Origin of the sequence: Pseudomonas benzenivorans (genome assembly GCF_024397895.1) — a bacterium.
In the GTDB taxonomy this organism is placed as follows: Bacteria; Pseudomonadota; Gammaproteobacteria; order Pseudomonadales; family Pseudomonadaceae; genus Aquipseudomonas; species Aquipseudomonas benzenivorans_A.
In genome coordinates, this window is record NZ_CP073346.1 from 4064439 (window position 1) to 4292624 (window position 228186).

A 228186-nucleotide genomic window follows, 5' to 3' on the forward strand; every position below is an offset into this window, starting at 1 on the left:
AACGGCAAGGGCGCGACCAAGGAGAGCGCGCTGGCCTCGGCCCTGGGCGAGTTCATCGAGCGGCTGAACTGCAACTTCTTCTACAACGACCAGTTCTGGGGCGAGGAGATCGCGGGCGCCGCGTTCGTCCACTACCCCGACGAGCGCTGGTTCAAGCCCGGGCCGCGCGACGCGCTACCGGAGGAGATCCTCGACCCGTACTGCCTGGCCATCTACAACCCCGATGGCGAGCTGCGCGGCTCGAACCTGTACGACACCAACTCGGGCAACAAGGCGCGCGGCATCTGCTCGCTGCCCTTCGTGCGCCAGTCCGACGGCGAGGTGGTGTACTTCCCCTCCAACCTGATCGAGAACCTTTTCTTAAGCAACGGCATGAGCGCCGGCAACACCTTGGCCGAGGCCCAGGTGCAGTGCCTGTCGGAAATCTTCGAGCGGGCGGTCAAACGCGAGATCCTGGAGAACGAGCTGGCGTTGCCGGACGTGCCGCAAGAGGTGTTGGCCAAGTACCCGGCAATCGTCGCCGGCATCCAGGGGCTGGAGCAGCAGGGCTTCCCGGTGCTGGTCAAGGACGCCTCCCTCGGCGGCGAATTCCCGGTGATGTGCGTGACCCTGATGAACCCGCGCACCGGTGGCGTGTTCGCCTCGTTCGGCGCCCACCCGAGCTTCGAGGTGGCGCTGGAGCGCAGCCTCACCGAACTGCTCCAGGGCCGCAGCTTCGAGGGCCTCAACGACCTGCCGCCGCCGACCTTCGAGAGCCAGGCGCTGACCGAGCCGAACAACTTCGTCGAGCACTTCATCGACTCCAGCGGCCTGGTGTCCTGGCGCTTCTTCAGCGCCAAGGCCGACTACCCGTTCGTCGAGTGGGACTTCTCGGGTAAAGGCGAAGACTCCAACGCCCAGGAGGCCGCGACCCTGTTCGGCATCCTCGAGGACATGGGCAAGGAAGTGTACATGGCGGTGTACGACGACCTCGGCGCCAACGCCTGCCGCATCCTGGTGCCGGGCTACTCGGAAATCTACCCGGTGGAAGACCTGATCTGGGACAACACCAACAAGGCGCTGCTGTTCCGTTCGGACATCCTCAACCTGCACAGCCTGAGCGAGATGCGCCTCAAGTCCCTGCTCAAGAGCCTGGAGCAGTACGACGGCGACGACTACACCGACATCAGCACCCTGATCGGCATCGAGTTCGACGACAACACCGTGTGGGGCCAGCTGACCATCCTGGAGCTGAAGCTGCTGATCTACCTCGCGCTGCACAAGTTCGAGCAGGCCAAGGAACTGGTGGAAGCCTTCCTGCAGTACAACGACAACAGCGTCGAGCGCGGGCTGTTCTACCAGGCGCTGAACGTGGTGCTGGAGGTACAGCTGGACGACGACCTGGACATGGCCGACTTTGAAGCCAACTTCCGCCGCATGTTCGGCAACGAGCGCATGGACGCGGCGCTGGGCTCGGTGGATGGCAACGTGCGCTTCCATGGGCTGACGCCCACCAGCATGAAGCTGGAGGGGCTCGACAAGCACCTGCGCCTGGTGGAGAGCTACAGGAAGCTGCATGCGGCGCGGGCCCGGGCGGCGGGGCTTTAACCCGGCGCCTGATCGTTCCCACGCTCCGCGTGGGAATGCCAACTCGACGCTCCGCGTCCACTCACGCCCAGCGATCAATCTCGATCAACCCCGGCTGCCCCTGGTAGTTCCGCGCGCTGGAGTAGCGCCAGTGCTCGGGCAAGTCCACGTAGCCACGCCTTACCGGGTTCTGGTGGATGTAGTCGAGCTTCTGCCGCATCACTTCAGGGCTGCAGACCAGCTCGGCGTGGCTGCCTTCCTGCCAGAACTGGTATTGCCGATCCTGCTTGTGCGCGCGCTTGGCAAAGCCCAGGCGCTGCAAGGCCGACTCGGCACCGCGCTGCTCCAGGTGATCGAGCATCTTGCGGGCCGTGTAGGACTTGAAGCTGCTGACGCACCGGGCCAGGTCGGGTGCCTGGGCCAGGTAGTGCAGGTGGTTTTCCAGCACCACGTAGCCGTACAGCCTGAGGCCCTGGTTGGCCTGCTGGTAGCGCCAGCAGGCGAGCAGGATATCGACCAGGGCAGGGCGGGCGAACAGCGGCAACCACTCCACCACCGTGCAGGTGAGGAAGTGCGGCTGAGCGGGATCGGTGATGACGTAGCGACTGCGGCCCATGGGATTCATCCGTGAATCGGTTGGTGGGTTATGCGTGGCAGCGATGCACCTTCCCTGACTGCAGCTGACCGGCCGATGGCACCCACGCACTGCGTGGGAGCCTAGCCCGTGACGCTCCGCGTCGCTACGGGGTTGAGTGTGCGCAGGGCTGTGGGTGGACGCCGAGCGTCGAGGGCGGCATTCCCACGCGGAGCGTGGGAACGATCAAAATCACTCCGACCCCTTTAGTTCTCCTTCCTGATGGCTCCCACGCTCCGCGTGGGAGCCTGGCCGGTGACGCTCCGCGTCGCTGCGGGGGCTGTGTGCGCAGGGCTGTGAGTGGACGCCGATCGTCGAGGGCGGCATTCCCACGCGGAGCGTGGGAACGATCAAAAATAAATCACTCCGACCCCTTTAGGGATGGTCTGAAATAGCCATGCATTTCTGGCTGACTTCAGCCTTTGCCGATTTTGAAAGCGGGCAAACGATCAAAATCGACCAGATGGCCCACTCATTTCTCCGTTCTTGGCCGTCGCGAGCATCTCGCGGCAGCCATTCTCCTCATCACAGGCGCACCTCTCCTGTGGTCGCCAGCAAATGTCGACGCGCCATCCACAGGTTCGACAGCGCGAACAGCGTTATCAGCTGCGCGGTGTTCTTGGCCAGGCCGCGGAATCGCACCTTCACGTAACCGAACTGGCGCTTGATCACCCGAAATGGGTGCTCGACCTTGGCCCGCACCTGGGCCTTGGCCTTTTCGATCTTGCGTTTGGCTGTATAGAGCGGGCTGCTCTTGCCCAGCTTCTTATAGGTGCCTCGTCGTGCCGCGACCTGCCAGATCACCTCACGGCCGGCATGCTCGGAGCGCTTCTCGACCCCGGTATAGCCGGCATCGGCGCAGATGACGTTCTCCTCGCCATGCAGCAACTTGTCGACTTGGGTCACGTCCGCCACGTTGGCTGCGGTACCGACCACGCTGTGCACCAGGCCCGATTCGTCATCGACGCCGATGTGGGCCTTCATGCCGAAGTAGTACTGGTTGCCCTTCTTGGTCTGATGCATCTCAGGGTCGCGTTTGCCGTCTTTGTTCTTGGTCGAGCTGGGCGCATCGATCAGCGTGGCATCAACGATGGTGCCCTGGCGCAGCGACAGGCCGCGGTCACCGAGATATCCGTTAATTACCGCCAGTATTCCGGCCGCCAGTTCGTGTTTTTCCAGCAGGCGCCGGAAGTTGAGGATGGTGGTTTCGTCCGGGATACGTTCCAGGCTCAGGCCAGCAAACTGGCGCAGGATAGTGGTCTCGTACAAAGCCTCTTCCATTGCCGGATCGCTATAGCCGAACCAGTTCTGCATCAGATGAATACGCAGCATCGCCAGCAGCGGATAAGCGGGCCGGCCGCCTTCACCCTTTGGGTAGTGCGGCTCGATCAGGGCAATCAACCCCTTCCACGGCACCACCTGATCCATCTCAATCAGGAACAGTTCCTTGCGGGTTTTCTTGCGCTTGCCGGCGTACTCGGCGTCGGCGAAGGTCATCTGCTTCATCGGAAAACTCGGCGGGTGGAATCCGGGTATTTTGCCAAAATCAGGAAGTCTTCTTCAGAGTTTCCTTAGTTCTGCTTTAGTTCTCCTTTAGTTCTGCAGGGGGGGCACTCGTTGCAACTCATCGGCTTTCCACATTGCACTCTGCTGCTTAGTGGCTGTCAGCTTCGACGCCGTATCCTCGCTCATAACTCGCTCTCCATTACTGGCTTGCACTGAATCGCCAGTGAGTTCTGGCTCACCACATCAGCCAGGGGCCCGGGGCTGAAGTGTGTATATTTCTGCGTCATGGCCAGGGTGACGTGGTCATGACGCGTAGCAGGGGGCATGCCAAAAAAAGCCCCGCACTAGGCGGGGCTTGCAGTTTTCTCGCTACCCCAAACATCCATTTCAGGTAAAGCGTTTCTAATCTGTCTTAACGGTCTAGACCCAGGAATCAATCCCAGCTCAACGCCCCACCTGTCTGATACTCGATCACCCGCGTCTCGAAGAAGTTCTTCTCCTTCTTCAGGTCCATGATCTCGCTCATCCATGGGAAGGGGTTAGTGGTACCTGGGTACTCTTCCTTCAAGCCAATCTGGGTCAGGCGACGGTTGGCGATGAACTTGAGGTAGTCCTCCATCATCGCCGCGTTCATGCCCAGTACGCCCCGGGGCATGGTGTCGCGGGCGTATTCGATCTCCAGCTGGGTGCCCTGGAGGATCATCTGGGTGGCCTCGTCCTTCATCGCCGCATCCCACAGGTGCGGGTTCTCGATCTTGATCTGGTTGATCACGTCGATGCCGAAGTTCAGGTGCATGGATTCGTCGCGCAGGATGTACTGGAACTGCTCGGCGACGCCGGTCATCTTGTTGCGCCGGCCCATGGAGAGGATCTGGGTGAAGCCGCAGTAGAAGAAGATGCCTTCGAGCACGCAGTAGTAGGCGATCAGGTTGCGCAGCAATTCCTTGTCGGTCTCCACGGTGCCGGTGTTGAAGGTCGGGTCGGAGATGGCGCGGGTGTACTTGAGGCCCCAGCTGGCCTTCTTCGCCACGCTCGGGATCTCGTGGTACATGTTGAAGATCTCGCCTTCATCCATCCCCAGGGACTCGATGCAGTACTGGTAGGCGTGGGTGTGGATCGCCTCTTCGAAGGCCTGGCGCAGGATGTACTGGCGGCACTCGGGGTTGGTGATCAGGCGGTACACGGCCAGGGCCAGGTTGTTGGCCACCAGCGAATCGGCGGTGGAGAAGAAGCCGAGGTTGCGCATGACGATGCGGCGCTCGTCGTCGGTCAGGCCGTCGGTGCTCTTCCACAACGCGATGTCCGCGTTCATGTTCACTTCCTGGGGCATCCAGTGGTTGGCGCAACCATCCAGGTACTTCTGCCAGGCCCAGTCGTACTTGAAGGGTACGAGCTGGTTGAGGTCGGCGCGGCAGTTGATCATGCGCTTCTCGTCGACCGCGACGCGGGCGGCGGAGCCTTCCAGCTCGTCCAGGCCTTCCTGGATGTCCAGCTGGTCGAGGGCGGCCTTGGCGCGGGCCACTGCGGCGCTGTCGTCGGCGGCCACGGCGCGGGCTTCGTGGGCGGCGGCGTCGCCGGCCTGGTCGAGCTTGTCCACACCCAGGTCGGTGGATTGGGCGTTGGTGTTGCTGGCGACGGCGGCTTCGCTGCCGTCTTCCTTGTCGAATTCATCCCAGCTCAGCATGGCTTGGCTCCTGCTTGAGGGCCGGTGAAATGACCGGCCTGTATGGATATACAGTTAAATACTAGTCTGTGGCGTGGCGCAATGGCGACCGTCGGTCGCAGGGGAGAGGCTGGTGCCTTTCTCCGGGGCTCGCCTGAGCGGCGAGTCCTCAACTATTCGAGCGCGTAGCTGAGCGAGTAGTCGCTAGGCGCCGTGTGGGCCGGCCCCGGGAGTGTACGGCTGTACATGACCGGGGTCGGTTCACGCGGCAACGACGCGAATGCCGCTCAGATTCGCGCGTTTATTGGCACGCTTCGCAGTCCGGCTCGTCGATGGCACAGGCCTTGGGCACGGGGGCCGGCGCCGGTGCGGCCTGCTCGGCCGGGGCCTTGGCCGGTGCCGCGCCGAGGCCGTCGCCACCACCGCTGGACACGGCGTTGAGCTTGCCGGTGTTGATGGTCGACTTCTCGGTGCTGGTGGCGGCCAGGGCACGGAGGTAGTAGGTGGTCTTCAGGCCGCGGTACCAGGCCATGCGGTAGGTCACGTCGAGCTTCTTGCCCGAGGCGCCGGCGATGTACAGGTTCAGCGACTGGGCCTGGTCGATCCACTTCTGGCGACGGCTGGCGGCGTCGACGATCCACTTGGTCTCCACCTCGAAGGCGGTGGCGTACAGGTCCTTGAGCTCCTGGGGGATGCGCTCGATCTGCTGCACCGAACCGTCGTAGTACTTCAGGTCGTTGATCATCACCGAGTCCCACAGGCCGCGGGCCTTGAGGTCGCGTACCAGGTAGGGGTTGATCACGGTGAACTCGCCGGAGAGGTTCGACTTCACGTAGAGGTTCTGGTAGGTCGGCTCGATCGACTGCGACACGCCGGTGATGTTGGCGATGGTCGCGGTCGGCGCGATGGCCATGATGTTGGAGTTGCGGATGCCCTTCTGCACGCGTTCGCGCAGCGGGGCCCAGTCCAGCGACTCGGTCAGGTCGACATCGATGTACTTCTGGCCGCGAGCCTCGATGAGGATCTGCTGGGAGTCCAGCGGCAGGATGCCCTTGGACCACAGCGAGCCCTGGAAGGTCTCGTAGGCGCCGCGCTCGTCGGCCAGGTCGCAGGACGCCTGGATGGCGTAGTAGCTGACCGCTTCCATCGACTTGTCGGCGAAGTCCACTGCGGCATCGGAGCCGTAGGGGATGTGCTGCAGGTACAGGGCGTCCTGGAAGCCCATGATGCCCAGGCCCACCGGACGGTGCTTGAAGTTGGAGTTCTTCGCCTGCGGCACCGAGTAGTAGTTGATGTCGATGACGTTATCGAGCATGCGCACCGCGGTCTTCACCGTGCGCGCCAGCTTGGCGGTGTCCAGCTTGCCGTCGACGATGTGGTTCGGCAGGTTGACCGAACCCAGGTTGCACACGGCGATCTCGTCCTTGTTGGTGTTCAAGGTGATCTCGGTGCACAGGTTGGAGCTGTGCACCACGCCGACGTGCTGCTGCGGGCTGCGCAGGTTGCACGGGTCCTTGAAGGTCAGCCACGGGTGGCCGGTCTCGAACAGCATCGAGAGCATCTTGCGCCACAGGTCCTTGGCCTGGATGGTCTTGAACAGCTTGATCTTGCCGCCGTACTGGGTCAGGGCTTCGTAGTACTCGTAGCGCTCCTCGAAGGCCTTGCCGGTGAGGTCGTGCAGGTCCGGCACTTCGCTCGGGCTGAACAGGGTCCAGGGGCCGTCGTCGAACACGCGCTTCATGAACAGGTCCGGGATCCAGTTGGCGGTGTTCATGTCGTGGGTGCGGCGACGGTCGTCACCGGTGTTCTTGCGCAGCTCGATGAACTCCTCGATGTCCATGTGCCAGGTTTCCAGGTAGGCACAGACCGCGCCCTTGCGCTTGCCGCCCTGGTTGACCGCCACGGCGGTGTCGTTGACCACCTTGAGGAAGGGCACGACGCCCTGGGATTTGCCGTTGGTGCCCTTGATGTAGGAGCCCAGCGCGCGCACCGGGGTCCAGTCGTTGCCCAGGCCGCCGGCGAATTTGCTCAGCATGGCGTTGTCGTGGATGGCGCTGTAGATGCCCGAGAGGTCGTCCGGCACGGTGGTCAGGTAGCAGCTGGACAGCTGCGGACGCAGGGTGCCGGCGTTGAACAGGGTCGGGGTGGACGACATGTAGTCGAACGACGACAGCAGGTTGTAGAACTCGATGGCGCGAGTTTCCTTGTCCTGCTCCTCGATGGCCAGGCCCATGGCCACGCGCATGAAGAACACCTGGGGCAGTTCGAAACGCACGCCGTCCTTGTGGATGAAGTAACGGTCGTACAGGGTCTGCAGGCCCAGGTAGGTGAACTGCTGGTCGCGCTCGTGGTTGATCGCCTGGCCCAGGCGCTCGAGGTCGTAGCTCTGCAGTTTCGGGTCGAGCAGTTCGAACTCGATGCCCTTGGCCACGTAGGCCGGCAGCGCCTTGGCGTACAGCTCGGCCATCTCGTGGTGGGTGGCGCTGGCGGCGACGCCGAGGAAGCCCAGGCCTTCGGCGCGGATGTTGTCCATCAGCAGGCGGGCGGTGACGTAGGAGTAGTTCGGCTCGCGCTCGACCAGGGTGCGGGCGGTCATCACCAGGGCGGTGTTGACGTCCTTCTCGGCCACGCCGTCGTAGAGGTTCTTCAGGGTCTCGCGCTCGATCAGCGCGCCGTCGACCTCGGCCAGGCCTTCGCAGGCTTCGCGGATGATGGTCTGCAGGCGGCCCATGTCCAACGGCGCGACGCTGCCGTCGGCGGCGGTGATGCGGATGCTCGGGTGCGGCACGGCGACTTCGCTGGCGGCGCCACGCTTGCGCTCCTGGGCGCGGGATTCGCGGTAGATCACGTAGTCGCGGGCGACCTTCTGCTCGCCGGCGCGCATCAGGGCCAGTTCGACCTGGTCCTGGATTTCCTCGATGTGGATGGTGCCGCCGGAGGGCATGCGGCGCTTGAAGGTGGCGCTGACCTGCTCGGTCAGGCGCGCGACGGTGTCATGGATGCGCGACGAGGCGGCGGCGGTGCCACCCTCCACGGCGAGAAAGGCCTTGGTGATGGCGACGGTGATCTTGTCGTCGGTGTAAGGCACCACGGTGCCGTTACGCTTGATCACACGCAGCTGGCCCGGCGCGGTGGCGCTCAGGTCCTGGCTGGCATCGGCGGCCTGCGGCGCCTGGGCCTGCGGGTTCTCGCGAGTGGTGTCGGTATGCATGAAGGTCTCCGTGCTCTGAAATTCAGTTAGTTGGACGCTATGCCGTGGCGTACCCGCCGTTCCATTTCAACAACACCATGCGCGGGGCAAAGAACGCCGGGCGCACGGGACTTGCAAACTGGGCTGGGAGGGCACGACTAAAGCGCCTTCCTGGCTCAAAAGTCTAGTGTCGACTGCGGTCGGCACTACTATATCTAGTGGTTCGTGTGCAAGGACTCTGCACCCTGTTTCGCGCCCGCCTGGCGATCTGTGCTACGCGGGAGGGCGGTCGGCCCTGTTGCTGCGACGGCAGCAGCAGAAGCATTCACCTGCACTGTTGTTGTTCTCGGTCTGGACCTTTTGGGTGCAAATGTGCTTGTGTCGTTTCTTGTGCAAAAACCCAACATGTAGGTGTTTGCCGCGATGGAGATACAAGATAGTGCGGTGCTCGGGTGAAGACAAGCCAAGCCTCGCGCTTTCCCTGTGGATAAATCTGTGGGTTATCTTGGGGTAACTTTCGCCAGCCCGCATGAAAGCTGGGGTTGTCCCCTGGGGACCGTTCGTCGAGCAGAGCGTGGATTTTTTTCACGCGACAACGGGTGTTTTGCCTCGATCACACAAACACAAGATGTAGGTTTTTTCCTTGATTGTTGGCCTGCTCTGTGCAGGCCGCGTTGCGCGCCTTTATTTCGATGTGATCGGGTTAATCGACAGGAGCGGGGTAAGCGATTTCCACGCTACGCAGGGCGCGCTATCGTCACCGGGCAGGATTCGACCATGGCTGCGGACCTCGGCGTTGCTACAATGCCGGCCTGTTTCACCCCGGTTGATCTGTCCTTGGGAGGCAGCAGTGGAGCAAGAGTCGTGGCAAATCCTGATCGTCGAGGACGATCAGCGTCTGGCCGAGCTGACCCGTGAGTACCTGGAGGGCAACGGTCTGACGGTGGCCATCGAGGCCGATGGCGCGCGGGCGGCCGCGCGCATTCTCAAGGAGCAGCCGGATCTGGTGATCCTCGACCTGATGTTGCCCGGCGAAGACGGCCTGGCGATCTGCCGCAAGGTGCGCACCGGTTACCCGGGGCCGATCCTGATGCTCACCGCGCGCACCGACGACATGGACCAGGTGCTCGGCCTGGAAATGGGCGCCGACGACTACGTGTGCAAGCCGGTGCGGCCGCGGGTGCTGCTGGCCCGCGTGCGCGCCCTGCTGCGGCGCCATGAAGGCAGCGCGTCGAGCGCGGCGCATGAGCCGCGGCGCCTGGAGTTCGGTCCGCTGGTGGTCGACAGCGCGATGCGCGAGGCCTGGCTGGGCGAGCAGAGCATCGAGCTGACCAGCGCCGAGTTCGACCTGCTCTGGCTGCTCACCGCCAACGCCGGGCGGATCCTCTCGCGCGAGGAGATCTTCACCGCCCTGCGCGGCATCGAGTACGACGGCCAGGACCGCTCCATCGACGTGCGCATCTCGCGCATCCGCCCGAAGATCGGCGACGACCCGATGCATCCGCGTCTGATCAAGACCGTGCGCAGCAAGGGCTACCTGTTCGTTGCCGAGGCCGCCGAAGCGCTGCAATGAATTCCATATTCCTGCGCATCTACGCCGGCATGCTGGCGGTGCTGGTGCTGGTCGCGCTGCTCGGTGTCGGCACCCTGCAGCTGGTCAATCAGGTGCGCGCCGATCAGTACCGTGAGCGCCTGGCCAGTGGCACCTTCCGCCTGATGGCCGACAACCTGGCGCCCATGGCCGACGTCGAGCGGCGCCGCGCCACAGCCGTGTGGGCGCGCCTGCTGGGCATTCCCCTGGACATCCAGGCGCTGGATGAGGTCGACCTCGACAGCGGCGCGCGCAAGCGCCTGCTGAAGGGGCAGGTGCTGGTGCACCAGACCGGTCCCCATGCGGCGCAGATCTACAGCCTGGTCGGCGAGCAGGAGCAGCTGCTGCTCAGCGGCGAGGTGCAACAGATCAGCGAGCAGCTGGCGCGCGCCACCGTGTTCCTGCTGATCGACGAGCTGGTGCGCTTTCCCGAGGTCGAGCAGCCGCAGCGCCTGGCCGAGCTGAAGGCGGCCAAGCAGTTCGGCTTCGACCTGCGCCTGGTGCACCTGGAGCAGGCCAATCTGGATGCCGACCAGCGCCGCCGGGTCGACGAAGGCGACACGGTGATGGCCCTGGGCAAGGGCGGCGACAGCATCCATGTGTTCTCCGGCATCGTCGACACCGACTGGGTGCTGGAGATCGGCCCGCTGTACCAGATGGACCCGTACCCACCGCAGTTGCTGGTGCTGATCGGCGCCATCGGCCTGAGCCTGATCGGCCTGATGGTCTACCTGCTGGTGCGGCCGCTGGAGCAGCGCCTGCGCTCGCTGGAGGGCGCCGCCACTCAGCTGGCCAGCGGTCGCCTGGACGCGCGGGTGAGGGCTCACGGCAGCGATGCGGTGGCGCGTCTGGCGAATGCCTTCAATGCCATGGCCGAGCACTTGCAGCGCTCGCTGAGTACCCAGCGTGAGCTGGTGCGCGCGGTGTCCCACGAGCTGCGCACGCCGGTGGCGCGGCTGCGCTTCGGCCTGGAGATGATCGGCGATGCCGACAGCGAGGCGGCGCGGCGCAAGTACATGGAGGGCATGGACAGCGATATCCAGGACCTCGACAAGCTGGTCGACGAGATGCTCACCTATGCGCGCCTGGAGCAGGGCGCGCCGGCGCTGAAGTTCCAGGCGGTCGACCTGGGCGCGCTGATCGATCAGGTGATCGACGAGCTGGCGCCCCTGCGCGCCAATGTGCGGGTCGAACGCGGGACGCTGGTGGAGGCGCCCGACGGCGGCGGTGCCTGGGTCGAGGGCGAGCCGCGCTACCTGCACCGCGCCCTGCAGAACCTGGTGAGCAATGCCATGCGCCATGCCGAGTCGCGGGTGCGCCTGAGCGTCCAGATCGGCCACCGGCGCTGTCGCCTGGATGTCGAGGACGACGGTCCCGGGGTTCCGGAGGAAGCCTGGGAGCGCCTGTTCACCCCCTTCCTGCGCCTGGACGACAGTCGCACCCGGGCCTCCGGTGGGCACGGCCTGGGCCTGTCGATCGTGCGGCGGATCATCTACTGGCACGCCGGTCGCGCGCAGATCAGCAACAGTGAGGCTTTGGGCGGGGCGCGCTTCAGCCTGATCTGGCCGCGCCGGCAGGACGCCGAGTAGCGGGGCCGGGAAGCTTTTGAGCGTTCCCCGCCGGTTCAGGCGGGAGCCGCAGGCGCGCTAGAACGGCGCGGGGCAGTCGAAGCGCAGGCGTTCGCCGCTTTGCGGGTGGGTCAGGCTGAGCATGCTGGCGTGCAGGCACAGGCGCTCATGGGCCGCCAGGGCCTGTTCGTGGGCGTACAGGCGGTCGCCGAGCAGCGGGTGGCCGATCGACAGCATGTGCACCCGCAGCTGGTGCGAGCGGCCGGTGATTGGCGTCAGCTCGACCCGGCAATGGTCGCCACAGCGCTCCAGCACGCGCCAGAAGGTCAGGGCGTGCTTGCCCAGTTCATGGTCGACCACGTGGCGTGGCTTGGTTGGCGGGTCGTAGCGCAGCGGCAGGTCGATGCTGCCGCTGTCCAGCTCGGGCTGGCCCCAGCACAGCGCGGTATAGGCCTTCTCGGTCTCGCGGTCGTGGAACTGACGGGACAGCTCGCGGTGGCTGTCGGCGTCGCGGGCCAGGACGATGATGCCCGAGGTTTCCCAGTCCAGGCGGTGGACGATGCGTGCCTCCGGGTAGCCGTTTTCCTGCAGGCGAGTGACCAGGCAATCGCGGTTGTCTTCGGCGCGGCCGGGTACCGAGAGCAGCAGGGTGGGCTTGTTGATCACCAGCAGGGCGGCGTCCTGATGGAGGATTTCAATCTGGCTGAGGGGCATCTGGCGGGTCCGAAAACAGCATCGGCGACCGAGGTCGCCGATGCGGGGCAAGCGAAAACCTGGGCGCCGGATCAGCGATCCGGCAGGGTGATGTTGAGTTCCAGGATCGAGCAGCTGCCCTGGTTCTCCAAAGCGACCTGGACCTGGTCCGAGTCGATGTTGACGTACTTGCGAATCACCTCGACCAGCTCCTGCTGCAGGGCCGGCAGGTAGTCCGGCTGGCTGCGCTGGCCACGCTCGTGGGCCACGATGATCTGCAGACGCTCTTTCGCGATGGAGGCGGGGGTTTCCTTTTTGCGTTCGCGGAAGAAGTCGAAAATATTCATCAGCGGGCTCCGAACAGGCGTTGCATGAGTCCTTTCTTCTGCACGTCGAGGAAGCGGTGGGCCACTTCCTTGCCGAGCAGGCGGTCGACGGCGTCGCTGTACGCCTGGCCGGCGTCGCTCTGGTCGTCGAGAATCACCGGGATGCCCTGGTTGGAGGCCTTGAGCACCGCTTGCGACTCGGGGATCACGCCGAGCAGGCGAATGGCGAGGATCTCCTCGACGTCTTCCACGCCGAGCATTTCGCCCTTGGTCACGCGCTCCGGGTTGTAGCGGGTCAGCAGCAGGTGTTCCCTGATCGGCTCTTCGCCCTTTTCGGCGCGCCGCGATTTGCTCGCCAGCAGGCCGAGCATGCGGTCGGAGTCGCGTACCGAGGAAACTTCCGGGTTGGTCACGACGATCGCCTCGTCGGCGAAGTACATGGCCAGGTGAGCGCCCTTCTCGATGCCGGCCGGCGAATCGCAGACCACGTATTCGAAGTTCTGCGACAGCTCGTTGATGACCTTCTCCACCCCTTCCAGGGTCAGGGCATCCTTGTCGCGGGTCTGGCTGGCGGCCAGCACGTAGAGATTCTCGAGGCGCTTGTCCTTGATCAGGGCCTGGGACAGGGTGGCTTCGCCGTTGACCACGTTGACGAAGTCGTACACCACGCGGCGCTCGCAGCCCATGATCAGGTCGAGGTTGCGCAGGCCGACGTCGAAATCGACGATGACAGTCTTGTGCCCGCGCAGGGCGAGGCCGGTACCGATGGCGGCGCTGGTGGTGGTTTTACCCACGCCACCCTTGCCGGAAGTGACTACGAGGATCTTGGCCAAGGTGATTCACCCCAAAATGTGAAGAAAAAAGCGGGAATCTGGCGGCCGCGCGAGGCGTCCGGATGCCCTTTGGTGTCCCTCAAAATTGGCCGCAGTATCCGTTAAAGGCGGGTGATGTTCAACACGTCACCCGACAGGCTGACATGCACCGCATCGCCCCATAACGGGTCGCGGCGCAGGTCCTCGGCGACCTTGTAATGCCCGGCGATCGACAGCATTTCGGCGCCCATTTGTTGGCAGAAGATTCGTGCCTGACTGTTGCCCTTGATGCCGGCCAGGGCGCGCCCGCGCATGGGGGCGTAGACGTGGATGTTGCCGTCGGCGAGCAGCTCGGCGCCGGCGCTGACCGGGGCCAGGACGATCAGGTCGCCGCCCTGGGCATAGACCTGCTGGCCGCCGCGCACCGGGCTGGTGATGATCTTGCTGGGCTTGAGCTCGGGCTCGGCCGGCTTTTCCGGCGCTTTGGGGGCCGGCTCGAGCAGGCGCTCGCGCGCACCGGACGGCGGCAGCACCGGCAGGTCCAGGGCGTCGGCGGCGGCAATGTCGTCTTCGCGGCTGGCGCGTACCGCCAGGGTGCGCAGGCCGTGGCGGCGGCACAGGGCCATCAGCGCGGCCAGGTCGAGGTTGCCTTCGCCCTCCGGCAGTTTGTCCAGGGCCAGGACCAGGGGGGTGTTGCTGAAGAACTGCGGCGCCTGCGCGACTTTCTCCGTCAGCTGCTGATCGAGGCGCTCCAGGTCGTTGTGTGCCAGCTCCAGCACGGTGATGGCCAGCATGCTGCCCTTGAGCTGAAACACGGGGTCTTGGTCGAGTAGATCGGCTTGGCTCATGGTCTGCCTGATGCGCCTTATAGAAGAGGGGAGCGTGTCGCTTGCGTTGCCGGGGACTTATAGCGAGAACCTCGACGGGTCGCAAGCGGCCGAGCCATCGGCCAAGTGCTGATAGAATGCCCGGCTTTACGTGTCGTGCGGGTTCGTTCATGGATCGTCCAGTGTTTCGGGGTTACTTCCTTCATCCGCGTTTCTGGCTGCTGTGGCTGGGGCTTGGCCTGTTGTGGCTGGTCTCGCTGCTGCCTTATCGGGTGCTGATGCGCCTGGGGCGCTGGCTGGGTGCGGTGATGTACCGGCTGGCGCGCTCGCGCCGGCAGATCGCCGCGCGCAATCTGGAGTTGTGCTTTGCGCAGCTGTCGGCCGCCGAGCGCGAGCGCCTGCTGCGGGAGAACTTCGCCTCGACCGGCATGACCTTCTTCGAGATGGCGATCAGCTGGTGGTGGCCGCCGGCGCGCTTGGCGCGGCTGGGTACTTTCGAGGGGCTGGAGCACCTGCAGCAGGCCGAGGCGGACGGCCAGGGGGTGATCCTGATGGCCCTGCATTTCACCACCCTGGAGATGGGTGGCGGCCTGATCGGCATGCGCCAGAACATGTACGGCATGTACCGGCCGCACAAGAACCCACTGTTCGACTACGTTCAGCGCCGCGGTCGCGAGCAGCGTCTGCAGGGGGTGATCGAGCGCGACGACGTGCGTGGCATGCTCAAGCTGCTCCGGGCTGGCGGCGTGGTCTGGTACGCGCCGGACCAGGACTATGGCGCGCAGCGCAGCGTCTTCGTGCCGTTGTTCGGCGTGCCGGCGGCCACGGTCACCGCCACCAGCAAGTTCGCCCGCCTGGGGCGGGCGCGGGTGATTCCCTTCACCCAGGTGCGTCTGGCCGATGGCTCGGGCTACCGGGTGGTGGTGCATCCGCCGCTGCAGGATTTCCCCAGCGACAGCGAGGAGGCCGACTGCCTGCGCATCAATCAGTGGATCGAGCAGGCGATCGGCGCCTGTCCCGAGCAGTACCTGTGGGCGCATCGGCGCTTCAAGACGCGGCCGAGCGGTGAGCCGAAGCTCTACAAGAAGCGCCGCGTCTAACGAGCGGTCCGCGCGCCAGGGTTGCGAAGGCGGCCTCGGCGCTCGTCGAGTGGCTCTCTATACTGGCTAAAAATCCCGGGAACCGGCCTCATGACGCAGTGTGCTCCATCCGGTCAGCCCGTGACCGGGCTGATCCTCTCCGGCGGTGGGGCGCGGGCCGCCTACCAGGTGGGTGTGTTGGCGGCGATCGCTGACCTGTTGCCCAATCCCGAACACAATCCTTTTCCGGTCATAGTCGGCACCTCCGCCGGGGCGATCAACGCGGTCAGCCTGGCCTGTGGCGCCTTGCATTTCGGCGAGGCGATCCGCCGCCTGACCGAGGTCTGGCAGGGCTTTCACACCCACCAGGTGTACCGCAGCGACTGGCCGGGGGTGTTGCGCCAGGCCAGCCGCTTTATCGGCCACAGCCTGCTGGGCCTGGGGGGGCGGGTGCCGGTGGCGCTGCTCGACAGCTCGCCGCTGGGCGAGTTGCTCAAGCGCGAGCTGGATTTCTCCGGGATAGCGGCGGCGGTCCGTCAGCGCCGCCTGCGCGCCGTGGCGGTGACCGCCTTTGGTTATGAAACCGGCCAGGCGGTGACCTTCTACCAGGGGCGCGCCACCATCGATCCCTGGTTCCGTCATCGCCGGGTCGGCGTGCCGACCCGGCTGGCCCTGCAACACCTGCTGGCCAGCGCCTCGATCCCGCTGGTGTTTCCGCCGGTGCGGATCAACCGCGAGTACTTCGGCGATGGCGCCGTGCGCCAGTCGGCGCCGATCAGCCCGGCGCTTCACCTGGGCGCCAGTCGCGTGCTGGTGATCGGGGTCAGCGGCAATCCCCTGGGCGATGACGCCAACAGTGCGGTGGAGCGGCCCCACGACGTCAAGCCGCCCACCCTGGCGCAGATCAGTGGCCACCTGCTCAACAGCACCTTCATCGACAGCCTGGAGGGCGACATCGAGTTGCTCGAGCGAATCAACCAGCTGAGCCGTCTGGTGCCGCCCGATAACCGGCCGCCCGGCTTGGGGTTGAAACCGGTCGAGGTGCTGGTGATCTCGCCGAGCCAGCAGGTGGACGAGATCGCCGCGCGCCACCGTCACGAGCTGCCCGCCACGCTGCGCCTGTTCCTGCGCGGGCCGGGGGCGACGAGGGCGAGTGGCGCCGGGGTGCTCAGCTACCTGCTGTTCGAATCCGGTTACTGCAACGAGCTGATCGAGCTGGGTTACCAGGATGCGATGGCGCAGAAGGTCGAACTCAACGAGTTTCTCAACCTGAGCCGCCCGCCGGTGCTGCAGTCGCTGCCGACCCCCGCCTAGTGCTTGATCCATGAGGGGCTCGGCCGGCGAAAACCTGTCGGTCAGCTTGTGGAGAAAATGCTTTGGCCGTGCGCCAATGTGGCGAACTGCGTTTAAACTGCGCCTTCCCGACGCTTTCTGTCGCATTTTCGTAAGCGTCGGTTTTTTCCGGAGTGGCGCTATAAGAAGTTGTCGCATGGCGACAATGCCGGCTCCGGTTCAATCCCTACAATCCTCCCCATCGCCTGCCGTCCAATGCAGGTGTTCCTTGTCAGGAGAATGCAAATGTCTGTTCAGCACGACCCGGTGCAGCGCGCCGATTTCGACCAGGTAATGGTGCCCAACTATGCTCCCGCCGCCTTCGTGCCGGTGCGCGGCGAAGGCTCGCGAGTCTGGGACCAGAGTGGTCGCGAGCTGATCGACTTCGCCGGCGGTATCGCCGTCAACGCCCTGGGCCATTGCCATCCGGCCCTGGTGGAGGCGCTGACCGAGCAGGCCAACACCCTGTGGCACATCTCCAATGTGTTCACCAACGAGCCGGCCCTGCGCCTGGCGAAGAAGCTGATCGACGCCACCTTCGCCGAGCGGGTGTTCTTCTGCAACTCCGGCGCCGAGGCCAACGAGGCCGCGTTCAAGCTGGCGCGCCGCGTTGCCTTCGACAAGTTCGGCGAGGACAAGTACGAGATCATCGCCGCCACCAACAGCTTTCACGGTCGCACCCTGTTCACCGTCAGCGTCGGCGGCCAGCCCAAGTACTCCGACGGCTTCGGGCCGAAGATCCAGGGCATCACGCACGTGCCGTACAACGACCTGGACGCGCTGAAGGCGGCGGTTTCCGGCAAGACCTGCGCCGTGGTGCTCGAGCCGATCCAGGGCGAGGGCGGAGTGCTGCCGGCCGATCAGGCCTATCTGGAAGGCGCGCGCAAACTGTGTGACGAGCACAACGCGCTGCTGGTGTTCGACGAAGTGCAGAGCGGCATGGGCCGCAGCGGCTCGCTGTTCACCTATCAGCACTACGGCGTGACCCCGGACATCCTCTCCAGCGCCAAGAGCCTGGGCGGCGGTTTCCCCATCGGCGCCATGCTTACCACCAGCGCGCTGGCCAAGCACCTGGCAGTCGGCACCCACGGCACCACATATGGCGGCAACCCGCTGGCCTGTGCGGTGGCCGAGGCGGTGCTCGATGTGGTCAACACCCCGCAGGTGCTCGACGGCGTCAAGGCCAAGCACGCGCGTTTCAAGGCCAAGCTGCAGCAGGTCGGCGAGCAGTACGGCGTGTTCAGCCAGGTGCGCGGCCTCGGCCTGCTGATCGGCTGCGTGCTCAGCGATGCCTGGAAGGGCAAGGCCAAGGTGATATTGGATGCCGCCGCAGTGGAAGGCCTGATGGTTCTGCAGGCCGGTCCGGACGTGGTGCGTTTCGCCCCGAGCCTGGTGGTCGAGGATGCCGATATCGACGAAGGCCTGGCGCGTTTCGAGCGCGCGGTGGCCAGGCTGACGCAAGAAGGCTGAGTCGGCTTGCCGGCGCGACCTGCAGGCCGGTCGCGCCGGCAGATGCGTCCCGCGCCACGGATGGCGCGGGGTAGAGCCAGGGATGATCGTTTTTCTGCGTGCCGCGGCCAGTGCCGCGGTTTCTCTGGATGGCTCGGCGCGAGCCGTTCGGAGCTTTTCTTAGAAGGAGTGACACCATGCTGGTGATGCGACCCGCGCAAATGGCCGACCTCACAGAAGTGCAGCGTCTCGCCGCGGACAGCCCGGTCGGTGTGACTTCCCTGCCGGACGATGCCGCGCGCCTGCGCGACAAGATCGCCGCCTCCGAGGCGTCGTTTGCCGCCGAGGTGAGCTTCAACGGCGAGGAAAGCTACTTCTTCGTGCTCGAGGACAGCGACAGCGGCCGGCTGGTCGGCTGTTCCGCGATAGTCGCCTCGGCGGGCTACTCCGAGCCGTTCTACAGCTTTCGCAACGAAACCTTCGTGCACAACTCCCGCGAGCTGAAGATTCACAACAAGATCCACGTGCTGTCGCTGTGCCATGACCTCACCGGCAACAGCCTGCTGACCAGTTTCTACGTCAAGCGGCCGCTGGTCGGTGGCGTCTGGTCGGAGTTGAATTCCCGTGGCCGTCTGCTGTTCGTCGCCAGCCACCCCGAGCGTTTCGCCGATGCGATGGTGGTGGAGATCGTCGGCTACAGCGACGACTCGGGCGATTCGCCGTTCTGGGATGCCGTGGGGCGCAACTTCTTCGACATGAACTACACCGAGGCCGAGCGCCTCTGTGGCCTGAAGAGTCGCACCTTCCTCGCCGAGCTGATGCCCAGCTACCCCATCTATGTGCCGCTGCTGCCCGACGCGGCCCAGGAGGCCATGGGTCAGGTGCATCCGCGCGCCCAGGTGACCTTCGACATCCTCATGCGCGAGGGCTTCGAGACCGACCACTACATCGACATCTTCGACGGCGGTCCGACCCTGCATGCGCGTACCTCGGGGATTCGTTCCATCGCCCAGAGCCGCATGGTGCCGGTGAAGGTCGGCGAGCCGGGCAAGGACGGTCGCACCTACCTGGTGAGCAATGGCCAGTTACAGGATTTCCGCGCCGTCGTCGCGGAGCTCGATTGGGTTCCGGGCAAGCCGGTCACCCTCAGTGTTGAAGCCGCCGAAGCCCTGGGCGTCGGCGAAGGCGCCAGCGTGCGCCTGGTCGCGGTTTAAGGAGTCAGCATGATCGTTCGTCCCGTACGCAGCGCCGATCTACCGGCCTTGATCGACCTGGCGCGCAGCACCGGCGCCGGCCTGACCACGCTGCCGGCCAACGAGGAGCGCCTGGCGCACCGCGTCGGCTGGGCGGAGAAAGCCTTCCGTGGCGACGCCGAGCGGGGCGACGCCGACTACCTGTTCGTGCTCGAAGACGATGCCGGTCAGGTGGTCGGTATCTCCGCGGTGGCCGGCGCCGTCGGCCTGCGTGAGCCCTGGTACAACTACCGGGTCGGCCTGACCGTCAGCGCCTCCCAGGAGCTGAACATTCACCGGCAGATTCCCACCCTGTTCCTGGCCAACGACCTGACCGGCAACTCCGAGCTGTGCTCGCTGTTCCTCCACGCCAAGCACCGCACCGGGCTGAACGGCCGCCTGCTGTCCAAGGCGCGTTTCCTGTTCATCGCCGAGTTCCGCGAGCTGTTCGGCGACAAGGTGATCGCCGAGATGCGCGGCATGTCCGATGCCAATGGCCGCTCGCCCTTCTGGGAGTGCCTCGGCCGGCACTTCTTCAAGATGGAGTTCTCCCAGGCGGACTACCTCACCGGTGTCGGCAACAAGGCCTTCATCGCCGAGCTGATGCCGAAGTTCCCGCTCTACACCTGCTTCCTCTCGGAGGAGGCGCGGGCGGTGATCGGTCGCGTCCATCCCGACACCGAGCCGGCGCTGGCCATGCTCAAGGGCGAGGGCTTCCACTACCAGGGCTATGTCGACATCTTCGACGCCGGCCCGGCCATCGAGGCGGAGACCGCGAAGATCCGTGCGGTGCGCGACAGCCAGACCCTGGTCCTGGCCGTCGGTACGCCGGGGGATGACGCCACGCCTTTTGTGATTCACAACCGCAAGCGCGCCGACTGCCGCATTACCGCCGCGCCGGCCCGCCTGGCCGCCGGTACCCTGGTGGTCGATCCGCTGACCGCCAAGCGCCTGCAGTTGGCCGCCGGCGATCTGGTGCGCGCTGTGGCCCTGTCGGCCCGCGGTTGAGGGTTGTGCGCCGCCCGGTATCGCCTGGCGCCGCGCTCGAATAGCCCGCCCGGCGCGCAGCCGGGTGGCGAACTTGCTGGGAGTGATAGAACAAGATGAGCACCCATTACATTGCCGGTCGCTGGCAGGAAGGTCAGGGCGAGCCCCTGGAATCGCTGAATCCGGTCAGCCAGCAGGTGCTGTGGCAGGGCCGCGGCGCCGACGCGCAGCAGGTCGATGCCGCCGTGCAGGCGGCCCGTGCCGCCTTCCCGGGCTGGGCCGCGTATTCGCTGGATGGTCGCATCGGCGTGCTGGAGCGCTTCGCGGTGGCCCTCAAGGGGCGTGCCGACGAGCTGGCCCAGGCGATCGGCGAGGAAACCGGCAAGCCGTTGTGGGAATCGGCCACCGAGGTGATCAGCATGGTCAACAAGGTCGCCATCTCGGTGCAGAGCTACCGTGAACGCACCGGCGAGAAGAGCGGCCCCCTGGGCGACGCCACCGCCGTGCTGCGCCACAAGCCGCACGGCGTGGTCGCGGTGTTCGGCCCCTACAACTTTCCCGGTCACCTGCCCAATGGCCATATCGTGCCGGCGTTGCTGGCCGGCAACGCGGTGGTGTTCAAGCCCAGCGAGTTGACGCCCAGGGTCGCCGAGCTGACCGTCAAGTGCTGGATCGAGGCCGGCTTGCCGGATGGCGTGCTAAACCTGGTGCAGGGCGCGCGGGAAACCGGCGTGGCCCTGGCCGGCCACCCGGGCATCGACGGCCTGTTTTTCACCGGCTCGAGCCGCACCGGCAACCTGCTGCACAGCCAGTTCGCCGGGCGTCCGGAGAAGATCCTGGCCCTGGAAATGGGCGGTAACAACCCGCTGATCGTCGACCAGGTCGCCGATGTCGAGGCCGCCGTGTACACCATCATCCAGTCGGCCTTCATCTCCGCCGGTCAGCGTTGCACCTGCGCGCGCCGCCTGCTGGTGCCGCAAGGCGCCTGGGGCGATGCCCTGCTGGCGCGCCTGGTGCAGGTCGCCGGCCAGCTCAAGGTTGGCCGCTACGATGAGCAGCCGGCGCCCTTCATGGGCTCGGTGATCTCCCTGGCGGCGGCCGAGCAGCTGCTTAAGGCCCAAGATGAGCTGCTGGCCAAGGGCGCCACCGCGCTGCTGCAGATGACCCAGCCGGAGCCGGGCGCGGCCTTGCTGACCGCGGGCATCCTCGACGTGACCGCGGTCGTCGAGCGCGCCGACGAGGAGTTCTTCGGGCCGTTGCTGCAGGTCATCCGTTACGCCGACTTCGATGCCGCCATCGCCGAGGCCAACGCCACCCAGTTCGGCCTGGCCGCCGGTCTGCTGTCAGATTCCAAGGCCTGCTACGAACGCTTCTGGCTGCAGAGCCGCGCCGGCATCGTCAACTGGAACAAGCAGCTGACTGGTGCGGCCAGCAGCGCCCCCTTCGGCGGCGTCGGTGCCTCTGGCAACCACCGCGCCAGTGCCTACTACGCGGCGGATTACTGCGCCTATCCGGTGGCCTCCCTGGAGACCGACAGCCTGAGCCTGCCCGCCACCCTGACACCCGGAGTAAGCCTGTGAACAACGCCTTTGAAGTGAATTTCGACGGGTTGGTGGGACCGACCCATAACTACGGTGGTCTGTCCTACGGCAACGTCGCCTCGCAGAGCAACAGCCAGGCCGTGTCCAGCCCGAAGGAGGCCGCCAAGCAGGGCCTGGCGAAGATGAAGGCGCTGATGGAGATGGGCTTCAAGCAGGGCGTGCTGGCCCCGCAGGAACGGCCCAATGTCGCCGTGCTGCGCAGCCTGGGCTTTACCGGCAACGACGCTCAGGTGATCCAGCAGGCTGCCAAGGAAGCCATGCCGCTGCTGGTCGCCAGCTGTTCGGCCTCCAGCATGTGGACGGCCAACGCCTGCACCGTCAGCCCCAGTGCCGACACCGCCGACGGCCGCGTGCACTTCACCGCCGCCAACCTCAACTGCAAGTTCCACCGCTCGATCGAGCACCCGACCACCAGTCGCGTGCTCGGCGCCATGTTCGCCAACGAGCAGCACTTCGCCCACCATGCCGCGCTGCCGGCGGTGAGCCAGTTCGGTGACGAGGGGGCGGCCAACCACACGCGCTTCTGCAAGGGCTATGGCGATGCCGGCGTGGAGTTCTTCGTGTTCGGCCGCAGCGCCTTCGACAGCCGTTTCCCGGCGCCGCAACGCTACCCGGCGCGGCAGACCCTGGAAGCCTCGCAGGCGGTAGCCCGACTGCACGGCCTGAGCGAGGAGGGCGTGGTCTATGCCCAGCAGTCGCCGGCGGTGATCGATCAGGGCGTGTTCCACAACGACGTGATTGCGGTCGGTAACGGCGAGGTGCTGTTCTATCATCAGGATGCCTTCCTCGACACCGACAAGGTGCTCGCCGAGCTGGGCGAGAAGCTGGCGCACCGAGGCGGCCAGCTCCAGGCGGTGTGCGTGCCGCGCGAGGCCGTCGGCGTCGAGGACGCGGTCAGGTCCTACCTGTTCAACAGTCAGCTGCTCACGCGCGGCGACGGCGGGATGCTGCTGATCGTGCCGGAGGAGTGCCGCAACAACACCAAGGTCTGGAACTACCTGCAGCAGCTGACCGCGGGCCAGGGACCGATTCGCGAGGTCAAGGTGTTCGACCTCAAACAGAGCATGCAGAACGGCGGTGGCCCGGCGTGCCTGCGCCTGCGCGTGGCGCTCAAGGAGCACGAGCTGGAGGCGGTCAACCCCGGGGTGATCATGACCCCGAGCCTGTTCGAAACGCTGAACCTGTGGGTCGACAAGCACTACCGCGATGCGCTGCGCGAAAGCGACCTGGCCGATCCGCAATTGCTGTTGGAATGCCGTACGGCATTGGATGAACTGACGCAGATCCTTAAACTGGGCTCGGTATATCCCTTCCAATTGGCTTAACTGAGTACTGATGACCATGACCGATGCCCTGCAACTGATTCTCGAAGACACCGACGGCACCCAGCTGGAGACTTCCTGCACCCGCTTTGCTGTCCTCTGGCAGGGCAAGGAGCTGTGGATTCAGCAGGTGGGCAACGGCCAGCTGATGATTGGCGTGGACGTCGCCGAAGGCGACAGCGAATTCGCCAACCTGGTGCTGCGCCCGCTGGCCACCAACCTGGTCAGCCTGGCGCTGGAGATGGAGCCGGCCGAGCTCGGCGAGGACGAACACGTCCACGGCCCCGACTGCAATCACGATTGAGGTAACCCCTATGCTTGCCCTCGGTAGACTGCTCGAACTGACTCTGGCCGGCCATGAGCCGGCAGCGAAGCTCCAGCTGACCCCCGAGGGCGCGCGTTTGCGCTGGTTGGCCGAGGGTGCGCTGGAAGTGACGCCGCCGGCGGCCCTCGACAATGGCCTGGACCTGCTGCTGTCGGCCGGTATCCACGGCAACGAGACCGCGCCGATCGAGCTGCTCGACCGCCTGCTGCACGGCATCGCCCGTGGCGAGCTGAAGCCGCGGGCGCGCATGCTGTTTTTGCTCGGCAACCCGCCGGCGATCCGCCAGGGCGAGCGCTACGTCGAGCAGGACATCAACCGGCTGTTCAACGGCCGCCATGAAATGAGCACCGGTTACGAGGCGCTGCGCGCCTGTGAGCTGGAGCACCTGGCCGCCGCCTTCTTCAGTCAGCCGGGGCGTACGCGCCTGCATTACGACCTGCACACCGCCATTCGCGGCTCGAAGATCGAGCAGTTCGCCCTCTATCCGTTCCAGGAAGGGCGCGCGCGCAGCAAGCGTGAGCTGGCCCGGCTGAATGCGGCGGGGGTGGAGGCGGTGCTGCTGCACAACAAGAGCTCGATCACCTTCAGCGCCTACACCTACACCCAGCTCGGCGCCGAGGCCTTCACCCTGGAACTGGGCAAGGCCCGGGCCTTTGGCCAGAACCAGGAGGTCAACCTCGATCGGCTGGAGGCGCGCCTGCACGCCATCATCGAGGGGCGCGAGCCCGAGGGCGAGGCCCAGGAAGGCGAGTTGGGCGAGTTGAAACTGTTCGCCGTGGCACGGGAGATCATCAAGCACAGCGACGGTTTTCGCCTGCACCTGCCGCTGGACATCGAGAACTTCAGCGAGCTGCCGGTCGGCTACCTGCTCGCCGAGGACCTCAGCGACACACGCTGGGTGGTGGAGGAGCAGGGCGCGCGGATCATCTTCCCCAACCCCAGGGTGAAGAACGGCCTGCGCGCCGGCATTCTCGTCGTGCCGGCCGAAGACGCTCAGCTCGCCTGACTCGTGTCGCGGGGCTCCGGGGCCCATCGCTGAGCGCCACGTTCATCTGGCCATCTGTGTGGTCCGCACGGCGCTGATCTGTACCTTGTCTGCCGCCATGGGGGGCCTTAGCATCGTGGCTTTCGCCACTTTCAGGGAAGTCTTCCATGTCCGTCATCGACCTGCGCAGCGACACCGTCACCCAGCCCACCCCCGGCATGCGCGAGGCCATGCTGACCGCCGAGCTGGGCGATGACGTCTACGGCGAGGACCCGACGGTCAACCGTCTGGAAGGCCGCCTGGCCGCGCAATTGGGCTTCGCCGCCGGGCTGTTCGTGCCCACCGGCACCATGAGCAACCTGCTCGGCCTGATGGCCCATTGCCAGCGGGGCGACGAGTACCTGGTCGGCCAACAGGCCCATACCTACAAGTACGAAGGCGGCGGCGCCGCGGTGCTCGGTTCGATCCAGCCGCAGCCGCTGGAGGTGGAGGCCGATGGCTCCCTGGACCTGGCCCGGGTCGAGGCGGCGATCAAGCCGGACGACTTCCACTTCGCCCGCACCCGCCTGCTGGCCCTGGAGAACACCATGCAGGGCAAGGTGCTGCCGATGGCCTACCTGGCTGCCGCCCGCGAGCTGACCCGCCGCCATGGCCTGGCCCTGCACCTGGACGGTGCGCGCCTGTTCAACGCCGCCGTCAAGCTGGGGGTGGAAGCCATCGAGATCACCCGTCACTTCGACTCGGTGTCGGTGTGCCTGTCCAAGGGGTTGGGCGCGCCGGTGGGCTCGGTGTTGTGCGGCAGTGCCGAACTGATCGGCAAGGCACGGCGGCTGCGCAAGATGGTCGGCGGCGGCATGCGTCAGGCCGGAGTGCTGGCGGCCGCCGGCCTCTACGCCCTGGATCATCAGGTGGCGCGCCTGGCCGACGACCATGCCAATGCCGAGCGTCTGGCCGCCGGCCTGCGTGAGCTGGGCTATGCGGTCGAGCCGGTGCAGACCAACATGGTCTACGTTCAGGTCGACGAGCAGGCCGCGGCGCTCAAGGCCTTCTGTGCCGAACGGGGCATTCGCCTGAGCGCCGCGCCGCGCCTGCGCCTGGTCACCCACCTGGATTTCGCCGCCGCCGATATCGCTTCGGTGCTCGAGGCGTTCGCCGCCTTCCGTCAAGCCTGAAAGGCCCGTGGCGCCGAATAGGCGCCCTCTATCGATAAAGGCACTAGCCTCACCTCGCAGGCCCGATATAATGCGGCCCTTTGCCGGCTTTGCCGTGGCCGCCTGTTTCCGTGGATGACCCTATGAAAAGCGCAGAAATCCGTGAAGCCTTCCTGAGCTTCTTCGAAGAGAAAGGGCACACCCGTGTCGCCTCCAGTTCCCTGATTCCGGGCAACGACCCGACCCTGCTGTTCACCAACGCGGGGATGAACCAGTTCAAGGACTGCTTCCTCGGTTTGGAGAAGCGTGCCTACACCCGCGCCACCACCAGCCAGAAGTGTGTGCGCGCCGGCGGCAAGCACAACGACCTGGAGAACGTGGGCTACACCGCGCGTCACCACACCTTCTTCGAGATGCTCGGCAACTTCAGCTTCGGCGACTACTTCAAGCGCGACGCCATCCACTACGCCTGGGAGTTCCTGACCTCCGAGAAATGGCTGGGCCTGCCCAAGGACAAGCTGTGGGTCACCGTCTACGCCAGCGATGACGAGGCCTACGACATCTGGACCCAGCAGGTCGGCGTGCCGGCCGAACGCATGGTGCGCATCGGCGACAACAAGGGCGCGCCGTACGCCTCCGACAACTTCTGGGCCATGGGTGACACCGGCCCGTGCGGCCCCTGCACCGAGATCTTCTTCGATCACGGCGCGGACATCTGGGGCGGCCCACCCGGCAGCCCGGAAGAGGACGGCGACCGTTACATCGAAATCTGGAACAACGTGTTCATGCAGTTCAATCGCACCGCCGACGGCGTGATGCACCCGCTGCCGGCGCCGAGCGTGGACACCGGCATGGGCCTGGAGCGCATCAGCGCGGTGCTGCAGCACGTCCATTCGAACTACGAGATCGACCTGTTCCAGCAGCTGCTGGACGCCGCCGCCCAGGCCATCGGTTGCACCAACGAGGGGCAGGCCTCGCTCAAGGTCGTGGCCGATCACATCCGCTCCTGCGGGTTCCTGATCGCCGATGGTGTCACCCCGTCCAACGAGGGCCGCGGCTACGTGCTGCGTCGCATCATCCGTCGCGCCTGCCGCCACGGTAACAAGCTGGGCGCCAAGGGCAGCTTCTTCTATCGCATCGTCGCCGCCCTGGTGGCCGAGATGGGCGAGGCCTTCCCGGAGCTGAAGCAGCAGCAGGCGCACATCGAGCGCGTGCTCAAGGGCGAGGAAGAGCAGTTCGCCAAGACCCTGGAACAGGGCCTGAAGATCCTCGAGCAGGATCTGGTCGGCCTCAAGGGCAAGATGATCCCCGGCGAGACCCTGTTCAAGCTCTACGACACCTACGGTTTCCCGGTCGACCTGACCGGCGACATCGCCCGCGAGCGCGGCCTGACTATCGACGAGGCCGGCTTCGAGCGCGAGATGGAAGGCCAGCGCGTGCGCGCCCGCTCCGCCAGCGCCTTCGGCATGGACTACAACAGCCTGGTCAAGGTGGAGACCGACACCCAGTTCACCGGCTATGTCTGCACCGCCGACGAGGGTGAGGTGATCGCCCTGTTCAAGGCTGGCGAGGCCGTCGAGCAACTCGCCGAGGGCGAGGAGGGCGTGGTGGTCCTCAGCCAGACCCCGTTCTACGCCGAGTCCGGCGGTCAGGTGGGCGACTGCGGCTTCCTCGCCGCGGCGGATGGGCGCTTCGACGTGCGCGACACCACCAAGGCCGGCGGCGCTTTCCTGCATCACGGCATCATCGGCAGTGGCGCCCTCAAGGTCGGCGCCAAGGTCACCGCTCAGGTCGACGCCACGGTGCGTCAGGCCACGGCGCTCAATCACTCGGCCACCCACCTGCTGCACTCGGCCTTGCGCCTGGTGCTCGGTGAGCACGTGCAGCAGAAGGGCTCGCTGGTCGACAGCCAGCGCCTGCGTTTCGACTTCAGCCACTTCGAGGCCGTGACCCCTGCTCAGCTCAGGGCGCTGGAAGACATGGTCAACAGCGAGGTTCGCAAGAACAGCGAAGTGGAGACCGAGGAAACCGATATCGACACCGCCAAGGCCAAGGGCGCCGCGGCGCTGTTCGGCGAGAAGTACGGCGAAACCGTGCGCATGCTGACCATGGGTGGCGGCTTCTCGGTTGAACTGTGCGGCGGTACCCATGTCTCCCGTACGGGCGATATCGGCCTGTTCAAGATCATCAGCGAAGGCGGCGTGGCTGCCGGCGTGCGCCGCATCGAAGCGGTCACCGGCGCGGCGGCGCTGGCCTACCTGAACGGCGCCGAAGAGCAGCTCAAGGAAGCGGCGATGCTGGTCAAGGGCAGCCGCGACAACCTGCTCGACAAGCTCGCCGGGGTGCTGGAGCGCAACCGCCAGCTGGAGAAGGAGCTGGAGCAGCTCAAGGCCAAGGCCGCCAGCGCCGCGGGCAATGACCTGGCGGGTTCGGCGATCGAGGTCAAGGGCGCCAAGGTGCTCGCCGCCCGTCTCGACGGTCTCGACGGCAAGGCGCTGCTGGCGATGGTCGACCAGCTGAAGAACAAGCTCGGCAGCGCGGTGATCCTGCTCGGTGGCGTGCAGGACGACAAGGTCGTACTGGTCGCCGGGGTGACCCAGGACCTGACCGCCAAGCTCAAGGCCGGCGATCTGATGAAACAGGCGGCCGCGGCCGTCGGCGGCAAGGGCGGCGGTCGGCCGGATATGGCTCAGGGCGGCGGCAGCGATGCGGCGGCCCTGGATGCTGCGCTGGGGTTGGCCGTGGCCTTCACCGAGCAGGGTCTCTAAACGCCGGGCAGTCCGGCGTCGAGGTCGAGGCCCGTCCCGCCCGGCGGGTCTTGGCAGTGTGCAGAGTTGAATGTCTAATGGGCGCCCTTCACGGGCTGAGGCGGCTTTGAAATGGCTTTGATCGTACAGAAATTCGGGGGCACCTCCGTCGGCACCGTTGAGCGTATTCAGCAGGTCGCCGAGAAGGTCAAGAAATTCCGCGAGAACGGCGACGACATCGTCGTCGTGGTGTCGGCCATGAGTGGCGAGACCAACCGTCTGATCGACCTGGCCAAGCAGGTCAGCGACGATCAGCCGGTGCCGCGTGAGCTGGATGTGATGGTCTCCACCGGCGAGCAGGTGACCATCGCCCTGCTGGCCATGGCGCTGATCAAGCGCGGTGTGCCGGCGGTGTCCTATACCGGCAATCAGGTGCGCATCCTCACCGACAGCGCGCACAACAAGGCGCGGATTCTGCAGATCGACGACCAGAAGCTGCGCAACGACCTCAAGGCCGGGCGCGTGGTCGTGGTCGCCGGCTTCCAGGGCGTGGACGAGCACGGCAACATCACCACCCTCGGTCGCGGTGGCTCCGACACCACAGGGGTGGCCCTGGCCGCGGCGCTGAAAGCCGACGAGTGCCAGATCTATACCGACGTCGATGGTGTCTACACCACCGATCCGCGCGTGGTACCCCAGGCCCAGCGCCTGGAAAAGATCACCTTCGAAGAGATGCTGGAAATGGCCAGCCTCGGTTCCAAGGTGCTGCAGATTCGTTCGGTGGAATTCGCCGGCAAGTACAACGTCCCGCTGCGCGTGTTGCACAGCTTCCAAGAGGGGCCGGGCACCCTCATTACCCTTGATGAAGAGGAAACCATGGAACAGCCGATCATCTCCGGCATCGCTTTCAACCGCGACGAAGCCAAGCTGACCATCCGTGGCGTGCCGGACATCCCGGGCGTGGCCTTCAAGATCCTCGGTCCGATCAGTGCCGCCAACATCGAGGTGGACATGATCGTGCAGAACGTGTCCCACGATAACACCACCGACTTCACCTTCACCGTGCACCGCAACGACTACCAGGCTGCTCAGCAGGTGTTGGAAAACACCTCGCGTGAACTGGGTGCCCGCGAAGTGGTTGGCGACACCAAGATCGCCAAGGTGTCCATCGTCGGGGTCGGCATGCGTTCCCACGCCGGGGTCGCCAGCCGCATGTTCGAGGCCCTGGCCAAGGAGAACATCAATATCCAGATGATCTCGACCTCGGAAATCAAGGTGTCGGTGGTGATCGAGGAGAAATACCTGGAACTCGCGGTGCGCGCTCTGCATACCGCGTTCGAGCTGGACGCTCCGGCCCGCCAGGGCGACTGAGGCATTATCCGAAAGGCGCGGCAGGTTCCGCGCCTTTCGCCTTTTTGGTTGGGAGGGGCAGGACTTTCTTTCTGCCCACTCTGGTCAATACTTGGGTGAAGGTTCCGCTTAAGCTGCTCGGGGCTGCCACCATTTTCTTTTTTGCAGACTGTTGTCCTGAAATGTAAGCCGTGAGGAGAAAGGAATGCTGATTCTGACTCGCCGGGTCGGAGAGACCCTGATGGTCGGTGATGAAGTGACTGTCACCGTGTTGGGCGTGAAAGGTAATCAGGTGCGCATTGGCGTTAACGCGCCGAAGGAGGTAGCCGTGCACCGCGAGGAAATTTACCAACGCATCCAGAAAGAGAAAGGCGACGAGCCAAGCCACTAATTTTTCTCGAAATTTGGCTTTGCAAACGGGGAAAACATGGTTATCATGCGCCCCGTGTTGCGGAGAGGTGGCCGAGTGGCCGAAGGCGCTCCCCTGCTAAGGGAGTACACCTCAAAAGGGTGTCGGGGGTTCGAATCCCCCCTTCTCCGCCATATTTGCAGCATAGGGTGGAATGTCAGCGTTAGATCGATAAGTTATTGAAAGTTATCGAAAAATCGCTTGATAGATGAGTTTAACACCCTATAATGCGCACGCTCAGCGCACTCATAGCTCAGCTGGATAGAGTACCCGGCTACGAACCGGGCGGTCGGAGGTTCGAATCCTCCTGAGTGCGCCATATTGCAGGTGGCTTACAGCGATGTAAGCCATTTTGTTTTAACCAGCGGTGATCTGGTCTAAAAGCGCCATACGCACTCATAGCTCAGCTGGATAGAGTACCCGGCTACGAACCGGGCGGTCGGAGGTTCGAATCCTCCTGAGTGCGCCATACCGAAAAGGGCCTGCAGCGATGCAGGCCCTTTTTCTTTGTCTGGGTTTCTGCTCGCTAGCGCTTGCCTTTGACGCAGCCGGCTTCGTCGAAGCTGATCTGCCGGCTGTTTCCCTGCTGGTCCCGATAGTGGTAGCGGGTCTGGCCGTTCTGGCTGCTGACCTTGTCCGGTGTCCCGAGTGCGCTTTCCACATCGGCACGGGTCATGCCGCCGAGTATCTCTTCCTTGATTATCGCGGTGCGTCGCGCGCTGCCGGTAACGCGATCACCGCAGCCGTCCCGCTTTTCGGCGACCACCACCGGTTCGGGGCGGTTGGTTCGTGCCTTGTTGCGAGGTGTTTTGCCGGCTTTCGCCAGCGGTACGGGCTTGCCGCTGCCCGGGGTGGGGTTGTTGGCGGCCTGCAGCTTCAGGGTCTGCTGTTCGCTGCAGCCCTGCAGGGTAAAGGTGATGTGGCCGCTGGGGTCCTCGCAGCGGAATACGGTCGCTGCCAGCAGTGGGGCGGGGCACAACAGGGTGGCGCAGAGCGCTGCGCAGTGCAGTCCGTGCATCGAGGCGTCCTCCTTGACGATCCTCGAAACAGCCTAGCCGATGACTATGCACCTGCCAGTGGTGCCTTCTGGGGCGGCCTAGGCGTCGCAGTTTCGAACCCGTTAAGAGCGCTCAGGTTTGTGATGCAAGCGCTTGTTCCTGGCCGGCTTTTGCCGGGTGCAATGCGCTCGGGCGGTGGTATCATTTGCCGCGTCAGCCCCGCCGGGGCCTGTGGAACACCACCATGGACTTACCCAGTAGTTACTCTGAATCTCGATTGTGCAATCGCGTATTGATTGATTGACCCTCTTTGGCGTGCGCCGCCGCTGGGGGTGGAGCGCGCCATGACTGAAGTAGACGCCAAGAAGCCGCAAGAAAGCCTGCAGGATCGCCTTGCCCAGGTGGTCGAGCTGCTCCATCGCCACAAGGTGGTGGAAGACCTGACCCACCGTCAGGAGGGGCAGCACCACGAGCGGGTGGAAAACTTGGTGCACCGGCAGAACCTTGCCGAGTTGCAGCGCAAGCTCGACGACCTGCACCCCGCCGACGTCGCCCATATCCTCGAAGCCCTGCCCCTCGATGAGCGCCTGACCGTCTGGCAGTTGGTCAAGGCCGAGCGCGACGGCGACATTCTTCTGGAAGTGTCCGATGCGGTCCGCGAGTCGCTGCTCGCCGACATGGAGGATCACGAAATCCTGGCGGCGGCCAAGGAAATGGACGCCGACGAGCTGGCGGACCTGGCCTCCGAGTTGCCGCGCGACGTGGTCCACGAGCTGATGGAGAGCCTCGATGCCCAGCAGCGCGAGCGCGTGCGCTCGGCCCTGTCCTACGAGGAGGAGCAGGTTGGCGCGCTGATGGACTTCGAGATGGTCACCATCCGCGAAGATGTCAGCCTGGAGGTGGTCCTGCGCTACCTGCGCCGGCTCAAGGAGCTGCCGGGGCATACCGACAAGCTGTTCGTGGTCGACTATGGCGGCGTGCTCAAAGGGGTGCTGCCGGTCAAGCGGCTGCTGGTCAATGACCCGGAGCGGCTGGTCAGCGAGGTCATGGCGACCGATCCAGTGAGCTTCCATCCGGACGAGGACGCCTACGATGCCGCCCAGGCATTCGAGCGTTACGACCTGATCTCCACGCCGGTGGTGGACAAGAACGGCAAGCTGATCGGTCGGCTGACCATAGACGAAATGGTCGACCTGATCCGCGAGGAGAGCGAGAGCGAAGTGCTGAATATGGCCGGTCTGCGCGAGGAGGAGGACATCTTCGCCTCGGTGTGGAAGTCGCTGCGCAACCGCTGGGCGTGGCTGGCGATCAATCTGATCACCGCTTTCCTCGCCTCGCGGGTGATCGGTCTGTTCGAAGGCTCGATCGAGAAACTGGTGGCCTTGGCGGCGTTGATGCCAATTGTCGCCGGCATCGGTGGGAACTCGGGCAATCAGACCATCACCATGATCGTGCGGGCGATGGCCCTGGATCAGGTCAGTACCGGCAATACCTCGCGCCTGATCCGCAAGGAGCTCGGCGTGTCGCTGATCAACGGGCTGGTCTGGGGTGGGGTGATAGGTGCGGTGGCCTACGGGTTGTACGGCAGCTGGTCGCTGGGCGTGGTGATGACCGCTGCCATGACCCTCAACCTGTTGCTGGCGGCCTTGATGGGCGTGCTGATCCCGATGACCCTGGTGCGCATGGGGCGCGACCCGGCGATGGGCGCCAGCGTGATGATCACGGCGGTGACCGACAGCGGTGGTTTCTTCATCTTCCTCGGCATGGCCTCGGTGTTCCTGCTGTAAAGCCGGTCGGGCGCCGGTTTTGGCGGCAACTTGATCGAGGGGTGACGCATTTGCGTCCGAAAATGTCTCTTTAGCGGCCTTGGGTTTGCTTCAAACGCTTGTTTCAAGCTAAGGTTCGCCAGCTTTGCCCGGCGTCTTTCCGGGCCTCTCCGCTAATAATGAAAATGCGGCCCCTGAGCCGCTGTAATAGGAGTCATCATGACCCCCAGTCAACTCCTGCTCGAGGGCGTCGAGCTCATGCTGTTCGGCATGGGTTCCGTGTTCATCTTCCTGGCTCTGTTGATCTTATCGATTCGCCTGATGGCGCGGCTGCTCGGGCGCTTCGCTGCGTCGGCCCCGCAACGCGCCGTCGTCACGCCGGCCGCTGCCAAGGCGCCGAGCCATGACCCCGAGCCCGACGTACTCGCCGCCATCCAGGCCGCCATTCATCAACACCGCGCGCGCCGCGGCTGATCCAGGTTTGACAGGGAGCTTTGCTATGACCGCTGAGAAAAAGGCCCTCGGCATCACCGATGTGGTGCTGCGTGACGCCCACCAATCCATTCTGGCGACCCGCGTACGCCTGGAGGACATGCTGCCGATCGCCCCCAAGCTCGACCAGGTCGGCTTCTGGTCGGTGGAGTCCTGGGGCGGCGCGACCTTCGATGCCTGCATCCGTTACCTCGGTGAAGACCCCTGGGAGCGCATCCGCGCCCTGAAGCAGGCCATGCCCAATACCCGCCAGCAGATGCTGCTGCGCGGGCAGAACCTGCTCGGCTACCGTCACTACGCCGATGACGTGGTGGAGAAGTTCGTCGAGCGGGCGGCGGTCAACGGCGTCGACGTGTTCCGCGTGTTCGATGCGATGAACGACCCGCGCAACCTGCAGACCGCCCTGCAGGCGGTCAAGCGCCAAGGCAAACATGCCCAGGGCACCATCTCCTACACCACCAGCCCGGTGCACAGCCTGCAGATGTGGGTCGACCTGGCCAAGCAGATCGAGGACATGGGCGCCGACTCCATCGCCATCAAGGACATGGCCGGCATCCTCACCCCCTATATCGCCTATGAGCTGGTGTCGCAGCTCAAGGCCAGCCTGTCGATCCCGATCCATATGCAGTGCCACGCCACTGCGGGGCTGTCGTCCGTGGCCATCCTCAAGGCGGTGGAAGCCGGCATCGATAACGTCGACACCGCCATCTCCTCGCTGTCGATGACCTACGGCCATTCGCCGACCGAGTCGGTGGTGGCGATGTTTCAGGGCACCGAACGCGATACCGGGCTGAACCTGGAGCTGCTGGAGGAGATTGCCGCCTACTTCCGCGAGGTGCGCAAGAAGTACGCCAAGTTCGAGGGCAACCTCAAGGGCGTCGACTCGCGCATCCTGGTGGCCCAGGTGCCGGGCGGCATGCTCACCAACATGGAGAGCCAGCTCAAGGAGCAGGGCGCCGAGGACAAGTTCGACGAGGTGCTGGCGGAAATCCCGCGGGTGCGCGAAGACCTTGGCTTCATCCCGCTGGTGACCCCGACCTCGCAGATCGTCGGTACCCAGGCGGTGATCAACGTCCTGACTGGCGAGCGCTACAAGTCGATCACCAAGGAAACCGCCGGCGTGCTCAAGGGCGAGTACGGCGCGGCGCCGTCGCCGTTCAATGCCGAGTTGCAGGCCCGGGTGCTGGACGGTGGCGAAGCCATCACCTGCCGCCCGGCCGACCTGCTCGAGGCGGAGATGGACAAGCTGACGGCCGAGCTCAAGGGCATCGCCCAGGAGAAGGGCATAAAGCTGGCCAAGGACGCGATCGACGACGTGCTGACCTACGCCCTGTTCCCGCAGATCGGCCTGAAGTTCCTGGAGAACCGCGGCAACCCGGCGGCCTTCGAGCCGGCGCCGACTGGCCAGGAGCTGCCGGCGCGCGAAGCCGGCAAGCCCGAGGTCTACACCGTCGAAGTGAACGGCAAATCCTACGTCGTGCAGGTGGGCGAGGGCGGCGATATCGAGGGCATCAAGTCGCTCGGCGGCGCCTCGACACCTGCCGCGGCCGCCGCTCCGGCTGCTGTCGGCGGCGGCGAGTCGCAGGCTGCGCCGCTGGCCGGCAACATCTTCAAGGTGCTGGTGCAGCCGGGCGCCGTGGTCGAGGAAGGGCAGCTGGTGATCATCCTCGAAGCGATGAAGATGGAAACCGAGATCCGCGCACTCAAGGCCGGCACCGTTGCTGCCGTCAACGTCAAGGTCGGTGATGCGGTGGCAGTGGGCGACAGCCTGCTGGCCATCGCCTGAGGGGCGCGTCATGGAGAAGCTTGTCAAGCTGTGGCAAAGCACCGGCCTCTATCATCTGGAGCCCGGCCAGGCGCTGATGATCCTGGTCTGCATGGGGCTGATCTACCTGGCGATCCGCAAGGGTTTCGAGCCGCTGCTGCTGATCCCCATCGGTTTCGGCGGCCTGCTGGCCAACATTCCGGTGGCGAATATGGCCGAGGGTGCCGGTTTCCTGCACATGATCTATGAGGTCGGCCTGCCCACCAGCCTGTTTCCGCTGCTGATCTTCATGGGCGTCGGTGCCATGACCGACTTCGGTCCGATGCTGGCCAACCCCAAGACCCTGCTGCTCGGCGCGGCGGCGCAGTTCGGTATCTTCGCCACCCTGATCGGCGCCCTGGCGCTGACCGCCCTGGGCATCCCCGGCATGGAGTTCAGCCTCAAGGAGGCGGCGTCGATCGCCATCATCGGCGGCGCCGATGGCCCCACGTCGATCTTCGTCACCTCCAAGCTGGCCCCTGATCTGCTTGGCCCCATCGCCGTGGCGGCCTATTCCTACATGGCCCTGGTGCCGCTGATTCAGCCGCCGATCATGCGCGCGCTGACGACCAAGGAAGAGCGCGCCATCGTCATGCAGCAGCTGCGGCATGTCAGTCAGGTCGAGAAGATCGTCTTCCCGGTGGTGCTGTGCCTGCTGGTCGGCATGCTGCTGCCGGACGCCGCACCGCTGGTGGGCATGTTCGCCTTCGGCAACCTGCTGCGCGAGGCCGGCGTGGTCGAGCGCCTGGCGGACACCTCGCGCAATGCGCTGATCAACATCGTCACCATCGGCCTGGGGCTGACCGTGGGCTCCAAGCTCTCGGCCGAGGCCTTCCTGCAGCTCAAGACCCTGGGCATCCTGGTGTTGGGCATGGTGGCCTTCTGTGGCGGCACCGCGGCCGGGGTGTTGATGGCCAAGGGCATGAACCTGCTCAGCAAGAACAAGATCAACCCGCTGATCGGCTCGGCCGGGGTGTCGGCGGTGCCGATGGCGGCGCGGGTGTCGAACAGGGTCGGCCTGGAGGCCAATCCGCAGAACTTCCTGCTGATGCATGCCATGGGGCCGAACGTGGCCGGGGTGATCGGCTCGGCGGTGGCGGCGGGGGTGTTGCTCAACTTCGTCGGCTGATCGGGCCGCGCAGGCCGTAAACAGAAAAGCCGCCCACTGGGCGGCTTTTTCATGGTGGGCGCCGGCCGACTTTGGCGGCCGACCGATTGTGCGGTGCTATTGCTCGTCTGCTGCCATTTCCGCGTCGTGGGCGATCAAGGCGACCAAGGCATTCTGCTGGCGGCGGGACAGCTGGCGAAAGCGCATCAGCAACTCGCGTTCATGCAGGCTCAGCTCGGGGCTGTCCATGCGCAGATTGACCTCGTCACCCAGACTGCCTTCCTGGAGCATGCTCTGCTCGAGGCGGGCGATGATCTCGGAGTTCATGCTGCGATGATGGTTGCGCGCGACATCGGCGATGCGCTCGCGCATGCCGTCGGGCAAGCGAACAACGAACTTGTCAGCGGTGCGGCTGGAGTAGGTAGCCTGTTTCATAAGGGCGCACACATTTAACCGGTTAGTTCAGGAAGCGATACTGGCAATGAGCTACAGGATTGTCACCGTTTTGACCATCTTTCACACTAGCCGTTCAAATAGAATAGCCATTTGCCTCGCACTGACCCATTGGTCGCCAAAAACAATTTATTGGCGCCAATTACGTGTCGTATTTTGCCCGCTGTAAAGGCTTTCTGCCAGTACCCGTTGTCAGAAATGAGTGTCATTTGTCAGTTTGTACCTGTTTCGTGGCTTCGCCTACCCATATGTCCCGGGTTCTGGTCATTTCCGGCGCTTTCCCGCTGGCGCATGACTTATCTGGCCAAGTTTGTTTGTTGGCGCAGGGGCGAGTGGTCAATCGGCACCCCTGCAGGCCTTGGGCGAGTACTATCCTGTCGCCGGTCGAGTGAGTCGGCTGTTCGAGCAATTAGCCAGGTGGGTGGTTAGATGGGCGGCAGGTTGATCTATCTGATGGGGCCCTCCGGGGCCGGCAAGGACAGTCTGCTCGACGCCGCCCGTGAGCGCCTCGCGGCGCGCGGGTGCCTGGTGGCTCGGCGGGTCATCACGCGTTCGGCGCAGGCGCTTGGCGAGGATGCCGTGGCGCTGTCGCCCGAGGCCTTCGCCGAGCGCGAGCGGGCCGGCGACTTTGCCATGAGCTGGTACGCCAATGGCCTGGCCTACGGCATTCCCAGGCAGATCGACGACTGGCTGGGGGCGGGCCGGGACGTGCTTGTCAATGGGTCGCGGGGCTACCTGGAAGCGGCGCGCCGGCGCTACCCGGAGCTGCTGGCGGTGCTCCTGACGGTCGAGCCCGAGGTATTGCACCAGCGCCTGCTGAGGCGCGGCCGTGAGACCCCGGAACAGATCGCTGCGCGTCTGCGCCGTAGCGCACAGTTTGCCGGTGCCGCCTTCGTGGCTGAGCGACTTCATCTGCTGGATAACAGTGGTGACCTGGGCCAGGCCGTGGAGTGCCTGTTCGGGCTGCTCGGGTACCCGGAGGCGACGCCGGAAGGTGCCAGCCCGGCACCGGTCGAGCCGGCAGCCTGACTCTTCGCGAATCGGCAAGCGAGACAGGCTGCCGCTCCGGCCGCTCAATCCAGCGGCAGTTCGGTGGTGCGCTTGACCTCGCTCATGGCGATATTGGAGTGCGCCTCCTGCACGTGCGGTCGCTGCAGCAGGTGGTCGCGCAGGAAGCGCTCGTAGCTGGCGATGTCCTTGGCCACCACCTTGAGCAGGTAGTCCGAGCCGCCGGCCATGGTGTAGCACTCCAGCACTTCCGGGTAGCCGATCACCGCCTGCTCGAACTCCTCCAGGTTGCTGCGGCCGTGGGCGGACAGCTTGATGTCGACGAATACCGTGATGCTGAAACCGAGCAGCTTGTGATTGAGCAGGGCGACCTTGCGTTCGATCAGTCCCTCTTCCTGCATGCGGTGAATACGCCGCCAGCAAGGTGATTGTGACAATTTGACCCGCTCGGCGATCTCCGCCGCGGACAGGTCGGCGTCGTGCTGTAGCAGGCGGAGGATCTTGCGATCGAGCGGGTTGAGCGTCTCTTGCATGGACTTGTCCGATTTGTTGTTTTTGTTGGATTGATCATGCGCAGTATCTGCAATTTACCCCTCAAATAGAAAGAAAAAATCGGCACCGCTCAGTCATATTCTTAGGTAATCAGCCCAGTGCAGCGATCCTGCGCTGGAGCCAATCGGGGCGTGCCTACCGTCACAGCCCCCTGGTCGCCAAAACAATAAAAGGAGCGTCCGCATGTCACTGGCCGAGATCCGCCTGGATGACAAATACCGTCTTGCCACCGGTCATCTGTACCTCACCGGCACCCAGGCGCTAACCCGACTGCCGATGCTGCAGAAGCAGCGCGACAGCGCCCAGGGCCTGAATACCGCCTGTTTCATTTCCGGCTACCGCGGCTCGCCCCTGGGCAACCTAGACAAGAGTCTGTGGGAGGCCAAGTCCTTCCTTCAGGACAACCACATCCATTTCCGGCCCGGGGTCAACGAAGAGTTGGCCGCCACCTCGGTGTGGGGCAGCCAGCAGACCAACCTGTTCCCCGGCGCGCGCTATGACGGCGTGTTTGCCATGTGGTACGGCAAGGGCCCGGGTGTCGACCGCTGCGGCGACGTGTTCAAGCACGGCAACTCGGCCGGGGTATCCGAGCATGGCGGCGTGCTGCTGCTGGCCGGCGACGACCATGGCTGCAAGTCCTCGAGCATCGCCAACCAGAGCGAGCATGCCTTTATCGCCGCGTCGATTCCGGTGCTCAATCCGGCCAACGTCCAGGAAATCCTCGATTACGGCATCATCGGTTGGGAACTGTCGCGCTACAGCGGTTGCTGGGTGGCGCTGAAGACCATCGCCGAGAACGTCGACTCCTCGGCGGTGGTGGAGGTCGATCCGCTGCGGGTCAAGGTGCAGATTCCCGAGGACTTCGAGCTGCCCGAGGACGGCGTTTACATCCGCTGGCCGGATCCACCCCTGGTTCAGGAAAAACGCCTGAACACCTACAAGATCTATGCGGCCCGCGCCTTCGCCCGCGCCAACAACCTCAACCAGGTGCTGCTCGACTCGCCCAATCCGCGCCTGGGCATCATCACCACCGGCAAGTCCTACCTGGACGTGCGCCAGGCCTTGGAAGACCTCGGCCTGGATGAGCAATTGTGCGCCCAGGTCGGCCTGCGTGTACTGAAGGTGGGTATGAGCTGGCCGCTGGAGCCGGTCTCCGTGCACGAGTTCGCCGAGGGGCTGGACGAGATCCTGGTGGTCGAGGAGAAGCGCAGCATCATCGAGGACCAGCTGACCGGCCAGCTCTACAACTGGCCGGTGGGCAAGCGCCCGCGGGTGGTCGGCGAGTTCGACGAGGACGGCAATTCCCTGCTGCCCAACCTCAGTGAGCTGACCCCGGCGATGATCGCCCGCGCCATCGCCAAGCGCCTGGAGCCGATCTACAGCAGCGACAGCATCGAGGAGCGCCTGGCCTTCCTCGCGGCCAAGGAAGCCTCCCTGGCCGCGCCCAAGCACAGCACCCTGCGCACGCCGCACTTCTGTTCCGGCTGCCCGCACAACACCTCGACCAAACTGCCCGAGGGTAGTCGCGCCCAGGGCGGCATCGGTTGCCACTACATGACCCAGTGGATGGACCGCAACACCGACACCTTCACCCAGATGGGCGGCGAGGGCGCCACCTGGATCGGCCAGGCGCCGTTCACCGACACCCCGCACATCTTCCAGAACCTCGGCGACGGCACCTACTTCCATTCCGGCCAGCTGGCCCTGCGCGCGGCCGTGGCCGCCGGGGTCAACATCACCTACAAGATCCTCTACAACGACGCCGTGGCCATGACCGGAGGCCAGCCGATCGACGGCGAGCTGCGCGTCGACCAGCTCAGCCAGCAGGTGTTCGCCGAGGGCGTCAAGCGTATCGCCCTGGTCAGCGACGAGCCGGACAAGTACCCGAGCCGCACCACTTTCGCCCCCATTGTCAGCTTCCATCACCGCCACGAACTGGACGCGGTGCAGCGTGAGCTGCGCGAGTTCAAGGGTGTCTCGGTGATCATCTATGACCAGACCTGCGCCACCGAGAAGCGTCGCCGGCGCAAGCGCGGCAAGCTGGTCGACCCGCAGAAGCGTGCCTTCATCAACCCCGCCGTTTGCGAGGGTTGCGGCGACTGCAGCGTCAAGTCCAACTGCCTGTCGGTGCTGCCGCTGGAAACCGAGCTGGGGCGCAAGCGCGAGATCGACCAGAACGCCTGCAACAAGGATTTCTCCTGCGTCGAAGGCTTCTGTCCGAGCTTCGTCACGGTGCACGGCGGCAGTCTGCGCAAGCCGGAAGCGGTGGGCAAGAACGCGCTGTTCGTGGCCCTGCCGGAGCCCCGGCAGCCGAGCCTGGCGCGGCCCTGGAACATCCTCCTGCCGGGCGTCGGCGGCAGCGGCGTGACCACGGTCGGCGCCCTGCTGGGCATGGCCGCGCACATCGAGGGCAAGGGCTGCAGCGTGCTCGACCAGGCCGGCCTGGCGCAGAAGTTCGGCCCGGTGATCACCCACATCCGCATCGCGGCCAAGCAGGACGACATCTTTGCGGTGCGCATCGCCGCCGGCGAAACCGACCTGCTGCTCGGCTGCGACCTGGTGGTCGCCGCCAGCGAAGAGGCCCTGGCCAAGCTCAATGACAAGATCGCCCACGCCGTGATCAACAGCCATGAGGCGGCCACCGCCGAGTTCACCCGCAACCCGGACGCCCAGGTGCCCGGCGCGGCCATGCGCGAGGCGCTGCACGAGGCGGTGGGCCAGGACAAGACCCACTTCGTCGACGCCACCCGCCTGGCCACCCGCCTGCTGGGTGACAGCATCGCCACCAACCTGTTCATGCTCGGGTACGCCTATCAAAAGGGCTTGGTGCCCGTATCGGCCGAGGCCATAGAGAAGGCCATCGCGCTCAATGGCGTGGCCGTGGCGCTCAACCAGCAGGCCTTCCTCTGGGGGCGCCGCGCCGCCCATGACGTGGCGGCGGTGGAGAAGCTGGCCAAACCCGCGGTGCAGCAGGCGCCGCGCTGCGAAACCCTCGAGGAGATCGTGCAGTTCCGCGTCGATTTCCTCACCGCCTACCAGAACGCTGCCTACGCCGAGCGTTATCGCCAACTGGTGGAGCGCGTCAGCCGGGCCGACCGGAGCGACGATCAGGCCCTGAGCAAGGCCGTGGCTCGCTACTACTTCAAGCTCCTGGCCTACAAGGACGAGTACGAAGTGGCGCGGCTTTACAGCGACGGCAGCTTCATCCAGCAGCTGGAGGCGCAGTTCCAGGGTGACTACCGTCTGGAGTTCCACCTGGCGCCGTCCTGGTTGAGCAAGCCCGATCCGCTCAGTGGCGAGCCGCGCAAGCGCCAGTTCGGCCCCTGGATGCTCAAGGCCTTCGGCCTGCTGGCCAAGTTCAAGGGCCTGCGTGGCACGGCCCTCGACCCGTTCGGCTACAGCGCCGAGCGGCGCCTGGAGCTGCAGCTGATCGCCGACTACGAGCAGAGCGTCGAGTTCCTGCTCAAGCAGCTCAACGCCGGCAACTACCGCAGCGCCGTGGCGCTGGCCGAGCTGCCGGAGCAGATCCGCGGCTACGGCCACGTCAAGGAACAGGCGCTGGCCAGGGTGCGCGAGCAGGCCCGGCAACTGCGCGAGCGCCTGAGTGCCGGCGAGATCCAGGCCGTGCAGCTGTTCGAACCGGCGGCCTGACGGCTGTGCGGGCGCGGGGGGATGCCTCCCCGTGCCCGTTCTGCTGACGCTGATCCCCCCTTTTTCCAAACAACAAGAACCCTTGAGGAACCCTCATGTCCGTGTTTTCCCACGTCGACTTCGATCACCACGAGCAGGTGGTCTATGGCCACGACAAGGCCAGCGGCCTGAAAGCCATCATCGCCATCCATGACACCACCCTCGGCCCGGCGCTCGGCGGCTGCCGCATGTGGCGCTACGCCAGCGACGACGAGGCGCTGCGTGATGTGCTGCGTCTGTCCCGCGGCATGACCTACAAATCCGCGCTGGCGCAGCTGCCGCTGGGCGGCGGCAAGGCGGTGATCATCGGCGACCCGCACAGCGGCAAGAGCGCGGCGCTGTTCCAGGCCATGGGCGATTTCGTCGACAGCCTGGGCGGCCGCTATATCACCGCGGCCGACTCCGGCACCGGCGTGGCGGAAATGCAGATGATGGCCGAGCGCACCCGCCACGTGGCCGGCGCCGGCCAGCGCGAAGCCTTCGATGGCGGCCTGCGCAATGGCGACCCTTCGCCCTCGACGGCTTATGGGGTGTTCATCGGCCTGCAGGTGGCGGTCAAGCACCGCCTCGGCCGCGACGACCTCAAGGGCCTCAAGGTGGCGATCCAGGGCGTCGGCCAGGTCGGCTTCGACCTGGCCCGACAGCTCAAGGCCGCCGGCGCCGAGCTCTGGGTGACCGACATCGTCGAGGCCAACGTGCGCCGTGCGGTGGAGCAACTGGGCGCCACCGCGGTGGGGCAGAACGATATCTACGGACTCGACGTGGACGTGTTCGCCCCGTGCGCCATGGGCGCGATCATCAATCCGCAGACCCTGGAGGCCCTGCGTGCCCCGGTGGTCGCCGGCGCGGCAAACAACCAGCTGGCCGACGCGCAGCTGGCCGAGGAGCTGCAGCGCAAGGGCTGCCTGTATGCCCCGGACTATGCGATCAACGCCGGCGGCATCATCGACGTGTGCTACGAGCGCACTGGCGGTACGGCTGCGCAGCTCAAGGCTCACGTCGAAGGCATAGGCGCGACCCTGGAGGAGATCTTCCTTCGCTCCCAGGCCGAGGGCGCCACCACCACCGCGATTGCCGACCGCATGGCGCGCGAGCGCCTGCGCGCGGGCCGCTAAACACCCACGGGCGCCGCGCTGGGCGCCCCGCATCCTGACAAAACAACAAGAGGGCACGTCCCAATGAGTCAAGACAGCATCGTTGCCGGCAGCTACGCCGGCGCCTCCAGCAGCACCAGCCGCGGCCTGTGGTCCTCGCGCTGGGCCTTCTTCCTGGCCGCCACCGGCTCGGCGGTCGGCCTGGGCAATATCTGGAAGTTTCCCTATATCACCGGCGAGAACGGCGGTGGCGCCTTCGTGCTGGTCTACCTGGCCTGCATTCTGGTCATCGGCATCCCCTTGCTGATGGCCGAGGTGATGATCGGACGTCGTGGCCGTGCCAACCCCGAGGGCGCCTTCGCCGCCCTGGCCCGGCAGGCCGGCGCCAGTCGCCACTGGCGGATACTCGGCAGCGTGGCAGTGCTCACCGGCTTCCTGATTCTCAGCTTCTATGCGGTGGTGGCTGGCTGGGCCGTGGCCTATGCGCCGGCGGCCGCCATGGGCGAGTTCGCCGGGCTGAACGGCGACAGCAGCGGCGCGCTGTTCGGCGCCATGCTGGCCGACCCGTGGAAGCTGGCCGGCTACGGCACCCTGGTGCTGCTGGTGACCCTGGGTATCGTCGCCCTGGGCGTGCGCGAAGGCCTCGAGCGCTCGCTGCGCTTCATGATGCCGGGCCTGTTCGTGCTGCTGCTGGTGCTGGTCGGCTACGCCGCGACCACCGGCCATTTCGGCGAGGCGGTGCACTTCCTGTTCGACGCCGACTTCAGCAAGCTCAGTGCGCAGAGCGTGCTGGTGGCCCTGGGACACGCCTTCTTCACCCTCAGCCTGGCCAGTGGCGCCATGATGGTTTACGGCTCCTACCTGCCGGCCGGCACCTCGATTGCCAAAACCTCGCTGATGGTGGCCCTGGCCGACACGGCCGTGGCGCTGCTGGCCGGCCTGGCGATCTTCCCGCTGGTGTTCGCCAACGGCCTGGAGCCGGGCGCCGGGCCGGGGCTGATCTTCGTCACCCTGCCGATCGCCTTCGGCCAGATGCCCTTCGGTCAGCTGATTGGCGGGTTGTTCTTCATCATGCTGGCGATTGCCGCGTTGACCTCGGCAATCTCCCTGAGCGAGCCGACCATCGCCTGGCTCTGCGAGAAATTCGGCATCGGCCGGCTCAAGGCCGTGCTGCTCAGCGGCGTCGCGCTCTGGGTGCTGAGCCTGGGCACGGTGCTGTCGTTCAACGCCTGGAGCGAGTTAACCCTGTTCGGCAAGAGCTTCTTCGATTGCCTGGACTACCTGACCACCAACCTGCTGATGCCGCTTGGCGGTCTGGCCACGGTGCTGTTCACCGGTTGGGTACTCAGCCGCGCCTCTGTCCAGGAGGCCCTGGGCATCGCCAATCCGCAGCTGTTCACGCTGTGGTGGCAGGTGCTGCGCTGGGTCACCCCGCTGGGCATCCTGGTGGTGTTCCTGCACACCATCGGCCTGTTCGGCTAGGGGTCTCGTCGGTCGACCAGGGGCGCGCTTCGGCGCGCCCTTGTTTTTTCAGTCGAGGGGGCGTCGCCGGCGCAGCTCGCACGTATGTCGACAGCGGGGAAGGGTGAGTCGGGCAGGTGCAGGGCGGCTGGATCGGGCATGGCGAGTTTCTCGCAGGTAAAGGTACGGTGTGTGGCGCCGGTGATGGCCGTGGCATGACAAATCGGCGCGCGGCCGCTAAGATGCCCGCCGGCTGGTGCGAAGTGTCGGCCGGCGTCACGCTGTCCCCTTAGTTCAATGGATAGAATAAGCCCCTCCTAAGGGCTAGATACTGGTTCGACTCCAGTAGGGGACGCCAAATAAAAAAGGCTTACGCAGTGCGTAAGCCTTTTTGCTTTTCGGGCCTGGAGTCCCGGGGGACCTGGCCTGCAGCTGGGTCAGAGCTCGAGGTGTTTCTTCACCGCTTCGAGGCCGTCCTTGCCGTCGATGGTGGTCACGCCCGCCAGCCAGGTGTCCAGCCACTGCGGGTTCTGCTTGATCCAGTCGGTGGCCACCACGCTGGCTTTTTCGTGGGCCATGATGCGCTCCATCAGCGCCGCTTCCATATCGGTGGTGAACTTCATGTTGGCGACCAGCTTCGCCGCGTTCGGGCAGCGCTCGGCATAGTCCGTGGCGGTGATGGTGTAGATCTCGGCCGAACCGTAGTTGGGGCCGAAGTAATCGTCGCCACCGCTGATGTAGGTCATGTCGAACTGCAGGTTCATCGGGTGCGGGGCCCAGCCGAGGAAGACGATCGGCGACTTCGAGTTGATGGCGCGGGCGACCGCGACACGCATGGCCGCTTCGCTGGATTCGACCAGCTTGAAGTCGCCCAGGCCGAACTTGTTCTCGGTGATGATCTGGTTGAGCATCTTGTTCCCGCCGGAGCCAGCCTCGATGCCATAGATCTTGCCGTCCAGTTCCTGCTTGAACTTGGCGATGTCGGAGAAGTCCTTCAGGCCCTGTTCATACAGGTAGGTGGGCACGGCCAGGGTGTACTTGGCACCCTCCATGTTCGGTTTTTCCGCCACGTTGATGCTGTTCTTGTCGCGGAACGGCTTGACGGTATCGTCGGAGGCCGGCGACCAGTAATCGAGGAACACGTCCATCTGCTTCTTCTGGATCGACGCCAGGGTGATCGGCAGGGAGACGATGGTCGACTTCGGCTTGTAGCCCAGGCCCTCGGCCAACACCATCAGCAGGCTGTTGTTGGCGGCGTTATCCACCCAGCCGATATCGGCGATGCGCATGTTCTGGCAGGAGCTGGCGTCTGCCGCGAGAACGTCTGTGGCGCCGACGGCCAGCAGGGTGCTGATAAGTGCGGGAATTATTTTTGTAGTCATAGTATTCCTCTGGTACTTAGCGTTGGTCTGCGAGGGCTTGGGCCTTCTCGCTGGAGTTGATTACGCAGTCAAGGACTGACTGCGGTCGTTCATTGAGCATCCTCTGAGCCGATTATCTGGCGCCAACGGCGCCTTTCCCTGCGCCGGATAGTAGGAACAGATCGCGGCGGGCAGCCAGCAATAAAAATACGCCCTAAGGGGTTGTTTTATTTATGGCTGTATAAGGCCAGCGGCCGACACGGAGAGGCGGCTAGCGACGTAAAAAGGCTTGCGCCGGTGGGGCGTAAGCCTTTTCTGTTGGCCTGACGGCAGGCAGCCCGGCGCTACCAGTCCAGGGCGTAGGCGAGGCTGAAGGTGCGGCCTTCGGCATTGGGGAAGGGCAGGCGGGCGTTGGCCTGGGTGAAGAGGTTCTGGTAGGTGCGGTTGGCCAGGTTGTAGATGCCGCCCTCCAGGCGCCCGGTCGGCAGCTCCACCGCGCCGAGCAGGTCGACCAGGGTGTAGCCGTCGATCTGCCGGCCGTTGTCGTCCTTGGCGGCGGCATCGTAGTCGGCCAGCTGCAGGGCCTGCAGGCGCAGGTTGTAGCGATCGCCGGTGTAGCCGAGGAACAGGGTGGTCTTGGCCGGCGAGACGCGGGTGGCCGGCAGGTCGATCCACTTGCCGTTCTCCCGGGTCTCTCCCTTGGTCCAGGCGTAGCTGCCGCCGACCGTCCAGCGCTCGTCGAGGTCGTAGCTCAGGCTGCTCTCCAGGCCGCGTACCCGCTCCTTCTGGTCGATCAGGCGCAGCACGCGGGTGCTGGCATCGTAGAACTGGGTCACGTCCGAGCGGTTTTCGTACAGGGTGACGTCGGCCTGCCAGCGGCTCCAGTTGCCGCGCCAGCCCAGCTCGTAGCTGTCGACCTCAATGGCCTGGGCGTTGAGGGTCTGGATGTCGAAGCGGCTGTCGACGTCGCGCAGGAAGCGCTGGATATCCGGCAAGGAGAAGCCCTGACTGAAGTTGACGAACAGGTCCTGGCTGTCGCTGAGGTGGTAGACGGCGCCGAGGTTGTAGAGGTTGGCGTCGTATTTCAGGGTGCCGCCGGGCAGGGTGGCGCGGTTGCCGGTCTGCCAGATCTCGCCATAGGCGATGCTGTCCGCCACCTCGCTTTCGATCCATTCGCGGCGCACGCCGCCGCGCAGGGTCCAGTCGTCGATGTCCCAGGACATCTGGGCAAACAGCGCGCGAGTAGCGGTTTCGACGTCCGGGCCGAGCTCGAAGGTTTCGCCGCTCTTGCGGTAGACCAGGCCGTTGACGTTATAGCGGTCGCCGCGCTGGCGGGTGCGCTCGTTCTCGTAGTCGGCGCCCCAGACCAGGCTGCCGCGGGCCGCGCCGATTTCCGGCAGGGCGCTTTCCACCGCGGCACGCAGGCCGTAGACGTCCTGCCGGCTGTTGTTGTCGGAAACGCCGGCGAAGCCGCGCGCACGGTCGGGGAAGAACAGCGCATCGGCGCGGCGCCAGTAGCTCTCCAGCAGCAGGTTCTGGCCGAACAGGTCGCGGTCGTTGTAGTTGAGGTTGATCGCCTGGTTGTGGGTATAGGGCTGATCCTCCAGGTCCAGGCCCTTCACGGCCACCGACTCGCCATTGATGGTGCGTGGGGCGAAGCCCGTGTCCTGCTGGTCCTTGTAGTCCTGCAGGGCCAGGCTCAGGCGCTTGTTTTCATCCAGCGCATAGCCGAAGCGCCCGTGCAGGTCGTAGGTCTCGGTGTCCATGGCGCTGCCCTGGGAGGTGTCCTGGGGAATGCGCCGGCCGTCGCCGTCGAACTGGTCGTTGCGCTGGGTCCAGTCCGCCGACAGGTACCAGTCCAGCGCGCCCTGGCGCGCACCGGCACTCTGGAACAGCTGGTAGGCGAAACCCTTGGGGTTGAGGTTGTTGCCGCTGCTCATGCCCACCCGGCTGCTCAGGGCCAGCTCATCACCCTGGTTGCGCTTGGTGATGATGTTGATGATCCCGCCGGAGGCGCCGGCGCCGTAGATGCTGCTGGCGCCGGAGACCACCTCGATGCGTTCGATGCTGGCCGGGCTGATGCTGTTGAGCTGGCGGAAGTTGTCGCGACTGGCGTTCTGCGACACGCCGTCGATCAGCACCAGCATGTTGCGTCCGCGCAGGGTCTGGCTGAAGTTGCTCATGCCGCCGGTGGCGGGGGCGAGGCCGGGCACCAGGGTGCCGAGGATATCGGCGACCTTGCGGCCGGCACCGCTCTGCTGGCGGATCTGCTGCTCGTCGATGACCTGCACCGAACCGGGAATGGAGGCGAGGCTGGCCTGGCTGCGGGTGGCGGTGACCACGGTGTTGGCCAGTTGCACGGCCTCGGCCTCGGCCTCGGCGGCCAGGGCCAGCGAGCTGGCGCCACCCAGGGAACCGAGCAGGGGGATCAGGAGCGATAGCGGAGTCTTGTTCATCAGATCATCTTCTTGGTGTTGGCAGAAAGCGCCGGGGTTTCCGGCAGTTGCGAGGTGCTGCGAATCAGGCGGATGCCCAGGGCCGCCAGGGCGTAGGTGATGGCCACCAGCCAGAAGCCGGAGGCCAATCCGGCCAGGCCCATGCCGGCGGCCCCGAGCAGGGCGCCGAGCAAGGCACCGGCCTTGGCGGCGCTGTTGCCCAAACCGAGGGCGAAGCCCTGGCGCCCGTCCGGCAGGGTGGTGGCGATCAGGGCGTAGGCCACCGGCAGCAGGGCGCCTTGCCAGACGCCCCAGAGCAGGCGGCTGGCGATAAAACCGAGCCAGCCACTGGCCAGCGCGGTAAGGGCCAGGGTCAGGGCGCACAACCAGGCCACCCGCTCGATCACGCGCAGCGTCTGCGCCGGCTGCCAGCGGTCGAACAGGCGGCCCCACAGCGGCGCGGAGAGGGCCAGGGTGGCGGCGCTGGCGGCGTAGCTGGCGCCGATCAGCCAGCCGGGGGCCTGGAGGATCTCGGCCACATAGAGGGCGAAGAACGGCTGCGGCATCATCTTCGCCGCCTGCACCAGCACGATGATGGTCAGTACGCCGCCGAGCCAGCCGCCAGGCAGCCGGGTCTCGGTCTGTGGCCGACGGTTGCGTGCGACTGGCGCGTCCGCCGGCAGCGCCGTCGCGGCCACCGCGCACAGCAGGCAGATCAGCGCGGCCACGGCGCACAGCAGGACGAAGCCGGAGGCGTCCAGCAACCAGCCGCCGAGCACCGGTCCGGCCAGCGAGCCGACCGCGGTGGCCGCCTGCAGCCGGGCCAGCACCTGGCCGCGGTTGCCGCTGGCGCAGCGGGCGATGGCATAGGCCTGGGCGGCGGCGATGAAGCCGGCCAGCGCGCCCTGCAGCACGCGGATCAGCACCAGCAGCCAGGGGTTCAGGGTCATGGCGGCGAGGCCCTGGCACAGCGCCAGGGCCAGCAACGCCCGCAGCACCATGGGCTTGTGCCCGGTGCGGTCGCCGAGGCGCCCCCACAGCGGCGTCAGCAGCATGGCCGCGAGCATGGGCCCGGCGTACACCAGGGCCGAGAGCGCGGCCAGGTAGTGCGCCTGAGCGGGCGCGAGCAATGCCTGGATGCGCAGCGGCCAGAACGGCCCGCTCATCTCCATGGCGCCCATGGACACGCACTGGATCGCGATCAGCAGGCTCAGGGCGCGACCCTCAGCCCGCATGGTCGACCCGGCTCAGTGGGTTGCGCAGGCGTCCGACCATGTCGGCATGGCTGTCTTCCAGGCGCATGCGCATGAACGACTTGGCCGGCCAGTCCTGCGCCAGCAGGGCCCGGTGCTCGGTCTCCCAGCGTTCGCCGGGCACCCGGCTGCGCAGCGCCTGGAAGCTGCGCTCGAGCTGTTCGGCCAGTGCATTCCACAACAACTCTTCGGCCACCTGCCAGTGGCGGGCACAGAGCAGCGCCAGTTCCCCCAGGTGACACATGAATACCGTGTGCAGCAGCTTGTCGCGCACGAAGCCGGCATCGTCGAACAGGGTCATCTGCGGGTCGTGCAGCTCGAGGTCGAGACCCTGGCGCTGCAGGCTCGGGCGATAGATGCGGATATCGCCGAAGTCGCGCAGCAGCAGGCGCTGTGGTCGACCGTCGCGGCCCATGAGCATGAAGCTGTTCTGCTGGTGGGCTTCGAAGGCGACGCCATACAGCAGGTACATGCCCAGCAGGCCCGGCACGGCTACCTCCAGGTAGTGGCGGAAGAAGGCCAGCATCGCCTGGCTGTCGCTGCTGCCCTCGGCCAGGGCGACCCACTGGCGCAGCAGCGGCCGGCCCTCGCCGTCCGTGGCGAACAGGCTGCCCACCGGTATGGCCATCTCGCCTGGGGCGAGCAGGCTCAGGGGGTTGTCGCGGTACAGCACCGAGAGCTGGCGGGCGCGCTCGTCGTCCGCCGGCTGCGGGTTGAAATGCAGGCCGACGCGCTCGGGCACCACACTCAGCAGCCGGGCCAGTTCGGGTTCTCTTTCCAGAATCTGCAACAGCAACTGGCTGACCCGCGGCCCCATGCGTGCCGAACGCGGTGAGACGGTGCGCTGCACGCTGGTCAGGCGCAGGGACACCGGCAGCTTGACCATGGGCGCCTCGCGGCTGGCTTCGGGCAGCACGGTGCGGAAGGACATGGTCGGGTGGCCCTGGAAGGCCTGGATGTCGGTCAGCACCAGTTGGCCCTCGGCAATCTCCCGGGCGAACAGCTTTGGCAGCACCTCCTGGGCCTGCCAGGGATGGACCGGTAGGGGCAGGAAGTGCTCCGGCTCCAGTCCCCGTTGGCGCAGGCAGGTGGTGAGGCGAGCGGCCGCCTGGGGAAACTGCGAGTGCCACCAGGCCAGGTAGTCCGGCGTCTCACCCAGGGTTTCGGCGTGAGCGTGCTGGCGGTGCAACGCGGCCAGGCGGACGCCGATGCAGGCCTCGAATTCCGGCGACAGGGCAACGACCTGGGCCGCGCTCAGGCCCAGCTTGGTCTTGTAGTTGGGGTGCCAGGGGTGGCCCAGGGTGCCCCACTGCTCCAGTAGCAGGGTCGGGTTGTCCGCGCCGCTGCCACCGCGCAATGCGCTCAGCAGGCGATCCGGCGCGCCATTGCCGAGCTCATGCTGCAACTGCCGGTTCCAGCACTGGTGGTAGGCCAGGCACAGGGTGTCGTTGCGAAAGCTGTCGTCGAGCTCCTGGGCCAGGCGCGCCAGGGTCTCGGCCGAGGCGGAGCAGGTGAGCAGGCCGCTGAGCAGCTGCAGGAGCTCGGAGGGGTATTGCAGCGCGTAGGGCTGCGCAGCGGCACGGCACAGGGTCACGCTGCCACGCAGGTCCCAGCTGGCCATGCGCCCGGCCTCGAGGTGGTCGAAGCGCAGCAACGCACCGGGCTCGGGCAATGCCAGCCAGCAACGCCGGTGTTCGTCATGGATGCAGGCATCGGCGTCGATCAAACCTTCGCGAAGCAGCGACTGGATCAGGCGCTGGAAGCTGCGCTGGCGCGCCACAGGCAATGCCTGGGCCAAGTGATCGAGGGTGACTTGGCGCGAGCGAAACGCCTCGGTGGACAGGGCTTCGCTCCAACGGCCGAGGAGCTGGTGCATGTTCTCGGGCAGGGCAACCGTCATGTGATGTTCCTTTGGCGGGGTTTAAACAAGGCAATCCGTTGCATACACAGGTGTTGCGCGCCAGATAAGAATACTTATCAACTTCCTTTAATGCAAATAATTCGCATTTAGTTTGCCGTGGGCGTGCCTGGCTGTTGCGACGCCGCTGGGCATGCGGGAGCAGGTGGCCGGACGGCAGGGGACGGGGTATGCATCGGCCATAAAAAAAGCCTACGCAGTGCGTAGGCTTTTTCTGAGGCTCGAGTGGGTGGTGCGGGTCAGCGTGCCGGCTGGGTGACCGGTTCGTTCGCGCCTTCCTGGGCCAGGCAGGCCGCCGCGGTGAACAGTACGTCGGTGGAGGAGTTCAGCGCGGTTTCCGCCGAGTCCTGGACGATGCCAATGATGAAGCCGACCGCGACCACCTGCATGGCCACCTCGTTGGGGATGCCGAACAGGCTGCAGGCCAGCGGAATGAGCAGCAGCGAGCCGCCGGCGACGCCGGACGCGCCGCAGGCACTGATCGAGGCCAGCAGGCTCAGCAGCAGGGCCGTGGGCAGGTCAACGGCGATGCCCAGGGTGTGTACCGCGGCCAGGGTCAGTACGCTGATGGTGATCGCCGCGCCGGCCATGTTGATGGTGGCGCCCAGCGGAATGGACACCGAATAGGTCTCCTGGTGCAGCTTCAGACGCTGACAGAGCTGCAGGTTGACCGGAATGTTGGCCGCCGAGCTGCGGGTGAAGAAGGCGGTCAGGCCGCTTTCGCGCAGGCAGGTGAGCACCAGCGGATAGGGGTTGCGGCGAATCTTGCAGAACACGATGAGCGGGTTGACCGCCAGGGCGACGAACAGCATGCAGCCGACCAGCACCAGCAGCAGGTGCAGGTAGTCGAGCAGGGCGCCCATGCCCGATTCGGCCAGGGTGGCGGCGACCAGGCCAAAGATGCCCAACGGCGCCAGGCGGATCACCAGCTTGACGATCGCGGTCACCCCGCTCGAGAGGTCCGCGAGCAGCTGCTTGCTGCTTGGGGCGGCGTGGCGCAGGGCCAGGCCCAGGCCAATGGCCCAGGCCAGGATGCCGATGAAGTTGCCCCGCAGCAGGGCATTGATCGGGTTGTCGACCACATTGAGCAGCAGGGTCTTGAGGACTTCGTCTATGCCGCCTGGGGGCGACAACTGCGCACCATTGCTTACCAGGGTCAGGCTCGAGGGAAAGGCGAAGCTGGCGAGCACGGCGATCAGTGCGGCGCTGAAGGTGCCGAACAGGTAAAGCACGAGGATCGGGCGGACATGGGTCTGCTGGTCGCGCTGGTGGTTGGCGATCGAGGCAGCCACCAGGACGAACACCAGCACCGGCGCCACGGCCTTCAGGGCCGAGACGAAGACCGAGCCGAGGAAACTGACCGACAGCGCGGCCTGGGGGGACAGCAGGGCGAGCAGCACGCCGGCAATCAGGCCGATGAGAATCTGGGCCACCAGGCCGGTGTTGGACAGCAGGCGAATAAGGGGGTGTCGCGAGTCGGTCATGGGGTACATCTCTGGGGGCGGGTCGCCGGCCGGTCCGGGCAGTCAGTGCAGTCGGCCCCATCGGGTCTGGTTCTGGCTGACCTACGGTGCAGAAGAACGGGGCGGCGGCGAGCGAATTTTCAGGAGTGCGGCGAGGCCGGGGCGCTCGACCGGAAAAACAAGCGCGCGACTCTAGCACAGCCCGCGTTGCGCGGGGCGCAGCTGGTCGCGGCGAGGGCGATGTCGGGTGCCCCCGCTGGGGACGTGTCAAGTTGCCGCCAGTCAGGCTAGGCTAGCGGCTGGTTCGAGCCAGAGAGAGCTGAGATGAACGACGAGTCCCAAACCGAGTCCGACGAGGCGCCGCTGAGCGCCGTCGAAGTCCGCATTCTCGGTTGCCTGATCGAAAAGCAGGCAACCACCCCGGAGGCCTACCCGCTGACCCTGAACGCCCTGGTGCTGGCCTGCAATCAGAAGACCAGTCGCGAACCGCTGATGAACCTCAATCCCGGACAGGTCGGTCAGGGCCTGCGCAGTCTGGAGGGCCGTGGCCTGGCGCGCCTGGTGATGGGCAGCCGCGCCGATCGCTGGGAGCAGCGCGTCGACAAGACGCTGGAACTGGTCGCCCCCCAGGTGGTGCTGATGGGGCTGCTGCTGTTGCGCGGTCCGCAGACCCTCGGCGAGCTGCTCACCCGCAGCAGCCGCATGCATGAGTTCGAGGACCTCGAGCAGGTGCGTCACCACCTGGATCGCCTGATCACCCGCGGGCTGGTGGTCCAGTTGGGGCGCCAGGCCGGTCAGCGCGAAGACCGCTACATGCACCTGATGGGTGAGCCGGAGGATCTGCAGGCGCTGCTGGAGGCGCGGGCCTCGGAAGTCGAGCGGCCAGCGTCCGGCTCGCAGTACGAGGCCCGGCTGGAGGCGCTGGAGTCACGAATCGCCGAGCTGGAGGCGCGTCTGGCGCGGCTGGAGTGAGGGCCTGCCGCGGCGGCATCTGCTGATGCTGGAAACGGAAAAGGCGCCGAAATGGCGCCTTTTCTACTTTTGACCGAGGTTCGAGTCGTTAGCCGATCCGGCCAGCCTCGCGGCGCTCGGCCCCGCCTTCGGCGACGCGCATGCGCTCCTGCAGGCGCTCGGCGCCGCCTTCGGCAACACGCAGCCGCTCCTGCAGGCGCTCGGCCCCGCCTTCGGCGACACGCTGCCGCTCTTGCAGGCGCTCGGCCCCACCTTCGGCGACACGCAGCCGCTCTTGCAGGCGCTCGGCCCCACCTTCGGCGACACGCAGCCGCTCTTGCAGGCGCTCGGCCCCGCCTTCGGCAACACGCAGCCGCTCCTGCAAGCGCTCGGAACCACCTTCGGCGACACGCATGCGCTCCTGCAGGCGCTCGGCCCCGCCTTCGGCGATACGGTTCAAGCCGCTGCGTTCACTGCCATCGGCCGCCAGGGTGGCCTTGGCCTCGGTTTGCGGCGCTTGCGGCAGGGCAAAGGCGCTAGCGGACAGGGTGGCGAGAATCAGGCTGGCGAGAATTTGCTTTTTCATCTGTGGGCTCCTCGTGGGGGGCGATAACTGAGTACGGGGCCCATGTTACTCAGGATATTTCGATCAAAAAGGGCAGTCGCGGCATGGTAATAATCGATGTCATTGATAGTGGTGCTGGGCCTATCTAGAACAAGCCTTTTGCGGAGTCCCGGTGCTAGCTCCGCTGGCGGATATGCAGGCGTGGGTGGCAGATCGGTTGATCTAATAAGTCGATAAATTAGCGGGTTTGGCGGCGCGCAGGTGCGATCCGGTCGTTAGATCGATTGCTTTAAATCTTGAACGGGTGGTGTGTATTTTGTACAAGTAGCACTCCCGTTAGGCCTATCGCGCACAGTTAAGGAAGAGCAGATGAACACCCCTGGCCGCATGTCCCTGGACGAGCTACTTCGTGGCGTCGCGGAAGTCGAATGCGTGACCCCCGATCTAAATGGCGTGCCCCGCGGCAAGGTGATGACCGCCGAAGGCTTTCTCGAGGGGCGGCGGCTGCAGCTGGCCCGTGGCGTGCTGCTGCAGTGCATCATGGGCGGCTACCCGCCCGCCCGGTATTACGGCAGCGACGACGGCGACCTGGCCCTGAACGCCGAGTCGACGCAGGTGCATCGCCTGCCCTGGAGCGACACCCCGCGTGCCCTGGCCATCTGCGATGCGGATGAGCTCGATGGTCGACCCTCGGCGCTGTCCACGCGTGGGCTGCTCAAGCAGGTGGTCGCCCGCTACGCGGCGCGGGGACTGCAGCCGGTGGTGGCCACCGAGTTGGAGTTCTTCGTCTTCGCGCCCAACCCCGATCCGCTGCAACCCTTCCAGCCGCCCGTGGGGCTGGACGGGCGCCGCGAAAGCGGCGGCTCGGCCTTCAGCGTCGCCTCCAACAGCGGGCTGCGGGATTTCTTCGGGGAGGTCTACCGCTGCATGGCGGCGCTGGGATTGCCGCGCGACACCTTCATGCACGAGATGGGGCTCAGCCAGTTCGAGATCAATCTGCTGCATGGCGACCCGCTGGTGCTGGCCGACCAGACCTTCCTGTTCAAGCACCTGCTCAAGGAGGTGGCGCTCAAGCATGGACTGATCGTGGTCTGCATGGCCAAGCCGCTGGCGCACACGCCTGGTAGCTCCATGCATATCCACCAGAGCGTGGTGGAGCAGGGCAGTGGACGGAACATCTTCAGCGATGGGGACGGTCAGGCCACGCCGGCCTTCTATCACTTCATCGGCGGTCAACAGGCGGCGCTGGCGGACTTCACCCTGCTGTTCGCGCCCCATGTGAACTCCTATCAGCGGCTCTGCCACCCCTATGCCTCGCCGAACAATGCCTGCTGGTCGAGTGACAACCGGGCTGCGGGCCTGCGCATTCCGGCCAGTTCGCCAGCGGCGCGGCGAGTGGAGAACCGCCTGCCCGGGGCGGACGCCAACCCCTATCTGGCTCTGGCCGCCAGTCTGGCCGCCGGGCTCTATGGTATCGAGCAGCAACTGGAGGCGAGCGCGCCTCTGCAGGGCGAGTTCGAGGTGCCCGATGAGTTGACCCTGCCTTGTACCCTGCATGCCGCGCTTGAGCGGCTGAGACGCAGTCAGCTGGCCGTGGAACTGTTTGGCCAGGAGTTCATCGAAGGCTACGTCGCCAGCAAGACCATGGAGATGAACAGCTTTTTCGACGAGATCACCCCTTGGGAGCGGCGGGTGCTGGCTGCACCGGCTTAAGGTCGCGTGGCGCGCGCCAGCGCGGTTGCCGCGGTGCTGTCCGCCTGCGGCGTGCGCGAGGGGGCTTCTGCTGGTCAGATTGGCTACGCTGTAAGGCGAAAGGCCGTTGCTTGTATCTCGGCCGCGTTTTCTTGCGTCTTGTAGCGTCAGTGTTTCTTATTGAGCCCACTACCCATTCCGGCCGGACTGCTGCACCAGGCATCCGGGCCATCAATCAAGGAAGTCCCCGAAGCCCCATGCGCCTGATCTGGAAGTCGTTTCGCTCGCTGTATTTCGCCACCCTGTTGATGCTCTTGGGGTCGGGTCTGCTCAGTACCTACCTGGGTTTGCGCCTGGCGGAGACCGCCGACGGCCTGTGGGTCGGTGCCCTGATGGCGGCCAACTACCTGGGGCTGGTTCTGGGCGGCAAGAAGGGTCACCGGTTGATCGCCCGGGTCGGCCATATCCGCGCCTACGTGGCCTGTGCCGGGGTGATTACCGCCGCTGTGCTCGGCCATGGCCTGACCGATTGGTTGCCGATCTGGCTGCTGCTGCGCTTCGTGGTGGGCCTGGGCATGATGTGCCAGTACATGGTGATCGAAAGCTGGCTGAACGAGCAGGCCGAAACCAGCCAGCGTGGTCTGGTCTTCGCCGGCTACATGGCGGCTTCCTATTTCGGCCTGATCCTGGGTCAGCTGGTCCTGGTGGTGCATCCGGCCCTGGGGCTTGAGCTGCTGATGCTGGTGGCCCTGTGCTTTGCCCTGTGCCTGGTGCCGGTTGCCCTGACTCGCAAGCTGCACCCCGCGCCCCTGCATCCGGCGCCGCTGGAAATGCGTTTCTTCATCAAGCGGGTGCCGCTGTCGCTGACCACCATCGCCGTCGCCGGCCTGGTGATCGGCGCGTTCTACGGTCTGGCGCCCCTGTATGCGAAGCGTCTGGGCATGCCCACCGAGCAGGTCGGTATGTTCATGGGTTTCTGCATTCTCGCCGGCCTGGTGGTGCAGTGGCCGCTCGGCTGGCTGTCGGACCGTCGTGACCGGGTGGTGCTGATCCGTGGCTGCGCCGCGTTGATGGCGCTGGCGGCCCTGCCCCTGGCGCTGCTGGCCGAGGTGCCGCTGCTGATGCTCTTCGGTGTCGGCTTTGCCGTGAGCCTATTGCAGTTCAGCCTGTACCCGCTGGCGGTGGCGCTGGCCAACGATCATGTCGAGGGCGAGCGGCGCGTGTCGCTGACGGCGATGCTGCTGGTCACCTATGGCGTCGGCGCCAGTATCGGCCCGCTGCTCGCCGGTGTGCTCATGCGCTTCTGGGGCGCCAACATGCTCTATGCCTTCGTCTGCGCCTGCGCGCTGATTCTGGTGGTGCGGGTGAGTCCGAAGAAGGTCACCCATCTGCACCAGGTCGACGATGCGCCGCTGCATCACATCCCGATGCCCGACAGCACGGCCAGCTCGCCGCTGATGGCGGCGCTGGACCCGCGCGTCGACGAGCAGGTGGTACATGATCAGATGCACGATGCGGTTGTCGAACCGGATGCCGGTGCCGCTGGTGAGGCGTCGGCGGAGCAGGCCCCTCGTCCCTGATGCCGCTGCTCAGCGTGATTGTGCCGGCGCGAGACGAGGCGCTGGCGCTGCCGCAGCTGCTGGCCGATCTGGCGCCTTTGCGGACGGCCGGCGCAGAACTGATCCTGGTCGATGGCGGTAGTCAGGATGCGACCTGCGACCTGGCGAGGGAGCGCGTCGACCGGTTGCTGAGGTCGGCGCCCGGACGGGCGCTGCAGATGAATGCCGGCGCCGCTGTCGCCCGAGGCGACTACCTGTGGTTCGTGCACGCCGATACCCGAATTGATACCGCCGCCATTCGCGACTTGCTCGATGTGCTGAGCCAGCGTCCGCTATGGGGGCGCTTCGATGTGCGCTTGTCGGGCGACGGGCTGGCGCTGCGCCTGATCGGTACCATGATCAGTCTGCGCTCGCGGTTGACCGGCGTGGCCAGCGGTGATCAGGGCATCTTCGTCGCGCGCGAGGCGTTCGAGCGCCTGGGCGGCTACGCGGACATTCCGCTCATGGAAGACCTCGACCTCAGTCGCCGGTTGAAGCGCCTGGCGCGTCCGCGTTGCCTGCACACTGCGCTGTTGACGTCCAGTCGGCGCTGGGAGCGTCATGGCATTTGGCGTACTGTATTGCTCATGTGGCGGCTTCGACTGGCCTACTATTGTGGCGTCAGTCCTCACCAGTTGGCGCGCGCCTATCACCGAGGGTCACGGCCATGAGTCTGTCGATTTCCTTGCATATGCTGGCCCGCCTGCCAGTCCCGGGGCGGGTGAAGACCCGTTTGATTCCTGCGTTGGGCGAGGAGGGGGCCTGCGACTTGCAGCGAACCCTGCTCGAGCGGGCGCTGCAGTTGCCGTCAGACGGATTCAGTGAACGCTTCCTGTGGCTGGACGACAGTCCCGACACGGAACTGCAGACGCTGGCCGACCAGTTGGGCTGGACGCTGGTCGAGCAGCCGGCGGGCGATCTGGGGGAGCGCATGCGCTGGATCGCCGCGCTGGGACTGGCGGAAAGCGATGCGGTGGTGTTGATCGGCAATGACTGCCCGGCACTGGATGGCGAGTACCTCAGTGGCGCCTGTATCGCCCTGCATGCGCAGTCGGTGGTATTGGGGCCGGCCGAGGATGGCGGCTATGTCCTGCTTGGGCTGCGCCGCGTCGATCCGCGGCTGTTCGAGGCCATGCCCTGGGGCACGGATCGGGTGTTGAGCCTGACCCGCGAGCGCCTGCAGCAGCTGGACTGGAGTCATCAGCTGCTGCCCGTGTTGTGGGACGTCGACCGCCCCGAGGACCTGCCGCGCCTGGCAGCGCTGGGTATTAGAGTCTAGAGGCTCGGGCCGTTAGAACAGGCCGTCGCCTTCGATGCGCCGGGCTTCACGCTGCAGCTGGTAGACGAAGCGCTCGACCTGGCGTTGCACCAGGCCGCTCATGCGATGAAAGCGCACGCCGGCGAAGGTCATGTCGAGCTTTTCTTCGTACTGCGTGTGGCGCAGCTCCACTGCCGTGGTCATGGTGCCGAATGGTAGCTGGGCGGAAAAGCGATCGTAGACCTGGCCGCTCTGCAGGCGCTGGGTGACGTCACCGGGCATGCGCAGTTTGCAGCCGGTCGCGGAGATGTCCAGCATTTGTCCATTGATAGGTTTGCTCAGCTTGGCACCGGCCAACTGGATGCTGACCTGCTCGGATTGCTTCAGCTGCGCCCGGTAGGCATTGCGCCGCTGGTGGTAATGCACTTCGCTCGGCATCGGGCTCAGGTAGCAGCGCGCCTCCTGGTGCTCTACGATCTGCACGCTCTGCTGGCACTCCCAGGCCACACGAACACCCTCGTGGTAGGCCTCGATACGAAAGGCCTCGCCGTTGAGGAGGTAGCGCTCACCGTCGCTGGGAATCATTTCGTCGAGATACAGGCGGGATCTTTCTCGGTCGGCTTCGATCAGGTAGCTCTGAAAGCGCTGATTGCGCTCGTGAAAGGTAATGATCAGGGGGTCGTGAGCCTGCTGCAGTTGGCGGAGGACGGCAACGATTTCAATCGGTGTTTTGAGCACTTTGGGCGGTTGCGGGCCATCGTCCTCGATAAAGGGATTGGACACGGTCCAGAAATCTCCGAGCAAATGCTGGGGCGCTAACATACTGGCATCTTGAGCGTATGTCCCCGCACCTTGTTATAGGTATTCAGGCCTGGCTAAGTGGGCGCTGCTGGCCGATTCTAGCGGCGCCGCCGCGGCTGTCATAGGTGTTCGGCGTTTCGCCGCCACGCAGAATTCCGAGCATGCTGCTGTTCGAGGCCTGGCTGGCCCGGATCAAGCGGCCATTGCGCAGATTGCCGGCTTGGCAGCGCTCGAGCAGGGCGTTGAGTTCGTCGCCGCTGGCGAGCAGCTCCGAGCCGTGTGCGGATCGTTCTGCCAGCAACTGCAGGCCAGCGCGATCAGCACTCAGTTGCAGGTCGCGCAGTGCTTGGCTGCGAGCCTTGCCATGCTGGTCTAGTTGCGCAAGCAGGGGTTGCTTGTCCGCGAGGATGCTCTGCAGGCGGACCAGGTCACGCTCACCGAGGGCTTGGAATTCGTCGTCAATCAGCCTAAGCAACTGCTCGGCAACGCCGATATCGTCGATAAACAGATTTAACAGGGTCGTATCGTGCATGGCGGGCTCTTGGGGGAGTGAGGCGTCCAGTGCCCCCAGCGCAGCCCTTGGACTAGCGCTGGGATTCGAAGTTGAGCAGTTTTCCGGCAACGCGCTGGCTGTCGACCTGGTAGCTGCCATCGGCAATCGCTTGCTTGATCTGGGCAACGCGCTCTTTATCGACGGCAGGCAGGTCGCGCAGCGTGTCGCCGATCTTCTGCAGCTGCTGCGCTTCGCGGCTGAGTTGCACGGATTCTCCGCCCTGCTTGGGTTCTGCCTGCTCGGCCGAGGCGGGCTGCTTCGCGCCAGTGGCGTCGCTGCGGCCCGCTGACTGGGCGTTGCCGGTACGTCCTGCGTTGGCAGGCGTGCTGGCGCTATTCGGCCGGTTGAAATCGATGACCATGGGGCAAAACCTCGAGCAGTGTTTGGACGCTTATCTGGCTTGTCGGCCGAGCTGCGGAAAGCTTTAGGGCAACTGAGCAATAAATTGTGCGTCAAGCAACAGTCTAAAACACAGCGCGGTAATCGTCAGCCAAAGGTTAAACAAGAATCATGCCTACATGGCCACTTCAACCTGGCCGGGGCCGGTCACGCGGGCTCGGATCACTCGCTTGGAGCGCTGGTTGCGCACTCGGATCTGCCTGCCGATAGCGCCGTCCGACAGGGCCTCGCCGGGCATGCGCACGTTGACGGTGCCGCTACGCGCGCTGATAACCACCTGATCGCCGCGTCGAATGACCTCCGCTGCCTCGACGTGCACGGGCTGCACCACCTGGTCGGGCAGCAGTGGTCGCGTCAGTTTTTTGCCGAGCGCCTGCCTCAGCGCCGTCAGATAGCCCTGGCTGAGTGAGCCGAGGTCGCGTTCGGCCAGGGCGACGTCCGTTTCCGTCAGCACACTGTCACGTTTAAGGGGGCGGCTGGCGATCACCACCTCGCGGTAGAGGCGGACCTGGCCCGGAACGAACACCGTCCAGGGTGCGCTGCCTGGACAGCGCACGCGCACGGTCACGCGGCCAATGGGTTCGGCCGGGCTTTCCAGAGAACTTGTCAATTCCTTGTCGCAGGCGGGCAGGCGCAGGCGCGAGTCCAACCGATTGATCTCAATCTCGTGTCGACCCTTTATGTCGCTACGCTGCAGATAGTCGCTCACGGTCTGCTCAAGAAAAGCCTGAGTGGTGCCGATAAGCTGCTCAGGCAAGGTTGCCGCGGTTGCTGCCAGGGGGCTGTAGCCGAGCACGAGCATTGCAGGTAAAACTGCCAGCAGGTGGCGGCGTTTAACCCAAGCGTGCCGAAAAATCGTCGTTTTTGCGTTCATGCTGAGTAAAAAGCAAGGCCCGTGCCGCCTGCTACGCTGAGCACAATGTTCGCTACTCAAACCAAAGGAGTTTGGGCATGGCCGGTGTATTGGATTCGGTAAACCAGCGAACTCAACTGGTAGGACAGAATCGTTTGGAGTTGCTGCTGTTTCGTCTCAACGGCAGCCAGCTTTACGGGATCAACGTATTCAAGGTGAAGGAGGTGCTGCAGTGCCCCAAGCTCACCATCATGCCGAAGTCCAGCCCGGTGGTGCGTGGGGTCGCCAGTATTCGAGGCGGCACCATCCCCATTCTCGACCTTTCCATGGCGACCGGTAAGGCCCCGCTGAGAAGCCTGGAGAACAGCTTCGTCATCATCACTGAATACAACACCAAGGTTCAGGGCTTTCTGGTTCACTCGGTGGAACGCATCGTCAACATGAACTGGGAAGGGATCCATCCGCCACCCAAGGGTGCGGGTCGCGATCACTACCTCACGGCGGTGACCCATCTGGATCAGCAGCTGGTGGAAATCATCGACGTGGAAAAGATTCTCGCCGAAGTGGCGCCCACGTCCGAGGTCATCTCGGACGGGGTGTTGAACCAGCAGGTGCAGGCCAAGGCGATGACCAAGCGGGTGCTGACCTGCGACGACTCCTCGGTGGCACGCAAGCAGGTCACCCGTTGCCTGCAGACCGTCGGGGTCGAGGTGGTGGCGTTGAACGATGGTCGCCAGGCGCTGGACTATCTGAAGGCGATGGTCGAGGAGGGTAAGAACCCGGCTGATGAATTTCTCATGCTGATCTCCGACATCGAGATGCCGGAAATGGACGGCTATACGCTGACCGCGGAGATTCGTGCGGATCCGCGCATGCAGAAACTGCACATCATCCTGCATACTTCGCTCTCTGGGGTGTTCAACCAAGCCATGGTGAAGAAGGTGGGGGCCGATGATTTTCTGGCCAAGTTCCGCCCTGATGACCTGGCGTCGCGGGTGGTTGAGCGCATCAATGTGGTGGACGGGGGCTGAGGGCGCGTCTTTTGGCACAACACTATGATCGGCGAGGCCTCGCGAGTGTCTTCAGGTAATTTGGATTTCGAGCAGTTCCGGGTGTTCCTGGAAAAAGCCTGCGGCATTCTGCTGGGCAGCAACAAGCAGTACCTGGTGTCCAGCCGGTTGAACAAACTGATGGACCAGCATGCCATCAAGAGCCTGGGTGAGTTGGTGCAGCGCATGCAAAGCCAGCCGCGCAGTGGTTTGCGCGAGCAGGTGGTGGATGCCATGACCACCAACGAAACCCTGTGGTTCCGCGATACCTACCCGTTCGAAGTGCTGAAGAACCGGGTGCTGCCCGAGCTGATCAAAGCCAGTCCCGGTCAGCGTCTGCGGATCTGGTCGGCCGCCTGCTCTTCCGGTCAGGAGCCCTACTCCCTGTCGATGAGCATCGATGAGTTCGAAAAGACCAATCTCGGTCAGCTCAAGGCCGGTGTGCAGATTGTTGCCACCGACCTGTCGCCGTCGATGTTGGCCAACTGCAAGTCCGGCGAATACGACAGCCTGGCGATGGGGCGTGGCCTCTCTCAGGAGCGTCTGCAGCGCTACTTCGACCCGAAAGGGCCGGGGCGTTGGGTGGTCAAGCCGGCGATCAAGGGTCGTGTCGAGTTTCGCCCGCTGAACCTGCTGGACAGTTACGCCAGCCTCGGCAAGTTCGACGTGGTGTTCTGCCGCAACGTGCTGATCTACTTCTCGGCCGAGGTGAAGAAGGACATCCTGACGCGCATCCATGCCATGTTGAAGCCCGGCGGCTATCTGTTTCTCGGCGCATCCGAGGCGCTCAATGGCTTGCCTGAGCGTTATCAGATGGTCCAGTGCAGTCCGGGCATCATCTACAAGGTGAAGTGAGTCGCCAGCTTCGCGAGCGTCGACTCAAGCAGAACGGGAGGCCAATGGCCTCCCGTTTTTCGTTCTGGCCGGCGGCAACCGGTCTATTGGATTGCCGCTTTGCTTGCCAGTGGGCGGAAATGCCTTGCCGCTCAGGCCGGCAAGCGTATCTTTTTTAATCGTAAGTTATTGAAAAATAAAGATTAAATTAATTGGCACACACCTTGCTGTATGTCTTGCACGGAAAACAGGCAGGCCTAACGGCAAGGGTTCCCGATCATGAGCATCAGTTTCGACCGCGCACTTGGCATCCATGAACAGGCACTGGGCTTTCGCGGCCAGCGCGCCGAGGTGCTGGCCAACAACATGGCCAACGCCGATACGCCCAACTACAAGGCGCGCGACCTGGACTTCGCCTCGGTGCTGGCCGAACAGAGTGCCAAGACCCAGCGTGATGCGGTCGGCCTGAAGCGTACCGACAGCCGGCATATCGCCGCCGAAGGTATGGCCATCGGCGGGGCCGAACTGGCCTACCGCACGCCCTTCCAGGCCTCGATCGACCAGAACACCGTCGACCTGCAGGTCGAGCAGTCCAACTACGCGGAAAACGCGGTGAACTTCCAGGCCAGCTTCACCTTCCTCAACAGCAAGTTCAAAGGGCTGGTCAGCGCCCTGCGCGGCGATTAAAGGAGAACGATGCCATGTCACTCGCCAGTGTCTTCAATATCGCCGGTACCGGCATGAGTGCCCAGAGCACTCGCTTGAACACCATCTCCAGCAACATCGCCAACGCCGAAACGGTGTCGTCGAGCGTCGATCAGACCTATCGGGCGCGCCACCCAGTGTTCGCCACCATGTTCCAGCAATCGCTGGACGGCGACCGCGGTTCGCTGTTCGCCGAGCAGGATCAGGCCGGTGCGGGGGTCCAGGTGCTGGGCATCGTCGAGGACCAGGGTGAACTGACGCCGCGCTACGAGCCGACCCATCCGGCTGCCGATGAAAACGGCTACGTGTACTACCCCAATGTCAACGTGGTCGAGGAAATGGCCGACATGATTTCTGCCAGTCGCGCCTTCCAGACCAACGTGGAAATGATGAACACCGCCAAGCAAATGATGCAGCGCGTGCTGACCCTGGGTCAGTAGGCCACCAGCGAGGATTAAAGGATGAGCAGCGTCAGTGGTGTCAGTTCCGCACTCGACCAGTACCAGATCAACCAGGAGGTCGGCCAGAAGAAGGAGCTCGGCAAGAACGAATTCCTCAACCTGCTGGTGGCCCAGCTGAACAACCAGAACCCGCTGGAGCCCCAGGGCAACGGCGAGTTCATTGCCCAGTTGGCCCAGTTCAGCACGGTGGAAGGGGTGGAGAAGCTCAACAGCAGCATGAGTTCGCTGCTGTCCGGCTACCAGTCGTCCCAAGCGCTGCAGGCGTCTTCGCTGGTAGGGCGCAAGGTCATAGTGCCGACCGACAAGGCGGTGGTCGATACCAGCGAGAGCTTCAAGGCCAGTCTGGTGCTGCCGACCACCAGCAGCAACGTCTACGTCAACGTCTACGACAAGGCGGGCACGGCGGTGAGCCGAATCAACCTGGGCGAGCAGGCTGCCGGCAACGTCAGCTTTATCTGGGACGGCAAGGATTCGAGCGGCAACCCATTGCCGCCCGGCAGCTACAAATTCGAGGCGCAGGCGACTTATGACGGTGAGACCAAGGGGCTGTACACCCTGCTGCCGGCCAACGTCGACAGCGTCACCCTGGGCGGCAGCGAGTTGACGCTCAACCTGGCCGGGCTCGGCAGCGTGCCGCTGTCCCAGGTGCAGGTCATCGGTCAGTAACCCACAGGCTTAAATCGCCGGCCGGACCGGCAAAGGAGACTTCCATGGCGTTCAATATCGGGCTAAGCGGCTTGCGTGCCGCAACCAGCGATCTCAATGTCACCGGTAACAACATTGCCAATGCCGGTACGGCTGGTTTCAAGCAGTCGCGTGCTGAGTTCGCCGATGTTTATGCTGCGTCGGTGCAGGGGAGCGGCTCTAATCCGACTGGCAGTGGGGTGTTGCTTGGGGGAGTTTCACAGCTATTCAAACAGGGGAACGTCAACTACACGCAGAACCCGTTGGATCTAGCCATCAACGGAAACGGATTCTTCCGGACCAGCAACAACGGCGAAATCAGTTACACGCGAGCCGGCTATTTTGGTACGGATCGAGAGGGCTACATCGAGAACAACTTCCACCATCGTCTGCAGGGCTATCCGGTGGATGCCAACGGCAACCTGCAGAGCGGTGTCGTCAGTGATCTTCGCGTCGACTCGGCCAGTCAGTCGCCGCGAGCGACGGCAGCGATGAGACAGCAACTGAACCTGAACTCCAGCAACAAGGTGCCGTCGTCCTGGCAGGGCGCCTACGACGCCTCGATCGCCGGCGCTGCGGATCCGACAAACCCGACGCCGGGGGAACTCGCGGGGGCCAGGGCGGCGGCGAATGCCACCTTCGATCCGGCCGATCCGACCACATACAATTCTTCGACTTCGACCAACGTCTATGACACCCAGGGCAACGCCCATGTGCTGACGCAATACTTCGTCAAGACTGGCGCCAACCAGTGGCAGATGAACGTATTGATCGGTGGGCGCAACCCGGCCGACCCCACCTCCACCGAGCCCTATTCGATGTCCGTCGGGTTTACCACCAGCGGTCAACTGGATATCGCCAGCCTTGCATCTGGCGATTACGACGCCAATGGCACAGCGGACTTTGCGGTAGATCCGGCCACCGGACGATTTACCCTCAATGGTTGGGTGCCTGCCGCCGCCGATAATTCGAACCCGCCGGTATGGTCGCCCAATGGTGCGGTTGCAAACACTGGCGGAGTCGAGATCGATCTTCGTGGCACTACTCAGGCTAATAACGCCTTCGCGGTCACCAGTGTCAGCCAGGATGGCTACACCACGGGTCAGTTGGCGGGGCTGGAAATCGATGATGCAGGGGTTATTTTCGCTCGCTACACCAATGGCCAATCACGGATACAGGGCCAGGTGGTGCTTGCCAGTTTCGCCAACATGCAAGGCCTGACGCCGGTCGGCAAGACGGCCTGGGCGCAGTCCTTCCAGTCGGGTGAACCGGTAATCGGTACGCCGCGCAGCGGTACCCTCGGTGCCCTGCAGTCCGGTGCGCTGGAGGATTCCAACGTCGAGCTGTCCGATCAGCTGGTCAACCTGATCGTCGCTCAGCGCAACTACCAGGCCAATGCCAAGACCATCGAAACCGAAAGCGCGGTGACCCAGACCATCATCAATCTCCGTTGATGAGCGGCCGTCACGCCGCCAGCCGGGCAACTAGCACTTGCCGCTGGCGGCAATAACTCGCCGAACCCAGTTTGCAAGGCTCCTTCAGGAGCCTTTTTCGTTTATAAAAAACCATAAAATTCAGTGTCTTAGTGTTTTTATTCGAGTGTGGCACGTTGCTTGCTGAAGTCTCTGTATAGAGCAGCGGGCGGCAAGCCCACCTCGGAGGAAACATGGACAAGATGCTGTATGTCGCCATGACCGGCGCCCAGAACAACACCCTGGCCCTGCGTGCCCACGCCAACAATCTGGCGAACATCTCCACCACCGGCTTTCGCCGTGACTTCGAGCAGGCGCGTTCGATGCCGGTGTTCGGCGACACTTTTCCGGCGCGGGTCTACGCCATGAGCGAGCGTCCCGGTACCGACTTCACCCCTGGCGCTCTGCAGGAGACGGGGCGCGACCTGGACGTGGCGGTTGGCGGGGAGGGCTGGCTGGCCGTGCAGGCGGCCGACGGCAGTGAGGCGTATGTGCGCACCGCCAGCCTGAACATCGATGCCCTGGGCATGTTGCGCACCGGCAGCGGGTTGCCGGTGCTGGGCAATGCCGGGCCGATCGCCGTGCCGCCGGAGCAGAAAATCGAAATCGGTCAGGACGGCACCATCAGCATCCGCGCCCTCGGCGAGGCGCCAAACGTGCTGGCGGAGGTCGACCGTCTGAAACTGGTCAACCCCGACCTCAAGCAGATGAGCAAGGGCGAAGACGGCCTGATGCGCTTCGACGGCCCACAGCCCCTGGCCGATGCCGCGGTACGGGTGACTTCGGGCTTTCTCGAGTCGAGTAACGTCAATGCCGTCGAGGAGATGACCGCGATGCTCTCCCTGTCCCGCCAGTTCGAACTGCAAGTGAAGATGATGCGCACCGCCGAGGACAATGCCTCGGCCATGGCGCGGGTTTTGCAGATTAGCTAATTACCAGCACGCGGCGCCGTGAAAACGGCACCCGAGGAGAATCGATATGCTTCCGGCACTGTGGGTCAGCAAAACCGGTCTGTCCGCCCAGGACATGAACCTGACCACCATTTCCAACAACCTGGCCAACGTTTCGACTACCGGCTTCAAGCGCGATCGGGCCGAGTTCGAAGACCTCCTCTATCAGGTGCGGCGTCAGCCGGGTGGCCAGTCCAGCCAGGACAGCCAGCTGCCCTCCGGTCTGCAGCTGGGTACCGGTGTGCGGGTGGTCGGCACGCAGAAGATCTTCACCGCGGGCAGCCTGCAGACCACCGAGCAGCCACTGGACATGGCCATCAATGGCCGTGGTTTCTTCCAGGTGCTGATGCCCGACGGCACCGTGGGCTATACCCGCGACGGCAGCTTCCACCTGAACTCCGATGGTCAGTTGGTCACCTCCAATGGCTTTGCCCTGGAGCCGGCCATCGTGCTGCCCAACGAGGTCAAGACCTTCACCGTGGGCGAGGACGGCACCGTGTCGGTGACTACCGCCGGCAACCCGCAGCCGCAGATCGTCGGCAACCTGCAGACCGCCGACTTCATCAACCCGGCGGGCCTGGAGGCAATCGGCAGCAACCTGTTCCTGGAGACCGCCTCCAGTGGCGCCCCGCAGGTCGGCACGCCGGGTCTCAACGGCCTGGGCACGACCCTGCAGAACACCCTGGAAAACTCCAACGTCAGCGTGGTCGAGGAGCTGGTGAACATGATCACCACCCAGCGCGCCTACGAGATGAACTCCAAGGTCATCTCCACCGCCGACCAGATGCTGTCCTTCGTCTCTCAGAATCTTTAAGGCTTGGGCAGGGCTTCGGTCCGGCCCCGGCTCACTATGCAACGCCGTGAGGTAGTGGTTATGAACCGGCTGAATATTGTGCTCTCGATGCTCGTGGTGGCGGCCCTGAGCGGCTGCGTGTCGCCACCGCCAAAGCCGGACGATCCCTACTACGCGCCGGTGCTGCCGCGCACGCCGCTGCCGGCGGCGCAGAACAACGGTTCGATCTACCAGGCCGGTTTCGAGAACAACCTGTACGGCGACCGCAAGGCCTTCCGTGTCGGCGACATCATCACCATCAGCCTCAACGAACGCACCCAGGCCAGCAAGAATGCCGGCTCGCAGATCGGCAAGGACAGCAGCGCCAGTATCGGCCTGACCTCGCTGTTCGGCGGCGGCGTATCGATGCGCAACCCGGGCTCGGGCAACATCCTCAACCCGCTCGGCGCCGAGGACCTGGGCCTGAGTGCCGAGTACGGCGCCAACCGTGACACCAAGGGCGACAGCAAGGCGGCCCAGGGCAACAGCCTGTCCGGCTCGATCACCGTGACCATCGCCGAGGTGCTGCCCAACGGCATTCTGGCGGTGCGCGGCGAGAAGTGGATGACCCTCAATACCGGCGACGAGCTGGTCCGCATCGCCGGTCTGGTGCGTTCCGACGACATCAGCACGGACAACACGGTCTCCTCCACGCGCATTGCCGATGCGCGCATCACCTACTCGGGCACCGGCGCGTTCGCCGATGCCAGTCAGCCGGGCTGGCTGGACCGCTTCTTCCTCAGCCCGCTGTTCCCGTTCTAAGCAGGTAGCCGATCATGAGACGACTGATTTCAATCCTCTGCCTGCTGCTGCTCGCCGGCATCGCCCAGGCCGAGCGGCTCAAGGACCTGGCGAGCATCCAGGGCGTTCGCAGCAACCAGCTGATTGGCTACGGCCTGGTGGTCGGTCTCAATGGCAGTGGCGACCAGACCACCCAGACGCCCTTTACCGTGCAGACCTTCAACAACATGCTGGCGCAGTTCGGCATCAAGGTGCCGGCCGGCGGCAACGTGCAGCTGAAGAACGTCGCCGCGGTGTCGGTGCACGCCGACCTGCCGGCATTCGCCAAGCCGGGGCAGACCATCGACATCACCATCTCCTCGATCGGCAACGCCAAGAGCCTGCGCGGCGGCAGCCTGCTGATGACCCCGCTCAAGGGCATCGACGGCAACGTCTACGCCATCGCCCAGGGCAACCTGGTGGTCGGCGGTTTCGATGCCGAGGGCGGCGACGGCTCGAAGATCACCGTCAACGTCCCGTCGGCCGGGCGCATTCCCGGTGGCGCCATGGTCGAGCGGCCGGTGCCGAGCGGCTTCGACCAGGGCAACAGCCTGACCCTCAACCTCAATCGTCCGGACTTCACCACGGCCAAGAACATCGTCGACCAGATCAACGACCTGCTCGGCCCGGGCGTGGCCCAGGCCCTCGACGGCGGCTCGGTGCGGGTCAGCGCGCCGCTCGATCCCAACCAGCGGGTCGACTACCTGTCGATCCTCGAGAACCTGGAAGTCAACCCCGGTCAGGCGGTAGCCAAGGTGATCATCAACTCGCGCACCGGCACCATCGTCATCGGCCAGAACGTGCGCGTGCAGCCGGCGGCGGTGACCCACGGCAGCCTCACCGTGACCATCACCGAAGACCCGATCGTCAGCCAGCCCGAGGCGCTGTCCGGCGGCCAGACCGTGGTGGTGCCCCGTTCGCGGGTCAACGCCGATCAGGAGGCCAAACCGATGTTCAAGTTCGGCCCCGGCACCACCCTGGACGAGATCGTCCGCGCGGTGAACCAGGTCGGCGCCGCCCCTTCCGACCTCATGGCCATCCTCGAGGCGCTCAAGCAAGCCGGCGCCCTGCAGGCCGACCTGATCGTGATCTAAGGAGGCGACCATGGATTCTCGATTCTCAGCCGGCCTGCTCGGCAACAGCAAGAGCCCGCTGGACAGCGGCGCCTTCACCGACCTCAATCGCCTCAGTCAGTTCAAGGTCGGCGGCGACAGCGAACAGAACATACGCAAGGTGGCCCAGGAGTTCGAGTCGCTGTTCCTCAATGAAATGCTCAAGGCCATGCGCTCGGCCAACGAGGTGTTCAGCGAAGGCAATTACCTCAACAGCAACGAGGGCAAGACCTACCAGGACATGCACGACCAGCAGCTGTCGGTGACCCTGTCGAACAACCAGAACGGCATCGGCCTGGCCGATGTGCTGGTGCGACAGATGTCGAAGATGAAAGGGGCGAGTGATCGGCCCAATCCGTTCGCCCAGGTCGATGCGCCGGCGCCAAGCGCACCGAGCAAGCCGCTGGCCAAGGTCGACAGCGCGCGCGATGACATGGCCCTGATCAACCAGCGCCGCCTGGCCCTGCCGGGCAAGCTGAACGACCGCCTGCTCGCCGGCATCGTACCGGCGGCCGGCGCCGCCGAGGGCCAGGCCCTGGCGAAAGAGGACTGGATTCCCGCCCAGGCCTTCGCCGCCCCCAAGGACAAGGCCCTGAGCCTGGGCGACAGCGATGCCATCAGCGGCCGCCGCCTGGCATCGGGCAAGTCGGTGTTCAGCTCGCCCCAGGAGTTCGTCGCGGCCATGCTGCCGATGGCCGAGAAGGCCGCCGAGAAGATCGGCGTCGAGGCCCGCTACCTGGTGGCCCAGGCGGCCCTGGAGACCGGCTGGGGCAAGTCGATCATCCGTCAGCAGGATGGCAGCAGCAGCCACAACCTGTTCGGCATCAAGAGCCACAACAGCTGGGACGGCGAGTCGGCGCGAGTGCTGACCACCGAGTACCAGGGTGGCAAGGCGGTGAAGGAAGCGGCCTCGTTCCGCGCCTACGACTCCTTCGCCCAGAGCTTCGAGGATTACGTGAGCTTCCTGCAGAGCAATGGCCGTTACGAAAAGGCCCTGAATGCCACCGACAACCCCGAGCGCTTCGTCCGCGAACTGCAGCAGGCCGGTTACGCCACCGACCCGCAGTACGCGCGCAAGGTCGCGCAGATCGCCCGGCAGATGCAGACCTACCAGGCCGTGGCGGCGGCCGACAGCAGCACCACCAGGACCTGAGGCTGAAACATGGCGGACCTACTGAACATCGGCCTGTCCGGCCTGTCGGCGAACAAGACCGCGCTGGCGGTCACCGGCCACAACATCACCAACGTCAACACCCCGGGCTTCTCCCGTCAGGACAGCGTGCAGGCCACCCGGGTGCCGAGCTTCAGCGGCGCCGGCTATATCGGCTCGGGCACCACCTTGGTGGATATTCGCCGCAGCTACAGTGAATTCCTCGGCACCCAGGTGCGCAGCAGTACGGCGCTCAACAGTGATGTGCAGGCCTACAGGAGCCAGATCGAGCAACTCGATTCGCTGCTGGCTGGTTCTACCACCGGCATTACGCCTTCGCTGCAGAAATTCTTCACTTCACTCCAGACCGCCGCCGAGGACCCCTCGAACATCCCCGCACGGCAGCTGGTGCTGTCCGAGGCCGAAGGCCTGGCGCGTCGCTTCAACACCGTTTACAACCGCATCGACGAGCAGAACGGCTTCATCAACAAGCAGATGACTGCGGTGACCGATCAGGTCAACCGACTGGCCGGTTCGATCGCCAGCTACAACGATGCCATCGCCATCGCAGGTTCCAACGGCCAGCAACCGAACGACCTGCTGGACGCTCGCGAAGAGGCGATTCGCCAACTCTCCACCTTCATCGGCGTCACCGTGGTGCCGCAGGACGACAGCTCGCTGAACCTGTTCATCGGCTCGGGTCAGCCACTGGTGGTCGGCAGCGCCAGCAGCCGTTTGGAGGTGGCCCCCGGGCAGAGTGATCCGAATCGCCTGGAGGTGAACCTGGTCGCTGGCGGCTCGCGTCAGGGCGTCACCAGCATGCTGAGCGGCGGTGAACTGGGCGGCCTGATTCGCTACCGCAGCGAAGCACTGGATACCACCTTCAATGCCCTGGGGCGGCTGGCGTTGGCCGTCAGCGATCAGGTCAATACGCAGCTGGGCCAAGGCCTGGACCTGAAGGGGCAGGTGGGCGCCGCGTTGTTCGGCGACTTCAACGATGCGAACGCGGCGATCCTGCGGGTGAAGGCGTTCACCACTAATACTGGCAATGCGCAGCCGGCGCTGAATATCAGCGACAGCAGCGTGCTGACTACCAGTGACTATCGGCTCGAGTTCGATGGCACCAACTATACGGCCCGGCGTCTGAGTGATGGCGCGGCGTTGACCCTTACACCGAGCGCGCCCGGCAGCTATCCGGCGACCTTGACCTTTGCCGATGCCGCCGGCAGAGACCAGGGGTTCGAAGTGGTGATGGACGCCGCGCCCGCCACTGGCGACAAATTCTTGCTCCAGCCGACCCGGCTTGGCGCCAGCAGCATAAGCGCGGTATTGGCCCAGGCCGATCAGCTGGCTTTCGCCGCACCGGCTCGTGCCGGGGCCTCCCTGCAGAATCGCGGCAACGGCGCGATTACCCAGCCCGAGCTCACGGCGGCGGGGGCCAGCCCGATCGACGCCGCGGCGATTGCCGCGGCTCTGCCGCAGGGGTTGACCTACGATGGCGCGGGCACATTCGAGGATCCGCCAGGCACGGCCATTGCCGGATTGACCCGGGTACCGGCCGGTGCCTTCGTACCGGGGCAGGTGAACGCCTATACGCTGGATCTTGGCGGCGGCAACGTCGTCAGCTTCAGTATCAGCGGGCGGCCGGAAAGCGGCGACTCTTTCACCCTGGAGTTCAATACCAATGGTGTGTCGGATAACCGTAACGCCCTCAAGTTGATCAACCTGCAAAACAAACAGACCGTGGGCGTCGATCCGAGCGTGACCGGCATCGCCACCGGCGTCAGTTTTACCGATGGCTATGGCGATCTGGTCGAGCGCGTCGGCACCCTGACCGCACAGGCCCGTCAGGATGGCGAAGCGACTGGGGCCATCCTCAAGCAGGCCACGGACAACCGCGACGCCCTGTCCGGAGTGAACCTCGACGAAGAGGCAGCCAATCTGATCAAGTTCGAGCAGTACTACAACGCCTCGGCCCAGGTCATTCAAGTTGCCCGCTCGTTGTTCGATACCCTGATCAATACCTTTAGATAAGTCGCGCCGACTGCGGGCGTAATACGGATCAAGTCCCTTGCCCATCGGGCCAGGGCGGGGCGGGGGGCATGACAGCACCCGCGCCCGGAATGCCAGACGAGGCTCAAGCCATGCGTATCTCGACCATCCAGGCCTTCAACAATGGCGTACAGGGACTGCAGCGCAACTATGCCAACGTCACCCGTACCCAGGAACAGATCAGCACTGGAAATCGCATCCTCACCCCGGCGGACGACCCGGTCGCCTCGGTGCGCCTGCTGCAACTGGAACAGCAGCAGAACGTGCTCAGCCAGTACGGCTCCAACCTGACCGCGGCGAAGAACTCCCTGACCCAGGAGGAGGTGACGCTCAATTCGGTCAACACCATCCTGCAGCGGGTACGCGAGCTGACGGTGCAGGCTGGTAACGGCGCGCTCAGCCAGACCGACCGGCGCTCCATTGCGGCCGAACTGGGGACCCGTGAAGAAGAATTGCTTGGCCTGATGAACACCCGTAACGCCCGCGGCGAATACCTGTTTGCCGGGCTCCAGGGCAAGACTCAGCCGTTCGTGCGCCAGGCCGACGGCACCTACAGCTACCAGGGCGACGAAGGGCAGCGCAAGCTGCAGGTGGCCAGCTCCCTCGAGCTGCCGATCAGCGACAACGGCAAGAAGACCTTCGAGAACGTCATCAATGCCGGGCGCCTGAGTCTCAATGATTCGAGCGTGCCGCCCGCTCCGCTGCCCACTGGGCCGGTCAGCGGCCTGCTGGTCGACGACGAGGTGTCTTTCGCCTCCTTTCCCGCCAACGGCTTCCAGCTGGACTTCGACGCCGTCGACCCCATGAACTACACCCTGCGCCCGGTCACCACCCCCGGAATACCCGGGGCGCCGCCAGCGCCCGATACCCCGGCGGTATTGGGCACCGCCATCAGCGGCCGGCTCAAGCAGGGCGAGGACACCCTGGTGCATTACCAGGGCGTGGCCTTCTACGTCAACGGAACGCCGGCGGCCGGGGCAAGCTTCACCATCACTGGCCCGGATGCCAGCCCGGCGACCCCGCCGCCCAACAAGGTCGGCATCCTCTCGACCATCGCCAGCCTGCGCAATGCCCTCGAGAACGCCACCGACTCGCCTGCCGGCAGCCGCGAAACACGCGATGCGGTGGCCCTGGCGCTGACCAACCTGGATCACGGCATGGCCACCGTAGACGGGGTGCGCGGCGAAATAGGCGCCCGACTGAACGTCGTCGAATCCACGCAGATCGACAACGAAGACGTCAGCCTGGTCAACAAGGCCGTGCAGACCGACCTGCGCGAACTGGATTACCCCGAGGCGTTGTCGCGCCTGACCTTCCAGTCCATCGTGCTCGAGGCGGCGCAGCAGAGTTACGTGAAGATCAGCGGGCTCAACCTGTTCGACAAGCTGCGCTAGCGGCTTGGCTGCCGCGCGCCGTCGACGCCTCGGGGGCGCGACGGCGGTGGCAGCGACCAGTTGCAGCGTTTTTTTGGCGTCGAAAACCTGTCGAAAGTCCGGAAAAACGCCGGTTTTTTAGCTAAGTAGATGTTCCTAAAGCAGAAAATAATTTTCCGGGGGAGTGGCTAAAAAACCTAAAGCTCCCGGAAATGGCGCCGATAAAAGATTCGAATGCGAACTTTAAGGGTGCCTGGGCGCTGCCCACCCAAGGTCGCACGCTCAGGCAAACACGCTAGTCCTCGGAGGACACCATCATGGCTCTTACCGTCAATACCAACATTGCGTCACTCAATACTCAGCGCAACCTGAACTCGTCTTCCAACGCGCTGAACACTTCCCTGCAGCGTCTGTCCACCGGCTCGCGGATCAACAGCGCCAAGGACGACGCCGCCGGCCTGCAGATCTCCAACCGCATGAGCAGCCAGATCAGCGGCCTGGGTGTAGCGGTGCGCAACGCCAACGACGGTATCTCCATGGCGCAGACCGCCGAAGGTGCCCTGCAGCAGACCACCGGCATCCTTCAGCGCATGCGTGACCTGTCCCTGCAGGCGGCCAACGGCTCCAACGGCGACTCCGAGCGCAAGGCCCTGAACGGCGAAGTGGTGCAGCTGAAGAACGAACTGGACCGCATCGCCACCAGCACCCGTTTCGGCAGCAAGCAGCTGTTCGACGGTTCGCTGAAGGAGAACATCCAGGTCGGCGCCAACGCCAACGAAACCATCAACGTGGCCATCTCCAGCTTCCGTACCGTCGACCTGGGCACCACCGCCTCCCGCGAAGCCTCGGCCGCCAAGCTCAGCGCTGGTGCTGCCGTTAGCTCCCGTACCATCGGCGCCGGCGCCGCAGGCACGGCGCAGGTGAACGGTACCGCGTCGACCGTGGTGGCCTCGGCCGCACCGACCAAGACCGACTTCGACAACAGTGTCGCGGGCAGCGCTTCGACCCTAACCGGTGGCGCGGCACCCGCTTCATTGGTCATTGGTACTGGTAGCAACGATGTACTGACGATCACTGGGGCGGGCATCACCGACACAGGCTCTACATCCATAACTCTGACTGCGGCTACCTATGGCTCTACGCAGCTGCTCGCTGATGAGATAAATACTCAGATTGCCGCTAGCACCGACTTAAACGGAAAAGTTACAGCCACTGTTTCTGGTGGTGGTGAGTTGGTACTGACTGAGGTCTCCGGCAGTGGGTACAGCGGCGTGGATCTCGCGGTTGCTGGAAACGGTGCAGCTAACGCATTCGGAACCCCGGTCGCTGCTACCGGTACTGCCACAGTAGCCAACACCGCCGCCGAGACCCTCACCATCGACTTTGGTGGCACTAGCCAGAACATTACCTTCAACACCGACCTGACCAATGCCGCCGGGATCCGCGATGCGATCAATACCGCGATCACTGGCGGTGCGTTGAACGGTCTGGTCACCGCTTCCCTGGACGGCAGCGGCAACCTGCAGCTGACCGAAGTGGACGTGGGCTCCGACAACCTCTACACCGCTAACGCCCTGGCGGTCAGCGGAACGGCCGCCTCCAGCGTGTTCGGTACTCCCACCGCCACCACCGGTACCACCGGTACCGCCGCCGTGCCGGCGGGCAACCCGAACACCGAGTTCGCCATCGCCATCGACGGCGGCGCCGCCCAGACCATCAGCATCGACGCCGGCACCTACGACAGCCTCGAGGCCCTGGCCGACAACATCAACCAGAAGTTCGCCGCCAATGCCACCCTCAAGGGTGAAGTGCGCGCCACGGTCGACAACGGCCAGGTGCAGTTCGTGCGCTCCGACAAGGGCGCCACCGGCAGCGTCACCGTCAGCGCCGTGGCGGCCAACAATGGCCTGACCAACCTGGGCTTCACCGATGGCGACACCGCTGCCGGTACCGATGCCGGCGCGGTCAACAGCTCCGTCGAGCAGATCGACATCAGCACCGTGGACGGCGCCCAGGCGGCCATCGCCACCCTCGACGCCGCGCTGGCCGAAGTGGATACCACCCGCGCCAACATGGGTGCGGTGCAGAACCGCTTCGAGTCGACCATCAGCAACCTGCAGAACGTCTCGGAAAACACCGCGGCGTCCCGCGGCCGAATCCTGGATACCGACTTCGCGGCCGAAACCGCGAACCTGAGCAAGAACCAGATTCTGCAGCAGGCCGGTACCGCGATCCTGGCCCAGGCCAACCAGTTGCCGCAGGCGGTTCTCAGCCTCCTGCGTTAAGCTGAACGGTGGGTTAGCTTGATCTTCGGGGGGTAGTGCCTGGCGCTACTCCCCGCTTTGCCATTTGAGGTGAGCTCATGGACATCAACACAGTAGAGGGTCTGTCGCAGCACGGCGCAGTGGTTCGCTCTCAGCGCAAGGATGCCGTCCAGTCAATTGCGCGCGCGGACACCCCGGTAACGGCGCAGGCGGCAGGAGCGCCGCCGGAGCTCGGGACACAACCGATGGAAGCGGCGGTTTCCAGCATCAAGGAGTATGCGCAGAGCATCCAGCGTAACCTGAACTTCGACCTGGACGACTCGACCGGTCAGGTCGTGGTCAAGGTCACCGATGGGGTGTCCGGCGAGGTGATCCGGCAGATTCCTTCCGAAGAGGCGTTGCGCCTGGCCGAGAGCCTGGAGGATATGCGCAGCTTGCTGTTCAGGGCGGAAGCCTGATCGGCACGCTTTTTGATTGGTTGCTCAGTATCTGAGGAAAGCGTCAAACCCATGACGAGGTGGTTAGCATGGTAGGGATAACCGGTATTGGTTCCGGCTTGGATATCAATGGCATAGTCGGAGCCTTGGTTGGCGCGGAAAAAGCGCCCAAGGAAGCGCAGCTGGCGCGCCTGGAAAAAGCCTCGACCACCAAATTCTCTGCCTTGGGGCAACTGAAGGGCGCACTCGGCACCTTCAAGACGGCGATGAAGAGCCTCAACAACGCTGAGTTGTTCGAAAAGCGCACGGCCACTTCCTCCAATACCTCAGCCCTGACCGCCACGGCCAGTACCTCTGCCCTGGGGGGCACCTACAAGGTCGACGTCGACCGCCTTGCCAGTAGCAGCAAGGTGGCCACCGCGGCCCTGGCCAGTGATTTCTCGACCTCCGCCAGCGGTACCCTGAAGATCAAGCTGGGCGCGGCCGATGCCGGAACCGAGGTGGCGATCGCCGCGGACAGCTCACTGGTGGAGATTCGCGACAAGCTCAACACCGCGTTGAAGGACAAGGGCATTACCGCCAACGTGGTCAACAACCCCGCCGACGGCACCTCGCGCCTGGTGCTCAATGCCAAGGACACGGGGGCGGGCAAGGATATCTTCATCGAAACCGGCGATGCGGCCTTGAGTGCGCTGACCGTCGACGGCGCTGTCCAGGTCTCGGGTAATGCGGCGGGGTATCTGGAGCAGGCCGCGGACGCCGAGTTCAGCATCGATGGCCTTGCGCTCAAGAGTTCGAGCAATACCGTAGAGAATGCCATCCCCGACGTCACCATGACCCTGGTCGGCAAGACCGAGGAGAACAAGCCGCTGACGGTCACTGTCGGCCAGGACAAGGTCGGCGTCACCAGCAACATCAAGAAGTTCGTCGAGGCCTATAACAAGCTGATCACCACCAGCAATGACCTGACCAGTGTGGTCGAGGTGGGCGAAGGCAAACCGCCGGTGGTCGGTGGCCTGGTGGGGGATGCATCGGTTCGCGCGCTGGTCGGGGGGATGCGCAACGAGCTGGTCAACCCGGCTGAGCAGGGGGGCGTGCGGGTGTTGGCCGACCTGGGGATCACCACCCAGCAGGATGGCACCCTGAAGATCGATGACGCCAAGTTGAGTGCCGTGCTGAAGGACAACTTCGATGCCGTTGCCACGTTCTTCACCGGCGACACCGGCTTGATGAGCCGCCTGGACAAGCGCATCGACGGTTACGTCCAGACCGGCGGGGTGCTGGAACAGCGTATGGACGGCCTGCAGTCCACCCTGAACGATATCGACAAGCAGCGCGAAGCCTTGACCCGACGTGTCGAGCAGCTGCAGACCCGGCTGTTTTCCCAGTTCAATGCCATGGATGCGCTCGTAGGTCAGTTGAACCAGACCAGTGAGCGACTCGCCCAAGCCCTCGGCAGCCTGCCGGGCTCAGTCAGAAAGGACAGTTAACTCGTGGATAATCCGATCAATACCTATAAAGCCGTCGACACTGGTCGGGAAGTCAGTCCCTATCAAGCCGTCCAGTTGTTGCTCGATGGTGCGCTGGAACGCATTGCCGTGGCCCTGTTGGCACAGCAGCAAGCCAGTCCGGCCGTCAGGGGGGAGGCGGTCGGTAGCACGATTTCCATCATTGGCATTCTTCAGGCCAGCCTCGACAAGCAGTTGGGGGGCGAACTCGCGGAAAACCTCGACGCCCTCTACGACTACATCACCCGTCGCCTTGCCGGCGTGGCCTTGGACAAGACGCCGCGCAGTCTCGAGGAAGTGCAGGGGCTGTTGACGCAGATTCGTGACGGTTGGGTTGCCATCGGCCCGGACCTGGAGCCTGCGGCTTCCTGACGCTGCGTTCTGCCCGTCCCATCCCGGCGGGCCTCCCCATTTCTGCTCTAACTTCAGCCAATTCAAACAACTAGATACTTTTCACGCCGGCTCTAAAGCTGTTTCCGTCATGGTCGATATATAAAGTATTCCCGCACTACACTGGAGTACATTGAGCATGAACGCGATGACAGCAATGCGGCAGTATCAGACCGTCAACACCCAGGCCCAGGCAGTGGATGCCAGCCCGCATCGGTTAATCCAGATGCTGATGGATGGCGGTCTGACTCGTATTGCCCAGGCTCGCGGTGCAATGGAGCGGGGGCAGGTTGCGCTCAAGGGGGAGCTTATCGGCAAGGCCATCGGTATCATCGGCGGACTGCGCGAGGGCCTGGACCTGCAAAAGGGTGGCGAGCTGGCCGCCAATCTGGATAGTCTGTACCAGTACATGGCTACCCGATTGCTGCAGGCAAATGTGAAAAACGAAATCGCCCCGCTCGAGGAAGTCGCAGGGTTGTTGCGCGAAGTGAAGACCGGTTGGGACGCAATCAGCCAATGATGCGGCCCGACACCTAGAGGAGCAGGATCATGAGTTCAACTGTCCAGCGCCTGGAAGATACCGGTAGCGCTCTGCGCAGTGCCTTGGCTTCCCGGGATTGGGCGGCGATAGGTGAGCTGGACCTGCAGTGCCGCCAAGCCGTGGACGATGCCATGGTCGAGGCCGAGCAGGATGAAGGCGTGCTCCGCGCGCGCATGCAGGAGTTGCTCGACCTCTATCGTGAGCTGGTCAATGTCTGCCAGGCCGAGCAGAAGCGCCTGGCCGGAGAGTTGATTCAACTGAATCAGTCCCAGCAGGGGGCCAAGGTGTATCAGCTCTTTGGTTGAGCCGACTCGCTGCAGTTGCCAAGTATTCTATGCGTGTTAGCCGCTCTTTATCCCGCCTGATCACTGCCCTTCGTGGAAGAAACCGACTAAATCCCTTTCTGTTGAAACAGTCGTTTATGCCATCCGACGGGCGAAGCAAAAAAATCACGCCATAAAATTGACTGCCTTGCTGAAATTGACTTTACTAGCGGCCAATTGCCGGCGCCTCCTGCGTGGTGGTGTGGGCCCCTTCACTCCCTGGAAAAGACCAAAACAATATGTGGCGTGAAACCAAAATTCTCTTGATCGACGACAACGCTGAGCGGTGTCGTGATCTGGCTGTCATCCTGGCCTTCCTGGGCGAAGAGCACATCGCCTGCTCCAGCAAGGACTGGCGCAATGCGGTATCGCCGCTGGAGTCCAGCCGTGGTGTTTTGAGCGTCCTGATCGGCGACGTGCAGGCCAAGGGTGGCATCCTGGATTTGCTCAAGGATCTGGCGGCCTGGGATGAATTCCTGCCTGTGTTGCTGCTCGACGAGCAGGTCAGTACGGAGTGGCCGGCGGACCTGCGTCGGCGCGTCCTGGCGACCCTGGAGATGCCACCGAGCTACAACAAGCTGCTCGACTCCCTGCATCGGGCCCAGGTCTACCGCGAGATGTATGACCAGGCCCGTGAGCGTGGGCGTCAGCGCGAGACCAACCTGTTCCGCAGCCTGGTCGGCACCAGCCGCACCATCCAGCACGTGCGCCAGATGATGCAGCAGGTGGCCGACACCGAGGCCAGCGTGTTGATCCTTGGCGAGTCCGGTACCGGCAAGGAAGTGGTGGCGCGTAACCTGCACTACCACTCCAAGCGTCGCGACGCGCCGTTCGTGCCGGTCAACTGTGGCGCCATTCCGGCCGAGTTGCTGGAAAGCGAGCTGTTCGGTCATGAGAAGGGCGCGTTTACCGGTGCCATCACCAGTCGCGCCGGGCGCTTCGAGCTGGCCAATGGCGGCACCCTGTTCCTCGACGAAATCGGCGACATGCCGCTGCCGATGCAGGTCAAGCTGCTGCGCGTGCTGCAGGAGCGCACCTTCGAGCGCGTCGGCAGCAACAAGACCCAGAGCGCCGACGTGCGGATCATCGCCGCGACCCACAAGAACCTGGAGACCATGATCGAGACGGGCAGCTTCCGCGAGGACCTGTACTACCGTCTGAACGTGTTCCCCATCGAGATGCCGCCGCTGCGCGAGCGTATCGAAGACATCCCGTTGCTGCTCAACGAGCTGATCTCGCGCATGGAGCATGAGAAGCGCGGTTCCATCCGCTTCAACTCGGCGGCGATCATGTCGCTGTGCCGGCACGACTGGGCGGGTAACGTGCGCGAGCTGGCGAACCTGGTCGAGCGCATGGCGATCATGCACCCCTACGGCGTGATCGGTGTCGGTGAGCTGCCGAAGAAATTCCGTCATGTCGACGATGAGGACGAGCAACTGGCCGCCAGCCTGCGCGATGAGCTGGAGGAGCGGGCCGCCATCGTTTCCGGCCTGCCGGGGGTGGACAAGCCGGCGATGCTGCCGCCGGAGGGGCTGGACCTCAAGGACTACCTGGGCAACCTCGAGCAGGGCCTGATCCAGCAGGCGCTGGACGACGCCGCCGGCGTGGTGGCGCGCGCCGCCGAGCGTCTGCGCATCCGCCGCACCACCCTGGTGGAGAAGATGCGCAAGTACGGCATGAACCGCCGCGACGAGGAAGGCCAGCTCGAGGACTGACGGCCGGAGCGTCAGTCAGCAGACTGGCGCGCTGGACATCAATAAAGCCGAAGCTTTGACACGAGCTTCGGCTTTGTTTTTTAGGTGGTTGAAAAATAAAGATTATTTTTTAGGCACGGGGATTGCTATCTCTTAGGCAACTGACTGTCTTATGACGGCTCGCGGCACGAGAGAGAACCATGAATTCCAATGCCCAGCTTTCCCCTGACGCCCTCCCGGCGCCTGCTGCCCCCGCCGAGGAGGCTGGCCGCGCCAGTCTGGAACAGGCTTTCACCCTGTTCAACCAGATGTCCAACCAGCTCAGCGAGTCCTACAGCATGCTGGAGGCCCGGGTCGCCGAGCTCAAGGGTCAGCTGGCCCTGGTCAGCGCCCAGCGCATGCAGGAGCTGGCCGAGAAGGAGCGCCTGGCCCATCGCCTGCAGAGCCTGTTGGACCTGCTGCCAGGCGGGGTGATAGTGATCGATGGCCAGGGCGTGGTGCGCGAAGCCAATCCGGTGGCGCGCAACCTGTTGGGCCAGCCGCTGGCCGGCATGCTGTGGCGCGAGGTGATCGCGCGCAATTTCGCGCCACGGGAAGACGACGGTCACGAGATCTCCCTGAAGGATGGCCGGCGCCTGTCGATTGCCACCCGCTCCTTGCACGGCGAGCCCGGTCAGCTGGTGCTGCTCACCGACCTGACGGAAACCCGTCGCCTGCAGGATCAGCTATCCCGCCACGAGCGCCTGTCGGCCCTGGGGCGGATGGTCGCGTCCCTGGCCCATCAGATCCGCACGCCGCTGTCCGCTGCCTTGCTTTATGCCAGCCACCTGACCGAGCAGGTGCTGCCGGCCGAGCAGCAGCAGCGCTTCGCCGGGCGGCTGAAGGAGCGCTTGCACGAGCTGGAGCACCAGGTGCGCGACATGCTGATCTTCGCCCGTGGCGAGCTGCCGCTGCCGGATCGCCTGGCTCCCAAGGCGTTGTTCGACGCCTTGCGGGCGGCGGGGGAGTCCCATGTCCAGGGCATGACGGTGCGCTGGCAGTGCGATGCCCGCGAAGGCGAGCTGCTGTGCAATCGCGACACCCTGGTCGGCACGGCCCTCAACCTGCTGGACAACGCCATCCAGGCGGCCGGCCGCGAGGCGCGACTGAAAGTCCATCTGTATCGCCGCGGCAACGCGCTGCACCTGTGCATCAGCGACAACGGCCCGGGTATAGATGGCGCCACTTTGGCGCGCCTGGGCGAACCCTTCTTCACCACCAAGGCCACCGGCACCGGGCTTGGCCTGGCGGTGGTCAAGGCGGTCGCGCGCGCCCATCAGGGCGAGCTGCGCCTGCAGTCGCGGCCCGGCCGCGGTACCTGCGCCCTATTGATTCTGCCGCTGATCCGCGCGGCACAACCCTTGATTCAGGAGTGATTCCCATGGCTGCCAAAGTTCTGCTGGTCGAAGACGACCGCGCCCTGCGCGAAGCCCTGGCCGATACCCTGGCGCTGGCCGGCCACGACTACCGGGCGGTGGATTGTGCCGAGGCGGCTCTGGACGCCCTGGCCGAGGAGTCGTTTGGCCTGGTGGTCAGCGACGTAAACATGCCGGGCATGGACGGTCACCAGCTGCTTGCGCAGATTCGTCAGCGCCAGCCCCAGCTGCCGGTGCTGCTCATGACGGCCTATGGCGCGGTCGAGCGCGCGGTGGAGGCGATGCGCCAGGGCGCGGCGGATTATCTGGTCAAGCCGTTCGAGCCGAAAGCCTTGCTGGCGCTGGTCGAGCGCCATGCCCTGGGCCGCCTGAGCGCGCTCGAGCAGGATGGGCCGGTGGCGTTGGAACCGGCCAGTCTGCAGTTGCTGGAGCTGGCCTCGCGGGTGGCGCAGAGCGATTCCACGGTGCTGATCACCGGCGAGTCCGGTACCGGCAAGGAGGTGCTGGCGCGCTATATCCACCAGCAGTCGCCGCGGGCGGCGCAGCCGTTCATCGCCATCAACTGTGCGGCGATTCCCGACAACATGCTCGAAGCCACCCTGTTCGGTCACGAGAAGGGGGCCTTCACCGGCGCCGTCGCCAGTGCGCCGGGCAAGTTCGAGCTGGCCGACAAGGGCACCATTCTGCTCGATGAGATCTCCGAGATGCCGATGGCGCTGCAGGCCAAGCTGCTGCGGGTGCTGCAGGAGCGCGAGGTGGAGCGCGTCGGGGCGCGCAAGCCGATCAGCCTGGATATTCGCGTGCTGGCCACCAGCAACCGCGATCTGGCCGGCGAAGTGGCCGCCGGGCGTTTCCGCGAGGACCTCTACTATCGCCTGTCGGTCTTTCCCCTGGCCTGGCGGCCGCTGCGCGAGCGCCCGGCCGATATCGTGCCCCTGGCCGAGCGGCTGCTGGCCAAGCACGTCAAAAAAATGAATCACTCGCCGATTCGCCTGTCGCCCCAGGCCCAGGCCTGCCTGGTGAGCCATGCCTGGCCGGGCAATGTGCGCGAACTGGACAATGCCATCCAGCGCGCGCTGATTCTCCAGCAGGGCGGTTTGATTCAGCCCCAGGACCTCTGCCTGACTGCGCCCATCGGCTTCGCCCCGGCTGCCCAGCCCCAGCTGGTCGCGGTGCCTGCCGGTGCGCCGAGCGGCGCTGCGCTGGCGGAGGTGCCGGCGGCCGAGGCAGGCGACCTGGGCGAGGATCTGCGTCGCCGCGAGTTCCAGGTGATCATCGATACCCTGCGCTCCGAGCGCGGGCGGCGCAAGGAGGCCGCCGAGCGCCTGGGCATCAGTCCGCGTACGCTGCGTTACAAGCTGGCGCAGATGCGCGACGCCGGCCTGGACGTGGAGGCCTACCTCTACGCCAGCTGAGGCGGGCGGTCACCGCCAGTCATCCTCGGGTCCTGACTCGCGCCGCTATGCAGAGCGGCGCGCCTCTGCCTGTTCGGCTCGGTTTTCGCTGCGCCTCGCTGCCCGGGGGATGTGAGGCGCTGCCGGATTGTGCCGCTATGCGGGCAATTCGCTTCCCGCTCCCGGGTGTCTTGGCACCCTTGTTGCAAACACCCTTTCTAAAGCGCCGCGCAGCGTCAAAATTCCGCGGCCAGTGGAGGAAAGAGTATGAGCCAGGGTGTCGAATTCAATCGCCTGATGTTGGAAATGCGCTCCATGCAAGCCGAGGCCATGGCGCGGCAGAAGCCGGTTGCCAGCGCTCCGGAGCCGGGCGCACCGAGCTTCTCGGACATGCTCGGCCAGGCGGTGAACAAGGTCAACGAAACCCAGCAGGCCTCCAATAAACTGGCCACGGCCTTCGAGATGGGACAGGGCGGGGTCGAGCTGACCGACGTGATGATCGCCTCGCAGAAGGCCAGTGTGTCCTTCCAGGCCATGACCCAGGTGCGCAACAAGCTGGTTCAGGCGTACCAAGACATCATGCAGATGCCGGTTTAAGGATAGGTTCTGAATCATGGCCGACGCCCTTGCCGCAAAAGTCCCCGCCACCGCTGGCGACGAGTCGAAGAAGCCGCTCTTCGGCCTGAGTTTTCTGGAAAACCTGTCGGACATGTCGATGTTGCGGCAGATCGGCCTGCTGGTCGGTCTTGCCGCCAGCGTGGCGGTCGGTTTCGCCGTGGTGCTCTGGTCGCAGCAGCCGGATTACCGCCCGCTGTACGGCAGCCTCAACGGCATGGATGCCTCCCAGGTGATCGAGACGCTGACGGCGGCGGACATCGCCTATACCGTGGAGCCCAACTCCGGTGCCCTGCTGGTCAAGGCCGAAGACATGTCGCGGGCCCGCTTGCGCCTGGCGGCGGCTGGCGTGTCGCCCAGCGACAAGAGCGTCGGCTTCGAGATACTCGATCAGGAGCAGGGCCTCGGCACCAGCCAGTTCATGGAGGCCACCCGCTACCGTCGCGGCCTGGAAGGAGAGCTGGCCCGCACCGTCTCCAGCCTCAATAACGTCAAGGGCGCCCGTGTCCACCTGGCGATCCCGAAGAGTTCGGTGTTCGTGCGCGACGAGCGCAAGCCCAGTGCCTCGGTGCTGGTCGAGCTGTATCCGGGCCGCGCCCTGGAGCCGAGCCAGGTGATGGCCATCGTCAACCTGGTGGCCACCAGCGTGCCGGAACTGGACAAGGCCCAGGTCACGGTGGTCGACCAGAAGGGCAACCTGCTCTCCGATCAGCGCGAGCTGTCGGAGCTGAGCATGGCCGGCAAGCAGTTCGATTACAGCCGGCGCCTGGAAAGCCTGTTCACCCAGCGCGTGCACAATATCCTGCAGCCGGTGCTGGGCAGCGGTCGCTACAAGGCCGAGGTCTCGGCCGATGTCGACTTCAGCGCGGTGGAATCCACCTCGGAGATGTTCAACCCCGACCAGCCGGCGCTGCGCAGCGAACAGCAGGTCAGCGAGCAGCGCACCAGCGGTCTCGGCCCCCAGGGGGTGCCCGGGGCGTTGAGCAACCAGCCACCGGGCGCGGCCAGCGCGCCGGAGAAGGCCGGCGCCGCCGCTGCCGGAGCCATCTCCCCCGGTCAGCCGCTGCTGGACGCCAACGGTCAACAGGTCATCGATTCGGCCACCGGCCAGCCGATGCTGGCGCCGTACCCGGCGGACAAGCGCGAGCAGGCCACGCGCAACTTCGAGCTGGATCGCTCGATCAGCTACACCAAGCAGCAGCAGGGGCGCTTGCGTCGGCTGTCGGTGGCGGTGGTGGTGGACGACCAGCTCAAGGTCGACCCGGCCACCGGCGAAGCGACCCGCGTGCCGTGGAGCAGCGACGAACTGGCCCGCTTCACCCGTCTGGTACAGGATTCGGTCGGCTTCGACGCCAGCCGTGGCGACAGCGTCAGCGTGATCAATACGCCGTTCACCGTCGAAGTGGGTGAAGAGATCGTCGAGGTGGCGTTCTACACGCAGCCCTGGTTCTGGGACATCGTCAAGCAGGTGCTCGGCGTGCTGTTCATCCTGGTGCTGGTGTTCGGGGTGCTGCGCCCGGTGCTCAACAACATCACCAGTGCCGGCAAATCGAGTCGTTATTCCGGCTCCGGGCGCAATGGCAACCGCGATGTCGAGCTGGGCGAGATGGGCGGTCTGGACGGCGAACTCTCCGCCGATCGGGTCAGCCTCGGCGGCCCACAGAGCATCCTCCTGCCCAGCCCGACCGAGGGGTATGATGCGCAGCTGAACGCGATCAAGAGCCTGGTCGCCGAAGACCCGGGCCGCGTCGCCCAGGTCGTGAAAGAGTGGATCAACGCCGATGAGTGACAATCGTACTGCTGCGAAACTGAACAAGGTCGACAAGGCCGCCATCCTCCTGCTCTCCCTCGGCGAGACCGACGCCGCCCAGGTGTTGCGTCATCTTGGGCCCAAGGAGGTGCAGAAGGTCGGTGTGGCCATGGCCGGCATGCGCAACGTGCACCGCGAGCAGGTCCTGCAGGTGATGGGCGAATTCGTCGACATCGTCGGCGATCAGACCAGTCTGGGCGTGGGCGCCGACGGCTATATCCGCAAGATGCTGACCCAGGCCCTTGGTGAGGACAAGGCCGGTAATCTGATCGACCGCATCCTTCTGGGCGGCAGCACCAGCGGCCTGGACAGCCTGAAGTGGATGGAGCCGCGGGCGGTGGCCGACGTGATTCGCTACGAGCACCCGCAGATCCAGGCCATCGTCGTGGCCTACCTCGACCCCGATCAGGCCGGCGAGGTGCTCAGCCACTTCGATCACAAGGTGCGCCTGGACATCGTCCTGCGCGTGTCCTCCCTGAACACCGTGCAGCCGGCGGCGCTCAAGGAACTCAACCTGATTCTCGAGAAGCAGTTCTCCGGCAGCGCCAACACCACCCGCGCCAGCCTCGGCGGGGTCAAGCGCGCCGCCGACATCATGAACTTCCTCGACAGTTCGACCGAAGGCCAGTTGATGGACTCGATCCGCGAGGTCGACGAGGACCTGTCGACGCAGATCGAAGATCTGATGTTCGTCTTCGACAACCTGGCCGATGTCGACGACCGCGGGATTCAGGCGCTGCTGCGCGAGGTCTCGTCGGACGTGCTGGTGCTGGCGCTCAAGGGTGCCGACGAAGCGATCAAGGAGAAGGTCTTCAAGAACATGTCCAAGCGCGCCGCCGAGCTGTTGCGCGACGACCTGGAGGCCAAGGGGCCGGTACGGGTCAGCGACGTGGAGTCGGCACAGAAGGAAATCCTCACCATCGCCCGGCGCATGGCCGAAGCCGGGGAAATCGTCCTTGGCGGCAAGGGCGGCGAGGAGATGGTCTAAGTCATGGCGGACAAGCAAGGGGCCAGCGAGCTGATTCGCGCCAAGGATCTCGGGGCATTCGATCGCTGGGCGCTGCCCAGTTTCGATAACGGCGGCGACTCGGCCCAATCGGGGGGCGAGGCTACGCCTGAGGAGGGGCAGGGCGACGCGCCCCAGCCCTCGCAGAACGAAATCGAGGAAGTGCCTCTGGAGGACGTCAAGCCCTTGACGCTCGACGAGCTGGAGGCCATCCGCCAGGAGGCCTACAACGAGGGCTTCGCCACCGGCGAGAAGGACGGTTTTCATGCCGGGCAACTGAAGGCCAAGCAGGAGGCCGACGCGGCCCTGTCCGCCAAACTGGCCGGTCTGGAGCGACTGATGGCTCAGCTTTTCGAGCCGATTGCCGAGCAGGATCAACAGGTCGAGGTAGCCATGGTCAATCTGGTCAGCCACATCGCCCGGGAGGTGATCCAGCGCGAGCTGGCCAGCGACTCCAGTCAGATTCGCCAGGTCCTGCGCGAGGCGCTCAAACTGCTGCCGATGGGCGCGGGCAATGTGCGCATCCACCTCAATCCCCAGGATTTCGAGGTGATCAAGGCCCTGCGCGAGCGCCACGAAGAGAGCTGGCGCATTCTCGAGGATGACGCCATGCTGCCTGGCGGCTGCCGCGTCGAGAGCGAGCACAGCCGTATCGATGCGAGCATGGAGACGCGCCTGGAGCAGGCGCTCAAGCAGTTGTTCGAGCAGCAGCGCGAACAGGTTACCAACCCCGTGGCGGCTGATCTGGATATCGATCTGGACGCTGCGCAGGAGTTGCCCGATGCGCCTTGAGCGCACCAGCTTCGGCAAGCGCCTGGCCGGCTATCGTGAGGCCGTGCAACTGCCGGTGCAGCCGGTGGTGGAGGGGCGCCTGCTGCGCATGGTCGGCCTGACCCTGGAGGCCGAGGGCCTGCGTGCGGCCCTGGGCAGCCGCTGCCTGGTGATCAACGACGACAGCTACCACGCGGTGCAGGTCGAGGCCGAGGTGATGGGGTTCTCCAACGGCAAGATCTACCTGATGCCGGTCGGCAGCCTGTCAGGTATCGCCCCCGGTGCGCGGGTGGTGCCGCTGCCGGATACCGGGCGTCTGCCGATGGGCCGCTCGATGCTCGGTCGGGTGCTCGACGGCGCCGGCCGTGCCCTGGATGGCAAGGGCGGCATGAAGGCCGAGGACTGGGTGCCGATGGACGGCCCGACCATCAACCCGCTCAAACGCCATCCGATCGAACAGCCGCTGGATGTCGGCATCCGCAGCATCAATGGCCTGCTCACGGTAGGCCGCGGCCAGCGCCTGGGGCTGTTCGCCGGTACCGGCGTCGGCAAGAGCGTGCTGCTCGGCATGATGACCCGCTTCACCGAGGCGGAGATCATCGTGGTCGGGCTGATCGGCGAGCGCGGCCGGGAGGTCAAGGAGTTCATCGACGAGATCCTCGGCGAAGAGGGGATCAAGCGCTCGGTGGTGGTGGCCTCGCCGGCCGACGATGCGCCGCTGATGCGCCTGCGCGCGGCCATGTACTGCACGCGGATCGCCGAGTACTTTCGCGACAAGGGCAAGAACGTCCTGCTGCTGATGGATTCCCTGACCCGCTTCGCCCAGGCCCAGCGGGAAATCGCCCTGGCCATCGGCGAGCCGCCGGCGACCAAGGGCTACCCGCCGTCGGTGTTCGCCAAGCTGCCCAAGCTGGTCGAGCGCGCCGGCAACGCCGAGGCCGGCGGCGGTTCGATCACCGCCTTCTACACCGTATTGAGCGAAGGCGACGACCAGCAGGACCCGATCGCCGACGCGGCGCGCGGCGTGCTCGATGGCCATATCGTGCTGTCGCGGCGCCTGGCCGAGGAGGGGCACTACCCGGCCATCGATATCGAGGCCTCGATCAGCCGGGTGATGCCGCAGGTGGTGGCGCCCGAGCACCTGCGCCAGGCGCAGCGCTTCAAGCAGCTCTGGTCACGCTACCAGCAGAGTCGCGACCTGATCAGCGTCGGTGCCTATGTGCCGGGCGGCGATGCCGACACCGACCTGGCCATCGCCCGCCAGCCGGTGATGGTCAAGTACCTGCGCCAGAGTCTGGGCGAAAGCGAAAATCTCGAGCGCAGCAGCGCGCAGCTGGCGGCCACCTTCAACCCCGCCGCAGCCGGGGGCTAAGTGTCGACCAGTCGTGCCGCGCGCCTGGCGCCGGTAATCCAGATGGCCGAACGGGCCGAGCGCGAGGCGGCGGTGCTGCTGGGGCGGGCCCAGGGCCAGTTGCGCCAGGCGGAGGTCAAGCTCGGCGAGCTCGAGCAGTACCTGGCCGATTACCAGCAGCAGTGGATCAGCGAAGGCCAGCGCGGCGTATCCGGGCAGTGGCTGATGAACTATCAGCGCTTTCTCGCCCAGTTGGAGACCGCCATCGGCCAGCAGCGGCAGAGCGTGAACTGGCACCGCGCCAACCTGGACAAGCTACGCGACACCTGGCAGCAGCGTTACGCCCGTCTCGAGGGGCTGCGCAAGCTGGTCCAGCGCTATCGCGATGAGGCCCGGCAGATCGAGGACAAGCGCGAGCAGAAGCTGCTCGATGAGCTGGCGCAACGTCTGTCCGCTCGTGACTCGGGCTGAATGAGGGTTGCCGCTGACGGTTCTGGGTGCTACATCTAAACCCTGCGGAATGTGCATAGGGATCGGCGCTGCGTTGTTTTCGACCAGATGCGCTATCGACCGTGTAGCTGGATAAAGGAGTAAGTCATGGCCATCACCTCGCTGCCCTCGCCTGATGGGCAAGAGCTGACCATAGTGATTCAAGGACGTTTCGATTTCGGTGCGCATCAAGAGTTTCGTGACGCATACGAGCGGGCCAGTCTCAGTCCCGAGCGCTATGTCGTCGACCTCAAGGGCACCACCTATCTGGACAGTTCGGCGCTGGGCATGCTGCTGTTGCTGCGCGACCATGCCGGCGGGGAGCACGCCCAGATCCGGCTGCTCAATTGCAATCCGGATGTGCGCAAGATCCTCGCCATCTCCAATTTCGAGCAGTTGTTCCAGATCGCCTGAAGCGAATGCCAGTGACCATGGCTGAGCCCCTGTCGATCCTGATCGCCGAGGACAATGCGGCCGATCGCCTGCTGTTGTCGACCATCGTCAGCCGTCAGGGCCACCGCGCCCTGACGGCAAGCAATGGCCGCGAGGCGGTCGAGCTGTTCGAACGCGAGCATCCACAGCTGGTATTGATGGATGCACTGATGCCGGTAATGGACGGCTTCGAGGCGGCCCGGCAGATCAAGCGGATGGCTGGCGAGGCGCTGGTGCCGATCATCTTCCTGACCTCCCTGACCGAGGGTGAAGCCTTGGTGCGCTGCCTGGAGGCAGGTGGCGACGATTTTCTCGCAAAACCCTACAACCGGGTCATCCTCGAGGCCAAGATCAAGGCCATGGATCGCCTGCGTCGCCTGCAGGACACCGTGCTGCAGCAGCGCGACCTGATCGCCAAGCACAACGACTACCTGCTGAACGAGCAACGTGTGGCCAAGGCGGTCTTCGACAAGGTGGCGCACTCCGGCTGCCTGAATGCGCCGAATATCCGCTACCTGCAATCCCCTTACGCCTTGTTCAATGGCGACCTGCTGCTGGCGGCCTACAAGCCCAATGGCGGCATGCATGTGTTGCTCGGGGACTTCACCGGCCATGGTTTGCCGGCGGCGATCGGCGCCATGCCGCTGGCCGAGGTGTTCTACGGCATGACCGCCAAGGGCTATTCCCTGGCCGAGATCCTGCGCGAGATGAACGCCAAGCTCAAACGCATCCTGCCGGTGGGCATGTTCTGCTGCACCACCATGCTGAGCTTGAGCGCGCAGCGCCGCGAGGTCGAAGTGTGGAACGGCGGTTTGCCCGATGGCTACTTGCTGCGCGGGGCCAGTGGCGAGCGCGTTGCCTTGCCATCCCGTCATTTGCCGCTGGGAATCCTCGATACGCGGGCGTTCGACGACGAGTATCAGGTCTATCCCCTGGAGCCGGGCGACCGGATCGTCCTGCTTTCCGATGGCGTACTGGAAGCGCGCAACGGCGATGGCCAACTGTTCGGCGAAGCGCGCTTGCTCGAAGTGTTTGCCGAGAACCGCGCGCCGGACCGCGTTTTCGAGGATATCCAGCAGGCGCTGGTGACTTTTCGCGGGGAGCAGGAGGATGACATCAGCCTGGTCGAGGTCAGCGCGGTTGAGGCCAGCGCGCTGAGCCGGCCACCCCTGGCGTTTTCCGGCAGCGGCCAGAACAACCCGCTGGACTGGTCGGCGAGCTTCGAGTTCCGCGGGGAAACCTTGCGGCGTTTCAATCCATTGCCGTTCATCCTGCAGCTACTGCTCGAGGTGCAGGGCCTGCGGCCCCAGGGAGGGGCCCTCTACAGCGTGCTCGCCGAGCTCTATTCGAACGCCCTGGAGCATGGCGTGCTGGGCCTGGACTCGGCGCTCAAGCGCGATGCGGAGGGCTTCGCCGAGTACTACCGACAGCGCAGTGCGCGCCTGGACGGCCTCGACGACGGCTATGTGCGTTTTCATCTGCAGCTACGGCCCGAGGCGGGCGGTGGCCGGCTCATCGCAAGGGTCGAGGACAGCGGTCCTGGGTTCGACGGACAGGCGATTCTGGAGAGGCAGATGCGCCTCGACAGCCTCTGTGGGCGGGGGCTCGCCCTGGTTCGTCAGCTGAGCGAGCGCTGCACCTGGCCGGCCGACGGCCAGGGCGTGTGCGTGGAGTTCTCCTGGCGGCTTGAGGCATAATCGCGCTCGTTTTGATCAGGGAGTGACCGGGGTGTCCGATAGCCATCTGGACAGCGCCGTGCAGTCGGTGCTGCAGGACGTCATGGAGGCTGAGTATCCGGTGCTGCTGGATACTTTTCTGACTGACTCCGAGGAGCGCCTTCGTCTGCTGCATGAGGCTGAACTGGCCGCAGATGCACAGGCGTTGCGCCTGGCTGCGCATAGCTTCAAGGGCAGTTGCAGCAACATGGGCGCGCCGATACTCGCCGACCTGTGCCGGCAACTGGAGGAGGCGGGGCGTCGCGAACAAGTGGGCGAGGCGGCCGAACTCATCGAGCAGATCGAGCGCGAGTTCGCCATCGTGCGCATCCTGTGCAGGGCCGAGCTCCAGCGCTACCGTCTCTAGGCGTATTGCCCGCAGCCTGTCCGCTACCGCGTCGCCGGCGCGGATGCCCCGACCCAAGAATTGGCCCATCCTTTGCAGTGATCACGGCACGACCCATCCGAACGGAGAGTGCCCGTGTCCGTCGCCCCAGATGTTCTGCTCAAACCGGCCGCTGAAGTCAGGCCGAAAACGCCGCCGGGAAAAGCCCCGGCCAAACCGGCCGAACCCAGCAAAAATGAGGGTTCCAGCTTCTCTCAGGTGTATGCGAAGGAACGCCAGGCCGGCTCCGCGGAGCGCGCCGACGGGGCTGCCAAGCCCAGTCGCGAGAAGAAAACCGACCAGGACGATGCCGTTCAGCCTCAAGCCGACGCTGCCGCCGCGCCGCCTCCGCTTGCCGAAAGCGGCAACGCCTTGCCGAGCGAGTCGGCGGACGAGCCCCCCATAGTCGATCCCTTGCTGCTGTTGGGGCTGAATAGCCATCAGTCGCAGGTCGAGGTGTCCGCGGAAGTGCTTCCGGAGGGGGAGGGGGCAATGCCGCTGACCGGGGCCAGTCTGGTCGGCTCGGGACCGGCGAGCCTGACCGAGGCCAGTCTCGACCCTGAACTGGAGGCTCTGAATCAGGTGCCGGCGGTGCGCATGGCCCTGGACCTGGGGGCCAAGGCTAAGGAAGCTGCGGCTGAGCAGCAGGCCACGACCAGCGCGGCGGCGCAGGCCACGCTCAATGCGGGGCAAGGGTTTGCCGGCGCCATGGCCGCGATGGCCGCGCAGCAGAGCGAGAAGGGGGGCGGGGAGTCGGCCGAGGTGCCGCTGCTCGAATTGACCGCTGAGGGGCTGGAGAGTTTGAAAGAGAGCTCGGCCGACAACCGTCCGGAGAACTTCGTCAGCAAGCTCAGCGCGTTGAGCCAGGCGATCGGCCAGCAGAGCCCGTTGGCGCCCCGTGCTGCGCTGGTTCCGGGGCAGCCGGTAGCAATGCAGCAAGGCGGCTGGAGCGAGGCGGTGGTGGATCGGGTGATGTGGCTGTCCAGCCAGAACCTCAAGTCCGCCGAGATCCAGCTCGATCCCGCCGAACTGGGTCGCCTGGAGGTGCGCATTAACATGGCCCAGGACCAGACCCAGGTGACCTTCGCCAGCCCCAATGCGGGCGTCCGTGATGCATTGGAGGGGCAGATGCACCGGCTGCGCGAACTGTTCGCTCAGCAGGGCATGAATCTGCTCGATGTCAACGTCTCGGACCAGTCCCTGAGTCGCGGCTGGCAGGGGCAGGAGGGGAACGACAGTGGGCGTGGAGGTGGCAATCAGGCATCGCTCGGCGGCCTCGAGGATGAGTCGGCCGCCGGCACGGTCGAGCTGCCAGTCAGGTCGCAGATTAGTGATCGTGGTCTGGTCGACTATTACGCCTAGTGGAGTGTGTTTGCAGCGCTGGTCGCTGACACGCTGGGACACCGCCTGAAAGCCAATCGCAGGAAGCGGTCTGGAGGTTTGCACGTGACAACGGCGCAGGGGCCTGTTATATCGGCTGCCCCGGATGACTCCGCTGCGTTCTATAGGGAGCGGCCGGCGAAGTCCCGGTCGCTGGCTTGCGTGCAAGGCAAGCCGGAATTCCAGGGGCAGCACGTCAGGAACCTTTGAGGCAAAGCTGGCATAACACTTGCTGCCGAACTCCCTAAAGCGGATGGTACGCCGCTCAGTGACGGATTATTGGCATGGCAAAGACAGACGAGTCGCAGGACTCCGCAGGCGTTGAGGCGAAGCCGGCAGGCAAGCTCAAACCTATCATTTTGGTTGTGCTGGCTTTGCTGTTGGCTTTGGCACTGTCGGTCGGCGGAACCTGGTTCTTCCTCAGTACAGGGAGCACGAAGCAGGCCACTGGTACCAATGAAACGGTTGAGCGGAGTGTGCCGGGCAAGCAGCCGGCGATTTATGAAACTCTGGCTCCGGCCTTCGTGGTCAACTTCGATTACAAAGGACGTCCTCGCTACATGCAAGTCAGTGTGGCCCTGATGGCCCGTGATCAGGCCGCCCTGGACGCGCTCAAGGTGCACATGCCGGTATTGCGTAATCGGTTGGTGATGTTGTTCTCCGGCCAGGACTTCGAAGCCTTGTCGACTCCGGTAGGCGTGGAAGTACTGCGCCAGCAGGCGACGGCTAGGGTGCAGGAGCTGGCGCAGAAGGAGACGGGCCAACTGGCCGTCGAGCAAGTGTTGTTCACGAATTTCGTATTGCAGTAGTCAGGAGTCGGAGATGGCCGTGCAAGACCTGCTCTCCCAGGATGAAATCGACGCCCTGCTGCATGGCGTCGACGACGGCCTGGTCGAGACCGAGGACGCCGCCGAGCCTGGCAGCGTCAAACAATATGACCTGACCAGCCAGGACCGCATCGTCCGCGGGCGCATGCCGACCCTGGAGATGATCAACGAGCGCTTCGCCCGCTACACCCGCATCAGCATGTTCAACCTGCTGCGCCGCTCGGCGGACGTGGCGGTCGGCGGCGTGCAGGTGATGAAGTTCGGCGAGTACGTGCATTCGCTGTACGTGCCGACCAGCCTCAACCTGGTGAAGATGAAGCCGCTGCGTGGCACCGGTCTGTTCATTCTGGATGCCAAGCTGGTGTTCAAGCTGGTCGACAACTTCTTCGGCGGCGACGGTCGCCACGCCAAGATCGAGGGTCGGGAGTTCACCCCCACCGAGCTGCGTGTGGTGCGCATGGTCCTGGATCAGGCCTTCATCGACCTGAAGGAGGCCTGGCAGGCCGTGATGCCGATCAACTTCGAGTACGTCAACTCGGAGGTGAATCCGGCGCTGGCCAACATCGTCAGCCCCAGCGAGGTCATCGTGGTGTCGACCTTCCATATCGAGCTGGACGGCGGCGGCGGCGACCTGCACATCACCATGCCCTATTCGATGATCGAGCCGATCCGCGAGATGCTCGACGCCGGCTTCCAGTCCGATGTCGACGACCAGGATGAGCGCTGGGTCAAGGCCCTGCGCGAGGACATCATCGACGTCAGGGTGCCCCTGGGCGCCACTGTGGCGCGTCGTCAGCTGAAGCTGCGCGACATCCTGCACATGCAGCCCGGCGACGTGATTCCGGTGGACATGCCCGACCACGTGGTCATGCGCGCCAACGGCGTACCGGCGTTCAAGGTCAAGCTCGGTGCGCACAAGGGCAACCTGGCCTTCCAGGTATTAGAACCGATCGAGCGCCCGCGCTAAGCGCCGGGCACCCCGTTACCCGCCAGTCGAGGACATACGATGGCCGACACCGATGAAACCACCTCCCCCGAGGAGCAAGCGCTGGCCGACGAGTGGGCTGCGGCCCTGTCCGAGTCCGGTGATGCCGGTCAGGACGACATCGATGCCATGCTCGCCGCCAGCGGCACGGGTGCCAAGTCCCCCCCGAGCGCGCCGCGGGCGCCGATGGAAGAGTTCGGCAGCAGTCCGAAGAGCAACCAGGCGGTCAGCCTGGATGGGCCTAACCTGGACGTGATTCTCGATATTCCGGTGTCGATCTCCATGGAAGTGGGGAACACCGACATCACCATCCGCAACCTGCTGCAGCTCAACCAGGGCTCGGTGATCGAGCTGGACCGCCTGGCTGGCGAGCCGCTGGACGTGCTGGTCAATGGCACCCTGATCGCCCACGGCGAGGTGGTGGTGGTCAACGAGAAGTTCGGCATCCGCCTGACGGACGTGATCAGCCCGAGCGAACGCATCAAGAAGCTGCGCTAGGCATGCACAAACTCATTGGCGTCATCCTGGCCACGCCGCTGACGGCCCTGGCCGCCGAGCCGGCGGCGCAGGCAGGCCCTTCTTTGGCCGACGGCGGCATGGCGGGGCAACTGCTGCAACTGCTGTTGGGGCTGCTGCTGGTGGTCGGCCTGATCTTTCTTTTGGCTTGGCTGATGCGTCGGGTCCAGCAGGTCGGGCCCCGCGGCGGTCAGGTGATCAAGATTCTCGCCAGTCAGGCATTGGCGCCGCGCGACCGGCTGGTGCTGGTCCAGGTCGGCCAGGAGCAGATTCTGCTCGGCCTGACGCCCGGGCGCATCACCCCGCTGCATGTGCTGGCCGAGCCGGTGCACCTGCCGGACGGCCAGCCGGCCTCGACGGAGTTCGCCCAGCGCCTGATGGAGCTGCTGGGCAAGGACCAGAAGGACAAGACCTGATGAGCGCGATGCGCCTGTTGTCGGCTCTGCTGTTGGCGCTGGCCGCACCTTTTGCCCTGGGCGCCGACAACCCCCTGTCAATCCCGGCGATCACCCTGAGCACCGACGCCCAGGGCCAGCAGGAGTACTCGGTCAACCTGCAGATCCTGTTGATCATGACCGCGCTGAGCTTCATTCCGGCGTTCGTCATGCTGATGACCAGCTTCACCCGCATCATCATCGTCTTTTCCATCCTGCGGCAGGCCCTGGGCCTGCAGCAGACGCCGTCGAACCAGATTCTCGTCGGCCTGGCGTTGTTCCTGACGATGTTCATCATGGCGCCGGTGTTCGAGCGGATTAACCAGGACGCCCTGCAGCCTTATCTCAATGAGCAGCTGCCGGCCCAGGAGGCGATCGCCAAGGCCGAGGTGCCGATCAAGGACTTCATGCTGGCGCAGACCCGCGAGAGCGATCTGGAGCTGTTCATGCGCCTGTCCAAGCGCACCGACATCGCCAGTGCCGAGCAGGCCCCGCTGACCATCCTGATCCCGGCATTCGTCACCTCGGAGCTGAAGACCGCGTTCCAGATCGGCTTCATGATCTTCATCCCGTTCCTGGTGATCGACCTGGTGGTGTCCAGCATCCTCATGGCCATGGGTATGATGATGCTCTCGCCGCTGATCATCTCGCTGCCGTTCAAGATCATGCTGTTCGTCCTGATCGATGGCTGGGCGCTGATCATGGGCACCCTCGCGGCCAGCTTCGGAGCGACCTGAGCATGACCCCCGAGATCGCGGTCGACCTGTTTCGCGAGGCGCTCTGGCTGACCGCGATGATAGTCGCGGTCATCGTCGTGCCCAGCCTGCTGGTGGGGCTGGTGGTGGCGATGTTCCAGGCCGCCACCCAGATCAACGAGCAGACCCTGAGCTTCCTGCCGCGTCTGCTGGTGATCCTGCTGACCCTGATTTTCGCCGGACCCTGGCTGACCCGCGAGCTGATGGAGTACACGCAGATGCTGATCATGAACATCCCGATGCTGATCGGCTGACATGTTCGAACTCAGTGCTGGGCAAATCGGCGGCTGGGTGAGTGGCTTCCTGCTGCCGCTGTTCCGGATTGCCGCTTTGCTGATGAGCATGCCGATCATCGGCACCCAGCTGGTGCCCTTGCGGGTGCGCCTGTACCTGGCCCTGGCCATCTGTCTGCTGCTGGCGCCTACGCTGCCGCCGATGCCCCCGGTCGACGTCCTGAGTCTGCGCAGCATCGTGCTGATCGCCCAGGAGGTGCTGATCGGGGTGATGCTCGGCTTCACCCTGCAACTGTTCTTCCACGCCTTTCTGATCGCCGGGCAGATCGTCTCGACGCAGATGGGCCTGGGTTTCGCCTCCATGGTCGACCCGACCAACGGAATTTCGGTGCCGGTGGTCGGGCAGTTTTTCCTGATGCTGGTGACCCTGCTGTTTCTCGCCATGAACGGCCACCTGGTGGTGTTCGAGGTGCTGGCCGAGAGCTTCGTCACCCTGCCGGTTGGCGAGGGGCTGCTGAGCGACCATTACTGGACCCTGGCCACCAAGCTGGGTTGGGTGCTCGCGGCGGCCTTGATGCTGGTATTGCCGGCGATCACAGCGCTGCTGGTGGTCAACCTGGCGTTCGGCGTCATGACCCGCGCCGCGCCGCAGCTCAACATCTTCTCCATCGGTTTCCCGTTGACCCTGGTGCTGGGCCTGGCCATCGTCTGGATCGGCATGGCGGATATCCTCGCCCAGTATCAACTGCTGGTGCGCGAGGCCCTGCAGTTTCTCCGCGAAATGGCGCGGGCGCGCTGAGGTCCACGCATGGCTGAGTCGGAAAGTGGTGCCGATAAAAGCGAGGAACCCACGGAGAAACGCCTGCGTGAATCCCGTGAAAAGGGCCAGATCGCTCGTTCCCGCGAACTCAACACCCTGGCGGTGATGCTGGCCGGCGCCGGTGGCCTGCTGGCCTCGGGCGGTGGTCTGGCGAACGCGCTGCTGGAAATCATGCAAGGCAATTTCTCCCTGTCGCGTGAGGTGATTCTCGATGAGCGCAACATGGTCATCTGGCTGATGGCCTCGGCACAGGTGGCCATCGAAGCCCTGTTGCCGCTGTTCCTGGCCTTGCTTATCGCCTCGATCGTCGGGCCCATCGCCTTGGGCGGCTGGTTGTTCTCGGCCCAGGCCATGGCGCCGAAACTCAGCCGGATGAACCCCCTGGCCGGGCTCAAGCGCATGTTCTCGGCCAAGGCGCTGGTCGAGCTGCTCAAGGCCCTGGCGAAGTTCAGCGTGATCCTGCTGGTGGCCCTGGCGGTGCTGGCCGCCGACCGCGACGACCTGCTGGCCATGGCCCATGAGCCGCTGGAGAACGCGATCCTGCACGCGACCCAGGTGGTGGGCTGGAGCGCCCTGTGGATGGCCTGTGGGATCATTCTGATCGCCGCCGTGGACGTGCCGTTCCAGCTCTGGGACAACAAACAGAAGCTGATGATGACCAAGCAGGAGGTACGCGACGAGTACAAGGACAGCGAGGGCAAGCCCGAGGTCAAGCAGCGCATTCGTCAGCTGCAGCGGGAGATGGCCGAGCGGCGCATGATGCAGGCCGTGCCCCAGGCCGACGTGGTGATCACCAACCCTACCCACTTCGCCGTGGCGTTGAAGTACGACCCGGCCAAGGGCAGTGCCCCGGTGCTGCTGGCCAAGGGCGGCGACTTCACCGCGCTGAAGATTCGCGAGATCGCCCAGGAGCACAAGGTCATGCTGCTGGAGTCGCCGGCCCTGGCGCGGGCGGTGTTCTATTCCACCGAGTTGGACCAGGAAATCCCTGCGGGCCTGTACCTGGCCGTGGCCCAGGTGCTGGCCTATGTCTACCAGCTGCGTCAGTACCAGGCCGGCAAGGGCAAGCGCCCGGGGCCGCTGCCGGACGTGCCGATCCCACCGGATCTGCGCCGCGACGACTAGCTGCTCACAACCCAGGCGGCCGAGACGTTGCAGGTGTCAGCTGGCCGCAACTTGGAACGCTTCTTGCGGTACCCCTTCCAGGGCACCTTCGAGTGTCAAAATATTGAGCCGGCTGGGGTAGGGAAGTGGCAATAGATCGTTCGCAAGTGCTCGGTGATGTGCGCAGCAATCTGTCGGGATTGCGTCACGGTAATCTGGGCATTCCGCTGCTGCTGCTGGTCATGCTCGGCATGGTCATGCTGCCGATCCCGCCGTTTTTGCTCGACGTGCTGTTCACCTTCAGCATCGCCCTGTCGATCGTGGTGCTGCTGGTCAGCATCTACGCCCTGCGGCCGCTGGATTTCGCGGTATTTCCGACCATCCTGCTGGCGGCCACGCTGCTGCGTCTGGCCTTGAACGTCGCCTCGACCCGCGTCGTCCTGCTCCATGGGCATGATGGCCACGGTGCGGCCGGCCAGGTGATCCAGGCCTTCGGCGAGGTGGTGATCGGTGGCAACTACGTGGTCGGTATCGTGGTGTTCGCCATCCTGATGATCATCAACTTCGTGGTGGTCACCAAGGGCGCCGGGCGCATCTCCGAGGTCAGTGCGCGCTTTACCCTCGATGCCATGCCGGGCAAGCAGATGGCCATCGACGCCGATTTGAACGCCGGCCTGATAGACCAGGAGGAGGCCAAGAAACGCCGCTCCGAGGTGTCCCAGGAAGCCGACTTCTACGGCTCCATGGACGGTGCCAGCAAGTTCGTCCGTGGCGATGCCATCGCCGGCCTGCTGATTTTGTTCATCAACCTGATTGGCGGTATCGCCATCGGCATGTTCCAGCATGGCCTGGGCTTTGCCGACGCCGGCAAGGTCTACACCCTGCTGACCATCGGTGACGGCCTGGTCGCGCAGATTCCCTCGCTGTTGCTGTCTACCGCCGCGGCGGTGATGGTCACCCGGGTGTCCAGCTCCGAGGACATGGGCGCCCAGGTCAACCGGCAGATGTTCGCTTCGCCGCGGGCCTTGGCCGTGGCGGCGGCGATCATGATTGCCATGGGCCTGGTGCCCGGCATGCCGCACTTCTCCTTCATCAGCCTCGGCCTGGTCGCTGCCGGCGCCGCCTACTGGATCGCCAACAAGCAGCGCAAGGTCAAGGAGAGCGAGGTCAAGGAGGTGCAGCGCCAGCAGGAACTGCTGCCGGCGCAGAAGGCCCAGGAGGTCAAGGAGCTGGGCTGGGACGATGTCACCCCGGTGGACATGGTCGGCCTGGAGGTTGGCTATCGGTTGATTCCCCTGGTCGACCGTAACCAGGGGGGGCAGCTGCTCGCGCGCATCAAGGGGGTGCGCAAGAAGCTGTCCCAGGAGATGGGCTTCCTGATGCCGTCCGTGCATATCCGCGACAACCTCGACCTGCTGCCGAACGCCTACCGCCTGACCCTGATGGGCGTCAGCGTGGCCGAGGCCGAGGTGTTTCCGGATCGCGAGCTGGCGATCAATCCGGGTCAGGTATTCGGCACCCTCAACGGGGTCGCAGCCAAGGATCCGGCGTTCGGCCTGGAGGCGGTGTGGATAGAGGTCAGTCAGCGCGACCAGGCGCAATCGCTCGGTTACACCGTGGTCGACGCCAGTACGGTGGTGGCCACCCACCTCAACCAGGTGCTGCACAAGCACGCCCATGAGCTGCTCGGGCATGAGGAGGTCCAGCAGCTGCTGCAGCTGCTGGCCAAGAGCTCGCCGAAACTGGCCGAGGAGCTGGTGCCGGGCCTGGTGTCGCTGTCGACCCTGCTCAAGGTGCTGCAGGCGCTGTTGCAGGAGCAGGTGCCGGTGCGCGACATCCGCACCATCGCCGAGGCCATCGCCAACGTGGCGCCGAAGAGTCAAGATCCCGCCGCGATGCTGGCGGCGGTGCGGGTGTCCCTGGCCCGGGCAATCGTGCAAAGCATTGTGGGACTAGAGCCGGAGCTGCCTGTGATCACCCTCGAGCCAAGGTTGGAACAGATATTGCTCAGTAGTATGCAGAAGGCCGGGCAAGGCTCCGAGGATGGCATCCTCCTGGAGCCGGGCATGGCCGAGAAGCTGCAGCGCTCCATGGTGGAGGCGGCGCAGCGCCAGGAAATGCTCGGCAAGCCGGTGATTCTGCTGGTGGCCGGTCCGATCCGGGCGATGCTCTCGCGGTTCGCGCGGCTGTCGGTGGCCAGCATGCATGTGTTGGCCTACCAGGAAATTCCAGACAACAAGCAGGTCACCATCGTTGCGACGGTAGGCCAGAACTAACCGAGGTCACAGGCCATGCAGGTCAAACGCTTTTTCGCTGCCGATATGCGTCAAGCCATGAAGCTGGTCCGCGATGAGCTGGGCGCGGACGCCTCGATCATCGGTAATCGCCGGGTCGCCGGCGGTGTCGAGCTGACCGCCGCGCTGGATTATCAGGTTCCTGCCGCCCCGGCCCGCCAGCCGAACCCGGCGCTGGAGGCCGAACTGCGCAAGACCCAGTCGCGCATTGCCTCGGCCCAGGCCGAACTGACCACCCGGGCGCAGGCCGACGAGGGCAAGGATCGCCAACTGTTTGGCGCGCAGCCGAGTATGCCGGCCGACAGCCTGGCCGCGGTCCTGGCCAAGCCCCAGGCACCGAGCCGGGCGAGCACCGACCATAATGCCCTCGATGCCATGCGTTCCGAGCTGCATGGCCTGCGTGAGCTGATCGAAGTCCAGCTCGGTTCGATCGCCTGGGGGCAGATGCAGAGCCGTCGCCCGCAGCAGGCCAACCTGTGGCGCCGCCTGCAGCGCATGGGCCTGCCCGCCGAGCTGGCGCGTGTGCTGCTCGAGCGGGTGGCCAATGTCGCCGAGCCCCGGCAGGCCTGGCGCATGCTGCTGGCGCACCTGTCCCATGCGATTCAGACGCCGAAGCAGGAACCGCTGGAAGAGGGGGGCGTAATCGCCCTGGTCGGTCCAGCCGGCATGGGCAAGACCACCACCCTGGCCAAGCTGGCGGCGCGTTACGTGCTCAAGTACGGCGCCCAGGGCATTGCCTTGGTCAGCATGGACAGCTATCGCATCGGCGCCCAGGAACAGGTCAAGACCCTCGGTCGTATCCTCGGCGTGTCGGTGACCCTGGTCGATCCTGGCCAGTCGCTGACCCAGGCCCTGGCGCCTTTGGCGCGCAAGCGCGTGGTGCTGATCGATACCGCCGGCCTGCCGGCCAACGATCCGGCCCTGCGCATGCAGCTGGAGGCCCTGGCCAGTCGCGGCATCAAGGCGCGCAATTACCTGGTCATGGCGGCCACCAGTCAGAGCCAGGTGCTCAAGGCCGCCTACCACAGTTACAAGCGCTGTGGCCTGAGCGGCTGCATTATCACCAAGGCGGACGAGGCCACCAGCCTCGGCGAGGTGCTGGGGCTGGCTATCGGCCAGCGCCTGCCAGTAGCCTATGTGGCCGATGGCCCGCGGATTCCCGATGACCTCCAGGTGCCGCGCAGCCACCAGTTGGTGAGCCGGGCGGTCGGCCTGCAGGCCCCGGAAGAACCGAGTGAAGATACGATGGCCGAGATGTTCGCCGGCCTTTATCAGCAGCCGGCCCGCCGCGCCGGTTAGTGGTGCTGCGGCAATGACTCAATGGCATGAGGCGCGGGTTGGCCTCCTGTCGGATTGGCGGGGTACGCTTAACCAAGTGGCTCCAGTCGACCTTAGACAAGGTGTGTAGAGAACATGGGTATGCATCCCGTACAGGTGATCGCGGTGACCGGCGGCAAGGGTGGCGTCGGCAAGACCAATGTGTCGGTGAATCTGGCGCTGGCCCTGGCCGATGTCGGCCGACGGGTGATGTTGATGGACGCCGACCTTGGGTTGGCCAACATCGACGTCCTGCTCGGCCTGACCGCCAAGCGCACCCTGGCCGATGTCGTCAGTGGCGAGTGTGACCTGCGTGACGTGATTCTGCAGGGGCCGGGCGGCATTCGCATCGTCCCGGCCGCCTCAGGCACCCAGAGCATGGTGCAGCTCTCGCCCATGCAGCATGCCGGCTTGATCCAGGCGTTCAGCGACATCTCAGACAACCTGGATGTGCTGATCATCGACACCGCCGCGGGCATCGGCGATTCGGTGGTCAGTTTCGTTCGCGCGGCCCAGGAAGTGTTGGTGGTGGTCTGCGACGAGCCGACCTCGATCACCGATGCCTACGCGCTGATCAAGCTGCTCAATCGCGACTACGGCATGAACCGCTTCCGCGTGCTGGCGAACATGGCGCACAGTCCGCAGGAAGGCCGCAATCTTTTTGCCAAACTGACCAAGGTCACCGACCGTTTCCTCGATGTCGCGATGCAGTATGTCGGCGCGGTGCCCTACGATGAAACGGTACGCAAGGCCGTGCAGAAACAGCGGGCGGTGTACGAGGCGTTTCCGCGTTCCAAGTGCGCCCTGGCGTTCAAGGCAATCGCGCAAAAGGTCGACGCCTGGCCGCTGCCGGCCAACCCGCGCGGTCATCTGGAATTCTTCGTCGAGCGCTTGGTGCAACAACCAACCGCGGACTCAGCGGTATGACAGCAGCTCCCGGACTTCGTATGTATAGCAAGGCGCAGACACAAGACTCACAGCATCAGTTGATCGAGCGCCACGCGCCCCTGGTCAAGCGTATCGCTTATCACCTGCTGGCCCGCTTGCCGGCCAGCGTGCAGGTGGACGACCTGATCCAGGCCGGCATGATCGGCCTGCTCGAGGCCGCGAAGAAATACGACGGCAGCAAGGGCGCCAGTTTCGAGACCTTCGCCGGCATTCGCATCCGCGGCTCCATGCTCGATGAGGTGCGCAAGGGGGACTGGGCACCACGCTCGGTGCACCGCAACAGCCGCATGGTCAGCGATGCGATTCGAGTAATTGAGGCCAGAACGGGACGTGACGCTAAAGATCACGAGGTTGCGGCCGAACTCCAATTGAGTCTCGAAGATTACTACGGCATTCTTGGCGACACTTTGGGCAGCCGGCTGTTCAGCTTCGACGATCTGTTGCAGGACGGCGAGCACAGCGGGCTGAGCGAAGACGCCAACGCCACCCATCAAGAACCCTCTCGTGATCTGGAAGATGAGCGCTTCCAGGCGGCGCTGGCCGATGCCATCGCCAACCTGCCGGAGCGCGAGAGGCTGGTGCTGGCGCTGTATTACGATGAAGAGCTGAATCTCAAGGAGATTGGCGAGGTGCTGGGGGTCAGCGAGTCGCGCGTCAGCCAGATACACAGCCAGTGCGCCGCACGTCTGCGCGCGCGACTGGTCGAGTGGCGCGCGCACTGAGCCGTTAGCAGGGTGCTGATGAACATTGCCGGTGCAGTGGTTTCGCAACGCTCTGCCAGGCCGGTTTCACGATTAAGGGCGTAGCCAGGGGCTGGTTACGTTTAGGACTGTACGGAGGTCGACTTGGACAAGAACATGAAAATCCTCATCGTTGATGATTTCTCAACGATGCGCCGGATCATCAAGAACCTCCTGCGCGATTTGGGGTTCACCAATACCGCAGAGGCCGATGACGGCACCACCGCATTGCCGATGCTGCACAGTGGCAGCTTCGACTTTCTGGTGACCGACTGGAACATGCCGGGCATGACAGGCATCGACCTGCTCAGGGCCGTGCGGGCCGACGAGCGGCTCAAGCACCTGCCGGTGCTGATGGTCACCGCAGAAGCCAAGCGCGACCAGATCATCGAGGCTGCACAAGCCGGAGTGAATGGTTATGTAGTCAAACCGTTCACAGCCCAGGTGCTGAAAGAAAAGATCGAAAAGATCTTCGAGCGGGTCAACGGCTGATGTCTGCCGCGAGGGCGCTATGGAACACGATGATTGCCAGAAGGACGACCTCGAGTCGACCCTGAAGTTAAACGCTCGCCAGTTGGTCGACAGCCTGGATCAAGGCAATTTTGGCGAAGCGGTGCAGCTGATCAATGAACTCAATAAAGCGCGCGACCGTGGTCTGTACCACGAAGTCGGCAAGCTGACGCGCGAATTGCACAACGCCATCGTCAACTTTCAGCTCGACCCGCGCATGCCCCATGCCAAGGAAGTCTCGCAGATCACCGATGCCACCGAACGGTTGAACTACGTGGTGACGATGACCGAGAAGGCGGCCAACCGGACCATGGACCTGGTCGAGCAGAGCGCGCCGCTGGTCAACGACCTCGGCAGCGAGGCGCAGAGCCTGAGCGCCGAGTGGGGACGCTTCATGCGTCGGGAAATGGGTGCCGAAGGCTTTCGCGAGCTGGCCAAGCGCATCGAGCTATTCCTCGCCCGCAGCGAGCGCGATGGCGCCAAGCTGTCGGAGCACCTCAACGACATCCTGCTCGCCCAGGACTTCCAGGACCTGACCGGTCAGGTGATCAAGCGGGTCACCCAGCTGGTCACCGAGGTGGAAAGCAACCTGCTGAAACTGGTGCTGATGGCCAGTCAGGTCGATCAGTTCGCCGGCATCCAGCACGACCATCAGGCGTTACGTGCCGAACAAATAAAACAAAAAGAGCCTTCCCATGGTGAAGGTCCGCAGATTAATGCCGATAAGCGTGAAGACGTCGCCGCAAGCCAGGATGACGTCGACGATCTGCTTTCCAGCTTAGGTTTTTAGGAGCACGTTTATGAGCTTCGGCGCCGATGAAGAGATCCTCCAGGACTTCCTGGTAGAGGCCGGCGAAATTCTCGACCAACTGTCAGAACAGTTGGTCGAGCTAGAGAGCCGCCCGGACGATATGAGCCTGCTCAACGCGATTTTTCGCGGCTTTCATACCGTCAAGGGTGGTGCCGGCTTCCTCCAGTTGAATGAACTGGTGGAGTGCTGCCATATCGCGGAGAACGTCTTCGACATTCTGCGCAAGGGTGAGCGGCGAGTCGACGCCGAACTGATGGATGTGGTGCTGGAAGCACTCGACGCGGTCAACGGCATGTTCGGTCAGGTGCGCGAGCGAGTCGAACCGACTCCGGCCAGCCAGGCGTTGCTGGCTGCCTTGGCCCGCCTGGCCGAGCCGGCCAGCGCGGACGAAGTCGCGGCGCCGGTTGTGGCGTCACGGGCTCCGGCCGAGCCGACCCCGCCCCCGGTTGCGGCGGCTCCGGCCGATATAACCGACAGCGAATTCGAGCAGTTGCTGGACTCCCTGCACGAGGCGCCGGCCGAGGCCGCCGTAGCGGTCACCTCTTCTGCCGTCGCCGATGAAATCACCGACGACGAGTTCGAGGCACTGCTCGACCAATTGCATGGCAAGGGGCAGTTCGTGGCCGCCGGTGCGAGCCAGCAAGTGCCGCTGGCGGCTGCGGTTGGCGCCGCCCCGGCGGTAACCTCCGACGAGATCACCGACGACGAGTTCGAGGCGCTGCTCGATCAGCTGCATGGCAAGGGGCAGTTCGTTCCGCCCGCCGTGACCAGTGTGGAAGAGACGGCGCCTGCCCCGGCTGTTGCCGAGGCGGCAGCGGGTGGCTCTGGCGGTGACGAGATCACCGACGATGAATTCGAGGCCCTGCTCGATCAGTTGCATGGCAAGGGCAAATTCACCGAGCCGAGCGCGCCGGCGCCAGCCCCGGCACCTGCTCCCGCCAAGGCAGCGGAGCCGGCGAAGGCCCTGGCCGCCGTCAAGGCGCCTGCCAAGGCCGAGCCGGTGAAGGCCGCGAGTCCGGTTGCGCCGGCTGCGGCCGAAAAGGTGGCGCCGGCCAGTGAGGCGGAGACCACCGTGCGGGTCGACACCGCGCGCCTGGACGAAATCATGAACATGGTCGGCGAACTGGTGCTGGTGCGTAACCGCCTGGTGCGCCTGGGCCTCAATAGCGGCGACGAGGCGATGTCCAAGGCCGTGTCGAATCTCGACGTGGTGACAGCGGACCTGCAGACAGCGGTGATGAAGACCCGCATGCAGCCGATCAAGAAGGTGTTCGGGCGCTTCCCGCGCCTGGTGCGCGACTTGGCGCGCAGCCTGAAGAAAGAGATCAACCTGGAACTGGTCGGCGAAGAAACCGATCTGGACAAGAACCTGGTCGAGGCCCTGGCCGACCCGCTGGTGCACCTGGTGCGCAACGCGGTCGATCACGGCATCGAGACTCCCGACGAGCGTGAAGCCGCCGGCAAGCCCCGTGGCGGCAAGGTGGTGCTGTCGGCCGAGCAGGAAGGCGACCATATCCTGCTGTCGATCTCCGACGACGGCAAGGGCATGGACGCCGACGTGCTGCGCGCCAAGGCGGTGGAAAAGGGCCTGCTGGACAAGGACGCGGCGGAGCGCCTCAACGAGTTCGAGTGCTACAACCTGATCTTTGCCCCGGGCTTCTCGACCAAGACCGAGATCTCCGACGTGTCCGGCCGCGGCGTCGGCATGGACGTGGTGAAGACCAAGATTTCCCAGCTCAACGGCACGGTCAACGTGTTCTCGGTCAAGGGCCAGGGCTCGAAGATCGTCATCAAGGTGCCGCTGACCCTGGCGATCATGCCGACCCTGATGGTGATGCTGGCCAACCAGGCGTTCGCCTTCCCGCTGGTCAACGTCAACGAGATCTTCCACCTCGACCTGTCGCGCACCAACGTGGTCGATGGTCAGGAAGTGGTGATCGTGCGCGACAAGGCCTTGCCGCTGTTCTACCTCAAGCGCTGGCTGGTGCGTGACGCCGCACACGAGGAGCAGGGCGAAGGCCATGTGGTGATTCTCACCGTCGGCAGCCAGCGCATCGGCTTCGTCGTCGATCAGTTGGTCGGCCAGGAGGAGGTGGTGATCAAACCGCTGGGCAAGATGCTCCAGGGCACTCCGGGCATGTCTGGCGCGACCATCACCGGCGATGGGCGAATCGCCCTGATTCTCGACGTGCCGAGCATGCTCAAACGTTATGCGCGGCGCATCTGATTGATTGGCGGCGGGGCCCTCGGCCGCGTCGCTTAGGAGTGTGTATGGTTGTCAAGGTACTGGTGGTGGACGACTCCGGCTTCTTCCGCCGGCGGGTATCGGAGATTCTCTCGGCCGATGCCAACATCAAGGTGATAGGCACCGCCACCAACGGTCGTGAAGCCATCGATCAGGCGTTGGCCCTGCGGCCGGACGTGATCACCATGGACTATGAAATGCCCATGATGGATGGCATCACCGCGGTGCGGAACATCATGCAACGCTGTCCGACCCCGGTGTTGATGTTTTCCTCTCTGACCCACGAGGGCGCACGGGTCACCCTCGACGCCCTGGATGCCGGGGCGGTGGATTTTCTGCCGAAGAACTTCGAGGACATCTCGCGCAACCCGGAGAAGGTCAGGCAGCTGCTCTGCGAGAAGGTGCACAGCATCGCCCGCAGCAACAGGCGCAGTGTCGGCGTGGTAGCGCCGGCGGCCTCCGCATCAGCCGCTACCGCCGCGCCGTCGAGGCCGACGACGCCAAGCGCGCTCGCGCGCCCGGCGCCATCGCCACACGCGACTGTGGCAGGCGGCACGCCGGCAGCCAGCGCGGCACCCAAGCGCAAGGCCTACAAGCTGGTCGCCATCGGCACCTCGACCGGTGGTCCGGTGGCCCTGCAGCGTGTGCTGACCCAGCTGCCGGCCAACTTTCCCGCGCCCATCGTGCTGATCCAGCACATGCCGGCGGCCTTTACCAAGGCCTTTGCCGAGCGCCTGGACAAGCTCTGCCGGATCAACGTGAAGGAGGCCGAGGATGGCGACCTGCTACGTCCCGGCATGGCGCTGCTGGCGCCTGGCGGCAAGCAGATGATGATCGACGGGCGCGGTGCGATCCGCATCCTGCCGGGTGACGAACGGCTGAACTACAAGCCCTGTGTGGACATCACCTTCGGCTCTGCGGCCAAGTCCTATCATGACAAGGTGCTGGCGGTGGTGCTCACCGGCATGGGCGCCGATGGTCGCGAGGGCGCGCGCCTGCTCAAGCAGGGCGGCAGCCAGGTGTGGGCACAGGACGAGGCCAGCTGCGTGATCTATGGCATGCCGATGGCGGTGGTCAAGGCCAACCTGGCCGACGCCGTCTACGGTCTCGAGGAGATTGCCAGGCACCTGACCGAGGCCTGCCTGTAATGAATATTGCCGCGAGTGCGTCCGCATGGATGTGCTGAGCCTCATCGGCGTCATCCTGGCGTTCGTCGCCATCCTGGGCGGCAACTACCTAGAGGGCGGGCATGCGGCGGCCCTGCTCAACGGCCCGGCGGCGCTGATCGTGATCGGCGGCACCCTGGGCGCGGCATTCCTGCAGGCGCCGGTCAGCGTGTTCAAGCGGGCCCTGGTGATACTGCGCTGGATCTTCTTTCCGCCACGGGTCGATCTGGCCGGCGGTGTCAATCATGTCGTCGGCTGGAGCATGACGGCGCGCAAGGAGGGCCTGCTTGGCCTGGAAGCGCTGGCCGACGCGGAGATCGACCCCTATGCGCGCAAGGGCCTGCAATTGCTGGTGGACGGCGCCGAGCCCGAGGCCATTCGCAGCATTCTCGAGGTCGACCTGTATACCCAGGAGGGCCGCGACATGCAGGCGGCCAAGGTGTACGAGAGCATGGGCGGCTATGCGCCGACCATCGGCATCATCGGTGCGGTGATGGGCCTGATCCACGTGATGGGCAACCTGGCCGACCCGAGCATGCTCGGCAGCGGTATCGCCGTGGCGTTCGTCGCTACAATCTACGGGGTGGGGTTCGCCAACCTGTTGCTGCTGCCGATCGGCAACAAGCTCAAGGCCGTGGCCCAGCGCCAGTCACGCTACCGCGAGATGCTGCTCGAAGGCATCCTGTCCATCGCCGAGGGCGAGAACCCGCGCTCCATCGAGCTGAAGCTGCAAGGCTTCATGGATTGACAGGGACGAGCCATGGCCCGCAGACGGCACCACGAAGAGCATGAAAACCACGAGCGCTGGCTGGTCTCCTATGCGGACTTCATCACCCTGCTGTTCGCCTTTTTCGTGGTGATGTACTCGATTTCCTCGATCAACGAGGGCAAGTACAAGGTGCTCTCGGACAGCCTGGTCGGGGTGTTCAACCAGCCCGAGCGCTCGCTCCAGCCGATTGCCGTGGGCGAGCAGCGCCTGAGCAGCAGTGCACCAGAGCCTGCGCTGTCCGATGAGGGCGGCGAGCAAGCGGCCGCCGATTCACTCAAGGACATCGCCGACAGCGTACGCGAGGCGTTCGGCGACCTGATCCAGGCCGAGCAGCTCAAGGTGCGCGGCAATGAGCTGTGGATCGAGATCGAACTCAGCTCCAGCCTGCTGTTTCCCAGTGGCGACGCCTTGCCGAACAATGCGGCGTTCACGATCATCGAAAAGGTTGCCAAAATCCTGGCGCCCTACGAAAACCCGGTGCATGTCGAGGGCTTCACCGACAACCTGCCGATCAAGACCCCGCAGTTTCCGACCAACTGGGAGCTGTCGGCGGCGCGCGCCGCGAGTATTGTGCGCATGCTGGCCATGGATGGGGTCAAACCACAGCGCCTGGCGTCGGTGGGCTATGGCGAGTTTCAGCCGGTGGCCGACAATGCCACGGCGGAAGGGCGGGCGCGCAATCGTCGGGTGGTGCTGGTGATTTCCCGCAACCTGGATGTCCGTCGCAGCGTTGCCGGGGTCGGCAGCGCCAATGCGCGACCCGATCCGGCATTGCAGCGTGCTGGCATGCAACCTGCAGCAACGCCTACAGCGCAGGCATCGCAAACCGGTGTCGTCAATTCCCCGTCGCCAGCCCCATGAGGGCGGCGCCTGTTCTCGGTCGGGCCCTGCCTGTACCGGGAGGATGAAGAAGATGAGAGTCTGGGCAGTAGCCAATCAAAAAGGTGGCGTCGGTAAGACCACCACCTCCATCGCCCTGGCCGGCCTGCTGGCCGATGCCGGCAAGCGCGTGGTCGTGGTCGACCTCGACCCCCACGGGTCGATGACCAGCTATTTCGGCCATGATCCGGATGCGCTGGAGCGCAGCACCTTCGACCTGTTCCTGCATCAGGGCAGTGTGCCCGCGGGCCTGCCGCAGCAGTTGCTGCTGCCGACCAGCCACGAGCGCATGTCGCTGCTGCCCTCGAGCACGGCCCTGGCCACCCTCGAACGGCAATCGCCGGGGCAGAACGGCCTGGGTCTGGTGATTGCCAAGAGCCTGGCCCAGTTGTGGCAGGACTTCGATCATGCGGTGATCGACAGCCCGCCGCTGCTGGGCGTGCTGATGGTCAATGCCCTGGCGGCCAGCCAGCAGCTGGCGATCCCGGTGCAGACCGAGTTTCTCGCGGTGAAGGGGCTGGAACGCATGGTCAGCACGCTGACAATGATCAACCGCTCGCGCAAGCAGGCGCTGCCCTACACCATAGTGCCGACCCTGTTCGATCGCCGCACCCAGGCCTCGCTGAGCACCTTGCGCGTGTTGCGCAACAGTTACCCGGAAAACCTCTGGCCGGCCTACATCCCGGTCGACACCCGCTTGCGCGATGCCAGCCGCGCGGGGCTGACGCCTTCCCAGTTCGATCACAACAGCCGCGGCACCATTGCCTACCGTGCGCTGCTCAAGCACCTGCTGGGGCAGCAGCCGGCCGCGCAGGTGGCTTGAGATGTATGAAGATGCTGCGCAGAATCGCTCAAGTCTGCCGCGCCTGCGGCCGATAGGCTGTACAGGTCATTGTTGCGGATTTCATCTATGAGTCGTCCACTTGCCACCGCTTCGCGTCCCCAACTGGCCTTGCAGTCCTATCTGGACAGCTTGTTGCAGGAGGCTGCTATCGAGCTGGCCGAGAGCAGTGTCCTCGATGAGTTCCAGGCGGCCGTGCTGGAGGAGCAGGTGCGCGATGCCCGCCAGCTGCCTGTGCCGCCGCTCGCCCTGGTCGAACCGTTGCCCAGCACGCCCATGGAGCCGCCAGCGCCGCGCGAGGCCGAGGTCGTGGCCGAGGCGCCAGCGCAGCTGATCCAGCCGATCGCCGAATTGAATCGGCCCGCGCCACAGGCTCCGCGGCCGCCCCTGCTGCAGCTGGAGGGGCGGCCGGACTGGGCGCAGGAGCCGTTCGAGTGCCTGTTGTTCGATGTCGCCGGCCTGACGCTGGCAGTGCCGCTGGTGTGCCTGGGCTCGATCTATCCTTTGGCCGGCCAGGAGTTGACCCCCTTGTTCGGCCAGCCGGACTGGTTTCTCGGCATACTGCCGTGCCAGGCCGGCAACCTGAAGGTGCTGGATACCGCGCGCTGGGTCATGCCCGAGCGCTATCGCGACGATTTCCGCCAGGGCCTGCAGTACGTGATTTCCGTGGAGGGCTACGAGTGGGGGCTTGCGGTGCATCAGGTCAGCCGTTCGATCCGCCTGGACCCGGACGAGATCAAGTGGCGCGGCCAGCGTACCCAGCGGCCGTGGTTGGCCGGCACGGTGATCGAGCACATGTGCGCCCTGCTGGATGTGGCAGCCCTGGCCGAGCTTATCGCCAGTGGCGCGGCCAAGCGCATGGTCAATGGCCAGCTGCACTGATTGAACAGCGTCGGGCGCGCCGTGTGCGGGCCCGACAGATGATAACCAGCGGTTTGCTCCGCGCACGCCGCACCGCGCGGCTAATGACGAGGCTAGGGACATGAAGAAAAATTCCGCACAGGGTGCCGAAGATCCCATTCTGCAGTGGGTGACTTTCCGCCTGGACAACGAGACCTACGGCATCAACGTGATGCAGGTCCAGGAGGTGCTGCGCTACACCGAAATAGCCCCGGTGCCGGGCGCGCCGAGCTATGTGCTGGGCATCATCAACCTGCGCGGCAACGTGGTGACGGTCATCGACACCCGCCAGCGTTTCGGCCTGGACTCGGCGCCGGTGAGCGACAACACCCGCATCGTCATCATCGAGGCGGACAAGCAGGTGGTCGGCATCCTGGTCGACAGCGTGGCCGAGGTGGTCTACCTGCGGCAATCCGAGGTGGAGACCGCGCCGAATGTCGGCAACGACGAGTCGGCCAAGTTCATTCAGGGCGTGTGCAACAAGAACGGCGAGCTGCTGATTCTGGTCGAGCTGGACAAGATGATGAGCGAGGAAGAGTGGTCCGAGCTGGAGAGTATCTGAGTCATGCTCGGGGTCGCGCTGCTGGTGCTCGCACTGGTCTGTCTGGGACTGGTCGGCGCCTGCGTCTGGCTGGCCGCCCAACAGCGGCACGCGGCTCAGTTGCAGGTCGAGCGCGACGCGGCCCGTGATCAGCGGCTCAAGGAATTGAGCAAACGCCTGGATGCCTACCTCGCGGGCAGCGTGCGCATGGGTGAAGAGTTGCATGAGCTGCGCCGCATCGTCGCGCCGCTGCCGGACAAGCTGAACCAGATCGAGCAGCGTGACCCCAGCAGCCTGTCCTTTACCCAGGCGGCCCGCCTGGTCGGCCTGGGCGCCAGCGTCGACGACCTGACCCAGTCCTGCGGCCTGACCAAGGCCGAGGCGGAGCTGGTCAGCAAGCTGCATCGCGCCAAATCGCCGAAGCCCTGAGCTCCCCGCTCAATCGCTATGCACACCGTCTTGTTTAGCGCTGCTGGTTCTTAACTGGCGGTCCAGTCCGGTTTTTCGTTCCTAGCCTTAAAGTCCCGGCTACCTAAGCTAAAAGCTATGCATGTACGGCGGAGGTATTCGCGATGCGCGGCTTGCTGGTTGTCCTGCTGTGCGCGGTAGTCTGGCTGCCGGTTCAGGCTCGAGAGGCGCCCATGATCGTCGATGGGGCGATCACCATCAATGTGCTGCAGGCCAAGTACCTGTATGACCGCGGCGCGTTGTTCATCGATGTACGGCCGTCGCGGGAGTGGGGCTGGGGCCATGTGCGTGGCGCCGTTCACCTCGACCTGGCTGACCGCTTCGCCGCCCTGGCCATGTCCCACTGGCCTCGGCACATGCCGCTGGTGATCTACTGCGACAGCGAGGTCTGCCTGCGCAGCGCTCTGGCTTCGCACCTGGCGGTGACCTGGGGCTACGAGCGGGTGTTCTACTTTCGTGGCGGCTATTTCGCCTGGCAGCTGTTCGACTTCCCCCTGGGCAAGGGCCAGGAGCGCGAAGCGGTGGCGATCAGCGAGGAGGGCCACTGAGCAAGGGGCGCGGCGGCGTCGTGTCGCGCTCCTGGCCAAAGCCCGGCGGGCATTTGCCCTTCAGGTACCAGGCAAAGGCGATGATCTCGGCGATGCATCGATAGAGTTGCTCGGGAATCGCCTCGCCCAGTTCAAGGCGTGCCAGCAGGCTTACCAGGTCGGCGTTCTCATAGATCGGCACTTCATGCTCGCGGGCGATCGCCAGGATCGCTTCGGCCAGTTCGTCATCGCCCTTGGCGCTGAGGGTCGGGGCGTTCTGCCCATCGTAGGTCAGGGCGATGGCTTGGCGAGGCGCTTGTCGTTTCATGCGGTTTCATCCACCCAGCGTTGTTCCAGGGACGTCCGAGGGCCCTGTGGCGGCGTGCCCTGGCTGCAGCTCAGCTCGCCGACCGCCAGGCCGGCGGCGGTCAGCCGCTCACGCAGCGTCTGCAGTTCGCTGTCGATCAGTGCGACGGTGCTGCCACGCTCGGCCCAGAGCCGACTGGACAGGCTGCCGCGGGCCAGCTGCGCCTGCACCTGCAACGGCCCCAGGGGGGCCAGGTCGAAGGCCAGCTCGACCCGCCAGAGCATTTCCTTGTGTTCGCCGGCCGAGTCCTTCTGCGGTTCGTCGCGCTGAATCTTTACCTGCAGCGGCACCAGTTCCTGCTGGTGGCGCATCGGTAGCTCCAGTTGCCAGGTCGTCAGCAGGTTGCCGTCTGGGCCGGTCTGGCTCTGCGCCAGGCTGGACAGCTGGTGGGTCTGCAGGCGCGCGATGGCCGCGGCGGCGAGCTTCAGCAGGGCCTCGAGGTCGGCCTCGCCTTCCATCGACTGCAGCAGGCGCGATGGCAGGGGAAAGCGCAGGGCTTGCTGGCGCGCGCCGGCCTGGCCGAGGTTGCCGAGGATGTCGCGGGCGAAGGCGGGCAGCGCCTGCGCCAGGGCGGCGCCGGCGTTGGCCGCGGTGAAGGGCGCGCCTGCCGGCAAGCCGGGCAGCAACTGGCTGACCAGGCGCAGCAGGTTGGCCTTGAGGTCGGCGGGCAGGGCGCCGCCCTGGCCACCGAGCAGCTTGCTTTCGAGAAACAGCCCGCTGTTTTCCAGCGCCTGGCCGAGGCCCTTGGCCGTGCTCAGCTGGCCGGCATCGGGCAGGGCGCCGAGCAGTTTGTCGATGCTGCCGCGCAGGCCATCGGGCAAGGCGTTCTGGTTTTGCACGCCCTGGAGGGCCTTGAGCAGGCCCTCCAGCGAGCCCTGGCGACTCTGCTGGCTGGTCAGTTGCTGGCTCAGCTCCAGCTGGTCAAGGCGTGTGTTCAAAGGCAGAAAGCTCAAGGCCTGGCTGCCCTTGACCTGGGCGCTGATCAGACTGCCCAGGGGCAGCGGCAGGGGAGTTTCCAGGGCCAGCTTGCTGCCGGCCAGCGGGGTGTTCAGCAGCTTGACCAGGACCTTGTACACCGCCTGCTGCGATTGCGCCTGGACCAGTTGCTCGCGGGCCACGACCTTGCCTTGCAGCAGGGTACCGAGGGGCAGCTGTTCGAGATCCAGGCTGGTCAGGGCCGCATCGCCGCCGGCCTTGAGGGCGACCGCCAGGCGGGTCTCCGACAGGGCGGTGACCGCCAGCGCGGTGCCCTGGGCCAAGGGGCGCGGACTGCTGGCCTGCAGGATGGTCTGCCGGCCGTTTTCCAGGGTCAGCTTGAGCAGCACCTGGAAGCTCTGCGCCGCCTCCTTGAGCGCGATCACCTCGGCCTGGGCCGTCTCGCCGCTGGCCAGCAGGCCCTGCAACGGTTGCAGCAGCTTGAGCGCCAGATCGCTGGCAGCGGCGCCGGGGCGGCCGCTGGGCGGTAGGGCTGAAACGGGACGGGCGCTGCCGATTTCGCTCATGGGCGGGTTACAACCTGTCAAATATGCCGACTGCGGGGGGCGGGGCATGGCATGTATAATGCCGCTCCGTCCAGGCCGGCGACACCTCAGTATAACGGCCGGGACACCGCCGACTTGAACCGCTATTAGGTGAGCATGCCTTGACCAGCCCCCTTCTCGAAGCCGTGGCGCTCGCCTGTGAGCGGGACTGGCGCATGCTCTTCGAGGATCTGGAGCTGCGTCTGCTGCCCGGCGAAATGCTCCAGGTCGCAGGCCCCAACGGCAGTGGCAAGACCAGTCTACTGCGTCTGCTCGCCGGATTGATGCAGCCTACCGCCGGCGAGATTCGCCTGAACGGGCGGCCGCTGTCCCGGCAACGCGTGGAGCTGGCGCGCAACCTGTTGTGGATCGGCCATGCCGCCGGCATCAAGGGCCTGCTCAGCGCCGAAGAGAACCTCGCCTGGCTCTGTGCCCTGCATCGCCCGGCTGGCCGCGAGGCCATCTGGCAGGCCCTGGAGGCGGTCGGCCTGCGCGGCTTCGAGGATGTGCCCTGTCATACCCTCTCGGCTGGCCAGCAGCGGCGCGTCGGCCTGGCCCGCCTGTATCTCGACGGGCCGCCGCTGTGGATTCTCGACGAGCCCTTCACCGCCCTGGACAAGGCCGCGGTCGCCCAGCTGGAGGCCCACCTGGCCGAACACTGCCGGCGCGGCGGTACGGTGGTGCTGACCACGCACCATAGCCTGGCGATCAAGCCCGCGGGCTATCGCGAGCTGGACCTGGGGCAGCGCGCCGCATGAGCAACGTATTCACTCTGCTGCTGGCCCGCGAAGCGCGCCTGCTGTTCCGCCGCCCGGCCGAACTGGCCAACCCGCTGGTGTTCTTCGCCATCGTGATTGCCCTGTTTCCCCTGGCCGTGGGCCCGGAGACCCAGTTGTTGCAGACCCTGTCGCCAGGGCTGGTGTGGGTGGCGGCCCTGCTCGCTGTGCTGCTGTCCCTGGACGGCCTGTTTCGCAGCGATTTCGAGGACGGCTCCCTGGAACAGTGGGTCCTTTCGCCGCACCCGTTGCCCCTTCTGGTGTTGGCCAAGGTGCTGGCACACTGGCTGTTCTCCGGCCTGGCTCTGGTGCTGCTGGCGCCGCTGCTGGCCCTGATGCTCGGCCTGCCGGGGCGCTGCCTGCCGGTGCTGCTGCTGTCGCTGTTGCTCGGCACGCCGGTGCTGAGCCTGCTTGGCGCGGTGGGCGCGGCGCTGACAGTCGGGCTCAAGCGTGGCGGTCTGTTGCTGGCGCTGCTGATCCTGCCGCTGTACATCCCGGTGCTGATCCTCGGCAGCGGCGCGCTGCAGGCCAGCCTGCAAGGGCTGCCCGCGCTCGGCCACCTGCTGTGGTTGGGCAGCCTCACCGCTTTGGCGGTGACCCTGACACCTTTTGCCATAGCCGCTGGTCTGACAATTAGCGTCGCCGAGTAGAGAATGGGCCGGATGGGCCAACGACTGCGCCGAGCCCGGATAGCCGCGGCAGTCGGCTGAACGAACTGATGAGTGACTCGATGAACTGGACGTGGTTTCACAAGCTGGGCTCGCCCAAGTGGTTTTACCAGATCAGCGGCCGCTGCTTGCCGTGGCTGGCGGTGGCCGCCGTGCTGCTGCTGAGCGTCGGCCTGGTCTGGGGCCTGGCCTTTGCGCCGCCGGATTACCAGCAGGGCAACAGCTTTCGCATCATCTATATCCACGTGCCGGCGGCCTTCCTCGCCCAGTCGATCTACCTGATGCTGGCGGTGGCCGGGGTGGTTGGCCTGGTGTGGAAGATGAAGCTGGCCGACATCGCCCTGCAGCAGGCGGCGCCGATCGGCGCCTGGATGACCGCGGTGGCCCTGGTCACCGGCGCCATCTGGGGCAAGCCGACCTGGGGCACCTACTGGGTGTGGGACGCGCGCCTGACCTCGATGCTGATCCTGCTGTTCCTGTATTTCGGGGTGATGGCCCTGGCCCAGGCCATCAGCAACCGCGACAGCGCGGCCAAGGCCTGCGCGGTGCTGGCCATAGTCGGGGTGATCAACATCCCGATCATCAAGTACTCGGTGGAGTGGTGGAACACCCTGCACCAGCCCGCCACCTTCAGCGTGGTGGAGAAGCCGGCCATGCCATTGGAAATGTGGCTGCCGCTGCTGATCATGGTGCTGGGTTTCTACTGCTTCTTCGGCGCCGTGCTGCTGCTGCGCATGCGCCTGGAGGTGCTCAAGCGCGAAGCCCGCAGCAGCTGGGCACGCAGCGAGATCCAGCAGCAGGTGGAGAAGGCCCTATGAGTTTCGCCTCGTTCGAGGAATTCATCGCCATGGGCAGCCATGGCGTCTATGTCTGGACCTGCTACGGCCTGAGCCTGGCGGTGCTGGCCCTGAACGTCGCGCTGCCGATCCTGGCGCGCCGCCGTTACCTGCAAGACGAGGCGCGTCGTCTGCGCCGGGAGGAGTTGAAGTGAACCCAGTCCGCAAGAAGCGCCTGTTCATCGTCCTGGCGATTCTCGCCGGCTTCGGCGTGGCCGTGGCCCTGGCCCTGACGGCGCTGCAGCAGAACATCAATCTGTTCTATTCGCCGACCCAGATCGCCAATGGCGAGGCGCCCCAGGGCACCCGCATCCGCGCCGGCGGCCTGGTGGAGGAGGGCTCGGTGCAGCGCTCCGCCGATTCGCTGGAGACCGCCTTCGTGGTCACCGACGGGGCCAAGAGCGTGACCATCCGCTACAGCGGCATCCTCCCGGACCTGTTCCGCGAGGGGCAGGGCATAGTCGCCATGGGCAAGCTGGGCGCCGACGGTGTGCTGGTCGCCGACGAGGTGCTGGCCAAGCACGACGAGAACTACATGCCGCCGGAGGTCATGCAGGCCCTGGAACAGAGCGGCATGAAGCAACAGCATGACGCAGCCCAAGCGGGAGGTACGCAATGATTCCCGAACTCGGTCACCTGGCGATGATCCTCGCCCTGTGCATGAGCCTGGTGCAGGCCACGCTGCCGATGATCGGCGCCTGGCGCGGCGACCGGCAATGGATGAGCCTGGCCCAGCCGGCGGCCTGGGGCCAGTTCTCCTTCGTCGTCTTCGCCTTCCTCTGCCTGACCTACGCCTTCATGGTCGACGACTTCTCGGTCGCCTACGTGGCCGGCAACTCCAACAGTGCGCTGCCCTGGTACTTCAAGTTCAGTGCGGTGTGGGGCGCCCACGAGGGCTCGCTGCTGCTGTGGGCGCTGATCCTGGCCGGCTGGACCTTCGCCGTGTCGGTCTTCTCCCGCCAGCTGCCGGAAGAGATGCTCGCCCGGGTGCTCGGGGTCATGGGCATGATCAGCGTCGGCTTCCTGCTATTCCTGATCGTCACCTCCAACCCCTTCGCACGCCTGCTGCCCAACAGCCCGCTGGACGGCCGCGACCTCAACCCGCTGTTGCAGGACTTCGGCCTGATCATCCACCCGCCGATGCTCTACATGGGCTATGTCGGTTTCTCGGTGGCCTTCGCCTTCGCCATCGCCGCCTTGCTCGGCGGCAAGCTGGACGCGGCCTGGGCGCGCTGGTCGCGGCCCTGGACCATAGTCGCCTGGGCCTTCCTCGGCATCGGCATCGCCCTGGGCTCCTGGTGGGCCTACTACGAGCTGGGCTGGGGCGGCTGGTGGTTCTGGGACCCGGTGGAAAACGCCTCCTTCATGCCCTGGCTGGTCGGCACCGCGCTGATCCACTCCCTGGCGGTGACCGAGAAGCGCGGGGTGTTCAAGAGCTGGACCGTGCTGCTGGCCATCGCCGCCTTTTCCCTGAGCCTGCTGGGTACCTTCCTGGTGCGCTCCGGGGTGCTGACCTCGGTGCATGCCTTCGCCAGCGACCCGGAGCGCGGGGTGTTCATCCTGGCCTTCCTGCTGATGGTGGTCGGCGGCTCGCTGACCCTGTTCGCCATCCGCGCCCCGGTGGTCAAGAGCCAGGTCGGCTTCGCCCTGTGGTCGCGGGAGACCCTGCTGCTGGTGAACAACCTGATCCTGGTGGTCGCCGCGGCGATGATTTTGCTCGGCACCCTCTATCCCCTGGTGCTCGATGCCATGACCGGCGCCAAGCTGTCGGTCGGCCCGCCGTACTTCAACGCCCTGTTCGTGCCGCTGATGGGCCTGCTGATGAGCATGATCGCCCTCGGCGTCATCGTGCGCTGGAAGGATACGCCGCTGCAGTGGCTGCTGGGCATGCTCACTCCGGTGCTGCTGGGCAGCGTGGCCCTGGCCGTGCTGGCGACCCTGCTGGTCGGCGACTTCAACTGGGCGGTGCTGGGCGTCTGCCTGTTGGCGGCCTGGGTGGTGCTGGCCGGCCTGCGCGACATCCATGACAAGACCCGCCACAAGGGCTTTTTCCGCGGCCTGCCGGGCCTCACCCGCAGCTACTGGGGCATGCAGCTGGCGCATTGCGGCATGGCGGTCTGCGCCCTGGGGGTGATCCTCACCAGCATGGGCAGCTACGAGCGCGACCTGCGCATGGCCCCGGGCGATACGGTGGCCATCGGCGGCTACCAGTTCGTCTTCGAGGGCGCGGCGCACCGCGAGGGGCCGAATTTCACCGCGGACCGCGGCACGGTGCGGGTGCTGGAGGCGGGCGAGCAGATCGCCGTGCTGCACCCGGAGAAGCGCCTGTATACGGTGCAGCAGTCGGTGATGACCGAGGCCGGCATCGACGCCGGCTTGACCCGCGACTTGTTCGTCGCGCTGGGAGAGCCGCTGGAGAACGGCGCCTGGGCGGTGCGCGTGCATATCAAGCCGTTCGTCCGCTGGATCTGGCTCGGCGCCTTGCTGATGGGCCTGGGCGGCTTCCTCGCCGCCAGTGACAAACGCTATCGGATGAAAGTCAGGACCCGGGTGCGCGAAGCCCTGGGCACGGCGGGAGCTCAAGCATGAAACGACTGGTCCTGTTGTTGCCGCTGGCGATTTTCCTCGGCGTCGCGCTGTTTCTCTACCGTGGCCTGTTCCTCGACCCGTCCGAGCTGCCCTCGGCGCTGATCGGCAAGCCGTTCCCGGCCTTCTCCCTGCCGGCGGTGCAGGGCGACGCCACCCTGACCCGCGAAGACCTCAAGGGCAAGCCGGCCCTGGTCAACGTCTGGGCCACCTGGTGCGTGGCCTGTCGCGCCGAGCACCCGGTGCTGAACAAACTGGCCGAACTGGGCGTGACCATCCACGGGGTCAACTACAAGGACGACAACGCCGACGCGCTGAAGTGGCTCAAGGAGTTCCACGATCCCTACCAGCTCAACATCAACGATGCCCGCGGCTCCCTGGGCCTGGACCTGGGCGTCTACGGCGCGCCGGAGACCTTCCTGATCGACAAGCAGGGCATCATTCGCCACAAGTTCGTCGGGGTGATCGACGAGCGGGTCTGGCGCGAACAACTGGCGCCGCTGTACCAGCAGCTGGTCGATGAGGTGTCGCCATGAGGCGCCTGCTCGGCGCCGCGGTGCTGGGGCTGGCGCTGCTCGGCACCGCCCAGGCGGCCATCGACACTTACGAGTTCGCCAACGAGGCGGAGCGTCAGCGCTACCGCAGCCTGGTCGAGGAGCTGCGCTGCCCCAAGTGCCAGAACCAGAACATCGCCGACTCCGATGCGCCGATCGCCATGGACCTGCGGGCGGAAATCTACCGCATGCTCGAGGAAGGCCAGAGCGATGAGCAGATCATCGACTTCCTGGTCGCCCGCTACGGCGATTTCGTCCTCTACAAGCCGCCGGTCACGTCACGCACCCTGCTGCTCTGGTACGGCCCGGCCGGGCTGTTGCTCGCCGGCTTCGTGCTGCTCGGGGTGATCGTGCTGCGCCGTCGTGGCAAGTCGTCCACACAAGGGCAGGGCCTCTCCGACGCCGAGCGCCAGCGCCTCGACGCCCTGTTGAATCAAGCGCCCCTGGATAAGAAAGACCCATGATCGAATTCTGGCTGTCCGCCGGCCTGCTGCTGCTGGCCGCCCTGGCTTTTCTGCTGATACCGGTGCTGCGTGCCCGCAAGGTCCAGGCGGAGGAAGACCGCACCGCCCTCAACGTCACCCTCTACCAGGAACGCCTGCGGGAGCTGGAGGACGAACATGAGGCCGGCATTCTCACCGCGGCGCAGCTGCAGGCCGGCCGCGACGAGGCGGCGCGCGAACTGCTGGCCGACACCGAAGACGCGGCCAGCGGGGCCCGCACCGGCGTGCTGGGCGGCAAGGTGCCGCTGATCGCCGCGCTGCTGATGCCGCTGCTGGGCTACGGCCTGTACCTGAACTGGGGCGCCATTGACCAGGTCGAACGGGCCCAGGTGCTCGCCGAGCAGCCTAAGAGCATCGAGGAGATGACCGCGCGCCTCGAGGCGACGGTCAAGGACAACCCCGAGTCCGCCGAAGGCTGGTACTTCCTCGGCCGCACCTACATGGCCCAAGAGCGGGCCGGCGAGGCGGCCAAGGCGTTCGAGCGCGCGGTGGCCATTGTCGGGCGTGAGCCGGAGCTGCTCGGTCAGTGGGCCCAGGCCCTGTATTTCGCCGGCAACAAGCAGTGGACCGGCCAGATTCAGGGGCTTATCGATGAGGCCCTCAAGGCCGATGCGGCGGAGGTCACCAGCCTCGGCCTGTTGGGCATCGCCGCCTTCGAGGCCGGGCGCTACGCCGAGGCCATCGATCACTGGCAGCGGCTGGTGGCGGCCTTGCCGGAGCAGGACCCGTCGCGCCAGGCCATCGAGGGCGGGATTGCCCGCGCCCGCGAACGGCTCCAGTCAGCGGGCGAGGCGAAGGCCTCCGCCGCAGCGCCGGCGCAGCTAACCGTCAAGGTCGAGTTGGCGGCGGCGCTGCGCGAGCAGGTACAGCCGGGCGACAGCGTGTTCGTCTTCGCCCGCGCGGTGTCCGGGCCGCCGATGCCCCTGGCGGTCAAGCGCCTGACCGTCGCCGACCTGCCGGCCGAGGTCAGCTTGTCCGACAGCGACGCGATGATGCCGCAGCTCAAGCTCTCCGGTTTCGCCCAGGTGCAGCTGGTGGCGCGTGTATCCCGCAACGGCGACGCCACCGCCGGCGAATGGGTGGGCCGCAGCCAACCCCTGGCCAGCAGCAGCACCGAGCCGCAGCAACTGACCATCGACACGGCGGAGGGCCAGGGACAATGAGGCGCGCACTGCCGGTTATCGTGCTCCTCGGTCTGACGGCGCTCGCCGGCTGCGCGGTGCAGGGCCCTGCACCGATCAGCCAGGCGCCAATCGCCAAGGCCCATCCGCGCTATGCGCCGCCGCCTGGGGTACAGAGCCACTGGGACGGCAGCCTGGGGGTCTATGTGCTGGAGGGCGCGCGCGACCTGTATTACCGCGAGCGCACCTATTACCGCTGGAGCCAGGGCTGGAGCTGGGCCACCAGTCCCCAGGGACCGTGGCAGCCGACCGACAGCGGCGGGGTGCCGCCGGGGCTGTTTCGCCGCTATCTCCCTTGAGGGCAGCAGCCAAACTGCCGCCACTCGCCCGGGGTTGTCAGGCCAGCACGCCGTCGCGGTAGTCGCGTAGCGCCTGTTCGATCTCTTCGCGGCTGTTCATCACGAAGGGCCCGTACTGCACGATCGGCTCGCCCAGGGGCTTGCCGGCGATCAGCAGCACCCTGGCCCCCTTGCTGCTGCTCAGCTGCAACTGCCCCTCGTCGGACAGGCGCACCAGGCGTCCGGCAGAGACCGTCTTGGCGATGACACCTGGCAGCTCCAGCTCGCCTTCATACACATAGAGCAGGGCACGGTGACCGTCCGGCACGCGCGGGGCGACCTGGCCGCCGGCCGGCAGGTGCAGGTCGAACAGCTGCGGCTCGGTGTGCGGGCGCTGCACCGCGCCCGTCTGCCTGACCTGGCCATCGTCGAACTGGCCGGCGATCACCACCACCTGGACGCCGCCGGCAGTGGTCAGGCGAGGAATCTCGCTGGCGGCGATGTCGCGATAGCCGGGCACGCCAAGCTTGTCCTGGCTCGGCAGGTTCAGCCACAACTGGAAGCCGCGCAGCAGACCCTCCTCCTGTTCCGGCATCTCGCTGTGGATGATGCCGCGGGCGGCGGTCATCCACTGCACGCCGCCGCTTTCCAGCAGGCCCACGTTACCCAGGTGATCCTCATGGCGCATGCGTCCTGCGAGCATGTAGGTGATGGTCTCGAAGCCGCGGTGCGGGTGCGGCGGAAAACCGGCGATGTAGTCGTCCGGATTGTCCGAGCCGAACTCGTCGAACATCAGAAATGGATCGAATCGCTCGATTCCCGCGCCGCCGATCACCCGGGTCAAGCGAACCCCGGCACCGTCCGACGCCGGCTGGCCGGCTTGTATGGCGACAACACTGCGCATCTGACTCATCGGGCACCTCCTCGTAATGGAATGCCCCATGCTATGCCTGTAAATTGAATCAATGGGTGCGATTTTCGCAGTATTACTATCGATATATTCGATTTGTTAGTGGGCCGGGCAGGGCGTCGCCGGGCGGCTTTCGTCAGGCAGCTCGAAGTCCTCGATCAGCCGGCAAATGGCCTGGCCATCCGGCGCGCACTGGGGTTTTTCGGCCCATTCGCCGAGGGCGTCGGCCATCACCCGGGCCAGGCGCTGGCATTCGTCGATATGGGCCTGCAAGGCCTGCAGGCGTTCGCCGAGCAGCTCGCGTACCTCGCCACAGTGCTCGGCGCCGTTATCGGCGCGGGCGAGGATCAGCTGCACGTCCTTGAGGCTGAAGCCCAGGCGCCGGGCGCGGGCCACGAAGCGCAGGCGCTGCAGGTCGCGGCTCGAGTAGTTCTGGTAGCCGTTGTGCGGCTCGCGGCTGGGGCGCAGCAGGCCCAGGTCGGTGTAGTGGCGCACGGTCTCGGCGCTGACTTCGGCGGCTCTGGCCAGTTGGGCGACGCGCATGGGCGAACTCCTGAGAAGACGAGGCCGCGCCAGGTTACAACCCCGGTGCGGCCCCGGGGTCAAGCCCTGGGCTACTCGGCGATCTGCAACTTGCGCGCCTCGGTGTAGAAGTAGCGCAGTTTCTCGTACTCGAACGGGCTGTTGAGCTGGCCATAGCGGAAGTTGGTGGTCGCGCGTTCGTCGACCACCTTGAGCAGCGGGACTTCCGGGTGACTGCTGCTGACCGCGGCGACGTTGAGCAGATTGACGCTGCTGTCGACGTTGAAGTCCACCACCAGGCCGCCGGTGTCGCGCAGGTTGGAGGGGCCGAGCAGCGGCAGCATCAGGTAGGGACCGCCCGGCAGCCCGTAGAAGCCCAGCGTCTGGCCGAAGTCCTCGGACTGCTTGGGCAGCCCCATGCGGCTGGCCGGATCCCACAGCCCGGCCACCCCGAGGGTGGTGTTGAACAGCAGGCGTGCGGTGATCCGCATCGAGCGCTTGCCCTTGAACTGCAGCAGGCTGTTGAACAGGTTGGGGACATCGCCGAGGTTGCTGAAGAAGTTGCTGACCCCGGTCTCCAGCAGGTCCGGGGTGACGTAGCGGTAGCCGTCCACCAGCGGCAGGAACACCCACTCGTCGAAGCGGTAATTGAAGTGGTAGACCCGGCGGTTCCAGGACTCCAGCGGGTCATAGACATTCAGTGCGCCGAGGGTCGAGCGCTCGAACTCGCGCTGGTCCAGGCCGGGGTTGAATTCCAGGTGCTGCAGCGGTTCCTTGAAACCGTCGTCCAGCGCTTCGTGTTGGGCCTGGGCCTGGGCCAGGCCGGCGGTCAGCAGCAGGGCGGTTAGCAGTGCAAGGGCATGAGGCTTAGCCACGGAAGAACTCCAGCATGGCGTCGCTGTTGACGCGGTAGTTGAGGTTGCCGCAGTGCCCGCCCAGCGGGTAGACGGTCAGCCGTTCGCCCAGGGTGCGGCGCAGGAAGCCCAGGTCGCCACGGCCGAGAATCAGGTCGTCGGCGTTGTGCATCACGGCGATCTTGTCGCTGCCTTTCAGGTAGTCCTCCAGGGCGTAAAGGCTGACCTGGTCGACCATCTGGCTCAGGCTGCCGCCGTCATGGCGGGCCCGCCACATGGGGATCAGCTGTTCGGCGATGTAGCAGTCGAAGTTGCATTGCAGAGCGCGCTTGAAGTAGGGGGTGAGGCTGGTGCCTTCCCTGATCGGGTGGCCAACCGGGGTGATCAGGCCGCGGCGGTTGATCAGATCCGAGGTGAAGGCGATGTCGGCGGCCGAGAAGCGGAACACCGCGCCGATCAGCATGGCCATCTGTTCGTCGGACAGCTGTTCCTCGGAGTGCTGGAAGTCGTAGAGCATCGCCTCGTTGAGGTCGATGTGGCCCTTGGCCTGGAAGTAGCGGGTCAGCTTGCCGAGCATCAGCTCATAGAAGTTGGTGGTGCTGTCGATGCCCTCGACCCGGGTCTGCACCAGGCGATCGAGATTGCTGATCGAGGTGTAGACGTTGACCGGCGGATTGAGCAGCAGCACGCGCTTGAAGTTGAAGGCGCGACGGGTTTCGTCGAGATGGCTGACGAAGGCCGCCTGCAGGGCGCCCAGGCTGTAGCCGGTCAGGTGATACTCGCTGACCTGCAATTGCGGATGCTGGGCGCGCACCGCCTGCATTACCCGGTACAGGTCATCGGCATCGTCGCTGGAGAAGCCCGGCGTCGCGGAGCGCGAGGCGGCGGTCATGAAGTCGTAGCTGGTCGGCGAGGACAGCTGCACCACGTGGTAACCGGCGCCGTAGAACAGCTTCTTCAGGAACTCGCTGTGGTTGCTGGAGTAATGCGCGCCGGTGCCGGCGATGATGAAGATCAGTGGCGCTTCATTCCCCTGCTGGGCCAGGCGATAGCCCAGCTTGGTCACCGACCAGAAGTTCTCCGGCACCTCGAACTCGCGCTCCGGGCGCAGCCGGACCTTGTAGTCGGCCTGGTCGATGTCGCCGTTGGCCGGCAGGCTCGGGCGCAGCTCCGGCGGCGTGGTGACGATGGTCGCTTCGAAGGGGTTGCTCAGCGGATAGCCGTAGCTGCGCGGATCGACGTCGGCGGCCCACAAGGGCGCAGCGAGGAGCAGGCCGCCGAGCAGGACGGCGAGACGCGGGAAGAACGGCATGGTTGAGTTCCTGTGAGGGAGAACGCGCTAGATGAACACGGCCTGTATGACAACGCGAAACCGCTAGAGTGCCGGTCAGGCCGATTTTTCCGCCAGTGCCTGCAGCGCCGCGCCTGTCAGGCGATAGGGCGTCCACTCATCCATCGGCGTGGCGCCGAGGCGCTGGTAGAAGCCGATCGCCGGTTCGTTCCAGTCCAGCACGCCCCACTCCAGGCGGCCGCAGCCGCGTTCCAGCGCCAGGGCCGCCAGGCGGGTGAGCAAGGCCTTGCCCAGGCCGGCGCCGCGTGCGGCGGGGCGTACGTAGAGGTCCTCGAGGTAGAGGCCGGGCTTGCCGAGGAAGGTCGAGAAATTGTGGAAGAACAGCGCGAAGCCGGCGGCTTCGCCGTCCACCTCACCGATCAGCACCTCGGCGTACGGGCGCGGACCGAACAGGTGCTCGGTCAGTTGCGCCGGGGTGGCGACCGCCTGGTCGCCAAGCTTCTCGTAGTCGGCCAGTTCGCCAATCAGGGCCAGGATCAGGTCGACGTCTTCGGGGCGGGCGGGGCGGATATGCAGGCGGGACATCAGCGTTCCTTGTGATGGTCGAATGGGCAGAGCATGACGCCTGGCGACTGGTTTCGGCAACCTCGGCGAGCGGGCTTGGCGTCGATCGGCCGCGCATGGGCCGGAGGCCCTGCACCATGGCCTGTAGCTGAGTTTGACAAGGCTCGGCGCGCAGCTAATTTGTAGGACGCGGAGCAAGGAAGTCCCGCGGCGGTCAGCGATGACCGACATCTCACTTACAGGGAGTTTTAGACGATGAATACACGCTATTTCGCTTCGTTGCTGCTGGCCGCGCTGGCCGCCGCCTCCATCTCCGTCTCCGCCGCCGAACCGGCAAAAGCGACGCCGGCCAAGCCCGACGCGGTGCAGGTCGCGGCGGTTGCCAAGGTCAATCTCAATACCGCCGATGCGCCGACCCTGGAGCGCGAGCTCAACGGCGTCGGTGAGGTGAAGGCCCAGGCCATCGTCGAGTACCGCGATGCCAATGGCCCGTTCGCCTCGGTCGATGAGCTGCTGGAGGTCAAGGGCATCGGCCAGGCCATTCTGGAGAAGAACCGCGACAAGCTCAGCGTCAACTGAGGCTCGCCGAGGGGCCTACAGGCCGGTCAATGACCGGCCTGTTTCATTTCTGCGGGGCTAAAGCGCGTCCGGCAGCCATCTCCGGCCTGGCCCTCCATGGGGCGGGTCAGCGCGGCCAGCTCCGTGGGGTCTCCAGCGGCGAACTTGGTGGGCGTACAAGGCCAAATTTTTTGGGGGCATGTTGCCTGATTATTTTGTGAATGGCGCTCGCTTGGGTTGATGCAGAATGTCGCTGTCATCGGGCGTGATGCACGGGGTTGATGGACGCTCACCGGGCGTGAGAATCGACGAACGCCACGGCCCGTAGGCTGTGGACCCGGTTCGCCGCCCGTTCACCGGCGCCGACCGATTGCGCCGCCATTCCTCGTTCGCGCTTGCCCGGGGCGTTTCAGTCCTGTTTTTTCTCAACGAGTCAGTCCTTTAGAGCCGGGGAAGCATCCACTTATGTACACCGCCGTCAAAGCCGCTTGGGCGCTCCTGATGAGCATGGGGCTGCTCATGCTGGGCAATGGTTTGCAAGGTTCGCTCATCGGCTTGCGCGCGACGCTGGAGGGGTTTTCCACTCAGTTCGCCGGGGTGCTGATGTCTGGCTACTTCGTGGGTTTTCTGCTGGGTTCGACCCTGACCCCCAGGGTAGTCTCCCAGGTCGGGCATGTGCGGGTGTTCGCGGCGCTGGCCTCGCTGGCCTCGACTGTGGTTTTGCTCCACCCGGTTTTCGTGGACCCGACGCTCTGGTTCGTCATGCGGGTGATCTCCGGGTTCTGCATGGCGGGCCTGTACATCGTCGCGGAAAGCTGGCTCAACGACCTGGCCACCAACAAGACGCGCGGCCAATTATTGTCGCTGTACATGGTCATCATGATCGGCGGCATGGCCAGCGGCCAGTTGCTGCTCAATGTGGCCGACCCGGGCGGCTTCAAGCTGTTTATTCTGATTTCGGTGCTGCTGTCCTTCGCGCTGTTGCCGGTTCTGCTCAGCGTCGCCCCGGCGCCAAGTTTTGCTTCACCGACGCCGATGGGATTGCGCCAGCTCTACCTCAGCTCACCGCTCGGCGTGACCGGCTGCATGGCGGTGGGGCTGTCCAATGGCGCAGTGGTGGGCATGGGGGTGATCTATGCGGAGCTGATCGGCTTTCCGCTTGCGGACATCTCCATATTCATGGGGTTGATCCTGCTGGGCAGCGTGGTGCTGCAATGGCCCATTGGCCACCTGTCCGACAAGTACGATCGCCGCTGGGTGATTCTCGCGGTCACCCTGCTGGCTGCCGTGATGGCGCTGGCGGCAGTACCGGCGGCACAGATATCGGCCAACGCCTTGCTCGTGGTGGCATTCCTGTTCGGCGGCTTGTCCTTTCCCATGTATTCGCTGTGCGTGTCCCATACCAACGACAACCTCGAGCCGAAGCAGATGGTTTCGGCCAGCAGCAGCCTGGTCCTCGCCGTGGGCCTAGGGGCCGCCCTGGGCCCCTCGACCGCGGCGGCAGTCATGGGCCTGATTGGCCCCAATGGCCTGTTCTGGTTTCTCGCCGTGGTGCATGCCGGGGTGGGTGTATTCGCCCTCTATCGCATGACTCGACGCGCGGCGGTGCCGCTTGAGGATCAGGGCCATTGCGTGGCGATCCCGCCGGCGGCCTCCCCGGTGGCCATGGCCATGGTTCAAGAGGCCTCCGGTGGCCATGCGCAGGGGCAGGCGGATGAGGCGGGCGTTGCGGAGCCGGCGGCAGCCGGCGCGGTCGAGAGCAAAGTCTAGGTGTGATCTCTCAGTAGGTTGTTCATCCGGGGCATTCCCGGAATTCTGGAAGTGCGACCAACCTAGCCTTCCAGAAGCCCCGGATGAACCTGCATAAACATGCCCGTCTTACCCCTCGCGGTCGAGCCCTTTTGGTTCGGCGCATCCACCATGGCCTGAGGGTCGAGGAAGCTGCCCAGGCAGCCGGCGTGAGCGTGCGAACCGCCTACAAATGGTTGCGGCGCTTTCGCGAGGAAGGCGAAGCGGGATTGATGGATCGCTCGTCACGTCCGCAACACTGCCCGCATGCCACACCCGATACCGTGGTCGAGCGTCTGATCGAACATCGGCGATGCCGCAAGACCTACCGGCAAATCGCCGGAGAATTGGGCTTGGCCGTCAGCACCGTGGCTCGCCGCCTGCGGCGGGCCGGCTTTCATCGACTGGCTGAGTTGGAGCCGGCGCCACCGGTGGTTCGCTACGAATACCCGACACCCGGAGATCTGCTGCATCTGGATATCAAGAAGCTGGGCCGTTTCTGGAGAGCAGGCCATCGGGTCACCGGCGACCGCCAGCAGAGCTCCGACGGCGCGGGCTGGGAATTCGTCCACGTGGCCATCGACGATGCCAGTCGCATCGCCTTCAGCAGTTTGCATCCCGATGAGCGTGGTCGCAGTGCTTGCCAAGCCTTGCTCCAGGCCCTGCGCTACTACCGCGGCCTGGGCATCCGCTGCACCCGCACCATGACCGACAACGGCAGCTGCTATCGCTCTCGCAGGTTTCGGCGCCTGGTCAGGCGATTGGGGCTGCGCCATCTGCGCACCAGGCCTTACACGCCACGCACCAACGGCAAGGCCGAGCGCTTCATCCAGACCAGTCTGCGCGAGTGGGCTTATGCCCGTAGCTATGAAAGTTCGGCACAGCGAGCACAGCACCTGACGCCCTGGCTGCATCACTCGGCCGCACGCCAGCCTCGGTTACCAACCACCAATCAGTCGCGCTCCACTGCCACTGAACAACGTACTGGGTTTACACAGCTAGGGCAGTCAGTCCCGCGGTTACAGGTGCGTGGCCACCTGCATAATGCCGGCGCCGCCCAGGACCAGCCAGGCGAACAGCAGCGCTGCCAGCAGCAGTGGCTTGATGCCGGCGCGACGAATTGCCGACACATGGGTGGTCAGGCCGAGAGCGGCCATCGCCATGGCCAGGAGAAACAGGTCCAGTTGGCGGATCATTGTCACTACTGACTCGGGCAGCATCGCCAGCGAGTTCAGGCCGGCCACCAGCACAAAGCAGTAGGCGAACCAGGGGGTGCAGATCTTGGTCTTGGCTTCTCCGGCGCAGGCCTGGGTGGAGGTCTTTTGCTTGGCCAGATAGATGGACAGGATGACCAGAAACGGTGCCAGGAGCATCACCCGGATCATCTTGGCGATGACGGCCGTATCGGCGGCTTCCGGGCCGATGGCGCGGCCCGCCGCCACCACCTGGGCGACCTCGTGAATGGTGGCGCCGGTGAAGATGCCGAACTCAGCAGCCCCGCCCGGAATGAACTGCCAGCTCTGGTTGAGCTGATACAGTGCCGGATAGAGGAACATGGCCAGGGTGCCGAACACCACCACGGTGGAAACGGCCACCGTGACCTGCTCGGCTCGGGCGCGCACCACCGGTTCTGTCGCCATGACCGCCGCGGCGCCGCAGATCGAGCTGCCGGCGCCGATCAGGATGGTAGTGGTACGGTCGAGCTTGAACAGCCGCGTGCCGGCGAACCAGGCGAGGACGAAGGTCGAGCCGAGTACCAGGGCGTCGACCAGCACGCCGGCGACGCCAACCTGGGCGATGTCCTGAAAGGTCAGCTGAAAGCCGTAGAGGATGATGCCCAGGCGCAGCAGTTTCTGCTTGGCGAAGGTCACTCCTGCCCCGCTGTGTTCTGCTGTACGCGGATACAGGGTATTGCCGATCAGCATGCCCAGCACGATGGCCAGGGTCAGGGCGCTCAGGCCATTGTGGCGAAACCAGTCGGTGTTGCTCAGGGTCACCGCCAGCGCGGCGATGGCGCCGCTGAACAGCAGGCCCGGAACCAGGGTCTCCAGGCGCCGAGCGATTGGCTGCAGCAGGCCAACACAGGGGTTGCTCAGGCGTTTGGTTTTCAGGAGAGACATGGCATCGGGTTCCTTGCGTGGTCCCGAGCCAAATTAAGCGTATTGTGATCAACCTAAAAACAGATTATATGCATATAACCAACCTGTCTAAGTGGTAAATGGCTGTGCGGATAAGCCTTCGACAATTGCAAATTTTCTGCGCCGTTGCGCGGACGGGCAGCACCTCGGCGGCAGCCGAGCAGATCGCGCTGTCGCAGTCGGCCACCAGCGCCGCGCTCAATGAGCTCGAGGTCATGCTGGCAACCAAGCTGTTCGATCGGGTCGGCAGGCGCTTGTTGCTGAATGACAGCGGCAAGCTGTTGCTGTCGCAGGCGCGCCAGGTGCTCGATGGCGTCGAACGGATCGAAGAGTATTTCCGCGGCGAGACCGGGACGTTCAAGGGCACCCTGACCGTTGGCGCCAGCAGCACCATCGGCAATTACGTACTGCCCCGTTACCTGGCCGAGTTTCGCAACCAGTTTCCCGAGATCCGCATCAATGTCGCGATCTCCAACAGCGCGGCGGTCGCCGCGATGGTGGCCAACTTCGAGGTGGACATCGGCCTGATCGAGGGTCCCTGCCATCAGCAGGACCTCGACGTCACGCCCTGGCTGAGCGACGAGTTGGTGGTGTTCTGCGCCGCCGGCCACCCGCTGGGGATGGGCAAGCAGGCGAGCGCGGAGGCGTTGCAGCAGGCCGACTGGTTGTTGCGGGAGCAGGGGTCGGGCACGCGCGAGGAGGTCGAGCACGCCTTGCTCCCGCACCTGCACAGTCTGAACGCGCGGATGGAACTGGGCAGCTCGGAGGCGATCAAGCGTTCGGTGGCTGCCGGCCTGGGCATCAGTTGCCTGTCGCGCTGGGTGGTGGCCGATCTGCTGGCCTGCGGGCAGGTGCAGGAGCTCGACAGTGTGCTGCCGCCCTTGTCTCGACGTTTCTACATGCTCCGCCATCGGGACAAGTTCGCCTCGCCCGCCTTCGACCGCTTCTGGCGTCACTGCCAGGGGTGAAGCAGGCCTGGCCGAGAGCGCTTCAGCGCGGCCCGAAGGGTGAGGCCGCAGGCCGAATAACCGGGGACGCAGTCCCTGGTGAGAGTCCGGCGGACACAAAAAAGCCCCGGTATTAACCGAGGCTTTCGAATTTGGCTCCTCGACCTGGACTCGACAGCGCCAGCTGAACGCGCTTTAGCGCGGCCCGAAAGGTGAGGCCGCAGGCCGAATAACCGGGGGCGCAGTCCCTGGTGAGAGTCCGGCGGATACAAAAAAGCCCCGGGATTAACCGAGGCTTTCGAATTTGGCTCCGCGACCTGGACTCGAACCAGGGACCCAATGATTAACAGTCATTTGCTCTACCGACTGAGCTATCGCGGAACAACGGGGCGTATCCTACTGATTAAAAAGGGGAAGTCAAGCCTCTGCCGACTCCCCTGGTGGTGATCAGAGGACCTGGGCGATGGCCTCGGTGACGAACGGCAGGTTGCGCTGGTTGAGCGCCGCCACGCAGATGCGTCCGGTGCCAACCGCGTAGATGCCGAACTCGCTCTTCAGGCGCTCCACCTGCTCGGTGGTCAGGCCCGAGTAGGAGAACATGCCGCGCTGCTGGGCGACGAAGCCGAAGTCACGCTTGGCGCCCAGGGTCGCCAGCTGCTCGACCATGGCCAGGCGCATGCCGCGGATGCGCTCGCGCATCTCGCACAGTTCGGCTTCCCACATGGCGCGCAGTTCCGGGCTGTTGAGCACCGCCGCCACCACGCTGGCGCCGTGGGTCGGCGGGTTGGAGTAGTTGGTGCGAATCACCCGCTTGAGCTGCGACAGCACGCGCCCGGTCTCGTCTTTCGAGCCGGTGACGATGGACAGCGCGCCGACCCGCTCGCCGTACAGCGAGAAGGACTTGGAGAAGGAGCTGGAGACGAAGAAGGTCAGGCCCGACTGGGCGAACAGGCGCACCGCGGCGGCGTCTTCCTCGATGCCGTCGCCAAAGCCCTGGTAGGCGATGTCGAGGAAGGGCACATGCTCGCGCTCGCGTAGCACCTCGAGGATGGCCTGCCAGTCGTCCATGGTCAGATCGACGCCGGTGGGGTTGTGGCAGCAGGCATGCAGCACCACGATGGAGCGGGCCGGCAGGTTCTTCAGGTCTTCCAGCAGGCCGCCGCGGTTGACGCCGTTGCTGAAAGCGTCGTAGTAGCGGTAGTTGCGCACCGGAAAGCCGGCGGACTCGAACAGCGCGCGGTGGTTTTCCCAGCTCGGGTCGCTGATGGCGACTTCGGCATCCGGTAGCAGGCGCTTGAGGAAGTCGGCGCCGACCTTGAGGGCGCCGGTGCCGCCGAGGGCCTGGGCGGTGATCACCCGGCCTTCGCCGATCAGCGCGGAATTGGCGCCGAACAGCAAGGTCTGCACGGCCTGGTCATAGGCGGCGATGCCTTCGATCGGCAGGTAGCCGCGCGGCGCGTGCTTGGCGGTCAGCGCGGTTTCTGCCTCGGCGACCGCTCGCAGCAGCGGAATGCGCCCCTCTTCGTTGGTGTACACGCCAACCCCGAGGTTGACTTTGGTCGGACGGGGGTCGGCGTTGAATGCTTCGTTGAGGCCCAGGATAGGGTCGCGCGGCGCCATTTCGACGGCAGAGAACAGGCTCATGGGTGCGGCAGCTCGGAGGCAGAGGGGTGGGTGTCTGCAACACCCGGCGACGACTGCGGCTGGGGGTTGCGTAAATGCGCCGTTAGTATAACGACCCATACCGTGCGTCGCGACAGCAGGCGCACGCTTTTCACCTGGTATGACGTAGGCTATCGGGCTGCGTCACAACCGCTTGTCGAGGTTAGTCATGTCCGAGTTTCAACTGGTCACCCGTTTCCAGCCGGCCGGCGATCAGCCGGAGGCGATTCGGCAGATGGTCGAGGGCCTGGAGGCGGGCCTGTCGCACCAGACCCTGCTCGGGGTGACCGGTTCCGGCAAGACCTTCAGCATCGCCAACGTCATCGCCCAGGTGCAGCGCCCGACCCTGGTGCTGGCGCCGAACAAGACCCTGGCGGCGCAGCTCTACGGCGAGTTCAAGAGCTTCTTCCCGAACAACGCGGTGGAGTACTTCGTTTCCTATTACGACTACTACCAGCCCGAGGCTTACGTGCCCTCGTCCGACACCTTCATCGAGAAGGATGCCTCGATCAACGACCATATCGAGCAGATGCGCCTCTCGGCGACCAAGGCGCTGCTGGAGCGGCCGGACGCGATCATCGTCACCACGGTGTCGTGCATCTACGGTCTGGGCAGCCCCGAGTCCTACCTGAAGATGGTGTTGCACGTAGACCGCGGCGACAAGCTGGATCAGCGCGCCTTGCTGCGCCGCCTGGCCGACCTGCAGTACAGCCGCAACGACATGGATTTCGCCCGCGCCACGTTCCGCGTGCGCGGCGACGTGATCGACATCTTTCCGGCCGAATCGGACCTGGAGGCCATCCGTATCGAGCTGTTCGACGACGAGGTGGAGAGCATCGCCGCCTTTGATCCGCTGACCGGCGAGGTGATCCGCAAGCTGCCGCGCTTCACCTTCTACCCCAAGAGCCACTACGTCACCCCGCGGGAAACCCTGCTGGAGGCGGTCGAGGCGATCAAGGTGGAACTGGTCGAGCGCCTGGAATACCTGCGCGGCGCGGGCAAGCTGGTCGAGGCCCAGCGCCTGGAACAGCGCACCCGCTTCGACCTGGAGATGATCCTCGAGCTGGGGTATTGCAACGGCATCGAGAACTACTCGCGGTACCTCTCCGGGCGCGGCCCGGGCGAGCCGCCGCCGACGCTGTACGACTATCTGCCGGATCAGGCCCTGCTGGTGATCGACGAGTCCCACGTGTCGGTGCCCCAGGTCGGGGCCATGTACAAGGGCGACCGCTCGCGCAAGGAAACCCTGGTCGAATACGGTTTCCGCCTGCCCTCGGCCCTGGACAACCGCCCCATGCGCTTCGAGGAGTGGGAGGGCGCCAGCCCGCAGACCATCTTCGTCTCGGCCACCCCGGGGCCCTACGAGGCGGACCATGCCGGACGGGTGATCGAGCAGGTGGTGCGCCCCACCGGTCTGGTCGATCCGCAGATCGAGGTGCGCCCGGCGCTGACCCAGGTCGACGACCTGCTTTCAGAAATCCACAAGCGCGTGGCCATCGAAGAGCGGGTGCTGGTCACCACCCTGACCAAGCGCATGGCCGAGGACCTGACCGACTACCTGGCCGACCACGGCGTGAAGGTGCGCTACCTGCACTCGGACATCGACACGGTGGAGCGGGTCGAGATCATCCGCGACCTGCGCATCGGCGCCTTCGATGTGCTGGTCGGCATCAACCTGTTGCGCGAAGGCCTGGACATGCCGGAGGTGTCCCTGGTGGCGATTCTCGATGCCGACAAGGAAGGCTTCCTGCGTTCCGAGCGTTCGCTGATCCAGACCATCGGCCGCGCCGCGCGCAACCTCAACGGCCGGGCGATTCTCTATGCCGATCGCATGACCGGCTCCATGGAGCGTGCCATCGGCGAGACCGAGCGCCGCCGCAACAAGCAGATCGCCTTCAACGAGGCCAATGGCATCGTGCCCAGGGGGGTGAAGAAGGACGTGCAGGACATCCTCGAAGGCGCCACGGTCCCCGGCTCGCGCAGCAAGAAGCGCAAGGGCATGGCCCAGGCGGCGGAGGAGAGCGCGCGCTACGAGAACGAGCTGCGTTCGCCGAGCGAGATCACCAAGCGCATTCGCCAGCTGGAGGAGAAGATGTACCAGTTGGCCCGCGACCTGGAGTTCGAGGCCGCGGCCCAGTTGCGCGACGAGATCCACAAGCTGCGCGAGCGCCTGCTGCAGGTGTGACGGGACGCCGCCCTTGCGCTGTTCCTTCGTCGCCCGTGGCCGTTAGACTTCCTGCGCTCTGTTGCCTGTGAGAAACCATGATGGGACTGGATGACGCGCTGATCTTCACCCGGGTGGTCGAGTGCCACAGCTTTACCCTGGCCGCCCAGGGCCTTGGCATGCAGAAATCGACGGTGAGTCGGCGCATCGCCTTGCTGGAAGAGCGGCTCGGCGTGCGCCTGCTCAACCGCACCACGCGCAAGCTGCGCCTGACCGAGGTGGGGCAGGCCTATTACGAGCGTTGCCGGCAGATCATGCTGGACTTCGCCGAGGCCGAGCAGGCCGTCATGCAGTTACAGCAGGCGCCCTCCGGCCTGCTGCGCATCACCGCGCCGATCGAGTTCGGCCAGCTGTTTCTCGGTCGGGTGCTCGGCGACTTCATGCGCCAGTACCCGCAGATCACCGCCGAAGTGGAGCTGACCTCGAGGCACGTCGATCCGGTCGAGGAGGGCGTGGATATCGCCATCCTGGTCGGCCAGCCCCAGGACTCCACCCTGATCGCGCGCAAGCTGTTCGAAACCGAGCGGCGCCTGTGCGCCAGTCCCGGCTACCTGGAAGCCCATGGCACGCCGCTGACGGTGGCCGAGCTGGCCGGGCATCGGGCCATCCTGCTGCCCCATGACTCGCCGCGCCACTGGCCGTTGCTGGGCGAGATCATCCCCTGCCAGCGGGTGCTGGCCTGCAACAACATCACCTTCGCCCGCGAGGCCGCCCTGGCCGGTGCCGGCATTGCCGGATTGCCGCGCATGATCTGCGAAAGCGCGGTGCGCGCCGGGCGGCTGGTCGAACTGCTGGCCGAGACCCGGCTGCCGATCGGCGAGCTCTATGCCGTCTATCCTTCCAGGCGGTTCCAGGCGATGAAGGTCAAGACCTTTCTCGATTTCCTCATGGCCAGTCTGCCGGTCGGGGAGGGGCGGCGGCTGGAGCCCGCGGCGGTGGGGCTGGTAACATCGCCGCCTTAATCGGTTTTCGCTCTATTTCTTCGAGACTCGCCATGACCACCGTCCGCACCCGTATCGCGCCGTCGCCCACCGGCGATCCCCACGTCGGCACCGCCTATATCGCCCTGTTCAACCTGTGCTTCGCCCGCCAGCACGGTGGTGAATTCATCCTGCGCATCGAAGACACCGACCAGCTGCGCTCGACCCGCGAGTCGGAGCAGCAGATCTTCGACGCCCTGCGCTGGCTCGGCATCGAGTGGAGCGAGGGGCCGGACGTCGGTGGCCCCCATGGCCCGTACCGGCAAAGCGAGCGCGGCCATATCTACAAGCAGTACACCGCCGAGTTGGTGGAGAAGGGCCATGCCTTCCACTGCTTCTGCAGCCCCGAGCGCCTGGACAAGCTGCGTGCCGAGCAGACCGAGGCCAAGCAGACCCCGCGCTACGACGGCCACTGCATGCACCTGGCGCAGGACGAGGTGCAGCGTCGCCTGGCCGCCGGCGAGCCCAACGTGGTGCGCATGAAGGTGCCGACAGAGGGTGTCTGCGTGGTGCCGGACATGCTCCGTGGCGAGGTGGAGATCCCCTGGGATCGCATGGACATGCAGGTGCTGATGAAGACCGATGGCCTGCCGACCTACTTCCTGGCCAACGTGGTCGACGACCACCTGATGGGCATCACCCACGTGCTGCGCGGTGAGGAGTGGCTGCCGTCGGCGCCCAAACTGATCCTGCTGTACGAGTACTTTGGCTGGGACAAGCCGCAGCTGTGCTACATGCCGCTGCTGCGCAACCCGGACAAGAGCAAGCTGTCCAAGCGCAAGAACCCGACTTCCATCACTTTCTACGAGCGCATGGGCTTCCTGCCCCAGGCCATGCTCAACTACCTCGGCCGCATGGGCTGGTCGATGCCCGACGAGCGCGAGAAGTTCACCCTCGACGAGATGGTCGAGCACTTCGATATTCAGCGGGTGTCGCTCGGTGGGCCGATCTTCGACCTGGAGAAGCTGTCCTGGCTCAACGGCCAGTGGATGCGCGAGCTGAGCGTCGAGGCGTTCGCCGCCGGCGCGCAGAAATGGGCCTTCAACTCCGATTACCTGATGAAGATCGCCCCCCACGTGCAGGGGCGGGTGGAGACCTTCAGCCAGATCGCCCCCCTGGCCAGTTTCTTCTTCGCCGGTGGCCTGAGCCTGGACGCCAAGCTGTTCGAGCACAAGAAGCTGTCGCCCGACCAGGTGCGCCAGGTCATGCAGCTGATCCTGTGGAAGCTGGAAGCCCTGCGCCAGTGGGAGAAGGAGCGGATCACCGGTTGCATTCAGGGGGTGGTCGAACATCTGGAGCTGAAGCTGCGCGATGCCATGCCGCTGATGTTCGCCGCGATCACCGGCCAGGCCAGCTCGGTGTCGGTGCTCGACGCCATGGAAATCCTCGGTCCGGACCTCACGCGCTTCCGCCTGCGCCAGGCTATCGAGCTGCTCGGCGGTGTGTCGAAGAAGGAAAACAAGGAGTGGGAAAAGCTGCTGGCGGCCATCGGCTGACAGGCTCGCCGTCGAGGTATTAGGGTAAGTGTTTGTTATGTCAGCAGAAAAAAACAGGGACGTGATGAAAATCTTGTTGACAGTACCCGGGGGCGCCCTTAACATGCGCCCCGTCCTCGAGATGGGGCTATAGCTCAGCTGGGAGAGCGCTTGCATGGCATGCAAGAGGTCGACGGTTCGATCCCGTCTAGCTCCACCAATCTCGAAGCCGAAAGGCTTGCCACAATCGGTTCCAGTAGCCGATTGAGTTTCAGGGGTTTTGCGTCCCCTTCGTCTAGTGGCCTAGGACACCGCCCTTTCACGGCGGTAACAGGGGTTCGAGTCCCCTAGGGGACGCCACTATTTCCAGCCGCAGCATTTAAGGTGCTGCAGCCAGACCGCAAGGTTTCGGGGCTATAGCTCAGCTGGGAGAGCGCTTGCATGGCATGCAAGAGGTCGACGGTTCGATCCCGTCTAGCTCCACCAATACCACGACAAGGCCAGCCACTGCGCTGGCCTTGTTCTTCGAAGGATTCGTCCCCTTCGTCTAGTGGCCTAGGACACCGCCCTTTCACGGCGGTAACAGGGGTTCGAGTCCCCTAGGGGACGCCAGTTTTGCCCGCTCTGCGGGATTTTTAAGGGTCATTCTTCAGGGAATGGCCCTTTTGTTTTTCTACCCTCAGATACCTTCCGTCCCTCTTCGAGAGAGGCTGCCGACCAACGGTAGGCGATAGCGCTTGCCTGGCTATATTATAGATGTAATATTTCAACCATAATATTTCCTGGAGGCGGCCATGAACCACAAGAAAGCCCAGACCCGTGAACGCATTCTGGCCGCGGCGGAAACCGCGCTGCTGCAGCGCGGGCCGGCGGAGCCGAGTGTCTCCGAGGTGATGGGGGCCGCCGGCCTCACAGTTGGCGGTTTCTATGCCCATTTCGAGAGCAAGGATGCCCTGATGCTCGAGGCCTTCCGGCAGATGCTCTGCCAGCGGCAGGAATTGATCGGCCAGCTGGACGACAATCTGCCGGCTGCCGAGCGGCGGGCCCTGGTGGCGGCGTTCTACCTGTCGCGCAAGCACCGGGATGCGCCCGATCAGGGTTGCCCGCTGCCGAGCTCGCTGGGCGAGTTGACCCGCCTGCCGGAGGGCTTCCGCACGGCCTTGGCCGCGCACCTGGAGTTGATGATGGCAAAGCTGGCGGGCAAGCCGGAAGAGGCGGACAACGTCCTCGCCGATATTGCCCTGATGGTCGGAGGTCTGGCGCTGGCGCGGGCGCTGGGAGCCGGTGAACTGTCTGACCGCGTCTTGCGTGCCGCCAAAGCGGCGATTGTCTGAGGAGACTGGCAATGAGCAGCATGAGTTTGATCCGCGGAATCAACGCTTCGGTCGGCTATCTGGCGCCGCGCTTGGTGGCGAGTCGCATGCGTCGCGCCTTTATGACGCCGCGCAACCTGCCGCCGCGCGACTGGGAGTTGCCGCTGCTCGCGCAGGCGGAACGCATCACCCTGCGTTTCGGGCTGTCGGCCCTGCGCTGGGGCAAGGGGCCGGCGGTGCTGCTGATGCATGGCTGGGAGGGCCGACCGACCCAGTTCGCCGAGCTGATCAAGGCATTGGTGCAGGCCGGTTATTCGGTGTTTGCCCTGGATGCCCCAGCGCACGGGCGTTCCCCGGGGCGGGAGGCGAACGTGGTGTTGTTCGCTCGCGCCATGCTCGAGGCGGCCAGCGAGCTGCCGCCGCTGAAGGCGGTGATCGGTCACTCGATGGGCGGCGCCAGCGCCCTGCTGGCGACCCAGCTGGGGTTGCAGGCCGAGGCCGTGGTGACCATTGCCGCGCCCGGGCGGATTCTCACCATGTTGCGCGGTTTCGCCCAGTACATGGGGTTGTCGGCGAAGGCCGGCGCGCACTTCGTCCGCCTGGTCGAGGAGAAGGCCGGCATGCCGGCCAAGCAGATCGACGTGGCGCAGTATCAGCTGAATATGCCGGGGCTGATCGTGCATGCCGTCGACGATCCCAAGGTGCCCTACAGTGAGGCCGAGGCGATCCATCACGCCTGGTTCGACAGCCAGTTGCTGCGTCTGGAGCAGGGCGGGCACCAGCGCCTGCTTGCCGATCCGCGACTGATCGGCGAAACCCTGCGTCTGCTCGAGAGTGTCGGCGAGGCCGCCGTGGTGCCGCTGACGGCCTGAGGCGTCGCGCCTGCCGGTCACCGGCAGTTCTCATCGGCCGCTGCGTCCAGAGTAGCGGCCGCCATCCTCAGGCCGACTTGGCGGTCTCCAGCAGCCACTCGCGAAACAGCAGCACGTCCGGGCGCGGGCGCGTTTCCCCTTCGGGCAGCAGCAGGTAGTGGGACTGTTCGATGGCCAGTTCGCCGGCGAACGGTGAAACCAGCCGGCCGGACGCAATGTGCGGCTCGGCGAAGCTGCGCAGCACCAGGGCGAACCCCGAGCCGGCGCACGCCAGCTCCAGGGCGATCAGCGAGGAGTCGACCTGGATGCCCTTGGCGGCCCGGTAGTCCTCTATGCCGGCCGCACGAAACCAGCGGGTCCACAGGTCTTCGCAGCCCATGATGTGAATCAGCTGCTGCTGGGCCAGCTGGGCCAGGGCCCCGGGATCCTTCGCCCGCTCCAGCCAGCTGGGGCTGCACACCGGAATCGACGGCTCCTTTCTGAGCGGCTCGACCTCGAACCCCTCCCAGCGTCCGTCACCGAAGCGGATATCGATATCCGCCTGGTCCGCTTCCAGCGCGTCGGCCCAGATCGCCGTGAACAGCCGGACCTCGATCTCTGGATAGGTGTCCAGGAAGCCATTGAGGCGCGGGGCCAGCCAGAGCTGGGCGAACGATGCCGTCGAGCGGATGGTGACCGAGCGATCCCCCTTGCTGCCGAACAGGCCGGCGGTGGACAACGACAGCTCGTCGAATGCCTTGCGTACCGACGGCAAGTAGGCCCGGCCCATGTCGGTGAGGCGCACGCCGCGCGGCAGGCGCTCGAATAGCTGAAAGCCCAGGTACTCCTCCAGGGAGCGGACCTGCAGGCTCACTGCCGCGGGCGTCAGGTGCAGTTCGCCGGCGGCGGCGGAGAAGCTCAGGTTGCGTGCGGCGGCCTCGAAGGAGCGTAGCCAGGGCAGGTGGGGCAGGGTGTAGCTCATGACTGACCTTTAAATTTTTCGACCCCAATGGGGTTTATTTGCTTGCTTGTTTTAAGGGCAGCTTACGCGAATGATGGCTTCCCACAAGGTCAGCGTTCGGCGCGGCCCCGCTCGGGCCCCGGTGCTGCGCTTGCCATCTTTCTCAGGACGACTGGGCGCTCAAGGCACAAGCATGGCTGAAATGGCGGATTTCGATTACATCATCGTGGGCAGCGGTTCGGCGGGATGCGTACTGGCCAATCGCCTGTCCGCCGACGCCGGCAGCCAGGTGCTGCTGCTCGAGGCCGGTGGCAGCGATCGGCGTTTCTGGATCAAGTTGCCGATCGGCTATGGCCGCACCTATTTCGATGAGCGGGTCAACTGGAAGTACGAGACCGAGCCGGAGCCAGCGATCAAGAATCGCCGCAGCTATTGGCCGAGGGGCAAGGTGATCGGCGGCTCCAGCTCGATCAACGCGATGGTCTACTGCCGCGGCCTGCCCAGCGACTTCGACGACTGGCGGCAGCTGGGCAACGCCGGCTGGGGCTGGACGGATGTGAAGGCCTATTTCGAGCGCTCCGAATGTCGGGTCGACGCGTCGGGCAAGGCCGCGCCCGGCGGTCCACTGCATGTTTCGGACGTCAGCAACGAGATGCATCCCTTGCGCCGGCACTACTTCGCCGCCGCCGAGGAGATGGGCCTGCCCTACACCGATGATTTCAATGGCCCGAACCCCGAAGGGGTCGGCATCTACCACATCAATACCCGCAGAGGCGTACGCTGCTCCTCGGCCGACGCCTTCCTGCGCCCGGCCCTGGGCCGCGCCAACCTGCAGCTGGAGACCCATGCCCTGGTGCGCCGGGTGCTGTTCCAGGGGCGGCGCGCGGTGGGCGTCGAGTACGAGCAGCACGGTCGAGTCCATGTCGTCCGGGCCCGTCGTGAGGTGATCCTCAGCGCCGGCGCGATCAACTCGCCCAAACTGCTGCAGTTGTCCGGCGTCGGCCCTGCCGCGCTGCTGCGCCAGCATGGCATCGAGCCGGTGCTGGACCAGCCGGCGGTTGGCGGCGGACTGCAGGATCACATCGCCGTCAGCTACTTCTACAAGGCCACCGAACCGACCCTCAACGACCAGCTGCACCCCATCAGCGGCAAGCTGGCCGCCGGCCTGCGTTACGTGCTCAGCCGCAAGGGGCCGCTGAGTGTCAGCGTCAACCAGTGCGGCGGCTTCGTGCGTTCGCGGGCGGACGCCCCGACGCCGGATCTGCAGCTGTACTTCAACCCCATCACCTATTCCACCGCGCCGGCGGGCAAGCGTCCGCTGATGAATCCGGATCCCTTTTCCGGGTTCATCCTGTCGTTCCAGCCTTGCCGGCCGCTGAGCCGGGGGCGCGTCGACATCAGCTCGGCCGACCCCAAGACCGCGCCGAGCATTCGCCCCAACTACCTGTCGGCCGAGCAGGACATCGCCGACGTCATCGCCGGCGGCCGTTTCATTCAGCAGATGGCCCGTACCGAGGCGATGCGCCGCTTGATCAAGGAGGCGATTCCGCCCTACCTGGACGGCATGACCGACGAGCAGATAGTCGAAGACTTCCGGGAGCGCTGTGGCTCGGTGTTCCATCCCGTGGGCACCTGCGCGATGGGGCCGGACGCCAGGCAGGCGGTGGTCGATTCGCGGTTGCGGGTATACGGGCTCGAAGGATTGCGCGTCGTCGATGCGTCGATTTTCCCTACCATCACTTCCGGCAACACCAATGCGCCGACCATCATGGTCGCGCAGAAAGCTGCCGACATGATTCTCGCGGACCAGAAACAACAGGACGTCGCATGATGAAGATCAACAAGCTGGAAACCTTCTGCAACGAGTTCGTCGGCTTCGTCCGGGTGACCGCCGACGACGGCTCCGTGGGCTGGGGCCAGCTGTCCACCTACAACTCGGACATCACCGCCCAGGTTTTCCACCGTCAGGTGGCGCCCTGGGCGCTGGGCGCGGACGTCCTGGACATCGCCGCGCTGATGCGCGAGATACCCGAGCGCGAGCACAAGTATCCCGGTTCCTATCTGCGCCGGGCCATGGCGGGGCTGGATACAGCCCTGTGGGACCTGCGCGGCAAGCTGGAAGGCAAACCGGTGGTTTCGTTGCTCGGCGGCACGCCGGGCCGCCTGCGTGCCTATGCCTCGTCCATGCGTCGGGACATCACGCCCGAGGACGAGGCCCAGCGCCTGCTGCGCCTGCGCGATGAGTTCGGCTTCGATGCCTTCAAGTTCCGCGTCGCCCGTGAGTGCGGGCATGACGTCGACGAGTGGCCGGGGCGCACCGAGGCCATAGTCCCGGCCATCCGCCAGGCGCTGGGCGATCAGGTGTCGCTGCTGGTGGACGCCAACTCGGGTTTCTCGCCACAGCGGGCCATCGAGGTCGGCCGCCTGCTGGAGCAGCATGGCATCGAGCACTTCGAGGAGCCGTGCCCCTACTGGGAGCTGGAGCAGACCAAGCAGGTGGCCGATGCCCTGGACGTCGCCGTCACCGGTGGCGAGCAGGACTGCGACCTGGCCACCTGGCGGCGGCTGATCGACATGCGCGCGGTCGACATCGTGCAGCCGGACATCCTCTATCTGGGCGGCATCACCCGTTCCATGCAGGTGGCCGAGATGGCCGCCAAGGCTGGGCTGCCCTGCACCCCGCACTGCGCCAACCTGTCCATGGTGACCCTGTTCACCATGCACTACCTCAAGGCGCTGCCCAACGCCGGCAAGTACCTGGAATTCTCCATCGAAGGACCGGACTACTATCCGTGGCAGGAGGGCCTGTTCGTCGAGTCGCCCTATCGCATCGAGGACGGTGGCATCCTCATCTCCGAGGCACCCGGCTGGGGTGTCGAAATCGCGCCGGAGTGGCTGGCGAAATCCACCTACCAGCTCAGCGAGGTACAGCAGTGACCAGCACCACCGAACAACTGATCGGCGAATACTTCGCCACCGGCACTCTGGCTGGACTGCCGAGCGGGCACTTCATCGACGGCAAGTTCCGTCCCGCCGCCTCCGGGCAGACCCTGGAAACCTTCGACCCGGGTACGGCCAAGGCCTTCGCCCGTTTCGCCGCCGGCGATGCCGAGGATGTCGAGGCGGCGGTCGCCTCGTCCGATCGCGCCTTCCGCGAGTGCTGGCGCAAGGTCGCACCGGCGGAGCGCGGGCGCATCCTGCAGCGCACCGCCGAGGCCATCCGTGCCAATGCCGAGCGCCTGGCAGTGGTGGAGACCCTGGATAACGGCAAGTCCCTGGCCGAGGCCCAGGGCGATATCCGCTCTGCGGCCCGGCTGTTCGAGTACTACGCGGGCGCGGCCGACAAGTTGCAGGGCGAGACCCTGCCCCTGGGCATGGACTATGTGTCCTACACCAGCCTGGAGCCGGTGGGCGTCACCGCCCATATCATCCCCTGGAACTACCCGACCTCGACCATGGTGCGCGGCATAGCCCCGGCCCTGGCCGCCGGCTGCACCGTGGTGGTCAAGCCGGCGGAGCAGACGCCGCTGACCGCGCTGATGCTGGCCGAGATCCTCCGCGACGCCGGTCTGCCCGACGGCGTGTGCAACGTGCTGACCGGCACGGGCGTCGCCGTTGGCGCGCCGCTGGTGGCCCACGAGAAGGTCCGTCACGTCACCTTCACCGGCTCGGTCAATACCGGCCGCACGGTCATGCAGGCGGCGGCGCGCAACGTCGCCAGCGTGACCCTGGAGCTGGGCGGCAAGTCGCCGATGGTGATGCTCGCCGACTGCGACATGGACGCCGCGCTGGAAGACGTGCTCTGGGCCATCTACTCCAACTCCGGACAGATCTGTTCGGCCGGCTCGCGCCTGGTGATCGAGCGGTCGATTCACGCCACGTTCATCGAGCGCCTGGCGGCGCTGGCCGGCAAACTCAGCCATGGCCACGGCCTGCGCAACCCGCAGATCGGCGCGATCACCTCCCTGGATCAGCTGAGCAAGATCGCCGGCTATGTCGACGACGCCAAGGTCCGCGGCGTGCGGGTCGCCGCCGGCGGCTCGGCGACGGTGGATCAGGCCAGCGGCAGCGGCTGGTTCTTCCAGCCGACCATTCTGGACGGCGTCGGCCCCCAGGACCGGGTGGTGCAGGAGGAGATCTTCGGGCCGGTGCTCTCGGTGCAGGTCGCCGACTCCCCCGAAGAGGCCCTGGCATTGGCCAACGGCACGGAATTCGGCCTGGCCGCCGGCATCTACACCCGCGACATCAAGAAGGCCCTGCGTCTGGCGCGGGATATAGACGCCGGTCAGATCTATATCAACGAGTACTATGCCGGTGGCGTTGAGACACCATTCGGTGGTAACAAGATGTCCGGATTCGGGCGCGAGAAGGGCCTGGAAGGGCTGCGCGCCTATTGCCGGGTCAAGTCCGTCACGGCGCGCATCTGATGCGTGCTGGCATGGCATTTGCTGGGATATTTATCGTCGAGGCACTCGGGGCGGCGTGGAGACTGACCCGCCATTGTTGATGTTGTTTTGAGCTACATCCGAATAAGACAGCCAATTAAAGGAGAACAACTCATGAGCACAATTTTCGACGACATCGCCGAGCGCTTCCGCCAGGGGCGGATCGATCGACGCACCTTCATGATGAGCATGGTCGCCGCCGGCGCCAGCGTCGCCCTGGCCGGCTCCCTGGTCGGACGGGTCGAGGCGGCCACGCTGACGCCGAAGAAGGGCGGGCACTTCAAGCTGGGCATCGGCGCCGGCTCGACCACCGACTCCTTCGACCCGGCCACCTACGCCGACAACTACATGCAGTCGGTCGGCCACGCGGTGCACAACTACCTGACCGAGGTGACCAACACCGGCGGCCTGAAATCCGAGCTGGCCGAAAGCTGGGACTCCTCCGGCGACGCCAAGCAGTGGACGTTCAAGCTGCGCCAGGGCATCGAATTCCACAACGGCAAGACCCTCGATGCCAACGACGTCATCGCCTCGCTCAACCACCACCGCGGCGAAGCCTCGAAATCGGCGGCCAAGTCCATCGTCGACCCGATCGTCGACATCAAGGCCGACGGCAAGGACACCGTGGTCATCACCCTCAGCGGTGGCAATGCCGACTTCCCGTTCCTGCTGTCCGACTACCACCTGCCGATCCTGCCGGCCAAGGACGGCGTGATCAACGCCACCGAGGCGGTCGGTTGCGGCGCCTTCGTCCTGGAAAGCTTCGACCCCGGCGTACGCGCCCGGGTCAAGCGCAACCCCAACTACTGGAAGGACGACCGCGGCTGGTTCGATTCAGTGGAGTTCCTGGTCATCACCGATGTGGCGGCCCGCACCAACGCCCTGACCACGGGCGAGATCCATGCGATGAACCGCTGCGACCTGAAGACCGTGCACCTGCTCAAGCGCATCGCCGGCCTCGATCTGTATTCGGTCAACGGTGGCCAGCACTACACCCTGCCGATGAACACCACCCTGGCGCCGTTCAAGGACAACAACGTGCGCATGGCGCTCAAGCATGCCCTGGACCGCAAGGCCCTGGTGCAGACCCTGCTGCGCGGCTATGGCGAGGTGGCCAACGACCATCCGATCAGCCCCGGTTACCGCTATTTCAACAAGGAGCTGGCGCAGCGCGAGTACGACCCGGAGAAGGCCAAGTTCTACCTCAAGCAGGCGGGGCTGAGCACTCTCAAGGTCGATCTGAGCGCTGCCGATGCCGCCTTCGCCGGCGCCGTGGATGCCGCGGTATTGTTCAAGGAACACGCGGCCAAGGCCGGTATCGACATCAACGTGATGCGCGAGCCGAACGACGGTTACTGGGACAACGTGTGGATGAAGAAGCCCTGGTCCATGTCCTACTGGGGCGGCAAGCCGACCGAGGACTGGGCCTTCTCCGTGGCCTACGCCAAGGGCGCCGCCTGGAACGAGACCTTCTGGGACAACGAGCGCTTCAACACCCTGCTGGTCGCCGCGCGTGCCGAACTCGACGAGAAGTTGCGCGCCGAGATGTACGGCGAGATGCAGGTCCTGCTGCGCGACGACGGCGGCGCGCTGCTGCCGATGTTCGCCAACTACGTCGGTGCCACCTCGAAGAAGGTCGGCCACGATGCCCTGGCTTCCAACTGGGACCTGGACGGGCTGCGGGCCGCGGAGCGCTGGTGGTTCGTGTGACGGTAGCGTTCCCCTCTCGCAGTAGGAGCCTGGAACCATGAATAAGCTCCTGAAGATGGTGGCCCAGCGCATTGCGCTGGGCTGCCTCAGCCTCTGGGTCGTGTCGTTGATCATCTTCCTCGGCATGGAGTTTCTACCCGGGGATATCGCCACCGAGATCCTCGGCCAGTCGGCGACCGCGGAGACCGTCGCGGCGTTTCGCCAGTCCCTCGGTCTCGACCAGCCGTTGCATATCCGCTACCTCGACTGGTTCGGCAGCCTGATCCAGGGCGACTTCGGTCGTTCCCTGGCCAATGGCCGGGAAATCGGCGAGCTGCTCGGCGGGCGCTTCGCCAATACCCTGTTCCTCGCCGTGGTGGCAGCGCTGATCTCGGTGCCCCTGGCCCTGGCCCTGGGCTTTCTAGCGGCGCTGTACCGCAACGGCCTGTTCGATCGCACGATCAATGCGGTGACCCTGACCTCGATCTCCTTCCCGGAATTCTTCGTCGCCTACATCCTGATCCTGTTCCTCTCGGTCAACGCCGGCTGGTTCCCCAGTCTGGCCAACGTCGACGAGACGCAATCGCTGGGACAGCGTCTGTACAGCGTGGCGTTGCCGTCGCTGACCCTGACCCTGGTGGTTGTGGCGCACATGATGCGCATGACCCGGGCGGCGATCATCAACCTGCTGGCCAGTCCCTACATCGAGATGGCCACCCTCAAGGGCGTCGGCCGCTGGCGCATCATCATGCACCATGCGCTGCCCAATGCCTGGGCGCCGATCATCAATGTGGTGGTGCTCAACCTCGCCTACCTGGTGGTCGGCGTGGTGGTGGTCGAGGTGGTGTTCGTCTATCCGGGCATGGGCCAGCTGATGGTGGACTCGGTGCAGAAGCGCGACGTGCCGGTGGTTCAGGCCTGCAGCCTGATCTTTGCCGCCACCTACATCCTCCTCAACCTGACCGCTGACATCCTGTCGGTGGTCAGCAACCCACGATTAAGGCATCCCCGATGAGCGAGCGAATTTCTCCTGTCGCCGGCACAGGGCCAGAGGAAGGTGTGCCGGAAACCGATCAGGCCCTGGAGGCCTTTCCCCTGGTCGCCCCGCGCAGTGCCGGGCGCTCGGCCTGGCGCGAGCTGGTCAGGGCCCCCTGGACCGCCAAGCTGGGCCTGGTCATCATCCTCGCCTACGTGTTCGCCGCGCTGTTCGCGCCGGTGCTCACGCCCTATGGCGAATCGCAGATCGTCGCGGCCGAGTTCGAGCCCTGGAGCAGCGAGTTCCTCCTCGGCACCGACAACCTCGGCCGCGACATGCTCACCCGTCTGCTCTATGGCGCGCGCAACACCATCGGCATCGCCGCGCTGACCACCCTCCTGGCGTTCGTCATCGGCGGCGCCGCCGGCCTGCTGGCGGCGACCCTCGGCGGCTGGGTCGATCAGACGCTGGCGCGGGTGGTCGACGTGATGATGGCCATTCCCCAGCTGATCTTCGCCCTGTTGCTGCTGACCATCTTCGGCACCGCGGTGCCGGTGCTGATCGCCATCATCGCGGTGCTGGATTCGACCCGGGTATTCCGCCTGACCCGGGCAGTGGCGGCCAACGTCGCGGTGCTGGACTTCGTCGAGGCGGCGCGCATCCGCGGCGAGGGCGTGGGCTGGATCATGTTCCGCGAGATCCTGCCGAACATCCTGCCGCCGCTGGTGGCCGAATTCGGCCTGCGCTTCTGCTTCGTGTTCCTGTTCATCAGCGCCCTGAGCTTCCTCGGCCTGGGCATCCAGCCGCCCACCGCCGACTGGGGCTCGATGGTGCGCGACAACGCCACCCTGATCAGCTACGGCGACATCACGCCGCTGCTGCCTGCCGCCGCCATCGCCGTGCTGACCGTCGGGGTCAATTTCGTGGTCGATTGGTTCCTACACAAGACGAGTGGTCTGCGCGATGAGCATTGATAAACAAGAACGCACGCGCGGCGAGCTGCTGCTGCAGATTTCCGACCTGCACATCGAAGGGCAGAGCGGCGAGATCTGGCAACCGATCGTCAAGGGCGTCGACCTCAGCCTGCACCGGGGAGAGGTGCTGGGGCTGATCGGCGAGTCGGGCGCAGGCAAGTCGACCATCGGCCTGGCGGCCATGGGCTACGAGCGGCCTGGCTGCCGGATCAGCAGCGGCAAGATCCTGTTCGACGGCGTCGACCTGGCCCAGTTGCCGGTAGAGCAGAAGCGCAAGCTCTGGGGCTCGCGCATCGCCTATGTGGCGCAGTCCGCCGCGGCGTCCTTCAACCCCGCGCACACCCTGATCGACCAGTATGCCGAGACCGCCGTGCTGCACGGGGTGATGAGCGAGGCCGAGGCGCGCGCCGACGCGGTGGACCTGTACCGGCGCCTGCGCCTGCCCGATCCGGAACGGATCGGCCTGCGCTATCCCCACCAGGTCTCCGGTGGCCAGCTGCAGCGGGCGATGACGGCCATGGCCATGGCCTGCCGTCCCGACCTGATCATCTTCGACGAGCCGACCACGGCCCTGGATGTGACCACCCAGATCGAGGTGCTGGCGGCCATTCGCGATCTGGTCCAGCAGTTCGGCACCGCCGCCATCTATATCACCCACGACCTCGCGGTGGTGGCGCAGATGGCCGACCAGATCAAGGTGCTGCGCCACGGCCTGACCGTCGAGGAGTCGGACACCCGGAGCATGCTCGCCGACCCGAAGATGCCCTACACCAAGACGCTGTGGGCGGTGCGCTCGCTGCAGCGTGAGCCGAAGGAGCGGCCGGTGGACCAGCCGCTGGTCAAGGTCAGCGATGTGCATGCCGCCTACGGCCCGCTGAAGGTGCTGCAGGACGTTTCCCTGAACATCCACAAAGGCTCCACCGTGGCGGTGGTCGGCGAATCCGGGTCGGGCAAGTCGACCCTGGCGCGGGTGCTCACCGGTCTGCTGCCGCCGACCCAGGGCGAGGTGCTGTTCCAGGGCCAGGCACTGGCCGGCGACTATCGCCAGCGGCGCAAGGATTCGCTGCGGCACATGCAGATGATCTACCAGATGCCGGACACAGCGCTCAATCCGCGCCAGCGCATCGGCGACATCATCGGCCGCCCCCTGGAGTTCTACCTGGGCCTCAAGGGCCAGGCCCGGGAGCAGCGGGTGCGCGAGCTGCTCGAGCAGATCGAGCTGGAGCCCAACAGGTTTATCGACCGCCTGCCGGGCGAGCTCTCGGGGGGGCAGAAGCAACGCATCTGCATCGCCCGGGCGCTGGCCGCCGAGCCTGAGTTCATCATCTGTGACGAGGTGACCTCGGCGCTCGACCAGATCGTCGCCAAGGGCATCCTCAAGTTGCTCGAACGCCTGCAGAAGGAACTCGGTCTGGCCTACCTGTTCATCACCCATGACCTGGCCACGGTCAAGGGCATCGCCGACGAGGTGGTGGTGATGCTGCAGGGCAAGGTGGTCGAGCAGGGGCCGCTCAAGCAGGTATTCACGCCGCCGCACCATGAGTACACCGACCTGTTGCTCGGCTCGGTTCCGGAAATGGACCCGGACTGGCTGACCCGACGCCTGGCCGGGCGTGGGGAGCCGGGGCGGTCGGACGCCTAGGGCGCCGATTTCGGCGCCCAGGCTCCCAGGTCTCGTCCTGGCCCCTATAATGCCGGGCGCGTCGCCCGGGAGCCGGGCCGGCGATTCGAATCAGGAGCGAAGCGATGAGGGTGAAGCAAGAGCGCATGCCGCGCACGGCCGTCTTCTGGTCGGCGACCGAGCGGGCTGGTCAGGAGCAACAGGGATGAACTGGGACCTGGCCGACCCGTTCGTCATCGATATCCGTGTGGCCGCCGAGGACATCGACGGCCTCGGTCATGCCAACAACGCGGTCTACGTCAGCTGGCTGGAGCGCTGCGCCTGGCGCCATTCGCAGTACCTGGGCCTGGACCTGGCCGAGTACCGTCGCCTCGATCGGGCGATGGCGGTGGTGCGCCACGAGGTCGACTACCTGGCCAGCGCCTACGAGGACCAGGAGCTGCAGATGGCCACCTGGATAGTCGAGTCCGACCAGCGGCTGAAGATGGACCGGCGTTTCCAGCTGATCCGCCCGGCCGACGGCCTGACCCTGCTGCGGGCCAAGACCACCTTCGTCTGCATCGAGCTGTCCAGCGGCAAGCCCAAGCGCATGCCCGTCGAATTCGTCGAGGGATACGGCCGCGCCCTGCGGCAGCCCTTTCCTCTAGAGCTGTAGCGCCCGTCGCCGCCTGGTTCATCCAAGTCGCCACGCCGCGTACACTACGCGGCGTTTTTTCGAGAGTTTTCCCTATGCAGATTGCCCTGGCGCCCATGGAAGGGCTGGTCGACGACATACTCCGCGACGTGCTGACCCGGGTCGGCGGCGTCGACTGGTGCGTGACCGAGTTCATCCGCGTCAGCGATCGGGTGCTGCCGGCCTCGACCTACCGCAAGCTCGCCCCCGAGCTGTTCCGCGGCGCCAGGACCCGCGCCGGCACGCCGCTGCGCGTGCAGCTGCTCGGCTCCGATCCCGCCTGCCTGGCCGACAACGCCGCGTTCGCCTGCCGACTGGGCGCGCCGGTGATCGACCTCAACTTCGGCTGCCCGGCCAAGACGGTGAACAAGTCCCGCGGTGGCGCGGTGCTGCTCAAGGAACCGGAGCTGCTGCATGCCATCGTCCGCGAGGTGCGACGCACGGTGCCGGCAGACATTCCGGTGACGGCGAAGATGCGCCTGGGCTTCGAGCACAAGGACGGCGCCCTCGACTGCGCCCGCGCCCTGGCCGAGGGCGGCGCGGCGCAGATCGTCGTGCATGCGCGGACCAAGGTCGAGGGGTACAAGCCGCCGGCCCACTGGGAATGGGTGGCGCGGGTGCAGGAGGCGGTCGCGGTGCCGGTGTTCGCCAATGGCGAGGTGTGGACCCTCGACGACTGGCGCCGTTGTCGTGAGGTCAGCGGGGTCGAGGACATCATGCTCGGCCGTGGCCTGGTGGCGCGGCCCGACCTGGCCCGGCAGATCGCCGCGGCCCGGGCCGGCCAGCCGGTGCTCGAGATGGACTGGCTCGAGCTGCAGCCCCTGCTCGCCGACTTCTGGCTGCAGGCCCGGCGCAAGCTGTCCCCGCGTTACGCGCCGGGGCGCCTCAAGCAGTGGCTGGCCATGCTGACCCGCAGCTATCCGCAGGCTGTGGAGCTGTTCGCCCTGCTGCGCCGGGAAAACGACTGCGCGCGGATCGACGCCCTGCTCGGCGTCGAGGTTCCGGCGCTGCCGGAGCAACTGGCGATTGCCTGAGCTCAGCGCCCGCCGCTGACGTCCAGCAGCGCGCCGCTGGTGTAGGAGGCCTGCTCGCTGGCCAGCCAGAGAATGGCTTCGGCCACTTCCTCTGCCTGGCCGCCGCGACCCATGGGCACGCCCTGGCTGACCCGGGCGACCCGGCCCGGCTCACCGCCGCTGGCGTGGATCTCGGTATCGATCACCCCGGGGCGCACGGCGTTGACGCGGATGCCTTCGCCGGCCACTTCCTTGGCCAGGCCCAGGGTCATGCTGTCGATCGCACCCTTGGCCGCGGCGTAGTCGATGTACTCGTCGGGCGCGCCGAGGCGGGCGGCGATCGACGACAGGTTGACGATGGCGCCACCCTGGCCGCCGTGGCGCGTGGACATGCGCTTCACCGCCTCACGGGCGCAGTAGAAGCTGCCGAACACGTTGGCGGCGAACACCCGCTGCAGGCGTGGGCCGTCCATCTGGTCCAGGCGCATCTGCGTCTCCAGCATGCCGGCGTTGTTGACCAGCACGTCGAGGCGGCCGAACTGGCGGTCGATCTCGGCGAACAGCCGGATGACCTGCTGTTCCTCGGCCACGTCGGCCTGCACGGCGATGGCCCGGCCGCCGGCCGCGACCAGCTCCGCGGCCAGGGCCTCGGCCACCTCGCGTTGCTGGCGGTAGTTCAGGCACAGGTCATAGCCGCGGGCGGCCGCCAGGCGCGCGGTGGCGGCGCCGATGCCGCGGCTGGCGCCGGTGATCAGCATGACTTTGTCCATGGATACTCCTCTCGGTCTGGGATAAGGGTTGAAATTCTATCGGCCGTCCACATTTTTAGTCTTGCGGGGCGCCGAAGTCGGGTCCCGCGCCGAATCACTCGCTGTTTTTCAGGAGACTACCCATGAGCACTGCATTTTCCATGACCCCGCTGTTCCGTCAGTCCATCGGCTTCGACCGCTTCAACGACCTGTTCGAGTCGGCCATGCGCAACGAGTCGGGCAGCAGCTATCCACCCTACAACGTCGAGAAGCACGCTGAGGATGCGTACCGCATCGTCGTCGCCGCCGCGGGCTTTCACGAAGAGGACCTCGACCTGCAGGTCGAGCGCGGGGTGCTGACCGTCACCGGCGGTCGCCGTGAGCAGGACGCGGACAACGTCACCTACCTGTATCAGGGCATCGCCCGGCGTGCGTTCAAGCTGTCGTTCCGCCTGGCTGACCATATCGAAGTCAAGGCGGCCAACCTGGTCAATGGCCTGCTGAACATCGACCTGGTCCGCATCGTTCCGGAAGAAGCCAAGGCCAAGCGCATTCCCATCAACGGCGCGCGCCCGGCCCTGGACAGCTAAGCGCCGGCATTAGGCGCAGCGACGAGCGGGGCGCCCTCACGGCTGGTGAGGGCGCCCCCGTCGTTTTTCAGAGGCGTTTTGGCCGTTGCGCCGTATGGGCCAGCAGGGCGCGGAACTCAGCCAAGGGCAGCGGCTTGCTGAACAAATAGCCCTGGTACAGGTGGCAGCCCTGTTGCTCGAGGAAGTCCAGTTGGGCCTGTTGCTCGACGCCTTCGGCAATCAGGGTCAGGCCCAGGCTGGACGCCATGGCGGCGATGGCGCGGATGATTTCCGCATCGTTGGCGTCGTGTGTGGCCTCGCGAACGAAGGACTGGTCGATCTTCAACACGTCCACTGGCAGGCGCTTGAGGTAGGTCAGGGAGCTGTAGCCCGTGCCGAAGTCGTCCATGGAGAAGCTGACCCCGAGCTTCTTCAGCCTGTTCATCTTGGCGATGGTGTCGTCGATGTTCTGGATGACGATGCCTTCGGTGATTTCCAGCTTGAGCATGGAGCGCGGCAAACCGCTGTTTTGCAGGCTCCGTCCGACCAGTTCGACGAAGTCGTTCTGGCGGAACTGCCGCGGACTGATGTTCACGCACAGGCTGAAGTGCTCGGCGTTGATCAGTTTGTCTTCGAGCAACTGTGCGCAGGCCTGGCAGGCGTCGGCGAGTACCCAGCTGCCGACTTCGAGAATCAGACCGCTTTCTTCCAGTACCCGAATGAACAGCGCCGGCGACTGCGCACCCAGGGTCGGGTGAACCCAGCGCAACAGCGCCTCGGCGCCGATCACCTGGTCGCTGCGGGCATCCACCTGGGGCTGGAAATACAGCTCGAACTCGCCGCGCGCCAGCGCCAGGCGCAAGTCGTTCTCCAGACGCAGCCGTTCGCTGGCGGCCTCCTGCATGCTGCTGCGAAACAGCTGGATGGTGTTGCGCCCGGAGTCCTTGGCGCGGTACAGGGCGATATCGGCACGCTTGAGCAGGTCGGCCGGGGTTTCACCATGGTCGGGGATCAGGGCCATGCCGATGCTCGGAGTCACCTGCAGGCGATGGCCGTCGAGGCGCATGGGCTCGGCGAGCAGGCGGCGCAGCTTCTCGGCGATGGTGCGCACTTGGCGAGTGACTGCCGAGCGTTTGCCTTCCAGGCCGCTGATCAGGACGACGAACTCGTCGCCGCCAAGGCGCGCCACCGTGTCTTCCTGGCGCACGCTGGATTCCAGGCGGGCGGTGACCAGCTTGAGCACCGCGTCGCCCACCGGATGGCCCAGCGAGTCGTTGATGTGCTTGAAGTGGTCGAGGTCGAGAAACAGCAGGGCGCCGCGCAGCTGGTGGCGCTTGAGCAGGGCGATCTGCTGGGTCAGGCGGTCCATCAGCAGCGCGCGATTGGGCAGGTTGGTCAGCGAGTCGTGGTACGCCAGGTGCTGGATCTGCGCCTGGGCTTCCTTCAATTGGCTGATGTCGCGCGCGGTGAGCAGCAGGCAGTCGGTGCCGTTCAGCTCGATCTGCTCCACCGAGACCTGCGCCGTGCTGATGCGTCCGTCGCGGTGCCGGCCGAGCATCTCAAGGTTGCTGACGCGGCCGTCGCGGCGCAGCAGTTCGAGCATCTCCTGGCGCTGCCGGGGCTCGGCCCAGACGCTTAGCTCCAGGGCGCTGCGACCGATGACCTCCTCGGGGCGATAGCCGGTGAGGCGACAGAAGCCCTCGTTGACCTCGATATAGCGCGCCGTATCGCGCTCGGTGATGGTGATGGCGTCGGGGCTCGAGTGAAAAGCCTTGGCAAATTTCGCCTGGCTGGCTTTGAGCGAGGCCTCGGCCTGTATCTGCTGGCTGATGTCGCGAAAGGTGCTGGTGATGCACAGCTGGCGATCGACGCGGATGAAGCGGCTGGAAATCACGCAGCTCAAGGCCTGACCGGCGCGGGTGCGCAGCTGGGCGATCTCACCGTTCAGACCCTGCTCGCGGGTGAGTTTCTCGAACAGTTGGCGGCGATGCTCCAGATCGACCCAGAAGCCAATCTGCCCGGCGTCCTGGCCGATGATGTCTTCGGCCGCCCAGCCGAATACCCGGCTGAAGCTGGGGTTGACCTCGATAAACACTCCGTCGCGAATGCGCGAGACGCTGATGGGGTCGGGGCTGGCCTGGAACAGGTTGACGAACTTCTCTTCCGAGGCGGCCAGGCGTTGCTCGCGTTGCACCCGCTCGCTGATGTCCATCAGCACACCGGCCATGCGCAGCGGACGGCCCTGGACATCGCGATAGAGCTTGGCGGTGCTTTCCAGGTAGTGCAGGGTCCCATTGGGCTGCTGCACCCGGTAGGTCACCTGGTAGGCCTGCTGGCTGCCCTCTACGAGCGCCCGATAGGCGTACTCCATCTCGCGCCTGTCTTCCTCGGGTACGTAGCGAAACATGGGCTCGAGGCTGCCCTCGTAGGGCGTGGCCGGCAGTCCGTGCAGGGTCGCGGCATGGGCGGATCCGTAAAGGGTGCCGCTGGGGATATGCCAGTCCCAGGTGCCCAGGTCGGCCGACTCCAGCGCCAGGTTCAGGCGTTCCTGGCTTTCCTTCAGGGCCTGCTCCTGCGCGCGTTGCGGGCTGATGTCGCGCACGGTCAGGACCAGGCATTCGATGTCATTGAGCTCTATTTCACCACCGTGGATCAGGTAGTCGCCGATGCGGCCGTCGCGGCTGGCCAGGCGCGCCTCCAGCGGCTGCAGGCTGCCGTCGTTCCGCAGGGCGTCGAGCAAGCGCTGGCGATCCTCAGGGTCTTGCCAGATGCCCAGTTCGACGGAGGTGCGACCCACGACCTCGGCTTGACTCCAGCCGAACTGGCGCTCGAAGTTGGCATTGACCTCGATGTAGCGACCATTGGCCTTCTCCACGATCATCACGGTGTCCGGGGTGTTCTGGAAAGCCTTGGAAAACTTGTCCTCGCTGGCCCGCAGGGCCATCTCGGCGCGTTTGCGCTCGCTGTTGTCGACGAAGGTGCAGAGCATGAATGCCTGTTGGTCCAGTTCCAGGTGCTGGCTGCTCAACAGGCCATCGAGCAGGCGCCCGTCGCGGGCGCGCAGCTGCACTTCCAGAACGATCGGTTGGCGACTGGCCGCCGACTGCTGGCGCAATTGCTGGCGTTGTTCGGTGCTGACCCAGAGATTCAGCTCGAGGGTGGTGCGGCCGATGATCTCCGCCGTCGGCCAGCCGAACACCTGCTCGAAGTTCTGGTTGGCCTCGATGATGGCGCCGTCGTGGTAGCGCAGCAGCAGCACGACATCGGGGCTGAGCAGAAACAGGCTGGAGAAACGCCGTTCGGAGTTGGCCAGTGCCTGAGCATGCTCTTCCTGAACGGTGATGTCGCGCACCAGTCCGAAGACCTGTTGCTGCCCCTGCTCGTCGGTCTGCAGGCTGCCGCTGATTTCCAGCCAGTGCAGGCTACCGTCGGGCCAGCGCACGCGATGACGCACGGGCTGTGGGCTGGGAGCGCCACTCAACACCAGCTCGCACAGCTGCAGAACCTTGGCGTAGTCCTCGGCGGCAATCAGCTCGAGGTAGTCGAGCGGCGCGCTCAAGGGGCGTTTGGGGTCCAGGCCGAACAGGTTTTGGGCTGCTCGTGACCAGCTGAGCTGGCCGCTGCCGACATCCCAGCACCAGACGCCCAGTTGCGCCCCATTCAGCGCCGCCAGCAGGCGCGGCGCGTCCGTCCAGGCCTTCTCGAATTCCCCCGGGTCCAGCACCGGAATGCGTGGCAGAGGAGGGCGGCGGTCAGTGAATTTGGCCATGCTCGGCCCCTTCTTCTATTTCGGTTGGCGCGAGGCTGGGGGCGATACGACGGCTTGGCAGGATCATTCAGGCGCCACTCTTCTTGTTATGCGGCTCACGTTATCCTTTGCGTGGAGGCCAGCGCAAGGTCGCCGCGCTGTGCGTCGAGCAGGCCCATGAAGGCCCGTGCGGCATTCGACAGGGTGCGCTCGCTGTGCAGGATATAGCCGAGTTGTCGGGACAGCTGGATGCCCGGCAAGGGCAGGGGGGTGACCTGCTCGTCGAGCATGGTGCGCGGCAGCACGCTCCAGGCCAGGCCGATGGAGACCATCATCTTGATGGTTTCCAGGTAGTTGGTGCTCATGGCGATATTGGGGGATAGCCCCTGGGCCTCGAACAGGCGCCGAACGATGTGGTGGGTGAAGGTGTTGCCGCCGGGAAATACCGCCGGATGCTGCGCCACTTCCGCCAGGCTGACGCGGCCGCTGCGCGCCAGCGGGTGCTCGGGGGCCGCGACGAAGTCCAGGGGGTCGTCCCATACCGGGGTGGCGCGCACCGGCTCGCGGGTCTCCGGTGCCAGGGTGATCACCGCCAACTCGGCGCGGCCGTGCAGCACCTCCTCGTAGGCCACTTCCGAGTCGAGGAACTGGATATCCAGGGCCACCTGTGGATAGGTGCGGGTGAAGGCGCGCAGCAGCGGCGGCAGGCGATGCAGGCCGATATGGTGGCTGGTGGCCAGGGTCAGGCGGCCACTGATCTCGCCGTTGAGGTTGGTCAGCGCCCGGCGCGTGTCGTCCAGCACATTGAGGATCTGGTAGGCCCGCGGCAGCAGGGCGCGTCCGGCCTCGGTCAGGCCTACCTCGCGGCCCAGGCGGTCGAACAGGCGCACATTGAGTTGTTGCTCCAGGCTGGCAATGCGCTTGCTCACCGCCGGCTGGGTCAGGTGCAGGCGCTCCGCCGCTTCCGAGAAGCTGCCGGCCTCGGCGATGGCGATAAAGGCATTGAGGGTGGCCAGGTCCATTTTGCATTCCTGATGGTTATCCAATGGATGAAAAATATGAATTTGAGTAATTTAAAGCAACCCCATAGGATCACCCTCATAAGCCGAAGGGCTATTCGCCCTGGCACAGAAACACGCTGATGAGGGACTCGCTGATGGCCGGCAAAACGCTCTACGACAAGCTCTGGGAAATGCACGAGGTGAAGCGCCGCGACGATGGTTCGTCGCTGATCTACATCGATCGCCATATCCTCCACGAGGTGACCTCGCCGCAGGCCTTCGAGGGCTTGCGTCTGGCCGGTCGCAAGCCGTGGCGCATCGACGCCAACATCGCCACCCCGGACCACAACGTGCCGACCACCCAGGCCGAGCGCCGTGGCGGCCTGGAAGCCATCGCCGACGAGGTCTCGCGTATCCAGGTCAAGACCCTGGACGAGAACTGCGACGATTTCGGCATTCTCGAATTCAAGATGAATGACGTGCGCCAGGGCATCGTCCACGTCATCGGCCCGGAGCAGGGCGCCACCCTGCCGGGCATGACCGTGGTCTGCGGCGACTCGCACACCTCGACCCACGGCGCCTTCGGTGCGCTGGCCCACGGCATCGGTACCTCCGAGGTCGAGCACGTGCTGGCGACCCAGTGCCTGGTGGCGAAGAAGATGAAGAACATGCAGGTGCGCGTGGAGGGCCAGTTGCCCTTCGGCGTCACTGCCAAGGACATCGTCCTGGCCGTTATCGGCAAGATCGGCACCGCCGGCGGCAATGGCCACGCCCTGGAGTTCGCCGGCAGTGCCATCCGCGCGCTGTCCCTGGAAGGCCGCATGACCATCTGCAACATGTCGATCGAGGCGGGCGCCCGGGTCGGTCTGGTGGCGGTGGACGAAAAAACCATCGAGTACGTCAAGGGCCGTCCCTTCGCCCCCAAGGGCGAGCAGTGGGAGCAGGCCGTGGCGCAGTGGCGTGGGCTGGTGTCCGACGCCGACGCCCGCTTCGACAAGGTCGTCGAGTTGCGTGCAGAAGACATCAAGCCCCAGGTCAGCTGGGGCACCTCGCCGGAGATGGTGGTCTCGGTCGATCAGCGGGTGCCGGACCCGGCAGCCGAGGCCGATCCGGTCAAGCGCGACTCCATCGTCCGCGCCCTCAAGTACATGGGGCTGGCGGCCAACCAGGCGATCACCGATATCCAGCTGGATCGGGTGTTCATCGGCTCCTGCACCAATTCGCGGATCGAGGACCTGCGTGCCGCCGCCGAAGTGGCCAAGGGCCGCAAGGTGGCCGCAACCATCAAGCAGGCCATGGTGGTGCCGGGCTCGGGCCTGGTGAAGCAGCAGGCCGAGCAGGAGGGCCTGGACAGGATCTTCATCGAGGCCGGCTTCGAGTGGCGTGAGCCGGGCTGCTCCATGTGCCTGGCGATGAACCCGGACAAGTTGGGCAGCGGCGAGCACTGCGCCTCCACCTCCAACCGCAACTTCGAGGGCCGTCAGGGCGCGGGCGGGCGTACCCACCTGGTCAGCCCGGCCATGGCCGCGGCTGCCGCGGTCACCGGCCGCTTCGTCGACGTACGCGAACTGATTCGGCCTTAAGGAGAGCGACCATGAAAGCCTTTACCCAACACGCAGGTCTCGTCGCGCCGCTCGATCGCGCCAACGTCGACACCGACCAGATCATCCCCAAGCAGTTTCTCAAGTCGATCAAGCGCACCGGCTTCGGGCCGAACCTGTTCGACGAGTGGCGCTACCTGGATGTCGGCCAGCCGAACCAGGACTGCTCCACGCGCCCGCTCAATCAGGAGTTCGTGCTCAACTTCCCTCGCTACCAGGGCGCCAGCGTGCTGCTTGCGAGGGAGAACTTCGGCTGCGGTTCGTCCCGCGAGCACGCGCCCTGGGCGCTCGAAGAGTACGGCTTCCGCACCATCATCGCGCCGAGCTTTGCCGACATCTTCTACAACAACAGCTTCAAGAACGGCCTGTTGCCGATCATTCTCACCGAACGCGAGGTCGACGAGCTGTTCCAGCAGTGCGAAGCCGAGGAAGGCTATCAGCTGACCGTCGATCTGGCGGCGCAGACCGTCACCCGCCCGGACGGCAAGCAATACAGCTTCGAGGTCGACGCCTTCCGCAAGCACTGCCTGCTCAATGGTCTGGACGACATCGGCCTGACCCTGCAGGATGCCGAGGCCATACAGACCTTCGAGACCGGTTACCAGCAGCGCAGCCCGTGGCTGTTCGGCGCGATCAAGTAATTAAGGACATTTCATGAGCAAGCAGATTCTGATTCTCCCCGGCGACGGCATCGGCCCGGAGATCATGGCCGAAGCGGTCAAGGTGCTGCAGTTGGCCAATGACAAGTTCCAGCTCGGCTTCGAACTGACCCATGACGTGATCGGTGGTGCGGCCATCGACCAGTATGGTGTGCCGCTGGCGGACGAGACCCTGGCGCGTGCCCGAGCCGCCGATGCGATCCTGCTCGGCGCCGTCGGTGGTCCCAAGTGGGACAAGCTCGAGCGCGACATTCGCCCGGAGCGTGGCCTGCTGAAGATCCGCTCGCAGCTGGGGCTGTTCGCCAACCTGCGCCCGGCCATTCTCTATCCGCAGCTGGCCGAGGCCTCCTCGCTGAAGCCCGAGGTGGTGGCGGGGCTGGACATCCTCATCGTCCGTGAGCTGACCGGGGGCATCTATTTCGGCCAGCCGCGCGAGACCCGCGTGTTGGACAATGGCGAGCGCCAGGCCTACGACACGCTGCCCTACAGCGAAAGCGAGATTCGCCGCATCGCCCGCGTCGGCTTCGACATGGCCCGCGTGCGCGGCAAGAAGCTGTGCTCGGTGGACAAGGCCAACGTGCTTGCCTCGAGCCAGCTGTGGCGCGAAGTGGTCGAGGAGGTCGCCAAGGACTACCCGGACGTCGAGCTTTCGCACATGTACGTGGATAACGCGGCGATGCAGCTGGTGCGCGCGCCGAAGCAGTTCGACGTGATGGTCACCGACAACCTGTTCGGTGACATCCTGTCGGATGAGGCTTCCATGCTCACCGGTTCCATCGGCATGCTGCCATCGGCCTCGCTGGACGCCAACAACAAGGGCATGTACGAACCTTGCCATGGCAGTGCGCCGGACATTGCCGGCCAGGGTATCGCCAACCCGCTGGCGACCATTCTCTCGGTGTCGATGATGCTGCGTTACAGCTTCAATCAAGGCCAGGCGGCCGATGCCATCGAGCAGGCTGTCAGCAATGTGCTGGACCAGGGGCTGCGCACCGGTGATATCTACTCCGCGGGTATGACCCGGGTCGGTACCGCGGCCATGGGCGATGCGGTAGTCGAAGCGCTGGGTAGTCTGTAATCTTCCAAGTTCGCCGGGGTGGTTCCGGCGGTCTGTTCACATAGGTGTAGTCGTTATGAAGCGTGTAGGTCTGATCGGTTGGCGTGGCATGGTGGGTTCCGTACTCATGCAGCGCATGCTGGAAGAACGGGATTTCGATTTGATCGAGCCGGTGTTCTTCACCACCTCCAATGTGGGTGGCCAGGGGCCGGCCATTGGCAAGGACATTGCGCCGCTGAAGGACGCCTACAGCATCGACGAGCTGAAAGGTCTGGACGTGATCCTCACCTGCCAGGGCGGCGATTACACCAACGAAGTCTTCCCCAAGCTGCGCGAAGCGGGCTGGCAGGGTTACTGGATCGACGCCGCGTCCTCGCTGCGCATGGCCGATGATTCGGTGATCGTGCTGGACCCGGTCAACCGCAAGGTGATCGACCAGCAGCTGGATGCCGGCGCCAAGAACTACATCGGCGGCAACTGCACCGTCAGCCTGATGCTGATGGCCCTGGGCGGCCTGTACGAGGCCGGCGTGGTCGAGTGGATGAGCGCCATGACCTATCAGGCTGCCAGTGGCGCCGGCGCGCAGAACATGCGCGAGCTGATCAAGCAGATGGGTGCGATCAAGGGCGCGGTGGCCGATGAGCTGGCCGATCCGGCCAGCGCCATCCTCGACATCGACCGCAAGGTGGCCGAGGCCATGCGCGGCGAGAGCTTCCCGGTCGACAACTTCGGCGTGCCCCTGGCCGGCAGCCTGATTCCCTACATCGACAAGGAGCTGCCCAACGGGCAGAGCCGTGAAGAGTGGAAGGCCCAGGCCGAGACCAACAAGATCCTCGGCCGCTTCAAGAGCCCGATCCCGGTCGATGGCATCTGTGTGCGCATCGGCGCCATGCGCTGCCACAGCCAGGCGCTGACCATCAAGCTGAACAAGGACGTGCCGCTGTCCGATATCGAAGGCCTGATCAGTCAGCACAACCCCTGGGTCAAGCTGGTGCCGAACCAGCGCGAAGCGAGCATTCGCGAGCTGGGTCCGACCGCGGTGACGGGGACGCTGAGCGTGCCGGTCGGTCGTCTGCGCAAGCTGAACATGGGTTCGCACTATCTGGGCGCCTTCACCGTTGGCGACCAGCTGCTGTGGGGGGCCGCGGAGCCGCTGCGGCGCATGCTGCGGATTCTCCTGGAGCGCTAAGATGGCGGGCGTCGGACCATGGCGGTGCGACGCTCTCGCTGCTGATTAGGGAGCGGGTTTCGTCTGCGATCGAGCTTCATGCCGATCCGCAGGCGGACCCGCTCTCTTGCATTTGTCGGTCCCGCCGATACAGTGCCCGACGTATTCCCTGGAGACCTTCAGCATGACCCGTACCTATGATGTCGCCGTTATCGGCGCGACCGGCAGTGTCGGTGAGGCGCTGGTGCAGTTGCTCGAGGAGCGAGAGTTTCCCGTGGCGACCCTGTACCTGCTCGGTAGCGGAGAGTCCGCCGGTGAATCGCTGACATTTCGCGGCAAGAGCCGGCGCGTGGCGGCCCTGGAAGCCTTTGATTTTTCCCAGGTGCGTCTGGTCTTCTTCGCAGCCGGCGCAGTGGTGACTCGCGGCCATATAGAGGCCGCCCGCGCAGCCGGCTGCGTGGTCATCGATCTGAGTGCGGCGCTGCCCGCCCAGCAGGCGCCGCGGGTGGTCGCCGATGCGAACCCCGAGCAGCTGTCCAGGCTGGCGCCTCCTTATTGCGTGACCAGTCCAAGTGCGCAGAGTGTTGCGGTCGCCACGGTGCTCGCGGCACTGCGCCCCCATATAGAAGTACAGCGTGCCGTGATCACGGCCTGCATGGCCGTCTCCAGTCACGGGCGTCAGGGGGTTTCCGAGCTGGCGCGACAGACCGCGGAGCTGCTCAATGCCCGGGCGCTGGAGCCGCGCCTGTTCGATCGGCAGATCGCCTTCAACCTGCTGGCACAGGTCGATGCGCCGGACGCCGGCGGCCATGGCGCGCTGGAGAGGCGTCTGGCTGCTGAATTGAAGGAAGTCCTCGGCTCGCCGCAGTTGAAGGTGTCGGCCACCTGCATTCAGGTGCCGGTGTTCTATGGCGACAGCATCAGCCTGTCCTTGCAGTGCCGGGACGCGGTCGAGGTGGAGCAGGTTTGTGCAGTCCTGCGAACGGCATCAACCCTTGAGTATGTCGAGGCGGGCGACTATCCGACCGTGGTGGGCGACGCGGTTGGCCAGGAGGTGGTATATGTCGGTCGGGTCCGCGGCGGCCAGGATGATCCGGCAGAACTCAATTTGTGGATTGCGTCTGATAACGTAAGAAAAGGCGCGGCCTCGAATGCCGTGCAGCTGGGCGAGTTATTGATAAAACACTATCTGTAAAAGATACTTACCCTGAAATTTGAAGAATCTTTCGAGCTTGGCAATACTGGCTGAGTTGATTGCTGGTTGGGGAACCGTCTTCGGGCGGATACAGGCAGCAATGATCAAGACCCTCTCGAATGCCGAGAAAAAAGATAAAACAAGGGATATCGCTATGGTTCGGGTTCGCAAACTGGTGCTGGCAATCGCAGCTGCTTCGGCACTGTCCTCCGGTATGGCGCATGCGCTAGGACTGGGGGAAGTGACCCTGCAGTCGGCGCTGAATCAGCCGCTGGTGGCTGAGATCGAATTGTTGGAGGTGCGCGATCTTGCCTCCAATGAAGTCCTGCCGACCCTGGCCGCTCCCGAAGAGTTCAGCAAAGCTGGCGTCGATCGCCAGTACTTCCTGACCGACCTCAAGTTCACTCCGGTGCTCAAGCCGAATGGCAAGAGCGTCATTCGGGTGACCTCGAGCAAGCCGGTACGCGAACCCTACCTGAACTTCCTGGTGGAAGTGCTGTGGCCCAATGGCCGCCTGCTGCGTGAGTACACCCTGCTGCTCGATCCGCCGCTCTATTCTCCGCAGACCGCAGTTGCGGCTGCGCCTCAGCTGCCGGCCGCCGCCCCCCGTCAGCAGCCTGCCGCCGCGCCGCGTCCGGCCGCTCCGGTCGCGGCTCCGTCGGTGCCTTCTGCGCCGAGCGCGGGAGCCGCAGGCCAATACAAGACCACCTCCAACGATACCCTCTGGGAAATCGCTCAGCGCGTTCCCGGCGGTACCGTGCATCAGGCCATGCTGGCGATCCAGGACCTCAACCCGGACGCCTTTATTGGCGGCAACATCAATCGCATGAAGAGCGGCCAGGTGCTGCGTCTGCCAGATGAGCAGCAGGTCAAGCGCCGTTCCCAGGCCGAAGCCATTGCCCAGGTTGCCAGCCAGAACGCGGCGTGGCGCGAGGGGCGCAATGTCGCGGCCCGTCAGCTGGATGCGACCAAGCGCAGCGCCGCAGGCGCGGCACCGGCCCAGGTGAAGGCACAGGACAGCCTCAAGCTGGTGTCGGCCGATACCGGCAAGGCCAGCGGCGGCAGCGATAGAGGCGCCGCTGACGGCAAGGCGCTGGCCGACAAACTGGCCGTGACCCAGGAAAGCCTCGATTCTACGCGTCGTGAGAATGATGAGTTGAAAGGGCGCATGGGCGACCTGCAGGGGCAACTCGACAAGCTGCAGCGTCTGATCCAGTTGAAGGATGATCAGCTGGCCAAGCTGCAGGCGGACCTGGCGAGACAGGGGCAGGCTCAGCCGGCGCCGACGGCGTCCGTTGATCCGGTCGTGCCGGTTGAAGAAGCGGCCCAGGCCGAGTCGACGCCTGCAGCAGTCGCTCAGCCGGGCGCGGTGGCTACGCCGCCGGTCGTGCCGACCGAGGCCGAAACGGATTACAACTACAGCGAGGAAGCGCCGGCCGAGCCTGGCGCTGCCGCGCAGCCCGATGTTCAGCAGCCGGCCCCGGAGCCGGCAGTTGCCGTCGAGCCGGTTGCACCGGCACCGGTCGTGGCAGAGCCAGCGCCCGTCGTCGAGGAGCCGGTTGCGGCGACCCCGGTTGTGACCGAGCAGCCGCAGTCCAGCACCCTGGACGACCTGCTGGCCAAGCCGATGCTGCTTGGTCTTGTCGGGGGCGGGGCGTTGCTGGTGTTGTTGCTTGGTCTGATGATGCTGTCGCGACGTAACGCCCAGCGCGAGGCCGAACTTCAGGCTGGGCTGGCGGCCGAGAGCGACGCCAACGACTTCGAAGCGGATATGCAGCTGGAGTCCGACAGCTTCGAAACCTTCGCCGAGGCGCCTGCCGAGGAGTTGTCTGGCGCTGCTGCCGCTCCGGCCGAGGAGCGTGAGCGTGTCACCGCGCAAACCGCCGACGCCCTGGGTGAGGCGGATATCTATATCGCTTACGGTCGCTTCAATCAGGCCGCCGAGCTGTTGCAGAACGCGATCAACGATGAGCCGCAGCGTGCCGATCTGCGCCTCAAGTTGATGGAGGTCCATGCCGAGCTGGGTGATAAGGAAGGCTTTGCCCGACAGGACAACGAGTTGCGCGAAATCGGCGGCGCGGCGGCCGAAGTCGATCAGTTGAAGGCTCGTTACCCCGCCATGGCAGGTTTTGCCGGTGCGGCCGTGGCAGCAACTGAGTTCGCTGGTGGTGACGATGATCTGGGTGGTTTCAGTCTCGACGAGCTGACGCTGGACGAGCCGGAGCAGCCTGCAGCGGCGACTGATCTCGATGACGAGTTCGATTTGAGCCTCGATGACCTGGAGAGCGAGCTCGATCGCGACCTTCAGTCTGCCGCCGCGACCGACTCGCTGCTGGACGAGGGCGATCTGAGTCTGGATGAGGGCCTGGAGTTCGATGCTCCGGCCGCGCCGTCCGCCAGCAAGGATGACGATCTGGGTTTCGATCTCAGTCTGGACGAGGCCGGTGAGGAAAGCCTGGAGTTGGGCGGCGAGCTGGCTGATTTCAGCCTGGACCTTGAGTCCGAGGACAAGGCAGCGGCAGCAGAAGAGGAAGAGTTCCTCCTGAGTCTCGAGGATGATGAGCCCAGTCCGGCCGCCGCGGCCGATGAACTGGCCGAGCTGAGTCTTGACGTGCCGGAGGATGCCGCGAGTGACGACTTCGACCTGTCGGCCGACTTCGACCTGTCACTGGATGATGAGCAGGCGCCTGCCCGCTCCGATGACTTCGCCGCGCAACTCGACGAGGTGAGTGCGGAGCTGGACCAGCTGTCCAGCAGTATTGATCAGCCCGCTGCTGCCGATGAATCCGCCGAGCCGGCGCCGTTGGCCGCCCTGGAGGGCGACGATGATTTCGACTTCCTGTCCGGTACGGACGAAACGGCAACAAAACTCGATCTGGCCCGTGCCTATATCGATATGGGCGATACCGAGGGTGCCCGTGACATTCTCGATGAAGTGATCGCCGAGGGTAACGACGATCAGCAGCAGGAAGCGCAAGAGTTGATCGCTAAACTGGTTTGATACATGTCTGATGCACTACCTACAACGGCAGCCGATTCGGCTGCCGTTGGCTTTTTCAAGGTCGCCCTCGGTGTCGAGTACAAAGGATCGCGCTATCGCGGATTCCAGCGTCAGCGCGCGGGTGTTCCGTCCATCCAGGAGACCCTGGAAAGGGCCCTGTCCAAGGTGGCCGGAGGGGCTCCTGTCACCCTGAGTTGCGCCGGGCGAACCGATGCGCTGGTGCATGCCAGTGCCCAAGTGGTGCATTTCGACACAACTGTCGAGCGCTCCACCCATTCTTGGGTCATGGGTGCAAACATGAACCTGCCGGCGGACATCAGCGTGACCTGGGCCAAGCTCATGCCCGCGCATTTCGATGCGCGCTTCTGCGCCATGGCCCGGCGCTACCGCTATGTGATCTACAACGACCAGATCCGGCCGGCGCACATGGCCGAAGAGGTCACCTGGAATCACCGGCCGTTGGATGTCGAACTCATGCGCGAGGCCGCCAAGGCGTTGGTGGGTACCCATGACTTCAGTGCTTTCCGTGCGCGTCAGTGTCAGGCCAAGTCGCCGGTGAAAACGGTCCACCACCTGCAGCTGCTCGAGCATGGCCGCTTCATCGTGCTGGATATTCGCGCCAACGCCTTTCTGCATCACATGGTGCGCAATATCGCTGGTGTGCTGATGGCCATCGGTGCCGGGGAGAAGCCGGTGGAGTGGGCGCGAGAGGTACTCGAGACGCGGGTGCGTCGTACCGGTGGGGTGACCGCGCATCCCTTTGGCTTGTACCTCGTCCAGGTCGATTATCCGGAGGAATTCGAGCTGCCGAAGCGCTACCTCGGGCCGCATTTCCTGTCCGGTTTGCCGGATGTGGCGGCTGACGCCTAGATAGGCATTTGCTACCATCGGCGCTTTAGCGGAGGTGTCGCCAGTTGCCAGTCGTTCGCAGCAAGATCTGTGGAATTACCCGGGTAGAAGACGCGCTGATCGCGGCGGAGGCCGGTGCCGATGCCATCGGTCTGGTGTTCTACGCCAAGAGCCCCCGTGCGGTCACGGTGCCTCAGGCGCAGGCGATCATCGCCGCGCTGCCGCCGTTCGTGACTACAGTTGGCCTGTTCGTCGACGCCAATGGTGATGAGTTGAGTAGGGTGCTCGACGCGCTGCCGCTGGATCTGCTGCAGTTTCACGGCGACGAGACCGCTGCCGCCTGCGAGGCCGCTCGCCGGCCTTATCTCAAGGCGCTGCGGGTCAGGCCCGGTGATGACGTTGGCGCGCGGATCGAGGCCTACCCGAGCGCCGCTGGCATCTTGCTGGATACCTATGTGCCCGGGGTGCCGGGTGGTACCGGCGAGGCATTCGACTGGTCGTTGGTGCCCCATGATTTGCAAAAGCCGATCATCCTGGCAGGTGGCCTAACGCCGGCCAATGTGGCGGATGCCATCGCCCGGGTCAGGCCCTACGGGGTCGATGTCAGCGGCGGGGTGGAGGCGAGCCAGGGCATCAAGGATGCCGAAAAGGTTCGGGCCTTCGTGCGCGCCGTGAGAGGCGGCTAAGGCTCGCGTGCGGACAATGTGACGACGCGGCGGGCAGTGCCGTCCATAGCCCTGTTGCAGGTGTTGTAATTGAGCGCCTATGGCGGTCGAGGTAGAGCTGGCGGGTAGTCGAGCGTTTTGTGCAGTCCGTGACGATTGTGTGGAGCGAGCGCCGGCCCCTGAAGAGACTGCATCCGTGAATTCGCTTGGGTATGCCATGAGGCCTTGCGCCAGGGGCATGTCCGAGCCAACAGCTTGGGAGAATGAAGAGCATGAGCAACTGGTTGGTAGACAAACTGATCCCATCGATCATGCGTTCCGAGGTCAAGAAGAGTTCGGTGCCCGAGGGGCTCTGGCACAAGTGCCGCTCCTGTGATGCGGTGCTGTACAAGCCCGAGTTGGAAAAGACCCTGGATGTCTGCCCCAAATGTAATCACCACATGCGTATCGATGCGCGGGTGCGCCTCAATATCTTCCTCGACGCGGAAGGTCGCGAGGAGATCGGTGCCGACCTGGAGCCGGTCGATCGCCTGAAGTTCCGCGACAGCAAGAAGTACAAGGATCGCCTGGTGGCGGCGCAGAAGCAGACAGGCGAAAAGGATGCGCTGATCGCCATGCGTGGCACTCTGGAGAAGATGCCGGTGGTGGCCTGTGCCTTCGAGTTCTCCTTCATGGGCGGTTCGATGGGCGCCATCGTCGGTGAGCGCTTCGTGCGCGCGGCAAACGTGGCGTTGGAGCAGCGTTGCCCGCTGATATGCTTCTCTGCTTCCGGCGGCGCGCGCATGCAGGAGGCCCTGATTTCGCTGATGCAGATGGCCAAGACCTCGGCCGTGTTGGCACGCCTGCGCGAAGAAGGTATTCCGTTCATCTCGGTGCTTACCGATCCGGTCTATGGCGGTGTGTCGGCGAGTCTGGCGATGCTTGGTGACGTGATCGTCGCCGAACCGCGTGCGTTGATTGGTTTTGCCGGTCCGCGGGTCATCGAGCAGACCGTACGCGAGAAGCTGCCAGAAGGTTTCCAGCGCAGTGAGTTTCTCCTCGAGCATGGCGCGATCGACATGATCATCCCGCGTGCCGAGCTGCGCCCGCGCCTGGCCAGGCTGCTCGCGCAGCTGACCCGCCAGCCGTCCCCTGCTGCACTTCCGGCCACTGCATGACCGAGCGCTCCCTGGCCGACTGGCTGGCCTACCTGGAACAGCTGCACCCCTCGGCCATCGACATGGGGCTGGAGCGCTCCAGGGCGGTGGCGCAGCGGCTGTGTCTGGGTAAGCCCGCGCCCCTGGTGATTACCGTCACCGGCACCAACGGCAAGGGTTCTACCTGCGCCTTCTTGGCGTCGCTGTTGCAGACGCAGGGCTTGCGGACCGGTGTCTACAGTTCGCCGCACCTGCTGCGCTACAACGAGCGCGTGCAGATTGCCGGTAACCAGGCCAGTGATGCCGAACTCTGCGAAGCATTCGCGGCGGTCGAGGCGGCGCGCGGCGAGATTTCCCTGACCTACTTTGAAGTGGGCACGCTGGCGGCCTTCTGGCTGTTCCTGCGGGCTGGGCTGGATGCGGTGGTGCTGGAAGTTGGCCTGGGCGGGCGCCTGGACGCAGTCAATCTGGTCGATGCCGACCTCGCGCTGGTCACCAGCATCGGTCTGGACCATGCCGAATGGCTGGGCGATACCCGCGAGTCGGTCGCCTTCGAGAAGGCCGGGATTTTTCGCCCCGGACAGCCGGCCCTGTGCGGCGATCCGCAGCCGCCGCAGCCGCTGCTGGATCGAGCGGCGCAGCTGGAGGCGCCGTTTTTCCTGCGCGGTCGCGATTATGATCTCAGTGTCGGTGCCGAGCATTGGTCCTGGTCCGGTACGGACCGCCGGGGCGACAAGCTGCTTCTCGAGCAGCTGCCGCTGCTCGATCTGCCGATGGAGAACGCCGCCCTGGCGCTGCAGGCATTCGCCTTGCTGGAGCTGCCTTGGCAGGCGGAGCAGGTTGCTCAGGCGCTGGCGCGTACGCGGGTGACCGGGCGCCTCGATCGGCGAGCGTTGAGCTGGCAGGGCAAGGCGCTGACACTGCTGCTGGATGTTGGGCATAATCCCCACGCCGCCGAGTATCTGGCGCAGCGTCTGGCGACCAATCCCTCGGGGGGCAGGCGCCTGGCCGTGTTTGGACTGCTGACCGACAAGGACCTGGCGGGTGTGGTTACGCCGCTATTGGGTGCGATCTCGCACTGGGCGGTAGCACCGTTGCCGTCCGTGCGCAGTCGCCCAGTCGCCGAGCTGGAGGCGCAGCTGCATAATTGCGCGGCCCAGGTCAGCGCTTATGACGATGTGCAGTCGGCGCTCCAGGCTCAGTGCGAGCGGGCATCTGCAGGGGACGAAATCCTGCTGTTCGGATCTTTTTACTGCGTGGCCGAGGCCCTGGACTGGCTGGCCCGCCATGCCTCGGGGGAAATGCAGGATGGCTTTGCTCGATAAAGGACTGAAGCAGCGGATGGTCGGTGCGCTGGTGTTGCTGGCGTTGGCGGTGATCTTCCTGCCCATGCTGTTGTCGCGCCAGGATGAGCTGCGCCATGTGGTGGTCGAAGCGCCGCCTATGCCCCCGGTCCCGGCCATGCCGAAGGTCGAAATGCAGCCGGTTGCCGTGCCGGAACCCCAGGTCCTTCCGGAGGAGCCACTGCCGGAGCAGGGAAGCGCTGAGTCGGTTACGCCCGAACCTGAGGTCGCGCCGGTCGGCAAGCCCGAGGCTGTGGTGGCCGTGCCCACCCAACCTGCCGCGCCAGCCCCGACAAGTCGTCTGGATGCCAACGGCCTGCCGATCAGTTGGTCGGTGCAGCTGGCCAGTCTGTCCAGTCGCAGCGGCGCCGAGAGTCTGCAGAAGACCTTGCGTAGCCAGGGTTACAACGCCTACATCCGCAGCGTGGATGGGATGAACCGGGTCTTTGTCGGGCCCTTGATCGAGCGCGCCGAGGCCGATCGCCTGCGCGACCAGCTCAAGCGTCAGCACAAGCTCAATGGTTTCGTCGTGCGCTTTCAGCCGGAGCGCAGTTGATGCGCGGTTTACCCCAAAAGCATGGGCTCTGCTAAAATGCAGCGCCTTTTCCGTCGGTAGCCTGAATCGTGGCATTCACCTGGGTCGATTGGGCGATTATCGCCATCATCGCCATATCGAGTCTGATCAGCCTGAGCCGCGGCTTCGTCAAGGAAGCCCTATCGCTGCTCACCTGGATCATTGCCGGCGTCGTCGCCTGGATGTTCGGCGGCGCGTTGTCGCAGCACCTCACAGATTTCATCGAAACGCCGTCGGCGCGCGTGATTGCCGCCTGCGCCTTCCTGTTTGTCGTCACCCTGATGGTTGGCGCGCTGGTCAACTACCTGGTCGGCGAGCTGATCCGGGTTACCGGATTGTCCGGCACCGACCGCTTTCTCGGCATGGTTTTTGGTGCCGCCCGGGGCGGACTCTTGGTCGTGGTGCTGGTCGGCCTGCTCAGCCTGGCGCCGGTGCAGCAGGATCCATGGTGGCAGCAATCGACGCTGCTGCCGCACTTTCTCATGGTTGCGGACTGGTCGAAGAACCTGATTCTCGGGATGTCCAGCGAGTGGCTAGCCAGCGGCATCAGCGCTCCGGCGGAGCTGCCGTTCAAAGAGGGTCTCTTGCAGCCTAAACTGCCGTAAGAGCCTTCAGAATTAGCGTGTTTCATTAAGTAGGGGTTGCGTCACATGTGTGGCATTGTCGGTATCGTCGGTAAATCGAACGTCAATCAGGCGCTGTATGACGGGCTCACCGTTCTTCAGCACCGCGGCCAGGATGCTGCCGGTATTGTCACCAGCCATGACGGGCGGCTGTTCCTGCGCAAGGACAATGGCCTGGTGCGCGACGTGTTCCAGCAGCGCCATATGCAGCGCCTGATCGGCCACATGGGTATCGGCCATGTGCGCTACCCGACCGCCGGCAGCTCGAGCTCGGCAGAAGCGCAGCCTTTCTACGTCAACTCGCCTTACGGCATCACCCTGGCGCACAACGGCAACCTGACCAACGTCGAGCAGTTGGCCAAGGAGATCTACGAGTCCGACCTGCGGCATGTGAACACCAACTCCGATTCGGAAGTGCTGCTCAACGTGTTCGCCCATGAGCTGGCCCAGCGCGGTCAGCTGCAGCCGACCGAGGAAGACGTGTTCGCCGCGGTCAGCGACGTGCACAAGCGCTGCCGGGGCGGCTATGCGGTGGTGGCGATGATCACCGGTTACGGCATCGTCGGTTTCCGTGACCCGAACGGCATTCGGCCGATCGTCTTCGGTCAGCGTCACACCGACGAGGGCGTCGAGTACATGATCGCCTCGGAAAGCGTGTCGCTGGATGTTCTGGGCTTCACCCTGATCCGCGACCTGGCTCCTGGTGAGGCGGTCTACATCACCGAAGACGGCAAGCTGTTCACGCGCCAGTGTGCGGAGAATCCGCGCTACTCGCCGTGCATCTTCGAGCACGTCTACCTGGCGCGTCCCGACTCGATCATGGACGGCATCTCGGTATACAAGGCGCGCCTGCGCATGGGCGAGAAGCTGGCCGAAAAGATCCAGCGCGAGCGGCCCGAACACGACATCGACGTGGTTATCCCGATTCCCGATACCAGCCGCACCTCGGCGCTGGAGCTGGCCAACCACCTGGGCGTGAAGTTCCGCGAAGGCTTCGTCAAGAATCGCTATATCGGCCGGACCTTCATCATGCCTGGCCAGGCGGCGCGCAAGAAGTCCGTGCGGCAGAAGCTCAATGCCATCGAGCTGGAGTTCCGCGGCAAGAACGTGATGCTGGTGGACGACTCGATCGTGCGCGGCACCACCTGCAAGCAGATCATCCAGATGGCCCGCGAGGCCGGGGCGAAGAACGTCTACTTCTGTTCGGCGGCGCCGGCGGTGCGCTATCCGAATGTCTACGGCATCGACATGCCGAGCGCTCACGAGCTGATCGCCCACAACCGTACCACCGAGGAAGTCTGCGAGCTGATCGGCGCCGACTGGCTGGTCTATCAGGACCTGCCGGATCTGATCGAGGCAGTCAGCGGTAGCAAGAAGATCAAGATCGACAACTTCGACTGCGCGGTGTTCGATGGGCAGTACGTCACCGGTGACGTCGATGCGGCCTACCTGGACAAGATCGAGCAGGCGCGCAACGATGCCACCAAGACCAAGTCCCAGGCGGTCAGCGCGATTATCGACCTGTACAACAACTAAGCGGCAATGCGTCGGGCGCGAAGCGTCGGCGCGGTGGAATCGAGGTGAGGGGCATGGCGCAAGATTGGGATGCCGGGCGACTGGACAGCGACCTGGAAGGAGTCGGATTCGATACCCTGGCGGTGCGCGCCGGGCAGCGCCGCACTCCGGAGGGCGAGCATAGCGAAGCCCTGTTTCCGACCTCGAGCTACGTGTTCCGCACCGCGGCCGACGCGGCCGCGCGCTTTGCCGGCGAAGTGCCGGGCAACGTCTACTCCCGATACACCAATCCCACGGTGCGCGCCTTCGAGGAGCGCATTGCCGCGCTGGAGGGCGCCGAACAGGCGGTCGCCACGGCTTCCGGCATGTCGGCGATACTGGCCATCGTCATGAGCCTGTGCAGTGGTGGTGATCACGTGCTGGTATCGCGCAGCGTGTTCGGTTCGACCATCAGCCTGTTCGAGAAGTATCTCAAGCGCTTCGGCGTGGAGGTCGACTACGTCGCGCTATCCGATCTGGATGCCTGGCAGGCGGCCTTGCGGCCCAACACCAAGCTGCTGTTCGTCGAGTCGCCGTCCAACCCCCTGGCCGAGCTGGTCGATATCGCCGCGCTGGCGCAGATCGCCCATGCCCGAGGCGCGCTGCTGGCCGTGGACAACTGCTTCTGCACCCCGGCGCTGCAGCAGCCGCTGAAGCTGGGCGCGGATGTGGTGATGCATTCGGCGACCAAGTTCATCGACGGCCAGGGCCGTGGTATGGGCGGCGTGGTGGCCGGCAAGGCGGAATTGATGAAGGAAGTGGTCGGCTTCCTGCGCACCGCAGGGCCTACTCTCAGCCCGTTCAATGCGTGGATCTTCCTCAAGGGCCTGGAAACCTTGCGCGTGCGCATGCAGGCCCACTGCGCCAGCGCCCAGCAGCTGGCCGAATGGCTCGAACAGCAGGCGGGCGTGGAGCACGTCTACTACGCAGGCTTGCCCAGCCACCCGCAACACGAGCTGGCCAGGCGTCAGCAGAGCGCCTTTGGCGCCGTTGTCAGCTTCGAAGTGGCGGGCGGCAAGGAGGCGGCCTGGCGATTCATCGATGCGACACGGGTGATCTCCATCACCACCAACCTGGGTGACACCAAGACCACCATTGCCCACCCGGCGACCACCTCTCACGGCCGGCTCTCGCCGGCCGAGCGGGCCAATGCTGGAATCCGCGATAACCTGATTCGCGTGGCGGTGGGCCTGGAAGACCTGGCCGACCTCAAGGCCGATCTGGCCCGCGGTCTGGCCGCGCTCTAGCTTGCACGCCGCTGTCTTCGCGAGATAAGAAAAAGCCTCGGCAGTTGCCGAGGCTTTCTTCGTTGGGGGCGCTATTCGCGCAGGTCGACGGCTGCCTCCGGGCTGCGGTCGAACAGTTGAAGCGGATCGCGGGGCAGCGCATCGGGCTGGTAGTCGTCGCGGATATCCCGGAGCACGCGGATGTCGCCGTACTTCTTGCCGGACAGGGCGGCCAGGCCGGCAGCGTCGCGCACTACGGTCGGGCGCAGGAATACCATCAGGTTGCGCTTGATGTGGGTGTCCTGGGTCGAGCGGAACAGGCGGCCGAGGAAGGGGATGTCGCCCAGCAGCGGCACCTTGGAGTCGGTCTGGGTGATGTCGTCCTGAATCAGCCCGCCGAGCACGATGACCTGCCCGTCTTCGGCAAGGATGGTGCTCTTGATCGAGCGCTTGTTGGTGATCAGGTCGACGGCGTTGATCCCTTGGGCAGTCGGCGCGATGGAGGAAATTTCCTGTTCGATCTCCAGGCGCAGGCTGGCGCCTTCATTGATGTGCGGGGTGACCTTGAGGGTGACGCCGATGTCCTTGCGCTCGATGGTGGTGAAGGGGTTGTCGGCACCGGATGCGCTGGTGGTGAAGGAGCCGGTCTGGAATGGCACGTTCTGCCCGACCAGAATCTCTGCCTCCTGGTTGTCCAGGGTTAGCAGGCTGGGGGTCGACAGCAGGTTGCTCTTGGTATTGGCCGACAGGGCGGTGACCAGCACACCGAAGCGTTCGCTGCCCAGGCCGATGATCGCGCCATCGGGCAGGCTGTTGAGGATCGGGTTGTCGACGTTGTTCTTCTGGTCCTGGATGGCCTGCAGCACCGTGCCGACCGACAGGCCGGTGTTGCCGAAGTTGACTCCGCCGAGGCCGCCCTTGCCGCCGCGGGCATCCAGCGCCCACTGCACGCCGAGGGCGTCGCTGATGTCGCCCGAGACCTCGACGATGGCGGCCTCCACCATCACCTGGGCGCGCGGCACGTCGAGCTGGCGGACGATGTCCTCCAGGGTCGCCACCAGGTCGGGCTCGGCCAGCAGGACCAGGGCATTGAGGCTTTCGTCGGCGCGGATCAGGGTGTTTTGCGGTTTGCTGGTTGTTTCGCCGCCATCCTGCGCCTTCAGGCCCTCGGAGATGTCGCCGAGGGTTTCGGCCAGGGCCTTGGCGTCGTTGTGTCGCAGGCGTATCACCCGGGTGTTGGCCGAGCGGCTGGTCGGGGTGTCCAGCGACTGGGCCAGGGCCAGCAGTTTGGCGCGGGCTGCCGGTGGGCCGAGGAGGATCAGCCGGTTGGTGCGTGCGTCGGCGATCACCTGGATACCGGAGGCGCCCTTGGCTTGACCCCTGTCCAGGGCGCTATTGAGTACTTCGGCGGCATCCATCACCCAGGCATGCTGCAGGTTGAGCACGCTGTAGTCGCGTTCGCCCTTCTGGTCGAGCTGGCGCAGCAGGTCTTCGATACGGGCGATATTGGCGCTGCGGTCGCTGATAATGATTGCATTGGCTGAGGTGACGGCGGCCAGGTGGCCGTATTGGGGTACCAGCGGGCGCAGCAGGGGAATCAGTTCGGTCGCCGAGCCGTGTTGCACTTGGATAAGACGAGTCTCCAGACGGTCCGGGGCGACGCGGCCGAGTCCAGCCTCCGCCTTCGCTTCGGCGTTGGGCACGATGCGCGCCTGCTCGCCCTGGGTGATGACGCTGAAGCCATGGGTGGCCATTACCGAGAGAAACAGTTGGTAGACCTCGCTCAGATTCAGCGGGCTGCTCGACACGACGCTGACCTGGCCCTTCACCCGGGGGTCGACGACGAAGGTCTCCCCCGTGATTTGCGCGACCTGGTCGATGAACTCACGGATATCGGCGCCTTTCAGGTTGATGGTCCAGCTTTCCTCCTGCTGTCCGGCGGCCGGTGTTGCTGCGCTGTTGGCCGCACTGAGCGGCAGCGGGCCGAAGGCCAGGCCGGCGGCGAACAGGGCGAAGGTGAGTCGCGATAGGATCGGGGACATCGGTTCAGTCGCCTTCTATTATGGTCTGATCGGTAGGTTCGGCGTCTGGCGGCAGGGTGCCTGCCGCCTCCATCTGTTCGCGCAGTGAGTCCATGCGCTCGCGCAGTTGTTCGAGGTTGCCGGCCTCCAGCTCGTCGAGCTGGTCCAGGTTTCCTGGGTCTGTTTCGTAGGGAATGTAATTCAGGCCGTCGCCGGCAGATTGGCTCTGGGGGAAGGTCAGGCTCTCGCGCCGTCCGTTGCGCAGCAGTTCGACGCGATCGGCGTAGATCGCGTGCAAACGCACTCCGTTGGCCACTTCACTGTCGATCTGGTAGCGCTGGGCTTCGCTGCCATTCTCACGAATGATCGCGCTGGAGCGCTGTGGATCGCTGTGGACGAAGCTGCCCAGCAGCGTCAGGCGCAGGTTGGTGGCCGGCGGCGGCGCGCTGTCATCCACTGCACCGCTGCCGAAGAGCTGCTCCAGGCCAGGGCTGAGGGCGGTCGCGCGGGGTAGGCCGGGGTCCGGTGATTCCAGGGTCGCGGGCGTGCGCAGCAGGCGCAGCCAGTCGGCCGTTTGCCAGGCCAGGCTGACACTCATGGCCAGGACCATGGCGATACCGACCAGGGTGGTGGTGTGCAACTGCAGCCAGCGTCCAGTAGCCGTAACAGGCAAAGGCATCACTCCATGAGATTCTTGTTCTGTGGTGCGTGTCGCGCCCCGATCATAGACAGTTCGGCAGCATTTTGCAGTCCCCTTTCGGGGTGGTGTATCCCGCCGCCGTGATGTGCTAAAGATAGCCCAGTGTCCCCGCACTTTGGCGGGAACTCTCCACAATTAACCGACGGAACCGCGGCTGCATAATGGTCAGGACTGACCGTGATACTTGCGTCACGTTACCGCCTAAGGCTCGCCTAGGATGAACGCTCTGCCCAATGATGCGCCTCTGCGCCGTTTGCCGTTCAGTTTCGCCAAGCGTCACGGCGTGGTGCTGCTGGCGGAGGCCGAACCGCCCTGTCTCGGCCATCGACCCGGGGTCGAGCTAGTGGCCGTGGCCGAGGCGCAGCGCTTCGTCGGTCGTCAGCTGGCGCTGCGCGCGCTGTCCGCCGAGGCCTTCGAGCAGGCGCTGGGCAAGGCCTATCAGCACGACTCGGCGTCCATGCAGCTGGCCGAAGACATCGGCGGAAGTCTCGACCTGGCTGCCCTGGCCGAGCAGGTGCCGGAGACCGAGGACCTGCTGGAGCAGGAGGACGATGCGCCGATCATCCGTCTGATCAACGCGATTCTCGGCGAGGCGATCAAGGAAAACGCCTCGGACATTCACCTGGAGACTTTTGAGAAGCGCCTGGTGGTGCGCTTTCGCGTCGACGGCATCCTTCGTGAAGTGCTCGAGCCCAAGCGCGAGCTGGCGGCGTTGCTGGTCTCGCGGATCAAGGTCATGGCGCGTCTGGACATTGCCGAGAAGCGCGTGCCCCAGGACGGGCGGATATCCCTGAAGGTCGGCGGTCGCGAGGTGGACATTCGGGTGTCGACCCTGCCTTCGGCCAACGGCGAGCGGGTCGTGCTGCGCCTGCTGGACAAGCAGGCCGGGCGCCTGACGCTGCAGCACCTGGGCATGTGCGCGCGGGATCGCGAGCTGATGGAGGCGACCGTGCGCAAGCCACACGGCATCCTTCTGGTTACCGGCCCCACCGGTTCGGGCAAGACCACCACGCTCTATGCCAGCCTGGTCAGCCTCAACGACCGCACGCGCAACATTCTCACGGTGGAGGACCCGATCGAGTATCACCTCGAGGGCATCGGCCAGACCCAGGTCAACACCAAGGTTGACATGACCTTCGCCCGCGGTCTGCGAGCCATTCTGCGTCAGGACCCGGACGTGGTGATGGTCGGCGAGATCCGCGACAAGGAGACCGCCGAGATCGCCGTACAGGCCTCGCTGACCGGGCACCTGGTGCTGTCGACCCTGCACACCAACAGCGCGATCGGCGCCATCACCCGCCTGGTCGATATGGGCGTCGAACCCTTCCTGCTGTCCTCGTCGCTGCTCGGCGTACTGGCCCAGCGCCTGGTGCGGGTGCTCTGTCCCCAGTGCAAGGAGGCCTATCAGGCCGACGCCGCCGAATGTGCCAAGCTCGGCGTGGTCGCCGAGCCGCCGCCGACCCTCTACCACGCACGTGGCTGCAGCGCCTGTCACCAGCAGGGCTATCGCGGCCGTACCGGAATCTATGAGCTGGTGGTGTTCGATGATCACCTGCGCACGCTGATCCACAACGTCGCCTCCGAGCAGGACATGATCCGTCATGCCCGCACGCTCGGACCGAGCATCCGCGAGGATGGGCGGCGCAAGGTGCTGGAGGGCTTGACCAGCCTGGAAGAAGTGCTGCGCGTGACCCTGGAAGAGTAATGGCCGCCTTCGAATACCTCGCCCTCGACCGTAAGGGCCGTCAACAGAAAGGCGTACTGGAGGCCGACAGTGCCCGTCAGGTGCGTCAACTGCTGCGTGAGCGGCAGCTGGCGCCGCTGGAGGTCAACGCCACGCGCACCCGAGAGCCGGCCGGCGGGCACTTCAGCTTCAGTCGCGGCCTCTCGGCGCGGGACCTGGCGCTGTTGACCCGGCAGCTGGCCACCCTGATTCAAGCGGCGTTGCCGATCGAGGAGGCACTGCGGGCCGCCGCGGCCCAGGCCAGTGCGCCGCGCATCCAGAGCATGTTGTTGGCGGTGCGGGCGCGGGTGCTGGAGGGGCACGGCCTGGCCGACAGCCTGAAGGAGTTTCCCGCCGCCTTTCCCGAGCTGTACCGCGCCACGGTGGCGGCGGGCGAGCACGCCGGTCACCTCGGCCCCGTGCTGGAGCAATTGGCCGACTACACCGAGCAGCGCCAGCAGTCGCGGCAGAAGATCCAGCTGGCGCTGCTCTATCCGCTGATCCTGATGTGCGCCTCGCTGCTGATCGTCGGCTTCCTGCTCGGCTACGTGGTGCCGGACGTGGTGCGGGTCTTCATCGACTCGGGCCAGACCCTGCCGGCCCTGACCCGCGGCCTGATCGCCCTGAGCGATTGGGTCAAGGGCTGGGCCTGGCTGGTGCTGATCCTGATGGCGCTCGGGTTCTTCGCCCTGCGCTGGGCACTGCGTGACGAGTCGGTGAAGTTGCGCTGGCATGCCTTGCTGCTCCGCGTGCCGCTGTTCGGGCGGCTGATCCGTGCCACCGACTGCGCCCGTTTTGCTTCGACCCTGGCCATCCTCACCCGCAGTGGGGTGCCCCTGGTGGAGGCCCTGGCGATCGGCGGCGAGGTGATCGCCAATCGGGTGATACGAGGCCAGGTGGTGGTGGCTGCGCAGAAGGTCCGCGAGGGCGGCAGCCTGACCCGCGCGCTGGAGGCCAGCGGGCAGTTCCCGCCGATGATGTTGCATATGATCGCCAGCGGCGAGCGCTCCGGTGAGCTGGATCAGATGCTCGCGCGCACGGCGCGCAACCAGGAAAACGACCTGGCCGCCCAGGTGGCCTTGTTGGTCGGCCTGTTCGAGCCGTTCATGCTGGTCTTCATGGGGGCGGTGGTACTGGTCATAGTCTTGGCCATCCTGCTGCCCATTCTGTCTCTCAATCAATTGGTGGGGTAAGCAGGTGAACAAGCGTCAGGCAGGTTTTACGCTGATCGAAATCATGGTGGTGGTGGTGATCCTCGGGATCCTCGCCGCCCTGGTGGTGCCGCAGGTGATGAGTCGGCCGGACCAGGCCAAGGTCACCGCGGCGCAGAACGATATCCGCGCCATCGGTGCCGCCCTGGACATGTACAAGCTGGACAATCACAGCTATCCCAGCACCCAGCAGGGGCTCGAAGCGCTGGTGGAGAAACCCTCCGGCAACCCGCCGGCGAAGAACTGGAACAGGGACGGCTACCTCAAGCGCCTGCCGGTCGATCCCTGGGGCAACGTCTACCAGTACCTGGCCCCCGGCACCAAGGGCGCCTTCGATCTCTATTCACTGGGGCGGGACGGCAAGCAGGGCGGCAGCGATCTGGATGCCGACATCGGCAGCTGGGACCTCTGATGAGGCAGTGCTGAGCCATGCCCACCAGGCGCCTCGCGCTGACGTCCGCCTCTGCCAGGCGCGGCCGCTCAGGCGGTTTCACCCTGGTCGAGTTGCTGGTGGTGCTGGTCATCCTTGGCGTGCTGATCGGCCTGGCGGTGATCGGCACCGGCGCCACCGGTCCCGCACGGGAGCTGCATGACGAAGCCGAGCGTCTGGCTGGCTTGATCGGTGTGCTGGCCGAGGAGGCGGTGCTGGACAACCGCGAGTACGGCGTCCACCTGAGTGCCGGTGCCTATCAGGTATTGCAATACGACCCGGCCTCGCGTCGGTGGCAGGCGCTGCAGCGACAGCCCCACCAGTTACCGCCTTGGGCGGAGCTGAGTGTCGAACTGGAGGGCGAGGCGCTGCGCCTGCCCCAGCCCACCGGCGAGTCGGCCGGCAAGGCTGGTCTCACCCCGCAGCTGCTGATTCTCTCCAGCGGTGAGCTCAGTCCCTTTCGCCTGCAGCTGCGTGAGCGTCGCCGGGACGGAATGCACCTGTGGCTGTCGAGTGACGGATTCCAGTTGCCCAGGGTCGAGCTGGGCGGCGTCAAGGGACGCTCCGGATGAGGCGCATGGCGGGATTCACCCTGCTCGAGGTGCTGGTGGCCTTGGCCATCTTCGCCCTGGTCGCCGCCAGTGTGCTGAGTGCCAGCACGCGCAGCCTGCAGACGGCCGCGCGCTTGGAGGACAAGACCCTGGCGATGTGGATCGCCGACAACCGTCTGACCGAGTTGCAGCTGGCCGAGGTGCCGGCCGCGGATGGGCGCGCTGAGGGCGAACTGACCTTCGGCGGACGTCGTTGGCAGTGGCAGAGCGAGATCCAGCAAACCAGCGAGCCAAGCATGCGCCGGGTCACTCTGTGGGTGGCGGCGTATCCGGAGCGGCGGCCGCGTGGTGACCTGCGCGAGCGGGCGCTGGTCAGTCTCACTGGTTTTCTCGGGACGCCACGATGAAGCGTTCGCGAGGCTTCACCCTGCTCGAGCTGCTGATCGCCATCGCGATTTTTGCCCTGCTCGGCCTCGGCACCTATCGCATGCTCGACAGCGTGCTGCGCACCGACAGCGCCACGCGGGCGCATGAACAGCAGCTGCGTGAGCTGGTGCGGGCCATGGCGGCTTTCGAGCGCGATGTGTTGCAGGTGGTCGCGCGCCCGGTACGTGACCCCTTCGGCGATGCGCGTCCCGCCCTGCTCGGCGAGGAGGTTGGCGGTGCGGCGGTCGAGCTGAGTCGAGCCGGTTGGCGCAATCCCCTGGGGCGCGTGCGCGCCGGCGTGCAGCGGGTGCGTTGGCAGTTGAGCGGCGAACAATGGCAGCGGCGCTACTGGAACGTGCTGGATCAGGCCCAGGACAGCCAGCCCCAGGTACAGCAGGCGTTGCACGGGGTGATGCGCCTGCAGCTGCGCTACCAGGATGGTCTGGGCGCCTGGCACGACAGCTGGCCGCCGCCTGGCGGTCGAGGGGACGAGGCCCTGGTGGTGCTGCCGCAGGCGCTCGAGCTGGTGCTGGAGCATCGGCGCTACGGCGAGCTGCGGCGCCTGCTGCGGCTGCCAGAGGTGCCGCCGCAGCAACAGGCTCCAGCCGCCGGGGGCGAGGAGGGCGGCGATGCAGGCGAGCCGCAGAAGGAGCCCGAATCATGAGGGCGCAGCGCGGCGTCGCCTTGATCACGGTGCTGTTAGTGGTGGCAGTGGTGACAGTGGTCTGTTCCGGTCTGATCGCCCGTCAACAGCTGGCCATTCGCAGCAGCGCCAATCAGTTGCACGTGCGCCAGGCCTGGCACTACGCCCTGGGGGGCGAGACCCTGGCTCAGGCGGTGTTGCGCCGGGACCTGCTGCAGGGCAATCCGAGGGCACCGGTGGATCACCTCGGCGAGGCCTGGGCTCAGCCCCTGGCGCCCTTCAATCTGGATGAGGGCGGTGAATTGCAGGTGCGCATCGTCGATCCGAGTGGGCGCTTCAATCTCAACAGCCTGGTACGCAAGGGGCAGGCCAATGAGGCCGCCGTGGCCCAGTTTCGCCGCTTGTTGCGCAGCCTGCAGATCGACAAGCCCTACGCCGAGCGCCTGGTGGACTGGCTGGACATCGACCAGGAACCCAGTGGCGGCTTCGGCGCCGAGGACAATCAGTACCTGTTGGTCCAGCCGGCCTACCGTGCGGCTAATCGAGCCTTGAGCGACGTGTCCGAATTGCGTCTGCTGCTGGAAATGACCGAGGCCGATTACCTGCGTTTGTTGCCCTACGTCAGCGCGTTGCCGGCCGATGCCACGCTGAACGTGAATACCGCCGGCGCCCTGGTCCTGGCGAGCCTGGCCGATGGCTTGCCGCTCGCCACCGCCGAGGGTCTGGTCGCGGCGCGAGGCCGTCAGGGCTATGCCGACGTGGCGAGTTTCGTCGCCCAGTTGCCGGGGTTGAAGGTGCAGGGCCAAGGCTTGGCCGTGGGTAGTCAATACTTTGAGGTGATCAGTGATGTCAGCGTGGGGGATCGTCGTCAGGCGCTGCGCAGTACGCTGCAGCGCAGCAGCGATGGTCGAGTCTATGTGTTAGCCCGTGACCTGGGGCAGGGAGCAGTGCCACCCGCACCCGTCGAGGAAGTTGAACCATGAGTCAGTCGTATGTGTTTTTACCGCCAGAGGCCTGTGCCGAGGCCGACCCCGAGCTGTTGGTGCAGCGGGTCCATGGGGAGCGCCGCGAGCCGATGCCTTTCTCCCGGACGGTGGCCGCGAAGGACGAATCCTGGACGCTGGTGCTGCCGGTCGAGGCGGTGACCGCCTGCGCCGTACAGCTGCCGACCCAGAAGGCCCGCTGGCTGCGTCAGGCCCTGCCGTTTGCGGTCGAGGAGCTGCTCGCCGAGGATGTCGAGCAGTTTCATCTGGCCTTGGGCGAGCCGCTGGCCGATGGACGTCACCGGGTATTCGCGGTGCGCCGCCGGTGGTTGGCGGACTGGCTGGCACTGTGCAAGACGCCGCCGCAGGCGATTGCCGTGGATGCGGATATGCTGCCACGCGAGGGCACCCAGCTGCTGCCGTTGGGCGGGCGCTGCCTGGTCGGCGGAGCGGAGGTCGCGCGCCTGGCGCTAAACGCCGAGGACTGGCCGACATTGGCGCCCCTGTGTCCGCGTCCACACGTCGCCTATCGCGTGCCCAGGCAGCCGGAACTGGAGTCGGCGGACCAGTGCCCTGAGGTGAGAGACCCCCATGTCTGGTTGGCGCGACAGGGGGTCGTCAGCAACCTTGCGCAGGGCGACTTTGCCCCTGTCGGAGCAGGTGGGCGGTGGCAGCGATGCTGGCCACTGCTGGGGCTGGTCGGCCTGTGGCTGGTGCTGCAATGGGGCTTCAATCTGGCCCAGGGTTGGCACCTGCAGAAGCAGGCCGACACCTATGCTGAGGCTAGCGAGGCGTTGTACCGCGAGCTGTTTCCAGATGATCGCAAGCTGATCGACCTGCGCGCGCAACTGGATCAGCACCTGGCGGAAGGGGGCGCCAGCGGTCAGGGGCGCCTGCTCGGAATGCTGGCCCAGGTGAATCAGGCGATAACCGCCGAAGGCGCGCGGGTCGAGGTGCAACAGCTGGATTTCAGTGACAGTCGCGGAGACCTGGCTTTGCAGATCCAGGCGCCGGGATTCAGCGAGCTGGAGCGGCTGCGCGAGCGCCTCCTGGAGGCGGGCCTGGCCGTCCAGCTGGGCTCGGCCAGCCGTGAAGAGCAAGGCGTGAGCGCGCGCCTGGTGATCGAGGGATGAACATGAGCAATCTGAGTGACCTGACGCATCCGTTCGCCGCGCAGCTGGAAAGCTCCGCATTGACCCAGCGCTGGCGTGCCCTGGCGGCGCGCGAGCGCCTGGCCCTTGGGGCGCTGGCGCTGTTCCTGCTGCTGGTGCTGCTCTATCTGCTGCTCTGGCAGCCGGTCCAGCAGAGGCTGGCGGCGGCCCGCACAGGCTACGAGCAGCAGCGCGCCTTGCATGCCTACCTGCAAGCCCAGGCGCCGCTGGCCCGCAGTCTGGCCAGTACACCACAAGCTAGCCTCGATCCGGCGCGGTTGCAGGGGGTGGTCACCGCCAGTGCGGCCGAGCAGGGGTTGACCGTTGAACGCCTGGACAGCGAGGGGGACGGTTCGCTGGAGGTCAGCCTGCAGGCGGCCCCCTTTGCCCAGCTGCTGCGCTGGTTCGTGGTGCTGGAGCGCCAGGGGGTGCGGATTGCCGAGGCCGGCCTGGATCGCAGCGAGGACAATCGGGTGGCGGCGCGCCTGACCCTGCGGGTGGCGTTTTGAGTCGCTCGCTGGCCTGTTGCAGTCCGGGATGGCACGGCGCTTTTCTCTTTCGTGATAAAAACTTCAAACAGGGCCTTGACTTAGCTCTGCCCCTTGCGTAAATTTCGCGCCTCGCAACGAGATGGGTGATTAGCTCAGCTGGGAGAGCATCTGCCTTACAAGCAGAGGGTCGGCGGTTCGATCCCGTCATCACCCACCACTTTTTGTGAATTCGGGCGTCAAGCCCGGCCGACGCGCAGCGGTAGTTCAGTCGGTTAGAATACCGGCCTGTCACGCCGGGGGTCGCGGGTTCGAGTCCCGTCCGCTGCGCCATATTTTCCATATCGGGCTTGCCCGGTGTGAGGCAGGAATAGCCGAAAGGTTGCTCCTTCCAGACGAAGCAAGAGTTCCACGGACGAAAGTCCAACCGACGCGCAGCGGTAGTTCAGTCGGTTAGAATACCGGCCTGTCACGCCGGGGGTCGCGGGTTCGAGTCCCGTCCGCTGCGCCATATACGAAACCCTCAGGTAGCGATACCTGAGGGTTTTTTATTGCCTGCGCAAAGCTGTCATCAGTCGGTCATGAGCCCTTTGTAGGCTGACCCGGCGCGTCCTGGTTCATCCTGTGCGGTCGCGCTCTGCCAGTCAGTGAGGATCGTGCGATGGAAGACTACCAGGAAGAACTGCTCGAGCTGCGTGCCTACGAGCTGGACGCCGAAGAGTTCGCGGAAGACGCCGCCGAATTGTGAGGTCGCCTTGGTCGCGTCGCTGGGGTCAGGCGCCCCGGCGGTGGGCGCGGCGGAACTCGCCGGGCGTCTGCTGGTTCCAGCGTTTGAAGGCCCGCTGGAAGGCCTCCGCTGAGGCGAAGCCGAGCAGGTAGGCAATCTCGCCGAAGGCCAGTTCGGTGTCACGGATATAGGTCATGGCCAGGTCGCGACGGGTTTCGTTGAGGATGGCGCGAAACTGCGTGCCTTCCTCGGCCAGCCGGCGCCTCAGGGTCCAGCTGGGCATCTGCAGGCGGACGGCGATTTCCTGCAGATCGGGCTCGCGTCCATGCAGCAGCGGTCCCAGCATCTGGGTGATACGTTCGCGCAGGCTGCGGGTACGGGTCAGTTGCTCCAGTTCTCTCTCGCAAATTTCCACCAGGTGGCGCCAGGTGCTTGGGCAATGCTCGGGGTTCTGCAGGTTGAGCGTGGCCTGGCCCAGGCGCAGCTGGTTGTGTTCGGCGCCGAACTGCACCGGCGCTCCGAACCATTCGGCATGCTGCTCGCTGTAGTCGGGTGGCGGGAACTCGATCTGCACCTTCTCCACGGGTAGCGGCCGTCTGGCCAGATCGCCAAGCTGCTGCGTCCAGCTGGCCAGCACCGAATCGACCACGAAACGGTTGTAGGCGTTGTACGGGCTGATCGAGTAGAAGCGCAGCCAGGCGCCCTGGGGATCTTCGTGCAGGCTGGACTGGCCGCGGTAGTTGGAGGCGTACAGCGGCTCGAAGCGAATCAGGGTGCGTGCCGCTTCGCGCACGGTGGGCGCCTGGGCGGCGGTGACGCCGGCCAGGCCGGCCTGGCTCATGCGGCTCATGCGGCCCATGCGCAGGCCCAGGCCGGGGTCCCCGGTCAGCTGAATTGCCGCGTGACCCAGGCGCATGTAGCGCGGAATGGACAGCCGCGCCCTGGGGGCGGCGAGGCGCGCGGCATCCAGTCCGTAATTTTCGAGGAGGGTTCTGGCGTCGTGGCCGTGCTCGCGTACGGCGGCGGCCAGGCTGTGGACGAAGCCGACGGAGAGGTCGCCGAGCCTGACCCGGGGCGTTGATGTGCTCATGCGGGGCTCCAAACCATTGTGGTGGCTGCTCGGAAAACGCGTGTCGAAGGCAGGCCTGATCGAAGGGATTTCCCGGAGTGCAGTGTTAGTTTAGATCATTAACATGTTAATTAGGGTCATTGATGTGCGAGAGAAGGGCCATTATCGTCTAGCTCATACCGACCGGGGTCCAGCGAGGCCGCGGCGCTCCGTGAACTGAATAGGCTCGATGTGGAGAACTCCATGACCGCTCACTACCCGAACTTGCTCGCCCCGCTGGATCTGGGCTTCACCACCTTGAAGAACCGCGCGCTGATGGGCTCGATGCACACCGGCCTGGAAGAGAAGCCCAATGGCTTCGCCCGTATGGCTGCCTACTTCGCCGAGCGCGCCCGCGGCGGCGTCGGCCTGATGGTCACCGGCGGCTTCGGGCCGAACGAGGAAGGCGGCGTCTATGCTGGCGCAGCCAAGCTGAGCACGGCGGAAGAGGCCGACAAGCATCGGGAGGTCACCCAGGCGGTGCATGAGGCGGGTGGCAAGATCTGTCTGCAGATCCTGCATGCCGGCCGCTATGCCTACAGCCCGAAGCTGGTGGCGCCGAGCGCCATCCAGGCACCGATCAACCCGTTCAAGCCGAAGGAGCTGGACGAGGAGGGCATCGAGAAGCAGATCCAGGATTTCGTCAACTGCGCCAGCCTGGCGCAGACCGCCGGCTACGACGGTGTCGAGGTCATGGGCTCGGAAGGCTACTTCATCAACCAGTTCCTGGTGGCCCACACCAACCACCGCACCGATCGCTGGGGTGGCAGCTACGAGAACCGCATGCGCCTGCCGGTGGAGATCGTGCGTCGGGTACGCGAGGCGGTGGGGCCGAACTTCATCATCATCTATCGCCTGTCGATGCTCGACCTGGTGGAAGGCGGCAGCAACTGGGATGAGATCGTCACCCTGGCCAAGGCCATCGAGCAGGCCGGCGCGACCCTGATCAACACCGGTATCGGCTGGCACGAGGCGCGCGTTCCGACCATCGCCACCAAGGTGCCGCGGGCGGCCTTCACCAAGGTCACCGCCAAGCTGCGCGGTGAAATCCAGATCCCGCTGATCACCACCAACCGCATCAATACACCGGAAGTGGCCGAGCAGGTGCTGGCCGAGGGCGACGCCGACATGGTTTCCATGGCCCGCCCGTTCCTCGCCGACCCGGACTTCGTCAACAAGGCCGCGGAAGGTCGCGGCGACGAGATCAATACCTGCATCGGTTGCAACCAGGCCTGCCTGGATCACACCTTCAGCGGCAAGCTGACCAGTTGCCTAGTCAACCCGCGGGCCTGCCACGAGACCGAGCTGAATTACATCCCGACCGCCCAGGTGAAGAAGATTGCCGTGGTCGGCGCCGGCCCGGCGGGCCTGGCCGCCGCCACTGTGGCCGCCGAGCGCGGCCACAGCGTGACCCTGTTCGATTCGGCCAGCGAGATCGGCGGCCAGTTCAACGTGGCCAAGCGCGTGCCGGGCAAGGAGGAGTTCTTCGAAACCCTGCGCTACTTCAAGCGCAAGCTGGAGACCACCGGGGTGGAGCTGCGCCTGAACACCCGCGTCAGCGCTGACGAGCTGGCCCAGGGCGGGTTCGACGAGGTGATCCTAGCCACCGGTATCGCCCCGCGCACGCCGGAGATTCCCGGAGTGGATCACCCCAAGGTGATCGGCTACCTGGATGCCATTCTCGAGCGCAAGCCGGTCGGCCAGCGTGTCGCGGTGATCGGCGCCGGCGGCATCGGTTTCGACGTGTCCGAATTCATCACCCACCAGGGCGAGGCCAGCAGCCTGAGCCGCGAGGCGTTCTGGCAGGAGTGGGGCATCGACGCTCAACTGGAGGCTCGTGGTGGTGTCGCCGGCATCCAGGCCGCGCCCCATGCGCCGGCGCGCGAGGTGTTCCTGCTGCAGCGCAAGACGTCCAAGGTCGGCGACGGCCTGGGCAAGACCACCGGCTGGATTCATCGCACCGGGCTGAAGAACAAGCGGGTGCAGATGGTCAACAGCGTCGAGTACCTGAACATCGACGACGCCGGCCTGCATATCCGCGTGGCCGGTGGCGAGCCGCAGCTGTTGCCGGTGGACACGGTGATCGTCTGTGCCGGCCAGGACCCGCTGCGCGAGTTGCAGGAAGGGCTGGTCGCCGCCGGGCAGAATGTGCACCTGATCGGTGGCGCCGATGTGGCCGCCGAGCTGGATGCCAAGCGCGCTATCAACCAGGGCTCGCGACTGGCTGCAGAGCTCTAACTCGACGCTGCCTCGCCGGGACACTGTCGCCGGCGAGGCAGCTGTATGCAGTCCCTTTTCGGTGGGTTTCCCGAGCCCGCCGTACCAAGTCCGTCACAGTTTCGTCCTGCCGTGGCCCTGTTCACCGCGGGCGGCAGGGCCACTGCCAACCCAGTCACATTGCTGGCTTTGGGTTTTCCCCTAGACTTTCCAGAACAACGGGATAGCCCCTGAATCCAGGGTTTTTCTGGATGGTCAGGAACATTACCCGCTCGAGCGGATCCCACCTTGTTTGGCTAGAGGGAAACCGATGAGCATGCAGAAAAGACCGCAGATGGTTGAGGCCGTGATGTTCTTCAGGGAGCGTGGCGGTATCTGCAAGCAAATGCTCTTTCCCGAGTTCGAGGCCCTGCTCGACGGTGTGGTCAACATGCCGGAGTTTGCCGATCAGCAGCTCCGCGTCGCCTATGTGCTGATCAATCCGCGCCTGTTGATCAAGGCCGCTGTGTTCTTCTACCTGGATTTCGACGAGAAGGGCGCGCCGGATCGGGGCTGGAACATTCCGCTGCAGCATCTCTCCGAGCGCGCCGGCCGCGGTCCCGATCTGGGTGCCGGGCCGATCCGCCTGGCCTGCCGCAGTCAGTGTCCGGTGTCCTGGCACCAAATGCACCTGTGGGACCCCAGCCTGGCGCCCGGGCAGAATGACCTGGTGCTGCTGCGCGACGCGGTCAAGCGCAACAGCCTGGGCCTGCTGGTGGAGGACGACACGGCCCAGGCCGTGGCGCCCGAGCGCCTGCAGATGGCCTCCGAAGACCAGTGGTACGCTTCCGAGAAGGGCAGGGAAGCCACGGCCCAGCTCTCGGAAAAGCTGGACCAGGAACACCGCCTGAAAACCGCGCAACTGATCAAGCAACAGCGCCTGCGTATCGCCAGCCTCAGCCAGCAGCGGGAGGAAGAGCTGGCCAAGTTCAAGTTGGCCTGCGAGGAGCAGAGCAGGAAGTTGCTGGCGCAGATTCACGGCCTGGACAAGAGCCTGCGCCAGCAGCAGGCGCTGAACACCGACCTCAAGGCCCAGCTGGCCGCCCAGGCCGCCAGCTTCCAGGCCTCCCGCGAGGAAATGACCGAGCAGTTGCGCTCGCTCGAGCATCACGGCCGCACCGAAAGCGATGTGCTGCGCCGCCAGTTCGAGGGCGAGCTTGAGGCCAAGATCGCCTCGGCGGTGATCGAGTACAAGGAGCAGATCGCCATTCGCAATGTCGAGCTGGCCTATCGCAACGAACAGGAAGGGCAGCTGCAGCAGGAGCTCGAGCGACTCAGGCAGGAGCGCGACGAGCTGGCCGGCCAGAGCGGCGGGCAGATTCTCGAGCGTCTGGCCAATCTCGGCGTGGTCTTCGTGGTGTACCATCCGGGCGCCGGCCACCTCACCATCCCGCTGCAGGACATCGCCCGTTACCAGGACAATCCCATGGCCTATGCCGCGGCCAAGTGCTTCGTCTCCGAGGAGCAATATCGCCAGTGGCTGGCGCACTTCCAGCAGCCGAGCTGCGAGGCGCTGCTGCCCAGTGGTGAGCGCTGCGCCATCCCCATCGATCGGGTCGACACCCCAAGCCGCTTCACCGTCGGCGATTCCAACTGCTGCGCTCGGCACAAGGCCAGTAGCCGCCTGCGCACGGTCGGTTGACCCTTGGCGCTGACGCTTCCTGCCTGGGCGCCGGGCGCGCCGCTCGAACGGCTGCAGCTGGAGTGGCTGGCGCCGGCCGCTATCGAAGTGGCGGTGCTGCGTCTGGACCGGATCGATCCGCTGATCAGCGGCAACAAGTGGTACAAGCTCGCGCCGCACCTGCGCGCCGCCGCGGCTGCTGGCGCCGAGGGGCTGATCAGCCTCGGGGGTGCGCATTCCAATCATCTGCATGCCCTGGCGGCCGCCGGGCGCCGTTTCGGTTTCCCTACCGTCGGCCTGTTGCGGGGGTTGCAGTGGGACACGCCGACCGTGCGTGATCTGCTGGCCTTCGGCATGCAACTGCACTGGCTAGGTTATGGCGGCTATCGCGACCGGCATCGCGAGGGTTTCTGGGCCCCCTGGCGCGAGCGCTATCCGACCCTGCATCCGCTGCCCGAGGGCGGCGGTGGCCTGCCTGGGGCACTGGGCTGCGCTGCGTTGGTGGGCCAGGTCCGCGAGCAGCTCGGCGCGCTCGGCTGGACGGACTACCACGGCTGGTGGCTGGCGGCTGGCACGGGCACCACCCTGGCGGGGCTGGTGCTCGGCGAGGCGGGCGCCCATCCGGTCTACGGCGCCATGGCGGTGCCGGCCGATCATGGCGTCGGGCCCCAGGTGCAGGCGATCCTGGGCGAGGCCGGCAGGACGGATCAGGGCTATGTGCTGGTCGATGCCTGCCGCGGCGGCTTCGCCAAGGTCGATGCGCAGTTGGCCGAGTTCATTCGCACTACTGAGGCGGCCAGCGCTGTGATGCTGGAGCCGCTCTATACCGGCAAGGCGCTAATGGCGTTGCGCCAGCGGGTTGAGGCCGGTTACTTTGCTCCGGGCACGCGCCTGGTGTTCGTTCATACCGGTGGCTTGCAGGGGCGCAGAGCGGGCCTGCTCGGGCAGGCCGCTGCGCAGCCCGTGTCCCTGTCGCCGTCGTCGGACGGCGCCATCGAGCCTGAGACCTGGAGCCTGGAATCGCCATGCGTGAAGCCCTGACCCCGACGCACCTGCGCAGCCTGACACCGCTCAATGTGCTGTCCGAGCAGCAGTGGCGCGAGCTGCGTAAACAGCTGGTGCCGCAGCCTGTGCTGGCCGGGCAGCTGTTGTTCCGCCGGGGCGATCAGGCGCGCTTGACCTACTTCCTGCTGGCCGGCGAGCTGCTGCTGGAGGACGCCCAAGGTCGGCAGCAGCGGCTGGTCGCTGGATCCGAGGCCAGCTGCCACCCGTTGTCGCCCAGTTTGCCGCGCTTGCAGGATGCCCGCGCCCTGACCGATGTCAGCGTGCTGGCGCTCGACAGCGCGACGCTCAACCGCCTGGTGACCTGGCGCCTGGCTTACCAGGACCTGCTGCTCGATCTCGGCCAGCAGTACGACGAGCTGGGATGGCTGGAGCGGCTGCTGGACAACCCGCTGTTCGCCAAGGTGCCGCCGGCCAATGTGCGGGCCATGCTCGAGCGCCTGCAGAGTATCGAGCTGGCCGCCGGCAGTACGGTCCTGCGCGAGGGCGAGGTCGGCGATTGCTGCTATTTCCTCAAGAGTGGCCGCGCCGAGGTGATTCGTGGGGCCGGCACCGACCGCCAGGTGTTGGCCGAACTGGAGGTCGGCGCCTGTTTCGGTGAGGAGGCGCTGCTGGCCGATCGGCCGCGCAACGCCACGGTGACCGTGGTCGAGGACGCGGTGGTGCTGCGCCTGGCGCGTCAGGACTTCGTCGCCCTGCTCAAGGCGCCGGTGGTCAATGAAGTCGGCCTCGGCGAAGCCGCCCGGTTGCTGGCGGCCGGCGCGCAGTGGCTGGATGTCCGGCTGCAGGGCGAGTACGAACGGGCGCACGCCGCCCAGGCCTTGAATATGCCATTGCAGCTGCTGCGCCTGAAGGCGCGCCTGCTGGACAAGGGGCGTATCTACCTGTGTTATTGCGACAGCGGCAAGCGCAGTGCCAACGCCGTATTCCTGTTGTCGCAGCTTGGCTTCAACGGCTACGCCCTGCGCGACGGTCTGGATGCCCTGCCGGCGGTGCAGCGCGACGGCCTGCTGTGCGAGAGCGGGGCCGGTTACCTGGTGCGTTCGGGCGGGCGCACCGAACGCAGTCACTGAGCCAGGAATTCTCCGGGCGCTCCCGGCCAGGCCAGCGCCCGGCGTGAGGCTGGCGCATCAGGTGTCGGCCTGCTCGGGCGGTTGCGCAGGCCATTGGTCACTGACCAGAAACACCCTTTCGGCTTCCCGCCAGGCACCCTGGCTGCCGGCTTGCAAGCGCACCAGCAGCTGGGCGTTGGTTTCGGGCGGCAGCGCTTCGAACCAGTCCTGCAGTGTCTCGGTCGACCAGAGTTCGCTCGTCTCGACCCGTGCCGGCGCGAGCCAGGCGGGGCGGGGCAGGGGTTGCCAGCAGCCCTCGGTGCTTTGCGCGACGAAGCGCGGCCAGTCGCTGCGATGCAACCAGCGGCCTCTCAGGTGCTGCGGGTTGGCACCCAGAGGGGCGCTGCACTGCTGCGGCCAGGGGTAGAACAGGTAGCCGCCGATCCACAGGGCCGCCTTGGCCTCGGCCAGGTCCAATTCGGCCAGCGCGGCGCGGGCCTCGCCGCGGGCGGACAGGGGCAGCTGGTGCTGGCTGAGGTGATCGAGCTTGATGTCCAGGCGGTCATGGCTGCCGGGGCCGAGCCACTGGACCGGCAGCTCGCCGCTGCTGCTCTCGGGGCCGAGATAAAGTTTGACCGCCAGCTCCAGATGGTGCTCGCCTTCATCGTCGCGCAGCAGCAGGTCCAGTTCACCAAGGGTATGGCCGTTCTGGCGGATCGGCAGGTTGGCGGCGAGCAGTTCGATGCCGGGCGCCGCCTGCAGGGCGAACTGCCACAGGCGTTCGTAGTAGAGGCCCAGGCGGCGTACCGAACTCTGCGCCAGCCAGTTGGCCAGCGTGCTGCTGTCACGGTCCAGGCGCAGCAACCAGTCGGCGAGGGCGCCGGGCGAGCGCCGCCAGTGGCTGGCGCTGAGCGGGTGGCGCTGTGGCCAGGGGGTGGTGCTGAGCATCGGCGGCGACAGCAGCACCCAGGCCAGGTCCCGCACCACGGGTTGATGCAGCTGCTGGGGCAGATCGGCAAGCGAGGCGAAAGGCGTCATGCTGGGAGCATAACGCCTAATCTTCGCGCCATGTGCGCGTTTGCTGCGGTTATCGGCTTTCGCCCATAATCGGGGCTCTCTAGATCCTGAGCTGCGGGAGCACCATGGAGCAATTTCGCAATATCGGCATCATCGGCCGCCTCGGCAGCACCCAGGTGCTCGATACCATTCGCCGGCTCAAGCGTTTCCTGCTCGACCGTCACCTGCATGTGATCCTCGAGGACACCATCGCCGAAGTGCTGCCGGGTCACGGTCTGCAGACCTCCTCGCGGAAGATTCTCGGCGAGGTGTGCGACCTGGTGATCGTGGTCGGCGGCGACGGCAGCCTGCTCGGCGCTGCCCGGGCGCTGGCCCGGCACAAGGTGCCGGTGCTCGGGGTCAACCGCGGCAGCCTGGGCTTTCTCACAGACATCCGCCCCGATGAGCTGGAGGTCAAGGTTGCCGAGGTACTGGAGGGCAATTTCCTGACCGAGCACCGCTTCCTGCTGGAGGCCGAGGTGCGTCGCCAGGCTGAGGCGATCGGCCAGGGCGACGCGCTCAACGACGTGATCCTGCACCCCGGCAAGTCGACGCGGATGATCGAATTCGAGCTGTACATCGACGGCCAGTTCGTCTGCAGCCAGAAGGCCGACGGCCTGATCGTCTCGACGCCGACCGGTTCGACCGCCTACGCGCTGTCGGCCGGCGGGCCGATCATGCACCCGAAGCTGGATGCCATCGTCATCGTGCCGATGTACCCGCACACCCTGTCCAGCCGGCCTATCGTGGTGGACAGCAACAGCGAACTGAAGATCGTGGTGTCCAAGGACATGCAGATCTACCCGCAGGTTTCCTGCGACGGGCAGAACCACTTCACCTGCGCGCCGGGCGACACCATCACGGTGAGCAAGAAACCGCAGAAGCTCTGCCTGATCCATCCACTCGACCACAACTACTACGAGGTCTGCCGCACCAAGCTGGGCTGGGGCAGTCGCCTCGGTGGCGGAGGGAACTGAATGTTGCTGGATCCGACTCGTGGCTATGACCTGATCGGTGATATTCATGGCTGTGCCCACACCCTGGAGCGTCTGCTCGATGCCCTCGGCTACCGCCTGCGGGACGGCGTCTGGCGCCATCCGCGGCGCCAGGCGATCTTCCTCGGCGACCTGGTCGACCGCGGCCCGCGGATTCGCGAGGCGCTGCACCTGGTGCACGACATGGTCGTTGCCGGCGAAGCGCTGTGCGTCATGGGCAATCATGAATACAACGCGCTGGCCTGGAGCACCGCGGCGCTGCCTGGCAGCGGCCGCCAGCACGTGCGCGAGCACTCGCCGCGGCATGCGCGGCTGATCAAGGAGACCCTGGAGCAGTTCGAGGCCTACCCGGACGAATGGCGGCAGTTCCTCGACTGGTTCTACGAGTTGCCGCTGTTCCTCGACGCCGGCCATTTTCGCGTGGTGCACGCCTGCTGGGACGCCGGCCTGATCGAACCACTGCGCGCGCAGTTCGCCGATGGGCGCATCGACAAGCATTTCCTCCAGGCCTCGGCCGTGCATGGCAGTTTCGCCAATATGGTGTTCAATCGCCTGCTGCGCGGCACCGACATGCGCCTGCCCCATGGCCTGACCCTGACCAGCGACGACGGTTTCACCCGCTCGCACTTTCGCACCAAGTTCTGGGAAGAGGACCCGCAGACCTACGGCGACATCGTCTTCCAGCCCGACGCCCTGCCGGCGCTGGCCGCGCAGACGCCGCTCTCCGAGCTGCAGAAGACCGAGCTGCTGAAATACGAAACCGACCAGCCCCTGCTGTTCGTCGGCCACTACTGGCGCAGCGGCAAGCCGGCGCCGATTCGCAGCAACCTGGCCTGCCTGGATTACAGCGCGGTGCTCTACGGTAAGCTGGTGGCCTATCGCCTGGATCAGGAACGTCGGCTCGATGCGCGCAAGTTCGTCTGGGTCGAGGTGGAGCGTCCGGAGGCGCCGCGGTGAGCCCGGTGGTGGCCTTGCGTCTGCCGGTGCAGATCGACCTCAGCGCATTCCTCGCCCTGCTGCTGCGCCTGCAGGTGCCCCACCGGGTCACCGAGGAAGCCGGCGAGCAGCTGCTCTGGGTGCCCGGCGAGCCGCTCGCCGAGCAGGTACGCGACCTCTACGCGCGCTATCCCCAGGGCGATCCTGCTGCGCAGCAATCCGACGCGTCGCCGCCGGTGGCAGGTTTCGTCCAGTCCTTGAAGGACAGTCCGCTGACCACCGCCATGCTCGGCCTGACCCTGCTGGTCGCCGCCCTGACCCTGCTCGGTGAGAATTTCGCCCTTATCCACTGGCTGAGCTTCGTCGACTTTCGCATCCAGGGCGATTACATCTATTTCAGCTACCTGCGCGAGACGCTGCAGAGAGGCCAGTGGTGGCGCCTGCTGACGCCGATGCTGATCCACTTCGGCCTGCTGCACCTGGCGATGAACGCGCTGTGGTACTGGGTGCTCGGGCGGCGCATCGAGGCGCGCCAGGGCCCCTGGATGCTCCTGGGGCTGACCCTGGTGTTCGGCCTGTCGGCCAACTTCGCCCAGTACCTCTACGCCGGCCCTTCGCTGTTCGGCGGCCTGTCCGGCGTGCTCTACGGTCTGCTCGGGCATTGCGCGCTGTTTCAGCGCCTGGCGCCGAGCGCCGAATACCGCCTGCCGCCCGGCCTGCTGGCGTTGATGCTCGGCTGGTTGCTGCTGTGCATGACCGGCATCTTCGAGCTGCTGCAGCTGGCCGCCATCGCCAACGCCGCCCATGTCGGCGGCCTGCTCGCCGGTTGCCTGACCGGACTGGCGGGCGGTTTACTGGCGCGCCAGCATCGCTAGCAGGCTGGTAAACTGCCCCTTTGTTCGCGGAGTCACCCATGTCGTCCTTTCTGCAAGCCATTGAAAACATCACCCCGGAGATCTACCAGAGCCTGAAACTGGCGGTGGAAATCGGCAAGTGGCCGGATGGCCGCAAGCTCACCCAGGAACAGAAGGAGTTGACCCTGCAGGCGCTGATCGCCTGGGAAATCCAGCACCTGCCGGAAGACCAGCGCATCGGCTACATGGGCCCGCAGGAGTGCAGCTCCAAGTCCGCGCCGGTGCCGAACCTGCTGTTCAAGACCTCGGGAAGCCTGCACTGATGAGCGAACTGGGACGTGGCTCGTTGAGCAAGATGGCGGCGCGCCTGGACGCGCCGGTGCAGTACGCCTTCCGCCTGGACGAGCAGGAGCTGCCGGTCAATCCGCTGATCGGCAAGACGCTGCGCCTGGAGTACCTCGGCGCCATTCACTGCACCCATTGCGGGCGCAAGACCAAGACCAGCTTCAGCCAGGGCTACTGCTACCCCTGCATGCAGAAGCTGGCGCAGTGCGACATCTGCATCATGAGTCCGGAGCGCTGTCACTACGACGCCGGTACCTGCCGCGAGCCGAGCTGGGGCGAGCAGTTCTGCATGACCGATCATGTGGTCTATTTGGCCAACTCCTCCGGGATCAAGGTCGGCATCACCCGTGCGACCCAGGTGCCGACGCGCTGGCTGGACCAGGGCGCGACCCAGGCGCTGCCGATCCTGCGGGTGGCGACCCGGCAGCAGTCGGGCTTCGTCGAGGACCTGCTGCGCAGCCAGGTGGCGGACAAGACCAACTGGCGCGCGCTGCTCAAGGGCGACGCCGCGCCGGTCGACCTGCCGGCGGTGCGCGATCGGCTGTTCGACAACTGTGGCGAGGGGTTGCAGGCCCTGCAGCAGCGCTTCGGCATTCAGGCGATCCAGACGCTCGACGATCAGCCGGTGGTGGAGATCGTCTTCCCGATCGAGGCCTACCCGGCCAAGATCAGCAGCTTCAACCTGGACAAGAACCCCATCGCCGAAGGCACGCTGATCGGCATCAAGGGCCAGTACCTGATGTTCGACACCGGCGTGATCAACATCCGCAAATACACCGGCTACCAGCTGGCCGTCTTTCAGTAGCCCAGCAGACCAGCCGCTCAGCACCCATTTCGCAGATCGGGCCGAACCGGGCCCTGAACCAGAAGGGCCACAAGCCATGCGTACCGAACAACCGAAGATGATCTACCTCAAGGACTACCAGGCGCCGGACTATCTGATCGACGAGACGCACCTGACGTTCGAGTTGTTCGAGGACCATAGCCTGGTGCATGCCCAGCTGGTGATGCGCCGCAACCCGGCGGCAGGCACTGGCCTGCCACCGCTGGTGCTGGACGGCCAGCAGCTCGAGCTGCTGTCGCTGTCGATGGACGGCGCCGAGCTGGGTGCCGCCGACTATCAGCTGAGCGACAGCCAGCTGCGCCTGCAGCCCAAGGCGGCCAGCTTTGTCATCGACAGCAGCGTGCGCATCCATCCTGAGAGCAACACCGCGCTGGAGGGGCTGTACAAGTCCGGCAGCATGTTCTGCACCCAGTGCGAGGCCGAGGGCTTCCGCAAGATCACCTATTACCTCGACCGCCCGGACGTGATGAGCAAGTTCACCACCACGGTCAGCGCCGAGCAGCATCGCTATCCGGTGCTGCTGTCCAACGGCAACCCGATCGCCAGCGGCCCGGAGGAGGGCGACCGGCATTGGGTGACCTGGCAGGACCCCTTCATGAAGCCGGCCTACCTGTTCGCCCTGGTGGCCGGCGACCTGTGGTGCGTGGAGGACAGCTTCACCACCATGAGCCAGCGCGAGGTGGCGCTGCGCATCTACGTCGAGCCGGAAAACATCGACAAGTGCCAGCACGCCATGGACAGCCTGAAGAAGTCGATGCGCTGGGACGAGGAAGTCTACGGTCGCGAGTACGACCTGGACATCTTCATGATCGTCGCGGTCAACGACTTCAATATGGGCGCCATGGAGAACAAGGGCCTCAACATCTTCAACTCCAGCTGCGTGCTGGCCAAGGCCGAGACCGCCACCGATGCCGCCCACCAGCGGGTCGAAGCGGTGGTGGCCCACGAGTACTTCCACAACTGGTCGGGCAACCGGGTGACCTGCCGCGACTGGTTCCAGCTGTCGCTCAAGGAAGGCTTCACGGTGTTCCGCGACGCCGAGTTCTCCGCCGACATGAACTCGCGCACGGTCAAGCGCATCGAGGACGTGGCCTACCTGCGCACCCACCAGTTCGCCGAGGACGCCGGCCCCATGGCCCACCCGGTGCGCCCCGACGCCTTCATCGAGATCTCCAACTTCTACACCCTGACGGTCTACGAGAAGGGCTCGGAAGTGGTGCGCATGATCCACACCCTGCTGGGGGCCGAGGGCTTCCGCAAGGGCAGCGACCTGTACTTCGAGCGCCACGACGGCCAGGCGGTGACCTGCGACGACTTCATCAAGGCCATGGAGGACGCCAACGGCGTCGACCTGAGCCAGTTCAAGCGCTGGTACAGCCAGGGCGGTACGCCGCGCCTGAGCGTCAGCGAAAGTTACGATGCCCAGGCCCGGACCTACAGCCTGAGCTTCAAGCAGAGCTGTCCGCCCACGCCGGGGCAGAAGGACAAGCAACCCTTCGTGATTCCCGTGGCCCTCGGCCTGCTGGATGGCCAGGGTGGCGAGATGCCGCTGCGCCTGGCCGGCGAGGCCGCCGCCGGCGGCACCTCGCGGGTCGTCGCGATCGACCAGGCCGAGCAGGTGCTGACCTTCCTCGATGTCGCCGAGAAGCCGCTGCCGTCGCTGCTGCGTGGGTTCAGCGCGCCGGTCAAGCTGGGCTTCCCCTATAGCCGCGATCAGCTGATGTTCCTGATGCAGCACGACAGCGACGGTTTCAACCGCTGGGAGGCCGGCCAGCAGCTGGCGGTGCAGGTGCTGCAGGAGCTGATCGCTCAGCACCAGCGCGGCGAGGCGCTGGTCATGGACCCGCGTCTGACCGCCGCCCTGCGCACGGTGCTGGAAGATGAACAGCTGGATCAGGCGATGGTCGCCGAAATGCTTTCCCTGCCCGGGGAGGGCTACCTCACCGAGATCAGCGTGGTGGCCGATGTCGACGCCATCCATGGTGCCCGCGAGTTCGCCCGCCGGCAGCTCGCCGAGGCCCTGTTCGAGCCGCTGTGGCAGCGCTATCAGGCCAATCGCGAAGTGTCCCGCAGCAGCCCCTACGTCGCCGAGGCCGAGCACTTCGCTCGCCGCAGCCTGCAGAACATCGCCCTGTCCTACCTGATGCTGGGCGACCAGCCGCAGGTGCTGGCCGCCTGCCTGGAGCAGTTCGAGGTGTGCGACAACATGACCGAGCGCCTTGCGGCTCTGGCGGTGCTGGTCAATTCGCCGTTCGAGGAGGAGAAGGCCAAGGCCCTGGCCAGCTTCGCCGACTTCTTCAAGGACAACCCGCTGGTCATGGATCAGTGGTTCAGCGTGCAGGCCGCCAGCAGCCTGCCGGGCGCGCTGGAGCGGGTGCAGCAGTTGATGCAGCACCCGGCGTTCACCCTGAAGAACCCGAACAAGGTGCGCGCCCTGATCGGCGCCTTCGCCGGGCAGAACCCGGTGGGCTTCCACCAGGCCGACGGCAGCGGCTACCGCTTCCTCGCCGATCAGGTGATCACCCTCAACGCCCTCAACCCGCAGATCGCCTCCCGTCTGCTCTCCCCGCTGACCCGCTGGGGCAAGTACGACAGTGCCCGCCAGGGACTGATGAAGGCGGAGCTGGAGCGCATCCTGGCGTCAGGCGAGCTGTCCAGCGATGTCTTCGAGGTGGTCAGCAAGAGCCTCGCCTGAGTCCCACGGGCGTCACTCCGAAGCGTTACCGGCCTCGCCCGGTAACGCTTTTTTGTTACCTAAAGGAAGCTGACGCGCCTGTAACCGCCGTTTTCTACCACGAATGGTCCGGTGCGCCTGCGACTCCCCAGACGCGGGCGCTGTCGGGGCCGCGAATGCTGGCTGCCGACTGTTGGATTGTCGGACAGGAGGAGGGGTGTTGAGCGCGCAATTCTGTCGATTAGGTCGGTGGCTGCACGGTCACGAAATGGCTTTACGGCCGTCGTCTCTCGTTGTCGGCTGTTTTTAATACGAGCGTTTGAATTGGCACTATGGTTGCACCTTTTGTCCGGAAAGGCGGCAGTTGTGGCCTCAGCCGCAGCCCTCGCCTGGCGAGCGAGCGCCAGTCCCGCGAACCTGCTGCATCGGCCAGAGCTGCCTGAAGCGATCACCTCGGCGGCGGCCTCATGCGCCTTTGAATCCCGACCAGCAATCTGCCCGGCCCGACGAAGACTGACACGGAGAATAACGATGCTGCAAAAGCACAGCTTGATGGGGGCAGTCATTGCCCTGGCACTGGTTACCGGTCACGCGATGGCCGCGGTTTCGTCGCAGGAAGCCGCCAAGCTGGGCGCCAGCCTGACGCCTTTTGGCGCCGAGAAGGCCGGCAACGCCGCCGGAACCATTCCCGAGTGGACGGGCGGGATCACCGAGACGCCGGCCGGCTACAGCAAGCCGGGTCAGCACCATGTCGATCCATTCCCCGGCGATAAACCGCTGTTCACCATCACCAAGAGCAACCTGGAGCAGTACAAGGACAACCTGACCCCGGGTCAGATCGCCCTGTTCAACGCCTACCCCAGCAGCTACCAGATGCCGGTGTACCAGACCCGTCGCTCCGCATCGGCGCCGCAATGGGTCTATGACAACAGCATCAGGAACGCCAGCACCGCCCAGTTGCAGGATGGTGGAAACGGCTTCTCCGACGCCTACGGCGGTATCCCCTTTCCGATTCCGCAGAGCGGCGTCGAAGTGTTGTGGAACCACATCGCTCGCTACCGTGGCAACTACATCGTGCGCAGCGCTTCGGAAGTGGCGGTGCAGCGCAACGGCAGCTACGCCCTGGTGACCTCGCAGCAGGAGGCGCTGTTCAAGTTCTATGATCCCAAGGGCTCCTACGCCAAGCTGGATAACACCCTGTTCTTCTACCAGTCCTTCACCAAGAGCCCGGCGCGCCTGGCCGGCGGTGCGGTGCTGGTGCACGAGACCCTGGATCAGGTCAAACAGGCGCGCCAGGCCTGGGGCTACAACGCCGGTCAGCGCCGCGTGCGGCGTGCGCCCAACCTGGCCTACGACACTCCGATTGCCGCGGCGGACGGGTTGCGCACGGCCGATGACACCGACATGTTCAACGGCGCCCCGGACCGCTTCGACTGGAAGCTGGTGGGCAAGAAGGAAATCTACATTCCCTACAACAACTACAAAGCCACCAGTCCTGAGGTCAAGTACGAGGACTTGCTGCAGGTCGGTCACCTGAATCCGGCGTTCACCCGCAATGAGCTGCATCGGGTGTGGGTCGTCGAGGGCACGCTGAAGGCCGGCGCCCGGCACATTTACTCCAAGCGCACCCTGTACCTCGACGAGGACAGCTGGCAGGCCGCGGTCGTGGACCAATACGACGGTCGCGGCGAGCTGTGGCGGGTATCGGTGGCCTACCTGAAGAACTACTACGATCTGCCAACCACCTGGTCGGCGCTGGACGTGTTCCATGACCTGCAGGCGCGTCGCTACCACGTGCAGAACCTCGACAACGAAGAGGCCAAGACCATCGATTTCAGCCAGGAGGTGCCGTCCGACAGCTATTTCAAGCCGGCAGCCCTGCGGCGTCGGGGTATTCGTTGATAGTCATGTCGCCGGAGGCGGAAGGCCGCTACAGTGGTAGTGGCCCTTTCACCTCGGCGGACCAATGGGGCTGTCAAGCACGCGGATTCCCTTAACAAAACATAACGTCCTGGCGATTGTCAGGGCTTTCCAATGCTCAGTAGCATAGGCGCCTGCCAACAGGCACCACCACCTATAACAACAAGGGGGAAGGTATATGAGTGAGCCCGTCATGCGGCGCACCCAGGTCGGTCATCCTGCGCGACTGCCGCGTACACCGGCGTTCCGCGTCCACTCGCCGCTGGCTAGAGCGCTCTCGCTGTGCAGTGTGCTGTCCGTGCTGACTTTTGCTGCCATGCCCCTTCAGGCGCACGCCGCCGATGCCGCCGTCCGCTATTCCATCGAGTCGCCCAAGGCGGCGCAGCGTCTGCTGCTGGATGTGGTCAGCGCCGGCAAGCGCCTGGTCGCGGTAGGTGATCGCGGCCACATCCTCTACTCCGATGACAACGCAGCCAGCTGGACCCAGGCCAAGGTGCCGACCCGGCAGCTGCTCACCGCAGTGTTCTTCGTCGATGACCAGCATGGCTGGGCGGTCGGCCACGACGCGCAGATCCTCGCCAGCAGCGACGGCGGCGCGACCTGGGTCAAGCAGTTCGAGGACCGCGAGCGCGAAGCGCCGCTGCTCGACGTCTGGTTCCAGGACCGCAACAACGGCTTCGCCGTCGGCGCCTACGGTGCCCTGCTGCAGACCCAGGATGGCGGCGCCAACTGGGAAGACGTCAGCGAGCGCATGGATAACGAAGACGGCTACCACCTCAACGCCATCGTTGCGGTCAAGGACGCCGGCCTGTTCATCGTCGGCGAGCTGGGCGCCATGTTCCGCTCGCGCGACTGGGGGCAGAGCTGGGAGACCCTGCAGGGCCCCTACGAGGGCTCGCTGTTCGGTGCCCTCGGCACCGGCGAGGCGGATGGCCTGCTGGTCTATGGCCTGCGCGGTCACCTGTTCCACTCCGCGGATTTCGGCGACAACTGGCAGCAGATCGTCGTCGATACCCCGAACAACGGTGCGCTGGAGTTCGGCCTGGCCGACGGCGGCCTGCTGGCCGATGGCTCGATCGTGGTGGTCGGGCATGGCGGTACGGTGCTCAAGAGCACCGACAACGGCCGCCACTTCAGCCTGACCAACCGTCCCGACCGCCTTTCGCTGGCCGGGGTCACTGCACTGGATAACGGCAATCTGATTCTGGTAGGGCAGGGCGGCGTCCATGCCGCCACGCCGACTGGCGCCGAACTGGGCCAACAAAAATAAGCCGGGAGCCTCTGCATGAGTAAGCATCAACACCAACCCGCGTCTCTTCTCGAGCGGCTGATTTTCAACAACCGCCCCGCCGTGATCCTGCTGTGCCTGGTGATCAGCGTATTCCTGTTCTACCAGGCCTCCCAGGTCCGTCCGCAGACCAGCTTCGAGAAGATGATCCCGCTGGGTCATCCGTATATCCAGAAGATGCTCGAGCACCGCAACGACCTGGCCAACCTGGGCAACACCGTGCGCATCTCGGTGGAAGCGGTCGATGGCGACATCTTCAGCAAGGAGTACATGGAGACCCTGCGTCAGATCAGCGACGAGGTCTTCTATATTCCAGGCGTCGACCGTTCCGGCCTGAAGTCGCTGTGGAGCCCCAGCGTGCGCTGGACCGAGGTGACCGAGGAAGGCTTCGCCGGCGGCGAAGTGATTCCGCAGACCTATGACGGCTCCGGCGAAAGCCTGGAGGAGTTGCGCAGCAATATCCTCAAGTCCGGACAGATCGGCCGCCTGGTGGCGAACAACTTCAAGTCGAGCATCGTCGATGTGCCGCTGCTCGAGTCCTATCCGGACCCGGAGGATCAGAGCAGGCAGATCCGCCTGGACTACCAGCAGTTTTCCCACGAGCTGGAAGAGAAGATTCGCGAGAAGTACGAGGCGCAGAACCCCAACATCAAGGTGCACATCATCGGCTTCGCCAAGAAGGTCGGTGACCTGATCGACGGTCTGGTCGGTGTGGCGCTGTTCTTCGCCGCGGCCATCGGCATCACCCTGGTGCTGCTGCTGTGGTTCACCCGCTGCCTGAAGAGCACCCTGGCGGTGTTGCTGACCACCCTGATCGCGGTGGCCTGGCAGCTCGGCCTGCTGCACACCCTGGGGTTCGGCCTCGATCCCTATTCGATGCTGGTGCCCTTCCTGGTGTTCGCCATCGGCATTTCCCACGGGGTGCAGAAGATCAACGGCATCGCCATGGCCTCGGGGGAGGCGCCCGATGCGCTGTCCGCCGCGCGCATGGCCTTCCGTCAGCTGTTCATTCCCGGCCTGGTGGCCCTGCTGTCCGACGCCGTGGGCTTCGTCACCCTGCTGCTGATCGACATCGGGGTGATTCGCGAGCTGGCCATCGGCGCGTCCATGGGCGTGGCGGTGATCATCCTGACCAACCTGATCCTGCTGCCGGTGATGATTTCCTATATCGGCATCAGTCCGAAGGCGGTCAAGATCAGTCGCGAGGAAGCGGCCAAGGACCATCCGCTGTGGCGCCTGATCTCCAATTTCGCCCACCCGCTGGTGGCGCCGATTTCCGTGGTAGTCGCCCTGGCCGCGTTCGGCGGCGGCATCTGGTACGGCCAGAACCTGAAGATCGGCGACCTCGACCAGGGCGCCCCGGAGCTGCATCCGGACTCGCGCTACAACCTGGACAACGACTTCGTCATCCGCAACTACTCGACCAGCTCCGATGTGCTGGTGGTGATGGTCAAGACCGCCACCGAGCGCTGCTCGACCTATCCGGCCCTGACCGCGATGGACGAGCTGATGTGGCAGATGGAGAACACCCCGGGGGTGCAGTCGGCGATTTCCATGGTCACGGTGTCGCGTCAGGTGATCAAGGGCATGAACGAGGGCAACCTGAAATGGGAAACCCTGTCGCGCAACCAGGATGTGCTGAACAACTCCATCGCCCGGGCCGACGGCCTGTACAACAGCGATTGTTCGGTGGCGCCGGTGCTGGTGTTCCTCAATGACCACAAGGCCGAGACCCTGGAGCGGGCGGTCAAGGTGGTCGAGGCGTTCGCCGAGGAGAACAACACCGACAACATGCAGTTCATCCTCGCCGCGGGCAATGCCGGCATCGAGGCGGCCACCAACGAGGTGATCGCCGCGTCCGAGACCACCATGCTGGTCGCGGTCTATGCGGCGGTGAGCTTCATGTGCCTGCTGACCTTCCGCTCCATCGCGGCCACGCTCTGCGTGATCCTGCCGCTGGTGCTGACCTCGGTATTGGGCAATGCGCTGATGGCCTACATGGGCATCGGGGTGAAGGTCGCGACGCTGCCGGTGATCGCCCTCGGCGTGGGTATCGGTGTCGACTACGGCATCTACATCTACAGCCGCCTGGAGACCTACCTGCGCCAGGGCATGCCGCTGCAGGAGGCCTACTACGAGACCCTCAAGTCCACCGGCAAGGCGGTGCTGTTCACCGGCGTGTGCCTGGCCATCGGCGTGGCCACCTGGATCTTCTCGGCGATCAAGTTCCAGGCCGACATGGGCCTGATGCTGACCTTCATGTTCCTCTGGAACATGATTGGCGCGGTCTGGTTGCTGCCGGCCCTGGCACGCTTCCTGATCAACCCGGAGAAGCTGCGGGCCAAGTCGCTGGCACCCGCCACCGCCTGATCGGTAGCAGCAATACAAGAAACCGCGGCCTGATGCCGCGGTTTCTTGTTTCTGCTGGTTGGACGGCGCAGCAGGGTTCAGCGCGGAGCGGCCGTGTCATGGGTTCAGAACACGTCCGGTTCAGGCGGCGCGATAGGCGCAGCCCCGGTCTGGTGTTCGATGGTGCTCGACATCCTGGGCGTAAGCGGCCGGCTGCCGAGGCCGCCGGAGGGGCCGCAGCAAAAGGACTAGGCGGCCCGGCTTTCGCGCAGCAGGCTGGCAATATCGGCGGCGGGCAGCGGCCGGGAGAACAGGTAGCCCTGGCCGGCGTCGCAGTGATGGGCGCGTAGAAAGGCCAGCTGCTCCGGGGTTTCGATGCCTTCGGCCAGCACCTCGAGTTCCAGGTTCCTGCCCAGGCCGATGGCGCTGCGGGCGATGGCCGCGGCGCTTGGCTTGCTCAGGGCATTGTGCACGAAGCTGCGATCGAGCTTGAGCGTGCTGACCGGAAAGCGCTGCAGGTCACTCAGCGAGCAGTAGCCGGTGCCGAAATCATCGATGGCGATGCGCACTCCCAGGCCGCGCAACTCCCGGGTAGCGGCGACTGCCGTGTCGACGTCGCGCATCAGCTGGGTTTCGGTCAGCTCCAGCTCCAGCAGCCGCGGCGGATGCCCGCTGGCTTCGAGCGCAGCGGCGACCCGCTTGGCCAGTTCCGGTTGCTGCAGTTGCAGGGCGGACAGGTTCACCGCCATCTTCAGCTGCGGCAGGCCCTGTTGGTGCCAGGCGGCTGCCTGCGCGCAAGCCGTGCGGATCACCCATTCGCCGATCGGCACGATCAACCCGCTTTCTTCGGCCAGGGGGATGAAGTCATCCGGCGACAGCAGGCCGCGGCTGGGATGCTGCCAGCGCAGCAGCGCTTCGACGCCGAAGATTTCGCCGCTCGCCAGGGCGACGCAGGGCTGGTAGTGCAGCTGCAGCTGGTTGCGCTCCAGGGCGTGGTGCAGGTCGCCGGTCAACTCGATCCGGGAAACGCTGTCGGCGTTCATCTGCGCCTGGTAGGAACTGATGCTGTCGCGGCCATTGGCCTTGGCGCTGTACATCGCCGCATCGGCATTCATCAGCAGCAGTTCCGCCTCCTCGCCATTGTCGGGGTACAGGCTGATGCCGATGCTGCCGGTGACCAGCAGTTCCTGGCCGGCGATAAGGAAGGGGGTGCGCAACTCGCTGGCGACCCGTTCGGCCACCTCGTTGACGACGCCATCGTCGAGCCCGACAGCCTCGATCAGTAGCACGAATTCATCGCCGCTGATGCGCGCCACCGTGTCGCCTTCGCGTACACAGGCGCTGAGCCGTTCAGCCACGGTCTTCAAGAGTTCGTCGCCGGCCCCATGGCCGAGGCTGTCGTTGACCGCCTTGAACCGGTCCAGGTCGAGGAAGATCACCGCGAAGCGGCCTTGCGCGCGGTGGGCGTGGTGGATGGCCTGGGACAGGCGATCCTTCAGCAGGGCGCGGTTGGGCAGCCCGGTCAGCGGGTCGTGGGCGGCCATGTGGGACAGCTTGCGCGACTCTGCGGCGAGGGAGTCGGCCAGGCGCTTGGACTGGCGCAGCTGGGCGAAGAACAGCAGCAGCAACAGCAGGCCGCTGGCGGCGGGTGCGCCGAGCGTCCAGTAGCTGCTGTCATTGCCGTAGTGGCGGATGATCTGCTCGTTGCGCACTTCGCTGTTCATCAGGAACTGCTTGCCCAGTTCGAAAAAGCGCGACCTGATCGGGCGCAGCAGGCTCTGAATGGTGGAATACCTCAGGTCGTAGGGGTCCTGCCCGAGCTCCACCAGCAAGGGCTCGATCGACTCGAGGGTGACGGCGAGGCGTTCGACCAGCGTGCGCACATCGTCGAGCTCAAGCAGCTCCCGGTTGGCTTCTCCCTCCTGGAACGTCTGCACGCGACTCACGAGGATTTCGTAGTGCAGCGCGATGTCTTCCAGGGCTATCTGCCGGATCGGGTCCTTGAGCGTGTATTGACGCAGCGCGCGCATGAAGCGATCGACTTCGTCGTAGGTCTTGATCAGGCTGTGGGTGTGGTGGCCCATGCGCAGGCTGGAAATCACGTTGGCCTGGCCGATGTCCCGGTAGGACATATAGAGCGTGGCGATGAAGATCGCCAGTGCCAGCAGCAGCCGCCACATCCCGGTCTGCCGCCACCAGCGCCTGTCGGTGAGGGAGTCGATCAGCGGGCGCGCCACGTCGGCCTGGACAGGCTTCATTTGATGATCAGCCGACGCAGCTGCCAGGCCATCTTCTGGTCGGTTTCCAGGGAGCGCAATAGCGGATGGTCATCCTGGGGGTAGATGATCCACAGCGGGCCCTTGTCGCGAACCTTCATGTATTCGCCATTGCGCTTGTAGGCGATGATCACCGGGTAGTCGCGCAGGTCCTGCAGGGGCAGGGTGCTCTTGTAGTCATTCAGCGCCACGGCCTCGACACGGGTGCCCTGCTCGAGCAGCGCTGCCAGTAACGTGCTGGCGCGCACGCCGGTGAAGCTCTGCGGTCCATCGGTCCAGGAGGTGTGGGTGCGCAGGGTGGTGCTTTCCATGGCCTCGAGGGCGGCCAGGTCGTAGTCCCGCGAGATGCCATCCGGGCCGGACAGGGTGAGGATGGTCCTGCCTTGGGCATGGGCGCAGTGGGTGGCGAAGATGAGGAATGGAACGAGGAGGACGCGCAGTGCGGTGCTTGGGGACATTTTCTTCTCGGTAACTCCGCCGTCATAGGCGGCATGCCCTTAGACCGGTGGTTTTGCGTGCCCGGCTTTCGCGCGGGGTTGCCTTTTCTGGATGAAGTTGATGCGTCTCTGGCGGCAGCGATTCCCTGCTGGATTGACGTTCCTGTTTCAAGCGGCCATTGGCGTCAGGTTGTTGTTCGCAGCGGACGATGTGTCAATTCTGTGAACTGGTGCAAATTTTGCGGATCGGCGACCGCTCAGTCAACCGCCGCGCGTCACTCTACCCCCTGCCTCAACCTGCAATGGTTGGCAGCCAAGCCGGCCCATGGGGCGCGCCGTGTCACAGCGCCGGGAAAGCATCGCCAGCGGCAGGTTCGGCCTTCAGGTCGGTCAGCGGGGATAGAGCGGTGGCAGGCTCGACTCGGTCGTTGGCGTTTCGTTGGCGAGGGTGGTTGGCAGGCTGCGGATCGCCCGCCACAGGTCTTCGCCTTGCCAGTGCTGGCCGGCTTCGCTGTACAGCGCGCCATTGAGACCGTCGAGGGCATCGGACAGGGGCACGAAGCGCGCGGCCAGGTCGGCCAGGGTCTCGGGTTGCTGGCGCGCCCAGGCGTCGAGGGCGTGGCGCGTGGCGTGGGGGTCGTTGGCCAGGCAGGCGCGCTTGAGGTCGTCGAGCAGGGTGCGCGGGCTGGGGCCGGTCTGGCTGCCGCGCAGCACAGCCGGTTGGCGCCGGGCGTGCCACCACAGGCCGAAGCCGAGCAGGGTGGTCAGGGTCAGCAGCGCACTGCTCAGTTGCCAGGGCCAGAGTGCCGGACCCGGCTGGTAGTCGGGCACGGCCACTTCGGCGGGCAGCGGTTCCAGCTCCAGGCTGGGGTCGCGGGCGATGTTCAGGGTGCGCGCCGGCACGCTGCTGCGCTCCAGGCGATCTTCATGGGTGTTCCACCAGACCACTTCCACGGCCGGCAACTCGAACTGACCGCTGCGGTTGGGCACCAGGGCTTCACGCTCCTCGCGGCTGCCGATCAGGCCGCGCTCGTCGATCTGGTTGCTCAGCTGAGGCTGGTCGGGGTAGCGGCGCAGACCCTCGGCACTGGTCGCGGGCAAGGGCGGCAGTTGCGCGCTGGACAGGCCTTCGGCCTTGAGCATCAGGCTGCGGGTCAGTGAATCGCCGGCCTTGGCGCCCTGTGGCTCCGGGTTCCAGGCTTCGGACAGGCTCAGCGCGCGGGCGGGCAACCAGGGGGCGCCGCTCGGGTAGCTGTCCGGTTTGGCCCGGACCTTTAGGGGAATCTGCGGCGAGCGAACCCGGGTCACCTTGCCCGGGCGCGGGCCGAACGGCTGGTAGTCGTCACTGCTGGAGCGCTCGACCAGGGTCGCGCTGAACACCTGCGAGGGAATGGTCAGGTCGCCGCTGCGCTGGGGGAAGATCGCGTAGCGCAGCTCGATCACGCCGTGGCGGATGCCGTTGATGTCCTTCTCGTAGGTGCGCGGCTTGCCCAGCGCCTCGACACGGGCCTCGGGCATTTCCAGGGGGGTCAGGCTGCTGTCGTCGTACAGCGAAACGGAGTGATAGATGCGCAGGGTCAGTACGCTCTGCGCCTGCACGTAGACGCTTTCCTGATCCAGGCTGGCGTCGATGAACACCGGGGCCATGCGGCCGCCGCTCGCTTCGGCGGCGGACTTCTGCACATGCAGGGTGATCGGCTGGCTGTGCATTTCGCCCAGGCGCAACGGCGGTATCACCACGTAACCATTTTGCTTGGGTTGCAGGGTGATGACCCAGCGGGTCGTGGCCTGGGACTTCCCGTCGAGCGTGGTCAGGCGGTTGACCTGGCGGGTGCCGAGGACCTCGAAGAGTTTCTCCAGGGGCGCCAGTTCGGGTTTGCCGAACAGGGTGATGTCGCTCGATTCGAGGGTCAGCTCGACGGTTTCGCCGTCGCTCAGGCGCGTGCGGTCGACGCTGGCGCTCAAGCCCTGGGCGCTGGCCTGGAGGGTCAGCAGGGCGAGAAGCAGGGTACAGAGCAAGCGGGTCATCGAGTGGATTCCTGGCGTTGTTGCTGTTGATACCAGAATTTTCGCCTGAGCAGTTCCGCCGGGTCGTCCGGAATCTGTCGCAGCCATTGCTCCAGGGCCTGGCGCCGCTCGCCATCGAGGGGCTCGGCGGCGGCGAGCTGTTCTTCGCCGTCGGCCTGCTGGCCGGGCTCCTCCGGGGTCGGCGTTTCGCCTTCGCCCGGCTGCGGCGGTTGCTCGTCCTGGCCCGGTTGACCGGGGGGCGGACTGTCCGAGTCCTGGTCAGGCGTACTGTTCTGCGGCTGTTCGGAGGGCGCCTGGTTCGCCTGCTGCGGCTCGCTGCTCGGCTGTTCGGCGGGGGCTTGCCGGGGGGGCTGTTGCAGCAGTTGTTCGACCAGCGCCTTGTTCTTCTGTGCCTGGAGCAAGTCTGGCTGCAGCTCCAGGGCCTGGCTGTAGGCCTCTATCGCGGCCTCCAGTTCGTTGCTGTGGGCCAGGGCGTTGCCGCGATTGTAATGGGCCGCGGCACTATCGCCCTCGGCGAAGCGCTCGGCGGCGGCCGCGTAGTCGCCGGCCTGGTACAGGGCCAGGCCCTGCCATTGCGGGTCTTCGAAGTGCTTGGCGGCTTCGCCCGGGCGCTGGGCCTCCAGCAGGCGCTGGCCCTGCTGGTCGGGGCGCAGCCAGAGATCGTCCAGGGATGCGGCGAAGCCGGGCTGGGGCAGGCTCAGCAACATCAGTGGCAGGCAGAACAACCAGCCACGGCGTCCGGCGCAGGCCGCCAGCAGCAGCAGCGGCAGCAGCAGCCAGTAGCCCTGGTCAGACCAGGCGTGCAGGGGGGTGGGATCGCCGTCGCTGCGCAGCTGCTGCGGACGCTCGAGCAGGCCGAGGCTGCGCAGGTCTCGGTCGTTCAGGCTGACCCGCTGATAGCGTCCGCCGACATCCTGGGCCAGGCGGTTGAGGCTGGCGTTGTCCAGGCGCGGGATGAGGATCGCGCCCTGGCGATCCTTGAGGAAGCTGCCGTCCTCCTGAACGATGGGCGCGCCCTGGGGGGTACCGATGCCGAGTATGTGCAGGCGCTCGCGGCGGTCGTCGAGGGCGTCGCGGATGCCACGACGCTCCTGCTCATCCAGCGCACTGGCGATCAGCAGCAGGCGGCCCTGGCCCTGGCTGCCCTGGTCGAGCAGCTTCAGCGCCTTGGCCACGGCTCGATCGGCGCGTCGTCCCGGCTCGGGCATGATCGAGGGCTTGAGCGCCTCCAGCAGGTTGCGGCTGGTGGTCAGGTCGTCGGAGAGCGGCACCAGGGTGTGGGCGCTACCGGCGTAGACCACGATCGCGGTCTGCGCGTCACGGCGCGCCTCGAGCAGGTCGAGGACCTTGCGCCTGGCCTGCTCCAGGCGATTGGGCGCGGCGTCGCTGGCGAGCATCTCCGGGGTCAGTTCGAGCAGCACCACCAGCGGGTCGGCCGGTTTCAGCGTGCTCTGCTCCAGACGCTGCCAGCTGGGACCGAGCAGGGCGAGCAGGGCCAATAGCCAGGCCAGGCCCAGGGCGACCCAGGGTAGGCGGCTGGCCCGCCCTTTGCCGCCTCTGAGCAGGGCGGCGTGAAAAGCCGTGGGCAGCAGTTGGTGCCAGCGCCCCGCGCGTTTCTCGCGGTGCCAGAGCTTCCACAGCAGCCAGCACAGCAGCGGCGTCAGCAGCAGCCAGTAGGGGCGCAACCAGTGGGGCCACAGGGCGAACTCGATCACGAGCGTCTCCACCAGTTGGGCCGCGGGGGGCGCTGCAGCTGGAACCGCCGATAGGGCCCGTGCTCGGCGAGTACCAGCAGCAGGCTGAGCAGCAGGGCGACGCCCAGCGGCCAGGGGTAGAGCGCCAATGCCGGGCGGGCCAGGGTCGGTTGCTGGCTCACCGGCTCCAGGCGGTCGAGGCTGGCCTCGATGTGCCGCAGGTCATCGCCGTTGCGGGCGCGGAAGTATTCACCGCCGGTGGCTTCGGCGATGGCGTGCAGGGTGGGTTCATCCAGGTCCAGGCCCGGATTCAGGCCGAACAAACCGAGCACTCCGCCTTGTTGCGGGTCGGCGCCGATGCCGATCGGATAGATCTTCACGCCTTCCTCGGCGGCCAGGCCCGCGGCGGTGATCGGCTCTATCTCGCCGCCGGTATTGGCCCCGTCGGTGATCAGCACCAGCACCCGGCTGTCGCCCGGGCGCTGGCGCAGGCGCTTGACCGCCAGGCCGATGGCGTCGCCGATGGCGGTGTTCTTGCCGGCGATGCCGATCGGCGCTTCCTCCAGCCAGGTGCGCACGGTGCGGCGGTCGAAGGTCAGCGGCGCGTGCAGGTAGGCCTGACTGCCGAACAGGATCAGGCCGACCCTATCGCCGCGGCGGTCCTCGATGAAATCGCCGAGCAGCTGTTTGACCAGGGTCAGGCGACTGACCTCCTCGTCTTCCCAGCGCATGTCGGCATAGTCCATGGAACCCGACACATCCACCGCCAGCAGCAGGTCGCGGCCGCTGGCCGGCAGCGGCAGCGGCTCGCCCACCCACTCCGGGCGCGCGGCGGCGGTGAGCAGCAGCAGCCACAACAGGGCGAACGGCGCCTGCTGGCGCCAGGCCGGCAGGCGCGCGCGGGCGCGGCGACCGGCGAGGGCTTCGAGTTCGTCGAGAAAGCTGACCCTGAGCGCCGCCTCGCCGCTGTCCGCCGCCGGCAGGATCAGGCGCATCAGCCAGGGCAGGGGCGCGAGCAGGAACAGCCAGGGCCAGACGAACTCAAACATGCTTGCGAATCCAGGTGGCGACGGCCTGATTGAGCCCGTCGATGGCCTTGTCGTCGAGGATGCAGTGGGGGCGGTAGGCACCTTCGACCAGAATCATCCAGCGGGTCAGGCCGGCTGCGGGGCAGCGGTTGTCGAGGTAGGCCAGCCAGGCCCGACTGGTCAGGGTGTGGCTGTGGCTCTGCGGGTAGCGTTGCCGGCACAGGCGCTTGAGCAGGCCGTTGAGCTGCTGCAGCCAGGGCCCGGCTTCGACGCCGTAGTAGGGCTTGCTGAGCCGCTCCAGCTCGGCCAGGGCCGCCTGGCGCACGGGATCGAGCTGCTCGGCGTTCGCTGCCCCTTTCCTGCGCGGCAGCCACCTGAACAGCCGGACCAGGGCCCAGAGCAGCACCGGCAGGAGCAGGGCGAGCAGCCACCAGCCGGGCGCGGGCGGCCACCAGCCGATGGGCGCTGGCTCGATCAGCGGCTCGAGCTGGTCCAGCGGGTTCACGATTGCTTCCTTGGCTGCTGCACATTGAGGTGGTTGCGCAGCTGCTCGACCATCTCGCCCTGGGTGCTGAGCGGCAGCAACGGCACGCTGAGCTTCTGCGCCAGGCGTTGCCAGCGGGCCCGGCGCGCTTCGCCCAGGGCGCGATAGGCCTGGCGCAGCCCGTCGTCGTAGGTGTCGAGCTCGAGCTCCGCGCCATGTTCGGCGAAGCGCAGCAGTCCGGCGGCAGGCAGGGCGTGGTCGAGCGGATCGGACAGTGGCAGCAGAAGCAGGTCGGTGTGGCGTGCCAGCAGCTGTAATTGCTGCTCGCTGCTGTCGTTCAGGGTGCGCTCGTCGCACAGCAGCACCACCAGGCTGCCGGGGCGCAGCACCTCGCGGGCACGGCGCAGCGCCAGACCGAGGTCATCGCGGCGCGGCTGCAGCTCAGTGTGCAGCGCCTGGTTGGCCTGGGCCAGGCGGTTGAGCAGCTGAAGCAGGCTCTGTTTGCTGCGCCGCGGCTTGATTTCGTGTTGCTCGTGGTCGCCGAACACCAGGCCGCCGATGCGATCGTTATTGCCCAGGGCGGCCCAGCCGATCAGGCTGGCAGCCTGGGCGGCCAGCACCGACTTGAACACCAGGCCGGAGCCGAAGAACAGCCGCTGGCTCTGCTCGACCAACAGATAGATGGGCCGTTCGCGCTCCTCGTGGAACAGCTTGGTGTGCGGCTCCTGGGTGCGTGCGGTCACCCGCCAGTCGATGGTGCGCACGTCATCCCCGGCCTGGTACACGCGCACCTGGTCGAAGTCCACGCCGCGTCCGCGCAGTTTGGAGTGATGCAGGCCGATCAGCGGGCTGCGTCGCGCTGGCGTGGAGAACAGCTGCACTTCACGTACGCGGTGACGCATCTCGATCAGCTCGGCGAGATTGACCCGCACGCCAGGTTGCGTCGGCAGGGCGTGCATGGGGCTCAAGCGACGGCGACCACATCGAGAATGCGCTGCACCACGCGATCCTGGTCGACGCCGGCGGCTTCCGCCTCGAACGACAGGATGATGCGGTGGCGCAGCACGTCGAACAGCACCGCCTGGATGTCTTCCGGGCTGACGAAGTCGCGCCCGGCCAGCCAGGCGTGGGCCCGCGCGCAGCGATCCAGGGCGATGGTGCCGCGCGGGCTGGCGCCGTAGGCGATCCACTCGGCCAGCTCCAGGTCGTACTTGGCCGGGGTGCGCGAGGCCATCACCAATTGCACCAGGTACTCCTCCACGGCATCGGCCATGTACAGGCCGAGAATCTCGCGGCGGGCGACGAAGATCGCCTGCTGGCTGACCCGCTGCTCCGGTTTCGACTCGCCGTGCAGCGCCTCGCCGCGCGCCTGCAGGAGAATCTTGCGCTCCACCGCGGCGTCCGGAAAGCCGATGCGCACGTGCATCAGGAAGCGGTCGAGCTGGGCTTCCGGCAGCGGGTAGGTGCCTTCCTGCTCGATCGGGTTCTGCGTGGCCATGACCAGGAACAGTGGCGACAGCTCGTAGGTACTGCGGCCCACGCTGACCTGGCGCTCGGCCATGGCCTCGAGCAGCGCCGACTGGACCTTGGCCGGGGCACGGTTGATTTCATCGGCCAGCACCAGGTTGTGGAAGATCGGCCCCTGCTGGAAGGCGAAGCTGCCGGTTTCCGGGCGATAGATCTCGGTGCCGGTGATGTCGGCGGGCAAAAGGTCGGGGGTGAACTGGATGCGGTGGAACTCGGCCTCGATGCCTTCGGCCAGCTCCTTGATCGCCTTGGTCTTGGCCAGGCCCGGAGCACCTTCGACCAACATGTGGCCGTCGGCCAGCAAGGCGATCAGCAGGCGTTCGATGAGCTTTTCCTGGCCAAGGATCTGGCTCGAAAGAAAGTGTCGCAGGGCGACGAGCGCTTCACGGTGTTCCATCATCGGGCTCTTTGCTGGAGGGGGCGCGTCGTGCCGGACGCGGCGGCGGCCTAGACTTTAATGCATTTGCCGCGGTGGCGGCTATGCGCGGCTCGGCATCCCCGCTCGGGCAGTGCGGCGCGCCTAGGCTTTTGCGTTCCGGGGGCAGCCGTGAAAGAAAATGTCGCAGCGCCAGAAGCGCTGTGGGGGCCTGCCTCGTTAAGCTCGTCGGGCAAATGTGACCAGTAAGTCTTGGCCCTGGCCCGCGTTCTGAAGTCGCCCGGTCGGGGTACAGGCCGCTTCATGAACTAACGTTGAACTACAACGGTGCGGCGTCAGTCACTGTCCACGACTGCCCCAGTTGAATCACGAGCCAAACGGAGCACAACCATGGCGTTCTTCACGGCTGCCAGCAAAGCCGACTTCCAGCAACAACTGCAAGCGGCCTTGGCGCAGCACGTCAGCGAGCAAGCCCTGCCTCAGATCAGTCTGTTCGCCGAGCGATTCTTCGGCATCATTTCTCTCGAGGAACTCACCGAGCGGCGTCTCTCCGACCTGGTCGGCTGCACGCTGTCGGCCTGGCGCCTGCTGTCGCATTTCGAACCCGGGCACACCGAGGTGCGGGTGTTCAACCCGGACTACGAGCGCCACGGCTGGCAGTCGACCCATACCGCTGTGGAAGTCCTGCACCGCGACCAGCCCTTCCTGGTCGACTCGGTGCGCATGGAGCTGAATCGCCGTGGCTACAGTATCCATACCCTGCAGAACAGCGTGCTCAACGTGCGCCGCAATGCCGCTGGCGAGCTGCTCGAGCTGCTGCCCAAGAGCGGCCAGGCCGACGACATGCAGCTCGACGCGCTGATGTACCTGGAGATCGATCGTTGCGCCACCCAGGCCGAGCTGCGCACCCTGGAAGCGGCGTTGCAGGAGGTGCTCGGCGACGTGCGCCTGGCGGTCGCCGACTTCGAGCCGATGAAGGCCAAGGCCCATGAACTGCTGGCCTGGCTGGACAAGGCCAAGCTCAAGGCCGATGCCAGTGAGGTGGATGAGGTCAAGGTGTACCTCACCTGGCTGCTGGACAACCATTTCACCTTCCTCGGCTACGAGGAGTTCTCTGTCGTCGATGAAGCCGGCGGCGGCGCCATCCTGTACGACGAGAAGTCCCTGCTGGGCCTGTCCAAGAGCCTGCGCGGCGGGCTGAAGAGCGACGAACTGCATATCGAGCCGGAAGCGGTCAGCTACCTGCGCGAGCCGCTGCTGCTGTCCTTCGCCAAGGCCTCGCAGACCAGTCGCGTGCACCGTCCGGCCTATCCGGATTTCGTCTCCATCCGCGAGCTGAACAACAAGGGCCAGGTGGTCAAGGAGTGCCGCTTCATGGGCCTCTACACCTCCTCGGTGTACGCCGTCAGCGTCAATCGCATTCCCTATATCCGCCGCAAGGTCGACGAGATCATTCGCCGTTCCGGTTTCGACAGCAAGGGGCATCAGGGCAAGGAACTCGAGCAGGTGCTCGAGGTGCTGCCGCGCGACGACCTGTTCCAGACCCCGCTCGACGACCTGTTCAGCACCACCATGAGCATCGTGCAGATTCAGGAGCGCAACAAGCTGCGGGTGTTCGTGCGCAAGGATCCCTACGGGCGGTTCTATTACTGCCTGGCCTATGTGCCGCGGGACATCTATTCGACCGAGATCCGCCAGAAGATCCAGCAGGTGCTGATGGAGCGCCTGCAGGCCAGCGATTGCGAATTCTGGACCTTCTTCTCCGAGTCGGTGCTGGCGCGGGTGCAGTTCATTCTGCGGGTCGACCCCAAGAACAAGGTGCAGATCGATCCCCAGCGCCTCGAGCAGGAGGTGATCCAGGCCTGCCGCTCTTGGAAGGACGACTATGCCAGCCTGACCATCGAAAACTTCGGCGAGGCCCAGGGCACCAATGTGCTGGCCGCCTTCCCCGGCGGCTTCCCGGCCGGTTACCGCGAGCGCTTCGCGCCGCACTCGGCGGTGGTGGACATGGAGCACCTGCTCGAGCTGAGCGAGCAGCGCCCGCTGGTGATGAGCTTCTACCGGCCCTTGACCCAGGGGCACCGGCAGCTGCACTGCAAGCTCTACCATGCCGATACACCGCTGCCGTTGTCGGACGTGCTGCCGATTCTGGAGAACCTCGGCTTGCGCGTGCTGGGCGAGTTCCCCTTCCATATGCGCAACAGGGACGGTCGCGAGTACTGGATTCACGACTTCTCCTTCACCCACGCCGAGGACCTGGACGTCAACGTCCAGGAACTCAATGACAACCTGCAGGAGGCCTTCGTCAGGATCAGTCAGGGCGCGGCGGAGAACGATGCGTTCAACCGTCTGGTGCTGGCCGCGGGGATGACCTGGCGCGACGTGGCCTTGCTGCGTGCCTATGCCCGCTACCTGAAGCAGATTCGCCTGGGCTTCGATCTCGGCTATATCGCCAGCACCCTGGTCAATCACGTGGACATCGCCCGTGAGCTGGTGCGCCTGTTCAAGACCCGCTTCTACCTGGCGCGCAAGCTCGGCGCCGAGGATCTGGAGGATAAGCAGCAGCGCCTCGAGCAGGCCATCGTCACCGCGTTGGACGGGGTCGCGGTGCTCAACGAAGACCGCATCCTGCGGCGCTACCTGGACCTGATCAAGGCCACCCTGCGCACCAACTACTACCAGCCGGATGGCAACGGCAAGCCCAAGGACTACTTCAGCTTCAAGCTGAATCCGCGGGCGATCCCGGAGATGCCCAAGCCGGTCCCCAAGTACGAGATATTCGTCTACTCACCGCGGGTCGAGGGTGTGCACCTGCGTGGCGGCAAGGTGGCGCGCGGCGGCCTGCGCTGGTCGGATCGCGAGGAGGATTACCGCACCGAAGTGCTCGGCCTGGTCAAGGCCCAGCAGGTGAAGAACGCGGTGATCGTGCCGGTCGGCGCCAAGGGCGGCTTCATTCCACGGCGCCTGCCCCTGGGCGGCGGTCGTGACGAGATCCAGGCCGAGGCCATCGCCTGCTACCGCATCTTCATCTCCGGCTTGCTCGACATTACCGACAACCTCAAGGAGGGCGCGGTGGTGCCGCCTGCTCAGGTGGTGCGTCACGACGAGGACGACCCCTATCTGGTGGTCGCCGCCGACAAGGGCACTGCGACCTTCTCCGACATCGCCAACGGCATCGCCGCCGACTACGGCTTCTGGCTCGGCGACGCCTTCGCCTCCGGCGGCTCTGCCGGCTACGACCACAAGGGCATGGGCATCACCGCCAAGGGCGCCTGGGTCTCGGTGCAGCGGCACTTCCGCGAGCGCGGCATCAACGTGCAGAAGGACAACATCACGGTCATCGGCGTCGGCGACATGGCCGGCGACGTATTCGGCAACGGCATGCTGCTGTCCGACCAGTTGCAAGTGGTGGCGGCCTTCAACCACCTGCATATCTTCATTGACCCCAACCCGGATGCCGGCAGCAGCTTCGTCGAGCGCCAGCGTCTGTTCGATCTGCCGCGCTCGTCCTGGGCCGACTACGACACCAGCCTGATCTCCGCCGGCGGCGGGATCTTCCAGCGCAGCGCCAAGAGCATCGCGATCAGCCCGCAGATGAAGGAGCGCTTCGACATCCAGGCCGACAAGCTGACCCCCACCGAGCTGCTCAATGCCCTGCTCAAGGCGCCGGTCGACCTGATCTGGAACGGCGGCATCGGCACCTACGTCAAGGCCAGCAGCGAAAGCCACGCCGACGTCGGCGACAAGGCCAACGACGCCCTGCGGGTGAACGGCAACGAGCTGCGCTGCAAGGTGGTGGGCGAGGGCGGCAACCTCGGCATGAGCCAGCTCGGTCGCGTCGAGTTCGGCCTCTGTGGCGGCGCCAGCAACACCGATTTCATCGACAATGCCGGTGGGGTGGACTGCTCCGACCACGAGGTGAACATCAAGATCCTGGTCAACGAGGTGGTGACCGCCGGCGACATGACCGGCAAGCAGCGCAACAAGCTGCTGGCCGAGATGACCGATGCGGTCGGCACCCTGGTGCTGGGCAACAACTACAAGCAGACCCAGGCGCTGTCCCTGGCGCAACGCCGCGCGCGCGAGCGGATCGGCGAGTACCGCCGACTGATCGGTGCGTTGGAGGCGGACGGCAAGCTGGACAGGGCCCTGGAGTACCTGCCGAGCGACGAGCAGCTGGCCGAGCGTGCAGCCAGTGGCCATGGCCTGACCCGGGCCGAGCTGTCGGTGCTGATCTCCTACAGCAAGATCGACCTTAAGGAGTCCCTGCTCAAATCCACGGTGCCGGATGACGAGTACCTGGTCCGTGAGGTGGAGACCGCCTTCCCGCCGCAACTGGCGAAGAAGTTCGGCGATGCCATGCGCACCCACCGGCTGAAGCGCGAGATCGTCAGCACCCAGATCGCCAACGATCTGGTCAATCACATGGGCATCACCTTCGTGCAGCGCCTGAAGGAAAGCACCGGCATGAGCGCGGCCAACGTGGCCGGGGCCTACGTGATCGTGCGCGACGTCTTCCGCCTGCCGCACTGGTGGCAGCAGATCGAGGCGCTGGACTACCAGGTGCCGGCCGAACTGCAGCTGCAGATGATGGACGAACTGATGCGCCTGGGCCGTCGCGCGACCCGCTGGTTCCTGCGCAGTCGGCGCAACGAGCTGGACGCGGCCCGCGACGTGGCCCACTTCGCGCCGCGTGTCGCCGCCCTGGCGTTGTGTCTGGACGAGTTGCTCGAGGGGCCGGCTCGCGAACAGTGGCTGGCGCGCTTCCAGGGCTATGTGGAGGCCGGCGTGCCGGAGGAGCTGGCGCGTGTGGTGGCCGGCACCAGTCACCTGTACACCCTGCTGCCGATCATCGAAGCCTCGGATGTCACCGGTCAGGAGCCGGCCCAGGTGGCCGCAGCCTATTTCGCCGTGGGTGGCGGGGCCCTGGAATTGTCCTGGTACCTGCAGCAGATCTCCAGTCTGCCGGTGGAAAACAACTGGCAGGCGCTGGCGCGGGAAGCCTTCCGCGACGATCTGGACTGGCAACAGCGGGCGATCACCGTTTCCGTGCTGCAGATGGCCGAGGGGCCGGAGGAGCTCGAGGCGCGTGTGGCCCACTGGCTGGATCAGCACCGCCCGCTGGTGGTTCGCTGGAAGGCCATGCTGGGTGAGCTGCGTGGGGCGACGGGAACCGACTACGCCATGTACGCGGTCGCCAACCGTGAGCTGATGGACCTGGCGCAGAGCGCCGGCACGCCGTGAGTCGTAGCTGAAGCCGAGCCAAGCCCCGCCTAGTGCGGGGCTTTTTATGGGCGCAGTGTCGAAGTCCTAAACGCTGTCGTCGGTGTCCGTGCCGGCCAGTTGCTTCAGGTAGTTCACGACATCCGGCGCGCCGGCCAGACGCAGGCCTTCGCCCAGGGCCCTGGCCTCGGCGGAGTGCTTGGGCAGCAGGAGGAACTCCGCGGCCCCGGCGCCGCGCAGCAGCGACAGGCGCGAATAGGGCAGGCCATTGTCCAGCAGCAGGCCCATGAAGGTCGGGTCGCTCCAGGCCTCGGCGGGCATGGCCTGGACGTGGTAGTGCTGGTCCAGCTGGCTCAGACCGTCGAGGTTCAGGCGGTAGCGCGCCAGCTCGGCCGGCAGTGTGGTATCCAGCCCGCGCCGGCGGGCGTAAGCCACTGCGCAGGCGAACGCCTCGTTGTGCTGCTCGCCGGCCCAGAATAGCCGCGGGCCATGCCAGCCAGCCTGGCGCAGGCTGATTGGCTCGCCGGCAAGAAAGCCGGGCACGGCCAGGCTGATGGTCTTGATGAAGTCCTTGTAGCTGATGATACGTATCCGCCGACAGGCCTCGCTGGCCGCGTACTGCTCGAAGCTGGTGAAGGGCGTTTGCTCCGGGTCGCAGCTGCTCAGTCCGTCGATCCGGCGCAGATCCAGGGAAGCGAGCGTTTGGGTCGCCTGTTCGACGATGCGCATCAGCATGGCCCGGGCCTGGGCCTTGTCCTCCTGTACCGGCCCGGACAGCGCGTCACGGGGCAGGTCGACCAGACGGTGCAGCTGTGGGGCCTCGAGCCAGCAGATGCTGTCGCGGGGGGCGGGCAGGGGGCTGAAGGGCAGGCGCAGCTGGCTGGCGCGCTCGAGTATCTGCCGCTGGGCGCGACCGATCAGGCCCAGGCGCTGGGCCAGGGCGGTGAGGCGTGAGCTGAGGGTGGGCGACTGCTGGGACAGACTCATGGCCGACTACGAACTCCGGGGGCACTGGTGCCAGTGTGGCAGAGGCGCGCCGCTGCTGCACACGGGGGGCCGGGAAAATAGACGCGGTTGATCGGCGACAAGCACGGCGCTTGTGGCAAGATTGCCTGATTCATCTGCTTAGGTGCCTCCATGCCCAGTCTGGTCCTGGATATCGCGCTGTCTGCCGAGCGTTTGCGGGCAGTCTATCAAGGTCAAGCCAACCGCATCCTGCTGTCGAGCCGCGATGGTCGGCGCGTCAGCTTGCCGGCCCATCATATCCGGCCATTTTTGACCCATGAAGGGGTTTACGGTTCCTTCGAGCTGGAGTTCAGCCCCAAGGGCCAACTGCTCAGCCTGCGCCGCCTGGGCTGAAGGCGGCCGTGCGCCTCGCTGCGCGGCGGCGTGGCCTGTATAATCGCCGCCTTTGCGACTTCGCCATTAATCGAGCTGAGCCTGACCATGTATAACCTGGCCCGCGAGCTGCTGTTCAAACTCTCCCCGGAAAGCTCCCACGAGCTGTCCATCGATCTGATCGGCGCCGGTGGTCGTCTGGGCCTCAATGCTTGGCTGAACAAGGCGCCGACGAGCCTGCCGGTCAAGGTCATGGGCCTGGAGTTCGCCAATCCGGTCGGCCTGGCCGCCGGTCTGGACAAGAATGGCGACGCCATCGACGGCTTCGCCCAGCTGGGCTTCGGTTTCGTCGAGATCGGCACCGTGACGCCGCGTCCGCAGCCCGGTAATCCCAAGCCGCGGCTGTTCCGCCTGCCCGAGGCCGAGGCAATCATCAATCGCATGGGCTTCAACAATCACGGCGTGGACCACCTGCTGGCGCGGGTCCAAGCGGCCAAATTCAAGGGCGTGCTGGGCATCAATATCGGCAAGAACTTCGACACCCCGGTCGAGCGTGCGGTGGACGACTACCTGCTGTGCCTGGACAAGGTCTATGTCCATGCCAGCTATGTGACGGTCAACGTCAGCTCTCCGAATACCCCGGGCCTGCGCAGCCTGCAGTTCGGTGACTCGCTCAAGCAGCTGCTCGAGGCCCTGCGCCAGCGCCAGGAGCAGCTGACCGCGGCGCATGGCCGGCGGGTGCCGCTGGCGATCAAGATCGCCCCGGACATGAGCGACGAGGAAACCGCTCAGGTGGCTGCGGCATTGCTCGAGACCGGCATGGATGCGGTGATCGCCACCAACACCACCCTGTCCCGGGACGGGGTCAAGGGCCTGGAGTTCGCCGACGAAGCGGGTGGTTTGTCCGGTGCCCCGGTGCGAGACAAGAGCACCCATACGGTCAAGGTGCTGGCCGGCGAGTTGGGCGGTCGCCTGCCGATCATCGCCGTGGGCGGCATCACCGAGGGTGCCCATGCGGCGCAGAAGATCGCGGCAGGGGCCAGTCTGGTGCAGATCTATTCGGGATTCATCTACAAGGGGCCGGCGCTGATCCGCGAAGCGGTCGATGCCATACTGGCCGCGAGAACCTGAGCGAGTTTTGCTGGGAGGGGAAATAAAGAGGGCTCCCTGAGGGAGCCCTTGGGCTTGCGCCCGCCGCCCGAATTGGGGCGTGCTTGGTGAAGTCGGTAAGTTCCCTTACTTAATCAGCCGACAGCGTGAAGTTCGTTGAGTCGATGAATACCGGCGGTGCCGGTCAAGCCATCCCAGTTGTCACCGCGGCCTTCGCGCCAGCCGTTAATCCAGGCTTGACGGACCGAAGGGAGGGTGAAAGGGCACAGTTCGCGGGATTTTCCATTGATGCCGTATTGGTAGCCGCGCAAAAAAGCTCTTTCTAACGGATCACGCTTAAGTCTTCTCATAGGGTGTTGCCCTCACTGTTGACTGTTATGTCCCGTGGACCTCATGGCGAGGTCAGGCAGACAATTAGTCTGCCGGCGGAGCCCGCTGCCGGCGTCGCGGATCTCCTGCGCCTTCGCCATTGCGGCGACGGCCTAGGTAGATTTCTATCGAATGCCAGAAGGCCTGTGAATGATCGTTTTGTCATAAGGGCGTAATGCTTCTGAGGGTGAGGCCATAAGGCTGAGCGGCCGGCCCATCGCCTATACGGAGCAACCCCGCTGGGCTGGGCGTTTGCGTCGCCCATGCTGGTGTATTGCCATCGCGATTCGATTCTGATTGCGAGCGTTTTTTATTCCGACGAAGGGTCGCAATGCGACTTTTTGTCACTTATTTTGGCCGTGGCGACTCGTTCGCACGCCACTCACACTGCCTTAGGCACTGGATATTCTCATGTCGGATCGTTACGAACTCTTTCTCACCTGCCCCAAAGGCCTGGAAGGCTTGCTGCTCGAGGAGGCCAGCCAGCTGGGGCTCGAGGAGGCGCGTGAGCAGACGTCCGCCATTCGTGGCGAGGCCGAACTGGAGAGCGCCTACCGCCTGTGCCTCTGGTCGCGCCTGGCCAACCGCGTG

At 65.4% G+C, this 228186-nt stretch carries 200 protein-coding genes, 12 tRNA genes, 1 pseudogene and 1 riboswitch (2 of these 214 running past the window's edge); of the genes and pseudogenes, 164 read left to right on the forward strand and 49 right to left on the reverse strand.

Annotation, left to right across the window (positions count from 1 at the left end):
• Positions 1–1587: the 3' portion of an OsmC domain/YcaO domain-containing protein gene (locus tag KDW96_RS19090; protein ID WP_255837800.1), read on the forward strand. The gene continues 612 nt to the left of window position 1, outside the view; the window shows 1587 of its 2199 coding nt (coding positions 613–2199); its start codon lies off the left edge, out of view; the stop codon is at positions 1585–1587.
• A gap of 61 nt (positions 1588–1648) precedes the next feature.
• On the opposite strand, the gene KDW96_RS19095 is transcribed toward KDW96_RS19090, so the two are convergent.
• The 4 genes from KDW96_RS19095 to KDW96_RS19110 form a co-directional block, all read right to left on the reverse strand.
• Complete coding sequence (locus KDW96_RS19095) at positions 1649–2182, reverse strand: REP-associated tyrosine transposase (protein WP_255837801.1); 534 nt, start codon at positions 2180–2182, stop codon at positions 1649–1651.
• 543 nt (positions 2183–2725) lie between these two features.
• Complete coding sequence (locus tag KDW96_RS19100) at positions 2726–3706, reverse strand: IS5 family transposase (RefSeq protein WP_255837545.1); 981 nt, start codon at positions 3704–3706, stop codon at positions 2726–2728.
• Positions 3707–4139: 433 nt separating this feature from the next.
• A complete protein-coding gene (locus tag KDW96_RS19105; RefSeq protein ID WP_255837802.1) occupies positions 4140–5390 on the reverse strand; it encodes a ribonucleotide-diphosphate reductase subunit beta in 1251 nt (416 codons plus the stop codon).
• A gap of 280 nt (positions 5391–5670) precedes the next feature.
• On the reverse strand, positions 5671–8580 hold the full coding sequence (locus tag KDW96_RS19110) for a ribonucleoside-diphosphate reductase subunit alpha (protein WP_255837803.1): 2910 nt from the start codon (positions 8578–8580) through the stop codon (positions 5671–5673).
• An 829-nt stretch (positions 8581–9409) separates the two neighbouring features.
• Between KDW96_RS19110 and KDW96_RS19115 the strand changes: the two genes are divergently transcribed.
• Both KDW96_RS19115 and KDW96_RS19120 read left to right on the forward strand, forming a co-directional pair.
• Positions 9410–10132, forward strand: a complete 723-nt coding sequence (locus tag KDW96_RS19115; RefSeq protein WP_255837804.1) for a response regulator — start codon at positions 9410–9412, stop codon at positions 10130–10132.
• Positions 10129–11739 carry an ATP-binding protein gene (locus KDW96_RS19120; RefSeq protein WP_255837805.1) on the forward strand — a complete coding sequence of 537 codons (1611 nt, stop codon included), beginning with the start codon at positions 10129–10131 and terminating at the stop codon, positions 11737–11739. The genes KDW96_RS19115 and KDW96_RS19120 overlap by 4 nt, the downstream gene beginning before the upstream one ends.
• A gap of 57 nt (positions 11740–11796) precedes the next feature.
• Here KDW96_RS19120 and KDW96_RS19125 read toward each other — a convergent pair whose 3' ends face one another.
• The 4 genes from KDW96_RS19125 to minC all read right to left on the reverse strand — a co-directional run bounded on the left by KDW96_RS19125 (position 11797) and on the right by minC (position 14397).
• The gene (locus tag KDW96_RS19125) at positions 11797–12432 is read right to left on the reverse strand and encodes an RluA family pseudouridine synthase (protein WP_255837807.1); all 636 of its coding nucleotides are present in this window, start codon (positions 12430–12432) and stop codon (positions 11797–11799) included.
• Positions 12433–12503: 71 nt separating this feature from the next.
• Positions 12504–12758: a cell division topological specificity factor MinE gene (gene minE / locus KDW96_RS19130; RefSeq protein ID WP_021443221.1), complete on the reverse strand. Its 255-nt coding sequence runs from the start codon at positions 12756–12758 to the stop codon at positions 12504–12506.
• Positions 12758–13570 (reverse strand): septum site-determining protein MinD, encoded by an 813-nt coding sequence (gene minD, locus KDW96_RS19135; RefSeq protein WP_255837809.1) that lies wholly within the window; start codon positions 13568–13570, stop codon positions 12758–12760. The genes minE and minD overlap by 1 nt, the downstream gene beginning before the upstream one ends.
• A 101-nt stretch (positions 13571–13671) precedes the next feature.
• Positions 13672–14397: a septum site-determining protein MinC gene (minC, locus tag KDW96_RS19140; protein ID WP_255837811.1), complete on the reverse strand. Its 726-nt coding sequence runs from the start codon at positions 14395–14397 to the stop codon at positions 13672–13674.
• A gap of 149 nt (positions 14398–14546) precedes the next feature.
• On the opposite strand from minC, the gene KDW96_RS19145 reads away from it, so the two are divergent.
• The 16 genes from KDW96_RS19145 (at position 14547) to KDW96_RS19220 (ending at position 30814) form a co-directional block, all read left to right on the forward strand.
• Positions 14547–15476, forward strand: coding sequence for a lipid A biosynthesis lauroyl acyltransferase (locus KDW96_RS19145; protein WP_255837813.1), 930 nt, complete (start codon positions 14547–14549; stop codon positions 15474–15476).
• Between the two features lie 90 nt (positions 15477–15566).
• The gene (locus KDW96_RS19150; RefSeq protein WP_255837814.1) at positions 15567–16769 is read left to right on the forward strand and encodes a patatin-like phospholipase family protein; all 1203 of its coding nucleotides are present in this window, start codon (positions 15567–15569) and stop codon (positions 16767–16769) included.
• Between the two features lie 264 nt (positions 16770–17033).
• Positions 17034–18257, forward strand: coding sequence for an aspartate aminotransferase family protein (locus KDW96_RS19155; protein ID WP_255837815.1), 1224 nt, complete (start codon positions 17034–17036; stop codon positions 18255–18257).
• A 176-nt stretch (positions 18258–18433) separates the two neighbouring features.
• Positions 18434–19450, forward strand: a complete 1017-nt coding sequence (gene aruF, locus KDW96_RS19160) for an arginine/ornithine succinyltransferase subunit alpha (RefSeq protein ID WP_255837816.1) — start codon at positions 18434–18436, stop codon at positions 19448–19450.
• A 9-nt stretch (positions 19451–19459) separates the two neighbouring features.
• Positions 19460–20476 (forward strand): arginine N-succinyltransferase, encoded by a 1017-nt coding sequence (astA, locus tag KDW96_RS19165; protein WP_255837817.1) that lies wholly within the window; start codon positions 19460–19462, stop codon positions 20474–20476.
• A 95-nt stretch (positions 20477–20571) separates the two neighbouring features.
• On the forward strand, positions 20572–22035 hold the full coding sequence (gene astD / locus KDW96_RS19170) for a succinylglutamate-semialdehyde dehydrogenase (protein ID WP_255837818.1): 1464 nt from the start codon (positions 20572–20574) through the stop codon (positions 22033–22035).
• Positions 22032–23381: an N-succinylarginine dihydrolase gene (astB, locus tag KDW96_RS19175; protein ID WP_255837819.1), complete on the forward strand. Its 1350-nt coding sequence runs from the start codon at positions 22032–22034 to the stop codon at positions 23379–23381. Before astD ends, astB begins: the two co-directional genes overlap by 4 nt.
• Positions 23382–23397: 16 nt before the next feature.
• Positions 23398–23682, forward strand: coding sequence for a topoisomerase II (locus tag KDW96_RS19180; RefSeq protein WP_255840565.1), 285 nt, complete (start codon positions 23398–23400; stop codon positions 23680–23682).
• 10 nt (positions 23683–23692) lie between these two features.
• A complete protein-coding gene (gene astE / locus KDW96_RS19185) occupies positions 23693–24709 on the forward strand; it encodes a succinylglutamate desuccinylase (RefSeq protein WP_255837821.1) in 1017 nt (338 codons plus the stop codon).
• Between the two features lie 146 nt (positions 24710–24855).
• Complete coding sequence (ltaE, locus tag KDW96_RS19190; protein ID WP_255837822.1) at positions 24856–25860, forward strand: low-specificity L-threonine aldolase; 1005 nt, start codon at positions 24856–24858, stop codon at positions 25858–25860.
• Positions 25861–25982: 122 nt separating this feature from the next.
• On the forward strand, positions 25983–28607 hold the full coding sequence (alaS, locus tag KDW96_RS19195; RefSeq protein WP_255837823.1) for an alanine--tRNA ligase: 2625 nt from the start codon (positions 25983–25985) through the stop codon (positions 28605–28607).
• Positions 28608–28718: 111 nt separating this feature from the next.
• Positions 28719–29957, forward strand: a complete 1239-nt coding sequence (locus KDW96_RS19200) for an aspartate kinase (RefSeq protein ID WP_255837825.1) — start codon at positions 28719–28721, stop codon at positions 29955–29957.
• Between the two features lie 184 nt (positions 29958–30141).
• Entirely contained in the window at positions 30142–30327 is a 186-nt protein-coding gene (csrA, locus tag KDW96_RS19205) for a carbon storage regulator CsrA (protein WP_069517029.1), read from the forward strand.
• A gap of 61 nt (positions 30328–30388) precedes the next feature.
• Positions 30389–30479: transfer RNA gene (locus KDW96_RS19210), tRNA-Ser, on the forward strand.
• A 108-nt stretch (positions 30480–30587) separates the two neighbouring features.
• Positions 30588–30664 (forward strand) — tRNA-Arg (locus KDW96_RS19215).
• Positions 30665–30737: 73 nt separating this feature from the next.
• Positions 30738–30814, forward strand: a tRNA-Arg gene (locus tag KDW96_RS19220).
• Positions 30815–30871: 57 nt separating this feature from the next.
• On the opposite strand, the gene KDW96_RS19225 is transcribed toward KDW96_RS19220, so the two are convergent.
• The gene (locus KDW96_RS19225; RefSeq protein WP_255837826.1) at positions 30872–31363 is read right to left on the reverse strand and encodes a DUF4124 domain-containing protein; all 492 of its coding nucleotides are present in this window, start codon (positions 31361–31363) and stop codon (positions 30872–30874) included.
• 324 nt (positions 31364–31687) lie between these two features.
• Between KDW96_RS19225 and mgtE the strand changes: the two genes are divergently transcribed.
• The 4 genes from mgtE (at position 31688) to KDW96_RS19245 (ending at position 36534) form a co-directional block, all read left to right on the forward strand.
• Positions 31688–33130 carry a magnesium transporter gene (mgtE, locus tag KDW96_RS19230; protein WP_255837828.1) on the forward strand — a complete coding sequence of 481 codons (1443 nt, stop codon included), beginning with the start codon at positions 31688–31690 and terminating at the stop codon, positions 33128–33130.
• A gap of 198 nt (positions 33131–33328) precedes the next feature.
• Complete coding sequence (locus KDW96_RS19235) at positions 33329–33583, forward strand: OadG family protein (RefSeq protein ID WP_255837829.1); 255 nt, start codon at positions 33329–33331, stop codon at positions 33581–33583.
• A gap of 25 nt (positions 33584–33608) precedes the next feature.
• Positions 33609–35387, forward strand: a complete 1779-nt coding sequence (oadA, locus tag KDW96_RS19240; protein ID WP_255837830.1) for a sodium-extruding oxaloacetate decarboxylase subunit alpha — start codon at positions 33609–33611, stop codon at positions 35385–35387.
• A 10-nt stretch (positions 35388–35397) separates the two neighbouring features.
• Positions 35398–36534 carry a sodium ion-translocating decarboxylase subunit beta gene (locus KDW96_RS19245; RefSeq protein ID WP_255837832.1) on the forward strand — a complete coding sequence of 379 codons (1137 nt, stop codon included), beginning with the start codon at positions 35398–35400 and terminating at the stop codon, positions 36532–36534.
• Positions 36535–36630: 96 nt separating this feature from the next.
• Here the strand turns inward: KDW96_RS19245 and KDW96_RS19250 are convergent, their stop codons facing one another.
• Complete coding sequence (locus KDW96_RS19250; protein WP_255837833.1) at positions 36631–36948, reverse strand: Arc family DNA-binding protein; 318 nt, start codon at positions 36946–36948, stop codon at positions 36631–36633.
• 447 nt (positions 36949–37395) lie between these two features.
• Between KDW96_RS19250 and phnN the strand changes: the two genes are divergently transcribed.
• Positions 37396–37995 carry a phosphonate metabolism protein/1,5-bisphosphokinase (PRPP-forming) PhnN gene (phnN, locus tag KDW96_RS19255; protein WP_255837834.1) on the forward strand — a complete coding sequence of 200 codons (600 nt, stop codon included), beginning with the start codon at positions 37396–37398 and terminating at the stop codon, positions 37993–37995.
• A 44-nt stretch (positions 37996–38039) separates the two neighbouring features.
• On the opposite strand, the gene KDW96_RS19260 is transcribed toward phnN, so the two are convergent.
• On the reverse strand, positions 38040–38507 hold the full coding sequence (locus KDW96_RS19260; protein ID WP_255837836.1) for an Lrp/AsnC family transcriptional regulator: 468 nt from the start codon (positions 38505–38507) through the stop codon (positions 38040–38042).
• Positions 38508–38709: 202 nt separating this feature from the next.
• Between KDW96_RS19260 and KDW96_RS19265 the strand changes: the two genes are divergently transcribed.
• The 4 genes from KDW96_RS19265 (at position 38710) to KDW96_RS19280 (ending at position 45129) form a co-directional block, all read left to right on the forward strand.
• A complete protein-coding gene (locus KDW96_RS19265; RefSeq protein WP_255837837.1) occupies positions 38710–42177 on the forward strand; it encodes an indolepyruvate ferredoxin oxidoreductase family protein in 3468 nt (1155 codons plus the stop codon).
• Between the two features lie 95 nt (positions 42178–42272).
• A complete protein-coding gene (locus KDW96_RS19270) occupies positions 42273–43331 on the forward strand; it encodes a Leu/Phe/Val dehydrogenase (protein WP_255837838.1) in 1059 nt (352 codons plus the stop codon).
• A gap of 63 nt (positions 43332–43394) precedes the next feature.
• The gene (locus tag KDW96_RS19275) at positions 43395–44792 is read left to right on the forward strand and encodes a sodium-dependent transporter (RefSeq protein ID WP_255837840.1); all 1398 of its coding nucleotides are present in this window, start codon (positions 43395–43397) and stop codon (positions 44790–44792) included.
• 262 nt (positions 44793–45054) lie between these two features.
• Positions 45055–45129 (forward strand) — tRNA-Arg (locus KDW96_RS19280).
• 79 nt (positions 45130–45208) lie between these two features.
• Here KDW96_RS19280 and choX read toward each other — a convergent pair.
• The 5 genes from choX to sstT all read right to left on the reverse strand — a co-directional run bounded on the left by choX (position 45209) and on the right by sstT (position 53222).
• Positions 45209–46153 (reverse strand): choline ABC transporter substrate-binding protein, encoded by a 945-nt coding sequence (choX, locus tag KDW96_RS19285; protein WP_255837841.1) that lies wholly within the window; start codon positions 46151–46153, stop codon positions 45209–45211.
• Between the two features lie 323 nt (positions 46154–46476).
• Positions 46477–48588 carry a TonB-dependent receptor gene (locus tag KDW96_RS19290; protein WP_255837842.1) on the reverse strand — a complete coding sequence of 704 codons (2112 nt, stop codon included), beginning with the start codon at positions 48586–48588 and terminating at the stop codon, positions 46477–46479.
• Entirely contained in the window at positions 48588–49802 is a 1215-nt protein-coding gene (locus KDW96_RS19295) for an MFS transporter (RefSeq protein ID WP_255837843.1), read from the reverse strand. The genes KDW96_RS19290 and KDW96_RS19295 overlap by 1 nt, the downstream gene beginning before the upstream one ends.
• Positions 49792–51720, reverse strand: a complete 1929-nt coding sequence (locus KDW96_RS19300; RefSeq protein ID WP_255837844.1) for an IucA/IucC family protein — start codon at positions 51718–51720, stop codon at positions 49792–49794. Before KDW96_RS19300 ends, KDW96_RS19295 begins: the two co-directional genes overlap by 11 nt.
• Positions 51721–51977: 257 nt before the next feature.
• Positions 51978–53222 carry a serine/threonine transporter SstT gene (sstT, locus tag KDW96_RS19305; RefSeq protein WP_255837845.1) on the reverse strand — a complete coding sequence of 415 codons (1245 nt, stop codon included), beginning with the start codon at positions 53220–53222 and terminating at the stop codon, positions 51978–51980.
• 303 nt (positions 53223–53525) lie between these two features.
• On the opposite strand from sstT, the gene KDW96_RS19310 reads away from it, so the two are divergent.
• Positions 53526–54173: a YceH family protein gene (locus tag KDW96_RS19310; RefSeq protein ID WP_255837847.1), complete on the forward strand. Its 648-nt coding sequence runs from the start codon at positions 53526–53528 to the stop codon at positions 54171–54173.
• Positions 54174–54261: 88 nt separating this feature from the next.
• On the opposite strand, the gene KDW96_RS19315 is transcribed toward KDW96_RS19310, so the two are convergent.
• The gene (locus KDW96_RS19315; RefSeq protein WP_255837848.1) at positions 54262–54738 is read right to left on the reverse strand and encodes a phage infection protein; all 477 of its coding nucleotides are present in this window, start codon (positions 54736–54738) and stop codon (positions 54262–54264) included.
• A 450-nt stretch (positions 54739–55188) separates the two neighbouring features.
• Here KDW96_RS19315 and KDW96_RS19320 point away from each other — a divergent pair, with 450 nt between their 5' ends.
• The 4 genes from KDW96_RS19320 to KDW96_RS19335 all read left to right on the forward strand — a co-directional run bounded on the left by KDW96_RS19320 (position 55189) and on the right by KDW96_RS19335 (position 59286).
• On the forward strand, positions 55189–56430 hold the full coding sequence (locus tag KDW96_RS19320) for a glutamine synthetase family protein (RefSeq protein ID WP_255840566.1): 1242 nt from the start codon (positions 55189–55191) through the stop codon (positions 56428–56430).
• A 236-nt stretch (positions 56431–56666) separates the two neighbouring features.
• Positions 56667–57989, forward strand: a complete 1323-nt coding sequence (locus KDW96_RS19325) for an MFS transporter (RefSeq protein WP_255837850.1) — start codon at positions 56667–56669, stop codon at positions 57987–57989.
• On the forward strand, positions 57989–58678 hold the full coding sequence (locus KDW96_RS19330; RefSeq protein ID WP_255837851.1) for a TIGR04283 family arsenosugar biosynthesis glycosyltransferase: 690 nt from the start codon (positions 57989–57991) through the stop codon (positions 58676–58678). Before KDW96_RS19325 ends, KDW96_RS19330 begins: the two co-directional genes overlap by 1 nt.
• On the forward strand, positions 58675–59286 hold the full coding sequence (locus KDW96_RS19335) for a TIGR04282 family arsenosugar biosynthesis glycosyltransferase (protein WP_255837852.1): 612 nt from the start codon (positions 58675–58677) through the stop codon (positions 59284–59286). Before KDW96_RS19330 ends, KDW96_RS19335 begins: the two co-directional genes overlap by 4 nt.
• A gap of 12 nt (positions 59287–59298) precedes the next feature.
• On the opposite strand, the gene KDW96_RS19340 is transcribed toward KDW96_RS19335, so the two are convergent.
• From KDW96_RS19340 to flgA, 4 genes are all read right to left on the reverse strand, one after another.
• On the reverse strand, positions 59299–60087 hold the full coding sequence (locus tag KDW96_RS19340) for a flagellar brake protein (protein ID WP_255837853.1): 789 nt from the start codon (positions 60085–60087) through the stop codon (positions 59299–59301).
• A gap of 43 nt (positions 60088–60130) precedes the next feature.
• Positions 60131–60598 carry a flagella synthesis protein FlgN gene (locus KDW96_RS19345; RefSeq protein ID WP_255837854.1) on the reverse strand — a complete coding sequence of 156 codons (468 nt, stop codon included), beginning with the start codon at positions 60596–60598 and terminating at the stop codon, positions 60131–60133.
• Between the two features lie 52 nt (positions 60599–60650).
• Positions 60651–60980 (reverse strand): flagellar biosynthesis anti-sigma factor FlgM, encoded by a 330-nt coding sequence (gene flgM / locus KDW96_RS19350; protein ID WP_255837855.1) that lies wholly within the window; start codon positions 60978–60980, stop codon positions 60651–60653.
• Positions 60981–61133: 153 nt separating this feature from the next.
• Entirely contained in the window at positions 61134–61892 is a 759-nt protein-coding gene (gene flgA / locus KDW96_RS19355) for a flagellar basal body P-ring formation chaperone FlgA (protein WP_370295190.1), read from the reverse strand.
• Between the two features lie 77 nt (positions 61893–61969).
• On the opposite strand from flgA, the gene KDW96_RS19360 reads away from it, so the two are divergent.
• The 55 genes from KDW96_RS19360 to KDW96_RS19635 all read left to right on the forward strand — a co-directional run bounded on the left by KDW96_RS19360 (position 61970) and on the right by KDW96_RS19635 (position 115896).
• Positions 61970–62902, forward strand: coding sequence for a chemotaxis protein CheV (locus tag KDW96_RS19360; protein WP_255837856.1), 933 nt, complete (start codon positions 61970–61972; stop codon positions 62900–62902).
• Positions 62903–62947: 45 nt separating this feature from the next.
• Entirely contained in the window at positions 62948–63775 is an 828-nt protein-coding gene (gene cheR, locus KDW96_RS19365) for a protein-glutamate O-methyltransferase CheR (RefSeq protein ID WP_255837857.1), read from the forward strand.
• 258 nt (positions 63776–64033) lie between these two features.
• Positions 64034–64441, forward strand: a complete 408-nt coding sequence (gene flgB, locus KDW96_RS19370; protein WP_255837858.1) for a flagellar basal body rod protein FlgB — start codon at positions 64034–64036, stop codon at positions 64439–64441.
• A 14-nt stretch (positions 64442–64455) separates the two neighbouring features.
• The gene (gene flgC / locus KDW96_RS19375; protein WP_255837859.1) at positions 64456–64899 is read left to right on the forward strand and encodes a flagellar basal body rod protein FlgC; all 444 of its coding nucleotides are present in this window, start codon (positions 64456–64458) and stop codon (positions 64897–64899) included.
• Between the two features lie 21 nt (positions 64900–64920).
• Positions 64921–65586: a flagellar hook assembly protein FlgD gene (gene flgD / locus KDW96_RS19380; RefSeq protein WP_255837860.1), complete on the forward strand. Its 666-nt coding sequence runs from the start codon at positions 64921–64923 to the stop codon at positions 65584–65586.
• A 44-nt stretch (positions 65587–65630) separates the two neighbouring features.
• On the forward strand, positions 65631–67058 hold the full coding sequence (locus KDW96_RS19385; RefSeq protein WP_255837861.1) for a flagellar hook protein FlgE: 1428 nt from the start codon (positions 65631–65633) through the stop codon (positions 67056–67058).
• A 212-nt stretch (positions 67059–67270) separates the two neighbouring features.
• Positions 67271–68008 (forward strand): flagellar basal body rod protein FlgF, encoded by a 738-nt coding sequence (locus KDW96_RS19390; RefSeq protein ID WP_255837862.1) that lies wholly within the window; start codon positions 67271–67273, stop codon positions 68006–68008.
• Between the two features lie 46 nt (positions 68009–68054).
• Positions 68055–68840, forward strand: a complete 786-nt coding sequence (flgG, locus tag KDW96_RS19395) for a flagellar basal-body rod protein FlgG (RefSeq protein WP_255837863.1) — start codon at positions 68055–68057, stop codon at positions 68838–68840.
• 60 nt (positions 68841–68900) lie between these two features.
• A complete protein-coding gene (flgH, locus tag KDW96_RS19400; RefSeq protein ID WP_255837864.1) occupies positions 68901–69620 on the forward strand; it encodes a flagellar basal body L-ring protein FlgH in 720 nt (239 codons plus the stop codon).
• 14 nt (positions 69621–69634) lie between these two features.
• The gene (locus KDW96_RS19405; RefSeq protein ID WP_255837865.1) at positions 69635–70732 is read left to right on the forward strand and encodes a flagellar basal body P-ring protein FlgI; all 1098 of its coding nucleotides are present in this window, start codon (positions 69635–69637) and stop codon (positions 70730–70732) included.
• A 10-nt stretch (positions 70733–70742) separates the two neighbouring features.
• Positions 70743–71903: a flagellar assembly peptidoglycan hydrolase FlgJ gene (gene flgJ, locus KDW96_RS19410; protein ID WP_255837866.1), complete on the forward strand. Its 1161-nt coding sequence runs from the start codon at positions 70743–70745 to the stop codon at positions 71901–71903.
• Between the two features lie 9 nt (positions 71904–71912).
• Positions 71913–73934: a flagellar hook-associated protein FlgK gene (flgK, locus tag KDW96_RS19415; protein ID WP_255837867.1), complete on the forward strand. Its 2022-nt coding sequence runs from the start codon at positions 71913–71915 to the stop codon at positions 73932–73934.
• A 110-nt stretch (positions 73935–74044) separates the two neighbouring features.
• Positions 74045–75346, forward strand: coding sequence for a flagellar hook-associated protein FlgL (gene flgL / locus KDW96_RS19420; protein ID WP_255837868.1), 1302 nt, complete (start codon positions 74045–74047; stop codon positions 75344–75346).
• A gap of 296 nt (positions 75347–75642) precedes the next feature.
• On the forward strand, positions 75643–77610 hold the full coding sequence (locus tag KDW96_RS22085; RefSeq protein WP_304665562.1) for a flagellin N-terminal helical domain-containing protein: 1968 nt from the start codon (positions 75643–75645) through the stop codon (positions 77608–77610).
• 77 nt (positions 77611–77687) lie between these two features.
• Positions 77688–78047, forward strand: coding sequence for a flagellar protein FlaG (locus KDW96_RS19435; RefSeq protein ID WP_255837869.1), 360 nt, complete (start codon positions 77688–77690; stop codon positions 78045–78047).
• A 68-nt stretch (positions 78048–78115) separates the two neighbouring features.
• A complete protein-coding gene (gene fliD, locus KDW96_RS19440) occupies positions 78116–79516 on the forward strand; it encodes a flagellar filament capping protein FliD (protein ID WP_255837870.1) in 1401 nt (466 codons plus the stop codon).
• 3 nt (positions 79517–79519) lie between these two features.
• Entirely contained in the window at positions 79520–79906 is a 387-nt protein-coding gene (locus tag KDW96_RS19445) for a flagellar export chaperone FliS (RefSeq protein WP_255837871.1), read from the forward strand.
• A gap of 157 nt (positions 79907–80063) precedes the next feature.
• The gene (gene fliS / locus KDW96_RS19450) at positions 80064–80444 is read left to right on the forward strand and encodes a flagellar export chaperone FliS (protein WP_255837872.1); all 381 of its coding nucleotides are present in this window, start codon (positions 80064–80066) and stop codon (positions 80442–80444) included.
• Positions 80445–80473: 29 nt separating this feature from the next.
• Entirely contained in the window at positions 80474–80770 is a 297-nt protein-coding gene (gene fliT / locus KDW96_RS19455; protein ID WP_255837873.1) for a flagellar protein FliT, read from the forward strand.
• A gap of 257 nt (positions 80771–81027) precedes the next feature.
• Positions 81028–82503 carry a sigma-54 dependent transcriptional regulator gene (locus KDW96_RS19460; RefSeq protein ID WP_255837874.1) on the forward strand — a complete coding sequence of 492 codons (1476 nt, stop codon included), beginning with the start codon at positions 81028–81030 and terminating at the stop codon, positions 82501–82503.
• Between the two features lie 179 nt (positions 82504–82682).
• A complete protein-coding gene (locus tag KDW96_RS19465; protein WP_255837875.1) occupies positions 82683–83897 on the forward strand; it encodes a sensor histidine kinase in 1215 nt (404 codons plus the stop codon).
• A gap of 5 nt (positions 83898–83902) precedes the next feature.
• Positions 83903–85312, forward strand: coding sequence for a sigma-54-dependent response regulator transcription factor FleR (gene fleR, locus KDW96_RS19470; RefSeq protein WP_255837876.1), 1410 nt, complete (start codon positions 83903–83905; stop codon positions 85310–85312).
• A gap of 246 nt (positions 85313–85558) precedes the next feature.
• Entirely contained in the window at positions 85559–85888 is a 330-nt protein-coding gene (gene fliE / locus KDW96_RS19475) for a flagellar hook-basal body complex protein FliE (protein WP_255837877.1), read from the forward strand.
• A 16-nt stretch (positions 85889–85904) separates the two neighbouring features.
• Complete coding sequence (gene fliF, locus KDW96_RS19480) at positions 85905–87695, forward strand: flagellar basal-body MS-ring/collar protein FliF (protein WP_255837878.1); 1791 nt, start codon at positions 85905–85907, stop codon at positions 87693–87695.
• A complete protein-coding gene (fliG, locus tag KDW96_RS19485) occupies positions 87688–88704 on the forward strand; it encodes a flagellar motor switch protein FliG (protein ID WP_255837879.1) in 1017 nt (338 codons plus the stop codon). The genes fliF and fliG overlap by 8 nt, the downstream gene beginning before the upstream one ends.
• A 3-nt stretch (positions 88705–88707) precedes the next feature.
• Positions 88708–89514 (forward strand): flagellar assembly protein FliH, encoded by an 807-nt coding sequence (gene fliH / locus KDW96_RS19490; protein ID WP_255837880.1) that lies wholly within the window; start codon positions 88708–88710, stop codon positions 89512–89514.
• Positions 89504–90865, forward strand: coding sequence for a flagellar protein export ATPase FliI (gene fliI, locus KDW96_RS19495; protein WP_255837881.1), 1362 nt, complete (start codon positions 89504–89506; stop codon positions 90863–90865). Before fliH ends, fliI begins: the two co-directional genes overlap by 11 nt.
• Positions 90866–91315, forward strand: a complete 450-nt coding sequence (gene fliJ / locus KDW96_RS19500) for a flagellar export protein FliJ (RefSeq protein ID WP_255837882.1) — start codon at positions 90866–90868, stop codon at positions 91313–91315.
• Positions 91316–91441: 126 nt separating this feature from the next.
• On the forward strand, positions 91442–91747 hold the full coding sequence (locus KDW96_RS19505; RefSeq protein WP_255837883.1) for an STAS domain-containing protein: 306 nt from the start codon (positions 91442–91444) through the stop codon (positions 91745–91747).
• Between the two features lie 17 nt (positions 91748–91764).
• Complete coding sequence (locus tag KDW96_RS19510; protein WP_255837884.1) at positions 91765–93462, forward strand: fused response regulator/phosphatase; 1698 nt, start codon at positions 91765–91767, stop codon at positions 93460–93462.
• 31 nt (positions 93463–93493) lie between these two features.
• The gene (locus KDW96_RS19515; RefSeq protein ID WP_255837885.1) at positions 93494–93847 is read left to right on the forward strand and encodes an Hpt domain-containing protein; all 354 of its coding nucleotides are present in this window, start codon (positions 93494–93496) and stop codon (positions 93845–93847) included.
• Positions 93848–93961: 114 nt separating this feature from the next.
• Positions 93962–95227: a flagellar hook-length control protein FliK gene (locus KDW96_RS19520; protein WP_255837886.1), complete on the forward strand. Its 1266-nt coding sequence runs from the start codon at positions 93962–93964 to the stop codon at positions 95225–95227.
• A 302-nt stretch (positions 95228–95529) separates the two neighbouring features.
• Entirely contained in the window at positions 95530–96054 is a 525-nt protein-coding gene (fliL, locus tag KDW96_RS19525; protein WP_255837887.1) for a flagellar basal body-associated protein FliL, read from the forward strand.
• 13 nt (positions 96055–96067) lie between these two features.
• Complete coding sequence (gene fliM, locus KDW96_RS19530) at positions 96068–97039, forward strand: flagellar motor switch protein FliM (RefSeq protein ID WP_255837888.1); 972 nt, start codon at positions 96068–96070, stop codon at positions 97037–97039.
• Between the two features lie 39 nt (positions 97040–97078).
• Positions 97079–97555: a flagellar motor switch protein FliN gene (fliN, locus tag KDW96_RS19535; protein ID WP_255837889.1), complete on the forward strand. Its 477-nt coding sequence runs from the start codon at positions 97079–97081 to the stop codon at positions 97553–97555.
• A 2-nt stretch (positions 97556–97557) separates the two neighbouring features.
• Complete coding sequence (gene fliO / locus KDW96_RS19540) at positions 97558–97989, forward strand: flagellar biosynthetic protein FliO (protein ID WP_255837890.1); 432 nt, start codon at positions 97558–97560, stop codon at positions 97987–97989.
• Entirely contained in the window at positions 97989–98744 is a 756-nt protein-coding gene (fliP, locus tag KDW96_RS19545; RefSeq protein WP_255837891.1) for a flagellar type III secretion system pore protein FliP, read from the forward strand. The genes fliO and fliP overlap by 1 nt, the downstream gene beginning before the upstream one ends.
• Before the next feature lie 2 nt (positions 98745–98746).
• A complete protein-coding gene (gene fliQ, locus KDW96_RS19550) occupies positions 98747–99016 on the forward strand; it encodes a flagellar biosynthesis protein FliQ (RefSeq protein ID WP_255837892.1) in 270 nt (89 codons plus the stop codon).
• 1 nt (position 99017) lies between these two features.
• Entirely contained in the window at positions 99018–99794 is a 777-nt protein-coding gene (gene fliR / locus KDW96_RS19555) for a flagellar biosynthetic protein FliR (protein ID WP_255837893.1), read from the forward strand.
• A gap of 9 nt (positions 99795–99803) precedes the next feature.
• Positions 99804–100940 (forward strand): flagellar biosynthesis protein FlhB, encoded by a 1137-nt coding sequence (flhB, locus tag KDW96_RS19560; protein WP_255837894.1) that lies wholly within the window; start codon positions 99804–99806, stop codon positions 100938–100940.
• Between the two features lie 131 nt (positions 100941–101071).
• Complete coding sequence (gene flhA, locus KDW96_RS19565) at positions 101072–103195, forward strand: flagellar biosynthesis protein FlhA (RefSeq protein WP_255840568.1); 2124 nt, start codon at positions 101072–101074, stop codon at positions 103193–103195.
• A gap of 15 nt (positions 103196–103210) precedes the next feature.
• The gene (gene flhF, locus KDW96_RS19570; RefSeq protein WP_255837895.1) at positions 103211–104512 is read left to right on the forward strand and encodes a flagellar biosynthesis GTPase FlhF; all 1302 of its coding nucleotides are present in this window, start codon (positions 103211–103213) and stop codon (positions 104510–104512) included.
• A gap of 114 nt (positions 104513–104626) precedes the next feature.
• The gene (gene fleN, locus KDW96_RS19575) at positions 104627–105457 is read left to right on the forward strand and encodes a flagellar synthesis regulator FleN (protein WP_255837896.1); all 831 of its coding nucleotides are present in this window, start codon (positions 104627–104629) and stop codon (positions 105455–105457) included.
• Positions 105454–106200: an RNA polymerase sigma factor FliA gene (gene fliA / locus KDW96_RS19580; protein ID WP_255837897.1), complete on the forward strand. Its 747-nt coding sequence runs from the start codon at positions 105454–105456 to the stop codon at positions 106198–106200. Before fleN ends, fliA begins: the two co-directional genes overlap by 4 nt.
• A 135-nt stretch (positions 106201–106335) precedes the next feature.
• Positions 106336–106710: a chemotaxis response regulator CheY gene (locus tag KDW96_RS19585; protein ID WP_170862135.1), complete on the forward strand. Its 375-nt coding sequence runs from the start codon at positions 106336–106338 to the stop codon at positions 106708–106710.
• 19 nt (positions 106711–106729) lie between these two features.
• Positions 106730–107518 carry a protein phosphatase CheZ gene (locus KDW96_RS19590; protein WP_255837898.1) on the forward strand — a complete coding sequence of 263 codons (789 nt, stop codon included), beginning with the start codon at positions 106730–106732 and terminating at the stop codon, positions 107516–107518.
• A gap of 10 nt (positions 107519–107528) precedes the next feature.
• On the forward strand, positions 107529–109766 hold the full coding sequence (locus KDW96_RS19595; protein ID WP_255837899.1) for a chemotaxis protein CheA: 2238 nt from the start codon (positions 107529–107531) through the stop codon (positions 109764–109766).
• A gap of 44 nt (positions 109767–109810) precedes the next feature.
• Entirely contained in the window at positions 109811–110932 is a 1122-nt protein-coding gene (locus tag KDW96_RS19600) for a protein-glutamate methylesterase/protein-glutamine glutaminase (RefSeq protein WP_255837900.1), read from the forward strand.
• A gap of 25 nt (positions 110933–110957) precedes the next feature.
• Positions 110958–111698: a flagellar motor protein gene (locus KDW96_RS19605; RefSeq protein ID WP_255837901.1), complete on the forward strand. Its 741-nt coding sequence runs from the start codon at positions 110958–110960 to the stop codon at positions 111696–111698.
• 12 nt (positions 111699–111710) lie between these two features.
• The gene (motD, locus tag KDW96_RS19610; RefSeq protein WP_255837902.1) at positions 111711–112580 is read left to right on the forward strand and encodes a flagellar motor protein MotD; all 870 of its coding nucleotides are present in this window, start codon (positions 111711–111713) and stop codon (positions 112578–112580) included.
• Between the two features lie 52 nt (positions 112581–112632).
• Positions 112633–113421, forward strand: a complete 789-nt coding sequence (locus KDW96_RS19615; protein WP_255837903.1) for a ParA family protein — start codon at positions 112633–112635, stop codon at positions 113419–113421.
• Between the two features lie 87 nt (positions 113422–113508).
• The gene (locus tag KDW96_RS19620; RefSeq protein WP_255837904.1) at positions 113509–114321 is read left to right on the forward strand and encodes a CheW domain-containing protein; all 813 of its coding nucleotides are present in this window, start codon (positions 113509–113511) and stop codon (positions 114319–114321) included.
• Between the two features lie 100 nt (positions 114322–114421).
• Positions 114422–114901, forward strand: coding sequence for a chemotaxis protein CheW (locus KDW96_RS19625; protein ID WP_255837905.1), 480 nt, complete (start codon positions 114422–114424; stop codon positions 114899–114901).
• A gap of 3 nt (positions 114902–114904) precedes the next feature.
• Positions 114905–115309, forward strand: a complete 405-nt coding sequence (locus KDW96_RS19630; protein ID WP_255837906.1) for a DUF2802 domain-containing protein — start codon at positions 114905–114907, stop codon at positions 115307–115309.
• Positions 115310–115452: 143 nt separating this feature from the next.
• On the forward strand, positions 115453–115896 hold the full coding sequence (locus tag KDW96_RS19635; protein ID WP_255837907.1) for a rhodanese-like domain-containing protein: 444 nt from the start codon (positions 115453–115455) through the stop codon (positions 115894–115896).
• Here the strand turns inward: KDW96_RS19635 and KDW96_RS19640 are convergent.
• Complete coding sequence (locus KDW96_RS19640; protein WP_255837908.1) at positions 115877–116203, reverse strand: EscU/YscU/HrcU family type III secretion system export apparatus switch protein; 327 nt, start codon at positions 116201–116203, stop codon at positions 115877–115879. The genes KDW96_RS19635 and KDW96_RS19640 overlap by 20 nt on opposite strands.
• Positions 116200–117744 (reverse strand): flagellar hook-length control protein FliK, encoded by a 1545-nt coding sequence (gene fliK, locus KDW96_RS19645; protein WP_255837909.1) that lies wholly within the window; start codon positions 117742–117744, stop codon positions 116200–116202. The genes KDW96_RS19640 and fliK overlap by 4 nt, the downstream gene beginning before the upstream one ends.
• 194 nt (positions 117745–117938) lie before the next feature.
• Between fliK and ccmA the strand changes: the two genes are divergently transcribed.
• From ccmA to KDW96_RS19695, 10 genes are all read left to right on the forward strand, one after another.
• Positions 117939–118520, forward strand: a complete 582-nt coding sequence (gene ccmA / locus KDW96_RS19650; RefSeq protein WP_255840569.1) for a cytochrome c biogenesis heme-transporting ATPase CcmA — start codon at positions 117939–117941, stop codon at positions 118518–118520.
• Positions 118517–119188 carry a heme exporter protein CcmB gene (gene ccmB, locus KDW96_RS19655; protein ID WP_255837910.1) on the forward strand — a complete coding sequence of 224 codons (672 nt, stop codon included), beginning with the start codon at positions 118517–118519 and terminating at the stop codon, positions 119186–119188. The genes ccmA and ccmB overlap by 4 nt, the downstream gene beginning before the upstream one ends.
• 80 nt (positions 119189–119268) lie before the next feature.
• Complete coding sequence (locus KDW96_RS19660) at positions 119269–120024, forward strand: heme ABC transporter permease (RefSeq protein WP_255837911.1); 756 nt, start codon at positions 119269–119271, stop codon at positions 120022–120024.
• Positions 120021–120197, forward strand: coding sequence for a heme exporter protein CcmD (gene ccmD, locus KDW96_RS19665; protein WP_255837912.1), 177 nt, complete (start codon positions 120021–120023; stop codon positions 120195–120197). Before KDW96_RS19660 ends, ccmD begins: the two co-directional genes overlap by 4 nt.
• The gene (gene ccmE / locus KDW96_RS19670; protein WP_255837913.1) at positions 120194–120661 is read left to right on the forward strand and encodes a cytochrome c maturation protein CcmE; all 468 of its coding nucleotides are present in this window, start codon (positions 120194–120196) and stop codon (positions 120659–120661) included. Before ccmD ends, ccmE begins: the two co-directional genes overlap by 4 nt.
• Positions 120658–122631: a heme lyase CcmF/NrfE family subunit gene (locus KDW96_RS19675; protein ID WP_255837914.1), complete on the forward strand. Its 1974-nt coding sequence runs from the start codon at positions 120658–120660 to the stop codon at positions 122629–122631. Before ccmE ends, KDW96_RS19675 begins: the two co-directional genes overlap by 4 nt.
• A complete protein-coding gene (locus KDW96_RS19680; protein ID WP_255837915.1) occupies positions 122628–123164 on the forward strand; it encodes a DsbE family thiol:disulfide interchange protein in 537 nt (178 codons plus the stop codon). Before KDW96_RS19675 ends, KDW96_RS19680 begins: the two co-directional genes overlap by 4 nt.
• Entirely contained in the window at positions 123161–123646 is a 486-nt protein-coding gene (locus tag KDW96_RS19685; RefSeq protein WP_255837916.1) for a cytochrome c-type biogenesis protein, read from the forward strand. Before KDW96_RS19680 ends, KDW96_RS19685 begins: the two co-directional genes overlap by 4 nt.
• Positions 123643–124848: a c-type cytochrome biogenesis protein CcmI gene (gene ccmI / locus KDW96_RS19690; RefSeq protein ID WP_255837917.1), complete on the forward strand. Its 1206-nt coding sequence runs from the start codon at positions 123643–123645 to the stop codon at positions 124846–124848. The genes KDW96_RS19685 and ccmI overlap by 4 nt, the downstream gene beginning before the upstream one ends.
• Positions 124845–125165: a hypothetical protein gene (locus KDW96_RS19695; protein ID WP_255837918.1), complete on the forward strand. Its 321-nt coding sequence runs from the start codon at positions 124845–124847 to the stop codon at positions 125163–125165. Before ccmI ends, KDW96_RS19695 begins: the two co-directional genes overlap by 4 nt.
• A 37-nt stretch (positions 125166–125202) precedes the next feature.
• Here the strand turns inward: KDW96_RS19695 and KDW96_RS19700 are convergent, their stop codons facing one another.
• From KDW96_RS19700 to KDW96_RS19720, 5 genes are all read right to left on the reverse strand, one after another.
• Positions 125203–126057 carry a pirin family protein gene (locus KDW96_RS19700; RefSeq protein ID WP_255837919.1) on the reverse strand — a complete coding sequence of 285 codons (855 nt, stop codon included), beginning with the start codon at positions 126055–126057 and terminating at the stop codon, positions 125203–125205.
• Between the two features lie 96 nt (positions 126058–126153).
• Complete coding sequence (locus KDW96_RS19705) at positions 126154–126597, reverse strand: MerR family transcriptional regulator (RefSeq protein WP_255837920.1); 444 nt, start codon at positions 126595–126597, stop codon at positions 126154–126156.
• A gap of 71 nt (positions 126598–126668) precedes the next feature.
• Positions 126669–127427, reverse strand: a complete 759-nt coding sequence (locus KDW96_RS19710) for an MlaA family lipoprotein (protein ID WP_370295467.1) — start codon at positions 127425–127427, stop codon at positions 126669–126671.
• A gap of 16 nt (positions 127428–127443) precedes the next feature.
• Entirely contained in the window at positions 127444–128742 is a 1299-nt protein-coding gene (locus KDW96_RS19715; protein ID WP_255837921.1) for an alpha/beta fold hydrolase family protein, read from the reverse strand.
• Between the two features lie 75 nt (positions 128743–128817).
• Entirely contained in the window at positions 128818–129306 is a 489-nt protein-coding gene (locus KDW96_RS19720) for a GNAT family N-acetyltransferase (RefSeq protein ID WP_255837922.1), read from the reverse strand.
• A gap of 234 nt (positions 129307–129540) precedes the next feature.
• On the opposite strand from KDW96_RS19720, the gene KDW96_RS19725 reads away from it, so the two are divergent.
• From KDW96_RS19725 to KDW96_RS19735, 3 genes and pseudogenes are all read left to right on the forward strand, one after another.
• Complete coding sequence (locus tag KDW96_RS19725; protein WP_255837923.1) at positions 129541–129864, forward strand: ComEA family DNA-binding protein; 324 nt, start codon at positions 129541–129543, stop codon at positions 129862–129864.
• Positions 129865–130308: 444 nt separating this feature from the next.
• Complete coding sequence (locus tag KDW96_RS19730) at positions 130309–131613, forward strand: MFS transporter (protein ID WP_255837924.1); 1305 nt, start codon at positions 130309–130311, stop codon at positions 131611–131613.
• An 83-nt stretch (positions 131614–131696) separates the two neighbouring features.
• A pseudogene (locus KDW96_RS19735) lies at positions 131697–132633 on the forward strand (IS481 family transposase).
• 17 nt (positions 132634–132650) lie between these two features.
• Here the strand turns inward: KDW96_RS19735 and KDW96_RS19740 are convergent.
• Positions 132651–133751, reverse strand: coding sequence for a YeiH family protein (locus KDW96_RS19740; RefSeq protein WP_255837925.1), 1101 nt, complete (start codon positions 133749–133751; stop codon positions 132651–132653).
• Between the two features lie 104 nt (positions 133752–133855).
• Here KDW96_RS19740 and KDW96_RS19745 point away from each other — a divergent pair, with 104 nt between their 5' ends.
• Complete coding sequence (locus tag KDW96_RS19745) at positions 133856–134737, forward strand: LysR family transcriptional regulator (protein ID WP_255837926.1); 882 nt, start codon at positions 133856–133858, stop codon at positions 134735–134737.
• A 284-nt stretch (positions 134738–135021) separates the two neighbouring features.
• On the opposite strand, the gene KDW96_RS19750 is transcribed toward KDW96_RS19745, so the two are convergent.
• Both KDW96_RS19750 and KDW96_RS19755 read right to left on the reverse strand, forming a co-directional pair.
• A tRNA-Asn gene (locus KDW96_RS19750) sits at positions 135022–135097 on the reverse strand.
• A 66-nt stretch (positions 135098–135163) separates the two neighbouring features.
• Positions 135164–136360: an amino acid aminotransferase gene (locus tag KDW96_RS19755; RefSeq protein ID WP_255837927.1), complete on the reverse strand. Its 1197-nt coding sequence runs from the start codon at positions 136358–136360 to the stop codon at positions 135164–135166.
• A gap of 187 nt (positions 136361–136547) precedes the next feature.
• Here KDW96_RS19755 and uvrB point away from each other — a divergent pair, with 187 nt between their 5' ends.
• From uvrB to KDW96_RS19800, 9 genes are all read left to right on the forward strand, one after another.
• Positions 136548–138563: an excinuclease ABC subunit UvrB gene (gene uvrB / locus KDW96_RS19760; protein WP_255837928.1), complete on the forward strand. Its 2016-nt coding sequence runs from the start codon at positions 136548–136550 to the stop codon at positions 138561–138563.
• Between the two features lie 80 nt (positions 138564–138643).
• Positions 138644–139564, forward strand: coding sequence for a LysR family transcriptional regulator (locus tag KDW96_RS19765; protein WP_255840571.1), 921 nt, complete (start codon positions 138644–138646; stop codon positions 139562–139564).
• Positions 139565–139596: 32 nt separating this feature from the next.
• Entirely contained in the window at positions 139597–141078 is a 1482-nt protein-coding gene (gltX, locus tag KDW96_RS19770) for a glutamate--tRNA ligase (RefSeq protein ID WP_255837929.1), read from the forward strand.
• A 123-nt stretch (positions 141079–141201) separates the two neighbouring features.
• Positions 141202–141277, forward strand: a tRNA-Ala gene (locus KDW96_RS19775).
• Between the two features lie 64 nt (positions 141278–141341).
• Positions 141342–141417: transfer RNA gene (locus KDW96_RS19780), tRNA-Glu, on the forward strand.
• Positions 141418–141467: 50 nt separating this feature from the next.
• Positions 141468–141543 (forward strand) — tRNA-Ala (locus KDW96_RS19785).
• Positions 141544–141593: 50 nt separating this feature from the next.
• Positions 141594–141669: transfer RNA gene (locus tag KDW96_RS19790), tRNA-Glu, on the forward strand.
• Positions 141670–141851: 182 nt separating this feature from the next.
• Positions 141852–142391: a TetR/AcrR family transcriptional regulator gene (locus KDW96_RS19795; protein WP_255837930.1), complete on the forward strand. Its 540-nt coding sequence runs from the start codon at positions 141852–141854 to the stop codon at positions 142389–142391.
• A gap of 11 nt (positions 142392–142402) precedes the next feature.
• The gene (locus KDW96_RS19800; protein WP_255837931.1) at positions 142403–143242 is read left to right on the forward strand and encodes an alpha/beta hydrolase; all 840 of its coding nucleotides are present in this window, start codon (positions 142403–142405) and stop codon (positions 143240–143242) included.
• A gap of 67 nt (positions 143243–143309) precedes the next feature.
• On the opposite strand, the gene KDW96_RS19805 is transcribed toward KDW96_RS19800, so the two are convergent.
• Positions 143310–144203 (reverse strand): LysR substrate-binding domain-containing protein, encoded by an 894-nt coding sequence (locus KDW96_RS19805; protein WP_255837932.1) that lies wholly within the window; start codon positions 144201–144203, stop codon positions 143310–143312.
• A 181-nt stretch (positions 144204–144384) separates the two neighbouring features.
• Between KDW96_RS19805 and KDW96_RS19810 the strand changes: the two genes are divergently transcribed.
• From KDW96_RS19810 to KDW96_RS19850, 9 genes are all read left to right on the forward strand, one after another.
• A complete protein-coding gene (locus tag KDW96_RS19810) occupies positions 144385–146013 on the forward strand; it encodes a GMC family oxidoreductase (RefSeq protein ID WP_255837933.1) in 1629 nt (542 codons plus the stop codon).
• Positions 146010–147119: a mandelate racemase/muconate lactonizing enzyme family protein gene (locus KDW96_RS19815; RefSeq protein ID WP_255837934.1), complete on the forward strand. Its 1110-nt coding sequence runs from the start codon at positions 146010–146012 to the stop codon at positions 147117–147119. Before KDW96_RS19810 ends, KDW96_RS19815 begins: the two co-directional genes overlap by 4 nt.
• The gene (locus KDW96_RS19820; RefSeq protein WP_255837935.1) at positions 147116–148609 is read left to right on the forward strand and encodes an aldehyde dehydrogenase family protein; all 1494 of its coding nucleotides are present in this window, start codon (positions 147116–147118) and stop codon (positions 148607–148609) included. Before KDW96_RS19815 ends, KDW96_RS19820 begins: the two co-directional genes overlap by 4 nt.
• 132 nt (positions 148610–148741) lie before the next feature.
• The gene (locus KDW96_RS19825; protein ID WP_255837936.1) at positions 148742–150337 is read left to right on the forward strand and encodes an ABC transporter substrate-binding protein; all 1596 of its coding nucleotides are present in this window, start codon (positions 148742–148744) and stop codon (positions 150335–150337) included.
• 37 nt (positions 150338–150374) lie between these two features.
• Complete coding sequence (locus tag KDW96_RS19830) at positions 150375–151331, forward strand: ABC transporter permease (protein WP_255837937.1); 957 nt, start codon at positions 150375–150377, stop codon at positions 151329–151331.
• The gene (locus KDW96_RS19835; RefSeq protein ID WP_255837938.1) at positions 151328–152266 is read left to right on the forward strand and encodes an ABC transporter permease; all 939 of its coding nucleotides are present in this window, start codon (positions 151328–151330) and stop codon (positions 152264–152266) included. Before KDW96_RS19830 ends, KDW96_RS19835 begins: the two co-directional genes overlap by 4 nt.
• Positions 152256–153908, forward strand: a complete 1653-nt coding sequence (locus KDW96_RS19840; RefSeq protein WP_255837939.1) for an ABC transporter ATP-binding protein — start codon at positions 152256–152258, stop codon at positions 153906–153908. Before KDW96_RS19835 ends, KDW96_RS19840 begins: the two co-directional genes overlap by 11 nt.
• A 184-nt stretch (positions 153909–154092) precedes the next feature.
• Positions 154093–154542 (forward strand): acyl-CoA thioesterase, encoded by a 450-nt coding sequence (locus KDW96_RS19845; RefSeq protein ID WP_255837940.1) that lies wholly within the window; start codon positions 154093–154095, stop codon positions 154540–154542.
• 74 nt (positions 154543–154616) lie between these two features.
• Entirely contained in the window at positions 154617–155594 is a 978-nt protein-coding gene (locus KDW96_RS19850) for a tRNA dihydrouridine synthase (protein ID WP_255837941.1), read from the forward strand.
• Positions 155595–155596: 2 nt separating this feature from the next.
• Here KDW96_RS19850 and KDW96_RS19855 read toward each other — a convergent pair whose 3' ends face one another.
• The gene (locus KDW96_RS19855; protein ID WP_255837942.1) at positions 155597–156343 is read right to left on the reverse strand and encodes an SDR family oxidoreductase; all 747 of its coding nucleotides are present in this window, start codon (positions 156341–156343) and stop codon (positions 155597–155599) included.
• Positions 156344–156465: 122 nt separating this feature from the next.
• Between KDW96_RS19855 and KDW96_RS19860 the strand changes: the two genes are divergently transcribed.
• Positions 156466–156912 carry an Hsp20 family protein gene (locus tag KDW96_RS19860; protein WP_255837943.1) on the forward strand — a complete coding sequence of 149 codons (447 nt, stop codon included), beginning with the start codon at positions 156466–156468 and terminating at the stop codon, positions 156910–156912.
• Between the two features lie 67 nt (positions 156913–156979).
• On the opposite strand, the gene KDW96_RS19865 is transcribed toward KDW96_RS19860, so the two are convergent.
• Positions 156980–160660, reverse strand: coding sequence for a sensor domain-containing protein (locus KDW96_RS19865; RefSeq protein ID WP_255837944.1), 3681 nt, complete (start codon positions 160658–160660; stop codon positions 156980–156982).
• A gap of 95 nt (positions 160661–160755) precedes the next feature.
• Complete coding sequence (locus tag KDW96_RS19870) at positions 160756–161661, reverse strand: LysR family transcriptional regulator (RefSeq protein ID WP_255837945.1); 906 nt, start codon at positions 161659–161661, stop codon at positions 160756–160758.
• 134 nt (positions 161662–161795) lie between these two features.
• On the opposite strand from KDW96_RS19870, the gene leuC reads away from it, so the two are divergent.
• The 14 genes from leuC to KDW96_RS19940 all read left to right on the forward strand — a co-directional run bounded on the left by leuC (position 161796) and on the right by KDW96_RS19940 (position 178312).
• Positions 161796–163223: a 3-isopropylmalate dehydratase large subunit gene (leuC, locus tag KDW96_RS19875; RefSeq protein ID WP_255837946.1), complete on the forward strand. Its 1428-nt coding sequence runs from the start codon at positions 161796–161798 to the stop codon at positions 163221–163223.
• A gap of 11 nt (positions 163224–163234) precedes the next feature.
• Positions 163235–163882 (forward strand): 3-isopropylmalate dehydratase small subunit, encoded by a 648-nt coding sequence (gene leuD, locus KDW96_RS19880; RefSeq protein WP_255837947.1) that lies wholly within the window; start codon positions 163235–163237, stop codon positions 163880–163882.
• 13 nt (positions 163883–163895) lie between these two features.
• A complete protein-coding gene (gene leuB, locus KDW96_RS19885) occupies positions 163896–164978 on the forward strand; it encodes a 3-isopropylmalate dehydrogenase (RefSeq protein ID WP_255837948.1) in 1083 nt (360 codons plus the stop codon).
• Positions 164979–165033: 55 nt separating this feature from the next.
• Entirely contained in the window at positions 165034–166146 is a 1113-nt protein-coding gene (gene asd / locus KDW96_RS19890; protein WP_255837949.1) for an aspartate-semialdehyde dehydrogenase, read from the forward strand.
• A 163-nt stretch (positions 166147–166309) separates the two neighbouring features.
• Positions 166310–167320, forward strand: coding sequence for an aspartate-semialdehyde dehydrogenase (locus KDW96_RS19895; RefSeq protein WP_255837950.1), 1011 nt, complete (start codon positions 166310–166312; stop codon positions 167318–167320).
• 154 nt (positions 167321–167474) lie between these two features.
• The gene (locus KDW96_RS19900) at positions 167475–170321 is read left to right on the forward strand and encodes a motility hub landmark protein FimV (RefSeq protein WP_255840572.1); all 2847 of its coding nucleotides are present in this window, start codon (positions 167475–167477) and stop codon (positions 170319–170321) included.
• 3 nt (positions 170322–170324) lie between these two features.
• Positions 170325–171191 (forward strand): tRNA pseudouridine(38-40) synthase TruA, encoded by an 867-nt coding sequence (gene truA / locus KDW96_RS19905; RefSeq protein WP_255837951.1) that lies wholly within the window; start codon positions 170325–170327, stop codon positions 171189–171191.
• 44 nt (positions 171192–171235) lie between these two features.
• The gene (locus KDW96_RS19910) at positions 171236–171856 is read left to right on the forward strand and encodes a phosphoribosylanthranilate isomerase (protein ID WP_255837952.1); all 621 of its coding nucleotides are present in this window, start codon (positions 171236–171238) and stop codon (positions 171854–171856) included.
• Between the two features lie 251 nt (positions 171857–172107).
• Positions 172108–172992 carry an acetyl-CoA carboxylase, carboxyltransferase subunit beta gene (accD, locus tag KDW96_RS19915; protein ID WP_255837953.1) on the forward strand — a complete coding sequence of 295 codons (885 nt, stop codon included), beginning with the start codon at positions 172108–172110 and terminating at the stop codon, positions 172990–172992.
• A complete protein-coding gene (gene folC / locus KDW96_RS19920; protein ID WP_255837954.1) occupies positions 172989–174296 on the forward strand; it encodes a bifunctional tetrahydrofolate synthase/dihydrofolate synthase in 1308 nt (435 codons plus the stop codon). Before accD ends, folC begins: the two co-directional genes overlap by 4 nt.
• Positions 174280–174870 (forward strand): SPOR domain-containing protein, encoded by a 591-nt coding sequence (locus KDW96_RS19925; RefSeq protein ID WP_255837955.1) that lies wholly within the window; start codon positions 174280–174282, stop codon positions 174868–174870. The genes folC and KDW96_RS19925 overlap by 17 nt, the downstream gene beginning before the upstream one ends.
• A 68-nt stretch (positions 174871–174938) precedes the next feature.
• Positions 174939–175493: a CvpA family protein gene (locus tag KDW96_RS19930; RefSeq protein WP_255837956.1), complete on the forward strand. Its 555-nt coding sequence runs from the start codon at positions 174939–174941 to the stop codon at positions 175491–175493.
• 45 nt (positions 175494–175538) lie between these two features.
• Complete coding sequence (gene purF, locus KDW96_RS19935; RefSeq protein ID WP_255837957.1) at positions 175539–177047, forward strand: amidophosphoribosyltransferase; 1509 nt, start codon at positions 175539–175541, stop codon at positions 177045–177047.
• Positions 177048–177100: 53 nt separating this feature from the next.
• Positions 177101–178312, forward strand: a complete 1212-nt coding sequence (locus KDW96_RS19940; RefSeq protein ID WP_255837958.1) for an O-succinylhomoserine sulfhydrylase — start codon at positions 177101–177103, stop codon at positions 178310–178312.
• A gap of 71 nt (positions 178313–178383) precedes the next feature.
• Here KDW96_RS19940 and gspD read toward each other — a convergent pair whose 3' ends face one another.
• Positions 178384–180333, reverse strand: a complete 1950-nt coding sequence (gene gspD / locus KDW96_RS19945) for a type II secretion system secretin GspD (RefSeq protein WP_255837959.1) — start codon at positions 180331–180333, stop codon at positions 178384–178386.
• Positions 180334–180337: 4 nt separating this feature from the next.
• Positions 180338–180991 (reverse strand): type II secretion system protein N, encoded by a 654-nt coding sequence (locus KDW96_RS19950; protein ID WP_255837960.1) that lies wholly within the window; start codon positions 180989–180991, stop codon positions 180338–180340.
• Positions 180992–181229: 238 nt separating this feature from the next.
• Between KDW96_RS19950 and gspE the strand changes: the two genes are divergently transcribed.
• The 12 genes from gspE to KDW96_RS20010 all read left to right on the forward strand — a co-directional run bounded on the left by gspE (position 181230) and on the right by KDW96_RS20010 (position 189129).
• Positions 181230–182717 carry a type II secretion system ATPase GspE gene (gene gspE / locus KDW96_RS19955; RefSeq protein WP_255837961.1) on the forward strand — a complete coding sequence of 496 codons (1488 nt, stop codon included), beginning with the start codon at positions 181230–181232 and terminating at the stop codon, positions 182715–182717.
• Positions 182717–183928, forward strand: a complete 1212-nt coding sequence (xcpS, locus tag KDW96_RS19960; protein ID WP_255837962.1) for a GspF family T2SS innner membrane protein variant XcpS — start codon at positions 182717–182719, stop codon at positions 183926–183928. The genes gspE and xcpS overlap by 1 nt, the downstream gene beginning before the upstream one ends.
• A 43-nt stretch (positions 183929–183971) precedes the next feature.
• Complete coding sequence (gene gspG, locus KDW96_RS19965; protein ID WP_255840573.1) at positions 183972–184358, forward strand: type II secretion system major pseudopilin GspG; 387 nt, start codon at positions 183972–183974, stop codon at positions 184356–184358.
• Positions 184359–184375: 17 nt separating this feature from the next.
• Positions 184376–184948: a type II secretion system minor pseudopilin GspH gene (gspH, locus tag KDW96_RS19970; protein ID WP_255837963.1), complete on the forward strand. Its 573-nt coding sequence runs from the start codon at positions 184376–184378 to the stop codon at positions 184946–184948.
• The gene (gspI, locus tag KDW96_RS19975) at positions 184945–185334 is read left to right on the forward strand and encodes a type II secretion system minor pseudopilin GspI (RefSeq protein ID WP_255837964.1); all 390 of its coding nucleotides are present in this window, start codon (positions 184945–184947) and stop codon (positions 185332–185334) included. The genes gspH and gspI overlap by 4 nt, the downstream gene beginning before the upstream one ends.
• Entirely contained in the window at positions 185331–186017 is a 687-nt protein-coding gene (gene gspJ, locus KDW96_RS19980; protein WP_255837965.1) for a type II secretion system minor pseudopilin GspJ, read from the forward strand. Before gspI ends, gspJ begins: the two co-directional genes overlap by 4 nt.
• A complete protein-coding gene (gspK, locus tag KDW96_RS19985; protein WP_304665563.1) occupies positions 186014–186979 on the forward strand; it encodes a type II secretion system minor pseudopilin GspK in 966 nt (321 codons plus the stop codon). Before gspJ ends, gspK begins: the two co-directional genes overlap by 4 nt.
• Complete coding sequence (gene gspL / locus KDW96_RS19990; protein ID WP_255837966.1) at positions 186976–188112, forward strand: type II secretion system protein GspL; 1137 nt, start codon at positions 186976–186978, stop codon at positions 188110–188112. The genes gspK and gspL overlap by 4 nt, the downstream gene beginning before the upstream one ends.
• A 2-nt stretch (positions 188113–188114) precedes the next feature.
• The gene (locus KDW96_RS19995) at positions 188115–188639 is read left to right on the forward strand and encodes a type II secretion system protein M (RefSeq protein WP_255837967.1); all 525 of its coding nucleotides are present in this window, start codon (positions 188115–188117) and stop codon (positions 188637–188639) included.
• Between the two features lie 123 nt (positions 188640–188762).
• Positions 188763–188838, forward strand: a tRNA-Val gene (locus KDW96_RS20000).
• Between the two features lie 36 nt (positions 188839–188874).
• Positions 188875–188951, forward strand: a tRNA-Asp gene (locus KDW96_RS20005).
• A gap of 101 nt (positions 188952–189052) precedes the next feature.
• Positions 189053–189129 (forward strand) — tRNA-Asp (locus tag KDW96_RS20010).
• A gap of 262 nt (positions 189130–189391) precedes the next feature.
• Here KDW96_RS20010 and KDW96_RS20015 read toward each other — a convergent pair.
• Positions 189392–190435: an AraC family transcriptional regulator gene (locus tag KDW96_RS20015; protein ID WP_255837968.1), complete on the reverse strand. Its 1044-nt coding sequence runs from the start codon at positions 190433–190435 to the stop codon at positions 189392–189394.
• A gap of 222 nt (positions 190436–190657) precedes the next feature.
• Between KDW96_RS20015 and KDW96_RS20020 the strand changes: the two genes are divergently transcribed.
• The 4 genes from KDW96_RS20020 to KDW96_RS20035 all read left to right on the forward strand — a co-directional run bounded on the left by KDW96_RS20020 (position 190658) and on the right by KDW96_RS20035 (position 196465).
• Positions 190658–192691: an NADPH-dependent 2,4-dienoyl-CoA reductase gene (locus KDW96_RS20020; protein WP_255837969.1), complete on the forward strand. Its 2034-nt coding sequence runs from the start codon at positions 190658–190660 to the stop codon at positions 192689–192691.
• 289 nt (positions 192692–192980) lie between these two features.
• A complete protein-coding gene (locus KDW96_RS20025) occupies positions 192981–194351 on the forward strand; it encodes a chromosome partitioning protein ParA (RefSeq protein ID WP_255837970.1) in 1371 nt (456 codons plus the stop codon).
• Between the two features lie 3 nt (positions 194352–194354).
• The gene (locus KDW96_RS20030; RefSeq protein WP_255837971.1) at positions 194355–195371 is read left to right on the forward strand and encodes a 1-aminocyclopropane-1-carboxylate deaminase/D-cysteine desulfhydrase; all 1017 of its coding nucleotides are present in this window, start codon (positions 194355–194357) and stop codon (positions 195369–195371) included.
• Positions 195356–196465 carry a cyclic nucleotide-binding domain-containing protein gene (locus KDW96_RS20035; protein WP_255837972.1) on the forward strand — a complete coding sequence of 370 codons (1110 nt, stop codon included), beginning with the start codon at positions 195356–195358 and terminating at the stop codon, positions 196463–196465. Before KDW96_RS20030 ends, KDW96_RS20035 begins: the two co-directional genes overlap by 16 nt.
• A 57-nt stretch (positions 196466–196522) precedes the next feature.
• Here the strand turns inward: KDW96_RS20035 and KDW96_RS20040 are convergent, their stop codons facing one another.
• Positions 196523–197482, reverse strand: coding sequence for a DUF1853 family protein (locus KDW96_RS20040; protein ID WP_255837973.1), 960 nt, complete (start codon positions 197480–197482; stop codon positions 196523–196525).
• 104 nt (positions 197483–197586) lie between these two features.
• Between KDW96_RS20040 and KDW96_RS20045 the strand changes: the two genes are divergently transcribed.
• The 9 genes from KDW96_RS20045 to KDW96_RS20085 all read left to right on the forward strand — a co-directional run bounded on the left by KDW96_RS20045 (position 197587) and on the right by KDW96_RS20085 (position 209726).
• The gene (locus tag KDW96_RS20045; protein ID WP_255837974.1) at positions 197587–198477 is read left to right on the forward strand and encodes an NAD(+) kinase; all 891 of its coding nucleotides are present in this window, start codon (positions 197587–197589) and stop codon (positions 198475–198477) included.
• Positions 198478–199452: a metallophosphoesterase gene (locus tag KDW96_RS20050; RefSeq protein WP_255837975.1), complete on the forward strand. Its 975-nt coding sequence runs from the start codon at positions 198478–198480 to the stop codon at positions 199450–199452.
• On the forward strand, positions 199449–200306 hold the full coding sequence (locus KDW96_RS20055) for a rhomboid family intramembrane serine protease (protein ID WP_255837976.1): 858 nt from the start codon (positions 199449–199451) through the stop codon (positions 200304–200306). Before KDW96_RS20050 ends, KDW96_RS20055 begins: the two co-directional genes overlap by 4 nt.
• A 38-nt stretch (positions 200307–200344) precedes the next feature.
• On the forward strand, positions 200345–200608 hold the full coding sequence (locus KDW96_RS20060) for a YeaC family protein (RefSeq protein ID WP_255837977.1): 264 nt from the start codon (positions 200345–200347) through the stop codon (positions 200606–200608).
• The gene (locus KDW96_RS20065; protein ID WP_255837978.1) at positions 200608–201435 is read left to right on the forward strand and encodes a DUF2797 domain-containing protein; all 828 of its coding nucleotides are present in this window, start codon (positions 200608–200610) and stop codon (positions 201433–201435) included. The genes KDW96_RS20060 and KDW96_RS20065 overlap by 1 nt, the downstream gene beginning before the upstream one ends.
• A gap of 76 nt (positions 201436–201511) precedes the next feature.
• Positions 201512–204169 (forward strand): aminopeptidase N, encoded by a 2658-nt coding sequence (gene pepN, locus KDW96_RS20070; RefSeq protein WP_255837979.1) that lies wholly within the window; start codon positions 201512–201514, stop codon positions 204167–204169.
• Positions 204170–204679: 510 nt separating this feature from the next.
• Positions 204680–206050 (forward strand): DUF1329 domain-containing protein, encoded by a 1371-nt coding sequence (locus KDW96_RS20075; RefSeq protein WP_255837980.1) that lies wholly within the window; start codon positions 204680–204682, stop codon positions 206048–206050.
• A gap of 196 nt (positions 206051–206246) precedes the next feature.
• Positions 206247–207338: a WD40/YVTN/BNR-like repeat-containing protein gene (locus KDW96_RS20080; RefSeq protein WP_370295214.1), complete on the forward strand. Its 1092-nt coding sequence runs from the start codon at positions 206247–206249 to the stop codon at positions 207336–207338.
• Positions 207339–207353: 15 nt separating this feature from the next.
• Positions 207354–209726, forward strand: a complete 2373-nt coding sequence (locus tag KDW96_RS20085; RefSeq protein ID WP_255837981.1) for an efflux RND transporter permease subunit — start codon at positions 207354–207356, stop codon at positions 209724–209726.
• Between the two features lie 227 nt (positions 209727–209953).
• On the opposite strand, the gene KDW96_RS22090 is transcribed toward KDW96_RS20085, so the two are convergent.
• The 8 genes from KDW96_RS22090 to KDW96_RS20130 all read right to left on the reverse strand — a co-directional run bounded on the left by KDW96_RS22090 (position 209954) and on the right by KDW96_RS20130 (position 219576).
• The gene (locus KDW96_RS22090) at positions 209954–211963 is read right to left on the reverse strand and encodes a putative bifunctional diguanylate cyclase/phosphodiesterase (RefSeq protein WP_304665564.1); all 2010 of its coding nucleotides are present in this window, start codon (positions 211961–211963) and stop codon (positions 209954–209956) included.
• Positions 211960–212439: a putative pterin-binding protein gene (locus tag KDW96_RS20100; protein WP_255837982.1), complete on the reverse strand. Its 480-nt coding sequence runs from the start codon at positions 212437–212439 to the stop codon at positions 211960–211962. Before KDW96_RS20100 ends, KDW96_RS22090 begins: the two co-directional genes overlap by 4 nt.
• A 6-nt stretch (positions 212440–212445) precedes the next feature.
• Positions 212446–212532: riboswitch (cyclic di-GMP riboswitch) on the reverse strand.
• 276 nt (positions 212533–212808) lie between these two features.
• Positions 212809–214446 carry a BatD family protein gene (locus KDW96_RS20105; RefSeq protein WP_255837983.1) on the reverse strand — a complete coding sequence of 546 codons (1638 nt, stop codon included), beginning with the start codon at positions 214444–214446 and terminating at the stop codon, positions 212809–212811.
• The gene (locus tag KDW96_RS20110; protein WP_255840577.1) at positions 214443–216158 is read right to left on the reverse strand and encodes a VWA domain-containing protein; all 1716 of its coding nucleotides are present in this window, start codon (positions 216156–216158) and stop codon (positions 214443–214445) included. The genes KDW96_RS20105 and KDW96_RS20110 overlap by 4 nt, the downstream gene beginning before the upstream one ends.
• A complete protein-coding gene (locus tag KDW96_RS20115; RefSeq protein WP_255837984.1) occupies positions 216158–217189 on the reverse strand; it encodes a vWA domain-containing protein in 1032 nt (343 codons plus the stop codon). Before KDW96_RS20115 ends, KDW96_RS20110 begins: the two co-directional genes overlap by 1 nt.
• Positions 217182–217673: a DUF4381 domain-containing protein gene (locus KDW96_RS20120; RefSeq protein WP_255837985.1), complete on the reverse strand. Its 492-nt coding sequence runs from the start codon at positions 217671–217673 to the stop codon at positions 217182–217184. The genes KDW96_RS20115 and KDW96_RS20120 overlap by 8 nt, the downstream gene beginning before the upstream one ends.
• Positions 217670–218611: a DUF58 domain-containing protein gene (locus KDW96_RS20125; protein WP_255840578.1), complete on the reverse strand. Its 942-nt coding sequence runs from the start codon at positions 218609–218611 to the stop codon at positions 217670–217672. The genes KDW96_RS20120 and KDW96_RS20125 overlap by 4 nt, the downstream gene beginning before the upstream one ends.
• A gap of 5 nt (positions 218612–218616) precedes the next feature.
• Positions 218617–219576, reverse strand: coding sequence for an AAA family ATPase (locus tag KDW96_RS20130; protein WP_255837986.1), 960 nt, complete (start codon positions 219574–219576; stop codon positions 218617–218619).
• Positions 219577–219945: 369 nt separating this feature from the next.
• Here KDW96_RS20130 and KDW96_RS20135 point away from each other — a divergent pair, with 369 nt between their 5' ends.
• Complete coding sequence (locus tag KDW96_RS20135) at positions 219946–224799, forward strand: NAD-glutamate dehydrogenase (RefSeq protein ID WP_255837987.1); 4854 nt, start codon at positions 219946–219948, stop codon at positions 224797–224799.
• 66 nt (positions 224800–224865) lie between these two features.
• Here KDW96_RS20135 and KDW96_RS20140 read toward each other — a convergent pair whose 3' ends face one another.
• The gene (locus KDW96_RS20140) at positions 224866–225765 is read right to left on the reverse strand and encodes a DUF6685 family protein (RefSeq protein WP_255837988.1); all 900 of its coding nucleotides are present in this window, start codon (positions 225763–225765) and stop codon (positions 224866–224868) included.
• Between the two features lie 150 nt (positions 225766–225915).
• Between KDW96_RS20140 and KDW96_RS20145 the strand changes: the two genes are divergently transcribed.
• Together KDW96_RS20145 and KDW96_RS20150 are read left to right on the forward strand one after the other, a co-directional pair.
• On the forward strand, positions 225916–226137 hold the full coding sequence (locus KDW96_RS20145; RefSeq protein WP_255837989.1) for a DUF2835 domain-containing protein: 222 nt from the start codon (positions 225916–225918) through the stop codon (positions 226135–226137).
• Between the two features lie 87 nt (positions 226138–226224).
• A complete protein-coding gene (locus KDW96_RS20150) occupies positions 226225–227247 on the forward strand; it encodes a quinone-dependent dihydroorotate dehydrogenase (protein ID WP_255837990.1) in 1023 nt (340 codons plus the stop codon).
• Between the two features lie 113 nt (positions 227248–227360).
• Here the strand turns inward: KDW96_RS20150 and rmf are convergent, their stop codons facing one another.
• Positions 227361–227576 (reverse strand): ribosome modulation factor, encoded by a 216-nt coding sequence (gene rmf / locus KDW96_RS20155; protein WP_159973046.1) that lies wholly within the window; start codon positions 227574–227576, stop codon positions 227361–227363.
• A 430-nt stretch (positions 227577–228006) separates the two neighbouring features.
• On the opposite strand from rmf, the gene rlmKL reads away from it, so the two are divergent.
• Positions 228007–228186 carry the 5' end (the start) of a bifunctional 23S rRNA (guanine(2069)-N(7))-methyltransferase RlmK/23S rRNA (guanine(2445)-N(2))-methyltransferase RlmL gene (rlmKL, locus tag KDW96_RS20160; RefSeq protein ID WP_255837991.1) on the forward strand. Its footprint extends 2088 nt past the window's final position, so 180 of the gene's 2268 nt are visible here — the first part of the coding sequence; its start codon is at positions 228007–228009; its stop codon lies off the right edge, out of view.

Excerpts from the sequence above, each read along its gene's own strand:
- KDW96_RS19095 (WP_255837801.1), bottom strand. The coding sequence starts at position 2,182 with ATGGGCCGCAGTCGCTACGTCATCACCGATCCCGCTCAGCCGCACTTC.
- KDW96_RS19100 (WP_255837545.1), bottom strand. The coding sequence starts at position 3,706 with ATGAAGCAGATGACCTTCGCCGACGCCGAGTACGCCGGCAAGCGCAAG.
- KDW96_RS19105 (WP_255837802.1), bottom strand. The coding sequence starts at position 5,390 with ATGCTGAGCTGGGATGAATTCGACAAGGAAGACGGCAGCGAAGCCGCC.
- KDW96_RS19110 (WP_255837803.1), bottom strand. The coding sequence starts at position 8,580 with ATGCATACCGACACCACTCGCGAGAACCCGCAGGCCCAGGCGCCGCAG.
- KDW96_RS19120 (WP_255837805.1), top strand. The coding sequence starts at position 10,129 with ATGAATTCCATATTCCTGCGCATCTACGCCGGCATGCTGGCGGTGCTG.
- KDW96_RS19125 (WP_255837807.1), bottom strand. The coding sequence starts at position 12,432 with ATGCCCCTCAGCCAGATTGAAATCCTCCATCAGGACGCCGCCCTGCTG.
- minE (WP_021443221.1), bottom strand. The coding sequence starts at position 12,758 with ATGAATATTTTCGACTTCTTCCGCGAACGCAAAAAGGAAACCCCCGCC.
- minC (WP_255837811.1), bottom strand. The coding sequence starts at position 14,397 with ATGAGCCAAGCCGATCTACTCGACCAAGACCCCGTGTTTCAGCTCAAG.
- KDW96_RS19145 (WP_255837813.1), top strand. The coding sequence starts at position 14,547 with ATGGATCGTCCAGTGTTTCGGGGTTACTTCCTTCATCCGCGTTTCTGG.
- KDW96_RS19150 (WP_255837814.1), top strand. The coding sequence starts at position 15,567 with ATGACGCAGTGTGCTCCATCCGGTCAGCCCGTGACCGGGCTGATCCTC.
- KDW96_RS19155 (WP_255837815.1), top strand. The coding sequence starts at position 17,034 with ATGTCTGTTCAGCACGACCCGGTGCAGCGCGCCGATTTCGACCAGGTA.
- aruF (WP_255837816.1), top strand. The coding sequence starts at position 18,434 with ATGCTGGTGATGCGACCCGCGCAAATGGCCGACCTCACAGAAGTGCAG.
- astA (WP_255837817.1), top strand. The coding sequence starts at position 19,460 with ATGATCGTTCGTCCCGTACGCAGCGCCGATCTACCGGCCTTGATCGAC.
- astD (WP_255837818.1), top strand. The coding sequence starts at position 20,572 with ATGAGCACCCATTACATTGCCGGTCGCTGGCAGGAAGGTCAGGGCGAG.
- KDW96_RS19180 (WP_255840565.1), top strand. The coding sequence starts at position 23,398 with ATGACCGATGCCCTGCAACTGATTCTCGAAGACACCGACGGCACCCAG.
- astE (WP_255837821.1), top strand. The coding sequence starts at position 23,693 with ATGCTTGCCCTCGGTAGACTGCTCGAACTGACTCTGGCCGGCCATGAG.
- ltaE (WP_255837822.1), top strand. The coding sequence starts at position 24,856 with ATGTCCGTCATCGACCTGCGCAGCGACACCGTCACCCAGCCCACCCCC.
- alaS (WP_255837823.1), top strand. The coding sequence starts at position 25,983 with ATGAAAAGCGCAGAAATCCGTGAAGCCTTCCTGAGCTTCTTCGAAGAG.
- KDW96_RS19200 (WP_255837825.1), top strand. The coding sequence starts at position 28,719 with ATGGCTTTGATCGTACAGAAATTCGGGGGCACCTCCGTCGGCACCGTT.
- csrA (WP_069517029.1), top strand. The coding sequence starts at position 30,142 with ATGCTGATTCTGACTCGCCGGGTCGGAGAGACCCTGATGGTCGGTGAT.
- KDW96_RS19225 (WP_255837826.1), bottom strand. The coding sequence starts at position 31,363 with ATGCACGGACTGCACTGCGCAGCGCTCTGCGCCACCCTGTTGTGCCCC.
- mgtE (WP_255837828.1), top strand. The coding sequence starts at position 31,688 with ATGACTGAAGTAGACGCCAAGAAGCCGCAAGAAAGCCTGCAGGATCGC.
- KDW96_RS19235 (WP_255837829.1), top strand. The coding sequence starts at position 33,329 with ATGACCCCCAGTCAACTCCTGCTCGAGGGCGTCGAGCTCATGCTGTTC.
- oadA (WP_255837830.1), top strand. The coding sequence starts at position 33,609 with ATGACCGCTGAGAAAAAGGCCCTCGGCATCACCGATGTGGTGCTGCGT.
- KDW96_RS19245 (WP_255837832.1), top strand. The coding sequence starts at position 35,398 with ATGGAGAAGCTTGTCAAGCTGTGGCAAAGCACCGGCCTCTATCATCTG.
- KDW96_RS19250 (WP_255837833.1), bottom strand. The coding sequence starts at position 36,948 with ATGAAACAGGCTACCTACTCCAGCCGCACCGCTGACAAGTTCGTTGTT.
- phnN (WP_255837834.1), top strand. The coding sequence starts at position 37,396 with ATGGGCGGCAGGTTGATCTATCTGATGGGGCCCTCCGGGGCCGGCAAG.
- KDW96_RS19260 (WP_255837836.1), bottom strand. The coding sequence starts at position 38,507 with ATGCAAGAGACGCTCAACCCGCTCGATCGCAAGATCCTCCGCCTGCTA.
- KDW96_RS19265 (WP_255837837.1), top strand. The coding sequence starts at position 38,710 with ATGTCACTGGCCGAGATCCGCCTGGATGACAAATACCGTCTTGCCACC.
- KDW96_RS19270 (WP_255837838.1), top strand. The coding sequence starts at position 42,273 with ATGTCCGTGTTTTCCCACGTCGACTTCGATCACCACGAGCAGGTGGTC.
- KDW96_RS19275 (WP_255837840.1), top strand. The coding sequence starts at position 43,395 with ATGAGTCAAGACAGCATCGTTGCCGGCAGCTACGCCGGCGCCTCCAGC.
- choX (WP_255837841.1), bottom strand. The coding sequence starts at position 46,153 with ATGACTACAAAAATAATTCCCGCACTTATCAGCACCCTGCTGGCCGTC.
- KDW96_RS19290 (WP_255837842.1), bottom strand. The coding sequence starts at position 48,588 with ATGAACAAGACTCCGCTATCGCTCCTGATCCCCCTGCTCGGTTCCCTG.
- KDW96_RS19295 (WP_255837843.1), bottom strand. The coding sequence starts at position 49,802 with ATGCGGGCTGAGGGTCGCGCCCTGAGCCTGCTGATCGCGATCCAGTGC.
- KDW96_RS19300 (WP_255837844.1), bottom strand. The coding sequence starts at position 51,720 with ATGACGGTTGCCCTGCCCGAGAACATGCACCAGCTCCTCGGCCGTTGG.
- sstT (WP_255837845.1), bottom strand. The coding sequence starts at position 53,222 with ATGACCGACTCGCGACACCCCCTTATTCGCCTGCTGTCCAACACCGGC.
- KDW96_RS19310 (WP_255837847.1), top strand. The coding sequence starts at position 53,526 with ATGAACGACGAGTCCCAAACCGAGTCCGACGAGGCGCCGCTGAGCGCC.
- KDW96_RS19315 (WP_255837848.1), bottom strand. The coding sequence starts at position 54,738 with ATGAAAAAGCAAATTCTCGCCAGCCTGATTCTCGCCACCCTGTCCGCT.
- KDW96_RS19320 (WP_255840566.1), top strand. The coding sequence starts at position 55,189 with ATGACCGCCGAAGGCTTTCTCGAGGGGCGGCGGCTGCAGCTGGCCCGT.
- KDW96_RS19325 (WP_255837850.1), top strand. The coding sequence starts at position 56,667 with ATGCGCCTGATCTGGAAGTCGTTTCGCTCGCTGTATTTCGCCACCCTG.
- KDW96_RS19330 (WP_255837851.1), top strand. The coding sequence starts at position 57,989 with ATGCCGCTGCTCAGCGTGATTGTGCCGGCGCGAGACGAGGCGCTGGCG.
- KDW96_RS19335 (WP_255837852.1), top strand. The coding sequence starts at position 58,675 with ATGAGTCTGTCGATTTCCTTGCATATGCTGGCCCGCCTGCCAGTCCCG.
- KDW96_RS19340 (WP_255837853.1), bottom strand. The coding sequence starts at position 60,087 with ATGTTAGCGCCCCAGCATTTGCTCGGAGATTTCTGGACCGTGTCCAAT.
- KDW96_RS19345 (WP_255837854.1), bottom strand. The coding sequence starts at position 60,598 with ATGCACGATACGACCCTGTTAAATCTGTTTATCGACGATATCGGCGTT.
- flgM (WP_255837855.1), bottom strand. The coding sequence starts at position 60,980 with ATGGTCATCGATTTCAACCGGCCGAATAGCGCCAGCACGCCTGCCAAC.
- flgA (WP_370295190.1), bottom strand. The coding sequence starts at position 61,892 with ATGAACGCAAAAACGACGATTTTTCGGCACGCTTGGGTTAAACGCCGC.
- KDW96_RS19360 (WP_255837856.1), top strand. The coding sequence starts at position 61,970 with ATGGCCGGTGTATTGGATTCGGTAAACCAGCGAACTCAACTGGTAGGA.
- flgB (WP_255837858.1), top strand. The coding sequence starts at position 64,034 with ATGAGCATCAGTTTCGACCGCGCACTTGGCATCCATGAACAGGCACTG.
- flgC (WP_255837859.1), top strand. The coding sequence starts at position 64,456 with ATGTCACTCGCCAGTGTCTTCAATATCGCCGGTACCGGCATGAGTGCC.
- flgD (WP_255837860.1), top strand. The coding sequence starts at position 64,921 with ATGAGCAGCGTCAGTGGTGTCAGTTCCGCACTCGACCAGTACCAGATC.
- KDW96_RS19385 (WP_255837861.1), top strand. The coding sequence starts at position 65,631 with ATGGCGTTCAATATCGGGCTAAGCGGCTTGCGTGCCGCAACCAGCGAT.
- KDW96_RS19390 (WP_255837862.1), top strand. The coding sequence starts at position 67,271 with ATGGACAAGATGCTGTATGTCGCCATGACCGGCGCCCAGAACAACACC.
- flgG (WP_255837863.1), top strand. The coding sequence starts at position 68,055 with ATGCTTCCGGCACTGTGGGTCAGCAAAACCGGTCTGTCCGCCCAGGAC.
- flgH (WP_255837864.1), top strand. The coding sequence starts at position 68,901 with ATGAACCGGCTGAATATTGTGCTCTCGATGCTCGTGGTGGCGGCCCTG.
- KDW96_RS19405 (WP_255837865.1), top strand. The coding sequence starts at position 69,635 with ATGAGACGACTGATTTCAATCCTCTGCCTGCTGCTGCTCGCCGGCATC.
- flgJ (WP_255837866.1), top strand. The coding sequence starts at position 70,743 with ATGGATTCTCGATTCTCAGCCGGCCTGCTCGGCAACAGCAAGAGCCCG.
- flgK (WP_255837867.1), top strand. The coding sequence starts at position 71,913 with ATGGCGGACCTACTGAACATCGGCCTGTCCGGCCTGTCGGCGAACAAG.
- flgL (WP_255837868.1), top strand. The coding sequence starts at position 74,045 with ATGCGTATCTCGACCATCCAGGCCTTCAACAATGGCGTACAGGGACTG.
- KDW96_RS22085 (WP_304665562.1), top strand. The coding sequence starts at position 75,643 with ATGGCTCTTACCGTCAATACCAACATTGCGTCACTCAATACTCAGCGC.
- KDW96_RS19435 (WP_255837869.1), top strand. The coding sequence starts at position 77,688 with ATGGACATCAACACAGTAGAGGGTCTGTCGCAGCACGGCGCAGTGGTT.
- fliD (WP_255837870.1), top strand. The coding sequence starts at position 78,116 with ATGGTAGGGATAACCGGTATTGGTTCCGGCTTGGATATCAATGGCATA.
- fliS (WP_255837872.1), top strand. The coding sequence starts at position 80,064 with ATGAACGCGATGACAGCAATGCGGCAGTATCAGACCGTCAACACCCAG.
- fliT (WP_255837873.1), top strand. The coding sequence starts at position 80,474 with ATGAGTTCAACTGTCCAGCGCCTGGAAGATACCGGTAGCGCTCTGCGC.
- KDW96_RS19460 (WP_255837874.1), top strand. The coding sequence starts at position 81,028 with ATGTGGCGTGAAACCAAAATTCTCTTGATCGACGACAACGCTGAGCGG.
- KDW96_RS19465 (WP_255837875.1), top strand. The coding sequence starts at position 82,683 with ATGAATTCCAATGCCCAGCTTTCCCCTGACGCCCTCCCGGCGCCTGCT.
- fleR (WP_255837876.1), top strand. The coding sequence starts at position 83,903 with ATGGCTGCCAAAGTTCTGCTGGTCGAAGACGACCGCGCCCTGCGCGAA.
- fliE (WP_255837877.1), top strand. The coding sequence starts at position 85,559 with ATGAGCCAGGGTGTCGAATTCAATCGCCTGATGTTGGAAATGCGCTCC.
- fliF (WP_255837878.1), top strand. The coding sequence starts at position 85,905 with ATGGCCGACGCCCTTGCCGCAAAAGTCCCCGCCACCGCTGGCGACGAG.
- fliG (WP_255837879.1), top strand. The coding sequence starts at position 87,688 with ATGAGTGACAATCGTACTGCTGCGAAACTGAACAAGGTCGACAAGGCC.
- fliH (WP_255837880.1), top strand. The coding sequence starts at position 88,708 with ATGGCGGACAAGCAAGGGGCCAGCGAGCTGATTCGCGCCAAGGATCTC.
- fliI (WP_255837881.1), top strand. The coding sequence starts at position 89,504 with ATGCGCCTTGAGCGCACCAGCTTCGGCAAGCGCCTGGCCGGCTATCGT.
- KDW96_RS19505 (WP_255837883.1), top strand. The coding sequence starts at position 91,442 with ATGGCCATCACCTCGCTGCCCTCGCCTGATGGGCAAGAGCTGACCATA.
- KDW96_RS19510 (WP_255837884.1), top strand. The coding sequence starts at position 91,765 with ATGGCTGAGCCCCTGTCGATCCTGATCGCCGAGGACAATGCGGCCGAT.
- fliL (WP_255837887.1), top strand. The coding sequence starts at position 95,530 with ATGGCAAAGACAGACGAGTCGCAGGACTCCGCAGGCGTTGAGGCGAAG.
- fliM (WP_255837888.1), top strand. The coding sequence starts at position 96,068 with ATGGCCGTGCAAGACCTGCTCTCCCAGGATGAAATCGACGCCCTGCTG.
- fliN (WP_255837889.1), top strand. The coding sequence starts at position 97,079 with ATGGCCGACACCGATGAAACCACCTCCCCCGAGGAGCAAGCGCTGGCC.
- fliO (WP_255837890.1), top strand. The coding sequence starts at position 97,558 with ATGCACAAACTCATTGGCGTCATCCTGGCCACGCCGCTGACGGCCCTG.
- fliP (WP_255837891.1), top strand. The coding sequence starts at position 97,989 with ATGAGCGCGATGCGCCTGTTGTCGGCTCTGCTGTTGGCGCTGGCCGCA.
- fliQ (WP_255837892.1), top strand. The coding sequence starts at position 98,747 with ATGACCCCCGAGATCGCGGTCGACCTGTTTCGCGAGGCGCTCTGGCTG.
- fliR (WP_255837893.1), top strand. The coding sequence starts at position 99,018 with ATGTTCGAACTCAGTGCTGGGCAAATCGGCGGCTGGGTGAGTGGCTTC.
- flhB (WP_255837894.1), top strand. The coding sequence starts at position 99,804 with ATGGCTGAGTCGGAAAGTGGTGCCGATAAAAGCGAGGAACCCACGGAG.
- flhF (WP_255837895.1), top strand. The coding sequence starts at position 103,211 with ATGCAGGTCAAACGCTTTTTCGCTGCCGATATGCGTCAAGCCATGAAG.
- fleN (WP_255837896.1), top strand. The coding sequence starts at position 104,627 with ATGGGTATGCATCCCGTACAGGTGATCGCGGTGACCGGCGGCAAGGGT.
- fliA (WP_255837897.1), top strand. The coding sequence starts at position 105,454 with ATGACAGCAGCTCCCGGACTTCGTATGTATAGCAAGGCGCAGACACAA.
- KDW96_RS19585 (WP_170862135.1), top strand. The coding sequence starts at position 106,336 with ATGAAAATCCTCATCGTTGATGATTTCTCAACGATGCGCCGGATCATC.
- KDW96_RS19590 (WP_255837898.1), top strand. The coding sequence starts at position 106,730 with ATGGAACACGATGATTGCCAGAAGGACGACCTCGAGTCGACCCTGAAG.
- KDW96_RS19595 (WP_255837899.1), top strand. The coding sequence starts at position 107,529 with ATGAGCTTCGGCGCCGATGAAGAGATCCTCCAGGACTTCCTGGTAGAG.
- KDW96_RS19600 (WP_255837900.1), top strand. The coding sequence starts at position 109,811 with ATGGTTGTCAAGGTACTGGTGGTGGACGACTCCGGCTTCTTCCGCCGG.
- KDW96_RS19605 (WP_255837901.1), top strand. The coding sequence starts at position 110,958 with ATGGATGTGCTGAGCCTCATCGGCGTCATCCTGGCGTTCGTCGCCATC.
- motD (WP_255837902.1), top strand. The coding sequence starts at position 111,711 with ATGGCCCGCAGACGGCACCACGAAGAGCATGAAAACCACGAGCGCTGG.
- KDW96_RS19615 (WP_255837903.1), top strand. The coding sequence starts at position 112,633 with ATGAGAGTCTGGGCAGTAGCCAATCAAAAAGGTGGCGTCGGTAAGACC.
- KDW96_RS19620 (WP_255837904.1), top strand. The coding sequence starts at position 113,509 with ATGAGTCGTCCACTTGCCACCGCTTCGCGTCCCCAACTGGCCTTGCAG.
- KDW96_RS19625 (WP_255837905.1), top strand. The coding sequence starts at position 114,422 with ATGAAGAAAAATTCCGCACAGGGTGCCGAAGATCCCATTCTGCAGTGG.
- KDW96_RS19630 (WP_255837906.1), top strand. The coding sequence starts at position 114,905 with ATGCTCGGGGTCGCGCTGCTGGTGCTCGCACTGGTCTGTCTGGGACTG.
- KDW96_RS19635 (WP_255837907.1), top strand. The coding sequence starts at position 115,453 with ATGCGCGGCTTGCTGGTTGTCCTGCTGTGCGCGGTAGTCTGGCTGCCG.
- KDW96_RS19640 (WP_255837908.1), bottom strand. The coding sequence starts at position 116,203 with ATGAAACGACAAGCGCCTCGCCAAGCCATCGCCCTGACCTACGATGGG.
- fliK (WP_255837909.1), bottom strand. The coding sequence starts at position 117,744 with ATGAGCGAAATCGGCAGCGCCCGTCCCGTTTCAGCCCTACCGCCCAGC.
- ccmA (WP_255840569.1), top strand. The coding sequence starts at position 117,939 with ATGCTCTTCGAGGATCTGGAGCTGCGTCTGCTGCCCGGCGAAATGCTC.
- ccmB (WP_255837910.1), top strand. The coding sequence starts at position 118,517 with ATGAGCAACGTATTCACTCTGCTGCTGGCCCGCGAAGCGCGCCTGCTG.
- KDW96_RS19660 (WP_255837911.1), top strand. The coding sequence starts at position 119,269 with ATGAACTGGACGTGGTTTCACAAGCTGGGCTCGCCCAAGTGGTTTTAC.
- ccmD (WP_255837912.1), top strand. The coding sequence starts at position 120,021 with ATGAGTTTCGCCTCGTTCGAGGAATTCATCGCCATGGGCAGCCATGGC.
- KDW96_RS19675 (WP_255837914.1), top strand. The coding sequence starts at position 120,658 with ATGATTCCCGAACTCGGTCACCTGGCGATGATCCTCGCCCTGTGCATG.
- KDW96_RS19680 (WP_255837915.1), top strand. The coding sequence starts at position 122,628 with ATGAAACGACTGGTCCTGTTGTTGCCGCTGGCGATTTTCCTCGGCGTC.
- KDW96_RS19685 (WP_255837916.1), top strand. The coding sequence starts at position 123,161 with ATGAGGCGCCTGCTCGGCGCCGCGGTGCTGGGGCTGGCGCTGCTCGGC.
- ccmI (WP_255837917.1), top strand. The coding sequence starts at position 123,643 with ATGATCGAATTCTGGCTGTCCGCCGGCCTGCTGCTGCTGGCCGCCCTG.
- KDW96_RS19695 (WP_255837918.1), top strand. The coding sequence starts at position 124,845 with ATGAGGCGCGCACTGCCGGTTATCGTGCTCCTCGGTCTGACGGCGCTC.
- KDW96_RS19700 (WP_255837919.1), bottom strand. The coding sequence starts at position 126,057 with ATGAGTCAGATGCGCAGTGTTGTCGCCATACAAGCCGGCCAGCCGGCG.
- KDW96_RS19705 (WP_255837920.1), bottom strand. The coding sequence starts at position 126,597 with ATGCGCGTCGCCCAACTGGCCAGAGCCGCCGAAGTCAGCGCCGAGACC.
- KDW96_RS19715 (WP_255837921.1), bottom strand. The coding sequence starts at position 128,742 with ATGCCGTTCTTCCCGCGTCTCGCCGTCCTGCTCGGCGGCCTGCTCCTC.
- KDW96_RS19720 (WP_255837922.1), bottom strand. The coding sequence starts at position 129,306 with ATGTCCCGCCTGCATATCCGCCCCGCCCGCCCCGAAGACGTCGACCTG.
- KDW96_RS19725 (WP_255837923.1), top strand. The coding sequence starts at position 129,541 with ATGAATACACGCTATTTCGCTTCGTTGCTGCTGGCCGCGCTGGCCGCC.
- KDW96_RS19730 (WP_255837924.1), top strand. The coding sequence starts at position 130,309 with ATGTACACCGCCGTCAAAGCCGCTTGGGCGCTCCTGATGAGCATGGGG.
- KDW96_RS19740 (WP_255837925.1), bottom strand. The coding sequence starts at position 133,751 with ATGTCTCTCCTGAAAACCAAACGCCTGAGCAACCCCTGTGTTGGCCTG.
- KDW96_RS19755 (WP_255837927.1), bottom strand. The coding sequence starts at position 136,360 with ATGAGCCTGTTCTCTGCCGTCGAAATGGCGCCGCGCGACCCTATCCTG.
- uvrB (WP_255837928.1), top strand. The coding sequence starts at position 136,548 with ATGTCCGAGTTTCAACTGGTCACCCGTTTCCAGCCGGCCGGCGATCAG.
- KDW96_RS19765 (WP_255840571.1), top strand. The coding sequence starts at position 138,644 with ATGGGACTGGATGACGCGCTGATCTTCACCCGGGTGGTCGAGTGCCAC.
- gltX (WP_255837929.1), top strand. The coding sequence starts at position 139,597 with ATGACCACCGTCCGCACCCGTATCGCGCCGTCGCCCACCGGCGATCCC.
- KDW96_RS19795 (WP_255837930.1), top strand. The coding sequence starts at position 141,852 with ATGAACCACAAGAAAGCCCAGACCCGTGAACGCATTCTGGCCGCGGCG.
- KDW96_RS19800 (WP_255837931.1), top strand. The coding sequence starts at position 142,403 with ATGAGCAGCATGAGTTTGATCCGCGGAATCAACGCTTCGGTCGGCTAT.
- KDW96_RS19805 (WP_255837932.1), bottom strand. The coding sequence starts at position 144,203 with ATGAGCTACACCCTGCCCCACCTGCCCTGGCTACGCTCCTTCGAGGCC.
- KDW96_RS19810 (WP_255837933.1), top strand. The coding sequence starts at position 144,385 with ATGGCGGATTTCGATTACATCATCGTGGGCAGCGGTTCGGCGGGATGC.
- KDW96_RS19815 (WP_255837934.1), top strand. The coding sequence starts at position 146,010 with ATGATGAAGATCAACAAGCTGGAAACCTTCTGCAACGAGTTCGTCGGC.
- KDW96_RS19825 (WP_255837936.1), top strand. The coding sequence starts at position 148,742 with ATGAGCACAATTTTCGACGACATCGCCGAGCGCTTCCGCCAGGGGCGG.
- KDW96_RS19830 (WP_255837937.1), top strand. The coding sequence starts at position 150,375 with ATGAATAAGCTCCTGAAGATGGTGGCCCAGCGCATTGCGCTGGGCTGC.
- KDW96_RS19835 (WP_255837938.1), top strand. The coding sequence starts at position 151,328 with ATGAGCGAGCGAATTTCTCCTGTCGCCGGCACAGGGCCAGAGGAAGGT.
- KDW96_RS19840 (WP_255837939.1), top strand. The coding sequence starts at position 152,256 with ATGAGCATTGATAAACAAGAACGCACGCGCGGCGAGCTGCTGCTGCAG.
- KDW96_RS19845 (WP_255837940.1), top strand. The coding sequence starts at position 154,093 with ATGAACTGGGACCTGGCCGACCCGTTCGTCATCGATATCCGTGTGGCC.
- KDW96_RS19850 (WP_255837941.1), top strand. The coding sequence starts at position 154,617 with ATGCAGATTGCCCTGGCGCCCATGGAAGGGCTGGTCGACGACATACTC.
- KDW96_RS19855 (WP_255837942.1), bottom strand. The coding sequence starts at position 156,343 with ATGGACAAAGTCATGCTGATCACCGGCGCCAGCCGCGGCATCGGCGCC.
- KDW96_RS19860 (WP_255837943.1), top strand. The coding sequence starts at position 156,466 with ATGAGCACTGCATTTTCCATGACCCCGCTGTTCCGTCAGTCCATCGGC.
- KDW96_RS19865 (WP_255837944.1), bottom strand. The coding sequence starts at position 160,660 with ATGGCCAAATTCACTGACCGCCGCCCTCCTCTGCCACGCATTCCGGTG.
- KDW96_RS19870 (WP_255837945.1), bottom strand. The coding sequence starts at position 161,661 with ATGGACCTGGCCACCCTCAATGCCTTTATCGCCATCGCCGAGGCCGGC.
- leuC (WP_255837946.1), top strand. The coding sequence starts at position 161,796 with ATGGCCGGCAAAACGCTCTACGACAAGCTCTGGGAAATGCACGAGGTG.
- leuD (WP_255837947.1), top strand. The coding sequence starts at position 163,235 with ATGAAAGCCTTTACCCAACACGCAGGTCTCGTCGCGCCGCTCGATCGC.
- leuB (WP_255837948.1), top strand. The coding sequence starts at position 163,896 with ATGAGCAAGCAGATTCTGATTCTCCCCGGCGACGGCATCGGCCCGGAG.
- asd (WP_255837949.1), top strand. The coding sequence starts at position 165,034 with ATGAAGCGTGTAGGTCTGATCGGTTGGCGTGGCATGGTGGGTTCCGTA.
- KDW96_RS19895 (WP_255837950.1), top strand. The coding sequence starts at position 166,310 with ATGACCCGTACCTATGATGTCGCCGTTATCGGCGCGACCGGCAGTGTC.
- KDW96_RS19900 (WP_255840572.1), top strand. The coding sequence starts at position 167,475 with ATGGTTCGGGTTCGCAAACTGGTGCTGGCAATCGCAGCTGCTTCGGCA.
- truA (WP_255837951.1), top strand. The coding sequence starts at position 170,325 with ATGTCTGATGCACTACCTACAACGGCAGCCGATTCGGCTGCCGTTGGC.
- accD (WP_255837953.1), top strand. The coding sequence starts at position 172,108 with ATGAGCAACTGGTTGGTAGACAAACTGATCCCATCGATCATGCGTTCC.
- folC (WP_255837954.1), top strand. The coding sequence starts at position 172,989 with ATGACCGAGCGCTCCCTGGCCGACTGGCTGGCCTACCTGGAACAGCTG.
- KDW96_RS19925 (WP_255837955.1), top strand. The coding sequence starts at position 174,280 with ATGGCTTTGCTCGATAAAGGACTGAAGCAGCGGATGGTCGGTGCGCTG.
- purF (WP_255837957.1), top strand. The coding sequence starts at position 175,539 with ATGTGTGGCATTGTCGGTATCGTCGGTAAATCGAACGTCAATCAGGCG.
- KDW96_RS19940 (WP_255837958.1), top strand. The coding sequence starts at position 177,101 with ATGGCGCAAGATTGGGATGCCGGGCGACTGGACAGCGACCTGGAAGGA.
- gspD (WP_255837959.1), bottom strand. The coding sequence starts at position 180,333 with ATGTCCCCGATCCTATCGCGACTCACCTTCGCCCTGTTCGCCGCCGGC.
- KDW96_RS19950 (WP_255837960.1), bottom strand. The coding sequence starts at position 180,991 with ATGCCTTTGCCTGTTACGGCTACTGGACGCTGGCTGCAGTTGCACACC.
- gspE (WP_255837961.1), top strand. The coding sequence starts at position 181,230 with ATGAACGCTCTGCCCAATGATGCGCCTCTGCGCCGTTTGCCGTTCAGT.
- xcpS (WP_255837962.1), top strand. The coding sequence starts at position 182,717 with ATGGCCGCCTTCGAATACCTCGCCCTCGACCGTAAGGGCCGTCAACAG.
- gspG (WP_255840573.1), top strand. The coding sequence starts at position 183,972 with ATGGTGGTGGTGGTGATCCTCGGGATCCTCGCCGCCCTGGTGGTGCCG.
- gspH (WP_255837963.1), top strand. The coding sequence starts at position 184,376 with ATGCCCACCAGGCGCCTCGCGCTGACGTCCGCCTCTGCCAGGCGCGGC.
- gspI (WP_255837964.1), top strand. The coding sequence starts at position 184,945 with ATGAGGCGCATGGCGGGATTCACCCTGCTCGAGGTGCTGGTGGCCTTG.
- gspJ (WP_255837965.1), top strand. The coding sequence starts at position 185,331 with ATGAAGCGTTCGCGAGGCTTCACCCTGCTCGAGCTGCTGATCGCCATC.
- gspK (WP_304665563.1), top strand. The coding sequence starts at position 186,014 with ATGAGGGCGCAGCGCGGCGTCGCCTTGATCACGGTGCTGTTAGTGGTG.
- gspL (WP_255837966.1), top strand. The coding sequence starts at position 186,976 with ATGAGTCAGTCGTATGTGTTTTTACCGCCAGAGGCCTGTGCCGAGGCC.
- KDW96_RS19995 (WP_255837967.1), top strand. The coding sequence starts at position 188,115 with ATGAGCAATCTGAGTGACCTGACGCATCCGTTCGCCGCGCAGCTGGAA.
- KDW96_RS20015 (WP_255837968.1), bottom strand. The coding sequence starts at position 190,435 with ATGAGCACATCAACGCCCCGGGTCAGGCTCGGCGACCTCTCCGTCGGC.
- KDW96_RS20020 (WP_255837969.1), top strand. The coding sequence starts at position 190,658 with ATGACCGCTCACTACCCGAACTTGCTCGCCCCGCTGGATCTGGGCTTC.
- KDW96_RS20025 (WP_255837970.1), top strand. The coding sequence starts at position 192,981 with ATGAGCATGCAGAAAAGACCGCAGATGGTTGAGGCCGTGATGTTCTTC.
- KDW96_RS20035 (WP_255837972.1), top strand. The coding sequence starts at position 195,356 with ATGCGTGAAGCCCTGACCCCGACGCACCTGCGCAGCCTGACACCGCTC.
- KDW96_RS20040 (WP_255837973.1), bottom strand. The coding sequence starts at position 197,482 with ATGACGCCTTTCGCCTCGCTTGCCGATCTGCCCCAGCAGCTGCATCAA.
- KDW96_RS20045 (WP_255837974.1), top strand. The coding sequence starts at position 197,587 with ATGGAGCAATTTCGCAATATCGGCATCATCGGCCGCCTCGGCAGCACC.
- KDW96_RS20050 (WP_255837975.1), top strand. The coding sequence starts at position 198,478 with ATGTTGCTGGATCCGACTCGTGGCTATGACCTGATCGGTGATATTCAT.
- KDW96_RS20060 (WP_255837977.1), top strand. The coding sequence starts at position 200,345 with ATGTCGTCCTTTCTGCAAGCCATTGAAAACATCACCCCGGAGATCTAC.
- KDW96_RS20065 (WP_255837978.1), top strand. The coding sequence starts at position 200,608 with ATGAGCGAACTGGGACGTGGCTCGTTGAGCAAGATGGCGGCGCGCCTG.
- pepN (WP_255837979.1), top strand. The coding sequence starts at position 201,512 with ATGCGTACCGAACAACCGAAGATGATCTACCTCAAGGACTACCAGGCG.
- KDW96_RS20075 (WP_255837980.1), top strand. The coding sequence starts at position 204,680 with ATGCTGCAAAAGCACAGCTTGATGGGGGCAGTCATTGCCCTGGCACTG.
- KDW96_RS20080 (WP_370295214.1), top strand. The coding sequence starts at position 206,247 with ATGAGTGAGCCCGTCATGCGGCGCACCCAGGTCGGTCATCCTGCGCGA.
- KDW96_RS20085 (WP_255837981.1), top strand. The coding sequence starts at position 207,354 with ATGAGTAAGCATCAACACCAACCCGCGTCTCTTCTCGAGCGGCTGATT.
- KDW96_RS22090 (WP_304665564.1), bottom strand. The coding sequence starts at position 211,963 with ATGAAGCCTGTCCAGGCCGACGTGGCGCGCCCGCTGATCGACTCCCTC.
- KDW96_RS20100 (WP_255837982.1), bottom strand. The coding sequence starts at position 212,439 with ATGTCCCCAAGCACCGCACTGCGCGTCCTCCTCGTTCCATTCCTCATC.
- KDW96_RS20105 (WP_255837983.1), bottom strand. The coding sequence starts at position 214,446 with ATGACCCGCTTGCTCTGTACCCTGCTTCTCGCCCTGCTGACCCTCCAG.
- KDW96_RS20115 (WP_255837984.1), bottom strand. The coding sequence starts at position 217,189 with ATGTTTGAGTTCGTCTGGCCCTGGCTGTTCCTGCTCGCGCCCCTGCCC.
- KDW96_RS20125 (WP_255840578.1), bottom strand. The coding sequence starts at position 218,611 with ATGCACGCCCTGCCGACGCAACCTGGCGTGCGGGTCAATCTCGCCGAG.
- KDW96_RS20130 (WP_255837986.1), bottom strand. The coding sequence starts at position 219,576 with ATGGAACACCGTGAAGCGCTCGTCGCCCTGCGACACTTTCTTTCGAGC.
- KDW96_RS20135 (WP_255837987.1), top strand. The coding sequence starts at position 219,946 with ATGGCGTTCTTCACGGCTGCCAGCAAAGCCGACTTCCAGCAACAACTG.
- KDW96_RS20140 (WP_255837988.1), bottom strand. The coding sequence starts at position 225,765 with ATGAGTCTGTCCCAGCAGTCGCCCACCCTCAGCTCACGCCTCACCGCC.
- KDW96_RS20145 (WP_255837989.1), top strand. The coding sequence starts at position 225,916 with ATGCCCAGTCTGGTCCTGGATATCGCGCTGTCTGCCGAGCGTTTGCGG.
- KDW96_RS20150 (WP_255837990.1), top strand. The coding sequence starts at position 226,225 with ATGTATAACCTGGCCCGCGAGCTGCTGTTCAAACTCTCCCCGGAAAGC.
- rmf (WP_159973046.1), bottom strand. The coding sequence starts at position 227,576 with ATGAGAAGACTTAAGCGTGATCCGTTAGAAAGAGCTTTTTTGCGCGGC.